Genomic DNA, 230686 nt, shown 5'->3' with positions numbered 1-230686 from the left:
CCCTTCTTGGGTGTTCGGTGTTTAAAGGCATATTGTTGTATATAAGGTCCTATTTATATGAAGACATGTCCCAAAAATGCCTGTATGACCTGCGCAATGCCATGTATACCCATCTTCAGGAGCTATCGTTTTCGTTTTATGATGACAACCGTATAGGTGAGCTCATGTCCAGGATGACAGGTGATATTGAAGGTATAAGGATGTTTTTGGTGGGCGGGTTGCCCATTTTACTGGAGAATGCCATATATTTTATTGGCACCTGCGTTATGTTGTTTTCCTTGAACGTTGAACTGGCACTGGTTACCCTGTTGATTTTGCCGTTTATCGGGTGGACGGCTTTTAGGCTTCACAAGGAGATCGGACCTGCCTACAGCGAGATACGCGAGCAACAGGCCAGCTTAAGTACGGCAGCTCAAGAGAATATCGCAGGGGTACGCGTAGTAAGGGCTTTTGCTCGTGAGAGTTACGAAATAGAGAAGTTTAAAAAGGAAAACCGGCTTAATATGGAAAAGAACATAAAAGCCAGCTTCATATGGTCTAAATATTTCCCCCTTATAGAGTTTTTGAGCGGCTTTTGCCTGGTTGCGTTGGTGGGTTACGGCGGCTGGATGGTAGCGGCTGGGCGTATTTCTCTGGGAACAGTTGTGGCTTTCAACGGTTATCTCTGGATGTTGATTTCACCGGTCAGGATGCTGGGCTGGATCGTCAATGTGATGAGCCAGGCTATAACTGCTGGGAAAAGGGTATTTAACGTGCTGGATACCGGATCATCCATCAAGGAGAAGGAGAATGCTTATTGTCCAAGCGAGTTCCGCGGGGATGTGGTGTTTGAGAATGTCTCGTTTTGCTATAAAGAACAGCCTGTGCTGTTTAACATAAACATAAATGCTCCGGCTGGGAAGACCATAGGCATCATGGGAGCCACTGGCGCAGGCAAGACATCTATTATAAACCTTATAGCCAGGTTTTACGATGTGACGGCAGGCAGGGTACTGGTGGATGGAGTGGATGTGCGCGACTGGAAGCTGAGCGCCTTAAGGAGCCAGATAGGCATAGTGATGCAGGACGTGTTCCTGTTTTCAGATACCGTTGAAGGGAACATACTCTACGGCAACCCCAATGCCACCAGAGAGCAGGTGATTGAAGCTGCCAAGATTGCAGGGGCCCATGACTTCATCATGGAGATGCCACAAGGCTATGATACCATCATAGGCGAGCGCGGTGTTGGATTATCAGGCGGCCAAAAGCAGAGGATTGCCATAGCCAGGGCCATCATCAAGAACCCCAAAATCCTCATTATGGACGACTGTACATCGGCTGTGGATATGGAGACCGAATACCAGATACAGCAGGCTCTGAAGAAAATCATGAAAGGACGTACTACCTTTATCATTGCTCACCGTATATCATCGGTACGCAATGCTGATGAGATAATATTCCTCGAAAATGGCAAGATTGTTGAAAGGGGTACGCATGAAGAGCTGCTAGCCAAAAAAGGTAGGTATTACGAACTGTATAGGCAGCAGTACAAGGACTTCGAGGAATTCCAGCTTAAAAGGCAGGTGATGTGACTATGCTGAGGCAGAGGATAATCGAGGACGAAGCGCTTGAAAAACCTTTTAATATGGAGCAGTTCAAGCGGCTGTTGAGCTATATGAAGCCCTACAAAAAGCAGGTCGGGATTACATTTTTGCTCATGGTCATAGCATCGGTATGCGGCCTTTTGGGACCGCTCATCCTTCAGATAGCCATTGATGATTACATGCTGCAAGGCAACTACCTTGGCCTCGCATTCATTACGCTGGCCTTCCTTGCAGTCAACTTCATAAGCATGGTATGCGTGCGCAAGAGGGTTAGGATTATGGTAGTGGTGGGGCAGGAGGTGCTCTTCAAGCTGCGACAAGACCTATTTAACCACATTCAGAAGCTGTCGTTTACCTTTTACGACAGCAGGCCGGCCGGCAAGATACTGGTGCGCATTATAAACGATGTAAATTCGTTAAGTGACCTTTTAACCAACGGAATTATAAACGTCGTGACAGATGCTTTCACTCTGGTTGTGGCGCTAATTTTTATGTTTTCCATGCATTTTAAATTGGCATTGATATCCATGTTTACCGTACCTCTCATGACTTTGGTAATAGTGCTGCTTAAAAAGGTGATAAGGCTTAGGTGGCAGACGGTCCGCAGGAAGGTATCCAACATGAACGCATATCTTCATGAAAGCCTTGCGGGTATGCGGGTGACCCAGGCTTTTGTACGTGAGCCTGAGACGCGGCAGGTCTATCGTCAGCTGAGCAGGGACATATACTCATCCTGGATGAGCGCCATAAAGGCCAATAACCTGTTTTGGCCTTCTATTGAGTGGATAGCAGCTATAGGCACGTTTTTAATTTACTGGTTTGGCATGAAATTTCTGGATCAGGGCACGGTAACGGTTGGTATCCTGGTGGCCTTCACAGGGTATGTATGGCGCTTCTGGCAGCCCTTAAATAACCTGTGTAATTTCTACAACTCGCTGCTTATGGCCATGGCTTCTACCGAGCGCATATTTGAGCTGTTGGATATTAAGCCAGATATCACCGATAAGAAGGGAGCTATAGAGCTTCCGCCTATTAAGGGTGAGGTGCGCTTTGACCACGTCACCTTCTATTATGAGCCTGAAAAGCCGGTACTTCAAGATGTGAGCTTTACTGTAAAACCGGGTGAGACCATTGCCCTGGTAGGTCCTACGGGTGCAGGCAAGACCACCATTGTAAGCCTCATCAGCCGGTTTTATGACCCCGTGGAAGGCCGCGTGCTTATAGATGGAATAGACATTCGCGATGTGACGCTGTATTCGCTGCGCAGACAGATGGGGATCATGCTGCAGGAGCCCTTCATTTTCTCGGGGACAATTATGGATAATATCAGGTATGGGCGATTGGATGCCACTGATGAAGAGGTCATAGAAGCGGCCAAGATAGTTCATGCCCACGAGTTTATAAAGGACATGGAGGATGGATATTACACGCAGGTGCGGGAGCGGGGTTCACGCCTTTCGCAGGGGCAGAAGCAGCTTATCTCGTTTGCTCGGGCGCTTCTGGCTGACCCCAGGATACTCATCCTTGATGAGGCCACATCAAGCGTAGATACGCGTACCGAGATGCTGATCCAGGAGGGGCTTAAGGAGCTTCTCAAAGGAAGAACTTCGTTTGTAATAGCTCACAGGCTGTCAACCATACGCAATGCCGACCGCATCATGGTGATAGACCACGGCAGGATAATAGAGTGCGGCAATCACGAAGAGCTGCTCAAAAAGCGGGGAGTGTATTACAACCTGTATAAGGCCCAGTATAAGTTTTTGCAGGCTATGTGATGGTGGGTGAACAGCCATTGTTTGTGAGTTCAGACACAAACAATGGCTGTGTCTTTTTTTAAGGAGGGAAGGAAAATGCTGAAAGTTAATGTGTTTGTTTTAGTTGGATTTTTGGTATATTTCTTTTATATGTTTATAAATTTTAAAAAGTTCTCATTAAGTTATCATATGATTTTGTTTACTTTTCTAGTTTACACATTTGTGTTAATTGGAATCACTCTTTTTCCAATACCCATACAACCCCAAGCAATAGAAATGTTAAGAGAAATTCATATTACAAATAATTATATACCCTTTAAATCGATAATTGGTAATATAGTTGAAGCTACTCATTGGATTGTATGGTTTAAAATGATAATTGGAAACGTACTGCTGTTTATGCCTCTAGGCTTTTATCTACCTCTTATAGTAAAAAAACATATGAATGCTCGGAAGGTGATTATTATTGGATTTTGTGTTTCACTTTGTATTGAAGTAATGCAGATGTTTATATCTTTATTAATTAACTGCAGATATAAAGCATTTGATGTTGATGATTTGCTTTTGAACACTGCAGGAACTGTTCTCGGTTTTATAATTTTTAAATTATTATACTATGTATTGCATGACTGTTTGAAATGGGATATAAGCAGGTATATTGAGTTCAAAAAGAGTTAGTGGTATTTGTGATAGTAATAGATTCAGTATATGTAAGTATTATACTGGAACATATCGGGTATCAGAAGAATATATTAATAAGGGAACGTTATTTAAGCCTGTGTGACTTTGCCACGGGCTTTTATTGTCTTTTCTGTATATGGCGATATAGAAAAATGGAAAATGAAAATTGGGTCAGAAGGACAGTGGTAACCTAGATATTTATTGTGGGAAAATGTCAAATTATAGGGCAAAAGCTATATTCGTAATAGATGTGCGGTATTTTTTGGGTAAAGAATTTGTCAACGGTTATTGTGAAATAAGGAGGAGAAGTTATGAGCTATATAGAGGAGTATGGGCTTATAGCCTTAAGCTCAAGGCAGCATGCCATTCACCTGAGCGATATATTAAAAACAGCCGGTTGTCCGGTTCAACTGGTATCAACTCCAAGGGAGATATCGTTAGGTTGTGGTTTATCTATCAAGTTTCCAATAAATTTGACGCCTAAGATTATGCAGGTATATGAGAGATACCAATATCCAGTTACAGGGTTTTATCACATCAAACGCAGGGGAAATAGAATGCAAATAGTGAGGATTGCTCATTGACGGTTTTGTAAACAGCGCGAAGAAATTTTTTCTTGTGTTTTACCCACGATTCTGCTAAAATATTACCCATAAAAAGCCGGTATCTCTCGTAGAGCCGGACTTATATGTTCAACTCTATGAGGCAAGATACCGTCAGGTATCCAAATCTGGAACTTGAACGGAGGTGTTTTTATGAAGTTCACTACCCGCAGGCTAGTTGTTACAGGTATGCTGGCCGCAATATCCATCATTTTGGGACTTACACCTATCGGTTTTATTCCCCTTCCCTTCAGCCCTACCAGGGCCACCATCATGCACATCCCCGTCATTATCGGTTCAATTGTAGAAGGCCCCCTCGTTGGCCTTATAATAGGCCTGATATTTGGCGGATTTAGCATGTACCAGGCCGCTACTATGGCTTCTAGTCCCGTACAGTTTGTGTTTTTGGACCCATTGGTAGCTATCGTGCCGCGCATGCTGATTGCCATCACCGCTTATTATACTTACAAAGGCATTAAGGTGGTGTTAAAGAAAGATTCTAAGGCTGTAGTGGCGGGTATGGTGGCAGCAGCGGTGGGGACGCTTACCAATACGGTGGGGGTGCTGCTCACAATCTATCTAAGGCACGGGGTGGAATTTGCGGAAAAGCTCAATGTGGCGCCCGAGGCAGTTGGCGGGGTATTAATGGGGATTGCGGTGACTCACGGCATTCCGGAAATTATTGTAGCAGTAGTCATTGTGACTGCGGTGCTGCAGGCCTTGCAGCGGATTTACAGGAAAGTGTATTGACTTAATACGGGCGGGGTTTTCCTGCCCGTATTTGTGTTCTAGTGTATCTATTTATTTGGGCTTTTAAAAAACTTTTTTGATTTTTATTGTAGTTGTTTGGTTCTAAGGAACCTCATAGTGAGAAATAAAAAAAGGGCTTGACTGAAGCAGTCGTTGTGGTACCCTTACTTATTGAGTTAGATGATGTTTTGAAAAGGATTTTTCGACACCTCTGTAATGAGTTTTTGAATGTGAAAAAGGAGTGTGGATGATATGCTTTTGGTAATGGACATAGGGAACACTAATATTGTGGTGGGCGTGTACAATGGTAAGAAGTTGCTTGGTCACTGGAGGTTGGCTTCGGATAGGGATAAGTCTGCCGATGAGTTTGGCATGATAATATTAAACTTATTGCAGTACAATGGCCTTTCTTCAAAGGAAATTAATGCCATTGCCATTTCTTCGGTGGTGCCTCCAATGATGTTTGCTATAGAGGAGATGTGCCGTAAGTATTTTAATATAAAACCTTTGGTAGTAGGCCCGGGGATAAAGACGGGAATTAATATCCGCTACGAGAATCCCAAAGAGGTAGGGGCAGACAGGATTGTAAATGCCGTGGCGGCCTACGAGCTATACGGTGGGCCCATTATAGTGGTGGATTTTGGCACGGCCACAACCTTTTGTGCCATTTCTGATAAAGGCGAGTACCTGGGAGGGTGCATCGCACCGGGTATCACCATCTCCACCGAGGCCCTGTACCAAAGGACGGCCAAGCTGCCCAAGGTTGAGCTTGTCAAGCCACCGCAGGTCATATGTAAGAATACCATAAGCAGCATACAGGCCGGTATAATATACGGCTACGTGGGGCAGGTGGACTATATCGTAAGGCGGATGAAGAAGGAGCTGGGGCGTGAGGATGCAAAGGTGATCGCCACCGGAGGTTTGGCTCACATCATAGCCGAGGAATCCGAGACCATAGAGGAAATTGCACCTTTGCTCACTCTTGAAGGATTGAGGATCATATACGAGAGGAACCTGTGATGTCTTTATCACAGATTTAGCATAGGATATGTTGGAAGAGGAAAGGATGTTTTTTGAGACTAAGCCAGCTGTTTTTGATTGTCACAATGTGCGAGGAAAAGGAGAGGACGTTAAATCAATGTTACGTCCTCTCCTTTTAATATCCTGTTCATGTTTCGTACGGCGCACATCTTGCCGCACATGGTACAAGTGTCTTCATACTCAGGTGTTGATTCCAAACGGTATCTTCTAGGTCTTTCGCTGTCTATAGCTAATTCAAACATACCTTTCCAGTCTAGATTTCGACGCGCCTGGCTCATCTTATCGTCCCATTCCTTTGCGCCCTTTATGCCCTTGGCGATGTCGGCAGCATGGGCTGCTATCTTTGCAGCTATGATGCCTTCTTTCATATCCTCAAGTGTTGGCAACCTTAGGTGTTCCGCAGGGGTTACGTAACACAGAAAGTCTGCACCGCTGGCTGCGGCTATGGCTCCACCTATGGCACTGGTGATGTGGTCATATCCCGGCGCTATGTCAGTCACTATGGGACCCAGTACATAGAACGGCGCACCATGACACAGCTTTTTGGCCAGCAGGACATTGGCGGCAATCTCGTTTAAAGGCATGTGACCAGGACCTTCTATCATGACCTGGACGTTCTTTTCCCACGCTCTCTTTGTCAGCTCACCAAGAACTATCAGTTCCTCTATTTGTGATGCGTCGGTGGAATCGTGTATGCTTCCGGGTCTGAAGGCATCTCCCAGGCTTATGGTCACGTCGTATTTTGCAAATATGTCAAGTACATCGTCAAAGTATTCATAAAAAGGGTTTTCGTTGCCGGTAAGCTGCATCCACGAGAATATGATGGCTCCGCCTCGGGAGACGATGTTGGTGAGACGGGGATTGTTTTTAAAGCGGCGCACGGTGTCCCTGTTTACTCCTGCATGTATGGTCATGAAATCCACGCCGTCTTGGGCGTGCATTTCCACTATGTCTATAAATTCCTGCGCCGTTATATCGCCTATGTCCTTGTCATAATATCCTACAGCATCGTATATGGGTACCGTGCCTATCATGACGGGGGAGATCTCTATAAGCTTTTGCCTGAACTGCCGCGTTTTGCCGTAGGAGCTTAAATCCATGATGGATTCGGCTTTAAGCTCTATGGCCTTTTTTGCCTTTTCAATTTCAGCATTAAAATCGAAACAGTCACGGGAAATACCGATGTTGACGTTTATCTTTGTGCGCAGACCTTGGCCTATGCCTTCAGGGTTGAGGCTTTTGTGGTTTTTATTGGCGGGAATTACCACCTTGCCGCAGGCTATTAGTTCCATTATCTCATTGGCAGTTTTTCCTTCCTTTTGTGCTACTATTTCCATCTCTCTTGTGATGATGCCCTTTTTGGCAGCATCCATTTGTGTGGCATATTCCATCATAACCCATCTCCTTTTTTTATTTTTGTGGTTTGGGAAAAACTCATTTTTATTATCTAAACCATGTACGATATACGTAGCGTTTCAGCCCGTTCGACGGCTTTGTGCCGTCTTATAAGCCTTAATGGTTATCGAACAAACGCTTATTGGACGAATCCAGTAAATTGCTATCAAGGTAAAATGTTTATTCATGTTTAACTGTTTTGTATAGCCAACAACAGAGGCTATTTGGAAGCCAAATTTAATGAAAAAGATTAGATTATTTCTTGGCTTGATATCTGCAAGCATGTACAGGTGAAGTGCGCATGGGGTCTTTTAAGCTTATGCACCTTTGATTTTACCAGGTCAGACGCCTTCTAATGGATTCAATCTTGGCTTTTATATCGTCAGCCCCTACGATTTCGGTTACCATGGCTATGCACTTTGCTCCCGCTCTTTTGACTTCGAGAACGTTATGCTCCTTTATGCCGCCAATGGCCACAAAGGGTATGTCGATATTTTGTGCCACATATTCAAGATATTCAAGCCCTACCGGCTGGCATACGTCCTTCTTTGTAAATGTCCTATATATAGGACCGACGCCTATATAATCGGCTCCGCCGGCTACCGCTTTTTGGGCTTGTTCCGGGGAATGGGTGGACACCCCTATGATCATCCTTTCGCCCACTAGCTCTCTCACCTTTTCGACCGGTAGGTCGTCCTGGCCTATGTGTACACCGTCTGCACCTACCATCAAGGCCAGGTCGACGTGGTCGTTGACTATGAAAGTGACGCCGGCTTTTTGGGTCATCTCGCGTATTTGGAGGCATTCCCTGTATTTATCGATGAGCTTTTTGTCCTTTTCGCGGTACTGGATTATCTTTATCCCCGCTTCTATCATCTGAGCAACTACCTCTATGTTGGTCCTGCCACGGGAATATTCCTCGGCTGTGATGCAGTATATGTCGGTATCCAGCTTCTTTCTCTTTTTCAGTGCCCAGTCGGCCTCTATATATTCCTTTTCGAGGGTATAACACTCAAACCTTAACCTTTCGTATAGCTTTGAAAGCTGGTATTTGCCCACTAGTTTCAAGTTTTCCTCGATGACCCTTAGGGCTTCCTGGCACCTCTTAAAATTGGCGGAAATCATATCAAATAGGGTACTTCTGCCATCAACGTTGAGGCTACCGGATACCAGCAGGCCAATGTCGTCCGATGCATCTCGCTCTGAAATGCACTGTGGCAGGTACTCCGCCAAATTCTTTCTTATTTCGTGCCTCAACTTCTTGAGCTTTTCAGTCAAGCTGGCGTTGCTGTAGTAAAACCTGGCTATGTCCTCTAAAACCCTTATTCCCTCAGATGCCCTGTTGATGTTGGCGTCGATGATCCTGAAAAGGTCATTCACAGATTTCTCCCTCCTAGAATAAACTCCAGTACCGTATCTGCCTGTTTAGCTGCTGCTATGTTGACCCTGGGCGACAGTGGAGGAGCGTCTTTATCTACTTCTGAGTGCATATCCCCTACTATATACAGGGTGGAGTGAACCTTTTTTATCTTGATGTCATCGCTGTTGCCCCAGCCGGCCAGCCCTGAGGCTGCCACTACCAGTTTGCCGCTTGAACCGTAATGCTCCACTATCATCTTTTTGCAGTAAGGGTTGTCAAAGGCTTCAATGATGATGTCACAGTCATCAAATATTTCATGGATGTTCTCATGCGTAATCTTTTCCTGCAGCGTTTCTATCTCCACGTCTGGATTAATCCTCTGCAAGTTTAATTTAAGGGCTTCCACTTTGGGCATTCCTACCTGGTCGTAAAAGTAAAACTGCCTGTTCAAGTTAGAGAGCTCCACCTTGTCAAAGTCAACTATTTTGATCTTCTTTACTCCGCTTCTTACCAGGTTTAAGGCGCAGTTGGAGCCTAACCCCCCTGCACCGGCTATCCCTACCTTGATTTTCTGGAGCTTTTGAAGGTTTGCAGGGCCAATATATTTTACCAAGGCTTCTTCAAATTCATTCACGGCTGTACGACCATCCTTTCATGGGTATATTAAAATCAGATTTGCCTTTACAGCGTTGTTGAACTTAAACTCGATATCGGGATGGTACAGAGTTTTAGCAATTATCTTTATTGTCTGTCTTGTTAACACTACGAGTTTTGCTATGCTGAATAGGAACCTTTTTATATCGCCTGCCAGTCTTTGAATACCGGCTGAAATCCTTTGCTGTACAGCATATCCCTTATCTGCACCACACTCCTGGTGTCGGCTATGTCGAACTGACCATCACCTTTGTCCTCTATAGCATGACCGCCTACCTGGGTGGAAGAACCCGCTGAAAGCCTGGTGACTCCCAAGCCTATCAGGTTATCCCTGAGCTGTGGTCTTTCCCTGGTGGAGATGGTGATGCCGGCCCTTGGCAAAAACAGCCTTATGGCCAGCATGATTTGAACCAGGTCCTTGTCGCTAACAGTAAACTTGGGTGCAAAGTTCCCAAAGTGTGGCCTCAGGCGCGGTAGGGATACGCTTATCTCGACGTCAGGGTACTTATCCTGGAGATAGCTGGCATGCAATCCGGTGAAAAATGCATCTTTATGCCAGTCATTCAGGCCCAACAGAGCGCCTATGTTGACGCTGCGCATGGAAGCTATGCATGCTCTTTCGGGTGCATCCAGCCTGTATCTGTAATCCCTCTTGGGGCCTTTGATGTGCACTTCCATATACACTTCTTGGTCGTATGTCTCCTGGTACAGTGTGAGGCCATCAACTCCTGCTTCTATGAGCTCGGCGTACTCGGCGGTATCCAGAGGATACACCTCTATCGAGATGGAACTGAAGTAGTCCCTTAAAACCTTCACGCAATCCTTTATGTATGAGACCGGTGTATGCTTTCGGGACTCGCCAGTTAAAATGAGTATGTGTTTAAGCCCGGTGGAGGCTATGGCTTGGGCCTCCTTTCTCACCTCGTCCAGTGAAAGCTTTTTTCGAGCTATCTTATTTTTGCAGTTAAAGCCGCAGTAGGCACACTGGTTAACGCAATAATTGGAAAGGTAAAGGGGGGTATATAGGAGGATGGCTCTTCCAAAGTTCTTAAGTGTAAGCTGCCTTGCTTTGATAGCCATGGGTTCCAGGTATTCCTTGGCTTTGTCTGATAACAGGGCTAAAAAGTCAAGGGCATTAAGCTTTTCCTTGCTGAGTATTTTCATTATTTGGCTGTCGGTGACGCTGCTTAAAAAGTCGTTAAAATCGAAGCCCTTGTATTTGAGATACACGTCGTAAAAGCTCATATGCCTGCACCTCGGTTTCAACATAGTGGTTGTAAGGATTTTATTTCGGAGAGTTATAAGAGCCCATGTTCTAACATCTCAATCAAATTCTATCGTAGAAATCCAGTCAGAGGCGAAGAAGCTTCAGCAAATTCCTTAACTGCCCCCATCCCCGCCAGATAAGCCATTCTACCGCCTTTGACTGCTAGTGCAAACGCCTCAGCCATGGCGACCGGGTCATCAGCGGTGGCTATGGCGGTGTTGACCAGCACTGCTGCAGCGCCCAGCTCCATTGCTTCAGCGGCATGGGACGGCCGCCCCAAGCCGGCGTCCACTATCACGGGGAGGTCGATCTCGTCGATCATGATCTTTATGAGTTCCCGGGCTTTCAGCCCCTTGTTTGTACCAATTGGAGCGCCAAGGGGCATGACTGCCGCAGCACCCGCGTCCCTCAGCCTTCGTGCGGCTATTAAATCAGGGCTCATGTAGGGAAGGACTATGAAGCCTTCTTTTGCCAGTATTTCGGTGGCCTTTATGGTCTCGTAGTTGTCGGGGAGCAGGTATTTGTTGTCGTTGATCACTTCGATTTTTATCCAGTTGCTGCCGCAGGCTGCTCTTGCTATCCTTGCTATGCGCACCGCTTCTTCGGCATTTCTCGCTCCTGATGTGTTGGGCATTATGATACACCCTTTGGGTATGTAGTTGAGCATGTTTTCCTCAGGATAATCCAGGTTTATCCTCCTCAATGCAACGGTAACCACCTGTGCCCCCGAACGCTCTATCACCTGGGGGATAACCTTATGTGAATGGAACTTTCCTGTGCCTATGAAAAGCCTGCTGGAAAGCTCATGTCCAGCTATGACCAGTTTGTCATCCATGATGTATCAGCCTCCTCCAACGAATCTTAAAATTTCCAGGTTATCGTTTTCTTGCAGCACTATGTTCGGCCATTCTTCTGTTTTGACTATCCTATAGTTGTGCTCAACCACCACTTTTTGAGGGTCAAGGCCTTTGAGTTTTAAAAAGTCATATAGGCTCATCCCTTTGCTTACCGTGGTTTTTTGGCCATTTACTGTTATTATCATTTTATTCCTCCTCTCTCAAAAATTGGGTAAACTGTGCAACAAGAGTAAAATAACCCTGCCTTGTGATTTTAGAACTTTCTTTACGGTAAGTTAATTATATTTGTGTGTATGCCTCCTTTTGTTTGCAGGTTATTATATGTTTGCCTTATCGGCGACTCAAAGGCATTGGTTTGCTATTCTGCAGCCAAAGCCATCCTGTTTATCAAGTGTTTTATAAAATCTCATTTGAAATTTTAAGTTACGCGTGTTAACAGGGGGGAAAGGAGAGAGGGGCATTGAACTGAAAAAGCCTACCCCATAGGGTAGGCTTTTTGTCGAGGTGATTTATCCTCCACAACGCTTCCCTACGGTGGTACTAACCACATCAGGTTCGAAGGGTTAAGAGCAAGCTTTCTAAGCATGCCCTTTCTCAGCCTTTCGGCACCCCTAGCGTTGTTAGTCATCTATTCAGTTTTGAATAATTATACAACAAATGTTAGGGGATGTAAAGGACATTTTTTGGCTTTTTGGCACATATGGTGGTTTTAAGTTTCAGGACAACAAATATTCTACAACTGTTTTTTAAGGTTCAATACACATAACACACACCTAAAGCTTCCGGTCCAAGATGTGAACCGATTACAGGACCTATCTCTTGAATGTTAATTATGGCGTGGGGGTACCTCTCTTTAAGGATGGATTTTAGCTCATGAGCCTCTTTTAGGGCAAAAATCTGGCATATATTAATTATCGATACTTTTTTCGGTATATCCTCTATGATCTTTTCCATCGCTTTTTTCTTTCCACGGACTTTTGCTATAGCTTCTAATTTGCCGTCTATTAAAGCTATGATGGGTTTTACGTTTAAAAAAGAGCCTATTACCGCCTGAGCATTGGTAAGACGCCCGCCTCTTTTTAAATACTCAAGAGTCCCCACCGTTAGGCGGATTCCCATTCTCGTTTTTTGCTCTTCAATTTTTTCAACAATTTGACTTCTTGAAAACCCTTGTTTAACTAAATTTATAGCCATTTCCGTTAAAACCCGCAAATTGGCGACTGTAGTTTGGCTGTCAATGATGGAGATTTTGTCGCTGCCAATGAGATTTGCTGCGGTATTTGCGCTGTTGTATGTGCCGCTCAACTTAGAAGAGATGGTGAGGGCAATGACCTCCTTTCCCTTTTTTAAAGCAGACTCAAAGACCTCCTTAAAATCCCCGACTGATGGTTGAGACGTGGTGGGGAAATCAGAAGACCGGGCTAAACGAGAGAAAAAATCCTGAAACTCGCCTGGGAACCCCTCTTTTTCAGTTTTCCCTTCAAAACTGTAATATAAGGGAACGACGCTCATATCATGCTGCCTGACAAATTCTTTATCTATATAAGCAGTGCTGTCGGTGACAATATGAATTTGGTTCAAAGAGATCAACCCCTTTTCAAAAATAATTGTGTTAAGATTATAATACCAGATAATAATACCAGGTATAAATATATAATTTTTCTAAATACGTTTTTCAAGAACTAAATGGCAGTACTAAGTACAATACTTTTTGTGCAAAAGTAAAGTATGTATGTACCAATTTTTCCTTTTAATATTGTAAAACCTTAGTTCTCAAATCAAGGGTGCAGATTTTCAAGCATAGTTGGAATAATGCTCTTTTAGTGAAACTATTTAAGGATTTTCACAGCAGAAGAAAGAATGATTTTCTACGAATTGCCCCAAAAATGTGATAAAATATTTTCTATAATTGGGACTTACAAAATAGTCTAGAAATACTAAAGAAGTTCTGATATACATTTGGATGGTAATTTGTAAGGACCAACAGCATGATTTGCCTTTAAGGTGACATGTATGGATATAATAGATATAGCTTATCAGTGAAAGGGGTATAGGCATGAAAATAAGGGGCATCAAATTGGTTGTATGCTTGTTGGCATTAACTCTTTTAGCAGTATTTGTATCAGGCTGTTCAGCGCTTGGAGGCCTTAGCAAAGAGCCGCAGGGTGAGCAGCAGACGGCTGAATCGCAAAAAGTGCCGGTTGAAGTGGCAACCGCTGGTGTGGATGCCATTCAAAATGAAAAAGAGTTTTCAGGAATTTTAAAGCCCATAAATGAAGCTATGGTCATCCCCCAGATACCGGCCAAGGTATCCAAGGTACATGTGAAAGTGGGGCAGCAGGTAAAAGAGGGGGATGTGCTTATAGAGCTGGAGGCCGGCGATGTTGAAAGGCAAATTGCTCAGGCACAGGCGGCATATGAGGCCTCAAAAGCTTCGGTGGAACTGTCAAAAAGGAAGCTGCAAGACCTTGAGTCCCAGAAGAACAGGCTTCAAGCTGAAATTGGTAAGTTAGATAAGCAGATTGAGGGGCTTACTAAGTCGCTGAATGAGGCCAGGCAGGCCATTGAACCGGAGATTGCTAAACTTCAAGAGATGCGCCAAAAAGGCGTCATTTCAGATGAGCAGTTTGAGGAACAGAAGGCTAGGCTAGAGGAGCAGCTAAAAACGCTGCAGGATGGATTGGATAAGCTGCTTCAACAAAAAGCGGCGTTGGAGAAGAGCAAATTGGAGCTGGAAAGCGCTATAAAGTCCCTGCCATATGACAGCAACACGCTGGACGCACAGCTCAATCAAGCCAAGGTTGCTCTGGATACTGCCAAAAGCGCGGCCGATAAGCTGAAGCTCTTCTCGCCAATAGATGGTGTGGTAAGCAGCTTAAGCGTACAGCCTGGTCAGATGGCTACACAGACATCACCACCGGTTACTGTTATAGATACGAGTGCTTTGGTACTTGATATACGCTTATCCGAATTTGATGTAGCGAAGGTACAGCCGGGGCAAAGGGTGAAGGTATATGTCGAAGCAATGGGTTCTCAACCGGTAGAAGGCGTGATTGAGTGGGTGAGTCCATCTACCGATCTCAGGAGTCAGGCTTACCCGGCAAGGATAAAGGTTGAAAATGTTTCTGGCAAGTTGCGTCCTGGCATGTTTGCAAGGGTTATCTTGGTGCTAGACAGGAAAGATAACGTGGTGGTGGTGCCAAAGCGGTCAATTATAAGGCAGGGGGATCATGCCTATGTTTTCGTAATTAAAGGTAAGGCAGTGGAGAGAAGAGAGGTAAAGGTTGGCATGGACGATGGTGAGAGGGTAGAGATAATTTCAGGCCTACAAAGTGGTGAGCAGGTGGTTGTGAAGGGGCAGGCCTATCTAAAGGAAGGGCAGGAAGTAAATGTTGTGAGGCAAGAGGGGTGAAAAGATAGGTTAAAGGGTGTTAAAAAAGAATTTTCTAATAAGCAAGATAACAGAAGCGCCGTTATAGCGCAGTCGGTGTAGAACAAGTGTATTGCAGGTTCAAAATGTGACCAATGCAATAGATGCAACTAAATGTACAAAGCACAAAGTCAGGAGGAAAGATTATGAGCATTGCAGGATTGAGCGTTAGAAGGCCTGTGACAACTGTTATGGTTGTGCTGATTGTGCTCATTTTGGGTTTTGTTTCATTGACGCGGCTCAATGTAGACTTACTACCCAGCATTAATCTACCCATAATGGTGGTGTCGGTGCAATACAGTGGCGCAGGTCCTGAAGAGGTGGAGAGCATAGTTACGCGAAACATAGAAAGCGTCTTGGCAACGGTGGGTAACCTTGAGTCCATGAGATCGACTTCATCCGAGGGCAATTCGTTGGTGATCCTGGAATTTACCCAGGGTACCAACATGGACGTGGCGGCGCTGGAAGTGCGCGAAAAGCTTGATATGATAAGGGGCATGCTGCCGGAGGGGGTGTCTGACCCAATAGTGCTCAAGCTGGATCCTAACATGTTGCCCATCATGAGCTTTGCGGTATCGCAAGAGGGCAAAACCGACGAGGAGCTGCAGGAATGGGTGGAGGATGTGCTCAAGCCGCGTATAGAACGGATAGAAGGTGTGGCCTCGGTATCGGTTTTGGGTGCAAAGCAGACAGAGATAAAGGTGATAGTTGATCCGGATAAGCTTATAGCCTATGGCCTGACTATGGACCGAATAGTTAGCGCTTTGAGAGCTGAGAATTTGGCTTTGCCCGGTGGAGTTGTGCAGGATGGGCAGTATGACTTGTTGGTCAGGATTTCGGGACAATTTGAAAGCCTTGATGAACTTTTGAATGTGCCCGTCGTGAGTTCTACCGGTATCACCTATATGCTTAGGGATTTGGCTCGGGTCGAAAGGGGCGTAAAAGATGATAGGCAGTATTCAAGGGTGAATCAATACGATAGCCTTTCCATATCGGTTTATAAAGAAAGTGTGGCAAATACCGTACGTGTGGCCGAAAAGGTAAACCAGGAGATAGAGAATATAAAGAAGGCATATCCTGACATAACTGTTATGAACATAATTGACCAATCAAAATTTATAAACAGATCAATTTCGGCAGTGACAAGCAATGCTTACATAGGAGCCATATTGGCCATTGCCATATTGTTCATATTTCTAAAAGATGTCACGCCTACCCTGGTCATTGCCACCTCGATACCAATTTCGGTGATATCTACTTTTGTATTGCTTTATTTTAGCGGCATTACCCTTAATATAATATCACTGGGTGGTTTAGCTTTAGGCGTAGGCATGATGGTGGATAATTCCATAGTAGCTCTCGAGAACATATATAGAATGAGGGAGAAAGGTTTAAACCCTAGCGAAGCCGCAGAGAAAGGTACCAACGAGATATCTATGGCAATAATGGCTTCCACATTGACGACGGTAAGCGTCTTTTTGCCGATAGTATTTACTCAGGGCATGACGGCAGAGATATTCAGGGAGCTGTCCCTTACCGTTACTTTTTCGCTCATGGCATCGCTGGTGGTGGCGATTACATTGGTACCCATGCTGGCGTCTAAGCTGATAAGAGGTAAGGGCTTTAGCAGGAAAAATAAAGCTGTTGAGCGCTTGACAGAACGGTACAGGCACATGCTCCAATGGGCGCTGGAGCACAGAAAGGCTGTCATGTTTATAACGGCTGTAGTTTTTGGACTAAGCATTGTACTTTTGCCTTTGGTGGGTGTGGAGTACTTTCCAGCAGTGGACCAGGGGCAGATACAGATAGAAATAAGGCTTCCAAAAGGGAGCAGCTTTGATGAGACCTTGGAGGCAGTCCAGAAAGTCGAGAAGATAGTGGACGAGATTCCAGAAGTGGATATGGTGTGGGCTGTCATAGGTGGTCAGCGTATGAGTTTTGGAATGGGGGCCCCTGTCAGAGACCAGGGTAGTATTACGGCTATATTAAAACCCCTCGATCAGAGGAGCAGGACCACTCAGCAGGTGGGTGAAGAGATAAGGGAAAAGGTTAAGGATATAGCAGGGTGCCAGATACAAGTAAACACTGACAGTGGATTGGTCGGATTGGGTTCTGGTATGACGGGTTCACCTATATCCATAAGCATAAAAGGTCAGGATCTGCATGTGCTTCAGGAAATATCGGATGATATTGTGAAAATTGTATCAAGCGTGCCAGGGACGCGTCAGGTGCGTTCAAGCTTTGAGGAAGGCCGCCCAGAGCTGCGTATAATCGTAGACAGGCAGAGGGCTTCTCAGTATGGGGTTAATGCTGCTTTGGTATCAACCGCTGTTCAAAGCCATCTTCAAGGTATGGTTGCTACTCGATACAAGGAACAAGGGACTGAGATCGACGTGAGGGTGCAGTTGCCGGCTGATGGCAACATGAAACTGCAGGACGTGGAAAACGTCATGGTCATGTCGCCGCTTGGTATTGCAGTTCCCTTAAAAAGTGTGGCCAGGTTTGAGTATGCGCAAGGACCTGCCAGAATAGAAAGGCAAGACCAGTCTCGTGTGGTAACTGTAAACGGCAGCTATGAGGGGCGTAGCTTTGGCGAGGTTATGCGCGATATCCAAGAGAAGTTGAAAGATTATCCACTGCCCGAGGGGTATTTCATAGAGTATGGTGGTCAGCAAGAGCAGTTGTCGGAAGCATTTGGGGACCTCAGATTGGTACTTGTATTGGGAGTACTCCTTGTGTACATGATAATGGCTTCGCAGTTTGAATCTTTGGTTCATCCGTTTACCGTTATGTTTACCGTACCGCTGGCTTTTACAGGAGGGCTTATCGGCCTTTTGATAGCCGGGAAACCTTTGAGCGTGCCAGCCTTCCTTGGGTTTATAATGCTGGTAGGCATCGTGGTAAACAACGGCATCGTACTGGTGGACTATATAAACAGGATCCGCAAAGATTATGCAGAACTTAAGCAAGCAATAGTCCAGGCGGGGACTATAAGGTTGAGGCCGGTACTTATGACCAGCTTAACCACCATACTTGGGCTTTTGCCCCTTGCGTTGGGATTAGGAGAAAGTTCAGAGTTACAAGTTCCTCTTGCTGTGACAGTTATGGGTGGTTTAACGCTTTCTACATTTTTGACCCTTGTGATAGTACCTGTCGTATATTCGCTGGTTGATGACTTAGGTAGGTGGATTGGAAAAAGATTGAGGATGGTATGATAGGAGGTTTGATAGAGAAGGGGGTATATGTTTGAAGGCAAGTTTGAAATTTACAAACTCCTCTTTTTTGTGTTATTATTGTGGTAAATTGAAATAATTTTGTGGGTAGGTGTTAGTTTTTGAGTGTGATGCTTAAGTTTATGCGATATATAGTGAAAAAATTTATTATTATAGCGATTTTGATATGGTCGATCGTTTTGGTTTCATTCACGGCATATGATTGTGCCAATATATATATTGTGGTGACAGAGGGAATGACTCAGAGGGCTGCAGCAATATTAGAGGAACAGAAAAATGTTTCTTTAAACAAGTTCTTTACTTCATCTTATTTAAGCTCTGACCCTTTATTGAATAACAATCAGTATGAAAATTTTATTATACAAGACTATAATCTTCGATTGCGTATTAAATGGCTATGGGCTTGGCCCTGGAATGATTCAGCCAGAGTTGTTGTCGAAGAAGAAATTCCCAAAATAGTGGCAAAGCCCAAAAGTGATGACCAAGAAGTTAAAATCCCTCCCCCGTGGCAGAATGGAGAGAAGGTAATATTACTTCAAAAGCGAGCGGGATTGTGGAAGATAGATGGAATAATATTTAAAGCACCTCTTAAAATGAAATAATTTGAAAAGGAGCCTTGCAATTATGGGGGTTTTTGATGCTGTCCAGTGCGTACTCAGTATTTTGATTATGGTTTCAATAGGCTATGTGCTCAGCTATCGTGGTTGGTTTGACGAGCGTACGTCCGAGCTGTTTTCTAAGATAGTAGTAAAGGTGTCTTTACCTGCTCTGATGATTTCGAATTTGTTGTCTACATTTGATAGAAAGAAGTTATTCGAAGCGGGGTTGGGCGTATTTATACCTATATTATGTATGTTGCTGTTGTATGGAATTGGGCTGATGATAGTAAGGTTACTTAATGTACCATCCCATAAACACGGCGTCTTTTTAGCCATGTTTACCTTTTCTAACACGGTATTTATAGGGTTGCCGGTTAATGTTGCGCTTTTTGGAGAGAAAAGCACATCCTTTGTGTTGTTGTACTATGTTGCAAATACAGTGTTGTTTTGGACTATGGGTGTAAGTGGAATTCAGCGCGATGGCTTGAATGGTCAAGTAACCACTCTATCAAGAAGGATTAAAAATTTGCTATCTCCTCCTTTAATAGGCTTTTTATTGGCTATTTTATTGATACTGTTTGATGTTCGTCTTCCCAAGTTTATTATGGATGCCTGTAAATATATGGGCAATTTAACCACTCCTTTATCAATGTTATACATAGGTATTGTTATAAACTCTATAAAAATGCAAGATATAAGGTTTGATAAGGACATGGTAGCTGTATTATTGGGTAGATTTGTGTTGGCTCCGTTGCTAATATTAGCTTTTATGTATTATTTGCCTTTGCCTGTACTGATGAAAAAGGTGTTTGTCATCCAGGCAGCAATGCCTACTATGACTCAGATAGCCATTGTATCTCAAGCTTACAAGGCAGATTACAGGTATGCGGCTGCTATGGTGACGGTTACCACGATGGCCAGCCTTATTTTTATTCCGTTGTACATGTTTGTGCTAACTTACATTTAAATTTTTAATTTAAAGTTTATGCAATCGTTTGCGAGTTTGAATATCTTTTTATGGAGGGATGAATATGTACGACGATAATCGGGTTTCTATTGTATTAGTAGGCATCGGCGGATACGGTAATATATACGTCGATGCGCTGCTCAATAATCTTGAGCGAGGTGACTTTAAAGTTGTAGGGGCAATTGACCCTAGGCCAGAAGGATGTCGTAATCTGCAAAAGATTAAAGATATGGAGATCCCCATTTTCTCCTCAATGGAGGAGTTTTATGCCAGCTTTAAAGCTGAGTTGGCCATCATATCGACCCCTATTCATTTTCATTGCGTTCAAACCTGTTATGCTCTATCCCAAGGGAACAATGTGCTGTGTGAAAAGCCAGTGAGCGCAACCATTCAGGAAGCTCGGCAGATGATGGAGGCCAGGGATCGTGCTGGCAAAATCGTTGCAATCGGCTATCAATGGTCGTACACCGATGCCATACGTACCCTTAAAAAGGACATCCAATCGGGCTTATTTGGCAGGCCCAAGAGGTTTAAGACCATTGTGCTGTGGCCCAGAAATAAAGATTATTACCGGCGGGCATGGGCTGGTAAACTGCGAGATGCAGAAGGCAGGTGGATACTGGACAGCGTTGCCAACAATGCGACAGCCCATCATCTGCACAACATGTTTTACGTCTTAGGCCAGGAGCAGGATAAGAGCGCAAAGCCCGCTCAACTTACAGCGGAGCTTTATCGCGCCAATAACATTGAAAACTTCGATACTGCTGCTGTAAGGATTTTTACTGAAGAAGGTGTGGAATTGCTGTTTTATGTGACCCATGCTGTTACCGAAACTGTTAATCCCACTTTTTGCTTTGAATTTGAAAAGGCAAAGGTTGTATACGGCCCAATGGAGGGTAAAAGTGACAATATAATAGCTGTATTTGATGATGGCACTTACAAGGTGTACGGCAATCCAGAGGAAGAAGGGGTTAAGAAGCTGTGGATGACTATAGATGCGGTTAAGGGTATACAGCCTGTGGTGTGCGGCATCGAAGCTGCTACTTCTCACACGCTGTGTATCAACGGTATGCAGGAGTCAGTACCGCGCATATCGCATTTCCCGGAAAATCTGATCAAGTACAATGAAAACACGAAAATAACTTGGGTGGAAGGGTTAAATGAGGTTTTGAAGAGATGTTACCAGGAATGGAAGCTGCCACATGAAATTGGCGTAGAATGGGCAAAAGCCGGTAAAACGATGGATTTGAGGGGATACCAGTATTTTAAGGGGGAGGATATAGGATGAAAGTCGTTATTATAGGCTCCAGCGGTCATTATAACTACGCAATTGAAGGAATAAAGGAGGACAGAGGTGTTATTATTGTAGGAGTAGCTCCGGGTTCGGAAGGAGAAGATATAAGCCCTGCTTATAGAGCAGCGTGCAAAATAGGGCATGTGCCTAAAATATATGACGATTACAGAACTATGCTTGATGAGGTAAAGCCCGACATAGCAGTGGTCAACTGCTTCTTTGGCCACCACGCCAGAGTTACAATGCAGGTGCTTGAACGGGGGATACACGCCTTTGTGGAAAAGCCGCTTGCCACCACCTTTGAAGACCTGGAGCAGCTTAAGGAGGTTCATTCTCGTTCAGGTGTGCACCTTGCGGCCATGTTTGGAATCAGGTATTCTGCCCATTTCATTACGGCATGGAATCTGGTGAAAGAAGGTGTGGTGGGAGAGATACGGCTGATGAATGCTCAAAAATCGTATAAACTCGGCCAGAGAAGCGAATTTTACAAATCGCGTTCAACTTACGGGGGCACCATTCCATGGGTGGGAAGCCATGCCATTGACTGGCTTTACTGGTTCGGCGGCCAAAAATTTGAATCGGTTTTTGCTTCCCACTCTGCCAGGTATAACCGTGAGCATGGAGAACTTGAGGTGTCGGCCTTATGCCACTTCACCTTTTCAAATGAGGTGTTTGGCTCGGTAAGCATAGATTATTTGCGTCCCAAGCAGGCACCTACCCACGACGATGACCGTTTGCGCGTTGTGGGCACCCGGGGCGTTCTTGAGGTGAGGGATGGCAAGGTGTACTTGATAAACGATGAGATAGATGGCATTAGGGAAGTGCCGCTCATGCCCAAGCAGAACATATTTATAGATTTTTTGAGGCAAATAAAAGGAGAAGGTCAGTGCCTGGTTACAGCTCATGACTCCTTCTATGTGACCGAGGCGTGCTTGAAAGCCAGGCAGTCGGCAGACGAGGGGAAAGTAATACGGTTCTAAATGAGATATTTATATCGTCTATGGACTTATGCGAGTTACCAATTTTAAACTGTGTGTTAAATATGCTTGTACAAGAGATAAAAGGATGTTAAAATAGAGTTGGCGGATAGGGTTATATTGTTGTCGAGCTTACATGGCTTGCCAGCTAATCGGGAGTTACTTGTATCCTATTTTATTTGTTTTAAGCGGAGCCCACCTATCCAGCACTGTAAAAGAGTTTGTACATAAGATCGAAAGGGTGAAGAACGATGTACGATGACAAAGTAGAAACCGTTGTTCAAAAGGGATACAACCCATGGGTGGGGTTCCGCTGGTTTAATAAGTCGAAGATAAGAAAGGCATTGAGGATTATTTGGAGTAATCCAAAGCTCATTTTCAATGCCATTTATAGCTTTTTTGTGGGTCTGAGGTTTTTTGGGATCAAATTCTATAGGTTTCCGGTTATCGTTGATGTGGGAAGCAAAATTAGAAAGTCACGTAAGGCCAGGCTGCAGGTTGATGGGCGGTTGTATCTGGGTGGCAGATACATTGGCGAGCAGAGCGGTGATGGCGCTTATTTGAAGCTAGCCAGAAATTCAACCTGTCACATAGAAGGCAGAGTGAAGTTGGGGCCAGGAGTGCGAGTAATTTTGGAGCCGGGTGCCAGCTTGACTATAGGAGACAACACCTATATAACCGCATCGTCGGTTATACACTGTGCAACCAGCATTAGCATTGGGAGGGACTGCGCCATCGCGTGGGGTACAACCATCCTGGATACCGATTTCCATACCATCATCTATGAAGATGGTAAGCAAAATTCCATAAGTAAACCTGTAAAAATAGGGAATAGGGTCTGGATAGGGTGCAACTGTACTATTTTGAAAGGGGTAACCATAGGCGACAACTGCGTTATTGCCGCGAATTCGCTTGTAAATAGGGATGTCCCACCGAATTCTTTGGTGGCAGGCAATCCTGCAAGGGTAATCAAGAGTGGCATAAGCTGGCGTGCGTAAGGCAGGCATAATATAGTTATTGAGAGGTGATATTTATGAAACCGATGAAGTATCCCCCTATAAACCCAAAGTTTCCGCATTTTCTCCATGGCGGTGACTACAATCCCGATCAATGGAAAGACACGCCCGAGGTATGGGATGAAGACATGCGCCTTATGAAGTTAGCCCATTGTAATGTGATGTCGGTGGGGATATTTTCATGGGCCAGCTTGGAGCCTGAGGAAGGTAAGTTCGAGTTTGGATGGCTAGATACCATTATGGACAAGCTGGCCGAGAACGGCGTGTATGTCATTTTAGCTACTCCCAGCGGGGCAAGACCGGCTTGGTTGGCTCAAAAATATCCAGAAGTGCTCAGGGTTTTGCCCAACCGCCAGAGGATACTGTTTGGAGGGCGACATAATCACTGCTATACCTCGCCTGTGTATCGTGAAAAGACGCGCCTTATAAATCAAAAGCTGGCTGAGCGCTATAAGGACCACCCTGCCCTTCTGGCATGGCATGTATCCAATGAATATGGGGGTGAATGCCACTGTGAGCTGTGCCAGCAGGCTTTCAGGGAATGGCTGAAGAAGAAGTATGACAATGATTTAGATAAGCTCAACCGTGCGTGGTGGACAGGTTTCTGGAGCCATACATACACCGATTGGGACCAAATACAGTCTCCCGCACCTCATGGGGAAGGGTCTATCCATGGACTCAATTTGGACTGGAAGCGGTTTGTAACCCATCAGACCATCGAGTTCATGAAAAACGAGATTGCCCCGTTGCGCGAAATCACGCCAAATGTTCCTGTCACTACCAATTTTATGGGGACATATACTGGGCTGAATTACTGGAAATTTGCTCCTGAGCTCGATGTGATTTCATGGGACAACTATCCGATGTGGCATGGAGAGGAGCCTGACTGGGAACTTGCATACAAAGTGGCTTTTGTGCATGACATAAATCGCTCGCTAAAGGGTGGGAAGCCCTTTATGTTAATGGAAAGCACGCCCAGCATGACCAACTGGCAGCCGGTGGCTAAACTAAAGCGGCCTGGTATGCACCTCCTGTCGTCTATACAGGCGGTGGCTCACGGTTCGGATACGGTGCAATACTTCCAGTGGCGCAAGAGCAGGGGATGTGTGGAGAAATTCCACGGCGCGGTGGTTGATCACTGCGGCCATGAGAATACGCGCGTTTTCAAGGATGTTGCAGAAGTAGGCAAGGTGCTTGAGAAGCTGGATCCTATCGTAGGTACGACGGTAAGGCCGGAGGTTGCGATAATATATGACTGGGAAAACCGGTGGGCAATAGACGATGCGCAGGGACCACGGCGGGAGAAAAAGGACTATCTGTTGACCTGCCAGTCTCATTACAGGACATTCTGGGAAAACGGCGTGCCCGTGGATGTTATAGATATGGACTGCGATTTTTCGGGTTACAAGCTGCTTATCGCTCCTATGCTGTACATGGTACGTCCAGGAGTGGCCGAGAGGATAGAGAAATTTGTGGAAAAGGGAGGCACCTTTGTAACCACATACTGGAGCGGTATTGTAGATGAGAATGACCTATGCTTTCTCGGAGGGTTTCCCGGGCCTTTGAGAAAGGTGACCGGAATATGGTCTGAGGAGATAGATGCGCTGTACGACCACGATGTAAACCACGTGGTGCTGAAGGATGGTAATCCGCTGGGGCTTAAAGGCGAGTATGAGGCCAGAGAGCTGTGTGATTTGATACACGCTGAAACTGCGGAGGTTCTGGCCACTTACAAGAGCGATTTCTATGCCGGCAGACCTGCTCTGACTGTAAATTCCTTTGGTAAGGGCAAGGCGTATTATATTGCATTTAGGAACAACGGGGATTTCCTTACAGATTTTTATGGAGCGCTCATCAGGGAGCTGAATCTAAAGAGAGCGGTTGATACTGAGCTGCCTCAGGGCGTGACGGCACAGATGCGCACAGATGGAGAGAGGGTGTTCGTTTTCATACTCAATTTTGTGCCCGAAGAGAGGCAAGTAGACCTCAAAGATATGCGGTTTAAGGATATGATAACGGGTGAAAACGTTACAGGCCGTGTATCACTTCCGCCGTATGGGGTGAAGATTTTGGAGAGGTTGTAATTGTGATATGAAACAAGGATGGCGTTAGAAAGCCATCCTTGTTTTGTATTACGTGAGGATATTTTGTAGCTATGAGCATTGTTTTTTCAATGAGTGATTAGTAAATCGATGCTTATGCGACAATGATGGAAGATCTCTAATAAGCCGTGTTTAAATATGCTTTTGAGAGCATTGATATTGATTTGATTCCTGGTACTGATGCTGTAGGTGGTATAGGAGGTAGGCTGGTTGTCCCTTAAATGCAATCTTAAAAATTTTTATGTTCGCAGGAATATAGAAATTTTTGTAAAATAACTAAATTATAGCAGGTAATAGATCAAGAATAAAAGTGTGTTTTTGAAACAAAACTGTTTGCCGGTTGCTTATAATCTCTTTTGTTATGTCAAAATAAAGGTGTAATTGTTAGATTTCCCCCAAATTAAATATGGCATAGTCACTAATTTAATATCCTTTATGATTTACTTGCTATTACAACATTTGACAGAGGTTTCGGGGAGGTTAAACGGAGAGTCTTTACAAACCCATCCAAGCGAGCCTGTTCCAAACTTTCTGTATGAATTAGTAACAAAGTTTCTTTTTTGGGGAAATTGATAACACAAACTAGAAATGAGCGTTTTGGTAAATCTTGTCAAAAATTGCAGAATCAAGGGGGAGAAACATGAGAAATATTTGCAAGGTGTTGGTCATTTTGTTGTTACCTTTGTTCATAGGCACATTTTTGTTGTCAGGCTGTTCTATTGAGGGACTATATACGCGCCGTGATTTGAAGGCTGACGAAAATGCCTCCTCCCTGTACAATACAGGGAAAGATGCTCAAACTACCGGCCAAGATGGCGGAACGCTTGATGATGAGGGCAATGGATCGGCGGGACAGTGGGATCAGAGATTTAAGGATACAAAACAAAGCTATTTAGAGCCAGAGCATGAAGGCAAGCAATCTGAGCAAAAGCCGAACACTCAAAGCGCTAATGCTCAAAACCCAAACAATTCTCAAGTGGCATCTTCTTTGGATGCTCAAATCGAAAGCTATATTAGCAAAATGACCCTGAAGGAAAAAGTGGGCCAGATGCTTATTGTAGGCTTTGACGGATTTGAACCCTCCTCCGATATCAAGGATATGATACAAAACTACCACGTAGGAAGCATTATACTCTTTCCCAGAAATGTCAAGAACAGCATGCAGCTGGTTAGTCTCATTAACCAGTTAAAAGTACTTAACAAAGACAATCCTCTTCCGCTCATAATTTCAGCGGATCAGGAGGGTGGGAAGGTCAATCGCCTTCCGGAGGATGCTACCCGTTTCCCGGCAAATTTGGTATTGGGCAGGGAAAACTCGACACAGCTGGCCTATGATGTGGGAAAGGTGATGGCTGCTGAAATGCGAGCTTACGGCTTTAATCTTAATTTTGCGCCAGTTCTAGACATATTGAGCAACCCCAACAACACCGTTATTGGCGACAGGGCATTGGGCACCACTCCTGAGGTTGTTGCGCACCTCGGAGTTGCCCTAATGAAAGGACTTAAAGATGGTGGCGTTATACCTGTAATAAAACATTTTCCGGGACATGGCGATACCGTTGTGGATTCCCATGTGGACCTTCCCAGATTGGAACACGACATGCAGCGTCTCAAAAGCTTTGAGCTCATTCCTTTCAAGCAGGCCATTGAGGAAGGGGCTGATATGGTTATGGTGGCTCACATACTGTTCCCAAATATAACCAAAGAAAAGGTACCTGCCAGCCTGTCGTGGGAGATAATTACGGGAATGCTGCGCCAGGAGTTGGGCTTTGAAGGAGTGGTCATATCGGACGATATGGAGATGGGGGCCATACAAAAGAATTACGGATTAGAGGAAGCGGTTGTACGGGCGGTGCTGGCTGGGACTGATATAGTGTCGATATGCCATACTTATGAAAAGCAGAAACAAGCCTTTGAGGCCATCATCAAAGCTGTTCATGATGGTACAATACCGATGGAGCGCATTAATGAGTCGGTGAGGCGGATTATAGCTTTGAAGCTCAAGTATGATTTAACCGATGAGCCGGTGGATGCCAGCAACATCCCTAAAATAGTAGGAATAAAGGAACATAAGGCTGTTGCTGACAGGGCATGGGGAAGGGAGTGATACAATCCTCCCTTTTATTTTGTAGGGATTTTTGCTATACTGTATTCTGAATCGCAGTAGAGAAGAAAATCCTTACAAAACGGAAGAGGGTTTGGTTGACGCATGATTGATGGCAAGGTGATATACGTAAAGGGTGCAAGAGAGCACAACTTAAAGAACATAGACGTGGTGATTCCCCGGGATAAGCTGGTGGTGGTGACAGGGCTCAGCGGTTCCGGTAAGTCATCGCTGGCTTTTGATACCCTATATGCCGAAGGGCAGAGGCGGTATATAGAATCGCTGTCGGCGTATGCCCGGCAGTTTTTAGGGCAGATGGAGAAGCCAGATGTAGATTACATTGAAGGGCTTTCCCCTGCTATCTCCATTGACCAAAAGACGCCTCGCAGGAATCCCCGTTCCACGGTGGGAACGGTTACCGAGATATATGACTACCTTCGCCTTCTGTTTGCCAGGATAGGCATCCCCCATTGTCCCAACTGTGGCAGGGAGATTAAGCAGCAGACGGTTGAGCAGATGGTTGACTATATCATGGGAATGGAGGAAGGGACCAGGATTCAGCTTCTGGCTCCTCTGGTGCGAGGGCGAAAAGGGGAATATGTACGCCTGCTTGAGGACATAAGGAAGGAAGGCTATGTGAGGGTTCGGATAGATGGGGAGATGCGTGAGCTTTCGGAGGAGATTAAGCTTGATAGGAACAAGAAGCACACCATCGAGGTGGTGGTCGATCGGCTTGTTGTGAGGAAAGGCATCGAGCAGAGGCTCACCGATTCGCTTGAGACGGTGTTAAAATTAAGCGATGGATTGGCGGTTGTGGACGTGATCGGGGGGCAGGGGGTCCTCTTCAGCCAGAAGTATGCCTGCCCTGAGTGCGGTATCAGCATAGAGGAGCTGACGCCTCGGCTGTTTTCGTTCAACAGCCCGTTTGGGGCTTGTCCCAACTGCCATGGGCTGGGCGTTTTAATGGAGATTGACCCCGAACTTGTAATCCCCAATCCTTCTTTGAGTTTAGCTGAAGGAGCAATTGCCGTTCCTGGATGGAACAGCGCCAATGGGGACAGCATAGCCAGGATGTTTTTGGAGGCGCTGGCCGAGCATTACGGTTTTAGCCTGGATACCCCTGTTGAAGACCTGCCAAAGGAAATTGTAGATATCATATTGTATGGTACCAGAGGGGAGAAGATCAGGGTTAAATATGACCGACATGGCTCAGGTTATTTTATGGCTCCCTTTGAGGGTATAATCCCAAATCTGCAGCGGCGTTACCATGAGACTGATTCCGAATCAGCCCGTGAAGAGATTGAAGCATATATGGGCAATACTCCATGCCCTGTTTGCAAAGGCGCCAGGCTGAAGCCCGAAGCTCTGGCCGTCACGGTGGGAGGGCTTAATATATACGAGGTGACCAATCTATCGGTCAAGGAGCTCCTGGATTTCATCGATGGCCTTAAACTTACGCCTACGCAACAGCTAATTGCCCATCAAATACTCAAGGAAATCCGCTCCCGCCTCCAGTTCATGGTGGATGTGGGACTTGACTATTTGACTTTATCGCGCCCTGCGGGAACGTTATCGGGTGGTGAGGCTCAGCGCATCAGGCTGGCTACCCAAATCGGGTCCAGCCTTGTGGGAGTTCTTTATATACTCGACGAGCCCAGCATAGGCCTGCATCAGCGCGATAATGAGAGGCTGATACGCACTTTGAAGCGGCTCAGGGATCTGGGGAATACCGTAATCGTTGTGGAGCACGACGAGGAGACCATACGCTCAGCTGATTACATCATAGACATGGGGCCGGGAGCCGGAGCCCATGGTGGACGGGTGGTTGCTGCCGGTACCGTCGAGGATATTATGAATTGTCCAGAGTCCATTACTGGCCAGTATTTGAGCGGCAAAAAGAAAATAGAGGTTCCTGCTGTGCGGAGGCAGCCCAGCGGCAAATGGCTTGAAATCATCGGGGCCAGCGAACACAATTTAAAAAATATAAACGTCAGAATACCACTGGGGGTAATGACCTGTGTAACCGGCGTTTCTGGCTCGGGCAAGAGCACTCTAGTGAACGAGGTCCTCTATAAGGCGCTGGCCAAGGAGCTTCATCGCGCAAGCGTAAAGCCGGGACGGTATGAAAGGATACTGGGGCTCGAACACCTCGACAAGGTTATAAACATCGACCAGTCTCCAATAGGCAGGACGCCGCGTTCTAACCCTGCTACCTATACCGGTGTGTTTGATTATATACGCGAGGTATTTGCCATGACCAGCGATGCAAAGGTAAGGGGATATAATAAAGGGCGTTTCAGCTTTAACGTCAAAGGGGGTCGCTGCGAAGCCTGCCGTGGCGATGGCATTATAAAGATCGAGATGCAGTTTTTGTCAGATGTATACGTGCCGTGTGAGGTGTGTAAGGGAAAGCGGTATAACCGTGAGACTCTGCAGGTAAAATACAAGGGCAAGAATATAGCCGATGTGCTGGATATGACGGTTGAGGAGGCCATGGAGTTCTTCGAGAACATACCAAGGATTCACAGGAAGCTGCAAACCTTGTATGATGTGGGATTGGGCTACATCAAGCTTGGACAACCATCAACCACTTTATCCGGCGGCGAAGCCCAGAGGGTTAAGCTGGCCACTGAGCTCAGCAGGAAGAGCACCGGCCGTACCATATATATACTGGACGAGCCCACCACGGGGCTGCACATTGCTGACGTTCACAGGTTGATCGACATATTGCACAGGCTGACCGAGGGGGGGAATACCGTGGTGGTCATCGAGCACAATCTGGATGTCATAAAGACGGCTGACTATATCATTGATTTGGGGCCAGAAGGTGGAGAAAGAGGCGGGATGATAGTGGCCCAGGGCACACCCGAAGAGGTGGCAAATGTAGAGGGTAGCTATACAGGTAAATTTTTAAGGCAGGTACTCAATATTTGAAAAAGTAGAAAGGATGTGATGTGTGTGGAAAGAGCTTTTCGCTATCAGACAGGGGAGACCGATGAGATCATCAAGGAGCTGAGGCAAAAAGGAAGCGTTGAGGTGGATGTAGATTCGGAGGATAAGATAAAACCGTTTTTGAAGGATTTGGAACGATATGGTATATATGAACGCACTGATATTCCTTGGGACTACGAAGCCATAAGCTTCTTTGAAAATCAGGACTTTTTGTGCAGGGTTCAGGTGGAGGATCGTGCTTCTCAACCGGCTAAATCTAGATTGTTTATAGATTTCTACAGCGAGTATATTGAAGAGGATTATGCCGATATATTTTGGGGCTAAAGACTGTTGTTTAGCCGGAACAGCCCAAATGAATTGTGTTTGTGAGGAGAGCCTCAAAAAGCTCGTTTTGTATCCACCTCCTATTAACCTAAAGGATGTTTACAAGACACAGGGATTCCTTTTGTGGAATGTGGGCTATATAAAGCCTGAGGGCCGAAATTTCAGACAGTGAGTCGGTTTTTTCCTGCAGTTTTACCAGCTGTTTTACCCTTGCCAGCGTTGCCTCTATATTGTCTATTTCTTCGTGGTTTATAAATATCTGCCATGAATTTTTGGTTTGGCCCCACAGCTTTGTTAAAGACTCCAGTTCACTGTCGGCCATCTCCCAGCTATCGCTTTTTATGGCTGATTCTAAGCTTGTTAATCTATGTTCTAACTTTTTAGCAGAGGCTTCAAGGGAATGCTGGGTCCATACGGCGAAAACAAAAAACGCGATGGTTATCGCTAGCATTATAAAGGGTATCTTCAACGAATTCACCTCCGCTTCTCTTTTTCTTCTATCTGTAAGTTTCTCTGGCTATCAAGGTAGGCGAAAAATACGTCTTCGGGTTTGAGCCGGTGAATTTCAAGCTGTTGCAGTAGCCAGTTGATGTCCAGACCTGCCTTCGTAAGGTTTTTGTGCTGTATGTGGCCGTCCATGATGAGGGTGTATGGTAGGCCCTCATAGCGGGTGGAGAGCTTGAGGTCCTCGGCGGTTACCGGCCTCTTATGAGGTTTGGGTATGACGCTTAGCTGGCCGTTGGTCTCAAGTATTGCGAACTCAACGTCTGATACGTTGACTATGTTCTTCTCCCTCAGCTGCTCCAAAAGGTCATTTATGTTATAGCGTAAGCGGGCTAACTCCCTTTGCACAATCTTGCCGTTTTGTATCACTATGCTGGGCGAACCGCATAGAATGGTTCTGGCCCTCTCGCTTTTTAAAGTGACATAAGAGAAAATTACCTCTGCTAAAAGCAATGCCAGGATGGGTACGATTCCGTTCAAAAGAGGTATACCCGTGTTCTCCATGGGCACCGATGCCAGTTCGGCTATCATTATGGTAACCACCAGCTCAAACGGCTGCAGCTCACCCACCTGCCGTTTTCCCATAATTCTTACTCCTGTTACTACGACGACATAAAGTATTAAAGCTCGAAAAAATGCCACTAGCATATGTACAACTCCTCACCATTGCTTTTTTATATATAGATTGGCTGGGACGTACATGTTTTATTCTTGATTGATGGAGTCACCTTTTATTTTAAAGATACATCTTTTTAGTGAATCACGAGAATTATGCCACGGGCTGTCAATGTAGTAATAATTAAACTTTTTGATAAACCAGTTTAATTCATCATTAAGCCTTTTTAGGTTATTTTCTTGTAGCGCAAAGGTAGATTGGCAAAATTTTTTAAGCTGTGGGCCGCTGAGCAGGCGCTGAGCCTCTTCGATTAAAAGATGAAAATGCCCGATGCAAAAGCCTTTGCAGTTTTCGTACAGCGATTGAAATTTGCTATTGCATGTCCATAGCTGAATTATGGACCCAGCATAACTGTGTGCTGTATCTCTTGAATGACTGCATAAAAAGCAGGCCGATTCCTCTGTATGATGATTTATGTGCCGATTGAATATTTTCTTAATGACGTTCAAAACAGGATATTTTGACGACAAGTAAGGTATTTCCATCATCCTTTTAAACTTCTGCAGCTTTGACATCTCGTGCAATAATATCTTATCCACGATGAGAGCCAATCCAAATTTATCCCTGTAATTTAGAAGCTGCTGGAAATGGATCGAGCAAAAGCTCATATGCTCCAGCGACCTGTGAAAATTTACATCGTTAACCATATCCCTGAACAGCCCTGAAATATAGGATTCTTCAGCTCTCTTCATTACATGGCATAGAGGACACTCGGTATTTTCCTGGAAGGCGTCCCACAACGGGAATGTAAATATCTCCTGTTTCATTTCACACCTCTTTTAGGTTGAAATATTCGACACTACTTATTGTTTTCATATGACAGGAAAGTATTCAACTTTATTGGAATGCAGTTTTTTGATTATTGACAATTCTCCTGGTGGTTTGTATACTTATTACATGTTATGAGTATTACATTTATGAAAGGAGGGGATGATTTGAGCAGTAGAGAATGGTTAATATTGAATTTCACCTTGCCGAAAGAACAGTCCCGAGTTCGAGTAAGTGTATGGCGAAAATTAAAAAAATGCGGGTCTGTAAGCATTGGACAATCAATGTGGGTTCTTCCTGCTTCCGAAGAACATTTAAAACTTTTCAATGAGATGGCAAAAGAAATAATTGAAAACGGCGGTATTGCATACATCGCAAATGCTGATTTTCTTAGCACGGGAAACACAGATGACATAATCAATCTGTTTAATAAAGCCAGAGATGAGGAATACCAAGAGTTTTTAGAAAAATGTGAAGACTTTTTCCTTGAAATTGAAAAGGAAACAAGGAGAGAAAACTTCACATATATTGAACTCGAAGAAAACGAAGCTGAATACAACAAGCTTGTGGAATGGTTAAAAAAGATAAATAGTAGAGATTTTTTTGGTGCCCCACTAAAGAAGCAGGCAGAGGAAATGTTAGAAAAATGTAAACGCCTGTTGGATGATTTTAGCAATAAGGTTTATGCGTTAAATGAAGGAGAATAATTAAAAAGGAGGAAGATTAAGCTTATGAGTCATAATTCAAAAAATCAATTTTCACCGGCGGTAATTGTGATACTCATATTTGGTATCATCAGTATGATGGGCGATATAATTTATGAAAGCGCAAGGAGCGCCAACAGCCAATATTTAAATTTGTTGGGTATAAGTGCTGCTCTTGTTGGTCTGGTCTTTGGCATCGGGGAATTCCTTGGATATTTTCTGAGGCTCATTGCGGGAATCCTATCGGATAAGAGCGGTAAACACTGGATTTTTATGTTCCTAGGCTATGGCATGCTACTGGTTGTACCTTTGATGGGACTTACTAGGAATTGGAATATTCTTGTTGTGCTGATTTTGATGGAGCGCATCGGGAAAGCATTGCGTAGCCCGGCTAAGGATACAATCCTTTCCGGAGTTTCAGAAAACCAAGTCGGAATTGGGTTTGCCTTCGGTATTCAGGAAGCTGTGGATCAAATAGGCGCTTTTGTTGGACCGCTTATTTTCACTATGGTTTTTTATTTTTCGGGAAAGAATGGAATTGCGCAATATCAATTGGGATATAAATTGTTGTTTGTTCCGTTTGTAATTTTGATGCTATTTCTGATATATGCATATAGAATGACCAAAGGGGACAATCTCATCTCTACGGTTATTAAAAAGGATTTACGTACGGAGCACATTAGGCCGATTTTTTGGATCTATACGGCTTTCACCTTTTTTTGTACGTTGGGATTTGTTAACTTCAGTACAATAGGTTACCATTTGAAAGCGAACAACCTGATGTCAGATGGAAATATAACCTTGCTTTATTCAGTAGCCATGGTCGTTGATGCTGCTACAGCGCTACTTATTGGCAAAGTCTATGATCGACTGAAAATTAAAACAGGAATGAGAACTGGTGGCCTTCTGGTTTTGATGGTAATTCCAGCTCTCACATTGCTGTTGCCATTTTTGACATTAAGTAATTCGACAGGGCTTATCGTTATTGGGATGATTATTTTTGGCATAGTAATGGGAACGCATGAAACGGTTATGCGTTCTGCAATTGCAGATATTACACCTTTTGATAAGCGTGGTACCGGTTATGGAGTATTTAATACCAGTTATGGTTTGGCTTTGCTTGGCGGAGCAGCGTTGATGGGTTTGCTTTATGATATGAATATGGTAGGGGTTATAATTGCTTTCACTTGTATAACTGAATTGATTGCTATCATTCTATATTCAAAAATGAATAATATGGTAAAAAACAGCCATCAAGTAGAGCTTTAACTCGGGGGACATAAACAAATGGATCTTAAAGAGAAAGCAAATGCTTTAAAAACATATATTCCGGCTCTCTTCATAGCAATGAAGAAAAAGGATACACCAATTGTTGCAAAGATATTTGCAGGAATAACCGTATGGTATGCATTGTCACCCATTGATGTAGTTCCTGATTTTATACCTGTATTGGGATACTTGGACGACCTAATCATCCTTCCGTTATTGATAACATTGACTATTAAATTTATACCAAATGAGATAATGGAGATATGCAAAGCAGAAGCAGCAGGTATTTGGAAGGACAGAAAACCTAAAAAATGGTACTATGCTGTTCCAATTGTAATTTTATGGATTGTTATAGTTGCAATGATTGTACATAAGTGCGTATCAATTATCACTTTACTTCTTTAATACATTAAATTATAATATTGTTGTTTGAAAATTAAACAAGCTTTGAATGGAGGAATGGAAGTGAAGAAGAGGTCGTTTTTAATTTTAACTTTGATTTTAGTAGCTGGTTTTATGTTGAGTGCTTGTTCTGAAGCCAAGCAGGTTTCAAAGGATGATTCTTTGGAGAAGGTCAAGCAGGCCGGCAAGTTTATAGTAGGGCTTGATGACACGTTTGCTCCCATGGGTTTCAGGGATGAAAGTGGTAACATCGTAGGTTTTGACATCGATTTGGCTAAAGAAGCTGCAAAGAGGTTAGGCGTAGAAGTGGAGTTTAAGCCCATAGACTGGAACAGCAAGGAGCTTGAGCTGAAGAATAGGAAGATTGACATGATATGGAACGGGCTTACAATTACCGAGGACAGAAAGAAAAACATGGCTTTTACAAAGCCCTATCTAGTGAATACCCAGATCATAATTGTGCCCGAGGGATCCAGCATAAAGAGCAAGGCCGACCTGGCAGGCAAAAAAGTAGGGGTACAGATTAGCAGCAGCAGCCTTGAAGCATTGAAAAAAGATAAGGAGGTCTATGAGTCTCTAGCGGAAGTAGTGGAATATCCCGATAACCTTGAAGCGCTCTTGGACCTGAAAGCAGGCAGGATTGACGCCGTGGTGGCAGACGAGATTCTGGGAAGGTATTATATCGAAAAGAGGAAGGAAAATTTTGTGGTCCTAGATGATAACTTTGGTACCGAGGAGTACGGCGTAGGGCTGAGGCTGGAGGACAAAGCGCTGCTTGAGGCGCTAGACAAGGTACTTGACGAGATGAAGCAGGATGGCACCATGTCTGAGATTTCTAAGAAGTGGTTTGGCGAGGATATCATAAAGAAGTGAGTGCTGTATCGCACTGTTAGGGCTGGAGGCTGACGGGTTTTGATTATACCGTCAGTCCTCTTTTGTGTTTTTATAAGTTTTTTAAACCGGGAGAGATGTTATGCAACAGTTATTACTTGAGTTTGCAACGCCTACGCTTGAGGTCATAAAACCCACATTGGAATATGTATCGCGGATTATCGTGCCCATGCTCCAGGGTACTGTGGTCACTCTAGAGCTGTTTTTCATCACCATTGTTTTTTCAATCCCCCTGGGAGTGCTGCTGGCGCTGGCACGCATTTCTAGATACAGGATTTTGAAGGATGTCGTTGGTGGATACATCTGGCTCTTGAGGGGTACACCGTTGCTTTTACAGGTGTTTTTTGTCTATTACGGTTTGCCCAATTTCGGCATTACTCTAGAGAATTTCCCAGCAGCATGTATTGCTTTTGTCCTCAACTATGCCGCCTATTTCGCCGAAATTTTCAGGGCCGGCATACAGTCAATTGATAAAGGGCAGTATGAGGGAGCCAAGGTGCTTGGCTTTACTTACTGGCAGACAATGTGGAGAATTATTCTCCCGCAGACCGTGAGGAGGGTGCTGCCTCCAGTCAGCAATGAGGCAATCACCCTTGTAAAGGACACGGCCCTTGTATATGCTATAGGATTGGGAGAGCTTTTAAGGGCTACCAAGATTGCCGTATCCAGGGATGCGGTGACATCGCCTTTTGTAGTGGCGGCCTTGTTCTACTTGGCCATGACTTATGTGCTGACAAAAGTGTTTGACAAATTAGAACAGCGCTATTCAATATATGAATAGGGGTTAGAGGCTATGTATATGATTGAGGCTAAAAATATTTACAAGTCATTTGGAGCTTTACAGGTTTTAAAAGGGATTTCGCTGAGCGTTAAGAAGGGTGAAGTAATAGCTATTATAGGGCCTTCCGGATCGGGGAAGAGCACCTTGCTGCGGTGTCTCATTCATCTGGAGTTCATTGATAGAGGCTCTATCATAATAGAAGGACAACCTATGGCGTATGAGGATGAAAACGGTAAAACACGATATGTATCTGATAAACAAATACGACAACTTTGTAAGAAGATTGGGATGGTGTTTCAAAACTTCAATCTGTTCCCTCATAAAACGGTGCTGGAGAACATCATTGAGGCACCGATTGTGGTAAACAAGGTGCCCAAGAAAGAAGCGATTGATATGGCCGAGGCGTTGCTTAAGAGGGTAGGACTGATTGACAAAAGGGACAGCTATCCTTCCCAGCTTTCGGGTGGTCAAAAGCAGAGGGTGGCCATTGCGCGGGCTTTGGCCATGAAGCCTGACATAATGCTGTTTGATGAACCCACTTCTGCGCTAGACCCAGAACTTACCGGCGAAGTTTTAAAGGTTATGCGAGACCTGGCTCAAGACAGGATGACCATGCTGGTGGTTACCCACGAGATGGGGTTTGCTCGAGAGGTGGCTGATCGGGTGATATTCATGGATGGTGGAGAGATAATAGAGGAAGGATTGCCCGATGAGATATTCCGTAATCCGCACAGCGAGAGGACGAGGAATTTTCTTAAACAGGTGTTGTGATGGAATTTTGTTGTAATTTTCTATCTTTGTTAAATTAATATCAATCTTGTCGTGGATGTGTAAAATATCGCGGAGTTTAGAATATATAGAAAAAATAATTTTAAGTAAATCGAATCGTATAAAAATAGCTTGACAATTATAAAATGTTTATGTTAAACTTTTAACGTGAACGTTTTGGATAAAAATTTTAATCAAATCATGCCGGTTCAATTAAATGTTGTTACCGGTATTATTTTTATTAGATGCAATACTTTGTACATACTAATTTTAACAGGAGGGCATGTTAATGGCTGTTACGCTAAAGGATATTGCAAAAGTAGCTGGTGTATCGTATGCTACTGTCTCAAGGGCATTGAGCAATCATCCAGATGTCAGCCCTGAGACCAGAGAAAGAATAAAGAAGATCGCAAAAGAGATGAACTACGTCCCAGACCCTTCAGCAAGAGGATTAAAGGGCAAAAACACAAACATGATTGGCCTGGTTGTGCCTGATATATCCAATCCCTTTTTTTCTGAGCTCGCTTTGGGTGTAGAATCTTTTGCTAATGAACATGGTTATTGCGTATTTTTGTGTAATACAAACTGGGATTATGAACGGGAGAAGACCTATGTGGATATCTTGAAAGCTAAGCGAGTCGATGGTGTGATAATTTCTTCGGTTATTGAAAATGCTACACATCATAAAAAGTTGTCGTTGCCTCTCGTGTATATTACCGAAGGACCCAAGTCTGATGATATATATTATGTGGGTATTGACAACAAAACTGGAGCGGTGCTAGGCGTTGAATATCTTATTAAATTGGGGCATAAAGATATTGTGTATATAGGAGGCTCAGAAAAGACGAGTACCAATAGGGAACGCTTTGAAGGTTATAAAGAAACCATGCAAAAACACGGGTATACGGTTAAAGCAAACGTTCGCACCTCAGATAGTTTTAGCCAAGAAAGCGGTTATAAGGCGGCAATGGAAATGCTAATAAAAAGTGAAATCCCTACAGCGGTTTTTGCCGTAAACGATATAGTAGCTTTGGGAGTCATCCAAGCTATAGAGGAGTTTGGGCTTAAAGTCCCGGAAGACATTTCGATAGTCGGATTTGACGATATAGCTTTTTCATCTATGCATCGGATTAAACTTACCACAATTTCCCAGCCGAAATTTGAGATGGGAAGGCTATCCGCCGAGTTGCTTATAAACTTGATAAAACAAGAGAATGTAGGGCAAAAAATTAATATTATTCAACCAAGCCTTATAATAAGGGATACTTGCAGGGCGATTAAGGATTAAATTTTTTATTTCTCTCTGTAAAAACCTGTTGACAAAACCGTAAACGTTTGTTATACTTAAACTAGCTTAAAAATTTGACTAGTTATTCAACAAACTTTTTATTATTTAATTAATTGTAAACGTTTGAAATGGTTAATTGCCACTTTTAGAAGGTGTATTCATCATTTGAATATTGCAGCATAACCGGTAAAGTCAAGAAAGGAGAAGCAGCATTTCTTCTACATTTGTGGGTCTTTTTCGGATAATAATCATATTTGATACAGCAAATTTATATTTCAAGCAAGGAGGAATTATCAAATGTCAAAAACAATGAAAGGCGTCACGCTATTTGCGGATTGGGATCCAAAGCCGGATTTCAAGCTTGGCCCGAAGGATATCGAAGGGAAGCAGACGTATCTCGGAAGTAAAGTGTGGAGAAATCCTCGCATTGAAATTGTAGATCATCCTGTTCCCGAACCAGGGCCTGATGAAGTATTAATCGAAGTAAAGGCATGTGGCATTTGTGGAAGCGATGTTCATATGGCACAGCCTGATGAAGAGGGATACATACTGTATCCTGGCTTGACGGGTTTTCCATGCATCCTTGGTCATGAATTTTCAGGTATTGTAGTGAAGGCAGGAGAACGTGCATTCGATAAAAGGACCAATAAGCCTTTCAAAGGTGGAGAAATCGTCTGTGCAGAAGAAATGATGTGGTGTGGTGAATGTAAGCCGTGCGCTGATGGTTATCCCAATCACTGTGAACGGCTTAATGAGGTAGGGTTTAACATAAACGGTGCATTTGCAAAATATATAGTTATGCCCGCTAAACTCGTATGGAACCTTGAATCACTTAAAAAGAGGTACACCGGCGATGATATATTTCTTGCTGGTAGTTTAGTAGAGCCTACTAGCGTTGCTTATAATGCTGTGATCGAAAGAGGTGGTGGAATAAGGCCGGGGGATAATGTTGTAGTGTGTGGCGGAGGCCCTGTTGGAATTGCGGCTTGCGCCATATTGAAGAGAAGCGGTGCTGCGAGAGTTATACTTTCAGAGCCTCAGCCTGAAAGGGCTGAACTAGGGAAGAAAATGGGGGCAGATTATGTAATCAATCCGTTAAAAGAAGATTTCGTGCAAAGAGTCCTTGAGCTCACAGATGGCATGGGTGCAAATCTATATCTTGAAGCAACTGGACTGCCTACAGTGGTTTATCCTCAAATAGAGCAAGTGATTTGGGAGGGTAGAACCATTAATAGCACAGTGGTGGTGGTTGCTCGTGCCGATGCCAAGATGCCGGTTACTGGTGAGGTATTGCAGGTGCGGAGAGCCAGGATTATCGGAGCCCAAGGCCATTCGGGCCATGGTACTTTCTATAGAGTAATTGAGTGCATGGCAGATGGTATGGATATGACGCCTATGATTACAAAGAAGATAACTTTGGATGAGGTACCAGAAAATATTATCAGCTTGAGAACCGACAGGAAGGAATGCAAGATAACCTGTGTTATGTAGAAATTGATTGTTATCAAAACTTTAACAATAAAGATAGCGTCACTAGAAAATTGAACACAGTTTTTATCATAACATGGAGAGGAGAGTTTATAATGAGTGAAAAGTGGCTCCTTACAGAGCATCCTGCTATAATCTTTGAGGATAACGCCGTAGGACGGCTAAAGAAGCAGATATGGGATGCCAGCGAAGAAGAGATAGACAGAATACTGGCAGAATATGAAATACCCTCTGAATCTGAGCTTGGTAAACCGGGATGCTATATACAGACCACTCCCAGGTATAAAGTAATAGAAAAGAGGAAGAAGAATGATATCGTATTTGTACCAGTAGGCTGCACTGAGAACCATGGACTGCATGCCAACAGTGGTTTGGACACATTCATGGTGACTCAAATACTTGAGGGCGTAAGGAGATATACAGCAAAGCAGGGACGAGAGGTAAGCCTTGCTCTTCCGCCTCTGAATTATGGAGGCCATCCTTATCATCATGTTGGAATGCCAGGGACAATCATAATGCCGGAAGAGGTTGTAAAAGAGACACTGATATACACAATGCTTGGACTATGGAATGACGGTTTTAGAAAAATTATAATAGTTAACAACCATGGCCATTTATGGATGCTTGAATCGGCTGTACAGGAATTTATGAAGAGGTATCATTTGCCAGGAATATTCCAGGTGTTAGACTGGCACAGGGCGGTACGTGAATTCTTCTATCCGGCAGGTAGGCCGGATAGCATGGAAACGCATTTCGTGCATGCCGATGAGGCGGAAACCTCGGTAGCGCTTTTGCTCTTCAAAGATATGATTGATATGAGCGTTGTAGAGGATGCTGAAGGGGAGTCGTTCTTGCCTGATGGGCATTTTGATAAAGCGGTGGATCCTTTCAGGCGGCCTCATAGGTGGTCCGAGGGAGAAGGCCACGCTGCTATAGAACGTGCAGCAACACCTCAAGGGGTTGTGGGTAAGCCTTCTCTTGCCGATCCCAGGAAGGCCAAGAGGCCTATTGCAGCGATACTGAAGTACCTTACTCTTCTACACGATCAGATTTTAGAAGCATTTCCTCCTGGAACTGTGCCGCCTGTAGAAAAGACCACGTTGCGGACTGCGAAGGAGATGGAGCCTTTCTTGAAGGAACCTCTTAGTGAGGGCTGGAAGTCGGTATATGAGTTACCGCCAATAGGGGTATTCACTAAGCTGTAATTAGGCGAAATTATGCCGGGAAATATTGTCGAGCGCTCTTAAGGGGCCGGTAATATTTCCCGGTTAAAATAAAATGTGTTTTGTATAAGTTTTATAGGCTTTCCATGAAAAAGGGGTTGGGCAAATGGAAAATCGTTCGATAAAGTACAGTGCCACGATTGCTATAGATGCGCCTAAGACATCGCCTGTGCTGTTTAGGGGTGACTTGTGCGAAAATATCATTAAGAGCAAAGAATATGGCTTTGATGCGGTGGAACTTCATATAAGAAATCCGAAAGAAATAGATGCAAAAGAAGTTAATGAATGTTGCTTGAAAAATGCCATTGTTGTTTCGACTATAGGGACGGGTATGTCTTATACTGTTGATGGGCTTTCAATTACTGATTTGGATGCCCAAAAAAGAAATATGGCTTTAAAACGATTAAAGGGATATATTGATCTAGCTGAAGAATTAAACTGCGGTATCATAATAGGCTCTATGAGGGGCAAGGTAAATCCTGAGTATTGTGATGAACATATGGCCGTTTATACAGACTGTCTTTTGGAATTGAGCCATTATGCGCAACGTAAAGATGTCCCGGTATATATAGAGGCAATAAACAGGTATGAGGTTAATTTTCATAATACAATAGAGGAAATGGTGAACTATATTGAAAGTTTAGGTGATTTGGGCTTTAAGATTCTTGTTGACACATTTCATATGAACATCGAGGAACCTAATATGGAGAACAGTATAAGGAAATACAGTAGATATATAGGGCATGTTCACTTTGCTGATAGCAATCGTAGATATCCAGGGGCGGGGCATGTTGATTTTGCGGCTGTTATAAATGCATTAAAAGAAGTAGGATATAATGGATATGTTGCCTTTGAATATCTTCCATATCCCGATCCCGATATTGCAGCTAAGAAAGGAATTGAGTACATGTTTGCACTCGAGGAAGATAAAGTATAGCTATTTCTTAACTTTAAAGTGCCAGTTGTGTGGGAAAGCCAAATATACGTATTACAAAATATGCAAAATTGTTAATTTATACATTATTAAATAGGTAGGTGGGGTGACTCATTTGAAACTCAAATTAGGTATCATAGGAGCTGGGCGCATTGGCAGGCTTCATGCTGAAAATATAGCAACCAACATAAGAGGAGCGGAAGTAAAGTCCATTGCTGATGTTTACATGGATGATAGTCTAGAGAAATGGGCTTATAGTATAGGAATAAATCATGTTTACAAAGACCACAGGAAAATCATTGAGGACCCGGATATAGATGCCGTTCTTATTTGTTCGCCTACCGATACCCATTCGAAGTTTATAATAGAAGCGGCACAAGCAGGAAAACACATATTTTGTGAGAAACCTATAGATTTTGATGTCAAAAGAATAGAAGAAGCGCTGAATACTGTGGAGAAGGCTAAGGTAAAGCTACAGATAGGCTTTAATAGGAGGTTTGACCACAATTTTCGGAGGATTAGAGAGCATATTGAAAGTGGGAAAATAGGCGATATTCATATATTGAGGATTACTTCCAGGGATCCTGCTCCCCCACCAATAGAATACGTAAAAGTATCGGGTGGTATATTCCTTGACATGACAATTCACGATTTTGACATGGCGCGCTATTTAACAGGCAGCGAGGTTGTTGAAGTGTATGCGATAGGTGAAGCTCTGATAGATCCTTCAATAAAACAATACGATGATGTTGATACGGCAATTGTTACTTTAAAATTTGAGAATGGTGCTATTGGGACAATTGATAACAGCAGAAAAGCTGTGTATGGATATGATCAAAGGGTTGAGGTTTTTGGTTCTAAAGGATGCTTGATAGCAGGCAATGATAAACCCAATACAGTGGAAATATATAATGAGAATTGGGTATACAGCGAGAAACCAAAATATTTCTTCCTTGAAAGGTATAAGGAGTCTTATATAGATGAGATAAGGTCTTTTATAAGCGTAATACTTGAGGATAGAGAACCAGAAGTAACGGGGCTTGATGGCTTGAAGCCTGTTTTGATAGGCCTTGCGGCAAAGAGGTCACTTGAAACAGGAATGCCGGTGAAGGTGGAGAGGGTGTGAGATTGTTAAGTTTACCGGTTGACGAGTGGATAAAATAATGTTATCATAGTATTGTAAATGTTTACGGAAGTAAAAGTTGGTACAGATGAGGTTATAGCTCAATATGTAAATATTTGTGTTTTGATATATGTTTGGAGATTCACTTTATATACATAAACGTTTACAACAGTGAAAGGTTAATAATTTTTTAAAATTATCGGGATCTCAATAAAAGAAAGTATATTAATTTGGAGTAAGACAAGCTAGTATAGGAAAATTAAAACTGATAATTTTTAGGAAGATGCATTATTATAAAAATTTTAATATAAAAAAGAAAAATAAAAAGGGAGGGGTATAAGTATGTCTATTACAAAAAAGATACTGGTAGGAATTCTTGTTTTAATGCTAATTATCAGTGCTTTTACCGGATGTACAAAGAAAGAAACATCTCAAGAGAGTAGTGCTAATCAAGGAAATGCTAAAGAGACTCCTGCAACAAGTGAGCCTTCCAATTCTGCAGATCAGCAAAAAAAGGATAATAAAACAGGTGGAGTTGTAAAAATATTGACAAGTGTAACTGGCGGTAAAGATGAAGAAGAAATGAAGTTGTTTGCAAAGGAATTGGGAGAAGCTACGGGATTAACTGTAATAATGGAGAGACCACCATCTGATTATAACAATACACTTATGAGAAAGCTTAATAGTGGGGAAAAGTTAGATCTTATCTATTTAAACATGCCTCAATATTTGGAACTTGTCAATCAGGGTGCTTTGTTAGATCTTACAGATTATATAAAATCTTCTAAGATTTATTCTGATCCTTCCAAGATTGATCCACGCGAACTAAAAGACATTGAAGTAAAGGGAAGGATTTATGCAGGGTTTAACAAAAAAGAGGTTCATAGGGTTGTTGCCCTAAACAGGGTACATTTAGAAAAAGCGGGAATAGATTACAAAAGTATTGAGCCTTCGTTGAATGGTTATTATAATGTATTTAAGAAACTAAAAGAGACTATAAAGACAGCTAATTATTATCCATATAATGTGGTTATGAGTCAAGTATTTGATTTACAACCATGGTTTGCTTCAGTTGGACTTAAAACGGGTGTTGTAATTGACGAAAAAGATGGCAAGAAATATGTACCGATTTCTACTGATGATGCTATACCAGTATGGGAATGGATTGCAAAGCTTTATAAGGAAGGGCTTATTGATCCAGCAGCTTCTGTAGATCAAACGAAGGATATGAGAAATAAAATGAGTGCAGCATCTCAACTTACAAGCGTAACAGTTGATTGGGCTGCCTGGGTTGGATTGCATAATGCTAATGCTTTAGCTGCAGGAATAGGAAAAGATCAATATGAGATAGTTTCTTTACCAGGTACAAAGACACCAAATGGTAGTTATATGTTGACGAAAGGAGCAGCTAGTTTGTGGGCTATTCCAAAGAATGCTGAGAATCCTGAAGGTGCATGGAAAATTATAGAGTTCTTTGCAACACAGGAGGGGGGAGTGCTTCTGTCAGTTGGTATTAAGGGACATGACTATACGATTGACGATAAAGGCAATTATGTTTTGACTGACATAGGTAAGCAACATGGATGTGACCATGGTGCACCTGTCCCTATCTTGGAAACTTTTAAACATCCCATCGGCTATAATCCGGGGGTTGAAGAGGCTCTGTCCTATGGTAAATATGCTTCAATTGAGTTACCGATTCCCAATGAGGGAGATTACAAAGAAATAGTGGGCAAATGGGCAGTCCAAATTATGGAAGGAAAAGTTTCTGTAGCAGACGGATTGAAGAATATGAGAAATGAGTTGCTAAGTAGGAAAGTTACTGATAAATAATGAGGTAACCTGTTTGCAAATATAAAATATATAAGGGTTTATAAAAGCTAGGAACTTTTCGTGGCTGAAAAGTTCCTAGCTTTTAAATACCATAAGTCAATTAAATGTGAGGAGCGAGTAGAAAATGCTGATAGATAGGAAAACTTTAATAAAAATAAGGAAATATAAATCTATCTATTTAATGTTTGTCCCTATAGCAATATATTTTATTGTATTTTCCTATTATCCCTTAATTCTTGGAATTATTAGTAGTTTTAGAGAGTCAATACTTATAGGTACTCCCAAATTCGTAGGTGTTGAAAACTACAAGAATGTTCTTTCAAATCCTCTTTATAGTGAAGCTTTTATGAATACTATAATAGTTAATTTTTTTACATTTATAGTACAATTTATTTTCAGCTTATTTATAGCTTTATCGCTTAATGAAGTTAAAAATAAGATGATACGATCTAGTATTCAGACTGTAACATATATACCGAATCTTTTATCTTGGGCGATAGTTGGAGGTATGTGGATTCGTATTTTATCACCTACAGGCATGTTGAATAATATATTAAAACTCATTTACGGGAATGATTTTAATCCTATAGTTTTTATGGCTGAACCTAGATTTGCTAGAACAATAATGGTGCTTACAGGTGCATGGAAAGGAGCAGGATACTTTGCTGTTTTGTTATTGACAGCAATTGTAAGCATTGATCAATCAATTTATGAATCAGCTAGTATAGATGGTGCAAGTAGGTTTAAACAGATTCTATATATAACTGTTCCAAATATTGTGCCTACGATGAAAATAATAACTGTGTTAGGTTCAATGAATTTTTTACGCAACTTTGATCAGATTTTTATTATGGGAAATGCAAATATATTTAGTAAAGTAAGAAATCTCCTATGCTTGATATACACAGATGGTGTCGTTAATTTTAAAATAGGAATTGCTACGGCGGCTGCAACAATGGTACTTATTACAACTTTTATAATATCTACTATTGTGCGTAGATTGACTAAATATGATGAAACGTTTAATTGAAAAAGGTGGTGAGATGAGTTGGTGCTAAGAAGGAAGCGCAATCAGTTAGCAAATGAACTTACTTTTTCGCAAAAGGTTATAAATTCTATATTTTTGGCTCTTGTATTTATTATAATGTTTTTACCTATGTGGAATGTTATCGTTGTATCTACATCTACTGCATTAGGAGCTAGTCGAGCAGGTGTCATATTGTGGTGGAGTAAATTTAGTTTAGAAGGATATGGATACGTATTTAAAATTTTAAAATTAGGGAGAGCTTTTTTCAATTCTATGTATGTCTCTTTATTATCTACAGTGCTACAGGTTATATTATCGGCTTTAGGTGGTTATATACTGGTACAAAAGGAACTCCCGTTTCAAAGAACGATGACATCTTTTATTCTTCTTACTATGATGATACCAGGAGACCTTACTTTGATCTCTATATATCAAGTTAACAAACAATTAGGGTTACTTAATTCATATACAGGTTTAATTGTAAACGGTCTTATTTCTGCTTTTTGTATATTGCTTATGAGAAATTATTTTTTAACAGTTCCTGTATCTTTGGCAGAATCAGCTAGATTAGATGGTGCTAGTGAGTTTAGAATTTATTGGAATATATTTTTGCCTTTATCTATTCCTGGTTTAGCTACTGTTTCTTTTCTAGAGTTTGTTGGAAAGTGGAATTCTATTATGATACCGGCAACTTTAATAACAGAGCAGAGACTTTATACTTTACCGTTAATGCTAAAAAGTATTATTGTTGATTCTTCGTCTATTTCTGGAATGCCCCCTGCGCCAGATAATGCTGTTATGGCTGCTATTGTTATATCTTCTATTCCTCTTATATTTGTTTATATCTTTGCCCAAAGATTTTTACTGGAAGGAATTACACTGGGAGCAACCAAAGAATAATTGTGGGAGGAATTTTAAGGAGGAAAATTATAATGGAGACTACGAAAAAAATTAAAGTGTTCATTAATAAGGAAAAAGAAGGACAGTATTTTGAGGTACCATTTGAAGTTCCAGATAATGTGTCAAGGATAGACATAAAGTATTCCTATCCGAGATACTTGACAGTAAAAAACGGAATATTGGAAGAAATATACGAAAAAAATATAATTGACCTTGGTTTAGTAAATGCTGATGGAGAATTTATCGGTGCTTCCGGTTCAAATAGAAATCATATTTGGATAAGTGAGTATAGTTCTAGTTTAGGATACGCTAAAACCAAAATAAAAAAGGGAAAATGGGCGATTATAGTTGGGGCTTATAAGATTATGGATGGTGGTGTCTCGGTCGAATATGAAATTAATTTTACATATAAAGAGAGAATTTTATTAAAAGGTGATTTACATGTACACACTTTGAGTTCGGATGGGAACTTAAGTGTGGAAGAAGTAATTTTTTTTGCTAAAAAAGCAGGTTTAGATTATATTTTTATTACTGATCATAATAACTATTTTCATAACAACGCTTTAACAAGTGATGAAGATATTACTGTTATGCCTGGTGTAGAATGGACTCATTTTAAAGGACATGTTAATATGTTGGGAATAGAAAAAGCCTTTGATGGTGTTTACTACACCAATACTCTTGAAGAGACTCAAGAAAAGTTGAAGATAGCACGTGAGAAAGGAGCTATTGTTTCAATTAATCATCCTTTTTGCCCTGATTGTGGTTTTAGATGGGGATTAGATAATGTAGAATATGACTGTATTGAAATTTGGAATGGTCCTATGAAATGTTCGGATATGGAATGTATTAGATGGTGGCATGGTGAGTTGTGTAAAGGAAGGAAGATACCGATTGTTGGAGGCAGTGATTTTCACAAGTATGAAATAGGTAGGGGTATAGGTTTACCTACAACGTGTTTGTATTCTATGTCAAGGTCTCCATCTGATATATATAACGCTATTCGTCAAGGGATGGGTTTTGTCACTTATATGCCTAGTGGACCTACCGTTTATATTGAATGTAATGGAAGTATCCTTGGACAAACGGTTAAATATAGGCCGGGCTTAAAAGTAAATTTTGTGTTTTCAAAATTGTATAAAGACGATGTAATAAAGATAATTACAAACAAAAGCAGTGAAGAAATAAGATGTGATACTAATGTTAAGGAAATGGTAATTGAAAAAGAGCTAGAAAATGTTATGTTTTATCGAGTGGAAATACATAGGCGTTATATAAGTGATTTTCCATCATTACCTGTGTTAGTATCGAATCCTTTGTATGTATATGTAGATGATAAGAATTGTAGATGATGAATATTAAGTGTAAAGACTTCTTATGGAGTTGTTATGTTTTGCCGTACCCAGTGGGGGTGAGGGATTTGAATGGGGTCGATACTTTCTTGTTTGACCTTGATGGGACATTACTTCCCATGGAGACAGATGAGTTTACACGGCTTTTCTTTAAGGAAATATCAAAAGTATTCAGTGATTTGATAGAACCCAAACGTCTGATTAAGTATGTGTGGGTAGCTACGAAGGATATGCTCAACAACGATGGGCAACGGACCAATCAAGAGGTGTTTATGGACAGCTTTGCTAAGCTGGTGGGCAAGGACAAGATTCTCATATATAAAGAGCGATTTGATGCTTTTTGTGATGATATATTTTTGAATATCAGACAGTGTGCGAAGAATGTACCTTGCATGAGGGAAAGTGTGTGTATATTGAAAGAAAAAGGGTATGATATAGTCATAGCCACAAATCCACTTTTTCCCCGAAAGGCTATTGTCCATAGAATCCAATGGGCAGGATTTAAGCCGGAGGATTTTATATATATATCGTGTTATGAGAATAACCGATTTTGCAAGCCCAATATAGCCTTTTATCAGGAAATTTTAAAGGATATTGGCAAACGCCCTGAGCAGTGCATCATGGTGGGGAATGATGTGCAGGAAGACCTTGTGGTCGCCTCCCTTGGTATGAAGACCTATTTGATTACCAACTATCTAATACACAGGAGCGATGAGCCCATTGAGTGCACCTATAAAGGGTCGTATGAGGATTTTTATGAATTTGTAAAGCAACTTCCAACTATTTTGTAAAGATTAATATACTTTGCTTAAAAAAGAAGGGGATATTTATCTCTATTTTTTTCTACAACAAGCTCAAACTCAAGATTAAGTTTTATGTTTCATAACCATGGGGGTGGAAGGTAAATTTTCAATTCAGTAGTTTCTCGTCAATACTGGGTTGAAAGGCAAGGTCGAATTCATTCAGAGTCTTTCTATACGGAAGCTGAGCAAGCTTTGTCCTTACCTCCATATTATGCCTTTGTCTTTCAACAACTTCTGTTTCAAGAAGGTCGTTTAAAAAGTCAAACATACATATTGATTTCTCGCTGGGCCTGCTCAAGGAGGGCATTAAGATAAATTGCAGCATTTGAAAGCCTTAACTCTTCAAGATGTGCTCGTGTCTTCTTAAGTTCTATCATATCCTATCTACCTCCAAAAGACTCTGATAAACCCCCAGAGAACGCTTCTCCATTTCTAGAGAAGATACCTTAATCGCTATCGGCTTTGGATATATCATGCCCTTCGCTTTTTTAAGCCCTTTGTATTGATCCTTGAGAAAAACGACACTCTTTGAACGATATCGCTTTTGGTGAGTTGCATTTATTTCCCTCTGATTCTTGACAGAATTAATCAGAAGGATAATTTGCCAGGGGGTGGGTCAATTCTTTTTCGTTGCTCCTGGGTCAATTATACGCTGGCGGTGACATCTAAAGATTCTGGTAGTCTGGTGCTCCGTTTATATGTCTTATCTTGACAAAGTTTTGAATATAGGATAATATAGTTACGTGATTATTGTATTTGTTGTAAAATGTTAAAATCTTGTACGTAACTTCTGATATAAGTTTTTTATATAATTAATGAAGTTAGGCTTTTCCTCTAACATAAAATGAATTTTATACTTTCATTAAGGAATGAGTTGTGAATCTATTATGAGGACTTTTCTCATTGGCTTAAAGATTAACCAAAAGTTGATTATAATGTTCCTTTCTATATCTTTAATTCTTATTATCACAGGTTTTGTGGCACTGCAAGTGTCTTTTAGTATATATGAGGAACAGTTATACCGGCAGGCAGCTGAGTTTTTGATTTTATTGTCAGAAATGGTAGATATTAGACTAAATAAGATAGAACAAATCTCTTTTGATATTTTGTCTAGTAAAGAGGTACAAGAATACTTAGCTATTGTTCGACGCGATGGCAACTCATATAATCAATATGAGGTATTAAATAATTTCGATAAAAAGATGCTTACATGGTTTTTCAATGAAAATTATATTTCTTCTGTTAATGTTGTAGATATTAAGAATAATCAGTATTCATGGGGAAGAAATACCGTTAGAATAGATCCCAAAAGGTTAGAATTTATTTGGAAACAAGCTATCCGAAGAAAAGGTGGAATGGTATGGATAGGGCCTTCTGATTTTGATCATTTTGTTGTTGCTGCACGTATGGTAAGGTCTATTCCCAATCTGGAATTAGAAAATCTTGGATTAATTGTTATTAGAATTGATCCGGAAAAGTTATTTAATAATTTTTCAAATCGAAAATTGACAAGTGAGGATGAGTTGAATTTTGTTATATTATCAACGGATGGAGTAGTTATATATCAAAAAGATAATCATCAATTTTTGTTTAATGAACTAATATACAGAATGAATAAAAAAATGGGATATTTTATCGATAACATCCAAGGAGAAAAGTATTTAATTACATATGTTACTTCTCAGTGGACCAACTGGAAATTTGTTAATCTTTTGCCTTATACAAGCATTTTTAAAAATATTATAGCAGTCCATACAATTTTAGTTTTGGTTTATGTTGGCGTTTTTGTATTGGTTGTGTATTTAAGCTTTTTGTTTTCCAGAGGTATTACTAAGCCTTTTAAAAGGCTTACAAATAAAATGAAAATGGTGGAAAAGGGAGAATTTGAAAAGATTGCTCAAATGGGTGTGAGCATAAAAAAACAAGGGGACGAAATAGCTGAATTGGAATATAATTTCCATTTAATGGTGGATAAAATTAATACTTTGATAAAAGAGAATTATTTAAAGCAGATTGCAATTAAAGAGTCTCAATTCAAAGCTTTACAAGCCCAGATTAATCCCCATTTTTTATACAATACATTGGATTCAATTAATTGGATGGCAAGATTTAATAAACAATATCAGATAGCTTCTATGGTCAAAGCTTTAGGAAGTTTGTTGAGAAATTCCATTAGCAATAAAAGTGAGATAATTTCATTAAAGGAAGAAATGAAAATTTTAGAAGACTATATTATTATCCAAAAATATAGATATGGAGAAAGATTAAAGTTTTCAATGGATATTCCACAGGATTATTGGGAGTGTATGATTCCCAAGCTCTCTCTCCAGCCTATAGTGGAAAACTCTATTCAATATGGTTTGGAAAAGATTGTGGGTGTTTGCGAAATAAAGGTATGGATTGAACCTTTGGAAAAAGAGTTAAAGATTTGGATCGAAGATAATGGTCCAGGAATGGACAAGGATTTTGTTGAAAAGCTAAACAGAGGAGAAATTGAGTCTAGAGGATCTGGGATTGGTATTAAAAACATAAACGAGAGGATTAAGATAATATTTGGATTGGAATACGGCGTAAATGTAAGTAGCGTGTTGGGAGAAGGAACTAAGGTATGTATTTTTATCCCCTGCAGAAGGAGTGATGACTTTGTATAAACTTTTATTGGTAGATGACGAGCAAATAATCAGGGAAGGTATCATACAATTGGTAAACTGGGATTATCTGGGTATTCAAGTGGATGATGCTGAAAATGGCATTGAGGCTTATGAGAAGATAAAAAACACAAATCCAGATATTGTAATTACGGATATTAAAATGCCAGGAATGGACGGATTGGAACTTATAGAAAGAGTTAAAAGGGAATTCCCAGATATCATTTTTATAATTTTATCAGGGTATGGCGAGTTTAACTTCGCAAGCAGAGCTATGCAGTATGGGGTTAAGTATTATCTTTTGAAGCCTTGTGATGAAGATGAAATCACCCAGGTTTTATGTAAGGTATTGGAAGAGTTAAAACAAAATAAGGAACAACAAGAATTTATAAAGAAGATGGAGGAAGATTTGCAAAAGATAATTCCTTACGTAAAAGAACAGTTTTCTCGAGATTGTGTGATGGGACAATTAAAGGATGAAAAAGATGTTGTTTATTTTAGAGAGTTATTAAAATTACCTTCAGAAAAGATACGTTTATTACTTTTTCGTTTGGATGATAATAATGAATTTGAAAAGCGATTTGCTTTAAAGAATTTGTTGGATTACTATGGAAAGGATTATTATTTACTTAGTACGATAATTGGTGAGAATGTGCTATTGTTACAAAAAGCAATTTCGCTGGGAGAGTTATTTTCTTATTTAAAAGAAATAAAGGAAAGTTTTTATAATTATTGTGGAATTAGTGTTACAGTGGCTATAAGTTCAGAGGGTTTTTTCGAGCAATTGCCGGATTTGTACAATGAAGTAATGGGATACCTTGAGCATCGATTTTATTTGGGTGAAGATTGTATTATTACTAGAGATGATGTAGGTAATAAAGGGCAGTCAATACAGCCAATTATAAATTTTGATTACCAATATCTGGGTTTATTGATTAGAAGTGGCAATATAGACGCTGTTTGTAAAGAGCTTAATACCTTTTTTACAAAGTTAAATAATAATAAATTCGAACCTGATATGGTCCGAGCACTATGTATAGAATTTTATATTTCAATTATCCGCCAAGCAAAACCTCAAAACCTTAATGAGTATATGAAACAAATTTCAATGCTTCAAAACATTGCTACTTTGGATAAGATGTTTAACTTTATCATGTCTGTAGCGAATGAAATCACAGAGGAGTATTATAAAGAAAATCAAGCAAAGAATAGTCAGATTATTAAAACAGTTTTAAGGGTTATAGAGGAAAACATAAGTTTTGAAGACCTCTCCCTTTCTTGGATAGCTGAAAAAATCGTTTATATGAATGTAGATTATTTAGGCAAACTATTTAAAAAGGAAGTAGGGAAAAATTTTTCCGCATACCTGATGGAGAAGAGGGTGGAAAAAGCTAAGCAATTATTATTAGAAGAAAGTTGTTGTAAAATTTCTGATATTGCGAAATGTGTTGGATATGGGAATAACCCTCAATACTTTGGACAGGTTTTCAAAAAAATTACAGGCTATACTCCATCAGAGTATAAGAAAATGTTAGGATATCAAAAATGAAATCTAAATCTGTTTTTTAAACAATGATGTCGGATAATTTTATTTAAATTTTTGTACCCATCCGATATAATCAATTGTGTAAAGGCTTCAATTAAAAATAAAAGGGGTGTGTATAATGAAGAAATGGTGGAGTTTATTGGTTGTTGTAATTTTAGTGATATCTATGGTATTGACAGCATGTGGAAGTCAACCGGCTAAAGACAATACTGGAAGTTCAACAACAAATGACCAGCAGAAGCAGGATGAGCAAAAACAGGGCGAATCAAAAGGAAATGCTGGGGGAGAAAAAGCTGAGCTGCGTATTTTTTGGTGGGGTTCGCAAGATAGACACGATAGGACAATAAAAGTTATTGAAATGTTTGAAGAAAAGAACCCCGATGTTACTATTCAATATGAATTTTCCGGATGGGATGGATATTGGGAAAAAGTAGCGGCTTTGGCGGCTGCAAACAACTTACCTGACGTTTTTCAACAGGATTATCAATATCTAGCACAGTATGCCAAAAAGGGACTTTTAGAGGCATTAGACCCCTATGTAGAACGGGGAATTTTAGATTTGTCGGATGTTGATGAGAGTAGTATAGTAGGTGGAAGGGTGAATGGTAAGCTTTACGGAATAAACTTGGGTTCTAATGCTCCTTGTATTGTCTACGATCCTGCTTTGTTCCAACAAGCAGGTGTTCCAGAACCGACACCTGATTGGACATGGGAAGATTATATGGATGCTGCTAAAAAAATACATGAAAAATTAGGTATTTATGCCGATAGGACTTTCCCTGGTGGTTATTTTCACGGGTTAAAACATTATGTTCGTCAACATGGACAGAAATTGTACTCCGATGACGGAACTAAGTTAGATTATAGTGATGATAAGCTTTTTGAGGAATTTTTTACTATGGAATTGGAATTAGTAAAGCAAGGTGCTTTGCCCATGCCGGATGAAAGATTAGAAGTTAAATCGGTAGAGGACGAATTCCTTGTCACCAAAAAAGCAGCCATGGCAGCGGCTCATAGTAACCAGATTGTCGCTATGACAAAGGCTGCTAATCGACCCCTTAAGTTGGCATTACTTCCTAAACATAAAGACCAGGTTAAGGAAGGAATGTATGTGAAACCTAGTCAATTTTTCTCGGTGGCATCTACAAGCAAAAACAAAGATAAAGCTGTACAGTTTGTGAATTATTTTACTAACGATATTGAAGCAAATAAGGTTTTGATGGCAGAACGAGGTGTTCCAATTTCTTCTAAAGTACGAGAAGCCTTAATCCCATTGTTGAGTGATGCACAGAAAGAAATGTTTAATTTCATGGAAGTAGTTATTGCGAACAGCAGTCCAATAGATCCGCCAGATCCTCCAGGGCATCCAGAAGTAGACAAGCTTTTGAAGAATTTAGAAGAACAAATGCTATATGGACAGCTTACTCCAGCAGAGGCAGCTATAAAATTTAGAGAAGAAGCTAATAAGATTTTAGCAAAGAGTGCTCAGTAATAATAAGAGTTAGTTAGATATGGTTTGTACTTTGTGCAAACCATATCTAACTAAACCTTTTAAACCTTAATTTTCTAAGTTATAGAAAGGGGCACTTTTAATGGTATTTGCAAAAGGGTTGAATAAACAAAGAAAAAGAAGAAATGATTATAACAATCTAGCCGGTTATGCTTTTATATCTCCATGGCTTATTGGTTTTATTTTGTTTACTGTTGTTCCAATAGGCGCCTCTTTTGTATTGTCATTTACACAATATGACCTTTTGTCTCCACCTAAATGGGTGGGGCTGGAGAATTACAAAACCATGTTTCTACATGATGAGCGTTATATAAGCGCATTAAAAGCAACTTTTTCTTATGTTTTTGTGGCTGTGCCTTTGCGATTAATTTTTGCGCTTTTTATAGCTGTGCTTCTTGTTAGGGATAGGAAAATGGTAAGCGTATATCGTGCAGCTTTTTATATTCCTTCTCTCATTGGAGGAAGTGTAGCCGTAGCGGTGATGTGGAGGCAGTTATTTGGAGTTAACGGTGCTTTAAATTCTGTTCTTATTGAATTAGGAATTATTGATAAAGGGATTGGTTGGATAGGAAATCCACACACTGCTATGTGGACTCTTATTTTATTAGCTGCATGGCAGTTTGGTTCACCTATGCTCATTTTTATTGCTGGACTGAAGCAGATTCCAACAAGTTATTATGAAGCTGCCTATATTGACGGAGCCAATACTTGGCAGAGGTTTACTAAAATTACTATGCCGTTGTTAACGCCTATTATATTTTTTAATTTTATCATGCAAACCATAAGTGGATTTATGGCATTTACTGAGAGCTATCTTATTACTCAGGGAGGGCCGTTTGACAAAACTTTATTTTACGCGTTATATTTGTTTGAAAAGGCTTTTAAGTTTTATGAAATGGGCTATGGATGTGCAATGGCATGGGTGCTTTTATTAATCATTGGAGTATTTACGGCACTTATCTTTAAATCATCAAACTATTGGGTATATTACGAATCAAAAGGGGAATGGTAATATGAAAAGCAAAAAAAAGAGTTACATTGATACTTTTTTGTATCATGTTTTTATATGGATATTTGGTTTTTTTATGCTATATCCGGTATTGTGGCTTATAAGTAGTTCTTTTAAGGGACACGCTGATATTTTTCAAAGAGCTCATCATTTAATTCCGACACATTGGGAATTTAGTAATTATATAGAAGGGTGGAAAGGATTCGGGGGAATTTCTTTTGCCGTTTTTTTTAAAAATTCCTTTATTGTAGCTACTTTAACGACCATAGGTCAGGTTGTATCATCGGCATTTGTGGCGTATGGGTTCTCGCGTATTCGGTTTAAGGGAAAGAAGATATTGTTTGGATGTATGATTACTACCATGCTGTTGCCTTCGCAAGTGTTGATCATTCCCCAGTATATTATGTTTAGCAAATTAGGATGGATAAATTCCTTTAAACCTCTGATTGTTCCTTCTTTCTTTGGATTACCTTTTTTCATATTTTTAATGATGCAATTTATACAGGGTATTCCTAAGGAATTGGATGAGTCGGCTACTATTGATGGATGTAACCATCTGGGAATTTTCCTAAGAATCATTGTACCATTGTTAGTTCCAGCATTGATGACTTCTGCAATCTTTGCATTTTACTGGAGATGGCAAGATTTCTTTGGACCTTTGTTGTATCTGCAGACCCCCGCAAAGTACACAGTCTCCTTGGCATTAAGGATGTTTTCAGATCCTGCAGCTGTTACTAACTGGGGAGCTATGTTTGCCATGTCAGCTTTATCCCTTGTACCAGTTATTGTATTGTTTATCGCATTTCAGAAGTATATTGTCGAGGGGATTAGTACAAGCGGACTAAAAGGATAGGTGGTTGCAAGAGAATTGTAAAACAATCCCCACTTTTTAAGTGGGGATTGTTTATTTTTTTCTAAAAAGGGATAAACAGTGATAGAATAATCCCCCAAAATGTGATAAAATAATCGAAAGCATATGTGTCTTATATGTAGAAAGGGTTGGATTCTACATGCAACAGGAAAACAGGCGGATTATACTTTTTACTGGTCACTTTGGTAGTGGTAAGACTGAATTGGCGATAAATTATAGTATAAAATTGGTCAGGCAGGGGCAGGCAGTGACCCTAGTGGACCTGGATATCGTGAATCCATTTTTTCGTTCAAGCGAGGTTAGGAATGTTTTAGAAAAAGAGGGGATAAAGCTTTTGTCGCCCAATTTTGTTGGGACTACCGTAGATATCCCGTCGCTACCCCCGGAAATTTATTCGGTGTTTCAAAGTAAAACCGGGATTGTGGTTTTTGATGTAGGTGGAGATGATATAGGGGCCACGGTACTGGGGCGATACTATCCTTATTTCATGCAGGAACCTTATCAAATGTTTTTTGTGATCAATGTGCGAAGGCCGCTGTCCAGCACTCCTGGGCAAATTATAGAGATGCTCAAGGCTATTGAAAGTCGTTCAAGGCTCAAAGTTACTGACCTCATTAACAACACCAATTTGATGTATGAAACAAATTTAAGTCATTTGCTGGAAGGACAGAAGATCGTGGAACAGGTTTCCCAAGAGCTTAACATCCCTATAGCCTATATTTCTGGCGTTGCGGAGGTTATTGAGCAGCTGCCGGAACAGTATAGAAAAAAGAGGTTCCCTATAGATGTCTATCTCCATCCCCCCTGGAGTGGTGAAGATGGAGTTTAATATGTGGATTCAATGGATTTGATGTTGTATGGTATTTATTATTTATAATATTAATTTGCTTGCAAGTTTTTAGTGTAAATCATAGTATCATAATTTTGCAATTGCCTATTTTGTTTAATTATGGTTGGCAAAATAGCGTTTTTTAATTTAAAATAGATTATATGACAGAAACTTGATAAATCAGTGAGGATTTCAATCTAGAAATTTTCTAGAGAAAGGAGTATATTTTATGGCAAGGGTTATTTTTGATGAGGAACGATGCAAAGGATGCGAACTGTGCACCACGGTTTGTCCCAAAGGGATTGTGGTGATGGCCCGTGATCGCATGAATTCAAAAGGATACCATCCAGCTACAGTGATAGAGATGGATAAATGCATAGGGTGTGCTTTTTGTGCGCGTATATGCCCTGATGTGGTTATAGAGGTTGAAAAGTAAGGTGGAATATGCAAGATTTTGGCGATAAAGTCAATACGACACATTAAAGCCAGAAAGTTGGTAAATGTAGCATATTAAGGGAGGACAAATTTTGAATAACAGAATCGTGAGCCTATGAGTATTTGATGCATTAAACTACGTTAAATTGAGACAGTTTTTCAGTTGACTGTCAAGGAGATTTGCAAGGCTAGCTAATGTGTAGCATGTAAGGCAATAAAAGCAAGGAAATGGGGGTTGTATATTTATGTCGAAAGTGTTGATGAAGGGCAATGAGGCCATTGCTGAAGCGGCCATTCAAGCCGGATGTAGATATTTTTTTGGGTATCCTATTACGCCCCAGAATGAAATCCCTGCGTATATGGCAAAGAGGTTGCCAGAGGTAGGCGGATGTTTCATTCAAGCTGAGAGCGAAGTGTCGGCCATAAACATGGTGTACGGTGCTGCGGGAGCGGGTGCTCGGGTAATGACATCTTCTTCTAGTCCTGGAATAAGCCTGAAACAGGAAGGATTATCATACATTGCGGGGGCTGAACTGCCTTGTGTTGTGGTAAACATGGTTCGTGGAGGTCCGGGGTTAGGAGGAATTCAGCCCGCACAGTCGGACTACTTCCAGGCAACAAAGGGGGGTGGCCATGGCGATTATCACCTGGTAGTGTTGGCGCCTTCTACTATACAGGAAGCGGTAGACCTGGTAATGGAGGGCTTTGATATAGCTGACCAGTACCGCAATCCGGTAATGATACTGGGAGACGGCATGCTGGGGCAGATGATGGAGCCGGTTGAATTCAGGCCCCTGAGCACCAAACGGCAGCTGCCACCAAAAACCTGGGCCACTACCGGGTATACGGGAGAGCGTCCAAGAAACATCATAAACTCGCTATTTATTGACCCGCAGGCTCTAGAAGAGCATGTAAGAAGAATCTATCAGAAGTACGAAGAGATCAAGAAAAACGAGGTAAAAGTTGAGTGCTATAACTGTGAGAATGCCGAGATAATCGTGGCAGCATATGGCACCACTGCGCGCATTGTAAAGAGCGTCATTCAAAAGGCAAAACATGAGGGTATAAACGTTGGGCTTATACGTCCCATCACCTTATGGCCTTTCCCTACCAGTACCTTTGAAGAATGGACTCAGCGTGAACACGTCAAGGCCTTTATGGCGGTAGAGATGAGCATGGGCCAGATGGTGGAAGATGTGCGCTTAAGCGTCAACGGCAGAAAACCTGTGTTTTTCTACGGCAGAACAGGCGGAATGGTACCTGAGCCCAATGCGATACTGTCCGAGGTCAAGAAGGTCATAGGGGGTGTTTCGAGATGACCAAGGTTTTTACCAGGCCAAAATCTTTGACCGATAAGCCCTTTCACTACTGTCCTGGCTGTACCCACGGCATAGTCCACAGGTTGGTGGCCGAAGCGATAGATGAACTGGGAATTCGTGAGAAGACGATAGGCGTTGCGCCGGTGGGATGCGCCGTATTTGCTTATGAGTACTTCAATTGCGATATGCAGGAGGCTGCGCACGGTAGGGCACCTGCCGTTGCAACTGGTATAAAGCGCGTATTGCCAGATAGGGTTGTGTTTACCTACCAGGGGGATGGAGACCTAGCGGCTATAGGTACGGCGGAGATAGTGCACGCTGCTATACGGGGTGAAAACATCACCGTTATATTCATAAACAATGCCATATACGGCATGACGGGGGGACAGATGGCCCCCACCACCCTTATTGGGCAAGTGACTGCCACTACCCCTTACGGCCGTGACCCAGGTAAAGCAGGTTATCCCATAAGAATGAGCGAAATGCTGGCAACCCTTGAGGGTTCGGCGTACATCGAAAGGGTTTCGGTACACGATATAAAACATATAAATCAGGCCAAGAGAGCGATTAAAAAAGCGTTTGAAACCCAGCTGGCTGGCAAAGGTTTTTCAATGGTAGAGGTTCTTTCCACCTGCCCGACCAACTGGGGTATGACGCCGGTGGAAGCGCTGAAATGGTTGGAGCAAAATATGATACCTTATTATCCTTTGGGCGTTAAAAAGGAGGGAAAGTGATATGACCCACCAGATTATCATTGCGGGATTTGGCGGGCAGGGGATTATGCTGATGGGACAGCTTTTGGCCTATGCCGGCATGCTGGAAGGCAAGAATGTGTCATGGCTTCCTTCATACGGCCCCGAGATGCGTGGCGGCACGGCAAACTGCAACGTCATCATATCTGATGAGCCGGTGGCATCTCCCATTGTAACCGAGGCAACGGCAGTTATGGTTATGAATAGGCCGTCGCTGGACAGGTTTGAGGGTGCTGTTATGAAAGGAGGACTGCTGCTGGTCAACAGTTCGATTATAGATAAAAAAGCGACCAGGGACGATATTGAGGTTTGCTATATACCCGCAAATGAGATTGCGGACCAGCTGGGCAACAGCCGTGTGGCCAACATGGTGATGCTGGGAGGCTTTTTAGCAAAGACAGGAGCTGTATCGCCCGAGTCTGTGATAGAGTCTTTGAGAAAGGCGCTGGGGCCTTCAAAAGAGCACCTAATTCCATTGAATGAGGAGGCTTTAAAGAGTGGGGCTGAATGCGTTAAGGAATGTGTAAAGGGATAAAATCCTTTTATAAAGGCAATTTGCTTAAGAACAAGCAGTATCACAAAGGCAATAGGCCGCGGTTTTGTATGCCGCGGCTTTTATGTTTAAATGATCTGATGTATGCTGCCTCTAGTTTGCAGTATCCTCTGGAGTATAGTATAATAGAGACAATAATGGCAGACTATGTGTATCGAGTCCTATTTTGAGCTTTGCTTTGCAAAATCAATAATTCAAGGAATTTTAAGGAGCGAATATGAACAGAAAGAGGTATGTGATTCTTCTTTATATCGTAATAAATATTATGGTCATTACGGTTATAGGAATTCTGGATCCCAATCTTAAGGACTTAGGTCGAGCCTTGAGCATGCTTGAGCCACGCTGGATTGCTGGAGCGGCAGCATGCATGCTGATATTCTGGATTATGGATGCGTTGATACTAAAGTATTCATTGGCAGTTATTTTTGAGCCCAAGCGTTTTAAAGACTGTATGGAGGTTGCGTTGATAGGGCAATACTATAACTGCGTTACACCTTTTGCCAGCGGTGGGCAACCGGCGCAGGTATATTACATGTCCCGAGTTGGTATCCCTGCTGGTTATTCTACATCGGCGCTAATAATTAAGTACTTGGTTTACCAGGTGGTTTTGTCGATATTATGTGTTGTAGCCTTTATATTTAAAGCTGCGCTGGTATTTTCATACCCATTTGTAGTAATCGTGATATCCTTGATTGGTTTTGTGATCAATGCTGGTGCGGTGTTTCTGATATATTTTTTGTCACTTAACCGCGGGTTTATAAGAAAAATGGTATTATCTGTATTAAATTTTTTCCATAGCGTGCGTGTGGTAAAAGATCTGGAGAAGTGGGAAGCGCGAATGGAAGCTGCGGTGGAGGATTTTCATAGAAGCCTATGCATGTTCCGTGGGAATTACAAAGGTATGGCTGTGATGGCTGTTATGACGGCGGTACAGCTTATCTTTTATTTCAGCGTTACGTTTTTTATCTATAGAGCGTTTGGTTTGAAGGATAGTGCATGGGTTGCCATGATATCTGTGCAGTCCTTTTTATATCTTGCGGTATCCTATTTCCCTGCTCCGGGTGCCACAGGGGCCTCCGAAGGTGGTTTTTATCTGTTTTTTCAACGTTTTTTCCCTCCACACTTGATATTTGTTGCCATGCTGTTGTGGCGGTTCATGACCTATTATTTAAATATCATAGTGGGCGGACTGGTGATTATGGTTAAGGGTATTAAGGACTTCTCGCGGCTTTAACTGATTGTTGATGAATTTAATTCTTGAGAATTTTTAAAGCGGGTTTTGAAAACAAGAAGGGAATTTTTAACTCAATAAGTGGTTCGTATAGAAAGGAAGTGGAGGCAACAGACATGAAGGTGCTTTTGGTTGCAATCAACTCGAAATTTATTCACAGCAATTTGGCTTTGAGATATATAAAGGCGTACTGTGGGAAAGAGCACTCGATAGATCTTATTGAATTTTCCATAAATGATCATATAGAAAGGATAATTAGAGAGATTTACTTTGCAAGGCCTGATGTGGTGGCCTTTTCGTGTTATATCTGGAATATAAGAGAGGTGTTGATGATAGCTGATACGATAAAGAGGGTGATGGACCGCTGTGTGATTGTTCTTGGCGGTCCAGAAGTGTCCTTTGATGCTGGGGATATCATGAGGGATAACCTTGCCATTGACTACATCGTTGTAGGAGAGGGTGAGGAGACCTTCCATGAGTTGCTACATATTCTTGAAGATAAAGGAAATCCAGCAGTGGTAAAAGGACTGGTTTATCGCAATGGCAGAGAAATCGTAATTAATTCGTCCAGACCTTTGATACGGGATTTGGATGTAATTCCTTTTCCGTACCAGGACGGTTTTGCAGGGCTTGAAAACAAAATCATATATTACGAGACTTCAAGGGGCTGTCCCTTCAATTGTCAGTACTGTCTTTCTTCGACCATTTCAGGTGTGAGGTATTTCTCGCTCGAACGGGTAGAGAGGGAGCTGGCATTGTTTGTAAAAGCAGGTATACCGCAGGTCAAGCTGGTCGACCGGACATTTAACTGTCATCCGGCAAGAGCTAAGCGCATATTCAGGACCCTCATTTCGCTGGGAGGGCAGACCACTTTCCATTTTGAGATGGCGGGGGATTTAATAGACGATGAGATGATGGATATATTGAGACAGGCACCTCCCGGGCTTTTTGAATTTGAAATAGGAGTACAGTCCACAAATCCCAATACAATACATGAAATTCAAAGGAAGATGGATTTTAATGCTTTGGCCAGGAGAGTTGCCCAGCTGCGTGATGGGGAGAACATACATCTCCATTTGGATTTGATAGCCGGCTTGCCCCAGGAGGATTATGCTTCATTTAAACGTTCGTTTAATGACGTGTATTTTTTGCGGCCCAATAGGATTCAGTTGGGTTTTTTGAAGTTACTCAAGGGGTCGGGGCTCAGGTCGAGAGCTAAAGAATACGGCTATGAATATACCCAGTACCCGCCTTATAAAGTGCTTAAGAACAATTATATGACTTATGATGAGATTGCAAAACTTGAAATGATAGAGGACTTGGTGGAGAAATATTACAACTCTGGACGCTTTACTTATACTCTTGAGTACCTGATTAGTTGCCATGGCGACGACCCCTTTGATTTTTTTGAAGGATTTATGGCTTTTTGGAGGGAAAAGGGCTACGAGGGGCTTTCATACAGCCAGGTACGCCTCTATGAGATTTTGCTTGAGTATGGACTTACACTTGATAATGTAGACCACAGGCTTTTGAAAAATATCATGCGGTTTGACTGGGTAAGCCAGGAGAAGCCCAGCAGGTATCCCGAAGGTCTGGAGCCGCCACAAATAGCGGAGCTTGGGAAGGCGATAGATTCATTCTTTAAAGGTGAAGAGAATGTATTTAAGTATATGCCTCACTTTAAAGGATATACGCCCCGCCAGATATCCCGTATGGCTCACATAGAGGTGTTTGAGTATGATGTTGTTGAGGGTATAAAAAACGGCATTTATCCTCCCTCAACCACTTATGTGCTGTTTGATTATAAGGTTGAAAATAGGATATTTAGGCGAAGCTATTTTCATAAGGTTCAGTTATAAAGCATATTCGCAATAGTTTTTTCTGTTTTTAAAATTTTGGGGTTGACAAATACGTGTATAATTGTATACAATTATACACAAATATTTTAGAAGGGTATGAAACATGATATTCCCTACGAGTTCATAGTGTGGTTTTAAAGGGAGAGTTTGTGAGAGTAAAGGTAAAACATGTTAAGTTGAGTTGATGGGTAGAAATTCTATCTGGGAGGAGGAGATGTTGACGTGCTGGAGTTCAGCAGGAGAACCAATACGCTAGAGCAGTCGGCATACAAGTATTCGCTTCAGGATGTGGCGGAGCCAAATCTTTATAGGCACCTGTTCCCTTATGACAGCATACCCAGAATACCGTTTAATCATCGCCTTGTGCCCATGCATGTACCTGACGAAATATGGATCACCGATACCACTTTTAGGGATGGGCAGCAGGCGCGAGCCCCTTTTACGGTGAAGCAGATCGTAGATTTGTTTGATTTGCTTCACAAGCTTTCGGGGCCCAACGGCGTCATTCGCCAGAGCGAGTTTTTCCTGTATACCGATAAGGATAAGGAAGCGGTGCGAAAATGTATGGAACGGGGATACCAGTATCCTGAGGTGACAGGATGGATACGTGCTTCCAAAAAGGACTTTGAGCTGGTAAAGGAAATGGGCATAAAGGAGACGGGCATTTTGGTAAGCTGTTCGGATTACCATATCTTTAAGAAATTAAACATGACGCGCAAGCAGGCCATGGATATGTATCTGTCAGTGGTGAAGATGGCGCTAGAGTATGGTATCAGGCCTCGTTGCCACTTTGAGGATATTACGCGTGCAGATTTTTATGGTTTTGTGGTGCCCTTTGCCATTGAGCTTAAGAAGCTGATGGATGAGTCTGGTATTCCAATAAAGATTCGCGCCTGTGATACTCTGGGGTATGGCGTGTCTTATCCGGGAGTTGCGTTGCCGAGGAGCGTGCCGGGCATAATTTATGGGCTGAGGCATTTTGCAGGCATACCCAGCGAGCTCATTGAGTGGCATGGACACAATGACTTTTATAAGGCAGTTACCAACTCTGCTACTGCATGGCTGTACGGCGCTTCATCGGTCAACTGTACTATGTTGGGTATAGGCGAGCGTACTGGGAACTGTCCTCTTGAGGCCATGGTCATTGAATATGTGGCTTTAAGGGGCGACACCAATGGCATGGACCTGTCGGTTATAACCGAGATTGCTGAGTATTTTGAAAAGGAAATAGGCTATGAGATACCACCTAATACTCCGTTTGTGGGCAGGAATTTCAACGTAACTCAGGCGGGGATTCACGCCGATGGCCTTTTGAAAGATGAAGAAATATACAACATATTTGACACCGGCAAGATACTTAAGAGGCCTCCAAGGGTGGCGGTAAGCCAGCATTCTGGCTTGGCTGGTATTGCTCACTGGATCAATTCTTACTTTGGTTTGGAAGGAGAAAACGCCATAGATAAAAGGGATCCGGTAGTGGTTAAGCTTAAGGAACTTGTGGATCAGGAATATGCGCAGGGGCGTACTACTGTTATGTCTGATGTAGAGCTGGAAAACATGCTAAGGCAGATTGCGCCTGAATTTGTTGAAAAATTCAAGAAGGAATAAATAAATGGCTTTGAAAGGGCCTTACACTAAATTATTTGAGGGGGAGGAGTTATGATAGATTTTCGCCCGGCTAGGCCAGAAGATGTGGAACAAATTCTAGGGCTGGTTAACTATGTTTTTCGTACATCCAGCGGCTTGGAGCCTACGATGGGCAGGCAATTTCCTACTTTTATATGTCCTGAAAATGCTTCAAATCTTTATGTAGCGGTTGATAATGGAAGAATTGTGGCGCACATCGGTATAAAGAAAAATACAGCTATTATATACGGACATAAAGTCTGCATGGCCAATATGGGCGCGGTATGCACTCATCCGGATTACCAAGGTAAGGGGATTGGAACTGCACTTCTTCATGAGGTGTTCAGGAATCTGTGTGAGGAAGGCATAGGGCTAGTCAGTATATCTGGTACCAGGGGTTTATACAAGAGGAATTCGTGTGTAGAGGTGGGTGAAACGTTTACCTATGTATTGGAAAAAGGGAAATTTTCATATTCATACAAAAATTTGGAAGGAATAAGATTCTATGTTTCTGAGGATGTAGATAAAGCAGAAGTTTTGTTTGATATATATCGGGAAGAGCCAATAAGATATCAACGTACCAAACAGGAATTTCCCGTGTTACTTAAGGCAGTCCCCATGGTTCACCCCCCCGTTCCGGCTTTGACTGTGGTAGTGGCTTCTTTTGAGGAAGAAGATACTGATCTTGCTTATATCATAGGGTACGAGAAAAAACCAGGGGCATTTAAAGTTGTAGAGTATGCCGGGGAGAGGATGGCCGTTGTGTGGCTTATTGAGAAGTTGTTACACGACAGGGGGATGCAGGAGGTAACATTGGAGGTACCAGCATATGATAGAGATCTTCTCTCAATCTTGAATTCAGCACGATTAAGTTGTGTTTCATCCTGTTATCCTGGTACGACTGTGAGAATTGTTAATAAGGAGAGCTTATGGAGCGATATATCTCCTATTATTGATGAAGCTTGGAATGAAGGTGTACCTCTTCCTTCTTTAGCTGGATTGCCAGATCAAGTGGTTGATGATGACGCCAAACTGGCGCAATTCCTGTTTACTAGATTTAATAGGCCATATTATGGTCAGCCATGGGACCAGGTTTTCCCTCTGCCTTTACCTTGGCCAAATGGGTTAAATTATATATAGAAAAGACAAAAAGGGCTTAAAGCCCTTTTTTATTTTTCCTTTTGAAGGGCGTATTTAATATTTTTGAAGAAATAATTACCAAACGAGGTTATATCAAGCGTTTTAAAACTACTTGTACTTCTAGGCAAAACATTTTTACTTTTTAGACAACCACAAAGTGCTTAATTTTAGTGTATTGGCAAACGTTACCTCATATATTGAAAATGCGCCCTCTTTTGAATTCGTTATTTACATTTCTTATTATATGTGCTATCATTCTAATAGTAAATAATTTTCATTTTTCCCTAAAACGATTTCCAATGTGGTGTTATTGGCATACAATGTTATACAACACTTCGATGGTTTAATTAGTTTCTCCAGGGAAGTTTGAAAGGTGTAACGACATTTACTTGGGTAGTATTTTTAGTAGGTTAGAAATCTGTAATATATTTGTTAACATTGAGGGGGTTAACCTTTAAATGGAGAGAGATATTAAAAAATTGATTTCACAGATGACTTTGGAGGAAAAGGCTAGCTTGTGCTCAGGACGGGATTTTTGGCACTTAAAGGGAATTGAACGGTTGGGTATTCCATCTATAATGGTCAGTGATGGTCCTCACGGATTACGTAAACAGCAAGATAGCGCAGATCAGGAGAGTTTTTTTAAGAGCGTTCCAGCCACGTGTTTTCCGTCAGCTGTAGGACTGGCAAGCTCATGGAATCGTGAACTGGTCGAAAGAGTAGGCGCAGCAATAGGTGAAGAATGTCAAGCCGAAGGTGTGTCCATTTTGCTTGGACCGGGGGCTAATATCAAGCGTTCTCCACTTTGTGGCAGGAACTTTGAATATTTTTCGGAGGACCCTTACCTTTCTTCAGAAATGGCTGCCAGCCATATAAGAGGGGTACAGAGCCAGGGGGTAGGCACTTCGCTTAAACATTTTGCTGCTAACAACCAGGAACATCGGAGGATGAGCGTTGATGCTATCATAGATGAGAGAACGCTGCGTGAGATCTACCTAGCAAGCTTTGAAGGAGCTGTTAAAAAGGGAAAACCCTGGACAGTTATGTGTTCGTATAATAAAGTAAATGGAGAATATGCCTCGGAGAATAAGTATTTGTTGACGGATATTTTGAGGGATGACTGGGGTTTTGAAGGTTTTGTGGTTTCTGACTGGGGTGCTGTTAATGACCGCGTAAAAGGCTTAGAAGCGGGTTTAGATATCGAGATGCCATCAAGTTTTGGAATTGGAGACCAAAAGATAGTTCAAGCGGTTAAAGAGGGAAGGCTTTCGGAAGAGGTTTTAGACAGGGCAGTTGAGAGGATACTCAAGATAATCTTTAAAGCAGTTGATAACAGGAAAGAGAATGCGACATATGATAGAGAAGCACATCATCAATTGGCCAGAGAAGTGGCAAGGGAATGCATGGTGCTTCTCAAAAATGAAGATAGGATACTGCCCTTAAAGAGGCAGGGGACCATTGCGGTAATTGGTGAATTTGCCAAACGGCCCAGGTATCAGGGAGGGGGAAGTTCCCACGTAAATCCGACAAAGCTGGATGACATATATGAGGAGATTAAGAAATCTGCTGGCGAGAACGTTAATGTAATGTATGCCAAGGGTTACAGCCTAGATAAGGAGGAATTGGATGCTACACTCTTGAACGAAGCCAAGGAAGTGGCAATGAAAGCGGATGTTGCTGTGGTTTTTGCAGGATTACCTGAACACTATGAATCGGAAGGTTATGACCGTCAGCATATGAGGATGCCTGAAAGCCACTGTGCATTGATTGAAGCTGTAGCGGAGGTTCAGCCCAATGTAGTGGTTGTATTGAGCAACGGTTCGCCGATTGAGATGCCATGGCTTGATAAGGTGAAGGGGGTGCTGGAGGCTTACCTGGGAGGTCAAGCGTTGGGAGGAGCCATTGCAGACCTGCTATTTGGGGATGCAAATCCCAGTGGTAAGCTGGCAGAAACATTCCCTAAAGAGTTGAGCCATAATCCTTCTTATTTGAATTTCCCAGGAGAAGGGGACAGGGTGGAATACAGGGAAGGTATATTTGTAGGCTACAGGTATTATGACAAGAAAAACATTGAGCCGCTGTTTCCTTTTGGATATGGACTCAGCTACACCACATTTGAATACAGTGACCTGCGTATCAGCAAAAAGGAGATATTAGACACTGAAACAGTAACAGTTACTGTGAAGGTTAAAAATACCGGTGAAATGGCAGGTAAAGAGGTTGTCCAGCTGTATGTTAGTGATGTTGAAAGTTCGGTTATAAGGCCGGACAAGGAACTTAAAGGTTTTGAAAAGGTAGAGCTTAAGCCTGGTGAAGAGAAGACGGTCACGTTTGAATTAGATAAGAGGGCGTTTGCGTATTACAATGTCGACATAAAGGATTGGCATGTGGAGACCGGTGAGTTTGAGATTTTAATAGGGAAATCATCGAGGGAGATAGTGCTTAAAGACAGGATATTTGTAAAGTCGACTGTTACTATCAAAAAACCGGTACATAGAAACACGCTGATGGGCGACTTGCTTTCGGATCCTGTTCTTGCGCCTGTGGTCAAAGAATTTTTGGCTAAGGCAAACGAGGGAAATCCTCTTTTTAATGCGAGGGAAGACAAAAAAGAAATTTCAGAGATGATGATGGCTTTTATGAAATACACTCCTTTGCGTGCATTGGTCAGTTTTAGCAGGGGTACATTTACCGAGGATATGCTGGAGGATATGATTAAAAAGCTAAACAGTAAAGTGATGGAGAGTTAAAGTAAAAATGTATTGACATCTATATAGAGGTGGTCTAAAATAATTATAGAATAAACTCCATATCGTTACGTAAGGTATAATGGGGAAGGTGCTTTTCTTTTTTATATTTTTGCTGTAAATTCTGTGAAGTGTGATTACTATTTGGAAATAGTACCCTATATACAATGAGTTTATATTTTACATTGCAAAACAGTGCACATTACCTTATGAGACTTTAACACGCAAATTAAAAAGGGAAGGGGTTATATAAAAAATGGTTGGGAACACTGTAATACAGCCTATTGGAATCCGTAAAAGGGGTGGAATTAATGGTTTTGTAAAAGAGTTTTTAAAACAGGTTGATCTACAATTATTGGTAATCCCTGGAATTATACATATTATTATCTTTTCATATATTCCCATGTATGGCGTTATTATGGCTTTTCAAGAGTTTCGATTAGGGGACTTTCCTGGAATGAGTGAATGGGTTGGGTTAAAGCATTTCCGTTATCTATTTACTGATCCTAATTTTGGTTTGGTGTTGCGTAATACAATAGTTATAAGCTTGCTAAAGTTGCTCATTTGCTTTCCGGCTCCTATAATCTTTGCAATACTGATAAATGAGATATTAAATATGCGGTTTAGAAAAACTGTTCAAACTATCAGTTATCTTCCTCACTTTATATCGTGGGTAGTTGCAGGTACATTGATGTTTGATTTTTTCTCGGTGGATAATGGTGCTGTAAACTCTGCTTTGCTTGCTCTTGGCATAATTGATCGTCCAATACATTTCTTTGGTGTAGGTGAATATTTCTGGGGAATGGCTGTTATAACTGACTTATGGAAATCGCTGGGCTGGAATGCAATCATATATATTGCAGCAATTACATCTATAGATCCAGATCTTTATGAAGCCGCTGAGATAGATGGCGCTGGAAGATATGCGAAAATGTGGCATATCACCTTTAAGTCTATTTTACCAACTGTAATTCTACTCTTGATTTTCAGTGTAGGCAATCTGTTGAATGCTAATTTTGACCAGATTATGGTGCTTACCAATCAGATGACCAATCCCAAATTGCGTGCATTTGCCGATGTTATCGATACGTATGTGTACAGAGTAGGTATAAGTGGTAACAGATCTTCCTATGCTGCAGCGGCTGGATTGTTTAAATCGGTGATAAATGTCATGCTTTTGCTTACAGCCAATAAAATTGCCAGCAGAACAGGGCACGAGGTTCTGTAATAAAAGTTTATTTGAGGAGTGATACAAAGATGAAGAGAAAGAAAACGTTTGGGGATTGGATATTTGATACCATTAATGTGATAATAATGCTTATAGTTGTGTTTGTTACGTTATATCCCTTTATCAATTCTCTCGCTATATCCTTGAATGATGCCGATGATACCGTAAGGGGAGGAATAACGTTTTATCCACGCGTGTTTACGTTGCGCAATTATGAACTCATATTTCAAAATAAATTAGTTTACAATGCTTACCTTATTTCAATAGCGAGGACAATAATAGGGATAATAACTGGTTTGTTATTTACAGCAGCCCTTGCCTTTGGTATGGCACATTCAAATCTCAAAGGAAGGAGATTTTATACCATCTTGTGTATTATCCCTATGTACTTTGGGGGAGGTCTTATTCCTTACTATTTTCTTATAAGGTCATTGGGTTTGATGAATAGCTTTTGGGTTTACATAATACCTTCTTTAGTAGGCATTTGGAATATGTTATTGATGAGGACGTATTTTATGGGAATACCGTCTGCGTTAGAGGAATCTGCACGTATTGATGGTGCAAATTATTTTACAGTATTTTTCAGGATAATACTCCCTATATCAACGCCAATTTTGGCAACAATAGCTCTCTTTATTGGAGTAGGACAATGGAACGCGTGGTTTGACGCGTATATATTCATTACAGAACAATCTTTAAAGCCCATACAAAGCGTATTGCTTTCCATCATCTCGGAAGCCCAGTTTGCTCAAAGAATGGCCCAGGCTGCTGCGGCACAAGCGGGTCCAGTAGATGTAGGAAGAGTTGGAAAAGGTGTACATGTAAATGTTCGGTCTCTTACAATGGCTACGATGATGGTAACTGTACTGCCTATAGTGATGGTATATCCGTTCCTGCAGCGCTATTTTATTAAAGGCGTTATGATTGGCTCACTAAAAGGTTAAAAAACAGTATCGCTTAAGATGCTGTTTTTTAAGATAAAAATAAAAATAGTGGAGGTGCGTTCAAATTATGAAGAAATTTAGAATTTTATCGCTGTTTATGGTTGTTTTTATTATTCTTGCTATAGTGGCTTCGGGCTGTGGGAAGAAAGCACCTGATACTTCCAAACCAGCCGAAACATCTGAGACAGCGAAAGAATCAGAACAGGGTACTGAGAGTGAATCTTCAACAGAATCAGGAGAGTCAGGAGAATATTCAGAGCCATACACATTTACCCATTATTTTAACTATGATTGGTGGGGAATAAAGCCGTGGGGAGAAGATGAAGTATCTAAATACTTATCCAAAAAATTTAATGTTCATGTTGAATTCGCTAAGCCGGATTCTGACCCCGCTGCAAAGCTTAACGTTATGATTTCCTCTGGTGATTTGCCAGATTCTATTATGATGGACAGGGGCCCAGACAATATAAGATTGGCTCGATTGGGATTGTTACAACCTCTTGAACCCTTTATGACAAAAAATCCTAACCTCCAAGAAAATCTTTTACCTCAGACGATAGAGTTATTAAAGATCGATGGCAAGCTATACGGGATTCCTAACTGGCCCAGAACAGCACCCACGGGCGGTAATGATGTGTGGATGTATAATCTGCGCATCTGGCAGGATGCAGGGAGTCCCAAGCTTGAGACATTTGAGGATTTATATGCATTTGCTAAAAAGGTAAAGACCGATGTAACCAAGACAAGAGAAGGATTGTCTACCATCCCTTTCATGACGGATGCTACAGGTGATGGATGGAGGCTAGCTAATGCATTTTACCGTTCCTATGGCGGCGTTTTAAACGGGTGGTACACAGTTCTGGATGGTAAGTATAGGCTAGCATTCCGTGATCCGGTATTTAAGGAAGTTTCTTTAGAACTTAATAAGTGGTGGCGTGAAGGACTGATCGCGGAGACTCAGTTTACAGATACAACTGACCAAATACTTGAAAAAGCAACCAATGGGCGCATAGCATTGTTCTACTATGATCATTCACAAGATGATAATAACCACTTCAGAAAAATTCTCAAAAAGAACCACCCGGATGATAGCTATGAGCTAGTACAGCCTAATGTTTTCCCACCTGCTAAAGGATTGTCACCGAACGATATATATGGTGATATTACTTCCACTGTTGGCTGGAATGTAACATGCATTACAACTAAGGCTAAAAATCCCCAAAGAATATTTGACCTTTGGACCTATCTCTTAACTAGAGAAGCTGCTATAATCCAAATGTATGGTCCACCGGGATTTCTGTGGGATACTCTAGACGACCAAGGATTACCTATATTGAAAAAGGCTGAAGGTGAATTGACGGCCGAAGAGCGCGATCGTCTGGGGCTCTGGTTCTGGATGATACCAGGTCACAGCGACCATGTTGATACCATCAAGTTTGCAGTAAACGATAAGCTACCAGAGGAAAAGAGAAACTGGGTAGTTTCAATGCAGGCACATATTGTGACACCAACCAAGCTGTTAAGCGATGAGTTTGTTGGTATTGGCGACGTCATTGATCCACAGAGCGATCTGGGTATCCAGAGGACGTTGTGTGAGGACTATATAAAGGCGAATTATCCGAAAGTGATAATGGCAAAATCTCCAGAAGAAGCAGAAAAGGTATACGAAGACATTATCAAGTTCTGTGATCAAAATGGTATGCCGCAGATAGAGGAAACCTATGACAAGAAGTATCAAGATAACGTCAAGCGCTTTGGCACTGTTTTGAAAAAGGGAAGATATGCAAAATAATGTCAGGCACTTTGGTATTGTCTTAAGGAAGTAATGAATTGGTAAATAAGTGGATGTATATTGAAAATAGCATGTTTTTACCGTGTGGGCAGAATTGTTTGTCTGCTCACACGGTAAAATTTTTAGACCCAGTTAAATTTTTAGGTTACACTTATAACTTCACGATTCAGTTGGAAATTAAATCTGCAAAAAAAGTAGGATGTGGTTATAACTGCAGGAGTAAGTTTTATAAAAATGTGAAGTCAAAGGAAGAGAGGTGGTATTTTTGAAGAAGACGTTAGACTTGAGTAAGTTTACTCCTATCAATTGTAGGGTTGAGAATGGACAGAGCGGAGAAGTCTATCTTATTTGCAATGGCGAAGGAGGAAAACTAAAAATAGAGGGAATACCTGGTAGTTTAGGTGATGTTGACTGGAGGGATGCTAAATATATAATTTTTGATGCTGTCAACCATGAGGATTATGTAATGGGAGTAACCTTGGAATTCTGGGTTAAGGGAAATACTGGCCATCATCCCAATTTGACTGTGATCCTTGGATTGTTTCCGAAACTTAAGACTAGGTTATCGTTTCCATTAGAGGCTTTAAACTCTCAAAAGATGTTTCTGGATAGGACCCCTGGAAAGCTTAAAACCGTAGTGTTTGGTACCAAGGTAGCCATAGAAGAAGTAGACCGATTTGCCATTGGAACTATGAAATATTTCAAAGATCATAAACTGGAAATATCCAACCTTTATATTTCTGATATTGAACCCAATTATCCTCTGCCTGATGTTAAGCTTGTAGATGAGCTGGGACAGCTTAATGATCGTGAGTGGCCTGGTAAAACGAAAAGTATAGATGAGCTTAAAATATGGCTCAAAAAAGAAGCTGCTAAACCTGATAATATGACATTTTTTGGCAATAGAAGCAGATATGGTGGATGGCTAGAAAAACGATTTGACTCCACTGGGTACTTCAGAACTGAGCATGACGGGAAACGGTGGTGGTTGGTTGATCCAGATGGATATGCATTTTTGAGCATAGGCCTTGATTGTGTTAGTCCAGGAGTTCAAGGAAGGGTTGATGGCATCAAAAAGCTATACAAGTGGTTGCCCGATGAAAATGGCATATATAAGGATGCTTGGAGTAAAGGGGATGGGGGTGAATATTTTGATTTTGCTATAGCTAACTTAATTAGGGTGTTTGGTAAAGCATGGTGGAATGAATGGGCCAAAATGACCAGAAGAAGGCTTGTGGAATGGGGATTTAACACCGTTGGCAATTGGTCATCGCTAAAGTTTATACGCTATGCCAAGTTACCATATGTATGGCCTTTAAAGGATTTTCCCGAGACTACCGAAAAGATTTTTAGAGATTTTCCCGATGTATTCAGTCAAGAATACAAGAATAACGCAGAAAGGTTTGCTGAGCAGCTCAAAGAGTTTGAAGGGGACCCTTACATGATCGGATACTTTTTGAGGAATGAACCCCAGTGGGCTTTTATCCATAACCTAAATATTGCTGAAGAGTTGCTTGAGAATGAGGAAGAATTGGCTTCAAAGGAGGTTTTAATAAAATTCTTGTCAACACGGTATGACGGTGACGTTGAAAAGTTTAATGAGGCTTGGAATCTTAATTTACGCAGTTTTGGCGAGCTTAAGAAGGGTATTAAGCGTGCATCAAAGTTATCCCCGAAAGCATCGGAAGATTTAAATGAGTTTTCAAGGATAATGATCAAGACGTATGTGGAGATTCCAAGTGTTGTCTGTAAGAGAGTAGATCCCCATCACATGAATCTCGGTATGCGATATGCTTATATTGCCAATGAAAACTTACTAGCAGGTTACGAAAATTTCGATGTGTTTTCTATAAATTGCTATAAGATCACTCCTTATGAAGACATTGAACAAATAGGTAAAATTACAGAAATGCCGGTTATTATAGGAGAATTTCACCACGGTGCTCTAGATCGAGGATTGCCTGCTACTGGAATACGAGGAGTTGCCACCCAACAAGAACGAGGGAGAGCTTATCGATATTACATGGAAACTGCTGCTACAAGCAGGCATTTTGTGGGGGCACACCATTTTACCTTGAATGATCAAGCAGCTTTGGGACGATTTGATGGGGAAAACTTTCAGATAGGTTGTGTAGATATCTGTCAAAGGCCTTATTACGAATTTATTGAGGGAATTATGCAGACCAATAGAATTCTGTATGAGGTGGCTGATGGTAGGCAAGCGAATTACGACCAGCCCCCAAAAGAAATACCCAGAGTAGGTTTTTGAGCTATAGACGACCTGGACAGCCTCAAACGGTAGAAGGAAGCAATAGTTCAGTATCTTTCATATTCGGTAGATGTAGGTATCTTTTTGAAAGCATACAGAGTGATACTGGAGAAGGCGAAACAGGGGTAGAGGTAAGTAGAGGGAACCTGGTTCAAGTTCTGATCTTTTTAAGGTTAATATGTTAATATTTGCCTATAAAGAGGGATGTACATAAGGCGGCCTTCTTGTCTGGTGCTTTCCATCAGCGATATCTTACGTACTTCGATTACTTGTTGTTGATCCATTGTGACGGCGTTGGCTACTTTTGAGAATGGCTCTGCCAAGCGTACCTCTCTGCCTAGTGTGATATGGGGAGAATATCCTTTTGAATCTTTAGCAATGCCTATGCTATGTAGCGATGTTTCCAGCTGATTGAATAGCCGATTTAGCATGTCCAGCTCTCCCTTTACCCCTACCCAAATAATCATCTTGTTTCCTCTAGGGAAGTTTCCCAGTTGATCAAGCCTGAGCTTGAAAGGTTTTATGCCGTGTACTGATTGGGCCATCGCTGATGCTATGGTGCTCACAAATGATGGCTCTACTTCTCCTATAAACTTTAGCGTAAGGTGAAAATTTTCTGGCCTTGAAAAGTTCCCGTGAGTGCTGTAGCTCATTACCTGTCTTTGAATTTTATTTAAATAATCCTTTATATGCTGTTCAAACTCAATAGCGATAAAAACCCTCATGACGTTCACCATTTATTGTAATGTATTCTTTCAGGGTTGTATCTGTCGGACGGCCCCTTTTCCTCATCTGGTACGCCAATTGCCACGATGGCAAATGGCACAATGTGGTCAGGAATGTTGAATATTCTACGAATGGCTTCCTCTCGTTCCTTTCTGGGGTGTACGCCCAGCCATACGCCACCCAGTCCTAGCTGTGCTATAGCCAGTAGCATGTTCTGCGTAGCAGCCGCACAGTCCTGTACCCAGTAGCCTTCGTATCTTTGTGAAGACACATCACCTGCCACAATGATACACTTAGGTGCTGTGTTGAGCATGGAGGAATAAGGGTGGTATTTGGTGATCTCTTTCATTTTTTCGCGGTCATCTACTACTATGAAATGCCAGGGTTGCTGATTGCCTGCAGAAGGAGCAGACATGGCCGCTTTTAAGATTATGTCTATATCTTCCTGGCTTACGTCCATGTCTTTATACTTTCTGATACTTCTCCTTTTAAAGAAAAAGTTTAGCACTTGTTGTTTGTCCACATTTAACCCCTCCCATCCGCATTAAGTTTACGTGGGATAAGCGCTTCAAAGATTATTATACCAAAATCATCCGCAAACTACCACCCTTCTGTCATATTCGAGCATAAAACTGACTGGAATTTTTGTCGTAGCGAAATTGATAATTAAAATTTTTTTGAACCACTCTTCACATTGTCAAAAGCGGGGAAAATTAGATTTGTGGTTAAAAAATGAGAAAAGTATGCATTTTGACATGAAAGATAAAAATAAAGCGGTACCATTATGATACCGCTTTTATTGTAGTTATCTGCCAACAAACATTTGTACAAACACGTAACCGTATCTTGGGCTCTTTTGAACGCCTATACCTATGTGCGTAAAGCTGGGGTTTAAGATGTTCTTTCTGTGACCTTCTGAATTCATAAGGCCGTTGTGTGCGCCTTCGACAGAAGGATAACCCGCCAGGTTTTCACCGGCAGTCTTGTATTGGATGCCGAAGTTGCGCATCATATCGAATGGGCTGCCGTAAGTTGGGGAGGTATGGCTGAAGTAGTTGTTATCAACCATATCTTTAGCCTTGATGGTGGCCACCCTGGCCAGTTCGGCATCCCATATAAGGGGTTTGAGGCCTACTTTGGTCCTCTCAGCGTTGACCAACTCCAGCATCCTCGCCTGCTCGTAACTTAGCTGATTTGACGGCTGTTGCGGAGTTGGCTGCTGTGGCTGTGGAGCAGGCTGTGGATTGGGTTGCTGCGGTGTTGGCTGGGGTTGGGGTTGCGGAGCGGGTTGCGGTGTTGGCTGTTTAGGTTGCTGCGGTTGTGGTGTTGGCTGCTGCTCTACAGGCTTTGTAAACCATTTTAATATAGAACCTATTTGGCCATTGTCGGTCCGTATTATATACCAGTTACCCCATTGGCCCAATATGTTTACCACTTGGTTACGCTTCAGAACATCTATGATCGACGACTGCGTGTTGCTGGTAGCTCTCACGTTAAGGTTGTTTGCTGTGACTATTACTTTAGATGGGCATGCTGTATCACTTGTTGCTAACACTGCTGTTTGTTGTGGTACCTGTGCTGCTGTAAATAGTAACCCTATTAGAAAGATACTCAAAAAAATTGTAGAAATAAATTTCTTCATATCTATAACCTCCAATTCAAATAAAATTTTTATATATTTGTAATACATTTTAACACAATCGTAATATATTTGTCATTGCATAAATTATGGTAATTTTATCAGCAAAGGCTCGCTTTTTTGAAGTACAAGATTTACTTTAATTTGCTGCATATAATACAAATTAACGGTGTACATGCACTAATGTATATTAAAATTTACTAGATTAAGCTCTTTTAGTGAAATACCTTTTAATAAAGATGCAAAGTTGCTATAAACGATTGAATTTTGATGATGGATGTGATAAAGTCTAGATGATAGATAGTATAATTGGGATAGGTGATTGCCTGTTAGAAAGGCAAACCATTGGCTTTAAGGAGAGATTTCCATGGGAAGACCACGAGTGATGATAATAGATGGGAATAGCTTGATGCACCGTGCGTTTTATGCTCTACCGATGTTGACGAATAAAAAGGGAGTTCCTACCAATGCCGTGTATGGCTTTACTAATATGCTGTTGAGGCTGATAGGGGATTATAAGCCGGGGTATTTAGGAGTAGCATTTGATAAAAAGGGGCCTACTTTTCGGCATGAAATTTATGCCGAGTACAAAGCTACAAGGCAAAAGGCGCCCGAAGAGCTTGCTCCCCAGTTTGAACTTCTCAAAAAGCTGCTGAAGCTTATGGGAATAGCTATACACGAAGTTGAGGGCTATGAGGCTGATGACATCTTGGGTACATTTGCTCGTCTGGGCAAGGAAAGGGGATGGGATGTATATCTGGTCACTGGTGACAGAGATGCCCTTCAGCTGGTTTCCCCTCAGGTGAGGGTTATCATGACTAAAAAGGGCATATCGGATGTGCGGGTTTTTGATGTTGAAGAGATAAAGAAGGAGTATGGTTTGACTCCCGCTCAGATCGTAGATTTAAAGGCCTTGATGGGTGATAGTTCTGACAATATACCAGGCATTCCAGGTATAGGTGAAAAGACAGCTCTTAAATTGCTGCATCAGTATCATACTATTGAAGAGGTTTTGGACAATGCCGAAAATGTAAGCGGCCAAAAGCTTAAGGAGGCGCTGATCAAGTATAAGGAGCAGGCGATGCTGAGCAAAAGGTTGGCCACAATCGTGCAGGATGCTCCTCTGGATATAAAAGTGGAGAATTGCAGTTACGAAATACCGCACTCAAGGGAACTGTTGGAGTTCCTTGAGGAGCTTGAGTTTCAAAGCATAATCGAGAAGCTTGGAATACAATCGAGGGAAAGGATTGCGACTACTACCTCTGCCCGAGAAAAAAACATGATAGAAGTCAATACATTGGAGGAATTACGGTATCATGTGCAAAACCTCATGAATGTCAGTAAGGTGGCCATACTGGTACAGGATGATTGTATAACCATTTCCGATAATCCATCTCAAGTGTATAGGATGAAGTTGAAAGGCGATTTGCTGACTCAAGGGTTAAATCACCAAGATGTATTCATGGGGTTAAAGCCCATTTTGGAGAAACAGGATTTGCGGAAGATCGTATACGACGGGAAGCGTTTAATTTTAGAGGCCCATAGATATGGCATTCATGTTGAAGGATTGGAATTCGATGTATTTATAGCAGCCTATTTGCTGGACCCTGCGAGAAATCGCTACGATGTGGTTCAGCTACTTTATGAGTATGCTGGATTGGATGTCAATGATGCTGATGCATCTGACCTGTATTTGCTGGCAGGATATATGCGTGAGAAGCTCAAAGAGACCGAGATGCTCTATCTTTACGAGGAAATTGAGCATCCGCTTATAAACGTGCTGGCTGATATGGAGATTACAGGATTTAAAGTGGATAAAGATATGTTGAAGCAGCTGGGGGAAGAATTTTCGCTTGAACTATCAAATCTTACAAAGGAAATATATACTCTAGCCGGGGAAGAGTTTAATATAAACTCGCCAAAACAGCTGGGCTATGTGTTGTTTGAAAAGCTGAAACTACCGGTTATAAAAAAGGGAAAGACGGGATACTCCACCGATATAGAGGTGCTTGAGCAACTGCGCCCATATCACGAACTGGTGGAAAAAGTGATTGAGTATCGCCAGGTCATGAAGCTTAAATCCACCTATATAGATGGGCTTTTAAGCGTTATAGACCCTAGGGATGGGAGGGTCCACTCCAGCTTTAATCAGACGGTGACAGCTACCGGCAGGATCAGCAGTGCAGAGCCTAATTTACAGAATATTCCTGTTAAGCTTGAGATGGGTCGGAGAATACGTAAAGTGTTTGTTGCCAGCGGAGAGGATTATGTGCTGGTGGACGCCGATTATTCCCAGATTGAGTTGCGAATACTGGCACATATGTCAGGAGACCCTACTTTTATTGAGGCTTTTAGGAATAATCAAGATATACACCTGCGAACTGCATCTGAGATATTCGGCGTACCGATTGACAAGGTAACGCCTGAACAGCGCAGCAATGCAAAAGCGGTCAATTTTGGCATTGTGTACGGTATAAGCGATTACGGTCTGGCAAAGAGCTTGGGAATAAGCCGTAAGCAAGCCAGAGAGTATATAGACAGCTATTTCGCCCGCTATCCAAAGGTCAAAGAGTACATGGAGAGAATAGTGGAAACCGCCAAAAAGCAGGGCTACGTGACCACGCTGATGAACCGGCGTAGGTATTTACCCGAGCTTAAATCCCGAAACTTCAACATTCGTTCGCAGGGCGAGCGGTTGGCCATGAATACGCCTATACAGGGCAGCGCGGCCGATATAATAAAGAAGGCCATGAATGACGTGTATGCTGAATTGAAGAGGCGAAACTTGAAGTCAAAGCTCATATTGCAGGTGCATGATGAGCTGATCATAGACACCTATAAACCCGAATTGGAAGAGGTCAAAGAGTTGGTGGTGCGGTGTATGGAGAATGCTGTAAAGCTCTCGGTTCCGTTGGTGGTGGATGTAGGAGTGGGCAGGAGCTGGTATGATGCCAAATAGGATACGTGGCAAATTAGCTGTAATCCTGTAACTTTGCTGGTGAGACAGTTTATTTTCTCTGTGGCGGATTTGGCAATTTAAAAGCAAATAAGTTAAATGCTCATCATTACTTATGAGGTTGTGATATAAAACGGGAGGGACTATGAAGATAATAGGGCTGACCGGTGGGATAGCCTGTGGTAAGTCCACGGTATCTAAAATTCTTGCCGAGCTGGGAGCTGCAGTTATTGATGCCGATATGATTGCCAGAGAAGTGATGAGAAAAGGAACGCCTGTGTGGCAAGAGGTAAAGGAAACCTTTGGGGATGAGTATTTGCAGCCCGATGGCGAGATTGACAGAAAAAAGTTAGGAGAGCTGGTGTTTTCTAACCCAGAAGCTTTAAAAAAACTTAATTCCATTACGCATCCGGCCATCCAAAAGAGGGTGCTCTCTGAGATAGAGAGGCTGAAACTCATGAGCTGTTATAAGGCAGTTGTGGTGGATGCAGCTCTATTGATAGAGGCTGGATGGTATGATATGGTGGATGAGGTATGGCTGGTTGTGGCTGATAGGGAGGCTCAAATAGAAAGGCTTATGAAGCGGAGCGGGCTGACACGCCAGCAAGCATTAAATCGTATAAACAGTCAAATGGCACAGGAAATCAAGATGCGGTATGCTGATAAAATAATAGATAATTCGGATGGTTTGGAGTATACCCGGAAGCAGGTGGAGCAGCTATGGGCAGAACTTTGACTTTTAAACTTGTGCTTATCATTCTGTTGGCATTATCTATACTGTGCGTGATATTGGTGTACGGTTGGGTTCAAAGGAGGATGTACCCCTTAAAATACGAGGACTTGATACTTCGGTATGCAAGCGAATACGGGCTGGATCCATATTTGGTGTGCGCAGTGATATGGGTTGAGAGCAAATTTGACGAGGTTGCGACATCGCACAAAGGAGCGAGAGGGCTTATGCAGGTCATCCCTTCTACAGGACGGTGGGCAGCGGAAAAGCTTGGCATTCAAGGATATGATGATGACAGCCTGTATGACCCGGCTGTGAATATACGAATAGGGTGTTGGTATCTTGATAGGCTTCGCAGTCAATTTAAAGGGGACTTGGATTTGGCTCTTGCGGCATATAATGGCGGCAGCAGCAATGTCGAAAAATGGTTAGAAGACCCCAGGTATAGCAAAGACGGGAAAGGATTGTATGATATACCTTTTAAGGAGACACGAGATTTTGTGGCCAGGGTATGGAGCGCCTATGGTAAATACAAACAGCTTTACCGAATACGTGACACCTACTGAGGAGAGGGATTGAGAGGGCATATGAAAAAATGGCTTGCTTTACTGCTTTTGATTATGTATACCTTGTCTTTGACATCATGCCAGCTTGTAGAGGCTCCTAGTATCATAGAACAAGACATCGGAATAGATGAAAGCAAGGGGGAAAAGGTTCAAGTTCCTATGCCCAAAAAGGGCGGTGAGTTGGTAGTGCCCATACCATTGCCTGATACACTTAACCCTTTGCTTACCAAATCCAGGGACATGATCAATTTTTTTGGCCTGATATTTGAGGGACTGTTTGAATATGATGAGAATATGAAACCTCAACCCTGCTTGGCTGAATCGTGGGATGTGGAAGACGGCGGAAAGCTGTGGCGTTTCCATTTACGGAAAAACGTTGTGTTTCATGATGGACGGCCTCTTACCGGGGATGACGTGGTGTTTACCTTTTTGGCATTGCAGGGAGGGCGCCTTGGCTCGTTTTATCAAAAGGGCATTGCTGGTAATGCGAATATACAAAAGGTTGAGACAGACCCATTTGATCCTTATACGGTGAATGTGTATCTATCTCAACCTGTGAACAATATACTGGATATCATGACCTTTCCTGTACTTCCTAAACGGGTGTATCAATCTGATGAGTTTATGTTACAGCACAGACAGGATATGAGTTTGATACCCATAGGAACGGGACCTTATAGGATAGATGATGGAGGAATTCAGCAGGCTGAAGGTGGTAGTGGCCTTAAGCAAATCAGGTTGGTGAGAAACGAAAAATATTGGGGGAAACAGCCTTATATCGATGCCATATTGGCCCGAGTTTATCATGATGAGATGCAGGTAAGGCAGGCGTTCCATGAAGGGCAGATAGATTTGATGAATGTTATGGCTACTGTAATTAATCCCTATCCGAGGGAAGAGGATGCAAAGACCTATCGATATCTCACGCGCAATTACGAATTTTTAGCGTTTAATATGAACCATCCGGTATTAAGCAATGTTAACGTTAGAAAAGCCATTGCCTATGCCCTGGATAGAAAGGATATTATCTTTAAGGTATATTTGAACAATGCAGAGGCTGTAGATGTTCCCATTCCTTCCGATTCATGGCTTTACGATAGCAGTTACAGGATATACGATTATGACCCTAATAGAGCGGTTGAGCTGCTTGAACAGGCGGGCTGGACACTTGATAAAGCAGATCAAACTGCGAATAGTAGGCCAAATGCTCAAAATGCGCAAAAACTGACTGGGGAAGGGGAGGTGTTAGAAGAGGGAATTGACGATGATGGCCATGAACAGGTCGCAGGAGCTCAATTATTACAAAATGAGGCTTCTGAAAATGGTTTGGTGAAAAATTACGAGGAGAATAGTTGGGTCAGGTATAAGATGATAGGGTCCCAAAAAGTAGAGCTTAGATTTTCTATTTTAACAAACTCTGAAAATATCTTGAGGAAGGATGCCTTGGAAATAATTGCTCAGCAGCTAAAGCGAGTAGGTATTGCTGTGGAGGTAGAAGTCCTTCCTTGGGAGGAACTAACTGAAAGGTTGAAAAGCGGCCAGTTTGAAGCGGTATTGACCGGTTACTACCTGGATATATTCCCAGACGTTAGATTCATGTTCCATTCTAGACAGATAGGGAATGGCCTCAATAATTTTATGAGATACCGCAATGAGGAATTGGACAAGTTGCTCGACGAGGCGGCTTTGACTTGTGAAGATGCCAAGCTCATTGAGCTTTACAGCCGCATACAGAAGCACCTGGTCGAGCAGCTGCCTGTGGTTAGCCTGTGTTTTCAGACTGCTTCGCTTGTGACCAGCGAGAAAGTTTATGGAGTTAAAAGTCCTCGGGAGTTCAATATATATAGAAACATCGAGGAGTGGTATTTGAGCGAGTAGGGGTGTGTTGCAATAGCCGGCTTAAAATTGTGTAATGAAGATGAATTATCCGAAAGAATATGATAGAATATTTGTCGGTGATGGTAAAGAAAGAATAAATTTTTATGCTGTCAGGCGGTCGGTAGAGTTTATAATTGTATAAATGAGGGAATTGGGGTGAAAGAAGAGGAGGGATACCATGTCTATACTCGTAACAGGTGGTGCAGGGTATATTGGAAGCCATACCTGCGTGGAGCTGCTAAATGCAGGCTATGACATCGTTGTTGTGGATAACTTCTCCAACAGCAAACCCGAAGCGTTGAGGCGTGTAAAGGAGATAACCGACAAGGATTTCAAGGTATATGCCGTTGACCTTCTGGACAGAGACGGGCTTGACAAGGTGTTTTCGGAGAACGACATTCAAGCTGTCATACACTTTGCAGGGCTTAAGGCCGTTGGTGAGTCGGTGGCCATACCGCTCAAGTACTATTACAACAACATCACGGGTACCATCATACTGTGCGAGGTCATGCAGAAGCATGGCGTCAAAAAAATAGTCTTCAGCTCCTCTGCCACTGTATACGGCAAGCCTAAAAGTGTTCCAATAAAGGAGGATTTCCCGCTTTGCCCCACCAATCCATATGGGCGTACCAAATATATGATAGAGGAGATTTTGAAAGATGTGTATGTTGCGGATAACGAGTGGAGCGTTGTTCTACTGCGTTACTTTAACCCGATAGGTGCCCACGAGAGCGGCAGGATAGGTGAGGACCCCAACGGCATACCCAACAATTTGATGCCCTATATAACCCAGGTGGCTGTAGGAAAACGAGAAAAGCTGTATGTATTTGGTAACGACTATGACACTCATGACGGTACGGGTGTCAGGGACTACATCCATGTGGTTGATTTGGCTAAAGGGCACCTGAAGGCACTGGAGAAGGTGATGAAGGACAAAGGCGTGGAAGTGTACAATCTGGGAACGGGTGTGGGGTATAGCGTGCTTGACGTGGTCAAGACTTTTGAAAGGGTTAACGGTGTAAAGATACCCTACATCATTACCGGGAGAAGGCCGGGGGATGTAGACAAGTGTTATGCTGATCCCACAAAAGCGCACAAAGAACTGGGCTGGAAGGCAGAGAAAAACCTTGAGGACATGTGCAGGGATTCATGGAACTGGCAAAAGAACAATCCTAATGGGTATGAGGAATAATTGGCCGTGCATTCAAGCGGCGCAGGTCCATGACACAGTTGTAAAAAGAGCAATTGCTTTTTCTGTAAAAAGCTGGGCGTGAAAATGTAATGTATTCGATGGGAAAGAAAAGAATATCGACACTGGTGTCATGGACTCTTGTATTTGCGTGGATGGCTGTCATCTTCTTGTTTTCGGCTCAACCTGCACATGAATCCGATGGCTTGAGCAAAAGTGTAACGCTGTTTATCCTTCGGCTTGCAAAAAGGATTGTGCCTTCAATTGAGCTGATTTTCGACGTAGCAATACTCAACTACTTGGTTAGGAAAGTTGCCCATTTTGCAGTCTATTTTGTGCTGGGCGTTTTAACCGCGAATGCATTGGAAATAAGCGGCGTTCCGACATTTAAAGCTTTTGCTCTGGCTTTGGCTATCTGTATTGTATACGCTGCTACCGATGAAATACACCAGCTGTTTGTGCCAGGCAGGGGATCACAGATAAAAGATGTGCTCATAGACTCTGCTGGGGCAGCTGTGGGAATTTGGGGATATTATAGTATCATGAAGGATTAGTAAGTTATTGGAGGCACAAGGAAATTTTACCGGCTGGTGCATAAAAAAATAGTGCACCAGCGTTGAATTTTTTCAAATTTTGTGCTCGGAATAGGCATATTAAAAATGGTTTTTGATTGAATGGTTGAGTGAGGAACGGTGGTAAGCAGAATGATGTTGCTGTTTAATAGCATCTTAAACAGATTGTTAAGATGTGCAAATGTATTGAAATTCAATTCTCTTAAGCAGAGATTAATTTTTTTATTGGGAGTCAGTACTATAATAAGCTTAATCTTTTCTGCAATAGTGTCATATAATTCAATTATTTCCATCCAGCAGAACAAGATAAATACGGCTCTATCATCTACATTGGAGCGTCTTACGGATCAATTGGATAGGGATTATTACAGCATAATGCAGATTACGCAGCAGATGATGCCACAAGGGCATATAGGTAGTGATGTGGACGAGTACTTTTTTACTACTCAGCCTTATAACAAATCGGTATTGACACGCAGAATATCGAAGAATATCGAGCTTGTTACTTATCCATATCCCAATGTAGTTGTTGCTATGTATTATAACCCTCAAGAGGATTCCGTTTTATTTTATAACCTTCCTCCGATTGATGAATTTTCCTTGGAAAATTTACCAAAGTTAAAACAGCATTTGGAAATAACCTATCATACTTTCCATCCTTCTATGTACAGATTCGGAGATCAGCAAGTTATTTCGGTGACGCGCACTGCTTTGTTTTCAAATAGCGTTAAAATGGTAATTTATGTTGAAGCAAGAAGTGAGATTGAAAAAAGTTTAAATGCGCTTTTTAATGCTCAACGTATGAGTTATATATTTTTACAGATAGATGAAAATAAAGAGATAAAGTATAGCAGTTCTCCAGAGATTTTTAGTGTTGGTCATAGATTTGAGTTGGGTTCGCAAGAGCCAACGGGAAGAATTGATGGTTATATATGGAATCAAAGAAAGAGCCAACACGGTTTTACAAATATCATTTTGGTACCAATCAGTAGCTATAATCGTGAACTTTATGCATGGAGCACCACCATGCTGATTATTACCTTTGTTATTCTGCTTATTGTTGCTTTGATAGGTATCATGCTTTATCAATTGATCTATAAGCCCTTACATTTATTCGAGCGCGAGATGGAGGAAGTTGGCAGGGGTAATATGGAAATGATAGACTATCACATCGGTATTGAAGAGTTTGATCGAATGTTTGATAGGTTCAATACCATGAAAATGCAGATTCAAGATCTCATGCGCGATATAGAGAAGAAGGAGAAACAGCGCCATGCTCTGGAAGTGGAAAAATTGTATTATCAAATTAATCCGCATTTTTTGATGAATGCGTTAAATTCTGTTCATTGGATGGCTGTCATAAACAAGCAGCACGATATAAGCAACTATATATCAAAACTCAATTACATTCTAAGCTACAGCCTAGGGAAGACGGATCAGGATACCACTCTTAGGACTGAAATAAAAATGCTTCAGACTTATCTGGACTTGCAAAAAATGCGCTATGACTTTGAAGCCTTTGTGAACGTGGTAGAAGGTGATTATCTTGATATCCATGTACCGCGACTTATATTACAGCCGTTGGCAGAAAACGCTATTTGCCACGGCCTTGATCAAAATGGTATACTAATTGTAGACGTATCGCCGGATTATCAAAACAATATGATCAAAGTGGTTATTCAGGACAACGGGAAGGGGTTGGATCCGCAAATCCTCGAAACTATTCGCTATCCAGGTAGTTTGAATAACGGGGCGTTTGGTCAGGGTATAGGTTTACGATATGTTTATTTCATGCTTGAATCTTTTTATGGGGATCGTGCTTCAATGGTTGTTAATAGTAGACCTCTTCAGGGAACTACAGTTAAGCTCTTTTTACCACTCTGCTGAAGGAGGATGGGCAATGATTCGCGTATTGGTAGTTGAAGACGATAAGCTGGCGCGTAAAGGGCTAATTTCAATGATGCCCTGGAATTCTTATAACATGCAGGTTGTGGGCGACGTACCCAATGGCGCAAAAGCCCTGGAGTTTCTTGAAAATAATCCGGTGGACCTGATGTTTGTTGACCTTGCAATGCCTGTGATGTCGGGGATAGAGTTAATGGAGAGGGTACGGGAGATGTATCCCAACGTTAATTTTGTTGTGCTGACGTTTCACGAGAACTTTGAATACGTTCAAACGGCACTTCGTTTGGGTGCACTGGATTATATTTCTAAAGCAGAGCTTGAGTCTGAAGATTACGATCAGATTTTTCAGCGCATTGTACAGAAGATAGAAGAAAAGAGCAGGACGGGTGGATTGAATGCCGAACGCAGTTTTGAGACGAGTGTAAATGCCGAGGTATGGGAAAAGATAAAACGCCGTTGGTACCAGCTATACTGGCTGTATGATGATGAAGTATTTGAGGAGTTGTGTTCAGAGATAGAAAAAAACAATGTTCCGGTGCGTTATGTAGAGCAGCTGTTTATAAAGCTTTTGGTGATGATTGAATTGGCCACTGGGATCAAGAATGAAACTATGCCGGATATCAAAGATACTGAGAGTGCCCTCGAGTGGATGAGGAATTTCAGAGAGTCTTTGTATCATAAAGCTTTGCAATCTAAAGACCTGAGCAATATACCAGTGTGTATGATGAAAGCAAAAGCTTTTGTGAGGGAAAATATTGGTGAGAAAATTCGTCAGGAGGATGTGGCTTCCCACGTTAATATGAGCAGAAGCTATTTCTCACAGGCATTTAAAAAAGTGGTAGGGATTACGTTTAATGATTATCTGAAGAAGGAGAGAGTTGCTGTAGCCAAAAAACTTTTGCTTGAGTCAAGCCAACCATTGGCTAGCATAGCTCAGGCGGTAGGTTATGAAGATGTCAAATATTTCAACCACGTGTTTTATGAACAGGTTGGTATGTATCCGTCGGAATTTAAGCAAAAATTCTCTTCGTATAGTGATAATTGTTAGATGGATAGACAACAAGAATCCCCTTCCTGTTGCAAATCCGCATAGATGTATTATAAACATAGAACGGTACACCGTTTACTAGTATATTTTTCTTTAATATCATTAAGGTGTAAATATCAAAATGCTCGAAGGCTTGCTGGTTTTCGAGCACAAATGATTGGAAGGGGGAATTAACTTGATTAAAAAATTAATAGCGGTTGTGCTGGTATGTATGCTGGCGTTGGTGAGCGTAGCATGTTCCTCAGGGAGCAAAACTCCCAGTTCTGATGCCAATGAGAATACTTCATCTAATAATGAATCAGAAAGTACGCCATCAGAAAATGGCTCTTCGGAGGGTGAATCAAGTGGTGAGCCGGCATTTATGAAATTTCCTAAACCGGTTGACGTGCATATTGGCATGAGCGTGTCGCCGGTTGATAAGACACTGCCTCCAGGTGACAGTGCACAGGATAATCAGTATACTCGTTATTTACGAGAAAACTTTAATATCAACGTTATTGTGGATTGGACTGCAGCAGAGGGTGAGAACTACAATCAAAAAGTCAGCCTAGCAATTGCTTCCGGCGATCTCCCTGATGGGCTGGTGGTAAATGATCGCACTTATATGGTAAGAGCTGCAAAATCAGGGTTGTTGTATGATATTACGGATTTGTTTGAAAAATATGCTTCTAAGCAGGTAAAGGATATTATGGCCAGTACCCAAGGCCGTGCTATGGAAAATGCCAGCTACAATGGTAGGATGGTTTCACTTCCCAACATTACTGTTGATACCGATGGTATATATGTCATGATGATACGCAAAGATTGGCTGGATAAATTAAACCTTCCCGTTCCGAAAACTTTAAGCGATATTGAGAAAACAGCCAAGGCGTTTATTGAAAATAAGATGGCAGGGGATAATACCATAGGCATAATAGGTCCCGACAAAAATGGTCATCCTTACAGCACATTCTTGTTGTCATCTAACAATAGATTTGGATTTGACCCTGTATTTCAAGCCATGGATGCTTACCCAGGGTATTGGTTGGATGACGGTACAGGAAAAGTGGTATATGGCACTCTAACCGAGAACACAAAGAAAACATTGGAACTTCTTGCTAGATGGTATAAAGAGGGTATTATTGACCCTGAATTAGGTACAAGGGATTCTTCGGCTGAGGTTGTTAACGCTAATCAAGCGGGTATTTTCTTTGGACCATGGTGGAGCATAGGGTACGGAAATGGCGATTCGTTTAAAAATGACCCCAATGCCAACTGGCAGGCTTATCCGGTTTATAGCGATGATGGCAAGTGGAATGTGCGTATGAAAACGGTTGGTACAAGTTATACGTTGATCAGTAAAAAGGCAAGTGAAGATGTTGCTAAAGCAATAATAATTATGAACAACGTGCTTGTACGGGATGAGGGTATTTTTGATACTTCTGTTGCGATTGGCTGGTATCCGTTGCGCAATGTCATGGCACCAGCAGACGAGTGTGAATACGAATATAGAGAGTTGTGGAAGATTTTGAGAGGGCAGGCTGATCCTGAAGATTATAATATACCCGGTAATCCATACAAACTAATTTATGCGGATGCAAAAGCTATTAGAAATGTAGTTAAACCAGCTGATCTCAACAATGAAGTTCTCAATATTCAGGATTTTGATAAGAGTGATTTTGGTAAGTTCCAGCGCTTCTACTCGTTGCTGATAGGCAATCGCCCATATGCGACCATTACTCCTGACAAGAAGGTCTACAGCGTGACATACAACCAGACTGAGACCATGGAGAGAAAATGGGCTAATCTCCAGAAGTTAGAAGATGAGACTATTCTTAAAATTATCCTTGGACAAGAACCTATTAGTAGCTTTGATAAATTTGTAGAGAAGTGGAAGGCACAAGGCGGAGACGAAATAACCGCCGAAGTACAGGCTGAGTACGATAAGAAAAAATAAATGAACGTAATTGAATTAGGCGAGATGCTGGCATTCGGCGTCTCGCCTAATAAAAATTTTTAAGTTTAATTTTGAAATTTAAGGAGAAGTGGATTATGAAAGGCAAGAGGGGAAATGTCGAAAAACATTACTATTTAATGGTTTTACCAGGGTTGGTTTGGTTGTTTTTGTTCAGCATCGTTCCAATGGTGGGCATTGTTATGGCTTTTCAGGACTATAATCCGGGGCTAGGGATTTTTGGTTCTGAATGGATTGGATTGGAAAATTTCAGGTATTTAATGCAATTAGATGATAGTAAGCAGGTAATTATAAATACCCTCATTATTTCAAGCGGTAAAATTGTGCTCAATCTTCTTATTCCACTTATATTCGCCTTATTGTTAAATGAAGTTACGCAATTGCAATATAAGAAACTTGTACAAACTATCGTTTATTTGCCGCATTTTATATCATGGGTTATAATGGCCAGTATAGTTATAAATATATTTGGTTACAGGGGAGCCATAAACACCATTAGGGGTTGGTTTGGTTTAGAGCCTCGCTTATTTATGGCTGACCCGTCTATTTTTCGTCAGCTGGTCATAGGGACTGATGTTTGGAAGAGTTTTGGTTTTAATGCTGTGATTTTTTTGGCTGCATTGACGTCTATTAATCCTAATTTATATGAAGCAGCAACCATTGACGGTACTAATCGCTGGCAAAGAACATGGTATGTCACGTTGCCAGAGTTAAAATCCACCATTGTACTATTAGGGGTCCTGGGACTTGGTAACATTCTGAATGCGGGATTTGACCAGGTGTACAACTTATACAATCCTCTGGTGTACTCTACAGGGGATATTTTGGATACCTGGATCTATAGATTAGGGCTCACTAATTTGCAGTTTTCTCTTGCAACTGCGGCGGGGCTATTCAAATCGGTGGTAAGTTTTGTTTTGATTACTATCTCTTATGTGCTTGCCTATAAATTTGCCGATTACAAGATATTTTAGAGGGGGAATAGCTGTTGGTCAGGGATAGGACGTTTTGGTCTCGAGCTTTCGATGTCGCTAATATAGTAATACTTGGTTTGATAACTTTAAGCTGTTTGTATCCGCTGTGGTATACGTTTTGTTTGTCTATTTCCAATAAGTCAGCGGCTAATGCAGGGTTGGTTACGTTTTATCCCATTGGTTTTTCGCTTGTTTCTTATAAGGAGATCATAAGTGATATTAAATTTTTTAACTCTTTTTGGATATCCATACAACGCACTATTTTAGGAACCGGTATTTCGCTTTTAGTGGGAATAATGATGGCTTATCCGCTTTCAAAATCAAAGGACGAGTTTAGAGCCAGGGATATAATCATGTGGCTTCTCATCTTTTGTATGCTTTTTAATGGTGGATTGATCCCATGGTATATTACTGTTCGAAATTATGGTTTGCTGGATACTATATGGGCACTTGTATTGGCAGGAGGTCTGCCGATATTCAATACCATTCTCATCATGAATTTTTTTAGGAGTTTACCTAAGGATATTGAAGAAGCAGCGGTAATTGACGGTGCAGGGCCATGGCGTATATTATTTGGAATTGTTGTTCCCTGCTCTATACCGGTTATTGCGACTATTACTTTGTTCGTGGGTGTTTATCACTGGAATGAATTCTTTCATGGGCTGGTATTGATGAGCGATGCCACCAAATATCCGTTGCAGACATATATCCAGCAGCTGGTGGTGAGCATTCCCACGAATACAAGCTTGACTCCGGATCAATATAAAAGGTTGTCAGAGCTCTCAAATCAATCTTTAAACGCTGCAAAGGTGTTTATAGCAATGATACCCATGCTTATTGTTTACCCATTCCTGCAAAGGTATTTTGTTGCTGGAATTATGCTGGGAGCGATAAAGGAGTAAGAGGTATTTTTTAGGTATGTTTCATAACTGCTGGATCATGTTGGCAGGAGTAGAGTGGTACGGGAATGCAGCAACGAGTTTTCCATTTGATTTAATCGTCTAATGGTTTATGTGTTGCCTAGATATTCCATCAATGTATGCTAGATGTCAACTATTCTATCATAATTTCACGGTTATCTACCTATACCCATTATTTTGTAATCCATTTTGTAACTATGGAAAATATAAGTTAAGCCAACTTCCATTAACGATATATCGTTAATTTTATTTTACTATAGACTTTTTCGTTTGTCAACGATATATCGTTAATATTTTTGATAAAAATTTGGTATACTTCTCTCCAAAATAGAGAGGTAGTATACCATGACTATTAACGAAGCGATTTCCTTGAGGATCTTACAATTATGTAAAGAAAACAACATAACTATAAATAAACTTGCAAACTTGGCAGGTATACCTCAGTCAACGCTTAATGATATCGTACATGGGAAGAGCAAGAATCCGACTGTAAAGACTATATACTATGTTTGTTTTGGGTTAGGGATTAGCATGAAAGATTTTTTTGATTCAGAATTATTTTCTGATGTGACCGATGAAGACTAACCAGAACAAATAAGCTGCTCTTGAACTGGCTTAAATACCAGTTTATTGAGCGGCTTTTTTAATTTCGTAATAGTGCACTCTATACCACTAAAAATATTGCTTTTATTTTTTGAGGTAATTGTATACTCGACACAATAGCAAGGTTTACATTGGTGCAAATTCCACCTAATAGTGTTATAATATAAAAGAGCATGGTTTACTGGTTATAAGGTTTTAAAAAGGGACTTGGCTTAGTCACGGAGGAGTGAAAAAGGTGAAAAGGCTATTGAAATACTCGGTATATTATTTGGCAGTTTTGATTTTCATTGTATTCAATGTTGTGTTGCTCGACAGCTTGAAGTATGAAAAACCGGTTGAGGAGGAAATAAAGCCCAAAATAGTGCTCATAAGCCACGTTTATGCCAATCCTTACTGGAAACAGGTGAGGTTAGGAGCAGAAAAGGCTGCCAAGGAAAGAGGTGTCATAATAGATTTTCAGGGCCCAGAGAGTGCAAGCGTTGAGGAGGGCATACGGTTGATCAAGATGGCGTATGCTGCAAAGGTGAGTGGGATAATAGCCTATGTGCAGGATGAAACGCGATATAACGATGTCATAAATAAGGTCATAGAAGGTGGTATGCCATTAGTCACTGTGGATTCGGATGCCGAGAACAGCAAGCGCCTTGCATATGTGGGTACCGATAATGTAGAAGCGGGAAGAGTGGGGGGTAGAGAAGTAATTCGTCAGATAGGTACCGAAGGCAAGGTTGCTATAATTATGGGCGGCAAAAGTGTAAAGAATCAGATAGAGAGGGTGGAAGGATTTAAAAGCTATATAAGTAGCAACTCAAATATAGTTATAGCCGCCATTGAGTCATCAGACTCGTATCTGTTGGAAGCCGAGCTGGCAGCCAGAAAGATTTTAAATCGGCATCCCGATGTAAAAGCGTTGTTTTGTACTTCGGCTTTGGATGGGTTAGGTGCAGCCAAGGCGGTTAAGAGTTTGGGGCTTGTTGGGAAAGTAAAAATTATCTGTTTTGATGATTTGCCAGAGACCCTTGACAACATCGAGAAGGGAATAATTACTTCTACCGTGGTGCAACAGCCTTATGTTATGGGATATAAAGCCGTGAATATTATTATGGATAACATTGAAGGAAAAACTACGAAGGGGTTGTTTATTACAGATGTGTTGGTGGTTGATAAGGAAAACCTTGATGAGTTCAGAAAACAGCAACAGGAGTACTATAACGAAAGCCAGTAGCTTAAGGAACAAATTTCTTATATTTGCTGTGATTATTATATTGCCTATTGCTACTAGCAATGTCGTGTCTTTAATAATGAGCAACAGAATAAGCAGTATTTATAATATTATGATGAACAAAATGAGCATTACCAATGAAATTAAAAACAACTTAAACCAATCGTTTTCCCACTTTAATCAATATATATTGACCAACGCCGAAGAATCCAAGCGTCTTTATGAGTTTCATTATGATAAAGCTGTTGAAGATGTAGCGGCACTCCAGCAGGATTCGGACCTTAGAAGTAGATACATTTTAAGGGACCTTTTAAATTCCCTTGAAAGCTTTAAACAAGCAGCAGACCGTACTATTAAAGTTTATGACGATCGTTCTGGGGTTGATGTGTATTATGATGAATATGTTTGGACGAAAGAGATTGTATCCTATTGCAATACTTTTATATCAATGCTGAGTGACAGTTATTTCGACTATAATGTAACTATATATAGGGGGTTAAAGCAAAAGCAGGAGTATATCAATAAAATATTGATGGCTTATATAATGGTAGCATTGATGTTAAGCGCTATTTATACGCTGTTGTTCATAGGCGATATCACTAGAAAGCTGAAAGAGTTGGTAAGTGCCTCGGAAAAGGTGGTTAAAGGGGATTTTACCTATAACGAGGGCGAGAGGACGTATATTTATGAATTGGACATTCTCTCGGAGGCTTTCCGCAAGATGATTACCCACATAAGCAAATACATTGAATCTTTGCAGGAAAAAGCCGAGCTGGAAAGGAAACTTCAGGATGAGAAGATGAAGCTTTTGAGTTACGAAAACGCCCTGAAAGTGTCACAGCTAAAAGTGCTACAGGCGCAGATAAATCCCCATTTTTTGTTCAATACTTTAAACTGCATAAGCCAGACGGCGGTCAAGGAAAATGCCCATAAAACCGAAAGCCTTATAAGAGCGGTTGCCGGTATCCTAAGGTACAGCTTGAGCATGATGGATCGAAATGCCACTTTAGAGGAGGAAGTAAATGTTGTAAAGCAATACATGTATATTCAAAAAATAAGGTATGAGGATAGGTTTGAGTTTAATTTAAAGATCAATGTTGATTTGAAGAAAATAGTGGTTCCTGCGATGACTCTACAGCCTTTTGTAGAAAACGCCTTTATACACGGTATAGAGCCCAAGGAAGAAGGTGGGGTTATAAATATTGAGATAACCGAACAAGGAGGGTTCTGTACAATACTTATAGAGGACACGGGCTGTGGTATGGACGAGGATATGTTGAAAGAGATTATGTCAGATAGCCCGGAGCAGCGGCCTGTGGGACATACTACGGGGCTGGGCATAAGGAGCGTCGTCCAGAGGCTTAAGCTGATGTATAACCGTGATGATATCTTCTCAATTGAGAGTAAAAAAGGTTGTGGCACCAGGGTATACCTCAAAATTCCTATAAAGGAGTAGAGCAAGCCATGATAAGATTTTTAATTGCCGATGATGAAAAGTATGTTCGTGACTCCATAAGAGAAGTGATAGAAACTACATTTAAGGAGAAAGAAGAACAGATTGAAATTGGAGAGGCACGGAATGGAAGGGAGGCCATAGAGGTTTCCGAACGTCTAAGGCCAGATATTGTGATTATCGATATAAAAATGCCGGGGATTGATGGATTAAAAGCCATACAGGAAATTAGGAATTTTTTACCTTATGCTTATTTTATGATTCTTACAGCGTACGACTATTTTGACTATGCCGTGGAAGCAGTAAGGAATAACGTCAAGGAATATATTTTAAAGCCGTTTGATCGTACTGAATTGCGGAATAAAATCATGGATGCTGTTGAACACGTACAATCAGAGAAAGAAAAGCGCAAGAGAGAGATTGAATACCAGGAGAAGATATACAATTTGATTCCTGTAATGGAGAATGAGCTGAGCTATTCCATTGTCAATGATATGCTGGAAGTTATCGACGTTGAAATGTACATGGACTATTTGAACATATATTTTAAAAATTCGTTTTGTATGGTGGTAAAGCTAAAAGAAAAAGATAGCAACGGAACGATTTACGTTACAGAAGGATTAAAGGCGCAGATTGGCGAACATATAAAGCTTTTTTTGAACCAGCGTTATAAGGCTATAGGAAGCTATCGCTTTACCAAGGATTTGATTTATTTTATTGAGAGGCCACTTTCTAATGATACTGAGGAGACCAAATTAAATGTCATCAATCTGGCTTTAGATGTTAAAAGCGAGGTAAAGAGATTTTTTGGCATATCGGTTAAAATTGGATTAGGGAGATGTTATGATGGTATACATCTAATGCATGAGTCGTATCAGGAAGCCCGTGAAGCCTTGGAATATTCATCTGAAAATGTCAGTGTAGTTCATTATGAAGATGTAGAGCACCTGATAGAACAAGATCAATTTCTAGATGACAGGTTTAAAAATGGTTCAGGGGAAAAATTTGCTCTTTTTAAAGCGGTAGAGCAATATATTACCGATAACTTGAGAGAAGATATTAACCTTAAGGATACTGCTGCAAAATTTAATTTTAGCCCCTATTATTTCAGCCGTACCTTTAAAAAGGTGTTTGGGTATAATTTCTCTGATTATTTAAATTTGATTAGGATAAACAAAGCCAAGGAACTGCTTAAGGACGATTCCCTCAGCGTCAAGGAGATATGCTATTTGGTGGGGTACAATGATCCTAATTATTTTAGCAAGGTATTTAAAAAATATGAAGGGGTGACCCCCACCGAGTATAGGGAGAAATTGCGCTAAAGCTTGTACCGCAATAGAGTGCAGATGGGTAAAATATTGCTTTTTAAGGGGGCATGTTTTTAAAGCAACTGGGCATCTCATTACGTTGAGCATCGATTGCAAGAACTGTATAATGGGCATGGCTAATAAATCCTTATATTAAATGAAGGGGGAGCTCTAAATGAAGAAACTTATTATTCTTGTTTTGGCAGCGGCTATTATGTTGAGCATTGCCGCATGTGGTTCACCAACTTCATCCAATCCTTCATCTGGTTCTTCGGAGAAGAAGGACATTCTGATTGGTATTGCCATGCCCACCCAGTCTTTGCAGAGGTGGAATCAGGACGGGGCTAACTTGAAAGCACAACTTGAGGCTAAAGGATACAAGGTTGACCTTCAGTATGCAAACAACGATGTAAATACGCAGATACAGCAAATCGAGAATATGATCCTTAAAGGGAGCAAGGTTCTGGTAATTGCGTCTATCGATGGTTCAGCTCTTACTGATGTGCTTAAAAAAGCGGCTGAAAATGGCATAAAGGTCATTGCGTATGACCGCCTTATCATGCAGTCGGAACACGTTGATTACTATGCCACATTTGACAATTTCAAGGTTGGCGTTATTCAGGGACAGTATATCGAAGAAAAGCTTGGATTAAAGGAAGGGAAGGGACCGTACAATATAGAGATATTTGCCGGTTCACCCGATGACAATAATGCCACATTCTTCTACAACGGCGCTATGAGTGTACTACAGCCCTATATTGACAACGGTCAGCTGGTTGTGGTAAGTGGCCAAAAGGATTTTGTAACGGTGGCCATTCCAGGTTGGGATTCTGCTAAAGCTCAGGCAAGGATGGACAATTTGATCACGGCCTATTATGCGGGTGGGACCAAGCTGGATGCTATATTATCGCCCAATGATAGTTTAGCAATAGGTATTGTCGCTTCCCTTAAAAACAACGGGTATGGTACACCTGATAAACCCTATCCAATCTTAACAGGGCAGGACTGTGATAAACCTAATGTAATTGCCATGATCAACGGACAGCAGTCGATGTCTGTATTTAAGGATACACGGGTACTTGCCGCCAAGGTTGTTGAGATGATTGATGCTATGATGCAGGGCAAAGAGGTACCTGTCAACGACACTAAGACTTATCATAATGGGGTGAAGGTGGTTCCTTCATATCTTTGCGAGCCCATATATGTGGATGTCAACAACTATAAGGAGATATTACTGGATAGCGGTTACTATACTGAAGCCGATCTAAAACAATAAACAGCAATTTGGAATGTAAATTAGAAGATATCCAAACAAAAGAAGTATTTACAAGCCGAACAGAAGTTAGCTGTTCGGCTTGTAAATATGATGTCGAATTAATACAATGGCGTTTAGGGGTTGATAGAGCGGTGGAATACATTCTTGAGATGAGGAATATCACAAAAGTTTTTCCTGGGGTAAAAGCGTTGGATAATGTTAACCTCAAAGTCCGAAAAGGTGAGATCCATGCCCTTGTAGGTGAAAACGGGGCAGGAAAGTCCACCCTTATGAATGTATTGAGCGGCGTTTACCCTTATGGGACTTACAGTGGTAGCATTTTGTTTGAAGGCAAGGAATGCGCATTTAAAGGCATTAAGGACAGCGAAAAGACAGGTATAGTCATTATTCATCAAGAGTTGGCTTTAGTGCCCTCTCTTTCTATAGGGGAAAATATATTTTTAGGTAACGAGCGAGCGAAAAAGTGGCTCATAAATTGGAACCAGACTTATGTGCAAGCTGTAAAGCTTATGAAAAAAGTGGGGCTCAGGGAAAATCCTGCTACCCTTATAAAAGATATAGGGGTGGGCAAACAACAGCTTGTGGAAATTGCAAAGGCACTGGCCAAGAATGTAAAGCTGCTTATTTTGGATGAACCAACGGCTGCTTTAAATGAAGAGGATTCAGAGAATCTTTTAAATCTCCTGCTGGAACTTAAAAAAGAAGGCATTACTTGTATATTGATTTCACACAAGTTAAATGAAGTGCTAAAAGTTGCTGATTCCATCACAATTCTCAGGGACGGCCGTGTGGTTGAAACCCTTGACAAACAAAAAGATGATGTAAGCGAAGATAGAATTATCAAAGGGATGGTAGGGCGTGAGCTTACAAACCGTTTCCCCGAGAGGACGCCTAAGATTGGCGAAGTCATTTTTGAAGTAAAAAACTGGACTGTATATCATCCTTTAATTGAAGGACGAAAAGTGATTAAGAATGTAAACATCAAGGTGAGGAAAGGTGAAATTGTAGGGATATACGGCCTTATGGGCTCAGGCAGGACCGAGTTTGCCATGAGCGTGTTCGGGAAATCTTATGGGAAGAATATAAGCGGTAAAATAATAAAGAACGGCAGGGAATTGGTTATAAACAGCGTACGCCAGGCAATAGAAAACGGGTTGGCTTATGTTACTGAAGATCGAAAATCAGCCGGACTTATTTTGATCGATGATATTAAAAGAAACATCTCTCTTGCAAGCCTTGATAACATAAGCAAAAACCTGGTGGTTGATGAAAACAGGGAAATATACGTTGCTGAGGAGTATCGCAGAAAGCTCAATATTAAGTGCAGCAGCATATTGCAAAAAACAGGCAATTTATCAGGGGGAAATCAGCAAAAGGTTCTACTCAGCAAGTGGATTTTTGCTAAGCCTGATATACTGATACTGGACGAACCTACCAGGGGTATAGATGTAGGCGCTAAATATGAGATTTATAAAATCATAAACAGCCTTGCCGATGAAGGAAAAGCTATTATCCTTATTTCGTCTGAGCTCCCCGAGATTTTAGGGATGTGCGATCGAGTATATGTTATGAATGAGGGAAGGATTGTAGGGGAACTTTACCGCAATGAAGCATCTCAAGAGAGTATAATGAAATGCATTATGCAGAGCATTAAGGAGGTCGTGTAATGCAGCACATCAAAGACGTCTTTAAAAACAATATAAGACAATATGCGATGTTCATCGCTCTCATCGTTATAACTGTATTTTTTCAGATTCTTACCAATGGTACTTTGCTTTTACCCATGAATGTTACAAACCTGGTTTTGCAGAACAGTTACGTGTTAATTCTGGCTATAGGAATGACGCTTTGTATATTGTCGGGTGGCAACATTGACCTTTCGGTAGGGTCTGTAAGTGCCTTTATCGGCGCTGTTGCAGGAACCCTTATAATAAACATGAAAATGGATGTGGGTTTAGCCATATTTATCTGCCTCTTAATAGGGATAGCGATAGGGGTATGGCAGGGGTTTTGGATTGCTTATTTAAGAATACCCGCTTTTATTGTAACCCTTGCCGGGATGCTTATGTTCAGGGGGCTCACCATTGCAATGTTAAAAGGGCTTACATTATCGCCCTTCCCCGAGAAGTTTCAGCAAATAAGTGCGGGCTTTATTCCGGATATGTTTAAAGGCCTTGGTATCAGCTTAAATATTACGGCGCTTATGGTTGGAGCCATTATTTCCGTAATTTATGTGATCTTCCAGTTTAAGAAAAGAGCAGAACAGAAAAGATACGGCTTTGAAGTAATCACAATGCCGCTGTTTATTATGAAGATTATACTGGTTCTCATTGGTATAAACTTGTTTGCTTATTGGTTGGCGGCCTACAAGGGATTACCCATTATACTTGTTTTGATAGGGATTTTGGTCTTTGTATATTCGTTTTTTACCACCAAAACCGTCCCAGGACGTTATATTTATGCTATGGGCGGTAACGAGAAGGCTGCAAAGCTTTCTGGTATTAATACCAATAAAGTCTTGTTTTTCACCTACGTAAACATGGCTTTTCTTGCAGCAGTAGCCGGTATCGTATTTGCAGCACGTCTGAATGCCGCTTCGCCCCAAGCCGGTATAAACTTTGAGCTGGATGCCATTGCGGCCTGCTTCATTGGGGGTGCATCGGCTTACGGCGGTATAGGTACAGTTACCGGTTCCATTATCGGCGCGCTGGTTATGGGTGTGCTCAACAATGGTATGTCCATAATGGGTGTAGGCAGTGATATGCAAATGATTATTAAAGGCTTTGTTCTGCTGGTGGCCGTGGCATTTGACGTGCTGTCAAAGAACAGGGCAAGGGCGTAAAATTAATTCTTTAGTTAGGAAAAATAATCCCTGCCTTGAAAAAAGGCAGGGATTATTTTGTTTTTTGTAAAGAGGGCTCTGTGATTTGTGTGGGTATTATTATGCCGAGACGACGGGTAAGGGATGGAGGCTGGGCCAACATCCGTAAGGTTTGATGTTGATTAAACAACAGTTTTACTTAACCTCTATAATTATTTGGGTAGCAGGAATGCCTTCTGCTGAAGCGGTCAAAACGATATTGCCAGGCTCCCCGTCGGCACGCACAACTACCATGGCACGGCCGTAGTACACCCTGCGCTGGTTTCCCACGTACATCTCTTCGCTTACAGGGTTTCCACTGCCCACAGCCAGCACCGACCCCACACCGCTGGCGGTGAAATAGATGTTGGTATCTGCACTGTGTACGACATTTCCTTCATTGTCTACTACTTCAACGGTAACATAAGACAGGTCTCCAAATTTTGCGTTTAGCTTGCTGCGGTCGGGTGTTAAGCGAATAGCTGCCGGTTTACCTGCGGTCTTAAGGACGGTACGGGAAGTTTCAACGCCTTTTTCATTATAGCCCACTGCTTCAAGTGTCCCAGGTTCATAAACCACTTCAAACGAGGCTATATACCTGTTGGGCTTTCCAGCGGGTTTGCGGCCAAGCGACTTTCCATTGAGGATGAGTTCTACCTCGCTGTCCATGCTGTAAACGTCCACTCTGGTGGGCTTGCCCTCAAAACCCGGCCAGGTCCATGACGAAACCACGTCAGGCCATCCCCAGCGTGAGATTTCGGCTTCTTTACCGTAATATTCCGGCTTGTAAACCGCAATATACGGTGCTTTGGCGATGCCCCATACGCAATCGCGGTAATAGGACTGGGGCCTCTTAAATCCGCATATGTCGATATCTCCACAAAAGGCCTGATGCCACGGGTATTTACCCAGGAAGCTCTTTTCTCCGTTGTACCATACGTGTCCGATGCCGGCTTCGCCAAGGTAATCTATGGCGGTCCATACGAAATCCCCTATTACGTAAGGCAGATGTTCAATGGTGGTCCATATATCGAAGGCTTCCATCGGGAAAGACTCGGTGCCACAGATTATACGGCCAGGGAATTTCTTGCCATCGCTTTCATAACGCTTTAAAAGATAATTGTATCCTACCACATCCAATGGCTGTGCAAATTCTTTTGTGACTTCACTCCAGACATCGTAGTCTTCAGGCAGGTCTCCCAGCTTTACCTTAAGCGCTTTGACCGCTGTATCGTCCCACAGGTCGCACAGCGCATTGGTGATGGCCCTTGTGTTGTCCAGGCTGCGGATGAAATCAGCCAGCTTCCGAGCATAAATGTAACCTTCCGAACGCCCATCCCTCTCTATAATTTCGTTGCCCGTTGACCACATTATGATGCAGGGATGATTTCTGTCGCGAAGTACCATGGACTCTATATCCTTTTGCCACCAGTTTTCGAAAAACAAGCTGTAGTCGTTGGGGTTTTTACCCTCACGCCAGCAGTCAAATGCCTCGTCGATTACCAGCATTCCCAGCCGATCGCATGCATCAAGAAAAGCGGGCGAGGGAGGATTGTGTGCGCAGCGCACGGCATTGAAACCGTTGGCCTTTAAAAGTTCCACTTTGCGTTCTTCTGCCCTGTCATAGGCTGCCGCTCCAAGCAGCCCGCAATCGTGGTGTACACAGCCACCCCTGAGCTTGATGGAGACGCCGTTTAGCCGAAAACCGTTTTGAGGATCGAAGGAAATGGACCTTATTCCTATTCGGGTTTCAGTGGTGTCAATTACTATGCCGTCTTTTATAACCTCGCTTTTCAAGGTATAGAGATAGGGATTTTCTATTGACCACAGGTTTGCGGGCGATACAGTAAGTTCCTGCTGGGCTTCTGTCTTACTTTCACCGGGAACGTTGAGTTGTATCTCGTCCATTGCTGCTATACTGCCGTTATCTGTTAGTAGTGTGGAGCGAATAGTGACATTTTGGGGTTTGTCAGTAATATTTTCCACTGTAGTTTTTACACAGACGGTTGAGCAGTCGGGGGAGACTTTAGGGGTTGTCGCATATACACCCCAGGGCGTTATATGTACGCTTTCGCCTATCAGCAGCCACACGTGGCGGTAAATTCCTGAGCCGCTGTACCACCGGGTATTGGGCAGTGCACTGTTGTTTACGGTGACGCAGATGGTGTTGTCCTGACCGTACAGCAGATACGGGGTTAAATCGCAATGAAAACTGGTGTAGCCATACGGATGACGGGCTATCAGCTGGTTGTTTAGGTGTACTGATGCGTTCATATAGACTCCTTCAAACTCCAGAATAACCTTTTTGCCCTTCCACTCAATTGGCGCGTATATGGTTTTTTCGTAGATTCCTATGCCACCGGGGAAAAATCCGTTACTGGCCCCCGCCAGCGTGTTCGGGTCTCTCTTTTGAATTATGCTGAAGTCATGAGGTAGGTCCACTACAGTATACTCGGATGGGATTTCCTGATTGAGCGACGTGCTTATGAGCTTGAACTTCCATTTCCTGTCCAGGTTTTGTCTTTTCATAATTTACAAGACCTCCCCTTTAATCTCGTTTATAAAATTATTTCTACTCGAGTTTTAAATATTCCTGCTTGTCTTGTTTGCTAATTTTTCTCTTTTTAAATAATGTTTAAACTCTGGCTAGATTTTCTTTAAAACCCGATTCATACTGATTTGCTGATTAGCTGTGGGGGACAGGAAAAATCACCCTTATTGTTGTGCCCTGTCCTGGCTGGCTTTCCAGCTCTATTTTGGCGTTGTGGTGCATTGCACCGTGTTTCACTATTGAAAGCCCCAGGCCGGTGCCGCCCGTTCGGCTGGACCTGCTTTTGTCTACCCTGTAAAAGCGTTCAAATACCCTGCTTTGATGTTCTTTTGGTATGCCTATTCCGGTATCCGAAACTGTCAAAATAACCTTATTATCTTGCTGTAAGATCGTTACATCCACTCTGCCGTTCTTTTTGTTGTATTTTATGGCGTTATCGCATAGGTTGTATATCATCTGTTCCAGTATTTCCTCTATTCCAAGGACAACGCCTTTGTCTCCTGATACAGTGACGGTGACGCCTTTTTCTTTTGCCAGCGGTTCTAAACGGGCGCATACTTTTTTGGCCAGTTCCAGCAGACTCACTTTTTTTCGGGGGATGTCGATGTGCTCCTCGTCAAGGCGAGAAAGTTTTATGATGTCGTCAATGAGGGAGATCAGATGGCGAGCTTCATTGTATATGCGCTCGGCAAAGCGAGGGATGTCTTCTTCCTTTACCATTCTGTTTTTAATGATTTCGGCATAGCCCAGTATGGAAGTGAGTGGCGTTTTAAGCTCGTGGGATACGTTGGCAGAAAATTCGCGGCGCATTTGCTCGGCAGCATACCTTTCGGTTATATCCAGAATTAGGACTACTGCCCCTTTTACCTGTCCGTTGGCCCAGACGGGGTTGGCTGTAATACGGTAATGACAGCTGCTCATTTCCAATATTTCTTCGCAGTGGTCACCCTCAAGGGCTTTTTTTACCGCCGCTCGTAAAGTTAAATCACGGCTCAAGGTGATGATGTTTTTATTGAGGTAGCTGTTTCTATCGTGGCCGCCGAAAATGCGTATGGCGCTTTTGTTGATTGAAAGGATATCGGCTTTTTCATTGAGAAGTATCAAGCCTTCATTCATATTTTCGGTTATGGCATTAAACTCCTCGTGCTTTTCCCTTAAGGCGCGCATCTGATCCTCTATCTGCTTGTTCTGCTGGGCTATGCGCATGAGCAGGGGTGACAGTTCATCGTAGACCTCATTGGATAATGGATTTTGGAGGTTTAGCGCATTAATTGGCTCAACTATTTTTTTGGTCTCGCGGCTGGCAATAAGCAAGGCGAAAGCAATGGTGACGGCAGTGATGAGCAGTGTATAGGGCACCAAATTAAGCATGGCGCTGTAGACGCTGTCAACCACATTTGCTACTCTCAGCACCATGCCATTTCTGAGAAGCACGGCGCAGTAGAACGTCTGCTTGCCCAGCGTTCTTGAGAGGCGTACCGACTTTCCTATGCCATTTTTTAAGGCAGCTAATACTTCTGGCCTGTTTCTGTGGTTTTCCATGTTTTCTGGCTTTTCAGCGTTGTCAAACAATACAGTGCCATCGCTTGCTATCAGGGTGATGCGATGCGCCTTTGCTGAGACGTTCTGCAATACTGGAACCGGGTCCTCTACGTTTTCAAGGCTTGCCGAGATATAGAAGGCCTCTTTTTCTATTTCTCTCTGCATGATGTGGAATATTTGCCTGTATACCACTGCAAAGGTCATGGCGCCGGACAACAATATAGTCAACACAGCTAGAAAGCACATGCTCAGAAATATTCTGCGCTTCATCTTTGTCCTCCAATTCGGTAACCCACTCCCCGTATTGTCTCTATCAGTTCAGCCCATTTGCCCAACTTTTGCCTAAGCAAGCGTATGTGGACGTCAACGGTACGGGTTTCGCCGTCAAAATCATAGCCCCAAACCGCCTCAAGGATTTTGTCTCGGCTGAGAACAATGCCCTGATTTTCCATGAGGTAGCGCAGCAGCTCGAATTCTTTGTGTGTGAGTTCAAGTTTCTTTCCCTCTATGGTAACCTCGTATTTTTCGGTGTCCAAAGTTATGGGGCCTACTGTCAATATCTGTGTTGGTTGATTTCCCCTGGCCGATGTGCGGCGCAGTACCGCCTTGATGCGCGAAATAAGCTCCATCATGCCAAAGGGCTTGGTGATATAGTCATCAGCACCGCTGTCAAGGCCTATTACTTTGTCGTACTCGGTTCCTTTTGCAGTGACCATTATAATGGGTATATCTTTGGTGGTGGGGTGAGACCTCAATTTCTTGAGGACCTTAAGCCCGTCCTGATCTGGGAGCATTATGTCAAGGAGTATGAGCTGTGGTCTTTGATTTGACAGCGCCTCAAAGAAGGCTTTGCCGTTTTCAAAGCCACGGGCTTCAAACCCCACCGTTTGTAGCGTGTACACCACCAATTCCCTTATGTTATCGTCGTCCTCGACGAAGAATATCATATCCTCTCTCCACCTTTATGGACCCCTGTTATGGAGTATTCCACCCATTCGGCAATGTTGGTGGCGTGGTCGCCTATCCTCTCGAAGTACTTGGCGATCATGAGCAAATCAACCGCGTACTCGCCGTTTTTCTTGTCATTTCCTATCATATCTATGATTTCCTTTTTTACCTGATTAAATAGGTCATCCACCACATCATCGTAATCGATTACCGACCTGGCAAGTTCCAAGTCTCTCCTAACGTAAGCGTCTATGCTGTCGGTTACCATTTTGATGGTAGCCTTAGCCATCTCTCCTATGTGCACTGCATTGTCCAGGGTGTGCACATTGCCCAGCAGGATTATCTCGGAGATATCGGCTGCCTGGTCCCCTATGCGCTCCATGTCGGTGATCATCTTAAGGGCTGCCGAGATCTGCCTCAAATCCCTGGCTACGGGGTGCTGATGGAGCAGGAGCTTGAAGCACATGCTTTCTATGTCCTTCTCTTTTTGATCGATCTCAGTATCTATGCGTAGGACTTCACGGGCCAAAGAATCGTCATGGTCTATCAAGGCTTTAGCGGCCTTTGATATTGCCGCTTCGCATAAAGCCCCCATCTCTATCAGTTGCTGGTTGAGCAGCTCAAGCTGCTCATCAAAGTTTCTCCTCATTATCCAAACCTCCCAGTTATATAGTCTTCGGTGCGCTTATCCTGTGGCATGAAGAACAGCTTTTCAGTATCGTCGTACTCTATTACTTCGCCGTTTAGCATGAATATGGTTTTGTCTGAGATGCGGGCAGCTTGCTGCATATTGTGGGTGACTATGATTATAGTATAATTCTTCTTAAGCTCAATCACAAGGTCTTCTATCTTTGATGTCGATATGGGGTCAAGGGCCGATGTGGGCTCATCCATGAGCAGGACCTCGGGCTCTACTGCTAAGGCCCTTGCGATGCACAGCCGCTGCTGTTGCCCTCCCGACAGCTCCAGAGCGCTTTTTTTGAGCCTGTCCTTTAGTTCGTCCCATATGGCGGCTGCCCTCAAAGATTTTTCAACGATTTCATCCAGCTTTACCTTAGAGCGTATTCCATGGGTGCGCGGTCCAAATGCGACATTGTCATAAACGCTCATGGGGAAGGGGTTGGGCTTTTGAAATACCATGCCCACCCTTTTGCGCAGCAGGCTTACGTCGATATCGTATATATCCTGCCCGTCAAGCAGTATTTTACCCGTTATTTTGCAGTTTTCTATTAGGTCGTTCATGCGATTGAGACATCTGAGTAAGGTTGATTTACCGCAACCCGATGGCCCAATGAGGGCAGTAATCTTATTGGCTTCTATATCCAAATTGATGTTCTTTAAAGTGTGAAGTTCTCCATAATAAAGGTTTAGATCCTTGATTGTCACTTTTACCATATCCCATTACCCTTTCGTGATTTTTTTTGCCATCATATTTGAAATCCAGTTTATTATCATTACAACGACCAGCAGTACAACTGCTGTGGCGTATGCCTGATTTATATACAGCCCTTCGCTTGCAAGGACATACATATGCACCGATAAGGTGCGGCCGGATGACAGTAGATTTTTGGGAATTTCAGCTACTGTTCCGGCGGTGTAAAGAAGTGCTGCTGTTTCTCCGACTATCCTTCCTACGCCCAGAATGATACCTGATAATATGCCAGGCATAGCGCTGGGCAGCACAATTCTAAATACCGTGCGCAGCTTGCCTGCACCCAGGGCAAAGCTTCCTTCGCGGTAGGAATTGGGCACGGCCTTTAACGCTTCTTCTGTGGTGCGCATGATGACAGGCAGTATCATTATGGTAAGGGTGAAGGCCCCGGCCAAAAGGGAAAATCCCCAGCCAAGGGCTGTAACAAAGAACAGCAGCCCGAATAACCCGTAGATAATGGAGGGGATGCCGGCCAGCGTTTCGGTGGTCAGCCTTATTATCTCGATCAGCTTGTTCCCGTGCCTTGCGTATTCCACCAGATAAACGGCTGAAAATATGCCCAGGGGTACAGCCGTGAGGAGGGCCACTATCACGATAATAAGGGTGTTTATGACGGCGGGGGTAAGAGACACATTCTGGGAGGTATATTCCCATGCAAACAGGTCAGCCGTTATATTTGGAATCCCTTTAACGAGGATGTATCCGATGATAAACAGCAGAATAGTTACGGTAATGGTAGTGGATAATACCACCAGTAACAAAAGCACAAGGGAAATAGGAGACCTTCTGTACATCTTTAGCCTGTGATGTATACTCTGCACCTTTGTTTTAATCATCTGTTTGCCCTCCTTATAAGCAAGGAGAATGAGAGATTGATGATGAGTATGAATACGAACAGTACCACTCCGGTGGCGATAAGCGCGCCTCTGTGCAGTTCAGCTGCGTAGCCCATCTCAATGACGATGTTGGCGGTTAATGTCCTGATGCCCTTAAGCAGACCGGCTGGCATCCTGGCCTGATTGCCGGCCACCATTATGACCGCCATGGTTTCGCCGATTGCTCGACCAATGGCCAGTACCACCCCTGCCATGATACCCGAGGAAGCGGCAGGCAGGGTGATGAAGAACACGCTTTGCTCATGAGTTGCACCAAGAGCAAGGCCGCCCTGATAGTAACTCTCGGGGACGGCGCGTATGGCCGACTCGCTTACGCTTATAACAGTGGGTAGTATCATGATGCCCAGCAAGATGGAAGCTGTCAGTATGCTGCTGCCGTTGCCACCAAAGGTATCCCGCACCAGTGGTACCAGCACCACAAGCCCGAAAAAGCCGTACACCACTGATGGTATACCGGCTAATAGGTCGACTGCGGGCTTTAAGAAACGGTATATATACTTAGGGCAGAATTTGGCCATATATACAGCTGTTAGTATGCCGATGGGAACGCCTGTTGCTATGGCGCCTGCTGTTACATAGATGCTCCCCAGTATCATTGGAAAGATGCCGTAAATGCCGCTGGATGGCTTCCATTTTTTTCCTAGGAGAAAATGCAGTACTCCGATTTCAGCCATAGCCGGTATCCCGTTAACAAACAAAAATAAACAGATCAAGGCCACCGCAAAGATAGAAGTGCAGGCGGCCAGCAAAAACACCGTTTGCATTATTTTTTCTCTGAAATGTTTCATCGTTGTATCACCATCTTCTTTAAATTAAAATGACTGGATGGATTTTGTCGAAAAAATTTTTTGTTGGAAGGGTTTATCTGTAGGGATTTATTCCATAACCTCGGACCATTGCGTTATTTCGCCCGTGAAAATAGCCCTGACCTGCTTACTCGTTAGGTTTTCCACCGGATTTTCTTTGTTGACGATTACCACAAGGCCGTCCATGGCAATGGTAATGGGGGTCAAACCGGCATTGAGTTCGCTCTCTTTCAATTCTCTGGAAGACATGCCTATGTCGCATATGCCCTCTATGGCGGCGTTGATGCCGGCGGTCGAATCGTTGGTCTGAATCTCGATTTGTGCGTTGGGGTTGACTGCAAGGTAGGCCTCTTTAAGCTTTTCCATAAGAGGGGATACCGATGAAGACCCCGCCACTACTACTTTTCCTGTGGGTTTGTTTCCGCTGTAAGAAGGTTTGTTAGATACCGGTATATACCCATTTTCTTCAACCACTTTTTGACCGTCGCTGCTCAAGATAAAATCGATGAAGTCTTTTGTGATGTCGCTTATATCGCCTTTTGTGACAATGATAAACGGACGGGCAACCTTATATTGGCCGCTCTTTACATTTTCTACCGTGGGCTCAACACCGTCAATTTTAAGAGCCTTTACGGTATCGTTTAAAGAGCCCAAGGATATATATCCTATGGAGTATTTGTCTCCTGCGACAGACGTCATCATTACCGATGTATTGTTCGCTATACGTGCTTCTTCGGTGGTGTAATCAATCTTATTTCCGCTGCTGTCTTTCTGCAGAATGCCAAACAGCTCTACGAAAGCGCCTCTTGTGCCCGATCCCTCTTCGCGAGAAATTACGTTAATTTCTCGTGAGGTGTCAAATTGGCTACCATCTTTGCTGCTTCCGGAGTTGTTATCCTTAGATCCACACCCTGCAAAAAGGGTCAACATGAATATTGCGCATATGAATAGTGTTATTGTTTTTTTCATAACGTATTCTCCTTTCTAACATGAATTTATTTGATTTCATTAAACAGTATAAAATGGCAATGTAAAGTTGGAGACAAGCCTGTGTTAAATCTATGTAAAATATTTTTGTGTTTTAAATGTCTTCTAAAGGGGTAAACATAATAAATAAGAATTTTTGCTTTGATGATGGTAAATGGGTTTCTTGTAACCATTGCTTCCTTTGGTGGGTTAGTCAACCACAAGGGAGTAGAAAATACTTTGTTAGGAGATGATGATATGCCGGATTTGAAATTTAAAGCAAAAGCCTACAGTGAAAACCCCACCAAGACGGTGGTGGAGACAAGGGGATTTAAGATTGTCATCGATGAGCCTGAGAGCTTGGGCGGGACCAATGCAGGGGCCAACCCGGTGGAGTATCTGCTGGCCGCTCTGGCTGGGTGCATCAATGTGGTAGCCCATGTGGTGGCAAAAGAGATGGGCTTCGAAATAAGGGGCTTGGAGATCGACCTTGAGGGAGATTTGAATCCCGCAAGGTTTATGGGCAAGTCTACCGCTGACAGGGCGGGGTACAAGGAGATCAGGGTGAATTTAAAGGTGGATACCGACGCCGATGCCGAAACGCTGTCTAAATGGCTTGACGCCGTAGAAGATAGATGCCCGGTGAGCGACACCCTGTCCAACGGTACACCGGTAAAGATAAGCCTGGCATGAAAATGGTGCACAGGCTGGTTGTATTAGGAATATGGAGGGAGTACGAGGGAAAGTAATCTCATTCAATTTTTTGCGAGGAAGACGGTATAGAAATGTTGATGTGGAAGCGTCCGCACACTCGTGACTTCAGTCGAGAGTAAGGACGCAGTAGGGTAGGAACTACCCGAAGTTACGCCTGTGGAGATAGTAGGTTGCGAGGTCAATAGAGCAGGAGTCTCGCGGATTTGGTCGTGAGAGGTTCAAAACAGGATTAAGAAGGTTGTGCTCAGGAAAGCTATATTTAGTAAATGCCAAGCATTTAAAAAGAGGGGTAGCCCGAGGAGCCTATAAGGCTTTGATAGGGGGCTGTCCTCTTTTTGTGTTTTTACATATGAAAAGTCTAGCCACGTCATTGTTGTATGTTTTAAGGTACATCTTTTCTGTATCGCTCCTAGATGTCTATATCGTTTTCTATGTAAATTTTCAGCTGCTATTTGTTTGACATTTACCAATACACAACTTAAAAAGGGCGTATTGGAGCTGTGCATCCTTTATCAGTTGAAGGATAAGGAACTGTACGGTTATCAAATAATGAAGGCTGTTAAGGACCAGTTCAGCGATGTATACGATGGATCAATATATGCCATACTCCGGCGACTTAACGCTGAAGGATACACGCAGACGTATATAAAAGACTCTCCTAGTGGACCTGCCAGGAAGTATTACCGCATCACTCCGGCAGGTGTTGATTATCTTAACAGGACGATAGCGGAATGGCAGATGTTGGTTGAGGGAGTTAGGAGGCTGGGAATACCTTTTTAGGGCCTTGTCTAGAAAAAACTGTATTTTCCGCATTTGAAGAAATCGATGAATAGGTGTAGAATGGTTTATAAGGGAGGGGGATGTGTGGAGGTGTACAGCCTGGAAAATGCCGAAAGGTTTTTGAATGCCTTCAACAGGATCGAGAACTTTTTGAGGAAGGAGACAAACAGCAAACCAGGGGTTTCATTTGTGGAACTTGTAAGTAGAGCATCCAAATTCAACAATGTGGTGGATAAGTACAAAGACGATTTGAGGGAGTTTGCCCAGCTTAGAAATGCCATAGTGCATCAGACCACAGAACAGCCCATAGCCGTTCCTATAGATGAGGTGGTGCAAAGCATTGAATTTATAGCCCAGTACCTATTATCGCCTCCCAAAGTGATACCCACTTTCCAAAGAAAAGTGTTTACGATGTATGATGATGATAGCGTTAGAAACGCGATGATAAACATGTACAGGAAAAAGTACTCTCAGATACCTATATATACGAGGGACGGCGAGTTTGTCTTTCTCTTGACCACATATACCATAACAATGTGGATGGGCGAATGCATGGATAAAAATATATTGAATCCGGGAGATTACCTCATAAGGGATGTGGCTTGCTATGAGGCCAACTGTGATAACTATCGTTTTGTAAGTTCGCAGGCCACATTATTCGATGTCCTCGAGATTTTTCACCATGCTCAGCGTAAAGGCACCAAGCTGGAAGCCGTGCTCATTACCGACAGCGGTAATATTCAGGACAAGCTTATGGGCATAATTACTGTGTGGGATTTGCCTCAAATAAATGAGATACTTAATTTGTAGAGGGATGCTCTATAGGTTTATCAACTAAATTATTTATGAAGAGAACTTATATTATAAGATAAACACCAAGGTTGTGGTATAATTTTCATATAGAAAAAGTGCAATTTTAAATGGAGATCTAAGAGGTCTAAAAACCGAATCTGCAAACAAGCCAAAACAAAGCTTTGAGACTTTTCGAGAGCATACACAATACATCATAAGGAGATAATCTTTATGGATAAAAAGACAGTGGCGGATATATTGAATGAGATTGGGTTACTACTTGAGCTTAAAGGAGAAAACCCCTTTAAATCGAGGGCCTACTACAATGCGGCGCGTATTATTGAGGTCCTTGACGAAGATTTGGAGGCGATGGTAAAAGAAGGGCGTCTTAAGGATGTAAAAGGCATTGGGGAGGCCCTTGAAAAAAAGATTACCGAGCTTGTAACCACGGGAAAGCTCAAGTACTATGAGGAATTGAAGCAGTCTGTGCCTCTCGGCCTTGTGGAGATGCTCAAAATTCCCGGGCTGGGGCCTAAGAAGATAAAGACATTGTACGACAAGCTGGGCATTACTACTATAGGGGAACTTGAGTATGCCTGTATCGAAAACAGGCTATTGAGCCTCCCAGGCTTTGGCGAAAAGACGCAAAAGAAAGTCCTTGAAGGCATCCAGTTCATAAAGCAGTTCAGCGGCCATCATCTATATTTTGAGGCTTACGAGGAAGCGGTAAGGCTTAAAGAATATTTGGAGAGTACAGGCCTAGTTATAAGGTGTGAGATTGCAGGCAGCATACGGCGCAAGAAGGAAATCGTAAAGGACATAGACATACTGGCCACCTCCGCTCAGCCGGAAAAGCTTATGGAGTGCTTTGTGAATTACCAGGGCGTCAAAGACGTGGTGGCCAAAGGCGATACCAAAACCAGTGTCGTTTTGAATTCGGGTATCAATGCCGACCTGAGGGTAGTGAAAGATGAGGAATTTCCTTATGCTCTGCATCATTTTACCGGAAGCAAAGAACACAACACTGCCATGAGGCACAGGGCAAAGGCCATGGGCATAAAGATGAACGAGTACGGGCTTTTCAAGGGCGATGTTTTAATAAGGTGCGCTTCCGAAGAGGAAATCTTTGAAAAGCTCAATCTGTGTTATATCCCGCCTGAGCTCAGAGAAAATGCCGGCGAGATTGAAGCGGCCGAAAGAGGAGAGATCCCAGTACTGGTGGAAGAGAAGGATTTAAAGGGCGTATTCCATGTGCACACGACGTACAGCGATGGGCGAAACTCCTTATCTGATATCGTACAAAGAGCTCGGGAGCTGGGGTACAGTTACATAGCCATTACCGACCACAGCAAGTCGGCCTTTTATGCCGCCGGGCTCAGCGAGGAAAGGCTTTTGGAGCAATGGGAAGAGATAGAGGCTTTAAACAGAGAATACGATGATATAGTTATACTAAAAGGCATAGAGGTGGATATACTGCCTGACGGTTCCCTTGATTACGGCGATGACGTCTTGGAGAAGTTTGATTTGGTGATAGCGTCCATCCATTCACATTTCAAGATGGGCAGGGAAGAGATGACGAGGAGGGTAGTAAAAGCCATTGAAAACGACCATGTACACATTGTAGGGCACTTAACCGGCAGGCTTCTGCTTTCAAGGGATGGCTATGAAATAGATGTGTATGAGGTCATTGAAGCTGCCAGGGAACATGGCAAGGTTATTGAGATAAATTCCAGTCCCTACAGGCTAGACCTTGATTGGCGGTACATAAAACATGCAAAAGAAAGAGGGGTAAAGTTTGCCATATGCCCCGATGCCCATAGCATAGAAGGGCTTGAAGACGTGAAGTACGGTATTGGGATTGCCAGAAAGGGCTGGCTTGAGGCCAAGGATGTCATAAACACATATGAGATACAACAGGTTTTAGATTTTTTGAGAAATACGTAATATGGGGAAAACCAGGGATGTGCTCCCTGGTTTTTTTGTGATTATTTTTCTCTTCCATGCATATTGATAATATTGATAGATTTGATTAAGGTATTAACTTCAGCAAAAGATAATGGTGGATTTTGAGTATGGCTCGTATTTTTTGAAGTCTGTTAAAAAATTAATGATGTTTTAGGAGGGGGTTTAATGACGATATATGATATTGCGATTATTCCGCTTATCGTGGGCATAGTGGAGCTTTTAAAGCAAATCGGGCTTCCATCCAAGTTTGCTGCCCTTGTGTCGGTATTGCTCGGGATAGCCATTGGAGTGGTATACCTCTCGCCCGATGATATCAAAAAGGGAATACTTGTAGGACTTGCTCTTGGCCTGGCGGCATCTGGATTGTATTCAGGGACAAAGAGCACTGTTGAAGGGGTTAAAAACTTGTTTATTGCAAAAGATAGAAAGTGATTGTGTTTTATTTTTCTTGTTTGCGTTAGTAATTGGACAGAAAATTATGAATTGACATAGGATAAAATGTGTATTAAAATACACATGAGGAGGTGTATAATGTGAGGACCAACATTTATATAGATGAAAAATTGATAGAAGAAGCTAAAAAGCTTACAGGGTTAAAGACAAAAAAGGATGTAGTAAACCTGGCTTTGGAAGAGCTGATAAAAAATCGGAGGCGTAAAAATCTTTTGGATATTCAGGGTAAGATAAGCTTTGTTGAAGATTATGATTATAAACAAATGAGGGGAAATCATGATTTTAGTTGATACATCGGTGATGATAGCCTTTTTAAAAGGGATAAAAAACAAGCAGACTGAGAAACTGGTTATGATAATAAAAAATGATTTGCCTTTTGGTATAAATGATTTCATATATCAGGAAGTGCTTCAAGGAGCAAGGACTAAAAGAGAATTTAATTTATTGAAGGAATATCTTGGAAGCCAGAGGTTCTTTAATTTGAAATATGGGAGAAAATCTTACGAGATGGCGGCAGAGCTGTATTTTAGATGCAGAAAACATGGAATTACTATACGCAGCACCATTGATCTATTAATAGCTCAGACTGCTATAGAAAATGACCTGTATCTTTTGCATGATGATAGGGATTTTTCGTTGATGGCCAGTATAGAGCCGAAACTCAAGGAATATTGAGGTATATTTTGATAAATGGTAGTTGAATATGATATGGTAAAAGAGTATAATGGAGTAGTAGTTGTATTGTCATTTTGGTAGGGCGTATACAGGATTCAAAAATATTAGGAGGAAGTTATTATGGAGTATCCACAAATACCCGACTACCATCTTCTCATTGACCACCTGGTTGAATATGCAAAATTACGATATGAATACGGTGCGCAGGGCGTTGAAAGCATTCTTCAAGAAGTCAAGAAAAGTTTAGAAGATGCTATTTCTCGTATAAATCAACTGCCAATTGATGAACAGATGGCTCGACAAGAGCCAAATTCTTTAAATGAAATTCGTAGTTTAAGGCTGGATGGGCCTAGAAGGTTATGGAAAAAATTTCAAAAAGATAAGTATGTGGAGAAATTGGAAGGAGCCCTTCTTGCGCGTATGGCAGGTTGTACCCTCGGGGCTATTGTGGAGGGTTGGTCAATAGAGAGTATGCAAGAATGGGCTAATTTTATTGGCGATCCTTTTCCGCCTGTTGATTACTGGTCCCAGGCTAAGAATCCTTCAGATATTTTACTCGCTTCTTTGATTTGTTGTTAGGAGCTAATTGCGAGGTAAATATAGCTTGCAGGAATTCTATCCATAAGTTTATATACGCTGCCCAGCGTAGCGTTTTATTTATTGTATGATATTTTAGATGTGTAATTTTATGTTTTAAAGGAAGTGTGGGTTAAATGAATGTTAGGCTGGAAAATTTGATGCTCAAACATCGTAGCCATGAACCTGGCCAGCCGGTACGTTTGGCTCTTGAATTGGTGGAACCGGGGGACCTGGAAAGCTGCCAACAACCCGAACGCGTTACAAAACAGCTCCCACCTGGTATAACTTCAAGGATGTTATATAGGGACATTATAAGGATAGCGTGGCCGGCCTTTTTGGAGTTTATTCTTACGCAGCTTGTATCCATGGTAGACATGATGATGGTGGGCCAGTTGGGACCGTGGGCTATTGCGGCTGTGGGGCTTACAAATCAACCCAAGTTTTTGCTTATGACCATGTTCATGGCCATGAATGTGGGGGCTACTGCTTTGGTGGCGCGGTATAAAGGCGAGGGGGATCAGCTTAAAGCAAATATGGTTTTACGTCAGGCATTGCTGCTCACGTTTGTGTTATCTGCGGTTTCTTCGATTATAGGATTTGTATTTGCTGAGCCTATGGTGCGATTTATGGGAGCAGCCGATGAGCAGACTTTGGCCGGTGGTACTATTTATTTGAAGATTCAGATGGTGGGGTTTGTGGTTTTGGCTCTAACCAGTACTATCACGGCGGCTCTCAGGGGTATAGGTGATTCAAGGACAGCTATGATTTATAATTTAACGGCCAATGTAGTCAACGTGATATTTAACTATATGCTGATATACGGGCATTTTGGTTTTCCCAGGCTGGAAGTAGCGGGTGCGTCTATCGCCACCGTCATTGGGCAGTGTGTGGCCTTTGTGCTGGCCGCACTTTCTATCCTTGGAGCTAACCGGTATCTCAGTATTAGCTTAAAGGATGATTTCCGGCCCAAATGGGATATAATAAAAAGCATATTCAACATTGGTATGCCTGCGGTGGTTGAGCAGCTGGTTATGAGAGTGGGGATGATAGCCTATTCGATAACGGTTGCGTCTTTGGGGACGGTGGCTTTTGCTACCCACAACGTGTGTATGAATATTCAATCCATGTCGTTTATGAATGGTCAAGCCTTCGGCGTATCTGCCACTTCGCTGATGGGGCAAAGCCTAGGGAGAAGGCGGCCTGACATGGCCCAGGCCTACAGCAGATATACAAGGCGTATGGGGATGATTGTTTCCCTGGTACTTGCAGCGATATTTATCCTGTTTGGCGAAGAGATAGTGAAATTGTACACTGACGATGAAACTGTTATAGAAGATGGGGCTAACATACTTAAATTTGTGGCTATCATGCAACCTTTCCAATCTTCCCAACTTATTCTGTCAGGTGCACTTCGAGGTGCGGGAGATACCCGGGCTATAGCCTGGATTATATTCATAACCGTATTGTTGGTGCGGCCAGGGTTGGCCATGTTTACCATCCATGTGCTGGGATGGGGCCTTGTAGGTGCCTGGATTGCATTGATGGCAGACCAGTTTCTAAGGTCGTTTCTAGTGGTTTTGAGGTTTAATTCAGGCAAGTGGAAAACTATAAAAGTGTAGCGAAGAAGGAGATTGGTGTATGCAACTACCATTTGAGCTGGCTACTGCAATAGAGGAGCAGCTTGCCTTTATATCCGCCAAAAAGCTTTCGGCTGTTGTGACTAGCCTTTCTGAAGATTATCGCAGCCGTAGGATATTGAATGGAGGGACTAATGCTTATATTGGTACTTACGAAGAAGCGCTTGCTTATGTGGCCTTCAGGATGCCTGCTACATTTGCTGCTGCATATTTTGCCCTGTCACAGGCAAGGGAACGGCTACCTGACTTAAAGCCCAAGACGCTTTTGGATGTAGGGGCCGGGCCGGGGACTACCATGTGGGCTGCCACTATGGTATGGCCAGAGCTTAATCACATAACCCTCATTGAGCGAGATCAAAAGATGATGGATATCGGCAAAGAATTGGTTAAATATGCTAAATTGCCCTCTATAAGGCAGGCAGAATGGATAAAGGCTGATGTGATGGGCGAGTGGGACGTTCCTCAGCATGATGTGGTTATAGCCTCATATGTACTCAACGAGTTGCCTCAGCAGAGCATAGGATCGTTTGCGTTAAGGCTGTGGGAGAAAACAGGCTCTCTTTTGGTTTTCATTGAGCCGGGAACTCCGGCTGGATTTTCATTGATAAAACAAGTGCGACAGCGACTCCTGGTAGAGGGAGCTAGCATTGCAGCTCCCTGTCCCCACGGCAAATCCTGCCCTGTTGCTGAGGACGACTGGTGCCATTTTTCACAGAGGCTTAATCGTAGCCGGTTGCACAGGCAGGTTAAAGGGGGCATTCTCTCATATGAAGATGAAAAGTTTTCCTTTGTGTGTTTGTCACGCGTCCCTGGATCAGATATAAAAGGTATAGTAGTAAGACACCCGCAAATAAAAAAGGGGCACATCTCTTTAAGAATGTGTACCCCTGAAGGGATTGTAAATATAGCTGTTAGCCGCAAGGAGAAGGAAAGGTTTAAACAAGCCCGCAAGCTGGATTGGGGTTCGATTGTACATTGGTAATATATGTTACCTTGCTGCCTACGAGGCATTATTATTTTTCATGGTAAAATTTATTCAGCGCTTTAGACCTCATTCTCATTTGGCATAGGCTGCATTTAAATCCGCTTCTAAATTCGCACTGTCGCACTGCTCCAGCTCTTTGCACAAAAGCGCACGGATATAGCCGCGATCGGTGGACGTGGAATGGATATAGAACCCCATTCCGTAATAGAAGCGTATGAGTGATGTCATTTTTGAAGCGGTGTGAAGTGTAAGCACGCGCAATCCTAACTTCCTGGCTTCTTCTTCTACTGCTTTGATGAGGGCTTTTCCTACACCGCAATTTTGTACCTGCGGACGTACGCCAAAACGGCTGATATAACCCACTCTGCCTGGAGGCAGAACCTCTAGGCGGATAGTGCCCACAGGTTGACCGTCAAGGAAAGCTATCAATATGGTCTTTTTCCGCATTTCTTCCAATATGGTGTGAGGGGTTTCCTTAAGTGCTGCTACTTTATCGGGAAGGCCTAGTTCCCTCGCGTATTCTTTGAATGCTTCTTGTACGATCTCGTGTATTGCAAAGACGTCCTGTTCACATGCTTTCTTTATCACCAGATCCATCTTCACTCGTCTCCTTTTCACATGGAAAATCGAAGTCTTTGTTAATATTGCCTATCTCCCATCAGGAGCAGCATAATTGCTTTGTGAACATGCAATCGGTTTTCAGCTTCGTCAAATACTGCCGATTGTGGACCGTCTATGATATCATCGGTTACTTCTTGACCGCGATGGGCTGGCAAGCAGTGCAGGAAGATTGCATCGCTTTTAGCGTGGGAAAACAGCTCCCTGTTTACCTGGTATGGGCCAAATACTCTTACACGAGTTTCAGACTCGTGTTCCTGCCCCATGCTGGCCCATACATCGGTATATACCACATCTGCATCCTTTATGGCTTCCACCGGGTCATTGGTTATCAATACTTTGGCTCCTGTGGCCTTTGCATTTTCCTTTGCCATTTTGACGATTTTCTCTTTTGGTTCATAACCCTGGGGAGAAGCTATTGATATGTGCATCCCGACTTTGGTGCAACCGATAAGCAGGGAATGAGCTACGTTATTCCCGTCTCCTATAAAGGCCAGCTTGAGGCCGCTTAAAGTGCCTTTTTTCTCGTATATGGTCATAAGGTCGGCCAGTATTTGACAAGGATGCAAAAGGTCTGTAAGTCCGTTTATGACAGGTATAGAGCTATATTTGGCAAGTTCCTCTACGTCTTCCTGTTTGAAGGTTCTTATCATTATACCATCAAGGTAACGGGACAGTACCCTGGCGGTGTCGCTTATGGTTTCGCCTCGGCCAAGCTGAATGTCGTTAGCGTTTAAAAAAAGGCCATATCCCCCAAGTTGGTAAATGCCTACCTCGAACGAAACCCTGGTTCGGGTGGAGGACTTGGTGAATATCATGCCCAAAGTTTTACCTTTAAGATAAGGATGAGGGATATTTGCCTTCAGCTTTTTCTTAAGGTCAAAAGCGGTACTCAATACCTGGTATATTTCATCCTGGCTGTAATCCTGCAGGGTTATAAGGTGCTTTTGCGAAAAAGGTTTTTGCGGTTTGTAGTTATACAGGTCTATCACGTCATTTCACTCCTTTTGCAGTTTTTCTGTTAACCGGTATTGTTGTTTTATTGCGGAATTACTTTTTGTCTTTTACAAAGGCAACCATTTTTAGCTTGATTTGTCATCTTGTTTAGACTGTTTTATCTATAAGTATTTGTGAATATTTGCTCTAGGGCATCTATCAGGCCGTCAATCTCTTGCTGGGTGATCACCAAGGGAGGTACAAACCTCAAGGTGTTGTGCCCGGCGCAGTTTATTATGTATCCATGGTTTAGCGCTTCTTTTACTATCTCTTTGCCGGGGATAGACGGGTCAAGCTCCATGCCCAGCATAAGTCCTTTTCCTCTCACGTCTTTTATAAAGGGGTATTTATCTTTTAGGTATAGAAGCCTTTGTTTAAAGTACTCTCCCAGCTGGGCACATCTATCAATTAATCCTTCGTTTAGGAGGGTGGTAATCACGGCTGTGGCTGCTGCGCAAGCAAGAGGATTGCCGCCAAAGGTTGAGCCGTGGCTCCCCGGCTCAAAGGCCGATGCCGCGCTTTCTTTGGCTATTATGGCTCCTATCGGCACGCCGCCCCCCAGCCCCTTTGCAAGCGTGATGATGTCGGGTTGTATGCCAAAGTGCTGATATGCAAACAGCTTACCGGTTCTTCCCATTCCAGTTTGAACCTCGTCGAGTATGAGTAAAATGCCCTTTTCCTTGCACAGCTGTTCTACGCCCTTTACATATTCATAAGTGGCCTCTATGACTCCACCTTCACCCTGTATCAGCTCTAGCATGATGGCGCACGTGGTATCGGTAATGGCACTTTTTAGTGCTTCCAGATCGTTGTAGGGTATGCTTTTAAAGCCCGGTGGCATGGGCACAAAGGGCCTCTGATATTTTTCCTGACCTGTAGCAGCAAGGGTAGCCAGAGTTCGTCCGTGAAAAGAATTTATGGCCGTTATTATTTCATATTTATTCACGCCCTTGTCCCAAAAGTATTTTCTGGCTAGTTTGATTGCTCCTTCATTGGCTTCGGCTCCGCTGTTTGCAAAAAACACTCTGTCACCGCAGCTGTTTTCTACCAATAACTTTGCCAGCTGGGCCTGGGCTTCGATGTAAAACAGGTTTGAACAGTGGATCAATTTCTTTGCCTGGGAAATAATTGCCTCTACAAGAGCAGGATGTCCATAGCCTAGCACGTTTACAGCTATCCCAGCAACAAAGTCGATATATGCTTTTCCTTCTTTATCGTACAAAGTAGATTGCTGTCCGTATTCAAATGCTACCGGTAATCGGTCCCCAAAAGTATTCATGTAATACTTTTTATCAAGGGCTATTATTTCCTGTATATCCATCTTTTGACCTCCTTCTGGATTTATGTTTATAATTATACACTAAAATGAATAAAAATGCAAAGGGTTTTAACAAAAAAGCCGAGCTATTGCTCGGCTTTTGAAGTGGCCTTTTAAAATTGTGTCTTCTCCTCTAAATAATCTTCTACCTCATCCACCTTGATTCTTATTTGCTCCATGGAATCCCTGTCTCGGATTGTAACGGTGTTATCTTCCAGCGTATCGAAATCCACGGTGATGCAGAATGGGGTTCCGATCTCATCCTGACGCCTGTAACGCCTGCCGATGCTACCGGTCTCATCGTAATCTACCATGAACTTCTTGAGTAGTTCATGATACAGCTGTTGTGCCGGGTCACGTAGTTTCTTTACCAGGGGCAGCACCGCTGCTTTGAAGGGAGCCAGGGCGGGATGTAGCCTTAGTACCGTCCTCAAATCTCCGTCTTCTAATTGTTCCTCATCGTAGGCGTTACACAGGAAGGCCAGCATTATGCGGTCAACGCCTACCGAAGGCTCTATACAGTAGGGAATATACTGTTCATTTGTTATGGGATCTAAGTAATTGAAATTTTCGCCCGAATATTTTGCATGCTGTTTTAGGTCAAAATCGGTTCTGTTGGCTATTCCCCATACTTCCCCCCAACCGAAGGGGAACTTGTATTCTATATCGGTGGTGGCTGTACTGTAATGGGACAGCTCCTCCGGTGTATGATCCCTGAAGCGGATGTCTTCTTCTTTCATCCCTAGGTCTATGAGCCATTTTCTACAAAAATCCTTCCAGTACTGAAACCATTGCATGTCTTCACCGGGTTTACAGAAAAATTCTAGCTCCATCTGTTCAAATTCCCTGGTTCGGAATATAAAGTTGCCGGGGGTAATTTCGTTGCGAAAGGCCTTGCCTATTTGACCGATGCCGAATGGAATCTTTTTGCGAGATGTCCTAAGGACGTTCTTAAAGTTGACGAATATGCCCTGTGCCGTTTCAGGCCTTAAATACAGTTCTGATTTTGAATCTTCAGTGACGCCCTGAAAGGTCTTGAACATCAGGTTAAAGTACCGTATTGAAGTGAAATTGTGTTTACCGCATTCAGGGCAGGGAATTTGATGTTCGCGTATGTAGCTCTCCATCTGCTGGTCGCCCCATCCGGCCACCGAGGGATTGGGTATACCTTGGGCTGCCATGTAATCTTCAATCAATTTGTCGGCACGAAAACGGGCTTTACATTCCTTACAGTCCATCAATGGATCGTTAAACCTCTCTAAATGGCCAGAAGCCAGCCAGGTACGGGGGTTCATGATGATGGCTGTATCCACGCCAACGTTGTAAGGACTTTCCTGAATGAATTTTTTCCACCAGGCTCTTTTGATGTTGTTTTTAAGCTCCACTCCCAGAGGGCCGTAATCCCAGGTGTTGGCCAGTCCGCCGTATATCTCTGAACCGGGGTAGATAAAGCCTCTGTTTTTACATAGAGCTACTATCTTGTCCATCTTATCCTGTATATCCACGCTATGTATACCTCCTCATCATCGATTTGACTTAAGGTTGCTTTTGCTTCAAAACTGTGAATGTTCACGGTTATCAAAATAATATCATACTATGGGTACGGTTTCAACCGCTGTGTGTTTACTAAAATATTGCAGATTTAGAAAAAGTGAGTCGTTAAAATACAAGTTTTAAATTTTCTGTGAACATCAGCATTGTATTTTATGTCAAATTGCAGTACAATATAGAACAAGTGAATATTTTTTTATTTTTTCGTGATAACGTTAGAGGGGAATGGGGAAGAGAGAGCAAAATGTTGGAGAGGGATTTTGTCGTTGAAAACGAAATAGGCCTTCATGCCCGGCCTGCTGCTAAGTTTACAAAGGTTGCGAATAGCTATAAATCAGATGTTTTTGTCATAAAAGATGGGAAAATAGGCAATGGGAAAAGCCTGCTGTCCATACTCGCGCTGGGGATCAATAAGGGATGTAAGTTCAAGGTCCAGGTGGTGGGGCCTGACGAAGCAGAAGCTTTGTGTGGTATTACCAAACTTATAACCAGCAATTTCGAAGACTGAACCGCCAGTTAACCTGGCATTTTTTAATTTAAGCAGAGACATTTTCGATGTGAATGTACTCATTCGGTTACGCCGACCTCAAATCTACTTCATAAAAAATTACAGAAGAAAAAATATCCAGATATATTTTTTAAAATTTGCAGCACACTATAACCGATGGTTTTAAAGGAGGTAGGTGAACCGATGAACGGTGGAAAGTATGCACAGTATGGGGTTTATTGCAATCCTGAGGTTGTTGAAAAAGGTAAAGTGGTTAATTTGACATACGAAGGAATACTAGCTCAGCATGGCGCTGACAGAGTTTTTGCTTGCATAGGTTACGGGCCCAATAACAAGTGGTCAGATGTCTCGCTTATTGAGATGAGAAAAGTGGGCCCTCACAAGTTTGAGAGCCAATTTGCCATAACCAGCAAGGGTAACCTGAATGTGGCTTTTAAGGACTCGGCTGACCATTGGGATAACAACAATGGCCAAAATTATGTGTTTGCTTCCAAGTGAGCTTGCTAATTTAAAGCCCTATCCTCAAGGTGCATCGGAGCCTGCAGAATGCTGCTTTTCCGCAGGCTTTCTTTATTGTATCGCCTTGTAAAGAAGGACGTGTTTTGTGGTATAAAACCGGAAAATTGGGGAAATATTGAGAAGAGGAAAATACTACGATAAAAGTAAGAGGGGTTTTGTGTGGTATGAAAGTTGACGAGATGTTGAGGGAGTACACCAAAGAAGGAAACAAGAAATTGGATAAGCAGTATAGCGGTACGCGTCAGGCTATACTGGACCTAGCCAAGGATAAGGTGCGCGAGTTCATAAAGACTGCCGATGTGGGTCTGGATAAGGATAGCAGAGAAGTGCTGGTTCTCATCATTGCAGGAAGCATGATGCAGAGCTTTTCCTTGGGATATGGTATAGGCAAGCTAGAGGGTAAGACCGATAAGCAAATATACTTGTAGTACATATAAAATGTAATAAAGCAATATGGACTTTGTGTTAAATGACGAGTATAATAAAAATATAATTTTTAAAATGGCAATATTTGCAGGATGTGGACGGTGCAGAGCACAAGGCGTCGAAATTTTGAATTGACCGATTGAATGGCACTTTAAGCATGGTTTGGGGGAATTTATAAATATTATGGATAGGTTGGCTTTGAAGTTAAAAAAAGATCTCCGCGGTATAGTTTACATAATTGCAGTTTCGGTGCTGTTGTTTATATTGCTTGCTCGCTGTGACCACCTTTTATACCATATTTTTTCGTCGGATTTTTTTTTAACGTGGCATATTTTTTTGGAGCTTTCCAGCATTGTGATGGCGTTTGCCGTGTTTGCGGTTACCTTTTACACGTTTGAGGAATCAAACCGTTTAAGGTCGATGGTTATTGCCTGTACTTTTCTGGCAGTGTCCCTGCTTGACCTGTTCCATACCCTTTCCTATAAAGGAATGCCGACATTTTTGACCAAGTCTTCGGCTGAAAAGGCTACGACATTTTGGATACTGGCACGCCTTACCATGGCATGCGGGATGCTGATGTCCAATTTGGTACCCTGTGATAGAAAGGTGAGAAGCTTCGAGGGATTATGGGTTTTTCCAACTATAGCTTATTCGATTTTTTGGCTTATCATTGTAAATTATTACCTTGACTATCTGCCGACTTTGTTCATAGAAGGGAAGGGTTTGACGCCCCTTAAGATATACCTTGAGTATTTGATAATACTCATTCAACTGGTGACAGCTATTTTATTTTTGAGGGCATATTTGAAAAGAGATTGTGAGGATAAAGGGTATATACTCATCGTAAAAGGGTTGATTTTTAGCATCTTTAGTGAGTTAGCATTCACGCGATACACCAATGTGTATGACACCTACAATTTTCTAGGACACATGTATAAAATCGTAGCTTATTATCTCCTGTTCAGGGCTTTATTTGTGCAAAACGTGCAGAAGCCTTACCAGGAATTGAGGGCAGCTGAAAGCCAGTTGAGCGTTTATGTAAACAATCTGGAACAGCTGGTAACGCAAAGGACTGCCGAAATCACAGCAGCCAACCAGAGCTTGATGAAAAATTTGGAGTATGCCCGAAACATCCTTTTAGCGCTTTTACCTACCACCTTTCCTAACGTAAAGGGAGTGGAATTTGCGGCCAGGTATATGCCGTGTGAGAAGGTGGGTGGCGATTTTTACAACATTTTCAAATTGGATGATGAGAGGATAGGCATTCTTATAGGGGATGTGGCGGGACACGGAGTGTCTGCGGCCATGATCAACGTGTTTATAAATCAAAACATAAATTTTAAAAAGGAGTATGATGATGGACGCCAGAAGGTGTTTACCCCCAGGGGTGTGTTGATGAACTGTTACCATACCTATAACGAGATGCCGTTTCCCGACGAGGTGTATGTGGTGATGCTTTACGGCATATACAATGTCATCAACCGAAAGTTTACCTATGCTTCGGCTGGCATGAACACCAATCCGCTTATTATCAGATCTGATGGGCAGGTTGAGGTTTTGCAGGCCGAGGGGTTTCCTATATGTAAGTTTGCCCCCTATTTTAAACCATCTTACAAGAGCAGAACGGTATATTTGGAACCGGGGGACAGCCTTGTATTCTATACCGATGGCCTGATAGAGATTGACCCTGCTGAGCCCGAATTGTTCTCTCAGGATAAATTAGTAGAGTTTGTAAAAGGGCTGAAGAATGCCTCGGCCCAGGAGATATGCGATGAAATCATCGATGCATACCATGCGCTTCTGGGGGACAGGCAGATGCTGGATGACGTGACGGTTCTTGTTGTAAAGGCTTGTAAGGATGATGTATAATTTTTATGAAGAGGGTTGCCCGTGAACTTTGTGAGCAAAAGGCAAACGTTGAGCAAACGCAAGGGTGATATATGTTAAGGAAGTCAACCTTGGAGGTAGATGTTATGGAGAAAAGGATTGGCGTAATCGGAATAGTGGTGGATGATTACAGGGAATCTGGCGAGCAGGTTAATGACTACATAAGGGAATATTCGCATATCATAGTGGGGAGGATGGGTATTCCTTACAGGGAAAGGGGAATATCTGTAATCGCCCTTATAGTGGAAGGGACGACGGATGATATAGGCGCATTTACTGGAAAGCTTGGCAATTTAAAAGGGGTTATGGTTAAAACCGCTTTGACTTCAAAAAAATTTTACGATTGATGGGGAGGGATTGTTATAAAAAAAACCACCCATTTCATCAGCAGGACAGCCATCCTATTGGCTTTAGCGGTGCTTTTCCAGTCCTTGAGGCTGGTTATGCCTATGCCTGCTCTGGTGGACCAATATGTGGTTGGATCGCTGGTGAACCTTTGCTTGATTGTCGCAGCGGTGATTGTGGGAATTGAGGGGGGATTCATAGTTGCAGTTTTGACGCCGGTTATAGCTTTTTTGCAAGGTGTTCTCCCAAACCCGGTATTGGTCCCATTTGTAGCTCTGGGCAATGCTGTCATTGTCAGTTTGGTAGCGCTCCTTTATGGGAAGAACAGGTATGTAGCCATGGCGGCAGGGGCTTTGAGCAAATTCCTGGTTTTATACATAACGGTGGTACATGTGGCAATACCGCTGTTTATGCCCAATACTCCGCCGCAGGCCAAAGAACTGCTATCTTTGAAGTTTAGCTGGCCGCAGCTGGTCACCGCCTCGATAGGCGGCATCCTGGCATTGATAATATTGCCTATACTAGAAGGGGCTTTGAAGCGTACTTAAAGATAAACAAGAGTAAGGGCCTTAAAAGAAAGGCCCTTTTTCATTGTTCATTTTCAGTAGAGGAAGTCTGCTTGAAAAGCTGCATCAGCCTGAGCAACATTTCGAGTAATTGGGTTTGCTCATCGGTGGATGCGGTTTGGTAGGCATCATTGCTGCCTGCCTTTTCATGTTCATGGTATTTGCTCTTATCCTTGAGTTGATCGGTGGTACTGGGTGTAATGCTGTTTTTTTCTATTTCACGGTGTTTTTTTGGTAGGTTTTTGTCGACCTCTTTTTCGCTGATATTTACTTCCCTGTTTTTCAGCATTTCGTCCAGGTCCATTATTTGGGCAACCTGGATGAGTTTTTGGAATTTTTCAAGTCTCCTTTGCTGTTCTTCAGGAATGATGGGTTTTATTACCTTTATGATTTCGCCCAGGTCCTCTATGGGGTTGGGGTTACGTTTTCCCGCTATTTTCAGGTTGTTTCTATATATTTTTAGATTATTTGAAAGCTTTTCAATGGACTCGTGAAGCTGTATAGCTCTGTCGATGGTAGGACGGGTGGTTTCGGGCAAGTAATCCTTCAGCGTTTTAATGATTCCCAAGGTCTTGTTTTCGTTTTCCAACCTCAGGACGGGTATCTGCTGCATGCGCTGAGCCTGGTAGCTTCCCTCTCGGAGCCCTTTAAGTATTTGGAGGGCTTCAAGTACGCCTACAATGGTATATATCCCCTCTTGCTCGGGCACATCCAGATAAGGGCTTACCGCCATAAGCATGTTTATGGTTTCCGGATTATACACTGCCTGGCTAATGAATTTTCGTAAATTGTTGATGGAGACCGTGCTTTTAGTGCTGTTATGTAGTTCTAAAGCCAGTATTTTGATGAGGATAAACAGAAAAAACAGCGGCAGCGGATTTATGGGACGCGTCAGGAAACCGTGAATTTTTGTGGAGGTAGTAGGCACATTGACGATGGCTGAATTTATCGCTGCAGGCGGTGATGGCTTGACTTGGGTGGATGGGTTACCCTGGGCAGATGGTTGCTCGTGGGAGGGTTTAACGTGTTGGTACTCCATCTTGCGGTTTGTTTGCCCTGGGTATGATGGTGTTAAAGGGTATTTTTTATCCATAGAATTCCTCCTTGCTCTCTAGCGATATTATGTCACGGATGTTAATACCAGAAATATAAAGAAGAAAAACAGGTGGTTTATTTCAAAACGTACGTCCCATAGTAGCGTCAATATCATAAAGAAAAACAACACGTTGGCACCTTTGAAGCTGCCTTTCAGTTCACCCTGTATCATGAATTGCTCACCATCCCTAATACTTTCTCTACTTATAATATGCTGATTGATGTAAAGTGTGCATTGGCTTTAGTAGCAAAACAAGTGGTTTTGAATAATTATGTATTAGAACAATATCAAATTTAGAGGTGGTGTTATTGATGAGCACAGGAAACCAGGATATGAGAAAATTGCTGCAGGTGGTTCAAAGCATGCAGGGGAAATCGGAGGATGAGTTGATACGGGAGATGGTTACCATGATCAAATCGGGTAAAGGAGGTATTACCCAGGAAAAAGCCGTGGGTATGATAAAAGCCATTATGCCGGTGCTGGAGCCGCAGCAGCGAAAAAAGCTGGAAAGGTTGCTTAAGGAACTACAAAGCCGCTAGGCTGGAGATTTTCACTGGACCCCTTTAACAACTTGCATAAGGTATACATAAGATATACCAGATGCAAGTGAAGGGGGGCAAAGGCTTTGAATGTATTGTTTGGAATATTATTGGTTCCTTTTTTGGAAAAGATAAACAAAATTGAAGGGAAGATTGACCGGAGGCTTATAAAAAAGGTTCAGGCCTTGAGTGCAGATGGCATGTTGTCAGCCATCGTGTTTTTCAAAGAGGAACAGGAGGTTATTTGCAAGGAATGCCTGCAAAGGATGGGAGTAAACATAGTGTACGAGTTTCCTCTCATCAATGCTTATGCTGTGGAGATTCCGCGGTCCATGCTGGAGAGAATTGCAGAGGTAGAAGCCATAAGATATGTTTCTGATGATATTGATATAACCTCTCTTTTAAATATAGCCACACAAGAAGTGGGGGCTAGGGATGTAAATTTAAAGGGATATACCGGGAAAGGCATTGGAATTGCTGTGCTTGATACAGGCGTTTATCCCCACCCTGACCTTATAAGGCCTAGAAACAGGATCATAGCCTTTAAGGACTTTGTAAATGACCGTAAGGACCCTTATGATGATAACGGACATGGGACTTTTGTAGCAGGGGTGGCGGCTGGAAATGGCTATTCATCGGGAGGAAAATATGCAGGAGTAGCTCCCGAGGCTAACATAGTTGCCGTTAAAGTAATGAACAGGGAGGGGGAAGGCAACGCATCCAGAATAGTGGCTGGCATGCAATGGGTGGCTGACCACCATAAGGAATATAATATAAGGGTGGTGTGCCTGTCCCTCGGTTCAAAGCCGTCTGGGGCTATCAAAAATGACCCGCTTGTAGCGGCAGTCAACCAGCTCTGGAAGCAGGGCATCTTTGTGACAGCTGCTGCAGGCAATTCTGGCCCTAAGAGGGGGACCATCACCACTCCCGGTATAAGCCCCAGCATTGTGACGGTAGGGGCTGTTGACGATAAGCGAACCGTTGATATAAGCGATGATGTGGTAGCAGAGTTTTCGAGCCGGGGACCGGCTTATGGCAATATACCCAAACCTGATGTGGTGGCGCCGGGTGTAAATGTGGTATCTTTAAACACCGACCGCGACTATACCGGTGGTGGTAAGCTCTATTCATTGGAGAAGGCGTATACCACTATGTCAGGGACTTCGGTGGCAGCACCTATAGTGGCCGGCATTGCTGCTCTTATATTTGAGGCATACCCTGACTACACGCCGGATGATGTAAAGAATTTGATTATGAGGTATGCGAGGAGCATAGATAGGAATATATACGCACAGGGGAAAGGGCTGGTGGATGTCAAAAGCATACTTGGCCAATAAACAAAAAACCTTACAGGTATTGACCTGTAAGGGTTTTCTTTTGTATTGACAATAAATTACATGGCAGGTTCGCATCACTTAAGGCGGCTGAGCTGTTCTAAGGCTTTGATGCATTCTTTAACCTCATCCAGGGTATTGAATATGCCAGGGCTGAAGCGTACAGTTCCCTGCTTTAATGTGCCTATGGTCTGATGGGCAAGGGGAGCGCAATGAATGGCGCCTCGGGTTGCAATGTCATATTTTTTGTCTAACAGGTTAGCTATATATGTCGAGTCAAAGTCCTTTATATTGATTGAAATAGCTCCGATTCGTTCATCCATGTTTATGGGACCGTATATCTTTATGCCGGAAATATTGGAGGCAGCCTCTAAAAAGAACTTTTCAAGCTTGATGATATGGGCAAGTAGCTTATTTTGGCCTTGTTGCAATATGTAGTTCACCCCTGCTCCCAGGCCGGCAATTCCGGGGGTGTTTTGCGTACCCGATTCATACCGGTCTGGGAGAAATTCGGGCTGATAAAGGTTTTCGGATTGGCTTCCAGTGCCTCCTTCCTTTAGGGGTTTTAATTTGACATGGGGGGCTATATACAGCACTCCAGTTCCTTGAGGACCAAGTAACCCTTTGTGTCCGGGCATGGCCATCATGTCCACCGGCAGTTTCGAAAGGTCGATGGGTATAATACCGGCGGTCTGCGCTGCATCCACCAGGTAAAGTATGCCGTGTTCCTTTGCTATTTTCCCTATTTCATCTATGGGCATGAGGGTTCCCGTTACATTTGATGCGTGGGTGGTGACGATGAGCCTCGTATTGGGGCGAATAGCCTTTTTTATGTCGTCGGGGTCGATGCGACCCCGGCTATCGGCTTTCACGTATGTTGTTTTTATATTGTATTTTTCAAGCTCTTTGAGGGGGCGGACCACAGAATTGTGCTCCATGCAGGTGGTAATGACGTGATCACCAGGACTGGTGCACCCTTTTATGGCTAAATTTATGCTTTCGGTGGCGTTCAGGGTAAATATCATCTGAAAGGGGTTATCTACATTGAAGATCCGGCACAGCGCCTCGCGGGTATGCAGCAGTATTTTCCCTGCTTCTATCGCCATTTTGTGTCCAGAACGGCCGGGGTTGGCGCCAAACTCTTTCATGCAATTTAGAACCGCAGTATAGACTGTTTCGGGTTTTGGCCACGAAGTGGCTGCATTGTCCATGTATATCACTGTTAGCTCCCCCTTTTTAAAGCTACATTGTCTGTACAGTCAAAAACGGTATAGTGGCTGTTTTCAGATTTTATGTAGCAAACTTTAGCGAATTTTACAGAATATATTGACCTATGATTTTTCTTAAAAACCCTTTTCTCAAATTTTTTTCTAACAGTTCTTTGACCTCTTCAAATTCTTCCAGCAGTACTTCCCACTGCCGGCAATTTTCTATGGAACGCCTGCGCAGAGACTCTATTTCCCTCATGATGTTTTGGTTTTCAGCCTGAATCTCTTCGGCTTTTTTGATCCAGGAGTTTAGCAGGGTGTCAAGCTGTAATAGGTAGTGCATGCTACCCTGGTTTAATTGGTTTTTGTCAAGTAAAGCCTGGAATCTTGCTTTCAGTCCACCTGCTTTGTTTATTTCCTGGATTAAAGCCAATATGTCATCTACTATGTTGTCGGGCATTGTATTACCCGCAAATAATTGTTCTTCCAAATGTTGTGTGTTTGAGGGAGGTAAATTTTGCTTTTGGCTTTCAATATTGTTTATATCCTGAGAGTCTATGTCATGAATTGTGGCATTTGGACCAGAAACAGTGTGTAGTCTTACGGCATGTTCAATATGCTGTTGATCCATGATTTGTTTGGGAGTTAAATCTTCTATCTTTACAGTACATGTAGGCTTGGGGAAGTCCAGGTATTCCCCCAGTATAGGGATTTCCAGACCGTTATCCAGATTTGCAAATATTCGATTGACTTTAAAATGAGATTTGTCATTGGGGTAATTGGTAAGATATTTTATAAAGGAACAACTGCCTTTATGCGGCCATTCAAGGGGTTTTGCCTGGCTCCAGGTCATGCCCTCATCGGGGGATGAGCAGCAGTATATGTCGTCATTTTGATACCATATGCACCACAAGTGATCAGCAAGCCAGAAAAGCTGTGGGGCTGAACAGTTGGATTCTCGGTTGGACAAAAACGCTTCCTTTTTCAAGTCGGTTTTAAAGTATGAGTTTAAGCTCCAGTTTCTATACATAATCTGCAGGTTGGAATCTTTTATTGATGTCCATGCCAGGTGGAGTTTATTACCTTTAACGAGGATGCTGGGCATGTTGCAATCCAGCATGTTCCGACTTAAACTCTCGGGTCTGCTCCAACGGTTGCGTGCGCTATCAAAACAGCAGTAAAATAGTCTGTGATAGTTCTGGTACAAGCCGCGATAAACCAGATGAAGCTTTCCTTGTTCGCCGTCAATATAGAAGGGGCTGGTTTGTTTGCCATCTGCGTATCTTATTATCTCTTCTTTGACCCATCCAGTCCCGTTATGATAGCAGTGATAGAGGCTCCATATGCCGGTAAATGGGGTTGTGCCCACGGTAAAAATCACATGAACCTGCTCGTTAAGGACGATGACTGTGGGAAATTGAACTGGGTATGAGGAAGCATCATACTGGTAAAGCACTTCTTTATTCCATTTTTTACCATTATATTCCATATAGAGGATTTCTTTGCCGTAGTCCTGACATACGAAATGCACGTGGTCATGGTTGTCAATAAAAGCTGAAAAATGCTCACCAGCGTTTGCTACAAGTTCTATTTCATCTCCCCATTGCCCGTTTTTCTTTAAAATTCGGAAGTATATACCTTTTCCTTTTTGGTAGAAAAAGTGCCATACGTCGCCGTTTTTAAAACGTACTATGTGGTCATTATTATAGCTAAGCTTCACAGTTACACCTCCCAGATGAATGGACAGGTAAATTCAGTAGATTTATATGCTAATGAGTAATCTTTGTTGCTAAAATTTTATTTTGTTTTTGTCAATGTGATTTTTTGGAATAAAAAAGATGAATTGCTATAAAAAATGTGCTAAAATGATTGTGAAAAAATAGTTCTGGATCAATCAGCAATTAAGAGGTGATCTGTATGAGAAAACCAAACTTTTCAAATTTATCGAAAGTTCTACGACGCCAAGTTCCAGATAGACCTACGCTCTTTGAATTTTTTCTCAATCAGCCTCTTTATGAAAAGCTTGCAGGCCGATCTATGACATCTACGCAAGATTCATTGGAACATATAAAAATTGTGATTGAGGCTTTTAAAAACGCGGGGTACGATTATGTTACCATTCAGGGTTCTGACTTTCATTTTCCACATGGAGAAGTCAGAACGCTTAAGACCCGTTCTTTAAATGAAGGTGGAGTGATTAAAAACCATAAGGATTTTGAAAACTACAAATGGCCTGATCCTGATTTATTTGACTATTCTAGGTTGGAAAAATTGAAGTCTTATTTGCCTGATGGGATGAAATTCATCGTTTATGGGCCATGTGGGGTACTTGAAAATGTGATTCAGCTGGTAGGGTATGATTCGCTTTGCTATATGATATATGAGGACCCAGATTTAGTACAGGATATCTTTGATGCTGTAGGGTCAAGGCTGGTCCGCTATTATGAAATCTGTGCAGCGTATGACACTGTAGGAGCTTTGATCTCCAACGATGATTGGGGGTTTAAAACTCAGACAATGCTTTCTCCTGAGCATATGCGGAAGTATGTATTTCCATGGCATAAAAAGATTGTGGAGACCATTCATAAGTTCGGAAAACCAGCTATTCTTCATTCTTGCGGCAATCTTGAAGAGGTTATGGAGGATGTCATTGTGGACATGGGATATGATGCAAAGCATTCGTTTGAGGATGCCATAATGCCGGTGGAGGAAGCATACGATCGATGGGGTGGGAGAATTGCTATTTTAGGTGGTATTGACGTGGATTTTGTATGTAGGGCTTCAATCGATGAAATCAAGCAGCGCTGTAGGGCGATGTTAGAAAAGACAAAAGATAGAGGCGGTTACGCACTGGGCACAGGTAATAGCGTCCCTGAGTATGTCCCACAAGAAAAATACTTTGCTATGATATCGGTGGCACTGGAAGGATAAAAACGGATGCTGTTGGTTATAAGGTTGTCGTTTTTGTATTTTGACATATTAGTTTTTTTATTGAAAAGCTTTAAAAGTATAGGCGTAGAGGGTGATTATTATGAATACTTTAGAATTGTTTAAGGCGACAGTTAATCACATTCCACATGAAGAGTTTCTTTTTTTCTTCCATTGTACACCGGACTTGGATAAGCGGCTTCGCCAATATTTAAATTTAAAGCCGCAGGACAGCTTTGAAGAATATTTTGATATGCCTCGTGTTGTACATGTATCGTTAAAACCTCCAGCAGGTTTTAGAAAACCTGATTTTTCCAAATACTACGAGGATATGGATATTCCACATAATGCGTTTATTAACGATATTGGTGTATTGGAGATACCGGGAAGCATGTATCACTTTACCAGATATGTTAGCCCTTTAAGAAATGCTAAGACACTTAAGGAGATAGAAGATTTTCCTTATCCAAATGTAGATGGTTGGATTGATAGTCATATGGCAGAAGAGGTTAGGAAAGCCCATGAAAACAACAAGCCTGTCATCTGTTGGGTGGGACATATATATGAGACTGCGTGGCAGATCCGGGGATATGAACAGTTTCTTATGGATATGATTTTGAATCCAGAAATATGCGAATTTATATTGGATAAGATTTGTGAACGAAATATGAAGGTCGCTCAGGCTGCGGCGAGGGCTGGGGTAGATTGGCTTACCATAGGCGATGATGTGGCTAATGAAAGGACGCTCATGTTTTCCATAGAACACTGGAGGAGGTTTATGAAACCCCGCTGGGCCAAGGTGATCAAAGCCGCAAAGGATATAAAGCCTGATATACAAGTGGACTATCACAGCGATGGGAATATCATGGATATTATCCCTGAGCTTATCGAAATCGGGGTTACAATTCTAAACCCTATTCAACCTGAATGCATGGATCCGATTGAGGTGAAAAGAAAATACGGGAAGCACTTGGTTCTCAAAGGCACGGTTGGTACCCAGAGCACCATGCCCTTTGGAACTCCAGATGAAGTAAAAAGGGTGGTGAGAGAACGAAAAAGGACATTGGGATACGACGGGGCATTAATCCTTGAGCCAACACACGTGCTGGAACCAGATGTTCCTATAGAAAATGTCATCGCTTTTGTAGAAGCATGCAAAGAAAAGATTTAACCTTTGAGGGAAAAACGTTATTCCCTTGTGTTGTTCCACCAAGTGCATTTAAACGAACTTGAGTTTGCTGCAAGATATAACCAGGCATAGAAAAGCTGTTTTCTATGCCTTTTTTGTTTTTGGAGCAGCTGCTAATCGCCCTTTTAATTTTGCATTTCATCTATGAAATAGTGCATCATGCATTAGCATTGTTTGATATTTAACAAACAATCTGTATAATTGTCATCGAAATACAAAACAAAGTCATCATGAGGAGGGAATCATGCCTTATGAAGGGTTTTGCCATGTTAAGAATAGGTGAGGTTGGCTGGATAGAAAAAGAAAAGCCGGTGGCTGGGCCATATGACGCTATAGTGAGGCCTATCGCATTGGCTCCTTGCACATCCGATATACACACCGTTTTTGAGGGAGCAATAGGTGAGAGGCACAACATGATACTCGGCCACGAAGCGGTGGGTGAAGTAGTGGAGGTGGGCAGCGAGGTAAAGGACTTTAAACCAGGTGACAGGGTAGTGGTGCCAGCTATAACGCCTGATTGGCGTACCCTTGAAGTCCAGATGGGATATCATCAGCATTCGGGCGGTATGCTTTCGGGATGGAAGTTTTCTAACTTCAAAGATGGAGTGTTCGCCGAGTATTTCCATGTAAACGATGCTGACATGAACCTTGCCAAATTGCCCGATGAGATACCCCCAGAAAAGGCGGTAATGCTGTGTGACATGATGACCACCGGTTTTCACGGCGCTGAGCTTGCCAATGTACAACTTGGTTCTTCGGTAGCGGTTATTGGTATTGGCCCTGTTGGCTTAATGGCTGTGGCAGGTGCGAGGTTAAGGGGAGCTGGCCGAATAATTGCTGTAGGAAGCCGACCTGTATGCGTAGAGGTGGCTAAACAGTATGGAGCAACGGATATAGTCAACTACAGAAACGGCGATATAGTAGAGCAGGTAATGCACTTGACAGGTAATAGGGGTGTGGATTGCGTCATAGTGGCCGGCGGTGGCGTAGAGACTATGGATCAAGCCGTAAGGATGGTCAGGCCGGGAGGCACTGTTGCCAATATAAATTATTTCGGGGATAATGACCTGTTGCCCATACCCAGAGCTGAATGGGGGTGTGGAATGGCCCATAAGGATATACGTGGAGGGCTGTGCCCGGGTGGACGGCTGAGAATGGAAATGCTTATTGAACTGGTAAAGTATAACAGGGTTGACCCAGGAAAGCTTGTGACTCACGTGATGTATGGCCTGGACAAGGTAGAGAAGGCGCTGATGCTTATGAAGGATAAACCAAAAGACCTTATAAAACCGGTGGTTATAGTGAATTAACTTTATGATATGCCGCCCATATGGCCTGAAAAGGTTTGATATGGGCGGCACTGGTATTTGCAAGATTTTTATCTACATCCTGCTTGAGTTAATTAAAATGTTTATTGTATAATAGACAAAGATAATTTTTTTGAAAGGGGAAAGAATGTCGGTTGACCGAAAGTGAAAGGCGTAAAAAAATTCTTGAGGAGCTGGAAAAGCGCTATAAAGGAGCGACTACTGCGCTTAAGTATAAAACGCCGTTTCAACTGCTGGTAGCCACCATGCTTTCGGCTCAGAGTACCGACAAACAGGTAAATAAAGTTACGGCGATATTGTTTGAAAAATATCCGGGGCCCGAGGATTTTGCACGCCTGTCGCCTGAAGAGCTGGAAAAGGAGATTTACAGTTGTGGTTTTTACAAAACCAAGAGCAGAAATATAATAAAAGCCAGCCAAATTATCATCGATAAATACGGGGGACAGGTTCCACAGGACCTTGAGGAGCTTCAAACCCTTCCGGGGGTGGGCCGAAAGACGGCCAATGTGGTGGTCAGCAATGCCTTTGGGGTTGATGCCATTGCAGTTGACACCCATGTGTTTAGGGTATCCAACAGGTTGGGGTTGGCTCATGCTTCAAACGTCAAGGATACCGAAAGGCAGCTTATGGAGAACATACCCAGGGATAAATGGTCAAAGGCTCATCATTGGCTCATATGGCACGGGAGGAAAGTGTGTACCGCACGGAATCCCAAATGCCACGAGTGTTTCCTGACCGACTACTGTGAGTATTATAATGCCAGACGTAATTGTTTTTGAGAAATTTAATTTGGCTTCTGGATATTGACGAATGCTCAGATGGCATGGATTTTCAGGTTAGATGGATGTGCAGGTGACGTGAGCTTAGAATGCAGGCAGCAGGGGTTGTGACAAGCAAACTGTCATGTATAAAGATGTTATGTTCAAGATATGAAAGGGGAACAAGCGTATGTCAATTCAGCAAGAGGCCCTTGAGCTCCACAGGCAATGGAGGGGCAAAATTGAGGTTGTAAGCAGGGTATCCATCAAAGACAAAAAGGACCTGTCGCTGGCCTATACGCCGGGGGTTGCACAGCCCTGCCTGGAGATACAAAAGGACGTCAACCTGTCGTATGAGTATACCCGACGGTGGAACCTGGTGGCTGTGGTGACCGACGGCTCGGCTGTGCTGGGGTTGGGGGATATAGGACCTGAAGCCGGCATGCCGGTGATGGAAGGGAAGTGCGTGCTGTTTAAGCTGTTTGCCGATGTAGATGCCTTCCCCATATGCATAAAGTCAAAAGACGTGGATGAGATCGTTAATACCATAAAACTCATATCGGGAAGTTTTGGGGGTATAAACCTAGAAGACATATCGGCGCCCAGGTGTTTCGAGATAGAGAGGAGGCTCAAAGCTGAGTGCGATATCCCAGTATTTCACGATGACCAGCACGGTACCGCTGTGGTGACCTTAGCCGCTCTCATCAATGCGCTGAAAATTGTGGGCAAGGACATTAAGGAGATATCGGTGGTGGTAAACGGCGCCGGTGCGGCGGGGATCGCTGTTACCAGGCTTTTGATGGCTGTAGGCCTTAAGAACGTCATATTGTGTGACAGGATGGGAGCTATTTACGAGGGCCGGGATGGTTTAAACGATGAAAAGGCCGAGATGGCAAAGCTTACAAACCCTGAGCGAAGGAAGGGGAGTCTGAAGGATGTGATCGCCGGGGCTGATGTCTTTATCGGCTTGTCGGCTGCCGGCATGCTTACAAAGGAAATGGTCAAGTCCATGGCTAGGGACCCTATAGTATTTGCCATGGCCAATCCGGTGCCCGAGATAATGCCGGATGAAGCCAAAGAGGCGGGAGCCAGAGTGGTGGGGACAGGCCGCTCGGATTTCGCAAACCAGATCAACAACGTATTGGCTTTCCCTGGCATTTTTAGAGGAGCCCTTGACGTCCGAGCAAGGGATATAAATGATGAGATGAAGATAGCGGCGGCATATGCCATAGCGTCGCTGGTGAGCGATGAAGAGCTCAATGAGGATTATATAATACCCGCTCCTTTTGACAACCGGGTGGGACGGGCTGTAGCCCAAGCTGTGGCCCAGGCTGCAAGGCAATCAGGCGTGGCACGAATATAAATGCTAAGGGGAGTCAAAGTTGTGAAGGTTTATGCCTTGATAGGCCCCAGCGGCACGGGAAAGAGCTATAAAGCTCTTACCGTGGCCAGTGAGAAAGGAATAGAGTATATAATCGATGATGGTCTGTTTATAAAGCGCAATAAGATAGTTGCCGGCGTTTCAGCAAAGAAGGAGTCCACCAGGATAGCGGCGGTTAGAAGAGCGCTTTTTATGGATGAGGAGCACGCAAGGCAGGTAAAAGAGGCTATTAGAGCAGTGGCGCCTGAGTCCATTTTGATCCTGGGGACCTCACTACGGATGATAGACAAGATCACTGAACGGCTTGAGTTGCCTCCCGTTCAAGAGGTTATAAAAATCGAAGATATATCAACCAGCCAGGAGATCAGGCTGGCACAAAAATATCGATATGAACAGGGCAAGCACGTCATCCCGGTGCCCACCTTTGAGATACGTAAGGACTTCTCGGGGTATTTTATTGACCCATTGAAGATATTCAGGATTGCCGGCAAGGGCAAGAGATTGGAAGCTGTGGAAAAGACGGTGGTACGTCCCACCTACAGCTATATGGGAAGGTTTTATATCGCTGATACGGCAATAGAATCCATAGTAGTGTATAACGCCCAAAAGGTGGAAGGTGTAGTAAAGGTTTTAAGCACCAGCCTTACAAGCAGGGATGACGGGCTGATCATATATATCGATGTGGCTGTTAAGTATGGGTATAAAATACACGAGGTGTTGGAAGAAGTGCAGTCAGTGGTAGCCAAGGACGTGGACAGATTGACGGGCATAAACGTGATTGCCGTAAACGTCACGGCACGGAATCTGGTGGTTTAAAGTGGCATCAAACAAATAAAAGGGGGAAGGATGGATGTACAGGATTCTACGAAAGGAAAGGCTGGCACCGGGGATATGGCTCATGAAGGTGGAGGCGCCGTTTGTAGCCCGAAGGGCCATGCCCGGCCAGTTCATAATTTTGAGGGTTAAAGAAGAAGGGGAGAGGATTCCCTTGACCATAGCCGATTACGATAGGCAGCAAGGATGGGTCACCATAATATTTCAAGAAGTGGGTTTGACCACTCGACTTCTTGCCAAGCTCAATGAGGGCGATAACATCCTCGACTTTGTGGGGCCGCTAGGCAGGCCATCTGAACTGGACGGTTTAAAGCGTGTGCTGTGCATCGGCGGCGGCGTGGGTGTAGCGCCTTTATACCCTCAGATAAAGTATCTGTGGGAAAAGGGCACTTCGGTCGATGTGATTGTGGGCGCCAGGAGCAAAGAATACCTTATACTGGAAAATGAGATAAGGGGTATATGCGATAATTTGTATATAACCACCGATGATGGCTCGTACGGGCGCAAGGGGTTTGTGTCGGATGTCCTGAAAGAACTCTTAGAGCAAGGGAACAAGTATGACACGGTGATCGCCATAGGTCCTCTCATCATGATGAAAGTGGTGTCGGGTATAACTAAACAGCATGATGTGCCCACTATTGTTAGCATGAATCCCATAATGGTGGATGGTACCGGCATGTGTGGAGGGTGCCGCGTCACAGTGGGCGGTGAGGTGCGCTATGCCTGTGTGGATGGCCCGGATTTTGATGGGCACCTGGTGGACTTTGATGAGGCCATGAGGCGTCAGAGGATGTACCGGGAAGAGGAGGAGCACATCTGCAAGCTGATGGAGAAATTGATGGAGAAGGAGGGGCTGTAAGTCATGGCAGTGAGAACAAACAGGGTACCAATGCGGGAACAGGACCCAGAGGTGAGGCGCAGGAATTTCAACGAAGTAGCCCTAGGATATAGCTTGGAAGAAGCAATAGAGGAGGCAAAGAGGTGCCTGCAATGTAAAAAACCCATGTGCGTCGAGGGCTGCCCTGTAAATGTCAGGATTCCCCAGTTTATTGCGGCTGTAGTGGAGGGCAATATTGAGGAAGCATTTAGGATTATACGCCAGACCAATAACCTCCCTGCCATATGCGGGAGGGTTTGTCCGCAGGAGACCCAGTGCGAACAGAAATGCGTGCTGGGCAAGCGAGGTGAGCCTGTGGCCATAGGCAGGCTTGAGAGGTTTGTAGCCGATTACTGCATGGAAAAGGGCATAGAGGATGAGGTGGAGATAAAGCCCAACGGGAAAAAGGTGGCCATAGTGGGTGCGGGGCCTGCTGGTTTGACTGCTGCGGCTGACCTGGCCAAGCTGGGATATGACGTCACCATATTTGAGGCCTTCCATGAGCCGGGTGGCGTTTTGATATACGGTATACCTGAGTTCAGGCTTCCCAAAGCTCTTGTCAAGAAGGAGATAGAAGGGCTTAAAAAGCTGGGTGTAAAGATTCTGACCAATGTCATAGTAGGCAAGTCCATCACGATAGATGAGCTGCTGGAAGAAGGTTATAAGGCGGTGTTTATCGGAAGCGGTGCCGGCTTGCCTAAGTTCATGGGTATCCCGGGTGAAAACTTAAACGGCGTGTACTCGGCCAACGAATTCTTGACTCGCATAAACCTGATGAAGGCATATGACTTCCCCAACAGCCATACTCCTATAAAACGGGGCAAAAAAGTGGCAGTGGTGGGCGGAGGAAACGTGGCCATGGACGCCGCTAGAAGCGCTTTGAGGCTGGGTGCCGATGAGGTCCACATAGTGTACAGGCGTTCTGAGGCCGAGATGCCTGCCAGATTGGAAGAGATACACCACGCCAAGGAAGAGGGAATCATATTCGACGTGCTCACCAACCCCGTGGAGATACTCGGTCAGGATGGATGGGTAAAGGGATTGAAGTGCATAAGGATGGAGCTGGGTGAGCCCGATGAGTCGGGCCGGAGAAGGCCGGTACCTGTTAAGGGTTCGGAGTTTGTGATGGATGTAGATACCGTTATAATGGCAATAGGGACCAGCCCCAATCCGCTTATAGCTTCCACCACTCCAGGGTTGGAGGTGCAAAAGTGGGGCGGCATCATAGTAGACGAGGTGACGTGTGCCACCAGCAAGGATAGGGTGTATGCCGGTGGAGATGCTGTGACGGGTGCTGCGACTGTTATACTGGCCATGGGAGCAGGCAAAAAAGCTGCCAAGGCAATACATGAGAGGTTATCCAAAGAAGAATAAGGGTTTGCACTTTATCGCCGTCTTGAAAAAAGCGGCGGTAAAGTGTAAATTGTTTTTTGGTGGATTTTTGTAGCAAAAAGTATTTGCGATCATCAAAAAGGTGGTAGTGCTTTGGAGATTGTACAAACCAGCCGAGGGATAATTTTAAAAGGTGTAGACGACTTTTTCCCACAGCACATATTTGAATGTGGACAGGCTTTCAGGTGGAATTGGGATGGTATCGGCTACGTGGGGATTGCAGGCGGCAGGGTAATAAGAGTGTCGTACGACAGAGGGAATGTATCGCTGGAAAATGTCTCTGTCAGGGATTATCATTCGTTTTGGAAACGCTATTTTGACATGGATAGGGATTACGGTCAGGTGAAAGCTGCTTTATCCCGTGACCCCTTGCTTGAGAAGGCAATGGAGTACGGTTGGGGAATACGCATTTTAAATCAGGACCCCTGGGAGACATTGATTTCCTTCATAATATCGGCCAATAACAACATACCCAGGATTAAGCGGACCATCGAAAACCTGGCGGTCAGGTTTGGGAAAAGGATAGAGTGGAAGGGCAGAGATTTTTATACATTTCCTATGCCGGCTGACCTTGCTGGAGCGTCTGTTGAAGAGCTCGTGGCTTGTGGATGTGGCTATAGGGCGCAATATATAAAGAGGACGGCCGAGATGGTATGTGGCGGCGAGATACGGTTGGACAAAATTGCTGGTTTACCTTATAAAGAAGCGCATAAGGCCCTTATGGCCTGTCCGGGGGTTGGGCCTAAAGTGGCTGACTGTGTACTATTATTTTCTATGGGTAAGACAGAGGCTTTTCCGGTTGATGTGTGGATTAAAAAGGTGATGCAGCGGTTTTATCCTGACAGTACGGGCAACAACAGGGGGGTGAAGGAGCTTGCCTGGCAGAAGTTTGGTCAGCTGGCGGGCTTTGCGCAGCAGTATCTGTTCTATTATGCCCGGGAATGTATGATGTGATCCGGGTTTTACCTATGGCGTGGCGAGATAATTTGCCGTTTGCTGGAGAATGCATGAGATGGTCTGGATTTTGCTTTCAGCTGTGTGGCTGAAGGCCAAAATGGTTTGCTGGCTTACCTGCATAGAAAGCTTTGGAATGATTTTAGAGTATAAAAGCGGGAGAGGTTGTATGAGGGTTGCTGTTGTGGATGGACAGGGTGGAGGAATGGGAAAGTATATAACTGAAAGGCTGAGGAAGGAGTTTGGGGAAAACATAGAGATACTGGCGCTGGGTACCAATGCTATGGCCACCGTCCAGATGCTCAAAGCGGGAGCCAATGAAGGGGCCACCGGTGAAAATGCTATTATATATAACGCGGATAAGGTGGATTTGATAATCGGTTCGTTGGCCATTGTGTTGGCCAATTCGATGTTGGGGGAACTTACTCCGGCCATGGCAGCAGCCATAGCGTCAAGCCCCGCCCCAAAGTTGCTTTTACCCATACATAAGAGCAACGTTACCATCGTGGGGGCGGTAAGCGAGCCTATCCCTCACGCCATGGAAAAGGTGATTGAGTGGATAAAAAAGCGAATGGAGAGTGAGGAAAATGTGTGAAGCAATGGTTTATTTGAAAGATGGTGACAAGATAGAGCCTTATTTTGAAAACGTGGACAAAATCTTTGCGCAGGAGGAGGGCCTTATTTTGGAAGACATATTTGGGGAAAAGAAAATCATAAAAGCCAGGCTAAAAGAACTACATCTGGTAGATCACAAGGTCATCATTGAAAGGATAAAGTAAGGCTTTAGACGTGCTAAACCAGCCATGACTATTTAAAAAATGCGGGTTGACAGAGGAACGACAATTTTGATAGACTATCTTTTAACTACATGAGGGGCTATCATTTGATTGCAAAGTTTTAGGGAAGGGAGTGTTAGCCATTAGCAGTAAAATTATTGGTGAGGGTTTGACGTTTGATGACGTACTGCTGGTTCCTCAAAGGTCGGAAGTTCTCCCAAAGGATGTGGACTTACGGACCAGGCTTACCAAAACCATCACCCTTAATATACCCCTTGCCAGTGCGGCTATGGACACCGTTACCGAGGCCAGGATGGCCATCGCCATAGCCAGAGAGGGTGGCATAGGAATCATTCATAAGAACATGTCCATAGAGGAACAGGCCGAGCAAGTGGACAAGGTGAAGCGTTCTGAGCACGGCGTTATAGTAGATCCTTTCTATCTCTCGCCAGATCATTTGGTTTCGGACGCTGTGGCTCTCATGGAGAAATACCACATTTCAGGCGTTCCCATCACTGAAAACGGCAAACTTGTAGGGATAATAACCAACAGGGATATACGCTTTGAGACAGATTTTTCGAAGAAAATACGCGAAGTGATGACATCTGAAAACCTTATTACAGCTCCTGAAGGGACAACCCTTGAACAGGCCAAGGAGATACTGAGGAAATACAAGATTGAGAAGCTCCCAATAGTGGATGAAAAGGGGATGCTCAAGGGCTTAATTACTATTAAAGACATAGAAAAGGCCATCAAGTATCCCAATTCTGCTAAAGATAAGAATGGCCGCCTTTTGGTGGGGGCTGCTGTTGGTATCGCTCGCGATACCTTAGAACGCGTGGAAGCGCTGGTAGCGGCCAAAGTAGATGTCATAGTGGTGGATACTGCCCATGGCCATTCTGTTGGAGTTATCAACATGGTGAAGCAGATCAAGAAGAAGTTCCCCGACCTGCCAGTCATTGCCGGCAATGTGGCAACGGCTGAGGCAACCCGTGAACTGATAGAAGCAGGTGCGGATTGCGTCAAAGTGGGCATAGGGCCTGGCTCGATATGTACCACACGCGTTATCGCAGGTGTAGGGGTTCCTCAGATTACTGCCATAATGGAATGCGCTGAGGAAGCTGATAAATACGATATTCCCATCATAGCCGATGGAGGAATTAAATATTCGGGCGACATCGTTAAGGCCATAGCCGCGGGAGCCAGTGTGGTAATGGTGGGTAACCTTTTGGCTGGTACCGAAGAAAGCCCAGGCGAGACTGAGCTCTATCAGGGTAGGCGCTTTAAAGTGTACCGCGGTATGGGTTCGCTTGGCGCTATGGCTGCAGGCAGCAAGGACCGCTATTTCCAGGAAGATGCTAAAAAGTTTGTGCCCGAGGGCGTTGAGGGGCGTGTACCCTTCAAAGGGCCGCTGGCTGATACGGTGTATCAGCTCATGGGCGGTTTAAGGGCGGGGATGGGATACTGTGGGGCCCGTACCATTGAAGAGCTGAGGAAAAATGCCAAGTTTATCAAAATTACCAGTGCTGGACTTAAGGAGAGCCATCCCCATGACATCTATATCACCAAGGAAGCGCCCAACTACAGCACTGGCGTGTGATGATTGCGTTATGCTGTGCCGGTTGTTGAGCGTTTATCTATGATGTTTTGGTCTGAAAGGGGAAAAAGTTATGGATGTTGAGCGCCTTAAGGCCGTGCTTGAGGACGTTAAAGAAGGACGGTGTACGGTTGAGCAGGCTATTGATGCTTTAAAGTATCTGCCGTTTGAAGACCTTGGCTTTGCCAAGGTAGACCACCACCGCCAGCTCCGAAACGGCTATCCCGAAGTGATATACTGCCAAGGTAAAAGGCCCGAACACGTGAAGGCCATTGTAGAAAGAATGATGGCCAGGGGCAACAGAAACATCCTTGCCACCCGTGCAAATCATGAGGTATATCAGACAGTTAAAGAGGTGGCACCTGATGCCGAGTATCACGAGATAGCCCGAATTGTTGTGGTGAAAAGAAGCGAGGTGCCTGTAACAAAGGGTAAGATAGCCGTTGTGAGTGCAGGTACTTCTGATTTGCCGGTTGCCGAAGAGGCGGCTATCACCGCAGAGGTTTTGGGCAATAAAGTGGAAAGGGTGTACGACGTTGGTGTGGCAGGGCTGCATAGGCTGCTGGCTCACCTTAAAACCCTCAACGAGGCCAACGTGATAATAGCGGTGGCCGGCATGGAAGGGGCATTAGCCAGCGTAGTAGGAGGTCTGGTGGATAAACCCGTCATTGCTGTTCCCACCAGCGTAGGATATGGCGCCAACTTTGGCGGGCTTTCGGCGTTGCTTACAATGCTCAATAGCTGTGCCAGTGGGGTGGCGGTGGTAAATATAGATAATGGCTTTGGTGCGGGATACATGGCAAGTTTAATAAATCGCTTGGCACAGCAATCATAGCAAATTTTGTTATACCGAGGGGTTCCTCGGTGTTTTTGTATGCAGAGTTGATTATAGGAGCTTTAAAGTAAAGTGGTAAAACAGATTTCATAGATGGAAAAGGGGGAATTCCAATGAAGATACTGTATTTTGATTGTTTTTCTGGTATAAGCGGCGATATGACATTGGGGGCGCTGCTGGATTTGGGATTGGATCAGCAGGCATTTTTGAACGAACTTGATAAATTGGGACTTAATAAAGAATATGATATTCAAATAAAAAAAGGCATCAAAAGAGGAATTACGGGGCTGGATGTGACGGTTAGAGTTCTTCATTCTAACAGTGAAGGTCATGATGTGGATCATCACCATAGTGAAGTTGATGGTATGCATCACGGCGAAGGAGCTGAAGTTTTACAGCCTGAAAGCGAAAGGACAGAGCTTGAAAGAGAGCATCAACGCTCGGGCCATCATTCTTACCACCATCTTTCTGACCATACTCACCGACATTCCCATGTACACAGTGACACCCATGTTCATTCTCATTCTCACAGCGTAGGTGGCGTTCAGAGAAGCTTCTGCGAGATAAAAGACCTCATCGAAAACAGCGCTTTATCACGAAATGTAAAGGACATTGCTTTGAAGATATTCGAGAAGCTAGCCACGGCCGAAGGTAAGATTCACGGCATTCCCTATGACCAGGTTCACTTTCACGAAGTGGGAGCGGTGGACTCCATTGTCGACATCGTAGGGACTGCCATCTGCATAGACATGCTGAAGCCAGATGTCATTATGGCATCCCCTGTAAATGTAGGCGGAGGGTTTGTAAAGTGCCAGCACGGGATATTCCCTGTACCTGCCCCTGCCACTCTGGAACTGCTGAAAGGGGTACCCGTTTATTCCAAAAATGCTCAGGGCGAACTGGTTACTCCCACCGGTGCTGCAATACTTTCAGCTTTATGCCGTGAGTTTGTGGAGTTTCCATCCATGGTTATAGAGAAAATTGGATACGGCTTGGGGAAGAGGGATTATAGGGTGCCCAACTGCCTTAGGGTGTGTTGGGGTGAGGCCTTAAAAAAATAGAGTCTCCTGGGGAGGAGGTGAAGATTATCGAGGCCAACATAGACGATATGAGTGGCGAGTTTTTGGGGTTTTTAATGGAAGAGCTGTTTAAGCATAATGCCCTTGATGTGTGGTATACTCCCGTTTACATGAAGAAGAATCGGCCCGGGGTTACGGTGAGCGTGCTGTGCTATCCGCAAGAACAGGAGAAGCTGGAAGAAATACTGCTTAAGGAGACCACCACCCTGGGGGTGCGGAGCTACAGTGCATATAGAAAGAAGCTAGAAAGGCAATTGGTGAAGGTGAATACCCCTTACGGCGATATCCGGGTTAAGATGGCCTACGGAGAGGGAATATTCAAGGCATCTCCCGAATACGAGGACTGCAGGCTTGCAGCTACAATTCATGGTGTTCCCTTGAGAGAGGTATACGATGTGACCATGAGGGAGTTTTCTAAAATGAATATACGGCCAAAAGTTACAAAAACGAACGTTTGATATTTAATTTTGCCAAACGTTCGTTTTTTTGTTGACATTAGATTTGGATTCTGTTAATATAATATTAAAAAGAGCGAATGATATTTTTGAGTAGCATTGTATTGCACTTTTCTTTGTTTTAATAGGTATATAGATTATAAAGGTTGATCCTGTCTATACATCCGTGATAGGGATGCTGAAGTGCACGTCGCAGTATATGATAAGCAAGGCTGAAGCGGCGGCATATGTGATAGCGAGGAGGAGGATGCAGATGCCTAAAGTCGGAATTATAATGGGAAGCATATCGGATTTGGAAGTGGTAAACGGCGCTAAAAAGGTTTTAGAAGGTTTTGGGATAGAAGTGGAGATGCGTGTGCTTTCGGCTCACCGTACGCCCGTTGAAGCTGCCCGGTATGCTCAGGATGCAGAGAAAAACGGCATAGAGGTATTGATAGCCGCTGCCGGTAAGGCAGCTCATCTGCCGGGGGTCTTAGCGGCTTATACCACTCTGCCGGTCATCGGTTTGCCTGTTAAATCTTCTACCCTGGATGGATTGGATTCGCTATTGTCTATCGTCCAGATGCCGTCTGGTGTGCCGGTTGCGACGGTGGCCATTAACGGGAGTGAGAATGCCGCACTGCTGGCCGTACAGATGCTGGCTTTGCGTTACAGCTACCTGGCCGATAAGCTGAAAGAATACAAACAACACATGGCCCAGCAGGTACTTGAACAGGACCAAAAGCTTCAAAAGGAGGTTATGTGCCGTGAAAAAGCTTGAGCAGCTTTATGAAGGTAAGGCCAAAAAGGTGTATGCCACAGATGACCCAAACTATGTCATTGTAGAGTACAAGGATGATGCTACGGCTTTCAATGGATTGAAGAGGGGTACTATTGTCGGAAAAGGCGTAGTCAACAACAAGGTTTCCAACCACCTGTTTCAGCTTCTTGAAAAGCGTGGCATTCCCACCCATTACGTACAAGAACTGAACGATAGGGAGACCCTTGTGAAGAAAGTTCAGATAATACCTGTAGAAGTCATCGTGCGCAACAGGGCTGCTGGCAGCCTTTCCAAGCGTTTGGGGCTTCCCGAGGGTACAAAGCTTAAGACTACTGTCCTCGAATACTGTTACAAAAACGATGAGCTGGGCGACCCAATGGTTAATGAGTATCACATATATGCCATGGAGCTGGCTACCAAAGAAGAGATGGACAAGATCGCCAATATGTCGCTTAAGGTGAACCAAATCTTATCGGATTATCTCAAAGATGTCAATGTGGAGCTTATCGATTTCAAGCTGGAATTCGGCCGTTTCAACGGTGAAGTCATACTGGCCGATGAGATATCGCCCGATACTTGCCGTTTCTGGGATACCCGTACAGGCGAGAAGCTCGATAAAGACAGATTTAGAAGGGATCTGGGCAATGTTGAGGAGGCATATCAGGAGATACTCAATCGGCTGATGGGCAAATCTGTTGAATGACGCAAAATTGGCATAGACTGTGTGCGTAATTTTTTAGGTATCTCCCGTGAAGGGGAGTAGTGGCCGTGTGGCGCGGCCCGCGGTCGTGTCATACCGATTGGGATGGCACGGCGTCGCCGAACTCAAGTACGAGGGTAACCTTATGTGTACATCCGCTTGAGGATGCCCCTCAATTCATTGAGGGGAGGACGTCACTAGTGATACTCAGATAGAAGGATGATGAGAAATGCATCCCAGGGATATATTATTAGCGGACAAATTGAACGAGGAATGTGGAGTTTTTGGCATATTTGATCAAGAGGGATTAGCTGTCCAGGAGATAACCTATTACGGGCTTTATGCCCTGCAGCACAGAGGCCAGGAAAGCGCTGGCATTGCGGTAGCTGACGGCCATACCATACGCTATCATAAAGCCAGGGGGCTTGTGCCCGAGGTGTTTAATGAGGAGACACTGGGTGCACTGCAAGGCGGTAAGATTGCCATAGGACATGTGCGTTATCCTACTTATGGGGATACCAGTTTGTATAATGCTCAGCCGTTGGTCATCAAATACAAAAAGGGATTTCTGGCTTTAGCGCATAATGGGAATCTGGTGAACGCAGAGATGCTTCGTAATGAGCTAGAAGAGGCGGGCGCGGTTTTTCAAACCTCGGTGGACAGTGAGGTCATAGCAAACCTCATTGCTAGGCATATCGATGAAGAGCTGGAGACTGCCATACAGAATACCATGTCAAAACTAAAAGGGGCGTATGCCCTGCTTTTGATGACGGAGGATAAGCTTATTGCCGTCAGGGATCCTTACGGGATGAGGCCTTTGGCCCTGGGCAGGATCGGTCATTCATATGTGTTGGCATCTGAATCGTGTGCCTTTGATGCGGTGGATGCTGAGTTTATACGGGATGTCAAGCCGGGTGAGATAATAATCATTTCGCAGGATGGGCTGAGAAGCATACAGACACCTGTGCCGCTTAAATCCGGGCTGTGCGTTTTTGAATTCATCTATTTTGCGAGGACTGACAGCACTATAGATGGTGTTAGCGTGTATACAGCAAGGAAAGAGGCGGGCAAGATACTGGCAGCCGAACATCCAGCCGACGCTGATCTGGTGATAGGTGTGCCCGATTCGGGAACCACTGCTGCCCTTGGGTATGCCGAAGCCTCGGGTATTCCATTTGGCGAAGGGCTTATCAAAAACAGGTACGTCGGCAGAACTTTTATAAAGCCCAGCCAGGCTGTACGCGAACAAGGAGTAAGGATCAAGCTCAATGCCTTGAGAAAAATCGTTAAAGGCAAGCGTATAGTCATGATAGACGATTCCATAGTGAGGGGTACCACCAGCAAGAAGATAGTGGAGATGCTCAGGCTTGCCGGTGCCAAAGAGGTCCACATGCGCATAAGCTCACCACCTGTCCGCTTTCCCTGCTATTTCGGCATCGATACCCCTACCAAGGAACACCTCATTGGCGCTAAATACAGCGTTGAAGAGATATGCCGTATAATAGGCGCCGATTCGCTGGGGTATCTGAGCATTGAGGGATTGCTCAAGACGGTGGAGGGTAGCGGTTGTGACTTCTGCTTGGGATGCTTTACGGGTGAATACCCCATGGCAATAGAATTAAAGGACGAATAACGGCTATGGATGAATGATAGGACAAAGGCTTGTTTTGTGCATAGATTAAAATGTTGCCTTGTGTGTAATGTGTGCTAGAATGTAACGCTGTCATGGAATAGTTAAGTGAAGTTGGGACGGCTTGGATAAACGTTGCTTGGTCATGAAACAGAAACTTGAGACTTCAGTTATTGGGTGTTTCACTGGATATGTGCTATTATAGTGAACGAAAATAAATAATGAACAGCTGGCGGTGGCGAAAGGGGTAAAAGCATATGGGCTATACTTACAAGGATGCCGGCGTTGATGTTGAAGCCGGATATAAAGCTGTCAGGCTGATGAAGGAGTTTGTGAGAAAAACTTATGACAAAAACGTAATAGGTGATATAGGTAGTTTTGGAGGACTTTATTCTTTGGATTTAGGAGATATAACACAGCCTGTACTGGTGGCCGGGACTGACGGTGTAGGCACCAAGTTGCAGCTAGCCTTTATAATGGATAAGCACGATACCATCGGTCAGGACTGCGTGGCCATGTGCGTTAACGATGTGGTGTGTCACGGAGCCAGGCCTTTATTCTTTCTTGACTACATAGCGACGGGCAGGCTGAGGGCCGAAAAAGTGGCGCAGATAGTAAAGGGTGTTGCGGATGGGTGCATAGAGGCAGGCTGTGCCCTCATAGGCGGTGAGACTGCCGAGATGCCCGGGTTTTACAAGGAGGAAGAATACGATATTGCAGGTTTTGCGGTTGGAATAGTGGATCGACCGAAAATAATAGACGGGTCCGCTGTCCAGGAAGGCGATGTGCTTATCGGTTTGGCTTCCTCAGGCGTACACAGCAACGGCTATTCCCTGGTTAGAAGGTTAGTGCTTTATGACAAATACCGCCTTGATGAGAAGTATGATGTGCTGGGGTGTACAGTGGGAGAGGAGCTTTTAAAGCCCACTCGCATATACGTAAAGGGCGTTCTCAACGTGCTGAAGCGATATCGAGTGAAGGGAATTGCCCATATAACCGGTGGAGGGTTTATTGAAAATATACCCCGGGTTTTGCCTGAAGGCCTTGTAGCCGAAGTCCAACTGGGGAGCTGGCCTGTTCTGCCCATATTTGAGCTCATCAAACGTTGGGGCGATATAGAAGACAGAGAGATGTTCAATACTTTTAATATGGGGATAGGCATGGTGCTGATATGTAGTCCCGAAGATGTGGATGGCGTTGTTAACCAGCTGAAAATTGATGGTTATCCTTCTTATGTGATCGGCAGGGTTGTAAAGGGAAGCGGCGGGGTGGTGTTTATCCAGTGACGCGTATAGGTGTCTTGATTTCGGGAAGCGGTACAAACCTTCAGGCGCTGATCGATGCCATTGAGGCCGGCCGCATACCCGATGCGAAAATCGTAGTGGTCATATCCAATCGCAGCTCGGCTTACGGCCTTGAAAGGGCCAAAGCCCATGGCATCCCTGCCGAATGCATATTGAAAAAGGATTTTGAAGATGAGGCGGCTTTCAATAGAGCGATACTGGAGCGGCTTAAATTTTATAGCGTGGATTTGGTGGTGCTGGCGGGGTATTTGAGCATTCTATCTCCTGAGGTTGTACGGGCTTACCCAAATCGGATCATCAACATACATCCATCTCTTATCCCTGCTTTTTGTGGGAAAGGATTTTATGGAGAGAGGGTGCACCGCGCGGTCTTGGATTATGGGGTAAAGGTGACGGGTGCAACGGTACATTTTGTAGATGAGGGCACCGATACCGGGCCGATAATACTCCAGCGTCCCGTTGAAGTAAAGGATGACGATGATGTGCACTCGCTGGCCGCAAGGGTACTGGAAGTGGAACACCAGCTTCTGCCTGAGGCAGTCAGGCTGTTTGTGGAAGGGAAGCTTGTGGTTGAGGGACGCAAGGTAAGGATTTTGGAATGATATTTGGATTGAATGAAAGCGGAGTTGAAGGGACCAAGGTTTGTTAAATGGGGCAACATAAGAAAGTGCGTATTTAGAAGCATTATGTGGTAATGGTTACAAAAGGTAAGCAAGGAGTGGATAGGCGTATGAAAAGGCGTGCCATAATAAGCGTGTCGGATAAAACCGGCATTGTAGAGTTTGCCAGGGTGCTGAACGGTATGGGGGTGGAGATAGTATCCACCGGCGGAACTGCCAAGACATTGGCTAAAGCTGGAATTCCCGTAATAAACGTGAGTGATGTCACGGGTTTTCCTGAGTGCCTGGATGGCAGAGTAAAAACGCTGCACCCTGCCATTCACGCCGGAGTGCTTGCTATAAGAAGCAACGAGCAGCACATGAAACAGCTTGAGTCTCTGAGCATCCAGCCCATCGATTTCGTGGTCATCAACCTGTATCCTTTCAAACAGACTATACTCAAGGGCGATGTGAAGCTTGAAGAAGCCATAGAGAACATAGATATTGGCGGGCCGACCTTGCTCAGGGCGGCTGCTAAGAATTATCAGGATGTGACGGTGGTTGTGGACCCTGCCGATTATGCCGTAGTGCTTGATGAACTACAAAGATATGGCGAAGTGTCACAGGAAACCAAATTTAAGCTGGCAGTCAAGGTGTTTGAACATACAGCACATTATGATGCGCTCATTGCCGATTATCTGAGAAAGCAGGTTAAGGATGCAGGTTTTCCTGAGCTTCTCACTCTTACTTACGAGAAGGTGCAGGACCTGCGTTATGGGGAAAATCCGCATCAAAGAGCGGTGTTTTACAGAGAAGTGCTGCCGGTGCCGGGTAGCCTAACAGGGGCCAGGCAGCTCCATGGCAAGGAGCTTTCCTTCAATAACATCAACGATACCAACGGGGCTTTGGACCTCTTGAGGGAGTTCGATGAACCTACCGTGGTGGCTGTAAAACACGCCAATCCCTGCGGTGTGGCCAGCGCTCCGACCATATATGAGGCTTACATGAAGGCGTATGAGGCTGACCCAGTGTCCATATTCGGCGGAATAGTGGTGGCGAATCGCCAAATAGACGCACAGACCGCAGCAGAGATAAACAAGATATTCATAGAGATCGTGGTAGCGCCTTCATATACCGACGAGGCTCTGGAAATATTGAAGAGGAAGAAAAACATTCGCATACTGCAGCTTGAGAATATCTCGGCAAGACCCCCAAGAGGAATTTGGGATACGCGCAAGGTGCTGGGTGGTTTGTTGGTACAGGACCTGGATACAGAGCTTTTGCCCGATATGTCTCAGCTTAAAGTGGTAACAGAGAAAAAGCCCACAGATGCCGAGATGGAAGACCTGATATTTGCATGGAAGGTGGTAAAGCATACTAAGTCCAATGGCATCGCCATAGCCAAGAACAAGCAGTCATTAGGGATAGGTCCGGGTCAGGTTAACCGCATCTGGGCAGTGGAGCAGGCGATACAGAGAAGTGGGGATAAGGTGAAAGGTGCAGTGCTGGCATCTGACGCGTTTTTCCCGTTCCCTGACTGCGTGGAGGCCGCTGTAAAGGCCGGCATTTCGGCCATAATTCAGCCAGGTGGGTCAATAAGGGACCAGGAGTCCATTGACGCCTGCAACAAGTATGGGATTGCTATGGTATTTACTGGAATGAGGCATTTCAAACACTAAATTAGATGCTTAACGGGGATTGGAATGTTGTATAGTATATGATGTCACTTGGCTTGGTTGAATTAGTGCTGTTATGTGCCTATATTGACTCGATGTGCAGCATAAAACTGTAATCCGGTGTCATAACTAAGCATAATATTAAGTTGCATCATCTATAGTGAGACTTAAGTATCAGGTAGTTGCTATACAGTGCAGAAATTGCATTTGGGATATAAGTAGGCAAACATGATTTTGACGGTAAAAGTTGACGGTAAATGGGGTGAAATTGATGAAGATATTGGTTGTAGGTGGCGGGGGACGTGAGCACGCCCTGGTGTGGAAAATAAGTCAGAGCCCAAGGGTTTCAAAGATTTACTGCGCACCGGGTAATGGCGGTATATCGGAGCTCGCCGAGTGCGTCAATATACCTGCCACCGATGTGGAGGGAATAGTCCGCTTTGCAAAGCAAAACGATATAGATTTAACCGTTGTGGCGCCCGATGACCCTCTGGCCATGGGAATGGTGGATGCTCTTCAGACCGAAGGCCTCCGGGCTTTTGGTCCTACTCGGAATGCTGCCATGATAGAGAGCAGCAAGGTGTTTGCCAAAAACCTTATGCAGAAGTATGGAATTCCTACAGCAAAGTACAGAGTTTTCGATAATTACGACCAAGCGGTCAAATACGTGGAGCAAATAGAATATCCTGTCGTCATAAAAGCCGAGGGGCTGGCACTTGGCAAAGGTGTTGTAATTGCCAGTGATGTTTGTGAGGCAAAAGAAGCGCTAAAAGCTATGATGGTGGATAAGGTATTTGGTCAGGCTGGTCTGCGTGTGGTCATTGAAGAGCACCTGACCGGTCCTGAAGTTTCAGTATTGGCTTTTACAGATGGCAGAACCGTCATACCCATGGTCAGCGCCCAGGACCACAAAAGGGCATACGATGGAGACCAGGGTCCCAATACGGGAGGGATGGGGGCTTTCTCGCCAAGCCGCGTATATACACCCGACATAGCAAGGGAAGTGGAGGACTGCATAATCAGGCCCACCATAAAGGCCATGGTTGAGGAGGGAAGGCCCTTTAAAGGGGTGTTGTATTTTGGTTTGATGCTTACCGAGCAGGGACCTCGAGTGCTGGAATATAACGCCAGATTTGGTGATCCAGAGACACAGGTGGTTTTGCCCCGCCTTAAGACCGATATAGTGGATATTTTTGAAGCGGTGATCGATGAACGGCTTGATGAGATAAACATCGAATGGGAGGACAATGCAGCCGTCTGTGTAGTTCTAGCATCAGGAGGTTATCCCAAATCCTACAAGACGGGATATGAGATTTCAGGTATTGAGGAGGTATTAAAAGACCCCGATATAATAGTGTTTCATGCAGGCACCAAGAAGATTGATGGAAAATACTATACAAATGGGGGCAGGGTGCTGGGCGTAACGGCCATTGCAAAGGACCTGGATACTGCTATACAGAAGGCTTATCAAAATGTGGAGAAGATACATTTTGAGAATATGCATTACCGTAAGGATATAGGTAGGAAATGAGGCGGTAGTTAATATTGTGTAGTCTTGCTAATGCAGAAATAAATAGGGAAAAGAAATGAGGCGGTGTTGAAGTGGCTTTAGACGTTTATGGTATTTTTATTCCCCCATTCCGCCTCTCGACATAATTCCTACTTCATTTTTGTCCTACTATCCTACAGTCTAACAGTCTGACCGCTTTTGATCTCAATGGGCTGATCGTCTACTCTTAACCAAACAGATACAGCTGTGGGGTTGTATACTATATCCCCCTTTGCCGAAAATTCAAGAGCTCTCAACGCTTTTATGTATCTCATTATCTCAACGTTAGTTGCATACCAGATATTTTCCCTGTTCGACATAAGCTTGCAAAAATCTTCTATAAGCTGCCAGTTGTTCTCCCTTTCAAATTCAAAGCTGTGTCCCCATACATACATGAGTTTTAACTTCCCTTTATATTTATAGTCCAAAAACCTCCGTCCCATTTCCATTAAATTATCATTATGGTGGCAGGTTGGCGACCAGGTTAAAAAGTTATCTGGGATACGAAAATCATGATGTGATGTAACAGTCCTTGCGTATTCAATACCAAGCCCAGGCAGCATATCTACAATCTTCTGATTGTATACTCCAAAAGGATAGGACATCCCTTTTACCGGATACCCAACCAGGGACTCCAGAGCTTTTCTGTCTTCGATTATTTCTTCTACTACAGCTTCAATAGGTATACAATTTAAGAACGGATGGGTTCTTGTATGAACTGATACCTCATGCCCATTATACAGCCGTGCGACTTCATCTGGCGAAACAAAAAGCTCTTTCCCGAGATTCCCCGAGTTTAAATGAAAAGTCCCTTTTATTCCGTACGCGTTAAAAATTTCAACAAGCCTCCTGTCAAATATTTGTCCATCGTCGTAGCTCATGGTCAAAGCTTTTGTTTTTCCGTGAGGGAACAAATCAAATTTGATATTCATCTTTATCACCTCGATATTAAACTGTATTTTATTCTTCAGTGGTAAAGGGTGACGCCGGCAAACCTTCTTTATTGTATAAATTGGCTCCCTCTGGATTATCCGCCCATGCGTACCGTACTGCAACAGGATTTAGGACATTATCGTGCCAGACCACAACCCTGTCATTTTCTATGACCGCCTTTGCCCATACAAACTTTTTATCTCTACTGGCTATTGCAAAGTGCTTTAGCTCGCCGCCACCTTTTGCAATCAATCCGTTGCCTGTATTTGAAAACTCAATTATCACCCTGTTTCCTTCCACCTTCATTGATTTGTAAAGTGGGCCTGAAGCCACCAGGTCTTTTTCGCCATACGCAAGCTTTCGAGCAAGCAGCGCAAGCTTCTCTCCCACATCTTTTTTATTTAACGGGTGCAGGTCATTCCACTCGCCCAAATCAATGGCAACGGCCATGCCTGTATTGGGAACGTCCAGCGCCTTTCGCTGTTCTTCCCTGAGCTCGGCCCACTTGCTTTCGGAAGGCTGCTCTTTTGCCTCCATAAAGTTTGCCAGCTGCACATAAAGAAACGGAAAATCGTCCTGCCCCCATTTCTTCCTCCAGTCCGCTATCATGGCAGAAAACTTCTTGCTGTATCTTTTTGGATTATCGGTGTTGGATTCGCCCTGGTACCATATAACGCCTTTGATGCCGTAGTTTAAAAGCGGCGCGATCATGCCGTTAAACAAACCTGTCGGCTTATACTGAAAGAAGGTTACAGGCGGCAACGGTTCATTCACTGCCGTTCCCACCCTGCGCTGCCATTCTCCTTCCAGGTTAATTTCCTGACCATCGCCGAAAAGCCTGTATATTTTGCCCTTTATGAATTCGCCGTTACCGTCGTTGCTTATAACCCTTAAGACAATTAATTTTTACCTGCTTTGAGAAGACCTGCGGAAACCCCGTATTTTCTCGGAGGATAACGATATGAAGTGGAACCTACTAAAACGCCGTTAATGTACGTCCAATCGCTGTCCACTATCGTACCCATATAAAGCTTTGCAGGTTTGCCAGCCATAAAAGCAGGCACGTCGATTTATCAGTCGAGGCAATCTGAGTGCCATAGTCAATCCCTTCTTTGGAATTTGTTTATATAGCAGGCTAATGCATTTACATACTTTACCCGGTGGATTCCAACAAATACGTCAGCCTTTACTTCATGTAAATTTTATTTAATAAAATAATTACTGCCTGCGTTTAATACTCTTTACGATTTGCTTAAATTTTAACATGCCCGTATAAAAATAACAAGAGTTTACAATTTAACTTTGACAAAAACCATCATTACTTTTCCTTAAAAAAGTGTTGCATTTAATATTGCAATTTTTCAAAAAATCCAATTTCTGCAAGTTTCTTTAAAAATTTGATTATTTTATTGGTTCCTGTTATAATTAAGTTATCAAACATTGATGTTACCCTTTTTGTTTTTTGTGATAATTTAATTATAACAAAGGATGACATAAATGTTTTAATTTTTATATACCTTATACTTTTTTATGTGGTGATTTATTTCTGTGATTTTACTCCTTTATAGATGGAAAGACGCAGTTAAGAGAGTAATTTTTACAAAAACAAGATTGGAGGAGTGATGTATATAATGTCTAAATTTATTTATCCTAAAACAGTTGAGAAGTGGTGTGTCTTTGAAGTAACTGTAAAGGGGCCTTCTGATGGAAATCCTTTTATAGATTATAAGATGAGAGGAACATTTCATAGTAAAAATGAAACAAAAACTGTGGAGGGTTTTTATGACGGTGATGGTATATATAAAGTTCGATTTATGCCTTCTTTTGAAGGGAAATATAGATTTGCCGTTGAAGTAAATTTTTCTGATAAAGTATATGAAGGCGAGTTTACGGTTACTCCAGCATCAAAAAATAATCATGGTCCTGTAAGAGTAGCAAATACTTATCATTTTGCTTATGAAGATGGTACACCGTATTATCCAATTGGTACCACATGTTATGCTTGGGTACACCAAAAAATGGAATTACAAGAAAAGACTTTAGAAACGCTTAAAGACAGCGTATTTAATAAAGTTCGTTTTTGTATATTTCCAAAACATTATCTCTATAACTTAAATGAGCCGTTAACATATCCCTATGAAGGAACTCCATGTGATAGTTCTTTTTTAAATGAAGAAAATTTTAGCTTTTCACAGGAATTTAAAGGTAATAGTTGGGATTTTAAGCGTTTTAATCCCAAACATTTCCAATTGATAGAAAAGCGTATTCAAGATTTAATGGATTTGGGAATCGAAGCAGATTTAATACTTTGGCATCCATACGATCGATGGGGTTTCAGTAAGATGAGTAAGGAAGAAGATGATTTATATTTAAATTATGTTATTGCTCGTTTTGCTGCTTATAGAAATGTATGGTGGTCACTTGCAAATGAATATGATTTACTTAAAACTAAAACTTTACAAGATTGGGAACGATTTGCTTCTATAATTTGCGAAAAAGATCCGTATAATCATTTGAGATCTATACATAATTGTATGGCACTTTATGATTTTTCAAGGCCTTGGGTCACACATTGTAGTATTCAAAGAATTGATGTATATAAAACTACTGAGTATGTTGATGAATGGAGAACACGATTTAAAAAACCAGTTATATTTGATGAACTAGGTTATGAAGGAGATATTGATCAAGGATGGGGTAACCTTACAGGACAGGAGGTAGTGAGGCGTTTTTGGGAGGCTGTATGTCGTGGCGGTTATGCTACCCATGGAGAAACTTTTGTTAATCCAGAAAATATTTTATGGTGGAGTCATGGCGGCAAACTTCGTGGAGAAAGTGCTGAGCGTTTAAAGTTTCTATATAAAATCCTATGTGAGACACCTGGACATGGTCTAAGGCCACATAGATTATCATGGGATGAAGTCGTTGCCGTACCTGATACGCCGTTGAACATGGGTGAATACTATTTAATATATTACGGTTTTAATCGTCCTAGTTTTAGAAGATTTTATTTTGATGACAATACAAAATATAAAGTGGAAATTATTGACACATGGAATATGACTATCACGGATGCAGGAATTTATAAAGTAATTCGGTAATATGTCAAGGGGGGATTCAAAAAAAGTTGAAAATTTTTTAGCGATTTAAACCTAAAAAAGGGCATAGCAAAGCTAACCATCATCCAAAGGAGATGGTAATAATTAACATAAATGTAAATTAGGAAGTCGGTTTTAGTTTAAACTAACATCTCCTTTCCTGGCGGATGGATTGTAAAGTTTTTCATCGCGCAGCAGAGCGAAGACTAACCTTACCGCCTTACGGGCTGTAAGCACCAAAGCCCTCTTATGATGATGGGTCTTGCTTTCGTTGTACTTGCGAGAGTAATAGTCAGCAAATTCGGGTAAATACTTCCTGAGCTGTTCTGCGGCCTGTATGAAGTAGTATCTGAGGTAGTGGTTCCCAGTCTTTCTGATAAAAGTATCATCAGCAGTAAAGTCTCCAGACTGGTATTCAGACCAATACAGACCTGCAAATTTGGCCAAAGCGTTATCGTTCTCGAAGCGAGAAATGCCCCCTATTTCAGATATAAGGCCAGCAGCCAGGACGGGACCAATACCTTTGACTGAAGTTAAGCACAGGAACTCGTTTTTAAAAAGGGGCAGCTCCTTTTCAATGGCTTTATCCACAGCTTTGATTTGCTTTTCCAGAGCCTTTACGTTTTCAAGGCAGGATTTAAGCACAAAGCTTAGTGAGTTATCCACAGAAGCGTTAAGCCTGTAAGATTTTGCAGCTGCCTCTTTTAAGGCTTTAGCGGTGGCCAGTGGACATTCAAAATGCTTTTTGCCATGTTCCATAATAAAATCAATGAGTTCATCAAGCGATCGAGTCGCAATATCCTCTACGGTAAGAAACTCATGGAACAGTTCTGTAGCGGAGGCCCCGAAGTTGTTAGAGAAAACCTTGTCCTGGCATATAGCACTGAATTTAAGAAACAGATTGCTCAGGTAGTAGGATTTTTCCCGAGCCAGGTTTTCCACAAGGTGATACCTGTAGCGAGTAAGCCTTTGGAGAGCAAGGTATCTAAAATCCACAGGGCACGACTTGGGTAGCCTACCGAAACGAAGTCTTTCTGCGATGGTGTTGGCATCCACCCAATCATTTTTAGGGAGATTGCCCAGGGACTTTTTGAAGTTTTCAATGAGTTTGGGGTTAAAGCAAATAATGTGAGGGTGATAAGGCTTAAGCTGTGGGGAATCAGCCAATAGATGCTGTATATGCCAGCCATACACTGAAGTAGATTCAAGGCCGATGAACAGGGTATCAACAGCTAAAGCCTTACAGCACCTGAGTATAGTATCTATAAGGATATCAGCCCCAACTTGGTCATTGGTGACTGAGAAAGGTTTGACGACTTCAACCCCATTCTGGTCGATGATAGATACCTTGTAATCCTTAAGGCTGAGGTCAAGGCCTACAAAGAGCTTATTCACATTTAACACCTCCTTTCTGGGGGGAGTGACAAGGTAAAGGATATTTGGGATAACCCTAGCAACCAGGTTATATAACAGCCTCGCGGTATTAGCTCTTAGCAATACAGGCTTTAGTCTCCTGCTGCCGAGAACCTGTACTACGACAAAGCAGAATTCGAGTTAGAAACGGCAAACCTGGTGTAGGGACCATACTTTCTTGAGCAGTCGAGCTGCAAGGGAGGCAAAGCCTGTCCCAGATATCTTTACCAGATAATCATGCTACAGGTTATCCCAAAAGTAAAGAGTTTTTTTGCCGTCTATGGGAGACGGCGCCATATACCACCGTTTGTGATTGGTGAGTATATGGATTAGGGTTGAGGTGCCATTCAAAAGCTTGCAGCGAGCTTTGAATGGGGAATAAGATATGGTGGGTTAATTACCAGTTAATAACTGGTAAAATAAATGGCCTAAAAGCTAATTGATTTGTTGTTTACAAACACTATTATACGAGGAGAGCAGTACAGTCAAGGACGAGGTAACAGAAAAGCCGGCAGAAGAAAAGCCAACTGAAGAAAAGCCGGCGGAAGAAAAACCAACCGAAGAAAAGCCGGTTGAAGAATCAAAAGCAACACCTGAAATGGATTTTGACCTAGGTGGGCGGACCATTAAAGTTGTAGCATGGTGGGATATGTCAATTACAGGCGAAGACCCTGCTAGTGTAAAAAGGAGAGAAAATTTAGAGGCTTTAATGAAAAAGCACAACTTTAAAATTGAATATCAGGCAATTGATTACGGTGAATATCATGACAAATTGATTGCTTCTTTAATGGCAGGTCAGCCAATTGGCGATATTGTCCGAATAGGAAAGTCTTTCATGATTCCAACGCTGGTAAAACAGGATTTCTTCTGGCCAATAGAGGAAGAATGGATTAAAAATGATAGGGTGTTTAATCAAAAATACACCAAAGAATTTTTCCAATACAAGGGCAAAGGTTATGCTTTTTCGAATGCTGCAGACATGGCGACAGGTATTATCTATAATAAGACTTTAATGAAGAAATTGGGATTAAAGCCACTTCAGCAATATGTAGATGAAGATAAATGGACATGGGATACGTTTATCGAGGTAGCAAAATCAGCCAATCGAGATACAGACAATGATGGTAAGATAGACACCTGGGGACTTGCATCAGGTGGATTCCTTGAACAAGCTCTGGCTGCCAATGAAACGGACTTAGTAGCTGGAGACAAACAAAATCTTGATGACCCAAGGGTAATTGAAGCTCTGAACTTCATTTCGCGGCTTCATACAGAAGGCGTTCCCAGGCCTTCGGAAGGTGGAGATTGGAGAGAACCACGGAATTTCTTTGTGCAAGGTAATACTCTGATGTACGCTGGGGCTGACTGGGAGATAGGTGGGCTTAAGAATGATATGCCAGATTATGAGCTTGGTTTTCTGCCGTTCCCTAAAGGGCCAAGTGCAAGTGGTTACCATGCTTGTGAACCACTCGTTCAAGCCATAGCAATCCCTAAGGCAGTATCCAATGCTCGGGAATTGGTGTATATTTGGGAGAAGATTTATGACATTCCTGACGAACTCCGTGAAGAGTATCCCAATCAAAATTGGTATGAGAGCCTTTTTGAAGATGAAGCAGATATAAACAATCTCAGGATGGCTGCGGCGGGTATGAGAATTACTGACCGCGCTTCATATCCATCTCTACCTTACTGGGACTTCCTTGGAGAACTGACCAGCGGAGTCTCGGTATCTACGTTAATTGAGAAATACAAGGCACCATTCCAGGCTGCAATTGATGAAGTGTGGAAGAAGTAAAAATTGAAAGTGTTATTATTAGAAGTCATAATTGAAAAGTCGGTCCCCGTTGGAATATTTCCAGGGGGCCGACTATTTACTCAATTTTAATAATTATATTTGAAAATGTGAAAGGAAGCACTGTTGACTGTAGGCGAGGTGATGAGATGAACATTGCAAAGAAAAAAACCACAATAATATTGGTTGTGCTCGCGATAATGGTTTTAACGTTGTGTTTACCTAATTTAACGTTAGCCAAGAAGGTTAATATGCTGTCAGTAGTAAAAGCAGACGACTCTGAGAGGGTACGGTTGTCTGATTTGTTGCAGGCAATTTCCGAATACTCTGATGAAAATGACTACGATCAATATTTGAAAACATATTCTAATTCTAATAGACCGAATCGCACTATAAGAATTGAAGGAGAGGAATATATAGAAACAAAGGGTGGCAATTTTGAAATTGTAGATAATTATATGGGGCTTAATGAAGAAGCTGTTTTGACTCCCGAGAGTGGTACTATTAGTTGGAAGATAAGAATTGAAGAAGCAGGGCTGTATAATATACGCATTCATTATTTCCCGGTTGAGGGGAAGAGTGCGGCTATAGAGAGGGCAATATTAATTAATGGTAAGACACCATTCAAAGAGGCAGAGTTAGTATTGTTTGATCGAGTATGGGGCAATCGTGATGCGGAAATCAAGAGAGATGACAGAGGAAACGACTTACGCCCACTTCAAGTTGAAAAGCCGACATGGATATTAGCGCCAATAGTGGACAAAACGAGTTACTATGAGGAGCCATATTTGTTCTATTTTGATAAAGGAGATCAAATTATTTCCTTAGTCTCTCTAAGGGAGCCTATGGCTATAGACTATATTGAGTTGTATAGAGAAGAACAAATAAAAACTTATGAGCAAGTTAAAAAGACTTATGAAGAGGAAGGATTAAAGCCTACGCAGAATCATTTAATAATGGTTCAAGCAGAGTCAGCAATCGCTAAATCTTCACCAACGCTTTATCCTATATCAGATAGGTCTAGTCCTTCAGTCATCCCTTATCATGTGTCTAAGATCAGAATGAATGCAATTGGAGGTTATAACTGGAGGTTACCTGGACAGTGGATAGAGTGGAAAGTTGAGGTTCCGGAGGATGGCTTGTATTGTATTGCATTAAAGCGCAAACAGGATCAGCTTCGTGGAATATATGCCACCCGTAGCCTCATGATAGATGGTAAATATCCATTTGAGGAAATGAAACGGATTCGATTCAATTTTAATCGCCAATGGCAAATGGATGTGCTGGGTGATGAGGAGCCTTATTTGTTTTACCTTACAAAAGGAACTCATCGAATACGTTTAATCGTTACATTGGGGGATATAGCGCCGCTTATCAAAATAATAGAAAACAGCGTGTTAAAGTTAAATGAAGTGTATAGAAAGGTTGTCATGATTACATCAACCAATCCTGACCCATACCGTGATTATCAGTTAGAAAAGCGGATACCTAATTTGTTAGAAACATTAAGTGAACAAGCTGAAATAATTCAAAAAGTAGCAGACTATTTGTTGCAATTGACCGGTGAAAAAAGTGATAAAGTTGTGCCTCTTTATAACCTTGTAACTCAATTACAGGACATAGTCAAGCGACCTGAGACTTTGCCGCGGAGGTTGGATACTTTTAAAGTAAATGTAGGTGCGTTGGGGACATGGCTTCTTACTGTCAAAGAGCAACCGTTGACTCTTGATTACTTGATTGTGTTCTCACCAGGTCAAAAACTTCCAAATGCAGAAGCAAGTTTCTGGCAGAGGCTAAAACATGAAATAGGTTCGTATTTTGCATCATATGTTGAGGATTATTCTATTGTTGGCAACGTTGGAGAAACTGATAGATCCATTACAGTATGGATCACAACCGGTCGTGATCAGGCTCAGACGATAAAAGCGATGATTGACGATACATTTACACCAGAAAAAAATATCTCGGTAAAATTGAGGTTAGTGCCTAGTAACATCTTGTTGCCAGCCACATTAGCAGGCCAAGGGCCGGATGTGGCAATGCAGGTTGGTGAGGACATACCGGTTAATTATGGTATGAGAAATGCGGTAGTAGATTTAACACAATTTGAGGATTTTGAAGAAGTGGCAAGTCGATTTCATGAAAGTGCACTACTGCCCTATAGATATGAAGGAGGAGTGTATGGCTTACCTGAGCAACAGGTATTTCCGGTGTTATTCTACAGAAAAGATATTCTTGAAGAGTTAGACTTGGAACCTCCTAAAACATGGGATGAGGTTTATTACATGATTGCTGTACTGAAAAAGCATAATCTGGATTTTTATCTGCCAGTTGATATGTCGGCTTATGCAATATTGTTGTATCAAAATGGGGGCGAGTTTTACGCTGATGGTGGAAAGAGAAGTGCCCTGGATTCTGAAATCGCAATTGACGTATTTAGAAGATGGACGCAGTTTTACACAAACTATAAATTGCCATTACAAGCCGATTTTGTTAACCGATTTAGGACTGGTGAAATTCCTATTGGGATAGCACCTTACAATACTTACAATACATTAGTAGTGTTTGCTCCAGAAATTAAAGGTTTATGGGATTTTACAGTTGTACCTGGTACAGTGCAATCAGATGGAACCGTAAGACATGATGTAGCAAGTTCAACGTCTGCTATAGTAATGATAAAAAATACAAAGGATAAAGAAGCAGCATGGGAATTCATGAAGTGGTGGACTGATAAAGAAACGCAGGTTCGTTTTGGTAGAGAGATGGAAGCGCTGATGGGAGAAGCTGCGCGTTATCCCACAGCAAACGTTGAAGCATTGGAGGAACTGCCATGGCCTGTTAAGGATTATCAAAATCTAAAAGAACAATGGAAATGGGTCAGGGGGATTCCGCAGGTGCCGGGTGGTTATTTCACAGGAAGGCATCTTGATAATGCTTTCAGAAAAGTAGTGAATAGTGGCGAGAATTACAGAGAAGCGCTATTGGACCATGTGATTTATATCAATGACGAAATTAAGATTAAACGGCAGGAGTTTAATCTACCGTATTAAAGGAAGGGAGTGGCGATTTTTGCGTGCAGAAAGCGTTGGAACCAGGCTTTTTTCTCCTATAAAATTAGAGAAACATTTTCAGTGGGTTGCTTTAAGGAGAGAGATATACAGAAATAGACATTATTATATATTAATGGCCCCATATATGATCATTTTCTTTATATTTACTGTGTTGCCTGTATTAGCTTCGTTGGGAATAAGTTTTACTTATTTTAATATGTTAGAACCGCCTCGTTTTATTGGATGGCAGAATTACTCCCGTTTATTTTTAAACGATGATGTTTTTCTGATAGCACTAAGAAATACTTTTTATTTCGCAATTATTACAGGGCCTGTAAGCTACATTGCGTGTTTCTTATTTGCGTGGATCATCAATGAACTACCGCCCAAGATTCGTGCATTTATGACGTTGGTATTTTATGCTCCATCAATATCAGGTAATGTATACTATATATGGCAAATTATATTTTCGGGTGATAAGTACGGCTATATAAATGGCTTTCTGATGAGGTTAGGGCTTACTCTTGAACCTATACAATGGCTTAAAGATGAGAGATATATTTTAAGCGTGCTAATCATTGTGCAGCTGTGGATGAGTCTTGGAACGAGTTTTCTTGCTTTTATAGCGGGTTTACAGACACTTGATAGGAGCTTGATTGAAGCTGGTGCAGTGGATGGTATAAAAAATAGATGGCAAGAGTTATGGTATATTGTATTGCCTTCAATGAGGCCGCAGCTGTTGTTTGGAGCCGTAATGCAAATCACCAGTTCTTTGGCCGTTGCAGATATTTCAGTGGCATTAGCGGGATTTCCAAGCGTCAATTATGCTGGGCATACGATTGTAACGCACCTTATGGATTACGGCTCAATCAGGTTTGAGATGGGATATGCATCTGCAATAGCAACCGTTCTTTTTATTATCATGCTGGGTACAAATCTTTTAACGCAAAAACTACTAAGAAAGATAGGTGGGTGAAAATGGCAATTAAGAGGATGTCAGCTTTTCGTCATCAGAAGCAACTAAATCGTTCATTTGCTGTTACGTTTATGTTATTTGTACTCCTTGCATTGTTTGGTGCATTTATGGCTTTACCATTGATATATACAATTAACAATGCTTTTAAGCCTTTAGACGAATTGTTTTTGTTTCCTCCCAGATTTTTTGTACGAAACCCTACTTTTGATAATTTTTACGATCTAGTGTATTTGATTGGAAATTCGTGGGTACCATTCTCTAGATATTTGTCAAACACAATCTTTATTACCTTATTAGGCACTGCTGGGCACGTGATATTCGCTTCTGCAGCAGCCTATCCGTTGGCAAAGTATAAATTCCCAGGCTCAAAGACTTTATCTACTATAGTAGTGTTGTCTTTGATGTTTTCGGGACACGTTACGGCTATTCCCAACTATATGATTATGTCCCGCTTAGGTTGGATAGATACACATGCATCTATAATAATCCCGGCGTGGGCTTTCCCACTCGGACTTTTTTTGATGAGGCAATTCATGGAACAGCTTCCGTCCTCTTTGTTAGAAGCAGCCAAAATGGATGGAGCAAGTGAGTATAGGATTTTCTGGCAAATTGTGATGCCCAACGTTAAGCCTGCTTGGTTGACCCTTATAATTCTGCGCCTTCCCTCACTCTGGGGGTCGGACGGTGGGAGTTTTATATACAGCGAAAATCTAAAAACCTTGAATTATGCATTGGGTCAGATTACGCAGGGAGGTATTGCAAGAGCGGGGGTAGGAGCTGCTATTGGTTTAGTACTTATGATAGTGCCCATTACCATGTTCATAATTTCACAGAGCAATGTCATACAAACGATGGCTACTTCTGGAATAAAAGACTAGAAGGGAGCATTGTGAGATGATTAGAAGCAAAAAGTTATTTTTCATTATTTCGCTAGTTTTGTTTATTAATCTTTTAATTGGATATAGCAATGCATATGCTGATTATGCTCCTCCTTCCTATAATTATTCTTACTGGAGAGACAGTGCAGCAGCGCCTGCTGCATATGAGGCAACACGAATTATAAATGGTGAACTGCTGGGTGTTGGTTCTTTAAAAGAGCCAACTGATATTTATGTCTTAAATAATGAAAGGATATATATCTTGGATTCGGGGAACAACCGCATTATCGTTACCGATGCAAATTTCAAATTAATAAAAGTAATTGATTCCTTCGATAATAACGGGCAAATTGATCGTTTCTCAAACCCGCAAGGTATTTTCGTTACAGACGACTATCATCTGTATGTTGCGGATACGGGTAACAAGAGAGTTGTTCATTTAGATGAGAACCTTAGACCGGTGGCTATTATTGATTCACCGGAATCAGAGTTATTAGCAGAAAATTTTGAATTTAAACCTGCTAAAATTGTTGTGGACAAAGCGGGCAGAATTTATGTCATGGCTATTGGAGTATTTGATGGTTTTATGGAATTCAGTCCAGATGGGGTTTTTACCACTTTTATTGGTGCTAATAGAGTAAAAGTAGATCCAATTGAATATTTATGGAAGCTTTTGTCGACAAGGGAACAACGCAGTAGAATGGTACAGTTTGTGCCGACCGAATTTACAAATTTGGACATTGATGAGGATGGATTTATATATGCAGTTAGCGCTGATAATACTGATGAAGATGTGAAGAGATTAAATGCTCAAGGGATAGACATTTTACGTAGGGATGGATATGTACCTCCACGGGGGGATATTCGTTATACTCGGGAAGAAGGGCCATCAAGGTTAATCGATATTGATGTTACTGATAGCGAAATTTATTCTATTCTTGATGCGAAAAGAGGGCGTATATTTACCTACAATGGTGATGGTTACTTGCTTTACATCTTTGGTGGACTAGGGAATAGCTTAGGGGAATTTGATACTCCTGTAGCAATAGAGCGTGTGGGAGATAACTTCTTAGTGCTTGACAAAGCATTGGGAGAGATAACGATATTTGAGCCTACAGAATATGGTAGGGTCGTGAATGAAGCTATTAGGAGTTACTATCAAGGAGATGAGGAAAGAGCTGCCGAAATGTTTACCAGAGCGGTTAATCTGAACGCTAATTTTGAGTATGCTTATGGGGGAATAGGTAAGGCTTTTTTGAGGAAAGGCGATTATGAAAAAGCCGTAGAGTATTTTAAGGAAAGTATGGATCGGAAGAATTATTCAAAAGCCTACATTCTCTATCGTCGAGAGACATTAAGAGGATATTTCCCTTTATTGATGACGGTATTATGTATTCTGATATTGTGTACTCCTTTAATAAAAAAGTATATATGGCGCAACATCAGGGGAATTCCATTGTTTGAAAAAGAAGAGTTAAGATATCCTTTGCGGTTAATAGTTCACCCATATGACGAGTATTGGGAATTGAAATACAGAAGGGATAAGAGGGTCAATCTCATTATATCGTTCGTGATTTTGGCGCTGCTATCTCTTACCAGAATTTTGCAGGCGCAGTATAATGGGTTTTTGGTAAATTACAATAATCCCAGGGAGTTTAACAGCATTTTAGAGGTTGTATATGTAGTAGTACCGGTGTTGTTCTGGTGTATAGCCAATTGGTCCTTGACAACATTGATGGATGGCGAAGGAAAGTTTTCAGAAATATTCATATCAACTTGTTTTGCATTGATTCCGCTAATTTTGATAGGTATTCCCTGGGTCTTGTTAAGTAACTATATATCGGCAGATGAAGTTACTTTTTATAACTTTTCGCAAAGTGTTGCGGCGCTGTGGTGTTTGTATTTGTTGTTTGTTGGCAATATGACAGTGCACCAGTTTACGCCATCTAAGACAGTGGGGACTATGATTTTGACTGTTGGGACGATAGGTTTTTTGGCTTTCCTGTGCCTGTTGTTCTTTAATCTGATACAGCAACTTTTATCATTTGCAGTTACCGTATTTAGAGAGATTCTGCTACGTTTCTGAAGGAGGACGATAAGATGAAGTTATTAAAACGCTTATTTCTTTGTATGCTATGTTTATCGATGTTTGTTGCAGGTTGTTCGACTAGTACAACGAAAATTGACGATTTACAGGGTATACAATTGGAAGGGGAACAAACTTTAACGGCCGCTTTTACCAATCCTCTCCTTCAAGATATGAAGGGAATAGCAGAAAATAGTTATTTACAGTTGTATATAAATGACCAAACCGCGGAGATTGCGGTACTTGATAAAAGGAGTGGACAGATTTGGCGCAGTAACCCGACAGATAGAGATGGGGATCCTATTGCTAGTGGGGAGAAAAAGGATTTATTGTCTGCTCAGGTAACTCTGGAGTTTTGTAATGAGTTTGGACAATATAACTATGCTAATTCTTATACCGATAGCATAGCCTATAAGCAGGTAGCTTATAAGTTGATACCTGACGGAGTAAGGGTAACTTATAAGTTTGGTAAGATAGAAAAGACTATAGAAGATTTGCCCAAAATGATAAGCAAGCAAAGGTTTGAAGAGAAGATATTAAGTAAAATTGAGGATAATACTTTGCTGCGTACATTGAAGATTGCGTATAGAGAAGATAAAGAAAAAGGGGTGTATGTGAGAAACGATGGCCTATCTGGTATACAACTTAAGCGTACGCTTCAAGCTTTTGAAATTGCAGGTTATACCGAAGAAGATCTGGCCTATGACCTTGCAGAGCATAATTTGACTCAGACAAAACCAGTTCCTCGATTGTTTTATGTTATACTGGAATACAAGTTGGAAGGAGACAGCCTCGTTGTCAGAGTCCCAGTAGATGGAATACGATACCTGAAAGAATATCCCGTTCATGAAATAAGCATTCTGAATTTCTTTGGAGCTGGCGGGCCAAGTGAGGAAGGTGCGCTTTTTGTGCCGGATGGGTCAGGGGCATTGATATATTTTAATAACGGTAAATCAAAATATACTCCCTACAGGCAGGAAATCTACGGAACAGATTTGACGGTAGATAATACGGAATTTTTAATTAGAGCTGAAAAAGCGAGGATGCCAGTTTTTGGAGTAATTAAGAAAAACAGTGCATTATTGGGGATTATTGAAGAAGGGGCTGCTGTTGCTATAGTCAATGCCGATGTGAGTGGAAGGGAGAATAGTTATAACTATGTTTATCCAAGTTTTTATGTAATAAATAAAGATGATGTTACTTTGCAGGGGGAGGGACAAAAGCGCTCATTTCCTCGTTACCAGGAAGAACCAATGAAAACAGATTTTGTTGTACGTTATGTTTTCTTGAACGGGAAAGAGGCTTGTTATGAGGGTATGGCTAAATACTATCAGCAATACTTAATAAAGAATAACATGCTTAGGGAAAATAAGGATAGGGAAACTTCAAATAGTGATATTCCTTTTTACCTGCAGTTAATTGGAAGTATACCTACCCGGAAACATTTTGTAGGGGTACCTTATAGGGCGTTGGAACCTTTAACGACGTTTGAACAGGCAAAGATAATTCTATCTGAATTGGAACAATTGGGTGTGAGCAATATTAAGCTAAAATACAGTGGTTGGTTTAACGAAGGCGAGTATCATAAAGTTCCAAAATCTATATCGGTTGATGGAGTTATAGGGGGTCGAAAGGGATTAAACGATTTTTTAGAGTATATTAAAGAAAAAAATGTCTCTTTTTATCCTGATGTTGCTCTATTGAGAGTTTATAATACTTCAGGTTTTAATGAAACTAGGGAAGCAGCCAGAAGGTTGACAGCGTTACCTGCAGCTGTATATCCAATTGATTTGGCATCAAATCGTCGTGACAGGGACCGTTATCCTTCATATGTATTATCTCCACGATATGTAAAAGAGTACGTTGAAAAGATGTTATCTGGTATAGTAAGACTAAACTTTAATGCGATATCTTTAAGAGACCTTGCTGATGAGTTAAACAGCGATTATCGCAAAAATAATCAAATTGACAGGACGGAATCTGAGAAGATTTCTATTCAAGCTTTGGATAAAATTTATCAAAGTGGATTGAATATTATGGTTAAAGGTGGCAACGCATATGCCTGGCCATATGTGACGGATATCACAGATGTATCTCTGGGGAATAGCAAGTATAAAATAGAAGACGAGGCGATTCCTTTTTACCAGATGGTCATCCGTGGGTTCATTGAATACACAGGAACACCATATAATTTATCTACTTATACCAATCATCGTCAGTATGTATTGAAATGCCTGGAGTATGGTTCTAATGTATATTTTGTGTGGAGTTATGAACCCAGCCATAAGGTAAAAGATACAGACTTTGACTATTTATATTCTATTTATTATAGAGAATGGATCGGCTTAGCAACTCAGGTTTATCGACAGGTAAATGAAGTATTGAAACGAGTAAATAATCAGGAAATAATTTCTCACCAAAAAATAAAAGATGGGGTTTTTAAAACGGTATATGAAAATGGTGTATATGTAATTGTAAATTACAATCGTGCGCCTGTATTTGTTGAAGGTGTACGAATTGAAGCAGAAGACTTTTATGTGGGTGGTGATAGTAAATGAAGACTAATTTAAATGTAAGAGGCAATGTAACTCCTGTGAATATAAAGAGGAAATATAGGCCATATGAGCGACAAAAAGCGTTGTGGGGATTTATTTACATTTTGCCGTGGCTCATAGGTTTTATCTCGTTTTTTGTGATACCATTGGTTAATTCTTTCCGTTACAGTTTAAGTAAAGTAGAGGTGAAAGAGGGAGGAGGGTTAAGCATTATATTTGTAGGGCTTAATAATTATATTGAAGCTTTTACAGTGCATACGAGTTTTAACCGCACGTTGGTAGAGTCAATTACTAATATGGCGGTGAACGTACCCTTGATTGTAGTATTCAGCTTATTTGTTGCTGTAATTCTTAACCAGAAATTTAAGGGTAGGACATTTGCAAGAGCTGTATTTTTCCTCCCTGTCATTTTAGCTTCGGGGATTATTGCCAATCTTGAGAGTTCGAGTTTGATTGAAGCAATACAAGCCGAAAGAGCCGGATCCAGGTTTCTTAATATATTGACCAGTTTTGAATTGGAGCGGATGATGCTGGGAATGGGGGTTGATGAGACAATTGTTGGGTATTTAACAGGTGCAGTGGATCGAATATATGAAATAATCAGTCAATCGGGTGTGCAGATTTTAATTTTTCTAGCTGGGATTCAGTCGATACCACCGCAAATGTATGAGGTAGCAATAATAGAAGGGTCTACTGGGTATGAGGCGTTTTGGAAGATTACTTTCCCTATGGTTAGTCCGCTTATCCTCGTCAATGTGATTTATACAATTATTGATCATTTTTCAAGTAATGCGATGACGGATTTAATTCGTGAGACCGCTTTGAAATCTTTCAATTTTGGATTGGGGTCAGCGATGGCTTGGGTCTATTTTGTAGCTATAAGTATTATTTTGATTGTTTGTTCTTATCTAATTTCTAAGAGAGTCTTTTATCAAGAATAAAGAAAAAAGATTTGTTTCAAGGGGAGGTAAATACATTGATAAGGGAAAGAATATTATTTTTGTTAAAATACGGGAGAAAATGGTTATGGCCTTTTGCGCGTTTAGTGTTATTAATAGGATTGTCGTTTGTCATTTTGTATCCAATCTTTAAAAAAATATCCTTTGCAATAAGGGCTAAATCGGACCTATATTCACCAATTGTCGTTTGGATTCCGCAGAATTTTAGCCTAGAAAATTTTAGATACGCAATTGAAATGATGGACTACTGGAAGACTTTATTAAATACTACTACACTTTGTTTGTTGACAACAATTTTAACCCTTATTTCTTGTGGATTGGCTGGGTACGGGTTTGCTAGGTTGAGATTTAAAGGAAGCAACTTGCTTTTTGCTGGTGTAATATTTACTATTCTTGTTCCACCTACAACTATTTTTATTCCTGTTTATTTAAACTTAAAGGATTTTACATTAATGGGATTAATTCCATTAATTACGGGGAAACCAGTAAACTTGATGGATAGCTATTGGCCATTTGTTCTTACTTCCATGACTGCTAATTCTTTTAAAGGAGGGCTGTTTATTTTCATATTCCGACAGTTTTTTAGAGGGATTCCACGGGAATTGGAAGAAGCTGCTTATGTAGATGGGGCTAGTGTGACAAAAACATTCACCAGCATTATGCTGCCAAATGCAATCCCTGCCATTATAACAGTTGGCCTTTTCTCATTTGTGTGGCAGTGGAATGATAGTTTTTATACTACAATGTATTTACCGTCAGCTAAAGTTATAGCTACCCAGTTGGCATCGTTGCCTTATAATTTATCTATCAAATTAACCTCGATGTTAGGTGGAAGCGCCAAGGCAGATCCATTCTATTTAAGCATGGTGCAGGATACGGGCATTTTGCTTGCAATGCTGCCCTTGATTATACTGTATATATTTACTCAGCGTTACTTTGTAGAAAGCATTGAAAGGACAGGTATTGTTGGTTAATAATCGAGCATATAGGAGGGGGAATAAATATATGCCTGCAATTTTGAGAGTAGAAGGAAATAGACTTATCAGGAGATATGATAGCGAAATACTATGGATAGAGCCATGGGGAGAGAACAGTCTGCGTGTCCGTGCAACCCATGAGGGTAAAATGCCTGAGCGTGATTGGGCACTATTACCTGTTGAGAATGCAAAGGCGGAAATTAATATTTCCAATCATTCTGCCACAATTAGAAATGGCAAAATAAAGGCAGAAATTACAGCGAGCGGAGATATTACTTTTTATAACCAAAAAAACGAAGTTATATTGAGAGAATATACTTCAAGATGTTCGTGGGGACTTAGAAAAAAAGGAAGAGAGTTTCAACCTATACTAGGGGGGGATTATAAACTATACGTACGTTTTGAAGCGGTAGATAATGAAAAAATATATGGAATGGGACAATACCAGCACCCATATTTAAATTTAAAAGGCTGTACCCTAGAGTTAGCACACAGAAATTCCCAGTCAAGTGTACCATTTGCTGTTTCTAGTCTTGGCTATGGTTTTTTGTGGCATAATCCTGCTATTGGTAATGTTGTGTTTGGGAAAAACATGACAGAATGGTATGCACAGTCTACGAAAATTATGGATTATTGGATTACTGCAGGGGACGAACCGGCTGAAATTGTTGAGCAATACGCAAAAGTTACAGGGACGGTGCCAATGATGCCTGATTATGCTATGGGTTTTTGGCAGAGCAAGCTACGTTACCGTACTCAAGAAGAATTGTTGAATGTAGCAAGGGAATATAAACGCCGCGGTTTACCTATTGATGTTATAGTGGTGGATTTTTTCCACTGGCCTCATCAGGGCGATTGGAAATTTGATGAGGAATACTGGCCTGATGTAGAGGCAATGGTTGCAGAACTTAAAGAAATGGGTATAGAGTTAATGGTTTCAATTTGGCCGACAGTTGAGAGAGAAAGTGAGAATTACGAGGAAATGTTTTCAAAAGGAATGTTGATAAGGACAAACCGCGGTATTAGGACAACTATGCGGTTTGTCAATGATACACTTTTTTATGATGCTACCAATCCTGAAGCACGGAGCTTCGTATGGAATAAAGTGAAAAGGAACTATTTTGACAAGGGAATAAAGATGTTCTGGTTGGATGAAGCGGAACCGGAATTTCATGCCTATGAATTTGATAACTACCGTTATCAATTGGGAAGCTGTCTTGAAATAGGAAACATCTATCCTGTTTTATATGCGAAAACATTTTTTGACGGATTAAAAAGTGAGGGTATAGATAATGTAATCAACCTCATTCGCTGTGCGTGGGCAGGTTCTCAGCGATATGGTGCACTGGTGTGGTCAGGTGATGTAGCTTCTTCATTTGAATCTTTTAGAAATCAGATAGCATGTGGGTTGAATATGGGATTGGCAGGGATTCCGTGGTGGACAAGTGATATCGGTGGGTTTGGAGGTGGTAATCCAAATGACCCTAGGTTTAGGGAATTGATAATCAGATGGTTTCAGTTTGGCGCATTTTGTCCTGTGTTTCGTCTGCATGGAGATAGACAGCCTTCTCTTCCTCCAACTGGTACAAAAGGCGGGGGAAAAGTAGGTTCAGGTTCTGATAATGAAGTGTGGAGTTATGGCGAGGAAGCATATGAGATATTTAAAAAGTATATGATGCTGCGTGAAAAGCTAAAGCCTTATATTAAAAAACAGATGCTATTGGCCCATGAAAAAGGTACACCAGTAATGCGACCTCTTTTTTATGATTTTCCTAGGGATAGCAAATCGTGGGAAATTGAAGATCAATTTATGTTTGGGCCTGATATCCTGGTCGCACCTGTGCTTTATGAAGGCATGAGACAAAGAGAAGTGTACCTACCAGAAGGTGTAGAATGGAAGGAATGGGAAACCGGGAGGGTATTTGAGGGGGGGTAAAACTGTAGTGTGTGATGCACCTCTTTCGGTTATTCCAATCTTTGTTAGGAAAGGAGTGGAAATATATTAGTAGACAGAAGGATGTAACGGAGTTTATTAATAAAAGGAGTGAGATAAAAATGAATAGGACGTTAAAGAAAAAATGGATTTTAACTGTGATCATAGGAGGTGTTTTTCTAATGGTGGCTTTGTTATTAACATTTGTAAACGAATATGGAATTTTTAACAGTGATGAAAATGTAATGATTGACAATGCACATGAAGAAAATGGTAAAGAAGAGCAGGAGCCTCAAGAATCTAATGAACTGGGAGGGGAGGTTAATACTCCTGCAAACAATTTGACTGATAATGCTAATGCGACTGATTTATCGCAAAATAAAGAGGAACCATCTATTGAAGAAGATATTCCCTCTCTAGCAGAAACTTTTAAAGATTATTTCCCAATTGGGGCAGCCATTGAACCGAGTTATACTACTGGATTAATTGCTGAGCTGTATAAAAAACATGTGAATATGTTGGTGGCAGAAAATGCAATGAAGCCGGCTTCAATTCAACCAACAGAAGGTAATTTCCGGTGGGGACCTGCTGATAGAATCGTGCAATTTGCAAAGGAGAACGGTATGGAACTTCGCTTCCATACTCTCGTTTGGCATAATCAGACACCGGATTGGTTTTTTAAAGATAAGGAAAGGAAACCAATGGTTGAGGAGACAGACCCAAAAAAGCGTGAGGAAAATAAGAAGCTCCTCTTAAAACGACTTGAAGACCATATTCGTGCTGTTGTCTCACGTTACAAAGATGATATTAAGTCATGGGATGTAGTAAATGAAGTAATCGATCCAAGTGGTCCCAACGGGATGAGAAACAGTCCTTGGTATCAGATTACAGGAACTGAGTATATTGAGACAGCGTTTCGTGTAGCGCGTGAGGTGGGAGGGCCTGATATTAAGCTCTATATCAATGATTATAGTACTGATGACCCCGTAAAGCGCGATATCCTGTATAAATTAGTGAAGGATCTACTTGCAAAAGGTGTTCCAATAGATGGGGTAGGGCATCAGACACATATTGATATTTACGGGCCGCCTATTGAACGAATTATTGAGTCCATGAAAAAATTTGCTGAGTTGGGATTGGATAATATTATTACCGAATTAGACATGAGCATTTATTCATGGAACAACCGGAGTGACTACGGTGAAAATATACCGGATTATATACTGGATTTGCAGGCCAAACGATATCAAGAATTGTTTGAGGCATTAAAGGAAAATAAAGATATTGTAAGTGCAGTGGTATTCTGGGGTATTTCGGATAAATACTCTTGGTTAAATGGCTTCCCTGTAAAACGAACCAATGCTCCTTTACTGTTTGATAGAAATTTCCGCGCAAAACCGGCATTTTGGGCAATTGTTGATCCTTCGAAATTGGCACAGTAATCAATTGATTGGTGGGGGTGTAAAACCATAAAACTGAGGGGAGAGAAACAATGAATATATTTTCTTGGAGGCACTTCTTAATTGTAATAGGTGTGGTTGTTATTGTGAGCGTTGCTGTATTGACCGGTGTTTTGGTAAATAAATTACAGTCTGGAGCAACTGTGGGAAATGTTGAGGAGGAAGGGACTATGGTAGGAGAAAAAGATTATGGGACGGCAACCAATCCTGTAATTTGGGCAGATTTCCCTGATCCCGATGTGATTCGTGTCGGTAACCAATATTATATGGTAAGCACAACAATGCATATGATGCCAGGAACACCTATTATGAGGTCTACTGATCTGGTCAACTGGGAAATCATTGGGTACACCTATGACCGTTTAGAAGAAAATGATGCTCATAATATGCGAAACGGCATGAATATATATGGGAAAGGTGCATGGGCACCGTGTATAAGATACCATAAGGGGATGTTTTATGTTTTATTTGCAGCGCTGGATACAGGGAAAACTTATCTTTTCAGAGCAAAGGACCCGACTGGCCCCTGGGAGAGGACAGAATTTCACGAATATTTACATGACCCTTCATTGTTGTTTGATGATGATGGAAAGGCATATATAATATATGGACGAACTAACATTATGATCAAAGAACTTACTCCTGATTACAAGGCAATCAATCCATCAGGATTGAATAAGGTTATTATCGCTTCAAATAAAGAAGGAATGGAAGGGTCACATGCTTATAAAATCAATGGAAAATATTACATTACTACCATATGGTGGGAAAGTGGAAATATAAGGAGACAATATGTTTATCGTGCCGACCGAATTGACGGGCCATATGAAGGACGGCTTGTATTGAGCGATACCATGGGATATAAGAGAAATGGTGTTGCACAGGGTGGATTGGTGGATACTCCAGATGGCAAGTGGTATGCTATGCTCTTCCAGGATCACGATGCGGTGGGACGCGTTCCGGTGCTTGTACCAGTTCGGTGGGAAGATGATTGGCCAGTTTACGGTGATGAAGAAGGGAAAGTACCGCTTAAATTTAAAAAACCGGGTGATAGTTCCTTCGTTTCACGCTTGATTGTAAGCGATGAGTTCTATCAAGAAGATATTGTTGAAGTGAAGACCGCATCTTCGAATGTAAATGAATCTTCCGAGGCAATAGGCGTAGAACTCGTGGTGAATGGTAGTTTTGATGAAGGAACTTCCGGTTGGGCAGGTAAAGATGGCGCAAAGTTGGAAGTCATAGCGGAAGAGGGTAATCGTGTTGCCCATATTTCTAATCGACGGATGACAGGTGCCGGGATTGAGCAAAATTTTGGGTGGCGAATTGTTCCAGGTAAAAGGTATAAAGCTTCTTTCCGCATTAAATATACTGAGGGGCCAGAATCAAAAGAATTCATTCTTACTGCACGTAAAGTAAAGGACGGGCGGACAACATATCAAAATTTAGTGAGGGGGATGGTGAAGAAAAATCAGTGGACGGAAATAACTGGTTCTTTCATTATTGAGGATACCCCAGACAAGTTATATTTATTTATTGAAACTCCGTGGCTGGAAAAACCAGACCCCTTAAATGACCTTATGGATTTTTATGTCGATGATGTATCCATTAAGGAAAATCCGGTAACACAAGCTGAACTAAACGAGGCATTGCCAAACGGCTCTGTGCTTGGTCTGACCTGGCAATGGAATCATAATCCGGACAATACCAAGTGGTCTCTTACAGAGAGAAAAGGTTATTTGCGCTTAAGGACTTGCAATGTTGTTGAGAATATTTTACAGGCTAGAAATACTTTGACCCAACGGACGCAGGGGCCCTACTGTTCGGGTTGGATTCTAATGGATACAAGTTATATGCTTGACGGCGATTATGCAGGATTGGCTGCTTTTCAACAGGAATATGGCTTTATTGGAGTGACTAAACAGGGCGATGCCTCTTATATAGTAATGGTGGATAAAGGCGTTGAGAAGGCAAGGACTAAACTCATTCAGCCTCAAGTGTATTTGAAAATAGACTTTGATTTCACAGTTGACAAAGCAACATTCTTTTACAGCTATAACGGTACCAACTGGACTGAGTTTGGTACTAAATTGACAATGCGCTATACAATTCCGCACTTTATGGGATATCGCTTTGCAATATTTAACTATGCTACCAAGCAGACAGGCGGTTATGTTGATGTGGACTTCTTTAGGTTTGCTGACAAATTGACAGGGAATACTACTTCTTCAGTTTTGAAGGCTTATTTGAAAGAAGACGCGATAGAACTGAGCAATGACCTGGAAAAAATATATGATTTTCGCATTCTTGTCAATGAGGTCCCAGGCAATGGAAGTATATATGGCATTCGCGCATCTTTGAGCATCCCAAGCGAATTGGAAGTAGTAGGCATTGATGTCAATCAAAACAATTTGAAGGCATCAAAAGTGGAGATTGACGAAAAAGATGGGAAATATGAATTAAAGATATATAACTCCGATGGATCGCCCATAACTTTTCTTAATTACGGTTTAAATAAAGAACTGATAGTGGTAAAATTGAGACCAAGACAAAAAATGGCAAAATCATTTAGCAAGGAGGTTTTGATTGAAGCTATGGAATTTCAAGGTTCAGATGGTCAAACCGTTAATTACGATGTCAGCAGTGCGGTATTGAGGGTGAACTTCTCCGCACCAACAAGTGCTGTTGGCAAGCTTCCGCTGAATGGGAATCCCTTGATCTCACATAAGTTTGGGGCAGACCCGTGGGCATTGGTGTATGGAGATCGTGTTTATGTATATATGACGAATGATATACTGGAATACGATGAAAAAGGGAATGTAAAAGATAACACATATGGAAAGATTAATAAGATATCTGTGATTTCTTCCGATGACCTGATGAACTGGACGGACCATGGAGAAATTCATGTGGCGGGCCCTCAAGGGGCGGCGAAATGGGCTAGCCAATCGTGGGCACCTGCAGTTGCCCATAAAGTAATTGATGGCAAAGACAAATTTTTCTTGTATTTTTCCAACAATGCGAGCGGTATAGGTGTTCTTACGAGCGATAGTCCTATCGGTCCGTGGGAGGATCCGCTTGGCAAGCCGTTGATATCACGCTCAACGCCTGGTGTTCAAGGTGTTGTATGGCTGTTTGACCCTGCTGTATTGATAGACGATGACGGTAAGGCTTACATCTATTTTGGAGGTGGAGTTCCTAAGGGACAAGAGGATATGCCCAACACTGCTCGCGTAATGCAGTTGGGTGATGATATGATCAGCGTTGTAGGTGAAGCGATTACAATCCCTGCCCCGTTTATGTTTGAAGCCTCCGGTATTAACAAATATAACGGTGTTTATTATTATACCTATTGTACCAATTTCTACAGCGGACCTCGTCCACAAGAAAGTCCGCCGGCTGGTGTAATTGCCTATATGACGAGTAATAGCCCAATGGGGCCATGGGAGTATAAAGGAGTAGTACTCAAGAATCCAGGGCACTTTTTTGGAGTAGGGGGTAATAACCATCACTCGCTTTTTGAGTTCAAAGGTAATTGGTACATTGTTTACCATGCACAGACCTTAGCTAAAGCAATGGGGATTCCAAAAGGTTACCGTTCTCCTCATTTAAATCAAGTTTTCTTTAACGATGACGGTACTATTCAGGAAGTTATTGCTGATTACAAAGGAGTACCGCAGCTTAACCCCCTTAATCCATATGCTCGGGTGGAAGCAGAGACATTTGCATGGAGCGCAGGGATTTTGACAAAACCAATTGCAGATGGTGACCCTTGGCAAAGAGCTTTAACCGATATTGATAACGGCGATTGGATCGCACTGTCCAAGGTTGATTTCGGTAAAAAAGGTGCTTCCGAATTCACTGCAGTGGTTTCGAAGGTGAGTGCAGACAGTATTATTGAACTTCGCTTGGATAGTGTAGACGGTAAATTGATTGGAACGCTTACTATTCCTTCAAATGGTGGGCAAGCAGAATGGAAGAAATTGACGACTAAAGTTTCAGGTGCTCAAGGAGTACACGATTTATATTTGGTATTTAAAGGGAAACCAGAGGTAAAATTATTTGATTTTGATTACTGGTACTTCAGCGAATAATAAGCTTTCAAATTGTTTGTTTAAAGAAATTTCATCTTTTTATAAAAGAAGGAGGTTGTTTGAAATGAACGAGTATATGAAAGAACATCCGGGAAAGGATAATCTTCCTATTTACTTAGATCCAGACCAGCCTTTGGAGAAAAGGGTAGATGACCTGGTTTCGCGCCTCACGCTTGAGGAGAAGGTTTCGCAGATGATATATGCGTCATCTGCTATACCGCGTTTGGGTATCCCGGAATACAACTGGTGGAATGAATGCCTTCACGGTGTCGCGGCGGCAGGTATTGCTACTGTATTTCCACAGGCCATAGGAATGGCAGCCTCGTTTAACGACAAGCTTTTATATAGGGTAGCATGTGCCATATCGGATGAGGCCAGGGCAAAACATCATGAGTTTGTACGCCAAGGTGATAGAGGTATTTTTAAAGGTTTAACGTTTTGGTCCCCTAACATAAATATATTCCGTGATCCCAGATGGGGACGGGGTCAGGAAACCTATGGTGAGGATCCTTACTTGACCGGGCGCATGGGAGTGGCATTTGTAAAGGGATTGCAGGGAGACCACCCCAAGTATTTGAAGGTGGTAGCCACGCCCAAACATTATGCGGTACATAGCGGACCTGAACCGCTGCGCCATTCTTTTGATGCTAGGGTTAGTCAAAAGGACCTTCGTGAGACATATTTACCGGCTTTTAAAGAATGTGTAAAAGAGGGTAAAGCGGAGTCGATAATGGGTGCCTATAATCGCACCAATGGAGAGCCGTGTTGTGCTAGTCCTACGTTGCTTCAAAAGATTTTAAGGGAAGAATGGGGTTTTGAGGGTTATGTAGTATCCGACTGTGGAGCGATTGATGACATCCACATGCATCATAAGGTAACCAGTACACCTGAAGAATCTGCAGCACTGGCTGTCAATAATGGTTGTGACCTCAATTGTGGCAGAACATTTGAGAGCCTGGTTAATGCGGTGAAGCAGGGGCTTGTATCTGAAGAGACAATAGATAGGGCTGTTAAACGTCTCTTTAGAGCCAGGTTTAAGCTGGGGATGTTTGATCCGCTTGAGAGAGTGCCATATGCTCAGATACCCTATGAAGTAAATGATTGTGAAGAACATCGTAAATTAGCCCTTGAAATGGCGAGGGAATCGATGGTATTGCTTAAAAATGAGGGTGGGTTGCTGCCGCTTAGGAAGGATTTAAAGGCGATTGCTGTAATTGGCCCCAATGCTGACAATAAAAAAGTGTTGCTGGGCAACTATAACGGTATGCCTTCTAAATATGTGACCGCCCTAGAGGGTATACGTGCTAAGGTTTCGCCTCATACCAGGGTGTATTATGCTCAAGGGTGTGACCTTACAAATACGGAGGACACTCACTGGGGGCCGAGAGCTACTGCAGGTTTTGCGGAAGCGCTAGCTGCCGCTCAGAGGGCAGATGTAGTTATCATGTGTTTGGGATTATCGCCCGATTTGGAAGGCGAGGAAGGTAATGCACCTAAATCCGCAGCAGGCGGTGATAGAGTCAGCCTGGACTTACCGGGTATGCAGGAGGAGTTGCTAAAGGCTGTATGTGCTACTGGAAAGCCAGTTGTGTTGGTACTTTTCAGTGGTAGTCCGGTGTCTATCAACTGGGCGCACGAGAATGTGCCGGCCATATTGCAGGCATGGTATCCGGGAGAAGAGGGTGGTACGGCGATTGCGGATGTGCTTTTTGGTGATTACAACCCTGGTGGGAGGTTGCCCGTTACCTTTGTCAAATCTGTGGAACAATTACCGCCATTTACCGATTACAGCATGAAGGGCAGAACCTATAGATATATGGAAGATGAGCCACTATATCCCTTTGGATATGGGTTGAGCTATACGACTTTTGAATACAGTAACCTAAGGCTTAGTGCAGAAGTGATAGAAGCTGGGCAATCTCTTACGGTTTCTGTGGATGTAAAGAATACCGGAAAAATGGCCGGAGATGAGGTAGTGCAGTTGTATTTAAAAGATTTAGAGGCATCAGTGGATGTACCTATTCATGAACTTAAAGGATTTACTAGAGTTAAGCTTCAGCCGGGCGAAAGCACGACAGTTACATTTACGTTGACCCCCAGGCAAATGGCTCTTATAGATAATGACGGCAGATGCATTTTAGAGCCAGGTAAGTTTAGAGTGATGGTGGGAGGTAGGCAACCAGATAAAAGGAGTGAAGTTCTTGCTGGTAGTACGATTCTGATAGGGGAATTTGAAGTGGTAGGAGAAATGATGGAACTGGAATATTAATAAGGGAAGGATAAGGTAATGGCGAAGTTTGATGATCTATCTAAAATTTTGTTAGGAGTGAGATGCTATTGATAAGATTATGGTACAGGAATGCGGCAAGGGATTGGAATGAGGCAATTCCTATAGGAAATGGGCAGTTGGGTGCCATGGTTTTCGGGACGGTTGAAAGGGAACACCTTCAATTGAATGAGGATAGCATTTGGTACGGGGAACCTATGGACAGAAATAACCCTGATGCCATCAAGTATTTGCCTAAGATAAGAGAATTGATTTTTAGTGGCAAAATTTCTGAGGCAGAAAAGTTGGCAAAGCTTGCGCTTTCTGGTACGCCTGAAAGTCAGCGCCCATATCAGACTATGGGGGACCTTTATCTTTACTTTATCCATCCGGCCGAAGAAGTAAAAGAATATGTGCGGGAACTTGATTTGCAAACTGCTGTTGCAAAAGTAAGATATACTTTAGGTTCTGTAAATTATACTCGCGAATACTTTGCCAGCGCAGTTGATCAAGTTATAGTTGTGAGATTGACATCAGATACGTCAGGCAGTATCTCATTTACTGCATGTTTGCGCAGAGGTAGGTATCTCGATGCAGCTGGACGACTGTCTTCAGATACTATTTTTATGGATGTAAGTTGTGGTGGGGGTAAAGCTGTTCGGTTTCGTACCTTGGTCCGTGCAGTGGCTGAAGGAGGTACCACTTATACAATAGGCGAGAATCTCATTGTCGAAAAAGCAGATGCTGTCACGATATTTATTGTTTGTGCAACATCATTCAGGTATGTGGATTATCAAGCGACGTGTTTACAGCAATTGACGGCTGCGTCCCAGAAACCATATGCTGAGTTGCTGGAAAATCATATAAAGGATTACTTGTCATTTTTTAACAGGGTAGAGTTAAAACTTGGCAGTCCGGAACAGGAATGTGAATTTGATGAGCTTCCTACCGATGAGCGTTTGGAACGGTTAAGAGCTGGGTCAAAAGATGTGGGATTGCTCAGCGTTTACTTTCAATTTGGACGTTATCTGCTTCTCTCTTGTAGCAGGCCGGGGACACTCCCTGCGAATTTGCAGGGCATTTGGTGCAAGGACATGACACCGCCATGGGATAGCAAGTATACGATTAATATTAACACACAGATGAATTATTGGCCTGCCGAGGTATGTAACCTGGCAGAATGCCATCTGCCGTTATTTGACCATATTGAGCGTATGCGAGTATCAGGACGAAAGACCGCCAGAGAGATGTATGGTTGTCGAGGGTTTACTGCTCACCATAATACCGATATCTGGGCCGACACTGCACCGCAAGATATCTTTGTCCCTGCTACATATTGGCCGATGGGAGCAGCCTGGCTCTGTTTGCACCTGTGGGATCACTATGAGTTTAGTCGGGATGTTGAATTCCTGCGAAAAGTTTATCCCACAATGAAAGAAGCTGCAGAGTTTTTTATTGATTTTCTGGTCGAGGATTCAAAAGGTAGGCTTGTCACATGCCCTTCCGTGTCACCTGAAAACACTTATATTCTGCCAAGCGGCGAAAAGGGCTCTCTTTGTGCTGCCCCTTCGATGGACAGCCAAATTTTGCGGCTTCTTTTTGCTCGATGTATTGAAGCAGCTAATATTCTGGGTATTTCAGATGAATTTACCGATACCATAAAAACAATGCTGGAGAAACTTCCAACACTACATATCGGAAAGTTTGGCCAGATTATGGAATGGTTAGAGGATTACGAGGAGGCTGAGCCAGGGCATCGGCATATTTCGCATTTGTTTGCATTATATCCAGGTAATCTTATTACAAATACGACTACGCCTGAACTTGCCCAAGCGGCAAGAGTTACATTAGAGAGGAGGCTTGCTTACGGCAGCGGGCATACCGGCTGGAGTAGGGCGTGGATTATTAATCTGTGGGCGAGGCTGGGTGATGGTCAAAAAGCGTATGAAAATCTACTTGAACTACTGAAAAGCTCTACATTGCCTAACCTTTTCTGCAATCATCCTCCCTTCCAAATCGATGGGAATTTCGGAGGTACGGCTGGAATTGCTGAAATGCTGTTGCAAAGTCATGCGGGAGAGATAAGCCTTCTTCCTGCGTTACCATTGGAGTGGTCGGATGGGCACGTAAAAGGCTTACGTGCACGAGGAGGGCTGGAGGTGGATGTCGAATGGAGAAAAGGGAAACTAACTATGGTGAGACTAAAAGCATCCTGTTCGGGGGAGTATGTCATCCGATATAAGAATTTAACGACATCAGTTAATATTAAGGCTAATAGTTACGTTGTTCTTGATAGTCAGCTTCTTCAAATTTGCTGATGCATAATTTCGGTTTGTAATTGAAGTATTCTTACAAATTTGGTAAAGAAATTATGCCATTAGTGCATAGATGGAAGATAAATTATTATGGATATATTTTTTTACCAGACTTTTCGAAAACGCACTAAAAGTAAAGGAGAAAAGCATTCATGCCATTACTAAAGAGAGTGTACTTTAAGTAATACTATAAAAAATACCAGACTAGACGGTATTCCCAAAAGTAATTTTACCCCCAAAATAGGATTAAAGGTTGAGCGGTACAAGGATACTATTCAACAGCTGGTAAATTAAGTATATTAAGTATATTCTATTGCGAGGTCATTTATGAAAGGATTATGGAGGTTAGTATATGGAAGTCGGCTATGTTCAAGTTTACACCGGTGATGGGAAAGGCAAGACCACTGCCGCACTAGGGCAGGGGCTGAGGGCTGTAGGCAGGGGTCTTAAAGTAGTGATGGTGCAGTTTCTAAAAGGTATTGAGTCGGGAGAACTGGAAGCCATAAAGAGGCTTGGACCTCAATTTACAATTATGCGGTTTGCCGAGACCAAAAAGTTTTTCTGGCAGCTTACCGATGAGGAAAAGGAGCAGCTTAAGGAGAAGACTCAGCAGGAGATGCAAAAACTTGAGCAATTGATGGAAGAGGGCTCATGCGATGTGCTGATACTCGATGAGATTATGGCGGCCATACACAGCGGGCTGGTGAGCGTTGACGAGGTATGCCGGATTATAGACAATAAACCCAAAGGGATGGAGCTTATTTTGACCGGCCGCAATGTGCCCCGTGAGATTGCCGAGAGGGCAGACCTTATAACCGAGATGCGCAATGTCAAGCATTACATGGATAAAGGCGTCCAGGCAAGAAAGGGGATAGAGTATTAATGTTTCGTTAGACCTGATGTTATGCTTGTTTTAAGAAGAACGCATAAAGTATTAAGAAAATGTAAATAGTAAACACAAACAAAAGCGCTCCTTCAATTCAAAATGTCTGTTGGAGCGCTTTCGATTTTTTAACTTATATTTTACAGAATATAAGCTTTAAAGCGAATGTTAAGAAACTTGAATCAGTCCATAACGCTGCTTGGCTTACTACTAAAGCTCAAACGCCTCCATAAGCGCTTCAAGAGCCTTCTTTTCATCTAATGTATGGATGACATAAGAAATCTTGGTTTCAGAAGTAGTTATGGCCATGATCCTGATGTTTTGCTGGGCCATGATGCTGAACACCTTGGCGGCTATACCTGGTTGTTGTGCCATACCTGGTCCTTCAACCGACAGCTTCACTATGTCTTCATACGTGTTAAGGCTTATGGTGGGAAGTAAGGCTTGTAGGTCGTTGACCACATCTATTGCCTTTTCTAAGTCCTTGCGCGGAAGCGTAAAGGATATGCTGAGCCGGCCATTGAGCGGCGTTGTCTGACTGATTAAATCTATATTTATGTTTTGTTGGGCGATATTCTCAAATATTTGAGCAATGGCTGACGTATTATCGGGTATGTTATTTATCGTTATTAGAGCCTGTTGATTATCAGAATAGATGTTTGTGACGACAGCCTGTTCATTTAGCATATCCTTCATGCCATACAGGCCAGGGGCTTTCTTCACTATGTATTTGCAGGCACGCAGTGCACCCAATGCAAATATTTGCCTGGAATAGGCGGTATGGGTAATCTCCAGGACTTCGTCGTTGCCGGCAAACATCACCGTGTGCTGGCCGGGAATGGTGCCACCCCTGACGGCGTGTATTCCTATTTCTGACTTTGAACGCCTTTGATTTTTAGAGTGCCTTCCATAGATGTAATCCTTTGAATTAAGCAGTACCTCGTTTATGGCATCGGCCAGAGCATATGCTGTGCCGCTGGGTGCATCGACTTTTTGGTTGTGGTGCTTTTCGATGACCTCTATGTCGAATTCATCGCCCAGGGTGGCTGCGGCTTTTTGTACCAGCTCCAACATGACGTTTACTCCCAGCGACATATTGGCTGACCTAAAAATCGGGATGCTACGAGAAGTTTGCTCAATAAGTTTTATATCATCCTGGGAAAAGCCGGTGGTTGCAATCACCAGTGCTATTTTGTGCTCTTTTGCAAAGGTCAGCAGGTCAGGCAGAGCGGCTGGATTGGAAAAATCCACAATTACGTCAGCCGCTTCTTTGCATTGGCTCAAAGAACCATAGGTAGGGAATGGATTTTGTTTGCTTTCAGGGAATTTGTCTACACCGGCTACAACCTGTATATCAGGGGCGGCGGCCGCAGCCGAGGCAACCGCCTGACCCATTTTCCCATTACAACCGTGGATTACAATTCTTATCATTGGTGTGTTTTCACTCCATTTCTTTTATAGATATAGATTTGATTATAGTGGAGGAAGCCTATTTTGTTGCTCAAAACAAACTCAGCAGTTTTAAATCAAAAAATAGTAAGCGGATAAGCGTTACTGATCTCAGAGAATATTTCACGAACTAAGTTTGCACCAAGCAAATTTTAATACCTGATTACCCAGCAATATATCAATGCATTTTATCTTTCTATGGTAAATAATTGACTCTTTATGGGCAAGATTACTGCCGTATTTTAAGGCCGTACTCCAGCATCCTCTTTTTGAGGATTTCCAGGTTTTGTTCTGACATATCGGTTAAAGGCATTCTGAGCTTACCGGCATTCATTCCCATGAGGTTCAAGGCAGTCTTTACGGGTATGGGATTGACCTCCAAGAACAAGGCTTCGATTAAGGGATTTAATTTAAATTGAAGCTTTCGGCTTCCTTCAATGTCTCCGTTTAGGAATTTTGCTACCATCTCATGGGTATCTCGGGGAGCTATGTTTGCCACCACCGATATGACCCCTTTTCCTCCCAGCGCCAGTATAGGCACCACTATGTTGTCATCTCCCGAGTATATATCTATCTTATCACCGCATAGCCTGGCCATTTCGGTTACCTGGGCTATGTTGCCGCTGGCTTCCTTTATGCCGACTATGTTGTCTATCTTTGAAAGCTCCTTTAAGGTAGAAGGAGCTACGTTGAGGCCAGTTCTGCTCGGTACGTTATATATTATGATGGGAATGTGGACGGCATCGGCTATAGCCGCATAATGCTGTATGAGGCCTTTCTGCGTGGTCTTGTTGTAATAGGGTGTAACGATAAGCAGTGCATCGGCACCCAATCTCTCTGCTTCTTTGGAGTCCTCGATTACGGTGGCGGTGTTATAGCCGCCTGTCCCTGCAATGACCGGTACTCTTTTTGCTACCTTCTCCACTGTGAAACCTATGACGGAATACTTTTCCTCCCTGGTCATGGTAGGAGGTTCTCCAGTGGTGCCGCACACCAGTATGGCATCGGTACCTTCACGGATCTGGAACTCAATGAGGTTGGCTAAGGATTCAAAGTTGACACCGTCATCGGTGAAAGGGGTAACCAAGGCTACGCACGACCCGGTAAATACGCTCACTATTAATCACTCCCTGATATTTTTTAATTTTATTTGGCAGGCTGGTTTATCTGGCAAGCTGACCGCTTTCCCAGTATTCGACGACCTTTTGTGCTATTTGTACGGCGTTGGTAGCCGCTCCCTTTCGTATATTATCTGCCACTACCCACAAGTTTACACCGCTTTTTACGCTTTCGTCCCTTCTTATGCGCCCTACAAACACTTCATCCTTGTTTTCTGCGTAAATGGGCATGGGGTAAACGTTGTTCTTGGGGTCATCAAGGACGACAACGCCGGGTGCTTTTGTAAGGATTTCCTTAAGTTCAGCTAAATCAAAATCCCTTTCAAACTCGACGTTTATGGATTCGCTGTGGCCGTAAAACACCGGCACGCGTACAGTTGTTGCAGTGATCCTTAGGCTGTAATCTCCCATGATCTTTTTGGTCTCATTGATCATCTTCATCTCTTCCTTGGTGTAGCCGTTATCCAGGAATACGTCTATATGGGGGATGCAGTTGGCGAATATGGGGTGAGGGAATTTCTGCAACGTCTTTTCTCCGCGTATTCCGTTTTGCAGGTCCAGATAGCCTCCCATGCCGGCACCCGATACCGCCTGGTAGGTGGAATATACGATTCTTTTGATCTTGTAGTGGTCGTGCAGTGGCTTGAGCACCACAACGGCCTGAATGGTAGAACAGTTGGGGTTGGCGATTATCCCTTTATGCTTGAGTATTTCCTGTGGGTTGACTTCGGGGACCACCAGCGGTACGTCTTCTTCCATCCTCCAGGCGCTGCTGTTGTCGATGACTACGGCACCCCTGGATGCGGCTATTGGCGCAAACTTTTTGCTGACGGTTGCACCGGCCGAAAAGAGCGCTATATCTATGTCTTTACCATCAAAGCTGGTCTCGGTCAGCTCTTCCACAACGTGGTCTTCTCCCATGAATTTTATTTTTGTCCCTGCCGAACGTGCCGATGCGAACAGATAGCAATTGGCTATCGGGAACTGCTTTTCCTCTAAGACTTCTAAAAACTTGCGCCCTACCATCCCCGTTGCTCCGACAATGGCTATGTTGTATTTTTTCATGGCTTTCTCCTCCTCACGTTTTATGATATGCATGATTTTGTGCTTTTATCTTGCAGCATGATTTTGTGCTTTTATCTTGCAGAGTTTACCTCACTATCCATCATATGTCGTCGCAGGTTATGGTGTCTCATTAAATTCTATAGATAATCACGAATAAAGCGGCTGATGGATGACCAGCCGCTTTCGTATCACAATTACAGCCTTTTTGCAGATGAGTTAAACCCTGCAAAACGCTTGCGATTCGAAAGCAGTTAGCGCTCCATCATTGGTCCCCAATGATGACAGTCCCAGGGCTCTTAACCCAGGGCCCAGGAGGTGGATGACGGGAACATACCACATCCTTCGGCACCTTCCCCTTTCGCCAGCTTTCATCGAACCCCGCATTCTCCAGCTGCTTACTCTTGAAAGGTGCGCCTCTAAACTGCTTCGCATATATTCGTTTTTTTAAATCATATCATTTAAATCCATAAATGTCAAACGTTTTTTGGTATTTTCGGCCCTGATGAGTTGTGATAAGGTTCATTGTTAAATTGAGGTAACACTCCAAACAGAAATCTCGGCAAGACTCCACTATGGCTCAGTACGATTATACCACGAAAATATGCCCTTTTAAATCTTTTTGTATATATATGTAAAAAAAGGGTATAATTAACATAATAGGGATTGACAAGAAAATTAAGTATAAATATAATGTTAAATAGATAAAACTACCAAAGGAAAAATGGGAGTGGATCTAAAAATGAGGGTTGCTAAAGTAGTAGGCATGTTAATGTGCGTCATATTGCTCACAGCATTGCTGCCAGAAGAAGTGTTTGCTGCACCAAATACAAGCAGTCCGTATTATCTAGGATGGGATTTGGTAGATAGTGGGTTACATTGTGATTGGGGGGAAGCACAAAATATTCTGCACAGTGGAACAATGCTGTTAGTATATGGAATAGTATGGGTGTTGTGAGCATTCGTAAAGATACAATATTTACTGTTCAAGATGTCGAACTTTATGATTACTATGAAGTATCATCTGTAACTGCTGTAACATATTCGTCTGGAAAAATTGGATTTAATACATACAATTTAGCAGATGATATAATTGTTAAAAAGGCTGGAGGGTATGTGGATAACAAGTTAGTTTTTTATGAGACGCTAGACAAGAAAGGTGCATTTTTATCTGTTGGTGATGTTTATATATTTTGTATGCTCACACAAGAAAACGGTGATTTGTTTATAGATAATCCATATGCGTATGAAAAATTGGATGCTGGAGATATTAAAGCGTTGAATGAAAGTAAAAAAGTAAAGAAATATGAAGAAGCGTACAAAAATGAAAAAATATATGAGCGTGAAAGGTTTAAATCAAAATATGAAAAAGAATGATAGCAGTAGCAAAGCTACTGCTATTTTGTTGTGGTTTAAGTTTTTGCAATTTTGGTTGTCATAATTCATTGCTTCTTGATTTTTCCATAGATGTATGCTAGGATAAACTTAACTTAAAATTTAAACTTTTATGTGTGTCTTTTTCATAACCCGGCAAGAGATATAATCTCTTTTTTTGAGGGGGAGAGGAATCTAATTATTGGTGAGTGGATAGTCAACTGTATGAGGATGTGTGAGCCGCCTCGCCTGAAAATGGTGGTAGTTTGACTGAGATTTTTGTCAAATCTTCACATTTACTAAGATATGGGTTACATGTTTAATAATTTAATCTAGGGATAAAATTAGGAATAGATGGAGGGGTTATATAATGGAAAATTTTACATTCTTAAGCCCTACTAAGGTCATATTTGGTAGGGATGTAGAAAATCAGGTAGGAGAAGAGACTAAGGTTTATAGTAAGAAAGTTCTTTTGCACTATGGCGGGGGAACTATCAAACGCATAGGGCTCTATGACAAGGTGGTAGAGTCACTCAAGAATGCAGGTGTGGAATTCATTGAGCTGGGTGGAGTACAGCCCAATCCTCGCCTTAGCCTGGTGAAGCAGGGCATCGAGCTTTGCAGAAAGCATAACATTGACTTTATCTTGGCTGTGGGAGGCGGCAGCGTCATCGATTCAGCCAAGGCCATCGCCGTTGGAGTGCCCTATGAAGGCGACGTGTGGGATTTTTACAGCGGGAAGGCAGTGCCACAAAAGGCCCTTCCGGTTGGCGTGGTACTTACCATTCCGGCGGCAGGCAGCGAGGCCAGCAAGAGCTCGGTAATTACCAATGAGGATGGGTGGTACAAGCGGGGATTAAATGTTGAGATAATACGTCCCAAGTTTGCCATAATGAATCCCGAGATTACCTTTACGCTTCCGCCCTATCAAACGGCCTGCGGCGCTGCCGACATCATGGCCCATGTGATGGAGCGGTATTTTACCCATCAAAGAGATGTTGATTTCACCGATAGGCTGTGCGAGGCTACTCTCAAGACCATCATTAAGAACGTGCCTATCGTTCTCGAGGAACCGGAGAATTACCAGGCCAGGGCAGAGATAATGTGGGCAAGCACCATCGCACACAACGACCTCTTGAGCACAGGCAGGATTGGCGATTGGGCGTCCCATGCAATAGAGCATGAGCTGAGCGGGATATACGATGTGCCCCATGGAGCCGGGCTGGCGGTGGTATTTCCTGCTTGGATGAAGTACGTGTATAAAGAGAACGTGGACAGGTTTGTGCAGTTTGCCACCAGGGTGTGGGATGTAGAGATGGATTTTGCCAATCCCGAGAGGACGGCTCTGGAAGGGATATACCGACTTACCCAGTTTTTCAAGAGGATTGGCCTGCCTGTGACGCTGGAGGAGCTGGGTATACCCGATGACAGGCTGGAGGAAATGGCCGATAAGTGCACCAACAAGGGCACAAAGCAGATAGGCAACTTCAAGAAACTGGGCAGGGAAGACGTGCTCAACATACTCAAAATGGCCCGTAAATAGGGATAAAAGGCTGCATTAGGACAATTTTCATGAATAAATCAGCGAAACCCCAGACAATTTGCAATCCCTCTTCATCATAAAGATGGAGAGGGATTGTCTTAAATTAAAAGCTTTTTGTGGAGGAATGCTGAAAATGCATGTAGATGCAGAAGTTTACCAGCTTAAAGACAGGTTGACTCAGCACCGGAGGCATTTGCATAAGTATCCTGAGACCGGGTTTGATGTATCATCCACCCGGGATTATATTTTATCCTGCCTTAAAAATTGTGACTTTGACGAGATAAGGATAGTAGCCGGCAGCGGCATAAAAGCCGTCATGAAGGGCAATGATGGAGGCATGACCCTGGCTTTTAGGGCAGATATGGATGCCCTGCCGCTTCATGAGGAGACGGGTGTCGAGTTCGCTTCAGTTAACTGCGGGAGAATGCATGCCTGTGGCCATGATGGACATATGGCCATTTTACTCGGGCTTGCGGAATGGCTGAGTTTGCACAAAGAGGAGTTGAAAGGCAATGTGGTTCTCATCTTTCAGCCAGCTGAGGAAACCGTGGGAGGGGCATTGCCCATGATCAAGGAAGGGGTGCTGGAAAGCCCAAAGGTGGATGCTATTTTCGGTTTTCACCTGTTGCCTGATATTCCTCAGGGCAAGATAGGGCTTAAGGCTGGACCGGTGATGGCTCAGACATGTGAGTTTACGGTAGAAATTGTCGGCAAAAGCGTCCATGGAGCCATGCCACACCTCGGGGTTGACGCACTTTTGGCGGCCTGTTATTTTGTAAACGCTGTGCATGGACTTTTGAGCAGGTGGGTTGCTTCAGATGAAAAAGTCCTCTTGACCATAGGAAAGCTTAAGGCAGGAGAGGAGAGGAATATTGTTGCGGGTTTGGCGAACATAGAAGGTATAATACGTACATTTGATGATAAAGTTTATGAGCGTATAAAGCAAAACATACAGGGTTTGTTAAATGGCCTTGAGCTCTCTCACCGGGTAAAGGCACAGTACCGTGAAGATGTGTACTACCCTGTGGTAAATAACGATGCTAACCTAGTAAGCCAGGTGAAAAAATGCTTGCCCCCCGATGTGCTCCAGGATGTACAGCCTTTGATGATAGCCGAAGATTTTTCATATTACCAGCAAAAAGTGCCGGGGGTATACTTGTTCCTTGGTTGCAGGAATGAAAGTAAGGGCTTTACCTTTCCTCTGCATAGCAGCAGGTTTAACTTTGATGAAGAAGTGCTGTTGTACGGATTGCAGGCCTACTGCGATATAATAAAGGGATTTGGAGTTGTGTGTTAAATTGAAGTACAGGAATTCTGGTGAAGAATTCAATAGTAATGTATTAGCCTCAGTAGTAAAATTATTATGTTGAAGAAGAAAACATTTATTGTTAGAATTAAATAGAGGAGAGTTTAAATTAAGTAAGACTAAAATAGAAGGGATTGTTGATATGTTTGGTGGCTTTTTTGAAAGGATGTATTACGGTAATCCCAATAAACCGGATTTGAAATATGAAAACCTAAGGGAAAAGCCAATAAAGCTGTTTTTTACCGTGTTGCAGGTGCGGTTCTGGAATCTCATAAAGCTGAATTTGCTTTACTCGATTTTCTGGCTTCCGACGTTTATATGGACGTATATTCAGCTGCAGGTTACTGCACAGACGGGAGAGCCTATAAATATTTTTTATTTCCTGGTACTCATTCCTTGTCTGCTTTTTGTAGGGCCGGCTACAGCAGGCGCTACCTATGTGCTCAGGAACTGGGCGAGGGATGACCACGCGTGGGTTTTCAGCGATTTTAAAGATGCGTGGAAGATGAACTGGAAGGAAAGCTTAATTGTCATGTTCATCAATGGCCTTGCGCTTATGATATTCTATATTAATCTGACATTTTACCACGCAATGGCCTCACAGAATATCTTGTTCCTCATGTTGTATTACTTTATGTTGATGATTGGGCTTATTTACGCCATGATGAATATATATATTTTCCCAATGTTGGTCACTTATAAATTGAAAATAAGGCAGATATTCAAAAATGCACTGCTTTTTACCTTGGCAAAGCTTCCCCATACTTTTATGGTCTTTGTGCTGATGGTAGCTTTGTTTATAGCCAGTGTTTGGTATATTTTTCCCGTATTTTTTGTAGGATTAACTTTCCCCATGCTTATAGGCGTTTCATTGGCCAACTGGGTATTTTACAAGTATATGGACAGGCCGGTAAATGCTGAAATAACGGATAATGGCAGTCAGAATGGCGGCCAAGAGTAACAAGATCATCCAGTAATTGTTGTGTGAAAGAACTGTAGCAAGTAATCCAAATTTTTGTTTGTTATGATAAAAGTATAAATAGCATGAATATTATCGAAAAGTAGCCAGGTCACGTAAGCACAAAGATTGATTTGGAGGACAGCTTTCCAGAAGAATTTGGGTGTAAAGTCCCTAGACTGAATCTGTAAACAAGCAAAAATGAAGTTCTCAGACTTTTTGAGAGCGTACGCTACTTTAAAAGGGGTAGATGGGTATTTACAATAATTTTGCTTATATTTACGATGCGTTGATGCAGGATGTGAATTATCATAAGTGGGTGGATTATATTGAGCTGTTATTTAGGCATTACAGGGTAAGACCACGGCAAATAGTGGATTTGGCGTGTGGCACAGGTAATATTACAATTATTTTGAAGGAAAGGGGTTATGATGTCATAGGTATTGATCGGTCGGAAGATATGCTGTTTGTTGCGCGGGAGAAGGCACGCAGTAGGGGAATGGATATTCCTTTTATATTTCAAGATATGCGTTATATCAGTCTTCACCGCCCTGTGGATGCCATGACCTGTATCTGTGACGGCATCAATTATATTCCCTCCGAGGAAGAACTGGACCTGGTGTTTAAGGGAGTATACAGGTACTTAAAGGCAGGAGGAATTTTTGTATTTGACATCAGCTCCTATTACAAACTCTCTTCAATACTGGGGAATAATACCTTTGTAAGGACTGATGAAGATATAAGCTATATATGGCAGAACTATTTCGATAAGCGCTCACAGCTTTGTGAGATGGAGCTGTCTTTTTTTGTCAAGGAAGGGGAATATTACAGGAGATTTGACGAAATCCACTGGCAACGTGCTTATCGTACAGAAGAGATTGTGGAGCACCTTGAGAAAAATGGTTTTGAAGATGTAGGGGTGTATCAGCCTTTTACACTAAAGCCTCCCAAAAAGAAGGCAGAGCGAATCTTTTTTGCGGCTAAAAAGGGGAAAATTGTCTCATAAGCTGAGGGTGTTTTGAAAAGTGAATACATAGGAGGAAGTAGGATTATATGAAGGATTATGTAATAAGAGTTACAGCTGCTGACGGATTTATTCGTGGTTTTGCTGCCAGGACTACCGATTTGGTACAGGAGGCACAAAGGCTTCACGGCCTGTCTCCTGTGGCCAGCGCTGCGTTGGGGCGTGCTATGACGGCCGCTGTCATGTTGGGGATTGACATGAAAGGCAAAAAGGACACCCTTTCGCTCATCATAAAGGGTGATGGCCCTCTGGGCAGCGTTGTGGTGGTGGCAACTTCGAACGGTTACGTAAAGGGCTATGTCGCAAATCCCAAGCTTGAACTGCCGCTTAATGTTCACAATAAGCTGGATGTGGCAACTGCTGTAGGCAGGAACGGCAGAATAACGGTGATAAAAGATCTGGGATTAAAAGAGCCATATATAGGGCAGGCCAACCTGATGTCGGGCGAGATAGCAGAAGACGTGGCTTACTATTTGACGGTTTCTGAACAGCAGCCTTCAGCTGTAGCGTTGGGAGTGCTTGTAAACCCTGATTGTACTGTAAAAGCTGCAGGAGGGTTTATAATACAGGCATTGCCTGGGGCGCCAGAGGATATTATCTCTGCAATTGAACAGAAAATTAGCAGCAGTCCTTCTATTTCCCGCCAGTTTGATGAGGGCAAAACCCCTGAGGAAGTCTTAGGAAATATCATAGGGCAGTATGGTATGAGAGTAAATGCGGTGCATGACGTGCAATTTAAATGTGACTGCAGTAGAGAGCGCCTCAAAGGTGTCTTGATGGGCATGGAAGAAAAAGAGCTAATGGATATTATTGAGAAAGATAGGCGGGCTGAGGTGGTATGTCACTATTGCAATAAAAAATACATATTTGAAGAGGAGGAACTTAAAGAGCTTTTAGAGCAGAAGAGAAAAAGCCAAGAAAACCTTGATTGACAAAGCGTTAATCGCCAATATCGCTATAAATGGTTAGTTGACTTTATAGAGCTTTTGGGTATTATATGCTATAATATTCTCATAGATCAATGTTAAGTTAGGGAGTGGAATATGGCGGGAGGATTGTCTGCAAAAACTCAAAGGAAGGTTATTCCCTTTGAACAAAATGGGCAGTTTTATTATAAGAAAGCCAAAAAATACGTTGAAAACAATAATTATATAGATGCTCTAAGCTTTTACCGCAAAGCTGTGGAAAAGGACCCTGAAAATTTGGAGTACAGGCTGGACTTGGCCCAAGTGTTTACCGAGATGGGTTACTACGAGGAATCCAATCAAATATTGCTGTATATACTTCAAAAGGACGATGGTAAGGCAGATTGCTATTTTTGCCTGGGTTGCAATTTTTTGGGCTTGCAAGAATATGAAAGGGCAAAGGAGTGCTTCGAGAAATACCTGCAACTGGATCCGGATGGCATATATTCAGAGGATGCCCAGGATTTGTTGGATATACTTCAGAGCCACGAAATATACTTCGATAATGACGTGGAGGTCATACTGAACCCTGGAAGAGAGAAACTGTATAAGCTGGCTAATAAAGGCAAGGATTTTTTGGATATGGGTGATTATAATAGGGCTATTCGCTGTTTGGAAAGCGTGGTAAAAAAAGATCCTTCTTTGATATTTGCCAGGAACAACCTTGCTCTAGCTTATTTTTGTGTCGGTCGGCTGGATGATGCTATCCATGTGTGCCAGGAAGTGTTAAAGGACCAACCCCAAAACGTTCATGCCAACTGCAATATAGCTATTTTTTATCGAGAAAAGGGATTGGAGGAGGAAAGCGAAAAACACCTACAGGCCGTGTTGAGCATGGAGACCAATGACCCAGAGGAAATTCATAAGATTGCTGTGACGCTGTGTGAGCTCAAAAGGCACAAAGAAGCCAATAAATTGCTCAAACGGCTACTCCAATATAAGCCGTACGACATAAAGGTGTTGCATTATATTGCGGTATCCTATTTTAATACACAAAGGTACAAGGAAGCTCTTAAGTATTGGAGTAAGATTGATAAGATAGCACCTAACAATACCATAAGCAGTTTTTATAAGAGGCTGGCGCGAGCCGTAATGGCAAATGAACGTGAGTTCGGCGAAATATCCTACCATTTTCAGGTTCCTTATGAGGAAATTATATACCGTATAAAGAAGATCAATGATCTGCTCAAACTTCCACATAAAGACCTGAAAAAGAGATGGAATAGCAGTGATGAATTGTTGGCTTTATTGCAGTGGGGATTGGAGCTCAATGACCCTTCAATAAAAAGGGCCATTTTGAACGTTATTGCCTCGTTTAAAGATGGAAAGGCTGAAAGCTTCCTGAGAGAATTTATACTGCGCAAAAGTGTAAGCGATGACCTCAAAAGGGAAGCGGTGATGTTGCTCAAGCAAATGGGAGCTTCTGAACCTTATATAGCTTATTTGGATGACAACATAGTACAGATCAAGATAGACGTAGGGGCTAAGAACCTGCCTGATGACCTGCCTGAGGTTTTTTATAATGTGGTGAATAGAGCAGTTGAAATGATGAAGAATCGTTATGAAGAGGGTTTCGAGGCTCAAATTCGGGAGATATGGAGCGGCTTTGTAGCGGCCATGTCGCCTTACGGTTTGCCCAGGATAAGAAAGCCTGAGGTATGGGCTGCGGCGCTTGAGCTGTATTACTGTTTGACCTCTGGTTTGGCTGTGGATAAGGTGGAGCTGGCATATCGTTATGGTGTTTCATATTCGAGCGTGTCGAATGCCTTAAGGCGTATCAGCTTTGCGCTGCTGGAAAACGAGTACAATAAAGTAAAGCCTTACTTGCAATGAAAAAGGCTGCTGAAGTAACCTTCAGCAGCCTTCCTTTGTATTTATATTGACCACTATGAAGGGGTACGTTGGTTGCTTTGGTTCTAGGCTGTTAATTGTTTGTGGCTTTATTAGTGGTGTTGGTCGTGTTACTGCTACTAGAGGATTTCTGGTTAGTATCTTGTGTTCCTCCACTTTTTTCAGTTGGGGTTTCTTTAGACTCTTTGTCAGAGCTTTCTTCAGTTGTAGTAGTTTGCTGGCTTGTACCTTCTTGCGTATTTGTGGATTTGCTCTGGCAGCCTGTGAATACCACTGCTGTGATTAAAAACAAGGCCGTTAGTAAAATTGCTGCCCACTTCTTCAACATGTTTCCCTCCCTTCGAGATATTTATGTAACATTGGCCAATGCATGGCATATTATAGTAAGAAAGTATGAACAAAGTGTGAACAAATTGTAAATGCGTTATGAATTTTTTGGATAAGGCTCTCTTTTAAAACGGGACATAGATATGGTATTATAAATGTTGGTGAGGGAGAGGAGGATTTCAGTGCAGTGGGATGTGGTGGTAAAACGCCTTGAAGGTCATCAAGCGGTGGTGGCGTTTGAGAGTGGGGATGAAATTGTTATACCGGTTAAATTTCTGCCGCCTGGGTGTCGTGTTGGCGATGTTCTTAAAATCGAAATATATTTTAGCCCGTTCGGCACTTTGGCACATCTATTAAATAATGGAACTGAGAATGCATGAAACCAAACTGAAGCATAGTGGCTCTGCCTTCCGAATATTTATACTTACTAGAAAACTTAGTTGAGTAAATCTTTGGAAGGTGGAGTTGAGCGATTGAAAAGGAATATCGTCTTAAGCATAAAAATTGCTTTTGCATACGTGGGTACCGTTATAGGGGCAGGATTTGCATCAGGCCAAGAAATATTGCGGTTTTTTACGGTGTACGGTAAGTATTCAGTTTTTTCTATCATGCTGGTAGCTTTTTTATTTGTATGTGTGGGGATAAGGGTTTTAAGGGTGGGTTTTGAGCTGAGTGCCGGGTCATTTCGGGATGCTATTAGGTTGGTTTTTGGGAGCTTGTCACCTCTTGTTAATGCCTATTTGTTATTGGCGATTGTCATGGTGGCTGCTGCCATGCTGGCTGGGGCGGGCGCCTTGCTTGCGGAGTATATCCGCCTGCCTGTTTATATGGGAATGTCCGTAACGGCTGTCATAGTGGGAGTGTTTGCGGCATTTGGTTTAAAGGGTATTTTTGCGATAAATGCATGGATTGTTCCGGGTATACTGACTTTTAATGTCCTTGTGTTTATATACAGCCTAATGGCAGGCGATAGTACCTTTGAGGTTATGCCGGTATTTGATGTAACGCTTTTTGATATAATTAAAACGGGAGTGTCTTATGCCTCATTCAATATTGTGTTGGCAATGGGGGTTCTAACCTCTGTTGGTTGTAAGGTGAAGGATTTGCGGGTTTTGAAGGTAGGGGGCGTTTTGGGAGGCATTATATTAGGGACGATGCTTCTTATGGGCAACTATTCTTTGATGAGATGTATCCCTGAAGTTTATGAATTTGAAATTCCCATGCTTTACATAGTACGGCGGATGGGCTATTTCTTTGGCGCAGCCTTTGCGATTGTGATGTGGGGAGCTATAATTACTACACTTGTGTCCAACGTGTTTTCGGTGGCATGTGCAGCAAGCGATATTTTTAAATTGCCTATGCGCATGGCTTTGTTTGTTACTATTATAGTCTGTGCTGTGCTGTCTTTGATAGGCTTTTCACGCATGGTGACTTTTGTCTATCCATTGTTGGGGATGATAGGATTTATTGTAATCTTGGTGATGTTTTTTCTGGTCAAAAAATAAGGAACAGATTTATTTCTCCTTATCCTGTTTATACAATGCTTTGAGCTTAGACAGTAGAAGTTCTTTATCATTCCACTCGGGATGCATTAACACCCATTCGTGGGCTTGTCTTAGGGCTTTGCCGATGTCTTGTGGGTTATTGATGCCTATTCCTGATGCCATTACGTCATGGCCGTTGATGGCAAGTTGCGAAAGTTTTAAAGCATCTCCCCTTGCTAAAATCTCATGGGCCATTGATGTAAGAGCCGCCATCTTTTCTGACTCTCCTTTTTGTCCTGCAGTCAAAAGGTATGCGCGCTTAAGCTCCAAAAGGTGGAAGGTGTCTTCTATACCAAGGTTGCCCATTAGCTTCCTTATCTGATAGGCCGCTTCGGCCTTGTCGCTACTGAACTCCACAGGAAAGCTGGATGTAAGCTGCATCACTCTGTGTACAGTTTTGTTGTCGTAGCGCAGTCGCTTCAGCGAACGTTCTACCAGTTCGGCTTTATCGGCCAGCCGGTGCGCGGATTGCTCAAAATCGCTACCATTTGCCGTTTGATGCAGTGGACTGACCGGTTGGACCATAATGCAGCAGTACAGCGCTGCAAGACGTAAGACGGTATCAGGCCTGCACAGTTTTATGGCTTTGAATGCCAGCTGTCCTGTATTTGACAAGTGCTGATAAAGTTCCGGAAGTATTACCTCAAAGATACCGGTTTCATAAAGCAGCATGAGAGACTCAAACGGGTTAGAAGCAGCCATTATTTTGTTGAGCTCGTCCCGGATTCTCTCGGGGGAGATCTTGGAGAGCAGGCGATGATGGGTACAGGCTGCCTTAAAGGTGTTCTCCTCCAGCCTAAAGCCCAGTTCGGCGCAAAACCTTATTCCTCGCATTATGCGCAGCGGGTCTTCCTCAAAGCGATGCTCTGGCTTGCCTACCGTTCTTATTAGTTTTCGCGATAGGTCGCTGTACCCATCGAAGGGGTCTATCAAGGGCTCATTAAGATATGGATTGTAGGCCATGGCGTTTATGGTGAAATCCCGCCGTGACAGGTCTTCTATGATATCCGACAGAAACGTTATCTTAGAAGGGTGGCGAAAATCGCTGTATCGCCCCTCCCCCCTGAAGGTGGTGACCTCAACGGGCATATCGTTTATCACGACTGTTACTGTGCCGTATTTTTTGCCGGTGGGAATGGTGCGAGCAAACGAGAATATCCTCTCGATATCATCGGGGTGAAAGGACGTGGCGATGTCCCAGTCTTTTACGGGCCTGCCCAGGAGGACATCGCGGACGGCACCGCCTACAACGTACGCCTGCCCACCCTCTTCCATAATTCGGTTTAGTATTATTTCCACTTCTTTGGGAAGGGATATATTTATATTGCCTTTCATGGAGGTCATCTCCCTGCTTGCATTTTTAATGAGATGCATTTTGGCAAGTTTTCTATTGGTTAAATGAAGGGTTGTTTTCGTATATGTTCCTAATCTGGCAGCCGGGGTAAAAGTGCTGGAAGATCTGCTCATATGAATAACCCAGCAGTGATAGACCGTAGGCGCCGTACTGACTCATGCCAACGCCGTGACCGTAACCGCCTCCCGAGATGGTTACCTCTTCGATTGCCCCTTCAGAATTTCTCAGTATGTTGATATAGGCGAAAGCGCTGGGCAGTATAGGGAAGTTATCCCTTACCGACCCATCTTGGCAGTATAGCTTTATGGGGTGCTTGATGTCAAGATAGTTAACTGGCTGGAGCACCTTTCGTATATTGTATTCTTTTATGACTTTAAATACTCCATGGGTGGTGGTTATTTCGAGTTCCATCATGTTTCCGCCCTGGCCGCGCCGTGTCACAACCAGGTTCTGCAGCTCTCCGATATCCTGCGGTATCTCCTGCTGTATAAATTCGTTCTCACCCTTTCTTGTGAGGACGAATGCGGGCTGCGAGCGCTGTATGAGCGGTAGATTGTGCTGAATGCTGGCTTCAAGCTGCTGGCGGGTCATGGTGACGCTCCAGCGGAAAAACGGCGAAAAGCGGTCGTAACCGTCTAAATCCTTTTGGTCTATGAATGCTCTGAAGTTCTCTTCGTTGTGGAGGTCAGGGACGTTGCTGGGGAACTGGGGCTTAGCTATCAAATAGGGGACCTCATGCGAGGGAAATTTGTTGTTCTTATCGCTCCACACCTCGTGAAAGTTGGCGGTGTATCCGCAGGAGGTCGAGAAGAAGCGTGCGTCTATCACCTGGTCACCAAAGAAGCCTACCAGCCCCCGTGTTTCATTCACCGCTTGAACGGCAATAGGTTGTTCGGCTATGGAGTTGTACACCTGGCTGGCGGTGCTGTCATCCACATGGGCTCCAAAAGCTGCGTAGCCCTCGGATTTGAAGCATCGTATGGCATATGACCTGGCGGCTATGGCCTGTACTTTTAAAGCCTCAAGCCCAAATTTTACGGGCATTTCGCTGGGCACCACGGTGTACAGGTACTCCTCCAGGTCAAGCTCGTTTACCACTATAAGACCATGGTCATCATCACCGTTTAAGGCTATCTCTATAGTTCCTCTATAGGGCATGCTGCCTGATGTTTTACTTGAACTCCCATTGCGATCCAGTATGCTGAGCCTTCCGCCTTCCACAGGGCGTATGTACCACCTGTGGGGTGAGGAAGCCACCTTTTGCCCATTTACATACAGGGCTATGCCGTTGGCATCGGGTTTAAGAGTTATTACTTCGTTTGCCATAAATGTACGGGAGATGGGCTGTATCAACGTCTGAGCAGTAAAGTCTGTATCGCATGTGATGCTGACCTGGCTGTGAAGTATGTCGTTGTCCTTTTTGTTTTTTATGAGTACCCGCACCCCGTCCCTTGGCAAAAGCTGGTCCTGTATGATGATGGTACGGCCTTTACCATCGTTATCGCAAAACAGCGTTGAATCAGTACACCCCACCAGGCCTGACATCATACCCTGATAGATGACCGAGCTTTCTTTGATGGAGTACACAAAAAGGTTGTCGGTTATTGGGAGCCTGCCAAGGAGCGAATCTTCAATATACCGGCCTGAGCGAGATGCTGCTAAGACTTTTGAAAGTTTCACGGACTTAAGCGGATTTATATATACAATCTGGTTTTCCACCAGTGTTATCTCGGAGGGGGTAAAGTCTTTAATCTTTTCGGATGGCAATGGATTGGTGCAAAGAAGTTGATCCTGAGCTATGTATAGTGCAACTTCCGACGGATGTCGGGTTGAACCGTTTACTTTAACAGGTATTGCAGCTGAGAAATGGCTCACGCTGGGCAGGTATTGTATGTACCATTTATTGTAAGTTTTCGCCACCATGAATGGAACGCTTATATAGCCCTCTTTCATATACAGCAATGCCCTTACTCTGTAAGCATTGTTTTCTATAGGTTTGCATTCTGCTATTTTGTACTGTTTAAAGGGAATTAGCTCCAATGCCAAGTTTATAAAAGGATGGCTTTTGTCTACGTGCCTGTCCAGCAAGCCATAAAGCCTTTCATCGCGAGCCAATAGGTAGTCCAGAAACTGTTTAACGGCATTTGCAGGAGGTGGTGTATACGAAATATGTACAATCAATAGTATGAGGGCAATAAAAAAGATCAGCATTAAAATGTGTGGAAATCGGATTACTTTCATAAGGCGTAACCTCCTGTTATCTGGAAGCTCTAACATTATTTTATCATATGCTATGCAGCATTAGGGACTTTTTTGCTTTTTTTGTGTAGAAATATTAAAGGCTTTCGTGTTACAATAGATACAGACGGGGGGTTGTTGTTGTGAGAAAATGGGGATTTGCACTGTTGCTTTTAATAATTGGTGTTTTTGTAGCATTTACAGTATATGCTGATTCATCGCCCAAGTATTCTGTGCAGGAGTGGAACATCTCGGCTGTGATTAATCCGGATGGCTCTATGGATGTGGAGGAATACATAACTTATGATGTAAAGCACGGCCACCAGGGTCCTGTGGTGAGGCATATCGATATTTCCAATTCCTCCAGCATGGAAAACTTAGAAGTCTTATCAGTGAAATCTGCCGATACAGAAGATAGTACCCAATCCAAGCTTGAGCCATATAAGTTTGTGGATAAACCCGATGGAGGCATCACCAGGGCTTTTGCAACCCGGCCAGGCGATATACCGGACGAAATAGAGGATGTTTTAATATTTCCCCCTGACGGTGGTGAACACACCTTTGTTTTGAAGTACAGGCTCAATGACCTGGTGTCGCTTTATAAAGATACAGCTGTGCTTTACTGGAATCCAGTTATAAAGGGATACGGCCTAGAAGTGCATAAATTTAATATGAATATAACCTTGCCCGAAGGGACAAAGCCCGATGGCTTGAAACCATTTGTATACGGAGCTTTAGAAGGAGGCTGTGAGGTATTAGAGGATGGTACAGCTAGTATAACAGTGACGAGATTAAGCGCGGGTGAATTCGTAGAGGTTACTCTGGTATTTCCAAAGGATGGAGTGACTCAAGGTAGAAAGGTCATCGATAATGATGGTTTGAATAGTATTTTGCAAGAACAAAGCATGAAGGCAGAGGAGATGGAGCTTTTAAGGCGTAAGGAGGAGAAGGAACGGAAGCTGCGTTTTGTTGCTGTAGGAGGTGCCATAGCAGGGATTATAATCATAATGATTTGCGCATGGGCATGGGTAGGAAAACGTTGCTCAAAGTCATCTGCTTTTTTATCCTTTCTCAAGGGACAGGCCTATGCTGGAACAAGCGCTTCAGGATTGGATGGAGCTGTGACAAGACAACTGGTGAATGTGTATGGGAAATCAGGAGATGCCAAGCAAGAAGTGATAAGCCCTGTACGTTTGCCGGCTGACTATTATACCCCCGCTGAGCTTGGAGCACTGCTGCGCGGAAGGAAAATTGTCCCTGCAGATATGGTGGCAACGCTTATAGATCTGGCGGTGAGGAATTATCTTGACATTGAGGTATCAGGCGAGGGATGTTATGTTCTTACTTTAAGGGACTTTAAACGTGACAGTTTAAAGTCTCATGAGGAGTATCTGATAAATTGGTTTTTTAAGGATATAGGTGACGGGAAAAAGGTCTCAACTGGGGCCATACTGCAGGCTGCCTATGGCGGAGGATTTGGCAAAGAGTTCCATAACCGTTTTTTAATATGGAAGAAACTTGTATTAAGGCAGGCTATGCGGTGGGGGTTTAATAAGAGGGTGCCCTTTTTTAAGGCCTATAAAAGGACACCCTTTGGTAAGCAGCATTATAAGAACTGGATCAGGTTTAAGAAGGAGTTGAAGAGGCTTAGCCGTGAGGCCTATAAATTACCCCTTAAGGATTGGGAAAGCTTCCTTGCTTACGCATTTACCTTAGGAATAGCTAGATATGTTGTTGAGGGGCTGCACAAAGCATATCCATATTCCGTCAGGGCACTTTTAAATAGCGACCTAGCTGTTTTGCGTCCAGAAAACTTCGTTGCTATAGACCATTGGCTTGACCTTGCAAAAAGGCTTAACCTTATGCGATTTAAGCGAGCTAGAATATTGAGTTGGCTGTATGTTATTAAACCTCTCAGCACCGGACGAAGTTACAGAAAGAGTGACACCTATACATAATACTGCGCCTGGGCTTTCCACATTGTAGAGTATATACCTCCTGCTTTTTCTAGCTCAGCGTGGGTCCCATATTCCACTAATCTGCCGTTATCGAAAACCGCAATTTTATCGCAAAACTTACAGCTGGATAAACGGTGGGAGATATAAATTGCGGTTTTATTTTTTACCAGCTCGTTAAATTTTGAGTAGATTTCAAACTCGGCATAAGGGTCTAGAGCTGCTGTGGGCTCATCAAGTATCACTATTGGAGAATTTTTATAAAGAGCCCGAGCAATAGCCAGCTTTTGCATCTCTCCGCCTGATAGCTCTACGCCTTTTTTATCAAAATTCTTGTATAGAGAGGTGTCAACGCCGTATTCCAAGCTCTGAATTTTATCATAAATGCCCACCTTTTTAAGTGCTGCAATGAGCGCCTCCTCATCACAAGGCTGATTGAAAACCAGATTTTCTTTTATGGTAAAAGAGAATAACTTGTAGTCCTGAAAAACCACAGAGAGCAGCTTCATGTACTCGTTAAAATCAAACTCCTGAATATTAATGCCGTTTAGCAGAATCTCTCCTCTTTCGGGTTCATACAGCCTGCACAGCAGCTTGATAAAAGTCGTTTTGCCTGCTCCGTTCTGCCCTACAATGGCCAATTTTTGGCCATTTTCTATCTTGATTGAGACATCTTTTAAGGCATAATCGTTGCTACGGGGATATTTAAACCATACATTTTTGAATTCAACGGTAATATTATCCATGTTTTGTATCTTTCTGGTTCCGGTTTTGACTCTTGACGGTATACCTTCAAACTGTAAATACAAGTCCAAATACCTGCACATCTGCCTGAACTCGATAAACTGTGCTAAAAAGGCGGATACATTGGTAGAAAAACTGCTTGCCGCTGAAACATACATGGTAAAGTCACCTATGGTTATGGCATTTTTAAACACCTGCCATACCATATATGAATATACAACTATCATCTGTATTTGCAGGTTTATATTTGATAACCCCTCGTATTTTCCGTTTATTCCAAACAGCTTGCCAAAGCCATTAAAGATTTTTTCGATGTAATCGTCTTGTTTTCTGAGAATGTAGGGTGACATGCTGTAAATCCTGACATCCTTGGCTATAGAAAAGTCGCTGGTTAAACTTATATAATATCCAATTCTGCGGTTTATGGGTATCAATTCCTGATAAAATTTGAATTGAACTGCTTGAGATTTTTTGAATATGAAAGAATTAATGAGGACAATGGATAGGATGATAACAAGTAAAAATGCATTTAAGGTTGAAACGATGGCGATAAGCCCTACAATTGACATTGAGGTCTGAACCAGATTTATTATGCTGCCTATCATTCGCCATATTGCCCCCTGATTGTTTATGGTAAACAGTGCTTTTTCCTTCTGGTCCAGCACCTCAGGGTCTTCTATTTTTTCAAAGTCCAGGTTCATTATGTGTTTTCCCAAGTGCAGTTCAAAGCCGTTTACTAGGGCCACGTTGGCGATATCAATTTTGGTATCGAAAAAACGGTTTATCAAATTAAATACGCCATTGCCAAATACTACAATGCCCACCAGCAGAATAAACACTTCTATCCTTTGGCTGCCCATGAGCTCGTTCAGTATGAATCTTGGCATAATAATGTTTATAAAAGGCGCAGCTGCTTTAAAGGCGGAAGAGAATATAACGAGAGGAATGTAATTTCTGGATATGGAGTGGGTGAGACTTAAAAAGCGCCATGCAACCCATAGGTCTTTTTTTAGAAGCCCGGTGTTTGGAGCTTTCATACTGCCACTTCCTCTCTGTAATACTTGGCCTGTACAGTGAACATATCAGCATATTTGCCGTTAAGCGCTATCAATTCATCATGGGTACCGTATTCAACCAACTTACCATTTTCAAACATAGCGATCGCGTCGCAAAAACGCGTTGATGCCAAACGATGGGAAATATAAATTGCAGTCTTGTTTTTAACCATTCTATTGAAGCTCATATATATGCTGTATTCTGCCAACGCGTCCAATGCGGCTGTGGGTTCATCCAGGACCACAATGGGAGCGTCCTTATACAGCGCTCGGGCTATTGCGATCTTCTGGTTTTCTCCTCCGGAAAATTCTACACCGTCATCGTCCAGTATTTTCAGCATGCTTGTGTCAACCCCGTTTTTAAGGCTGCATATTTTATTCCAAATTCCCGCCTGTTCAAGAGCGCTTTTCAGCTTTTCATGATCAATGTTCTTCTTTTCACATACTGCCACATTTTCGGCAACCGAAAAGGCAAGCGGCTTTATATCCTGAAAAACCACCGAGAACAATTTGTAATACTCTTCTCTGTTAAATCGTTTAATATTTATGCCATTCAATAATATTTCACCCTCAGTGACATCATATAGCCGGCATAACAGTTTGACAAAGGTGGTTTTACCTGCTCCGTTATGCCCAACAATGGCCAGCTTTTGCCCCGCCGGTATTCTTATACTTAAATCTTTAAAGATGTAGGTATTACTATTGGGGTATTTAAACGAAACATTGCGAAACTCAAACTCGTATGGTCCCTCGGGTAAAGGAACAGTATCATCACTGGCCATAATATCTTGTTTTTCTATGAAACTTCTGAAGTCACATATATATAAATTCTGGGCTCTAATATGAGCTATGTCATTGATGACGTTTGTAAACCAGCTGGCAAACTGGGCTATAGTAGTAAAGTACATGGTAAAATCGGGGATTGACAGCTTTCCGGCTATTACCAAGGAGATTAAATATGCATAAATAATGCCTTCCCGGATTAGTAGCAGCAGCGTATCTGCTATACCCGCCTTGAAATACTTTAATCTAATCTCTCTGTGAATTTTGAGGCGTCTTTCCTTGTATAGTTTGAATAGTTCGGCAATCCAGTCGCGGATCCCTAAAATCCGTAGCTCTTTTCCATAAGCGAAGTCGTACATAATATTATACAAATATTGTGAACGCCTGTCGTTTTCGGATATCTCGTCCTTTTTGCTGTGCTCGAATTTTCTGGCCAAAAAAGTCAGGTAATAAGATATGATGACATTTGCAATGAGATACATAAGCACAAAAATATTCAAGGTCGCTACAATAGTTATATAACCCAGAAGTGCCAATATATTTCCTGCAAACCCGAATAACTTGTGCAGTACCCCTTCTATACCGATATTGTTGTTATCCAGACAGCGAAAAGCAGTTTGCATATCGTTTAGAAACTGCGGGTCCTCGGTATTCTGAAAATCGGTGGTCATACATTTCTGCTGGTGCATGCGTATGTATTCAAACCTTACCTTCACCATATGTGGATAATATGCATTCCTTAGGTAGGCTGTCAAGAAACCGGTAATTGAAGCGCATGAGAAAAAACCTGCAAGCAAAATTATCAACATCTCAGGACGTTTTGCATTTAATAGTTCCTGCAGTATAAACCGGGGGAAAAATATTGAAATAAAAGGAGCAATGGCAGACAGTACAGTGTATAGCCCAAAATATATAAATACAAATTTATCATATTTCCATGCCCCTTTTACTACAAAGGCCACATTTTGCATAGTAGTATACTTGGGTTTTGTCTTATTATCTGCTCTTGGTTTTAACTTTAACACCTTATTCTCATTCCCCTCTTCATGAAAATGGCTTTATTGGAAATGCCACGTCTCTTTAAAGTTATTTTTCTATATGTATGCCTCCACCTGCTGCTACACTTCCGTTAATATTTTTACAATGTATGTTACCTCCTGCAGATACATTGCCTTCTATATTTTCACAGGTAGCGTTTCCTCCTGCGTTGACATTGCCTCCTACATTTCGGCAGGTGACATTTCCTTTAGCGCTGACGTTCCCCTTTACATCGCTGCAAGATAGGTTGCCGTGGCATTCTATATCTAAAGCCTCACCGTCGTATTTTACTTCGATGCTGGTTGAGTCGGGGTCGCCCTTTTTCAACAGTTTTCTGCCGATAAACGCTACTATGCGCAGTTTCCCGTCATCTTCCCAGGGTAGGTCAGTAAAATCGCCCTTACGAGAACCATCTTCTATTCTCAAATTATCCCTTATTGAATTTATCATCTTCTCTGCTTCATCGGCATCTATCTTTCCATGCTTATACAAATCCAAAATTTTTACAAGAGTTGCATTTGCCATATCGGTCATCTCCTTTTTCAATGTTATTTTCTGGTTATTAGAAAAGATATTGTTCACCTTGCAGGTATCATCAATGATGATTTGACCATCGCAATACAGCCTATCAACAATACAGTTGCCTTTGAGCTTTACATTATTTGCTCGAACGACCTTGGCTTTGAGCCCTTCTGCTTCTAAATTGGTACATTCCAACACATCCACAAATGAATGTTCCACGCTTATATCGCGGCCGAAATATAACTTGAGAAATGGTCTTAATCTTATGGGTATTGGGTTTCTCATACTTTTGATCTTATCATAATTATTTTTCAAAACTATACTGTCGCCATACATCTTTGAAACCGAACAAATGCCATCCACATAGATCTCATCAGCGCAAACTTCACGGTTTGAGGTCATAATACCATCACACACAATCTTATCCGCATTTAAAGAAGCCCTACGCATCTTTAGTATACCGTCTATTTTTACACTTTTTACCTTGATGTCTCGGAATATCCTTGCAATGCCATCTATTCGCATTTCATCAGCGGTAATCTTACCTTTGCTTTTAAACATTCCGTTTACAGTTATTTGTCTGGCGGTAACTGGTCCCTTTAGTTTGCCAATGCCATCAATTGAAATTGTTTGGTATTCACCGCCCTGTATAGAACCTATACCCTCTACTTTTTCGCTTTTCATAATCTCACCACCTGCTCTATCACTGCTTTTTCTGAAATTTCAACGCTGTTCTTGTATTCCACCCTGTCAATTACGCATAAATCACCTATCTCCACATCTATACCTGACACCAGTTGAGCCCTTGTATATTCAATGTTGATCCTGTCACCTTCGATGCTTTCAATGCTAACGATTCCTGCATTTGAAGTAAAATTCTTATAACCAGCTGACTTGGGTATGGATTTAAACAGTTTGTCTTGTTGAAAACTTTTGAGAATGCGAATGTTGCTTCCCATAATGCTTTTAACAGATATTGCATCATTCAGGACTAGTGTAATATTTTCAGCGTTGATGCTTTGGCAGCGCAGTCCTCCAAAGCTGTAAAAGTTTTCGCAAACAATTTCATTATCATAAGCCAATAAAGCTGAAGAAATGATATTTTTGAACTCATAGTCGCATGATGAAAGGTCCATTGCAAAAAAATTTTCAAACGTTTCAGCTTTTAATATTCCCCTCCATTGAAGTCCTTTATTTGAGTAATCATAGTGTGCTGCTGCATTTACAGCATCAGCTTTTTGATTGGCTGTTTGAACCGGAATCCCACCCCTTGCCTTTTTTTTATTGGCAGGGCCGTTCCTGAGTATCCTGCATTCTAAAAATTCGGCTGATAGGTCGCCTATTACTACTATAACATCCCCTTTACAAATACCATGCAGGGATATATTTCCTGCAACTTTTACATTGCCCCAGCTGACATGATTGGCTTTAACTTCTCCTGCACCGCGCAATTTGTGGACTGCAGAGTTGTGTACATCGATTTCCCCTGCAAGATATATGGCATTGATATCGCTATCAGTGACATAAAGCTCTCCTGCCGCCATAATGAAATTATAACACCCTTCAATATATCTTTTCCCTATAGCAATGGCGTTTTTCCTCATGTCAGCACCGCCTTTTCCGAAGCAAGCTCAAAAGGGACATCTTTTTCCTCGTCGTCAAACCTGAAATTAAAGCTCTTGTGGTATTTAACCTTCATGAGAGAAGAGATATCATTCAGGCGAATCTGGCATAGCACTTTCCATCTGCTGTCAAAGAATACTTTGGCTTGTTCAGCATGAATGGTAACAAAGTAATCCCCGTTTTTGTCAAGCAGCACAAACATAAAATCGGTCTGTTTGATATCCTTTAAATGGTCCTTTATACCCTCACACAGAGATTCCACATCCTTAAGCTGCAAACCAAAATTTCTCTTACATTGAGAAATGGCAATTAGTGCCAATACTTCCACATACGAAAAGCTATTTTTCCTAAAGGTTTGGCAAAAACAGGGTATAAGTCCTTTTTCAATTTCATCGATGATTTGCAGGTCATCTGCTGTAAATATTCTTTCAGATACTTCAGGAGACAGGATCTTTGCCAGCTCTTCCAAAGAGTATTTGTCCTTGAGCTCTTGAATAGCTTTAATCCTGTTGAGTATTTTATTTCTAGGAAAGAAGGTTTCCTGACCGGTAAATGTAGGTTGCTTTATGAACCACTCTTCAGGTATCAATCCTTCCCGCTTCCAACGGTATAACTGTCCGTAAGATATTCCCGTAATCTTGAGCAGCTCCTTTTTGGAGATAAGCACTCACCCCATCTCCTTTCGTAACATTGTTATGTTATGCTAAATCTAATGTAACATAACATTGTTACAAAGTCAAGGAAATTTGTAGAAAAATATTTAAACGGCATTGAATAAATGTAACACTAATGAAAGAAATACTTGGAAGGAGCGGTTATAATTTTGTGGAAAACAAAGATAGTTTTATGGTAAAATAGCAAATAGGTATTGATACATAGACTGAGTTGAAATGGGGGGATTGCATATGGGTAAGATGACATTTCCTAAGGATTTTATATGGGGTTCAGCTACCGCATCATATCAAGTGGAAGGTGCGGTAGACCAGGACGGGCGTGGCGAGTCCATATGGGACAGGTTCAGCCATACTCCGGGGAATGTGCTGAACGGAGATACAGGCGATGTGGCTTGTGATCACTACAATCGGTACAAAGAGGATATACGACTGATGAAGGAGCTTGGACTCAAGGGATATAGGTTTTCCATCGCCTGGCCCAGGATATATCCCCAAGGAAAAGGGCCGGTCAACCAAAAAGGCGTGGACTTTTACAATTCCCTTGTGGATGAGCTTTTAAAGGCTGGTATAGAGCCCATTGTTACACTTTATCACTGGGACTTGCCACAGGCGCTTCAGGATATAGGCGGATGGGACAATAGGGACGTAACGGATTATTTTGCCGAGTATGCCTTTAAGATGTACGATGTCCTGGGTGACCGCGTCAAGAAATGGATTACCCACAATGAGCCGTGGGTGGTGGCATTTGTGGGCAATGCATTTGGCCATCATGCACCTGGATATAAGGATTTTGCGCTTGCGGTAAGGATTACCCATCATCTGCTGCTATCGCATGCCAAGGCGGTACAGGCTTATCGTCAATCGGGGAATGATGATGGTGGGCAGATAGGGATTACCTTGAACTTGACGCCTGTTTATCCTGCTTCTGATAGCCCCGGGGACAGCGAAGCGGCTAAGTTTCAGGATGGTTTCCAGAACCGGTGGTTTTTGGACCCGGTATTCAAAGGCACTTATCCCGAGGATATGATGGCATATTATCAGGAGAAATACAATGCACCAGCGATATGTCCAGGTGATATGGAGCTCATTGCAAACAACCCCATCGATTTTCTTGGAATAAACTACTATACCAGAGCTGTAGTCAAAAAAGGTAAAGAGGATAGTTTTGATTCGGTGGAGCATGTGCGTCCTGAAGGAAAGTATACCGAGATGGGATGGGAGGTATATCCTCAAGGGTTATACGACCTCCTCATGAGGGTGCATAGGGACTACAACGCTCCAGTTATCTACATAACTGAAAACGGAGCTGCTTTTAAGGATGACAAAGTGATAGACGGTGTGGTGGACGATCAGGACAGGTTGGATTACTTAAAGGCCCATTTTGAGGCAGCATACAAGGCAATACAGGATGGGGTAAATCTCAAAGGCTACTATGTATGGTCGTTTATGGATAACTTTGAATGGGCCTTCGGATACAGCAAGCGGTTTGGCATAGTGTATGTAGATTATGTGACATTGAAGAGGACCCCAAAGAAAAGTGCACTGTGGTATCGAGATGTGATTTCCGAAAACGGGCTTTAATAAAGCCCGTTTTCTTTTTGTTCACAAATATTTCAGAATTTATTCATGATTTTGCCAAAAACTATTGTTATACTGAGAACATGATATGTATAAAACGATCCGTATCAAGTCAACAACAATTGTATAATCATCTCTGCTAAACATTGCAAAACCGGGTTGAAGTTGGCGTAATCTTTGTACCTGCCTTAAAGTTATATCAATTAGTGGAGGGATGCAAGATGAACAAAAAATGGTTAAAGGGAAGCATAGCTGGACTTTTGGCGGTGGCGTTACTTGTAGGTGGTTATTTCGTTTATCGAAGGTTTCAGACACCTAGAACTAATGCAAATGCGAATTATAGGGTGGCAAGAGCTCAGATTGGCGACATAGAACTCAATGTTTCTGCAAGTGGGACTGTAGTTGCAGCGGTGACTCAAGAAGTGGCTCCGCTTATTAGTGGAACGGTGGAAAAGCTTGAAGTTAAAGAGGGTGATAAGGTTAAGGAAGGAGATGTGATAGCCGTTATTGATGATGAGAACCTGCAGCAGGAGATAGATAAGATTGAAAACAACCTTAAGCAGCAGAACCTCTCGTTGTCAAAATTAAAGGATAGCTTAAGTGATTTTTACATAAAAGCACCTGTTGATGGCCGGGTGAAATTCCTTAAGGCAAAGGTTGGCGAGGATGTAGGGCTTACCACCAGGACATACGGCGCTTTGGCCATTATTTCCACCGATGGAAGGATGAAGGTTACGTTTAAACCAAGGGGAGGTGTTTCTTTAACTGAGGGTGAAAAGGTTTTGGTCAGGCTGGAAGATGGTACTGAAGTAGAAGGGACTGTTGTAGAAACACCTTTAGGCCAAATGATAGCTCAACAGTACAATCAGCCTGAGACTAGTGCGGGAAGCGTCCAAGTTCAGATTGACAGGGATGACCTGCCAATTGGAGCCAAGGTCACCGTTTTAAAGCGCGATGAAAATTCCGACGAGTACGTGGCTGTTGGTGAGGGGACGCTGGATGTCAATCAGGGAGTTAACGTTACCGGAAATAACGGAAAAATAAGCATTATTTACGTGAAGGAAAACAGCATGGTAAAGCGAGGCGATAATCTATTTAAGCTGGATGATTCAGATGTCAAGGCCAATATAGAATCGCAGAATCTGACCATTCAGCAGACTCAAAAAGAGCTGGAGAGCAAGAAAAGTCTGCTTGGCAACACCAAGGTAAAAAGCCCTATAAATGGCATAATTACCTCTTTGAATGTTAAGGTTGGGGATCAAGTGCAGCAAGGCAAGCCAATTGCCACTGTTATAGATCCTACGCAGCTAAATGTAGTGGTTGCGGTGGATGAACTTGATATACCCAAAGTGAAAATAGGGCAAAAGGCCAAGGTTAAAATAGATGCTTTCCCCGATACCGTTTTTGAAGGAGAGGTTATAAAAATAGCTGATATAGGAAAATCCTCCGGCGGAGGAGTAACAACATTCGATGTGACTATTTCTATAAAAAATCCAGGTGATATTAAGATTGGTATGAATGCAACTGCCGAAATCCAGGTAGAAAGCAAAAAAGGAGAGGTGCTTGTTCCAGTAGAAGCCATTCAAGAAAGAAACGGGGAAAAGTATGTACTGGTAGCGTCCAATTCTTCGCAAGGCAATAAAGGAGATGAGCAGGGATCTTTTAGGGGGTCTGCTTCTATATCTGATATGGCAGGTAGTGGGAATGCACAAGGGCAAAGGTTTGTGACGAGAAATAGAAGCATGAATATACCATCAGGAAACTTGTTTGGAGAGGTGAGTTTACGTAAAGTAGAGATTGGCATTACAAATGAGACTTACGCCGAAGTCATAAGCGGAATTGAAGAAGGTGAAGTAGTGCTTATTCCAGTGTCTGGCTCGAACAACAATCAGAATAATTGGCAGGGGATGTTTCCAGGCTTTGGTGGCATGAGAGGGGCTTTCCCACAGGGAGGATTTGACAGGGCTAGAGTTCCCGCCAATAATCGCTGATAAAGAGGGATGAGATATATAAAGAAAGAAGGTGCTTTGGGGGCATGATACGGCTTGAAAACCTTAGCAAGGTTTACAAAATGGGAGAAAATGAAGTGGTAGCTCTAAACAACATCTCCTTATCCATCAACAAGGGTGAATTTGTTGCCATTATGGGCCCTTCGGGTTCGGGCAAATCCACCCTTATGAACATAATCGGATGTTTGGATGTACCCACTCAAGGTAGATATTACCTGGATGGCCGCGATATATCCTCTTATAACCACAATCAGCTGGCAGAGGTACGCAACAAAAAGTTCGGTTTTGTCTTTCAAGGGTTTAATCTGCTGCCCAAGCTGACAGCTCTGGAAAATGTGGAGCTTCCGCTTATTTATGCAGGTGTTGGTGCCAGGAAACGAAGGGAAGAGGCTATGCGCGTTCTGGAAATGATGGGGCTTAAGGAGCGGATGCACCACCGACCTTCAGAGCTGTCGGGTGGGCAGCAGCAGAGGGTTGCCATTGCAAGAGCCTTAGTTAACCGCCCATCGGTGATACTGGCCGATGAGCCCACAGGCAATTTGGACAGCAAATCGGGCAAGGAAATCATGCAGATATTTAAAGAGCTCCATTCTCAGGGAAATACCATTATACTTATAACTCACGATATTAACATAGCAAGGTATGCAAGGCGTATGATCAGCATACGCGACGGGCAAATCGTATCGGACGAAGAGGTGGGAATTCAATGAAATTTACTCAGGCCATTAAAATGGCTTTAAATTCTATTTTGTCAAACAAGATGCGTTCATTTTTAACCATGCTTGGGGTCATCATTGGGGTCATGGCTGTCATCACCCTGGTTGCTTTAGGGCAGGGTTCTACCCGGCAGGTATCCCAACAAATCGAGAGCTTGGGTACCAATTTGATCACCGTCAATATCACGGGTAGAAGAAGCCGCAGCGTTAATGAAGAGGACTTGCAGCGGATAAAGAGTATACCCGGTGTCAGCGAGATAGCACCTGTATTGAGCGGTGGGGTAACGGTAAAAGCGGGTAACAAGAATACCAACACTTCTCTTGAAGCCACTACGCCCGGATATCAGCATGTAAGAAACACAAAAGTCCAGCGTGGCAGATTCTTGCTTCAAAACGATTTGGATATGCGGTTTAGGGTGGCGGTGGTAGGAGTGGATGTTGCCGATGAGCTGTTTGGGAGAAGGGATGTAGTGGGAGAGAAGATTTCGATAAACGGAGTGGAATTTTCAATTGTGGGTATACTGGAGGAGAAGGGAAGCTCTATGGCTGGTTCGGACGATAATAGGGTTATAATACCATTGACCACTGGTCAGAGGTTTCTTGGAAATACAGAAATTCGAACTTTTTATGTTTCCACGCAGTCACCTGATGTTGTAAATCAAGTAGTCGCGGAGATACAGCGGTTTCTGACCAGGAAGTTTAACGACGAAAACAGCTTCAGGGTATTTAACCAGACGCAGCTCTTATCAACTATTAATCAGGCGACTGCTACTTTGACCATGATGCTGGGCGGTATTGCAGGTATATCGTTGCTGGTAGGCGGTATTGGGATCATGAACATAATGCTGGTATCTGTCACTGAGCGGACGCGCGAGATAGGAATAAGAAAGGCCATAGGAGCCAAGAAGAGAGATATACTGGTGCAGTTTCTCATAGAGTCATCTGTGCTCAGCGGATTGGGCGGTGTACTGGGGATCATAGTGGGCTTTGTGGGGGTAAGTGTTTTGGGCAAGATATTGAACATCCCTGCAGCAATTTCTGCCGATGTGGTATTGCTGGCAACCGGGTTTTCAGTGGCGGTTGGGATTATATTCGGCTTATATCCGGCCGGTAAGGCGGCCAGCTTGAATCCTATTGATGCACTGCGTTATGAGTGATAACAACCACCCTATATAGCCTTTCTTGTTCATTCTTTTATAGATGGCCTCGTACTTGAATTATAGTATCTGGGCAAGTGCATAAATGCTCTTGCTCTTTGTTTTTAATTAGTGTAACATGATAGTAGTAGAACCACTTCCTAGCATTTATCTCCCTTCAGAGTGAATGGTGTGATTTCCTGAAGGGATTAATTCCTTTTTGTTGCTTATGGGCTGATTATACCTCGATAGTAATATGATTTATGAAAAAATGTATTTATTTTGAAAGGATGCTGCTTAATAATGCGTATGCTGGATATCATTACAAAAAAGCGAGATGGCAAAGAGCTTACCAGAGAGGAAATAGGTTTTTTCATCAAGGAGTATGTGGCAGGGCACATTCCGGATTACCAGGCGGCTGCCTTGTTGATGGCCATATATTTTCAGGGTATGACCAGCCGTGAAACCGCTGACCTCACCCTGGCCATGGCCTATTCAGGGGAGACGGTGGACCTGTCACCCATACCGGGGATAAAGGTTGATAAGCACAGCACAGGCGGGGTGGGGGACACCACCACCCTGGTAGTTGCACCACTGGTGGCGGGCTGTGGAGTGCCGGTGGCCAAGATGTCGGGCAGAGGCCTGGGCCATACCGGCGGCACGATCGACAAGCTTGAGTCCATTCCGGGATTTAACCCCTTTCAGCCAATTGATGATTTTATTCGCATAGTGAAAGAAGTCGGCGTGGCTGTAGTGGGGCAGACAGAGAATTTGGTGCCTGCCGATAAGAAGCTGTATGCGCTGCGGGATGTGACGGGGACTGTTGAACATAAATCCCTCATTGCCAGCAGCGTTATGAGCAAGAAGATTGCTGCCGGGGCCGATGCCATAGTTCTTGATGTAAAAGTGGGCAGCGGGGCTTTTATGAAATCGGTGGAGGACGCCTTTGAACTTGCGCAGGAGATGGTTAGTGTAGGTGTCCTCGTGGGGCGCAACACAATTGCCATAGTTACGGATATGAACCAGCCTCTGGGGATGGCCGTCGGCAATGCGCTTGAGGTGAAAGAAGCGATAGAGGTATTAAAAGGAGAAAGGGAGGGGGCACTTAAAGAGGTTTCCCTGTTGCTGGGAGCGTACATGCTGTATACAGCCGGGCACTGCCGAACTGTTGAGCAGGGCTGTGAGATGATAGAGGAGGCACTTCATAGCGGGAGAGGTCTACAAAAGCTTAAGGATATGATTCGTGCTGAGGGAGGGGATGAGAGAGTGGTGGACGATACCTCCCTTTTACCGCTAGCTGACGAGGTCATTGCTATAAAAGCGCAGCAGAGCGGATATATAAGCTCTATGGATGCGTACAGCATAGGGCAGGCTGCCCGGTTGCTGGGAGCCGGGAGAAGCACCAAAGAGGATGCAATAGACCACAGGGTGGGCGTAGTTTTGCATAAGCGTTTGGGTCAAAGGGTGGAGAAGGGCGAGACGCTGGCCGAGTTTTATGTGACCAGGGAGGATAATTTGCAGGAAGCTATTAATGTATTTAATGAGGGGATAATTATCGGTGATCAGCCTCCTCAACCCAGGCCATTAGTGTACGGTGTGGTAACACGCGATGGCGTTGAAAGGTGGTGATTCTGTATCTTCTGTACATATCGACATGTTCTTTTTTAAGGCAATATTACCTTGCCGAACGACAACAGTACCAATGCGTTGGGTGCAAAAACTGTACAAAGAAATGTAAAAAAGAGGGGCTGCTATGAGTAAAGAGGGTTTAATTCTGGTATTTGATATAGGCACCACGGGAGTAAAGTGTGCTGCCTTTAAGCCGGATGGGGAGAAGGCCTGTGCACATACTGTCAATTACGATACAGTTTATCCCAAGCCGGGATGGGCCGAGCAGAAACCAGAGGACTACTGGAGAGGCATAATCGATGGGACTAAGGTTTTGCTGGAGAAAGGTAATATTAGCCCACAACGGATTTCGGTCATTGGCCTTAGCGGGCACATGAACGGATGCATTCCTGTGGATGCAAACGGAAATGTCTTACATCCAAATATAATCCATTCGGATTGTAGGAGCCAGGCAGAGGCTTCTTATCTTAAGCGAGTATTTGATGAATGGCACTTTTACAGCATTACCGGCAATAGGATCGATCCACACTATACCTTTACAAAGATACTGTGGTTAAAGAAGAATTATCCGGAAATATATGATAAAACGGCGTATTTCTTAAATTCCAAGGATTACATTGGATTTAAGCTGACAGGTAAGTTGGGGTTTACTGACCTTTCTGATGCCTCGTTGACCTGTATGCTGAACATCAACCAAGGAAAGTGGGCACAGGATGTTTTGAGTGAAGCAGGCGTAGATGTACATAAGCTTCCAGAACTGTTGCCTTCTTTTTACATCTTAGGTAGTCTGTCGGAGCAGGCAGCCGACCTTTTGGGCTTGAAGGCTGGAACGCCGGTGGTAGTGGGCGGAGGAGACGGGGCATGCGCCACAAAAGGGGCCGGTGTGGTCAAAAAGGGGCAGGCATATAACTATATTGGGAGCAGCGCCTGGATATCGACTATAAATGACCGACCTGTGTTGGACAAAGGTGCCAGGATATTTCATTTTTATGACCTGGATGGGAGAAATTATAATGTTACCGGGACGGTGCAGTGCGCCACCATTGCTTACGATTGGGCCATCGAAAACATAGGCGGTTTTAAGCTACAAAAAGCCGAGGCGAGGGATGAGGTATTTGAGGCTGTTGAAGATTTGGCGCGGCAGGCGCCCATTGGTTCAAACGGTGTGTTTTTCGTACCCTACATGATGGGCGAGAGAACGCCCCACTGGGATGAAAACACCAGGGGCGGCTTTGTAGGCCTTACGCTGTATCATGGGAAGAGCCATCTCTTTCGAGCAGTTTATGAAGGTGTAGCTTTTGCTCTAAAGAACGTTTTGGATGTATTTGAGGAAAACGGTTTAAGAGTTGAGGAGCTGACGCTGCTTGGAGGGGGGGCCAAGAGCAGACTGTGGAACGAGATTATGTGCAATGTATACGGTAGGCCTGTAAAGGTGCATTGCTTCCCCGGAGAAGCCACTTCGCTGGGTGCCGCAATTGCCGCAGGGGTGGGAGTAGGCATTTTTGAAAGCTTCGAGGATTCTGCCCAAATTATCAGGTATCAGTGTTCTTGGCAGCCGGTTTCAAGCGAGGTGGAGTCCTATCAAAGCTACTACCGGATATATAACATGATGTACAGGCAGCTAAAGCCCATATATGATGAGATAGCAAAGTTGATTGGTAAGTGAGCAGTGGAGGCGTTTTATTGAGTTGAGAGGGAGGGGGCTTTTTTATGCGACTTAATAAGCTTACCAACGTCAAAATGGAAAACGTAAAACTCAATGGAGGGTTGTTGGGGTGTATTCAAGATTTAATCGTGAATGAGACCATCCCCTACCAGTATAACGTACTCAATGATGATGTGGAGGAAGCACCAAAAAGCCACGCTATAGCCAATTTTCGCATTGCAGCAGGGGAGCAAAAGGGCGAGTTTTACGGCATGTTCTTTCAGGACAGCGATGTGGCTAAATGGTTGGAAGCTGCCAGCTACAGCTTAATATTGAAGCCCAACCCTGAGCTGGAGAAAATTTTGGATGAACTGGTCGACCTCATTGGTAGGGCGCAACAGCCGGATGGGTATTTGAACACCTATTTTACTGTGGCTCATCCTGATAAAAGGTGGACGAATTTGAGGGACATGCATGAGCTGTACTGTGCTGGGCATATGATGGAGGCTGCTGTTGCCTATTACAGAGCTACCGGTAAGACCAAGCTCATCGACATCATGAGCAAATTTACTGACCATATGTTAACAGTGCTAGGCCCTGAGCCGGGGAAAAAGAGAGGGTATGATGGTCATCCAGAGATAGAGCTTGCACTGGTTAAGATGTATAAGGTCACAGGGGACGAAAAGTATTTAAGGCTTGCCAAGTACTTCATTGATGAAAGGGGTAAGGAGCCGCATTATTTCACAATAGAAGCTGAGCTTAGAGGAGAAAAGAAAAAGAGCACTGGTCAAGATGATATGTGGTCTACATACCAGTATTATCAGGCCCATCTGCCGGTGAGAGAACAGACAACTGCTGAAGGGCATGCGGTGAGGGCCATGTACCTGTATGCCGGTGCGGCTGATATAGCCAGGGAAACCGGCGATGAGGAATTGTTTGCGGTGCTGAAAAGGCTATGGGATAACGTGACCAAGAAGAGGATGTACATAACGGCAGCTATAGGTTCGCAGAGTTATGGGGAAGCCTTCTCATTTGATTATGATTTGCCCAATGATACCATCTACGGTGAGACCTGTGCCTCTATAGGCCTTGCGTTATTTGCTTACAGGATGCTTCAAATGGACCCTGATAGCAGGTACGCAGATGTTTTGGAAAAAGCAATATATAACGGAATTTTAAGCGGTATATCGCTTGATGGCAAAAGGTTTTTCTATGTAAATCCTCTTGAGGTGAATCCAGAGGCATGTGAGAAGAGGTATGACCACTCACATGTCAAAGTGGAGCGCCAGGCGTGGTTTGCATGTGCCTGCTGTCCCACCAATGTCAGCCGGCTTTATGCCTCGATAGGCGATTACATGTATTCTACCTCCACCGACGGCGAGATATATATCCACATTTTCGCAAACAGCAGCGCAAATATAGCTTTAAATGGCAAAAATGTTGCTCTCAATGTCAAGACCCGCTATCCTTGGGATGGAAATATAAGCGTCAAGGTCAATCCTGATTCAAAAGGGGAATTCACTGTAGCAATACGCGTTCCTTCATGGTGTGGGGAGCCTTCCATTCGTGTAAACGGACAGCCTGTGAACATAGGGGAGCATATTGAGAAGGGATATGTTAAGATAAGAAGAGTATGGGAGCCAGGTGATGAAATCGATGTAGTTTATCCCATGAAGGCTGTGCTGGTACGGGCTAATCCCAAAGTGCGGGAGAATGTAGGAAAAGTAGCTATACAGCGCGGACCAATGGTTTATTGCATAGAAGAAGTGGATAACGGGAAAGGGCTGCATAAAATCATAGTACCCAAGAATGTGGAGTTTAAGGAAGTTTTTGAGGAGGGGCTTTTAAACGGGGTAGTAACCATAACATTTAAGGCATACAGGTTGAAGGATTGGCTTAGTGATGAATGCTATAGCTTTGCCCCAAATGACTATGAAGAAATAGAGGTTAAAGCTGTTCCCTATTATGCATGGGGCAACAGAGGAGCTGGCGAGATGATGGTTTGGCTGATGAGCAACATAGACACAACCGGTTGATTTTCGTAGGGTAGCTTTGCAGAATAGTTAGGGGGAAGTTCCAAGACCGAACCTGCGAACAGGCTAAAATAAAGCCTTCAGACTTTTCAAGAGCATATGGCACAATGAAAAAGGGGAGATGAGTAGCTTGGATATAAAAAGCAGAATAAACAAACTGCGCGAGAAAATGCTGGAGAAGGGTATGGAGGCCTACATCGTTCCCAGTTCCGACCCTCACATGAGCGAGTATGTGGCTCCACGCTGGGAGAGCAGGAAATGGCTGTCCGGCTTTACGGGTTCAGCCGGCACCTTGGTTGTAACCCGTCAAAAAAGCGGCCTGTGGACTGATGGGAGATACTACATACAGGCTGAAAAACAGCTCAAAGGCACGGGAATTGAGCTTTACAAAACTGGAATGCCAGGGGTACCTGATTACATAGAATGGCTTAAGGAGGAACTGCCTGAAAATAGCTGTGTGGGGATATGCGGCGAGGTGTTCTCGGTTTCCAAAGTCAGGGAGATGGAGAAGGAGCTCTCAAAAAAAGGCATATCCCTCAACAAAGAATTTGATCTAGTCGACGAGATATGGGAGGGGCGACCGCCGGTACCACAGCAACCGGTATTCATTCACGATGTGGCCTTTGCAGGAAGGACTGCGGCTCAAAAATTGTACACCGTGCGGCAGGAAATGGCAAAAAAGGGCGTTAATTATTATTTGGTATGCAGCCTGGATGATGTGGCATGGCTATATAACATTCGCGGCAGCGATATAGCCTACAATCCAGTGGCCATAGCATATGCCCTGGTTTCTTCCCATCAGGCCTGGCTGTTTATAGACAAAAGTAAGGTTCCTGGTGATGTGGTGCGCATGCTCGATGAGAACGGCGTAATCGTTGACGACTACGAAAAGATATATGAGTATCTCGCCCAGTTAAAAGAAGGAGATGCTATACTCTTTGACCCGGCTGTTACCAATAGCAGGCTATACCATGCCATAGCAAATGGATGCAAGAAGGTAGAGGACGTGAGCATCGTTGCCAGGTTGAAGGCTATTAAGAATGAGGTTGAGATAGAGAACCTGAAAAAGGCACATGTGCGCGATGGCGTGGCCATGGTAAAATTCCTCTACTGGCTTGAGCAGAATTTGGGCAAGGAGGAAATAACCGAGATCACCGTGGCCGAAAGGCTGGAAGAGTTCAGGCGCCAGCAGGAGGGATTTGTGGGCCCAAGCTTTGCCACCATTGCAGCCTACAAGGACCACGCTGCCATGATGCATTATCAGGCCACTCCTGAAACCTGCTATACCCTTGAGCGGGAAGGATTTTTGCTCATCGACTCGGGAGGTCAGTACCTGGGAGGGACCACCGATATAACGCGCACAATAGTTTTGGGTCCTATCACTGAAAGACAAAAAAGGGATTTTACGCTGGTGCTCAAAGGGCACATAAACCTGGCGAGAGCAAGGTTTCTATACGGGACTACCGGCTCCAACATAGATATATTGGCAAGGCTGCCCCTGTGGGAGCAGGGAATTGATTACAAATGCGGTACCGGGCACGGGGTAGGGTATTTCCTCAATGTCCATGAGGGGCCGCAGCGTTTAAGCCAGGTTCCCAACAACGTCAAGCTGGAAAGGGGAATGATCTTGACCAACGAGCCGGGGGTGTATATCGAGGGACAGTACGGCATACGCACCGAAAACGAAATGCTGGTGGTAGAGGACGGAGAGACAGAATTTGGGAAGTTTTTAAGGTTTGAGCCCATAACGTACTGCCCCATTGACCTCGATGGAGTTGATCCCGGGCTCTTGAACGAAGAGGAGAAAAGATGGCTCAATGAATACCACGCTATGGTTTATGAGCTGCTATCGCCGCTACTGGATGAAAATGAAAAGGAATGGCTCAAGGTTAAAACCAACCCGATAAATTGATACATCAAGAACAATTAACGGCAGAGTTTACCAAAAACTCCTATTGTTAGATGAACTGGACATATATTGGCGTATGAAATTTGTTTTCTGGGATAAAACCGACAACAAGGACGATGAAGTGAAAAGGAGCCATGGGATTTTATATTTCCCTGGCTCCCTTTGTTTTTTATATAAGCTCTATGTAATTATAAATTGTATTAATCTATTTCATGCCAAACAGCTCCTCCTTCAAGTCGAGATAATACAAATAATCCTCCGGTTTTACGTTGGGAGGGCAGCGATGGTCACAGAAGGGGATGTATCCTCCCCTTTCCACCAGCGGCACAAGGCTTTCAAGATACTCCTTTATGGCTTCTTTGCCTTGAGCCAGTACCATTTTGTCTACCCCACCCATGATTCTCAAGTCCTTTCCGTATTTATCCAGGAGCTCTTTTGGATGGCAGCAGCTGTTGACTTCAAAGGGGAACAGGCAATTGATGCCACTTTCTAAAAAGTAAGGCAATAGAGGTCGAACATCGCCGTCACAGTCAACATACCATATGTCTATGCCGGCTTCTTTGAGCTTCTTATGTATGCGCTTGTATCGCGGTACCACCACGTTTTTAAAGAAATCGATGGATACTATGGGGCCGTTTTTGAAGCATATATCCTCCCAACCCGCTGCAAAGTCGAAATCGAAATGCGGCAGCACCTGATCCAGAAAATCCTCAACAAGAACGCAGCAGGTTTCCACCATATCCTCCACCATATCGGGATAGTCATAGCAGGCATACGCCAAGCCTTCGAATGTGAGCATGTCGCGAATCTTGCCAATCATCGAGCCGGTATTTACGCCCAAAGGATAATCCCTGTCCGGTGGGTGTGCTTTTTTGAGGGCTTCAATATCCACTTTTCTAGAAGGGTCATCCCTACGGAAGCGTTCTTCCTTGCACCTTTTCCAGTCTTCAGGGGTTACGATGGAGGATTTTATGAAGTGCGGGATGGTGTCGTGCCCGTCTTTTGGAACTTCAGCAAGGAGGCCATCGCTGTTGATGAGGATTTTGGTGGTCTCAGTCTCTTCAACGACCCTCGATTCAAAAGGAGGGGACATCCATACGTTGCCGCTTATTACCTCTATCCTGTCGAAGTTGAAGAAGATGTCAGCCTCCCTGTTGTTGGTGATGCCGTTTTCTACAAATATGGACCATTCTTTGAAATTTTCATCCCAGTATCCAAACTCCATATTGAAGCACCGGTCGAAGGGCTTGTAATGCATCTGGTTGTTGAATCGTTCGCGGTCGGTCATGGTACCCTTCCATTTGGGCCGGCAAGGCGTTATTGTTTTCATCATAACCGAGCGCAGCAGTTTCCCTCCTCTTCAAGATGAAGAGGCATGCGCTCTTCCCCCCTTTCTTGTATTGTACGCTCTCGAAAAGTCCAAGAGCTTTATTTTAGCTTGCTTGCAGGTTCGGTCTAGGGCACTTCATCCCTAGATTATTGTATAAGGTTGCACTACAAAACCAATCGTTGTGCCTATATAGTTTAGTCACTTTTCGAGAATGTTCATATTAATGCTTCTGCCTTCTTTATTAAGTTGTACCCTGCTATACTTTGCATTGTCATGCATTTTCTTGCCCGAAAGGCTTTTTGTAATGATTTTTTAAACTTCTGTTTTTTATAAGTGGTGGGTAGTGGACTAAAAGCAGTTGCTTGTACGCTGAAACAAACTAGGTAGACGTCATAGTATGGTTTAACCAAAAAAACAGTTTATACAGCAATAAAAAATTTATAAAGACAACTATAAAAGATGCTCAACCTTTCCAACAATTGAAATCGCTTTTTACACCCTATATAGGTGTGAGTCTTTGGTGTATCGGTTTGCATAGCAACTGGCCGCGTAGCTTTCAGGTTTGATCTTTGGCTCAAAGGCGGTACCTTTGGCCATGGCCACCATTTCGTTTATTAAATCCTTGGTGGCACCATTGATGCCTACATCAAGGTGAAACTCAAAGTGTATATCGCCAGAACGGCCCGAAGGCCTGATTAAGCACTGTATAATTTTCTCAATCTTATCGGGAGTGAAAAGGGCAGCCACTTCTAAGGTTCTAGCGGTTTCGTAATATATCTTTTCGCGTAGGCTTTTCATGGGTCTAGGGACTACGTGCTTGGTGATAAAGCCAATAGCCCCCCTTCCAATACGGTGTAGGTGTATGGCAGTCACAAACACCGTATTCCTGCCCACTTGAGAATCTGAGCCTACCGACAAGCGATATTCGCAGTAAGGGGCCTGTCTTATAAAGTTAAGTATTTGCTCGTACACCTGGTCAAAGGTCAAGTTGTGGTATATGGAGTTAGAAAACAATAACGGTTGTTGTGCCGCCCTAGTTGCCGTGGCTTTTATACTGATCCCTCCCGCAATTTGGCTTTATCTACTATTATACATCAATTAATACTATTTTTACAGGGTTTTTAAAAATTTTTCAGAAATTTCGCATCTAATTTCCAGTGTAAATTTTTTTGAATATGGAATTAATGTTTTTCCATTTTATTGTAATTCTGGAATTTGAAAAGACCATAAACTCTGTCTTATAGGTACACTTCCCCCCTCCCCCATTCTAATCAAACCTGTATTTCCAGTTTTTTTGCTAACTATGTAGTGTCAAAAATTGGATTAACCCAGCCCTCTATTAACAGCACCTCATCTCTTATGTCTTCTATTATGTCTATCTGCAGCATCCTTTTCTCCCTAAATCCCCTAATGTTCCTGAAAAAGTATAACTGGCTTAGGTTAAAAGCTATTATCATAAACCCAACTACAGCCTCTGTACCCACTTCACTATGCACATAGCAATGGTCAAAATTATACTGTGTCTTTATTTGAC

General features: G+C 42.8%; 187 protein-coding genes, 5 pseudogenes and 2 riboswitches (1 of these 194 cut by a window edge). Of the genes and pseudogenes, 144 read left to right on the top strand and 48 right to left on the bottom strand.

The annotated features are described in order from the left end of the window. The 6 genes from JOD02_RS05490 to JOD02_RS05465 form a co-directional block, all read left to right on the top strand. On the top strand, positions 1 to 1571 hold the 3' portion of the coding sequence (locus tag JOD02_RS05490) for an ABC transporter ATP-binding protein (protein WP_204487680.1). Its footprint begins 181 nt before the window's first position; 1571 of the gene's 1752 nt are visible here — the last part of the coding sequence; its start codon lies beyond the left edge, outside the window; the stop codon is at positions 1569 to 1571. Between the two features lie 2 nt (positions 1572 to 1573). After that, a complete protein-coding gene (locus JOD02_RS05485; RefSeq protein ID WP_204487678.1) occupies positions 1574 to 3358 on the top strand; it encodes an ABC transporter ATP-binding protein in 1785 nt (594 codons plus the stop codon). A 75-nt stretch (positions 3359 to 3433) separates the two neighbouring features. Then, positions 3434 to 4015, top strand: a complete 582-nt coding sequence (locus tag JOD02_RS05480) for a VanZ family protein (RefSeq protein WP_204487676.1) — start codon at positions 3434 to 3436, stop codon at positions 4013 to 4015. 314 nt (positions 4016 to 4329) lie between these two features. After that, positions 4330 to 4602: a DUF3343 domain-containing protein gene (locus JOD02_RS05475; protein WP_204487674.1), complete on the top strand. Its 273-nt coding sequence runs from the start codon at positions 4330 to 4332 to the stop codon at positions 4600 to 4602. A 171-nt stretch (positions 4603 to 4773) separates the two neighbouring features. Beyond that, on the top strand, positions 4774 to 5370 hold the full coding sequence (locus tag JOD02_RS05470) for an ECF transporter S component (protein ID WP_204487672.1): 597 nt from the start codon (positions 4774 to 4776) through the stop codon (positions 5368 to 5370). Between the two features lie 252 nt (positions 5371 to 5622). Further along, entirely contained in the window at positions 5623 to 6390 is a 768-nt protein-coding gene (locus tag JOD02_RS05465; protein ID WP_204487670.1) for a type III pantothenate kinase, read from the top strand. A gap of 110 nt (positions 6391 to 6500) precedes the next feature. On the opposite strand, the gene thiC is transcribed toward JOD02_RS05465, so the two are convergent. The 7 genes from thiC to JOD02_RS05430 form a co-directional block, all read right to left on the bottom strand. Then, on the bottom strand, positions 6501 to 7802 hold the full coding sequence (gene thiC / locus JOD02_RS05460) for a phosphomethylpyrimidine synthase ThiC (RefSeq protein WP_204487948.1): 1302 nt from the start codon (positions 7800 to 7802) through the stop codon (positions 6501 to 6503). A 337-nt stretch (positions 7803 to 8139) separates the two neighbouring features. Beyond that, positions 8140 to 9186, bottom strand: a complete 1047-nt coding sequence (locus JOD02_RS05455; protein ID WP_204487669.1) for a thiamine phosphate synthase — start codon at positions 9184 to 9186, stop codon at positions 8140 to 8142. Beyond that, entirely contained in the window at positions 9183 to 9800 is a 618-nt protein-coding gene (gene thiF, locus JOD02_RS05450; protein ID WP_204487668.1) for a sulfur carrier protein ThiS adenylyltransferase ThiF, read from the bottom strand. The genes JOD02_RS05455 and thiF overlap by 4 nt, the downstream gene beginning before the upstream one ends. Before the next feature lie 161 nt (positions 9801 to 9961). Next, positions 9962 to 11065 (bottom strand): 2-iminoacetate synthase ThiH, encoded by a 1104-nt coding sequence (thiH, locus tag JOD02_RS05445; protein WP_204487667.1) that lies wholly within the window; start codon positions 11063 to 11065, stop codon positions 9962 to 9964. 89 nt (positions 11066 to 11154) lie between these two features. Continuing rightward, positions 11155 to 11922, bottom strand: a complete 768-nt coding sequence (locus tag JOD02_RS05440; protein ID WP_204487666.1) for a thiazole synthase — start codon at positions 11920 to 11922, stop codon at positions 11155 to 11157. 6 nt (positions 11923 to 11928) lie between these two features. Further along, entirely contained in the window at positions 11929 to 12129 is a 201-nt protein-coding gene (gene thiS, locus JOD02_RS05435; protein ID WP_204487665.1) for a sulfur carrier protein ThiS, read from the bottom strand. A 324-nt stretch (positions 12130 to 12453) separates the two neighbouring features. Continuing rightward, positions 12454 to 12567, bottom strand: a riboswitch (TPP riboswitch). 130 nt (positions 12568 to 12697) lie between these two features. Continuing rightward, positions 12698 to 13525, bottom strand: a complete 828-nt coding sequence (locus tag JOD02_RS05430; RefSeq protein WP_204487663.1) for a DegV family protein — start codon at positions 13523 to 13525, stop codon at positions 12698 to 12700. A 475-nt stretch (positions 13526 to 14000) separates the two neighbouring features. Between JOD02_RS05430 and JOD02_RS05425 the strand changes: the two genes are divergently transcribed. From JOD02_RS05425 to JOD02_RS05375, 11 genes are all read left to right on the top strand, one after another. Beyond that, on the top strand, positions 14001 to 15356 hold the full coding sequence (locus JOD02_RS05425) for an efflux RND transporter periplasmic adaptor subunit (protein ID WP_204487662.1): 1356 nt from the start codon (positions 14001 to 14003) through the stop codon (positions 15354 to 15356). 164 nt (positions 15357 to 15520) lie between these two features. Further along, positions 15521 to 18589 carry an efflux RND transporter permease subunit gene (locus JOD02_RS05420; protein ID WP_204487660.1) on the top strand — a complete coding sequence of 1023 codons (3069 nt, stop codon included), beginning with the start codon at positions 15521 to 15523 and terminating at the stop codon, positions 18587 to 18589. Between the two features lie 254 nt (positions 18590 to 18843). Beyond that, positions 18844 to 19209: a hypothetical protein gene (locus JOD02_RS05415; protein WP_204487658.1), complete on the top strand. Its 366-nt coding sequence runs from the start codon at positions 18844 to 18846 to the stop codon at positions 19207 to 19209. A 22-nt stretch (positions 19210 to 19231) separates the two neighbouring features. Further along, positions 19232 to 20173: an AEC family transporter gene (locus tag JOD02_RS05410; RefSeq protein WP_204487656.1), complete on the top strand. Its 942-nt coding sequence runs from the start codon at positions 19232 to 19234 to the stop codon at positions 20171 to 20173. A gap of 64 nt (positions 20174 to 20237) precedes the next feature. After that, on the top strand, positions 20238 to 21461 hold the full coding sequence (locus JOD02_RS05405) for a Gfo/Idh/MocA family protein (RefSeq protein ID WP_204487654.1): 1224 nt from the start codon (positions 20238 to 20240) through the stop codon (positions 21459 to 21461). Next, complete coding sequence (locus JOD02_RS05400) at positions 21458 to 22447, top strand: Gfo/Idh/MocA family protein (RefSeq protein WP_204487652.1); 990 nt, start codon at positions 21458 to 21460, stop codon at positions 22445 to 22447. Before JOD02_RS05405 ends, JOD02_RS05400 begins: the two co-directional genes overlap by 4 nt. A gap of 248 nt (positions 22448 to 22695) precedes the next feature. Next, the gene (locus JOD02_RS11615; RefSeq protein ID WP_279380656.1) at positions 22696 to 23442 is read left to right on the top strand and encodes an acyltransferase; all 747 of its coding nucleotides are present in this window, start codon (positions 22696 to 22698) and stop codon (positions 23440 to 23442) included. A gap of 35 nt (positions 23443 to 23477) precedes the next feature. Beyond that, a complete protein-coding gene (locus JOD02_RS05390; protein WP_394355743.1) occupies positions 23478 to 25544 on the top strand; it encodes a beta-galactosidase in 2067 nt (688 codons plus the stop codon). A gap of 658 nt (positions 25545 to 26202) precedes the next feature. Further along, positions 26203 to 27669, top strand: a complete 1467-nt coding sequence (gene nagZ / locus JOD02_RS05385; RefSeq protein WP_204487651.1) for a beta-N-acetylhexosaminidase — start codon at positions 26203 to 26205, stop codon at positions 27667 to 27669. A gap of 102 nt (positions 27670 to 27771) precedes the next feature. After that, entirely contained in the window at positions 27772 to 30600 is a 2829-nt protein-coding gene (gene uvrA / locus JOD02_RS05380; RefSeq protein ID WP_204487649.1) for an excinuclease ABC subunit UvrA, read from the top strand. A gap of 24 nt (positions 30601 to 30624) precedes the next feature. Then, a complete protein-coding gene (locus JOD02_RS05375) occupies positions 30625 to 30942 on the top strand; it encodes a hypothetical protein (protein WP_204487647.1) in 318 nt (105 codons plus the stop codon). Positions 30943 to 31030: 88 nt separating this feature from the next. On the opposite strand, the gene JOD02_RS05370 is transcribed toward JOD02_RS05375, so the two are convergent. The 3 genes from JOD02_RS05370 to JOD02_RS05360 are packed head-to-tail and all read right to left on the bottom strand — an operon-like array spanning position 31031 to position 32889. Continuing rightward, entirely contained in the window at positions 31031 to 31411 is a 381-nt protein-coding gene (locus JOD02_RS05370) for a DUF4363 family protein (protein ID WP_204487646.1), read from the bottom strand. Positions 31412 to 31416: 5 nt separating this feature from the next. Beyond that, entirely contained in the window at positions 31417 to 32094 is a 678-nt protein-coding gene (locus tag JOD02_RS05365) for a DUF421 domain-containing protein (protein ID WP_204487644.1), read from the bottom strand. Between the two features lie 57 nt (positions 32095 to 32151). Next, positions 32152 to 32889, bottom strand: a complete 738-nt coding sequence (locus JOD02_RS05360; RefSeq protein ID WP_204487642.1) for a DUF6062 family protein — start codon at positions 32887 to 32889, stop codon at positions 32152 to 32154. 168 nt (positions 32890 to 33057) lie between these two features. On the opposite strand from JOD02_RS05360, the gene JOD02_RS05355 reads away from it, so the two are divergent. The 16 genes from JOD02_RS05355 (at position 33058) to JOD02_RS05280 (ending at position 49664) form a co-directional block, all read left to right on the top strand. Beyond that, positions 33058 to 33597, top strand: coding sequence for a Chromate resistance protein ChrB (locus JOD02_RS05355; RefSeq protein WP_204487640.1), 540 nt, complete (start codon positions 33058 to 33060; stop codon positions 33595 to 33597). A gap of 24 nt (positions 33598 to 33621) precedes the next feature. Then, on the top strand, positions 33622 to 34863 hold the full coding sequence (locus JOD02_RS05350; RefSeq protein WP_204487638.1) for an MFS transporter: 1242 nt from the start codon (positions 33622 to 33624) through the stop codon (positions 34861 to 34863). A gap of 18 nt (positions 34864 to 34881) precedes the next feature. Further along, positions 34882 to 35268 (top strand): YkvA family protein, encoded by a 387-nt coding sequence (locus JOD02_RS05345; protein ID WP_204487636.1) that lies wholly within the window; start codon positions 34882 to 34884, stop codon positions 35266 to 35268. 54 nt (positions 35269 to 35322) lie between these two features. After that, positions 35323 to 36138, top strand: a complete 816-nt coding sequence (locus JOD02_RS05340; protein WP_207754227.1) for an amino acid ABC transporter substrate-binding protein — start codon at positions 35323 to 35325, stop codon at positions 36136 to 36138. A gap of 157 nt (positions 36139 to 36295) precedes the next feature. Beyond that, positions 36296 to 36937, top strand: coding sequence for an amino acid ABC transporter permease (locus JOD02_RS05335; protein ID WP_204487942.1), 642 nt, complete (start codon positions 36296 to 36298; stop codon positions 36935 to 36937). A gap of 12 nt (positions 36938 to 36949) precedes the next feature. Continuing rightward, complete coding sequence (gene ehuA / locus JOD02_RS05330; RefSeq protein WP_279380655.1) at positions 36950 to 37708, top strand: ectoine/hydroxyectoine ABC transporter ATP-binding protein EhuA; 759 nt, start codon at positions 36950 to 36952, stop codon at positions 37706 to 37708. Positions 37709 to 37994: 286 nt separating this feature from the next. Further along, a complete protein-coding gene (locus JOD02_RS05325; protein ID WP_204487633.1) occupies positions 37995 to 38993 on the top strand; it encodes a LacI family DNA-binding transcriptional regulator in 999 nt (332 codons plus the stop codon). A 297-nt stretch (positions 38994 to 39290) separates the two neighbouring features. Continuing rightward, positions 39291 to 40484 carry a scyllo-inosose 3-dehydrogenase gene (gene iolM, locus JOD02_RS05320; RefSeq protein ID WP_204487632.1) on the top strand — a complete coding sequence of 398 codons (1194 nt, stop codon included), beginning with the start codon at positions 39291 to 39293 and terminating at the stop codon, positions 40482 to 40484. Positions 40485 to 40576: 92 nt separating this feature from the next. Then, complete coding sequence (gene iolN / locus JOD02_RS05315; protein ID WP_204487631.1) at positions 40577 to 41686, top strand: 3-dehydro-scyllo-inosose hydrolase; 1110 nt, start codon at positions 40577 to 40579, stop codon at positions 41684 to 41686. 124 nt (positions 41687 to 41810) lie between these two features. Then, positions 41811 to 42641: a sugar phosphate isomerase/epimerase family protein gene (locus tag JOD02_RS05310; protein ID WP_204487630.1), complete on the top strand. Its 831-nt coding sequence runs from the start codon at positions 41811 to 41813 to the stop codon at positions 42639 to 42641. A 112-nt stretch (positions 42642 to 42753) separates the two neighbouring features. Continuing rightward, a complete protein-coding gene (gene iolG / locus JOD02_RS05305) occupies positions 42754 to 43764 on the top strand; it encodes an inositol 2-dehydrogenase (RefSeq protein ID WP_207754226.1) in 1011 nt (336 codons plus the stop codon). A gap of 339 nt (positions 43765 to 44103) precedes the next feature. After that, positions 44104 to 45594 (top strand): ABC transporter substrate-binding protein, encoded by a 1491-nt coding sequence (locus JOD02_RS05300; RefSeq protein ID WP_204487627.1) that lies wholly within the window; start codon positions 44104 to 44106, stop codon positions 45592 to 45594. A gap of 124 nt (positions 45595 to 45718) precedes the next feature. Then, positions 45719 to 46624 carry an ABC transporter permease subunit gene (locus JOD02_RS05295; RefSeq protein WP_204487625.1) on the top strand — a complete coding sequence of 302 codons (906 nt, stop codon included), beginning with the start codon at positions 45719 to 45721 and terminating at the stop codon, positions 46622 to 46624. A 21-nt stretch (positions 46625 to 46645) separates the two neighbouring features. After that, complete coding sequence (locus tag JOD02_RS11470) at positions 46646 to 47521, top strand: carbohydrate ABC transporter permease (protein WP_341534537.1); 876 nt, start codon at positions 46646 to 46648, stop codon at positions 47519 to 47521. Positions 47522 to 47553: 32 nt separating this feature from the next. Then, positions 47554 to 48873 (top strand): CehA/McbA family metallohydrolase, encoded by a 1320-nt coding sequence (locus JOD02_RS05285; protein ID WP_204487623.1) that lies wholly within the window; start codon positions 47554 to 47556, stop codon positions 48871 to 48873. Between the two features lie 41 nt (positions 48874 to 48914). Next, entirely contained in the window at positions 48915 to 49664 is a 750-nt protein-coding gene (locus JOD02_RS05280; protein ID WP_204487621.1) for an HAD family hydrolase, read from the top strand. A gap of 118 nt (positions 49665 to 49782) precedes the next feature. On the opposite strand, the gene JOD02_RS11610 is transcribed toward JOD02_RS05280, so the two are convergent. Both JOD02_RS11610 and JOD02_RS05270 read right to left on the bottom strand, forming a co-directional pair. Next, positions 49783 to 49944: an ATP-binding protein gene (locus JOD02_RS11610; RefSeq protein ID WP_279380654.1), complete on the bottom strand. Its 162-nt coding sequence runs from the start codon at positions 49942 to 49944 to the stop codon at positions 49783 to 49785. Between the two features lie 105 nt (positions 49945 to 50049). Continuing rightward, positions 50050 to 50232: pseudogene (locus JOD02_RS05270) on the bottom strand (IS21 family transposase); the annotation flags it as partial. A 331-nt stretch (positions 50233 to 50563) separates the two neighbouring features. Between JOD02_RS05270 and JOD02_RS05265 the strand changes: the two are divergent. The 19 genes from JOD02_RS05265 (at position 50564) to JOD02_RS05175 (ending at position 75984) form a co-directional block, all read left to right on the top strand. Continuing rightward, positions 50564 to 52327, top strand: a complete 1764-nt coding sequence (locus JOD02_RS05265) for a cache domain-containing sensor histidine kinase (RefSeq protein WP_204487620.1) — start codon at positions 50564 to 50566, stop codon at positions 52325 to 52327. After that, entirely contained in the window at positions 52320 to 53873 is a 1554-nt protein-coding gene (locus tag JOD02_RS05260) for a response regulator transcription factor (protein ID WP_204487618.1), read from the top strand. Before JOD02_RS05265 ends, JOD02_RS05260 begins: the two co-directional genes overlap by 8 nt. 115 nt (positions 53874 to 53988) lie before the next feature. Then, positions 53989 to 55362, top strand: coding sequence for an ABC transporter substrate-binding protein (locus tag JOD02_RS05255; RefSeq protein ID WP_204487616.1), 1374 nt, complete (start codon positions 53989 to 53991; stop codon positions 55360 to 55362). Positions 55363 to 55462: 100 nt separating this feature from the next. Continuing rightward, the gene (locus JOD02_RS05250; protein WP_204487614.1) at positions 55463 to 56392 is read left to right on the top strand and encodes a carbohydrate ABC transporter permease; all 930 of its coding nucleotides are present in this window, start codon (positions 55463 to 55465) and stop codon (positions 56390 to 56392) included. Between the two features lies 1 nt (position 56393). Beyond that, positions 56394 to 57242 carry a carbohydrate ABC transporter permease gene (locus tag JOD02_RS05245; RefSeq protein ID WP_204487613.1) on the top strand — a complete coding sequence of 283 codons (849 nt, stop codon included), beginning with the start codon at positions 56394 to 56396 and terminating at the stop codon, positions 57240 to 57242. A gap of 157 nt (positions 57243 to 57399) precedes the next feature. Continuing rightward, positions 57400 to 58089, top strand: a complete 690-nt coding sequence (locus tag JOD02_RS05240; RefSeq protein ID WP_204487611.1) for a hypothetical protein — start codon at positions 57400 to 57402, stop codon at positions 58087 to 58089. Between the two features lie 229 nt (positions 58090 to 58318). Beyond that, on the top strand, positions 58319 to 58525 hold the full coding sequence (locus JOD02_RS05235) for a 4Fe-4S dicluster domain-containing protein (RefSeq protein ID WP_204487609.1): 207 nt from the start codon (positions 58319 to 58321) through the stop codon (positions 58523 to 58525). A 244-nt stretch (positions 58526 to 58769) separates the two neighbouring features. Further along, positions 58770 to 59843 carry a 3-methyl-2-oxobutanoate dehydrogenase subunit VorB gene (locus tag JOD02_RS05230; RefSeq protein ID WP_204487607.1) on the top strand — a complete coding sequence of 358 codons (1074 nt, stop codon included), beginning with the start codon at positions 58770 to 58772 and terminating at the stop codon, positions 59841 to 59843. Further along, complete coding sequence (locus JOD02_RS05225; protein ID WP_204487605.1) at positions 59840 to 60577, top strand: thiamine pyrophosphate-dependent enzyme; 738 nt, start codon at positions 59840 to 59842, stop codon at positions 60575 to 60577. Before JOD02_RS05230 ends, JOD02_RS05225 begins: the two co-directional genes overlap by 4 nt. Before the next feature lies 1 nt (position 60578). After that, positions 60579 to 61130 (top strand): 2-oxoacid:acceptor oxidoreductase family protein, encoded by a 552-nt coding sequence (locus JOD02_RS05220; RefSeq protein ID WP_204487603.1) that lies wholly within the window; start codon positions 60579 to 60581, stop codon positions 61128 to 61130. A 235-nt stretch (positions 61131 to 61365) separates the two neighbouring features. Beyond that, complete coding sequence (locus JOD02_RS05215; RefSeq protein ID WP_204487601.1) at positions 61366 to 62382, top strand: lysylphosphatidylglycerol synthase transmembrane domain-containing protein; 1017 nt, start codon at positions 61366 to 61368, stop codon at positions 62380 to 62382. Positions 62383 to 62495: 113 nt separating this feature from the next. Further along, entirely contained in the window at positions 62496 to 64238 is a 1743-nt protein-coding gene (locus JOD02_RS05210) for a B12-binding domain-containing radical SAM protein (protein ID WP_204487599.1), read from the top strand. Between the two features lie 222 nt (positions 64239 to 64460). Beyond that, entirely contained in the window at positions 64461 to 65846 is a 1386-nt protein-coding gene (locus JOD02_RS05205; protein ID WP_204487597.1) for a 2-isopropylmalate synthase, read from the top strand. A gap of 51 nt (positions 65847 to 65897) precedes the next feature. Beyond that, positions 65898 to 67004, top strand: a complete 1107-nt coding sequence (locus JOD02_RS05200; RefSeq protein WP_204487596.1) for a GNAT family N-acetyltransferase — start codon at positions 65898 to 65900, stop codon at positions 67002 to 67004. Positions 67005 to 67462: 458 nt separating this feature from the next. Next, positions 67463 to 69754 carry a glycoside hydrolase family 3 C-terminal domain-containing protein gene (locus JOD02_RS05195; protein ID WP_204487595.1) on the top strand — a complete coding sequence of 764 codons (2292 nt, stop codon included), beginning with the start codon at positions 67463 to 67465 and terminating at the stop codon, positions 69752 to 69754. 253 nt (positions 69755 to 70007) lie between these two features. Then, positions 70008 to 70979, top strand: coding sequence for an ABC transporter permease (locus tag JOD02_RS05190; protein ID WP_204487594.1), 972 nt, complete (start codon positions 70008 to 70010; stop codon positions 70977 to 70979). A gap of 29 nt (positions 70980 to 71008) precedes the next feature. Beyond that, complete coding sequence (locus tag JOD02_RS05185; RefSeq protein WP_204487593.1) at positions 71009 to 71923, top strand: carbohydrate ABC transporter permease; 915 nt, start codon at positions 71009 to 71011, stop codon at positions 71921 to 71923. A 67-nt stretch (positions 71924 to 71990) separates the two neighbouring features. Further along, a complete protein-coding gene (locus JOD02_RS05180; RefSeq protein ID WP_204487592.1) occupies positions 71991 to 73715 on the top strand; it encodes an extracellular solute-binding protein in 1725 nt (574 codons plus the stop codon). A gap of 265 nt (positions 73716 to 73980) precedes the next feature. Beyond that, complete coding sequence (locus tag JOD02_RS05175; RefSeq protein ID WP_204487591.1) at positions 73981 to 75984, top strand: hypothetical protein; 2004 nt, start codon at positions 73981 to 73983, stop codon at positions 75982 to 75984. A 173-nt stretch (positions 75985 to 76157) separates the two neighbouring features. On the opposite strand, the gene thpR is transcribed toward JOD02_RS05175, so the two are convergent. From thpR to JOD02_RS05160, 3 genes are all read right to left on the bottom strand, one after another. Continuing rightward, the gene (gene thpR, locus JOD02_RS05170; RefSeq protein ID WP_204487589.1) at positions 76158 to 76709 is read right to left on the bottom strand and encodes an RNA 2',3'-cyclic phosphodiesterase; all 552 of its coding nucleotides are present in this window, start codon (positions 76707 to 76709) and stop codon (positions 76158 to 76160) included. A 5-nt stretch (positions 76710 to 76714) separates the two neighbouring features. Continuing rightward, entirely contained in the window at positions 76715 to 77233 is a 519-nt protein-coding gene (locus tag JOD02_RS05165; protein WP_341534536.1) for a nitroreductase family protein, read from the bottom strand. A gap of 282 nt (positions 77234 to 77515) precedes the next feature. Then, positions 77516 to 78352, bottom strand: coding sequence for a CAP domain-containing protein (locus tag JOD02_RS05160; protein ID WP_243426360.1), 837 nt, complete (start codon positions 78350 to 78352; stop codon positions 77516 to 77518). A 364-nt stretch (positions 78353 to 78716) separates the two neighbouring features. On the opposite strand from JOD02_RS05160, the gene polA reads away from it, so the two are divergent. From polA to mmsB, 18 genes are all read left to right on the top strand, one after another. Next, positions 78717 to 81308 carry a DNA polymerase I gene (gene polA / locus JOD02_RS05155; RefSeq protein WP_204487587.1) on the top strand — a complete coding sequence of 864 codons (2592 nt, stop codon included), beginning with the start codon at positions 78717 to 78719 and terminating at the stop codon, positions 81306 to 81308. Between the two features lie 142 nt (positions 81309 to 81450). Then, positions 81451 to 82041 (top strand): dephospho-CoA kinase, encoded by a 591-nt coding sequence (gene coaE / locus JOD02_RS05150; RefSeq protein ID WP_204487586.1) that lies wholly within the window; start codon positions 81451 to 81453, stop codon positions 82039 to 82041. Next, complete coding sequence (locus JOD02_RS05145; protein WP_204487584.1) at positions 82026 to 82601, top strand: lytic transglycosylase domain-containing protein; 576 nt, start codon at positions 82026 to 82028, stop codon at positions 82599 to 82601. The genes coaE and JOD02_RS05145 overlap by 16 nt, the downstream gene beginning before the upstream one ends. 21 nt (positions 82602 to 82622) lie before the next feature. Further along, the gene (locus JOD02_RS05140) at positions 82623 to 84479 is read left to right on the top strand and encodes an ABC transporter substrate-binding protein (protein WP_204487582.1); all 1857 of its coding nucleotides are present in this window, start codon (positions 82623 to 82625) and stop codon (positions 84477 to 84479) included. A 178-nt stretch (positions 84480 to 84657) separates the two neighbouring features. After that, positions 84658 to 85671, top strand: a complete 1014-nt coding sequence (gene galE / locus JOD02_RS05135; RefSeq protein WP_204487580.1) for a UDP-glucose 4-epimerase GalE — start codon at positions 84658 to 84660, stop codon at positions 85669 to 85671. An 89-nt stretch (positions 85672 to 85760) separates the two neighbouring features. Continuing rightward, positions 85761 to 86222, top strand: coding sequence for a VanZ family protein (locus tag JOD02_RS05130; RefSeq protein ID WP_204487579.1), 462 nt, complete (start codon positions 85761 to 85763; stop codon positions 86220 to 86222). A 393-nt stretch (positions 86223 to 86615) separates the two neighbouring features. Continuing rightward, positions 86616 to 88127 (top strand): sensor histidine kinase, encoded by a 1512-nt coding sequence (locus JOD02_RS05125; RefSeq protein WP_204487577.1) that lies wholly within the window; start codon positions 86616 to 86618, stop codon positions 88125 to 88127. A 13-nt stretch (positions 88128 to 88140) separates the two neighbouring features. Further along, positions 88141 to 89193, top strand: coding sequence for a response regulator transcription factor (locus JOD02_RS05120; protein WP_204487575.1), 1053 nt, complete (start codon positions 88141 to 88143; stop codon positions 89191 to 89193). Between the two features lie 175 nt (positions 89194 to 89368). Continuing rightward, positions 89369 to 91129, top strand: a complete 1761-nt coding sequence (locus JOD02_RS05115; protein WP_204487574.1) for an extracellular solute-binding protein — start codon at positions 89369 to 89371, stop codon at positions 91127 to 91129. Positions 91130 to 91224: 95 nt separating this feature from the next. Next, a complete protein-coding gene (locus JOD02_RS05110) occupies positions 91225 to 92121 on the top strand; it encodes an ABC transporter permease (protein WP_204487572.1) in 897 nt (298 codons plus the stop codon). A gap of 14 nt (positions 92122 to 92135) precedes the next feature. Next, the gene (locus tag JOD02_RS05105; RefSeq protein WP_204487571.1) at positions 92136 to 93023 is read left to right on the top strand and encodes a carbohydrate ABC transporter permease; all 888 of its coding nucleotides are present in this window, start codon (positions 92136 to 92138) and stop codon (positions 93021 to 93023) included. Positions 93024 to 93386: 363 nt separating this feature from the next. After that, positions 93387 to 93626, top strand: coding sequence for a helix-turn-helix domain-containing protein (locus JOD02_RS05100; protein ID WP_204487569.1), 240 nt, complete (start codon positions 93387 to 93389; stop codon positions 93624 to 93626). Between the two features lie 253 nt (positions 93627 to 93879). Further along, entirely contained in the window at positions 93880 to 94869 is a 990-nt protein-coding gene (locus JOD02_RS05095) for a sugar-binding protein (RefSeq protein ID WP_341534535.1), read from the top strand. Positions 94870 to 94978: 109 nt separating this feature from the next. Then, the gene (locus JOD02_RS05090; protein WP_243426359.1) at positions 94979 to 96322 is read left to right on the top strand and encodes a sensor histidine kinase; all 1344 of its coding nucleotides are present in this window, start codon (positions 94979 to 94981) and stop codon (positions 96320 to 96322) included. 8 nt (positions 96323 to 96330) lie between these two features. Then, a complete protein-coding gene (locus JOD02_RS05085; RefSeq protein ID WP_204487565.1) occupies positions 96331 to 97641 on the top strand; it encodes a helix-turn-helix domain-containing protein in 1311 nt (436 codons plus the stop codon). A 160-nt stretch (positions 97642 to 97801) separates the two neighbouring features. Further along, a complete protein-coding gene (chvE, locus tag JOD02_RS05080; RefSeq protein WP_204487564.1) occupies positions 97802 to 98902 on the top strand; it encodes a multiple monosaccharide ABC transporter substrate-binding protein in 1101 nt (366 codons plus the stop codon). 149 nt (positions 98903 to 99051) lie between these two features. Beyond that, positions 99052 to 100569, top strand: a complete 1518-nt coding sequence (mmsA, locus tag JOD02_RS05075) for a multiple monosaccharide ABC transporter ATP-binding protein (protein WP_204487932.1) — start codon at positions 99052 to 99054, stop codon at positions 100567 to 100569. Beyond that, positions 100569 to 101744, top strand: a complete 1176-nt coding sequence (gene mmsB, locus JOD02_RS05070; RefSeq protein ID WP_204487563.1) for a multiple monosaccharide ABC transporter permease — start codon at positions 100569 to 100571, stop codon at positions 101742 to 101744. The genes mmsA and mmsB overlap by 1 nt, the downstream gene beginning before the upstream one ends. A gap of 174 nt (positions 101745 to 101918) precedes the next feature. Here mmsB and JOD02_RS05065 read toward each other — a convergent pair whose 3' ends face one another. The 8 genes from JOD02_RS05065 to JOD02_RS05030 all read right to left on the bottom strand — a co-directional run bounded on the left by JOD02_RS05065 (position 101919) and on the right by JOD02_RS05030 (position 110906). Continuing rightward, the gene (locus tag JOD02_RS05065; protein WP_204487562.1) at positions 101919 to 104291 is read right to left on the bottom strand and encodes a glycoside hydrolase family 2 TIM barrel-domain containing protein; all 2373 of its coding nucleotides are present in this window, start codon (positions 104289 to 104291) and stop codon (positions 101919 to 101921) included. Between the two features lie 157 nt (positions 104292 to 104448). After that, positions 104449 to 106125, bottom strand: a complete 1677-nt coding sequence (locus JOD02_RS05060) for a sensor histidine kinase (protein WP_204487561.1) — start codon at positions 106123 to 106125, stop codon at positions 104449 to 104451. Further along, positions 106122 to 106802 carry a response regulator transcription factor gene (locus JOD02_RS05055; RefSeq protein WP_204487560.1) on the bottom strand — a complete coding sequence of 227 codons (681 nt, stop codon included), beginning with the start codon at positions 106800 to 106802 and terminating at the stop codon, positions 106122 to 106124. Before JOD02_RS05055 ends, JOD02_RS05060 begins: the two co-directional genes overlap by 4 nt. Then, positions 106799 to 107452, bottom strand: a complete 654-nt coding sequence (gene phoU / locus JOD02_RS05050) for a phosphate signaling complex protein PhoU (protein WP_204487558.1) — start codon at positions 107450 to 107452, stop codon at positions 106799 to 106801. Before phoU ends, JOD02_RS05055 begins: the two co-directional genes overlap by 4 nt. Next, positions 107452 to 108198: a phosphate ABC transporter ATP-binding protein PstB gene (gene pstB, locus JOD02_RS05045; RefSeq protein ID WP_204487557.1), complete on the bottom strand. Its 747-nt coding sequence runs from the start codon at positions 108196 to 108198 to the stop codon at positions 107452 to 107454. The genes phoU and pstB overlap by 1 nt, the downstream gene beginning before the upstream one ends. A gap of 6 nt (positions 108199 to 108204) precedes the next feature. Continuing rightward, positions 108205 to 109071 (bottom strand): phosphate ABC transporter permease PstA, encoded by an 867-nt coding sequence (gene pstA, locus JOD02_RS05040; protein ID WP_204487555.1) that lies wholly within the window; start codon positions 109069 to 109071, stop codon positions 108205 to 108207. Continuing rightward, positions 109068 to 109919, bottom strand: a complete 852-nt coding sequence (pstC, locus tag JOD02_RS05035) for a phosphate ABC transporter permease subunit PstC (RefSeq protein WP_204487553.1) — start codon at positions 109917 to 109919, stop codon at positions 109068 to 109070. The genes pstA and pstC overlap by 4 nt, the downstream gene beginning before the upstream one ends. A gap of 87 nt (positions 109920 to 110006) precedes the next feature. Then, on the bottom strand, positions 110007 to 110906 hold the full coding sequence (locus JOD02_RS05030; RefSeq protein WP_204487551.1) for a substrate-binding domain-containing protein: 900 nt from the start codon (positions 110904 to 110906) through the stop codon (positions 110007 to 110009). Positions 110907 to 111161: 255 nt separating this feature from the next. Between JOD02_RS05030 and JOD02_RS05025 the strand changes: the two genes are divergently transcribed. The 10 genes from JOD02_RS05025 (at position 111162) to JOD02_RS04980 (ending at position 119480) form a co-directional block, all read left to right on the top strand. Further along, the gene (locus JOD02_RS05025; RefSeq protein WP_204487549.1) at positions 111162 to 111596 is read left to right on the top strand and encodes an OsmC family protein; all 435 of its coding nucleotides are present in this window, start codon (positions 111162 to 111164) and stop codon (positions 111594 to 111596) included. 477 nt (positions 111597 to 112073) lie between these two features. Beyond that, positions 112074 to 112397, top strand: a complete 324-nt coding sequence (locus JOD02_RS05020) for a PadR family transcriptional regulator (RefSeq protein ID WP_204487547.1) — start codon at positions 112074 to 112076, stop codon at positions 112395 to 112397. Between the two features lie 84 nt (positions 112398 to 112481). Beyond that, positions 112482 to 113207: a CBS domain-containing protein gene (locus JOD02_RS11785; protein ID WP_204487546.1), complete on the top strand. Its 726-nt coding sequence runs from the start codon at positions 112482 to 112484 to the stop codon at positions 113205 to 113207. A 213-nt stretch (positions 113208 to 113420) separates the two neighbouring features. After that, on the top strand, positions 113421 to 115133 hold the full coding sequence (gene polX / locus JOD02_RS05010) for a DNA polymerase/3'-5' exonuclease PolX (RefSeq protein ID WP_204487544.1): 1713 nt from the start codon (positions 113421 to 113423) through the stop codon (positions 115131 to 115133). A gap of 186 nt (positions 115134 to 115319) precedes the next feature. Continuing rightward, positions 115320 to 115586 carry a hypothetical protein gene (locus JOD02_RS05005; protein ID WP_204487542.1) on the top strand — a complete coding sequence of 89 codons (267 nt, stop codon included), beginning with the start codon at positions 115320 to 115322 and terminating at the stop codon, positions 115584 to 115586. 101 nt (positions 115587 to 115687) lie between these two features. Continuing rightward, on the top strand, positions 115688 to 115897 hold the full coding sequence (locus tag JOD02_RS05000) for a type II toxin-antitoxin system VapB family antitoxin (RefSeq protein ID WP_204487540.1): 210 nt from the start codon (positions 115688 to 115690) through the stop codon (positions 115895 to 115897). Next, positions 115884 to 116282 carry a type II toxin-antitoxin system VapC family toxin gene (gene vapC / locus JOD02_RS04995; RefSeq protein WP_204487538.1) on the top strand — a complete coding sequence of 133 codons (399 nt, stop codon included), beginning with the start codon at positions 115884 to 115886 and terminating at the stop codon, positions 116280 to 116282. The genes JOD02_RS05000 and vapC overlap by 14 nt, the downstream gene beginning before the upstream one ends. Before the next feature lie 120 nt (positions 116283 to 116402). Next, positions 116403 to 116861, top strand: a complete 459-nt coding sequence (locus JOD02_RS04990; RefSeq protein ID WP_204487536.1) for an ADP-ribosylglycohydrolase family protein — start codon at positions 116403 to 116405, stop codon at positions 116859 to 116861. Positions 116862 to 116995: 134 nt separating this feature from the next. Next, the gene (locus tag JOD02_RS04985; protein ID WP_243426358.1) at positions 116996 to 118480 is read left to right on the top strand and encodes an MATE family efflux transporter; all 1485 of its coding nucleotides are present in this window, start codon (positions 116996 to 116998) and stop codon (positions 118478 to 118480) included. Positions 118481 to 118499: 19 nt separating this feature from the next. After that, the gene (locus JOD02_RS04980) at positions 118500 to 119480 is read left to right on the top strand and encodes a small ribosomal subunit Rsm22 family protein (protein WP_204487534.1); all 981 of its coding nucleotides are present in this window, start codon (positions 118500 to 118502) and stop codon (positions 119478 to 119480) included. A gap of 75 nt (positions 119481 to 119555) precedes the next feature. On the opposite strand, the gene JOD02_RS04975 is transcribed toward JOD02_RS04980, so the two are convergent. The 4 genes from JOD02_RS04975 to JOD02_RS04960 all read right to left on the bottom strand — a co-directional run bounded on the left by JOD02_RS04975 (position 119556) and on the right by JOD02_RS04960 (position 123902). Then, positions 119556 to 120080, bottom strand: a complete 525-nt coding sequence (locus JOD02_RS04975) for a GNAT family N-acetyltransferase (RefSeq protein WP_204487533.1) — start codon at positions 120078 to 120080, stop codon at positions 119556 to 119558. Positions 120081 to 120121: 41 nt separating this feature from the next. Then, a complete protein-coding gene (argF, locus tag JOD02_RS04970) occupies positions 120122 to 121093 on the bottom strand; it encodes an ornithine carbamoyltransferase (protein WP_341534534.1) in 972 nt (323 codons plus the stop codon). A 122-nt stretch (positions 121094 to 121215) separates the two neighbouring features. Further along, positions 121216 to 122418 (bottom strand): acetylornithine transaminase, encoded by a 1203-nt coding sequence (locus JOD02_RS04965; protein WP_204487531.1) that lies wholly within the window; start codon positions 122416 to 122418, stop codon positions 121216 to 121218. Positions 122419 to 122528: 110 nt separating this feature from the next. Beyond that, positions 122529 to 123902: a glycine--tRNA ligase gene (locus tag JOD02_RS04960; protein ID WP_204487923.1), complete on the bottom strand. Its 1374-nt coding sequence runs from the start codon at positions 123900 to 123902 to the stop codon at positions 122529 to 122531. A 308-nt stretch (positions 123903 to 124210) separates the two neighbouring features. Between JOD02_RS04960 and JOD02_RS04955 the strand changes: the two genes are divergently transcribed. The 6 genes from JOD02_RS04955 to JOD02_RS04930 all read left to right on the top strand — a co-directional run bounded on the left by JOD02_RS04955 (position 124211) and on the right by JOD02_RS04930 (position 128199). Further along, on the top strand, positions 124211 to 124474 hold the full coding sequence (locus JOD02_RS04955; protein ID WP_204487529.1) for an HPr family phosphocarrier protein: 264 nt from the start codon (positions 124211 to 124213) through the stop codon (positions 124472 to 124474). Between the two features lie 183 nt (positions 124475 to 124657). After that, the gene (locus JOD02_RS04950) at positions 124658 to 124972 is read left to right on the top strand and encodes a carbohydrate-binding protein (RefSeq protein WP_204487527.1); all 315 of its coding nucleotides are present in this window, start codon (positions 124658 to 124660) and stop codon (positions 124970 to 124972) included. 185 nt (positions 124973 to 125157) lie between these two features. After that, positions 125158 to 125421, top strand: a complete 264-nt coding sequence (locus JOD02_RS04945) for a hypothetical protein (protein ID WP_204487525.1) — start codon at positions 125158 to 125160, stop codon at positions 125419 to 125421. A gap of 181 nt (positions 125422 to 125602) precedes the next feature. After that, on the top strand, positions 125603 to 127288 hold the full coding sequence (locus tag JOD02_RS04940; protein WP_204487524.1) for an MASE3 domain-containing protein: 1686 nt from the start codon (positions 125603 to 125605) through the stop codon (positions 127286 to 127288). Positions 127289 to 127392: 104 nt separating this feature from the next. Further along, on the top strand, positions 127393 to 127653 hold the full coding sequence (locus tag JOD02_RS04935) for a TM1266 family iron-only hydrogenase system putative regulator (RefSeq protein ID WP_204487522.1): 261 nt from the start codon (positions 127393 to 127395) through the stop codon (positions 127651 to 127653). A 9-nt stretch (positions 127654 to 127662) separates the two neighbouring features. After that, on the top strand, positions 127663 to 128199 hold the full coding sequence (locus tag JOD02_RS04930; protein WP_341534545.1) for an ECF transporter S component: 537 nt from the start codon (positions 127663 to 127665) through the stop codon (positions 128197 to 128199). A gap of 40 nt (positions 128200 to 128239) precedes the next feature. On the opposite strand, the gene JOD02_RS04925 is transcribed toward JOD02_RS04930, so the two are convergent. After that, positions 128240 to 129310 (bottom strand): hypothetical protein, encoded by a 1071-nt coding sequence (locus JOD02_RS04925; protein ID WP_204487518.1) that lies wholly within the window; start codon positions 129308 to 129310, stop codon positions 128240 to 128242. 314 nt (positions 129311 to 129624) lie between these two features. On the opposite strand from JOD02_RS04925, the gene JOD02_RS04920 reads away from it, so the two are divergent. Continuing rightward, entirely contained in the window at positions 129625 to 129852 is a 228-nt protein-coding gene (locus tag JOD02_RS04920; protein WP_204487516.1) for a hypothetical protein, read from the top strand. A gap of 86 nt (positions 129853 to 129938) precedes the next feature. After that, positions 129939 to 131189 carry a S8 family peptidase gene (locus JOD02_RS04915; protein WP_204487514.1) on the top strand — a complete coding sequence of 417 codons (1251 nt, stop codon included), beginning with the start codon at positions 129939 to 129941 and terminating at the stop codon, positions 131187 to 131189. A gap of 74 nt (positions 131190 to 131263) precedes the next feature. Here the strand turns inward: JOD02_RS04915 and JOD02_RS04910 are convergent, their stop codons facing one another. Beyond that, positions 131264 to 132406, bottom strand: a complete 1143-nt coding sequence (locus tag JOD02_RS04910; RefSeq protein WP_204487512.1) for an aminotransferase class V-fold PLP-dependent enzyme — start codon at positions 132404 to 132406, stop codon at positions 131264 to 131266. Positions 132407 to 132500: 94 nt separating this feature from the next. Beyond that, entirely contained in the window at positions 132501 to 134114 is a 1614-nt protein-coding gene (locus JOD02_RS04905) for a hypothetical protein (RefSeq protein ID WP_204487510.1), read from the bottom strand. 317 nt (positions 134115 to 134431) lie between these two features. Here JOD02_RS04905 and JOD02_RS04900 point away from each other — a divergent pair, with 317 nt between their 5' ends. The 22 genes from JOD02_RS04900 to purD all read left to right on the top strand — a co-directional run bounded on the left by JOD02_RS04900 (position 134432) and on the right by purD (position 156977). Then, positions 134432 to 135325 carry a uroporphyrinogen decarboxylase family protein gene (locus JOD02_RS04900; protein WP_204487509.1) on the top strand — a complete coding sequence of 298 codons (894 nt, stop codon included), beginning with the start codon at positions 134432 to 134434 and terminating at the stop codon, positions 135323 to 135325. 100 nt (positions 135326 to 135425) lie between these two features. Further along, on the top strand, positions 135426 to 136493 hold the full coding sequence (locus JOD02_RS04895; protein ID WP_204487507.1) for a uroporphyrinogen decarboxylase family protein: 1068 nt from the start codon (positions 135426 to 135428) through the stop codon (positions 136491 to 136493). A gap of 269 nt (positions 136494 to 136762) precedes the next feature. Then, positions 136763 to 137821, top strand: a complete 1059-nt coding sequence (locus JOD02_RS04890) for an NAD(P)-dependent alcohol dehydrogenase (protein WP_204487505.1) — start codon at positions 136763 to 136765, stop codon at positions 137819 to 137821. Positions 137822 to 137973: 152 nt separating this feature from the next. Next, positions 137974 to 138618 (top strand): endonuclease III, encoded by a 645-nt coding sequence (gene nth, locus JOD02_RS04885; RefSeq protein WP_204487503.1) that lies wholly within the window; start codon positions 137974 to 137976, stop codon positions 138616 to 138618. A gap of 169 nt (positions 138619 to 138787) precedes the next feature. Further along, entirely contained in the window at positions 138788 to 139960 is a 1173-nt protein-coding gene (locus JOD02_RS04880) for an NAD(P)-dependent malic enzyme (RefSeq protein ID WP_204487501.1), read from the top strand. A gap of 21 nt (positions 139961 to 139981) precedes the next feature. Beyond that, positions 139982 to 140794 carry an Asp23/Gls24 family envelope stress response protein gene (locus JOD02_RS04875; protein WP_204487499.1) on the top strand — a complete coding sequence of 271 codons (813 nt, stop codon included), beginning with the start codon at positions 139982 to 139984 and terminating at the stop codon, positions 140792 to 140794. A gap of 34 nt (positions 140795 to 140828) precedes the next feature. Then, entirely contained in the window at positions 140829 to 141671 is an 843-nt protein-coding gene (locus JOD02_RS04870; protein ID WP_204487497.1) for a sulfide/dihydroorotate dehydrogenase-like FAD/NAD-binding protein, read from the top strand. 3 nt (positions 141672 to 141674) lie between these two features. Then, positions 141675 to 143063, top strand: a complete 1389-nt coding sequence (gene gltA, locus JOD02_RS04865; protein WP_204487496.1) for an NADPH-dependent glutamate synthase — start codon at positions 141675 to 141677, stop codon at positions 143061 to 143063. 111 nt (positions 143064 to 143174) lie between these two features. Further along, entirely contained in the window at positions 143175 to 144035 is an 861-nt protein-coding gene (locus JOD02_RS04860; RefSeq protein WP_204487495.1) for a DNA-3-methyladenine glycosylase family protein, read from the top strand. Between the two features lie 169 nt (positions 144036 to 144204). After that, on the top strand, positions 144205 to 144630 hold the full coding sequence (locus JOD02_RS04855) for a DUF3842 family protein (RefSeq protein WP_204487921.1): 426 nt from the start codon (positions 144205 to 144207) through the stop codon (positions 144628 to 144630). Next, positions 144623 to 144814 (top strand): CooT family nickel-binding protein, encoded by a 192-nt coding sequence (locus JOD02_RS04850; RefSeq protein WP_204487494.1) that lies wholly within the window; start codon positions 144623 to 144625, stop codon positions 144812 to 144814. Before JOD02_RS04855 ends, JOD02_RS04850 begins: the two co-directional genes overlap by 8 nt. 130 nt (positions 144815 to 144944) lie before the next feature. After that, positions 144945 to 146411 (top strand): IMP dehydrogenase, encoded by a 1467-nt coding sequence (gene guaB, locus JOD02_RS04845; protein ID WP_394355742.1) that lies wholly within the window; start codon positions 144945 to 144947, stop codon positions 146409 to 146411. A 70-nt stretch (positions 146412 to 146481) separates the two neighbouring features. After that, complete coding sequence (gene larB / locus JOD02_RS04840; protein ID WP_204487493.1) at positions 146482 to 147243, top strand: nickel pincer cofactor biosynthesis protein LarB; 762 nt, start codon at positions 146482 to 146484, stop codon at positions 147241 to 147243. Positions 147244 to 147356: 113 nt separating this feature from the next. Then, entirely contained in the window at positions 147357 to 148304 is a 948-nt protein-coding gene (locus JOD02_RS11605) for a LarC family nickel insertion protein (RefSeq protein ID WP_204487489.1), read from the top strand. 17 nt (positions 148305 to 148321) lie between these two features. Beyond that, positions 148322 to 148780 carry a nickel insertion protein gene (gene larC / locus JOD02_RS11600; protein ID WP_204487487.1) on the top strand — a complete coding sequence of 153 codons (459 nt, stop codon included), beginning with the start codon at positions 148322 to 148324 and terminating at the stop codon, positions 148778 to 148780. A 250-nt stretch (positions 148781 to 149030) separates the two neighbouring features. Next, positions 149031 to 149537 carry a 5-(carboxyamino)imidazole ribonucleotide mutase gene (gene purE, locus JOD02_RS04825; RefSeq protein ID WP_204487485.1) on the top strand — a complete coding sequence of 169 codons (507 nt, stop codon included), beginning with the start codon at positions 149031 to 149033 and terminating at the stop codon, positions 149535 to 149537. Further along, positions 149524 to 150240: a phosphoribosylaminoimidazolesuccinocarboxamide synthase gene (gene purC / locus JOD02_RS04820; RefSeq protein WP_204487484.1), complete on the top strand. Its 717-nt coding sequence runs from the start codon at positions 149524 to 149526 to the stop codon at positions 150238 to 150240. The genes purE and purC overlap by 14 nt, the downstream gene beginning before the upstream one ends. 226 nt (positions 150241 to 150466) lie before the next feature. Next, entirely contained in the window at positions 150467 to 151870 is a 1404-nt protein-coding gene (purF, locus tag JOD02_RS04815; protein ID WP_204487483.1) for an amidophosphoribosyltransferase, read from the top strand. 254 nt (positions 151871 to 152124) lie between these two features. Continuing rightward, on the top strand, positions 152125 to 153153 hold the full coding sequence (purM, locus tag JOD02_RS04810; protein ID WP_204487482.1) for a phosphoribosylformylglycinamidine cyclo-ligase: 1029 nt from the start codon (positions 152125 to 152127) through the stop codon (positions 153151 to 153153). After that, on the top strand, positions 153150 to 153773 hold the full coding sequence (gene purN, locus JOD02_RS04805) for a phosphoribosylglycinamide formyltransferase (protein WP_204487479.1): 624 nt from the start codon (positions 153150 to 153152) through the stop codon (positions 153771 to 153773). The genes purM and purN overlap by 4 nt, the downstream gene beginning before the upstream one ends. A gap of 128 nt (positions 153774 to 153901) precedes the next feature. Next, positions 153902 to 155449: a bifunctional phosphoribosylaminoimidazolecarboxamide formyltransferase/IMP cyclohydrolase gene (gene purH / locus JOD02_RS04800; protein ID WP_204487476.1), complete on the top strand. Its 1548-nt coding sequence runs from the start codon at positions 153902 to 153904 to the stop codon at positions 155447 to 155449. A 268-nt stretch (positions 155450 to 155717) separates the two neighbouring features. Continuing rightward, positions 155718 to 156977 (top strand): phosphoribosylamine--glycine ligase, encoded by a 1260-nt coding sequence (purD, locus tag JOD02_RS04795; RefSeq protein ID WP_204487472.1) that lies wholly within the window; start codon positions 155718 to 155720, stop codon positions 156975 to 156977. Positions 156978 to 157129: 152 nt separating this feature from the next. Here the strand turns inward: purD and JOD02_RS04790 are convergent, their stop codons facing one another. Together JOD02_RS04790 and JOD02_RS04785 are read right to left on the bottom strand one after the other, a co-directional pair. Further along, positions 157130 to 157927: a polysaccharide deacetylase family protein gene (locus JOD02_RS04790; protein ID WP_204487469.1), complete on the bottom strand. Its 798-nt coding sequence runs from the start codon at positions 157925 to 157927 to the stop codon at positions 157130 to 157132. 28 nt (positions 157928 to 157955) lie between these two features. Then, positions 157956 to 158998: pseudogene (locus JOD02_RS04785) on the bottom strand (sialate O-acetylesterase); the annotation flags it as partial. A gap of 561 nt (positions 158999 to 159559) precedes the next feature. On the opposite strand from JOD02_RS04785, the gene JOD02_RS04775 reads away from it, so the two are divergent. Beyond that, on the top strand, positions 159560 to 161029 hold the full coding sequence (locus JOD02_RS04775; protein ID WP_204487460.1) for a DUF5060 domain-containing protein: 1470 nt from the start codon (positions 159560 to 159562) through the stop codon (positions 161027 to 161029). 132 nt (positions 161030 to 161161) lie between these two features. Here the strand turns inward: JOD02_RS04775 and JOD02_RS04770 are convergent, their stop codons facing one another. Continuing rightward, positions 161162 to 162421 (bottom strand): IS110 family transposase, encoded by a 1260-nt coding sequence (locus JOD02_RS04770; RefSeq protein ID WP_204487459.1) that lies wholly within the window; start codon positions 162419 to 162421, stop codon positions 161162 to 161164. Between the two features lie 457 nt (positions 162422 to 162878). On the opposite strand from JOD02_RS04770, the gene JOD02_RS04765 reads away from it, so the two are divergent. The 14 genes and pseudogenes from JOD02_RS04765 to JOD02_RS04695 all read left to right on the top strand — a co-directional run bounded on the left by JOD02_RS04765 (position 162879) and on the right by JOD02_RS04695 (position 188660). After that, positions 162879 to 164234, top strand: a complete 1356-nt coding sequence (locus JOD02_RS04765; protein WP_204487451.1) for an ABC transporter substrate-binding protein — start codon at positions 162879 to 162881, stop codon at positions 164232 to 164234. Positions 164235 to 164380: 146 nt separating this feature from the next. Next, on the top strand, positions 164381 to 167281 hold the full coding sequence (locus JOD02_RS04760) for an extracellular solute-binding protein (protein ID WP_204487448.1): 2901 nt from the start codon (positions 164381 to 164383) through the stop codon (positions 167279 to 167281). 58 nt (positions 167282 to 167339) lie between these two features. Then, a complete protein-coding gene (locus JOD02_RS11895) occupies positions 167340 to 168257 on the top strand; it encodes a carbohydrate ABC transporter permease (RefSeq protein WP_394355748.1) in 918 nt (305 codons plus the stop codon). 2 nt (positions 168258 to 168259) lie between these two features. Next, a complete protein-coding gene (locus JOD02_RS04750; protein ID WP_243426356.1) occupies positions 168260 to 169135 on the top strand; it encodes a carbohydrate ABC transporter permease in 876 nt (291 codons plus the stop codon). A 16-nt stretch (positions 169136 to 169151) separates the two neighbouring features. Next, a complete protein-coding gene (locus JOD02_RS04745; protein WP_243426355.1) occupies positions 169152 to 171221 on the top strand; it encodes a YIP1 family protein in 2070 nt (689 codons plus the stop codon). A gap of 14 nt (positions 171222 to 171235) precedes the next feature. Beyond that, positions 171236 to 173779: a DUF5696 domain-containing protein gene (locus tag JOD02_RS04740; RefSeq protein ID WP_204487444.1), complete on the top strand. Its 2544-nt coding sequence runs from the start codon at positions 171236 to 171238 to the stop codon at positions 173777 to 173779. Then, complete coding sequence (locus JOD02_RS04735) at positions 173776 to 174717, top strand: carbohydrate ABC transporter permease (protein WP_204487442.1); 942 nt, start codon at positions 173776 to 173778, stop codon at positions 174715 to 174717. Before JOD02_RS04740 ends, JOD02_RS04735 begins: the two co-directional genes overlap by 4 nt. Before the next feature lie 35 nt (positions 174718 to 174752). Next, positions 174753 to 175709, top strand: coding sequence for a carbohydrate ABC transporter permease (locus JOD02_RS04730; protein WP_204487440.1), 957 nt, complete (start codon positions 174753 to 174755; stop codon positions 175707 to 175709). A 31-nt stretch (positions 175710 to 175740) separates the two neighbouring features. Then, a pseudogene (locus tag JOD02_RS04725) lies at positions 175741 to 177718 on the top strand (glycoside hydrolase family 31 protein). A 49-nt stretch (positions 177719 to 177767) separates the two neighbouring features. Next, on the top strand, positions 177768 to 179087 hold the full coding sequence (locus JOD02_RS04720) for an endo-1,4-beta-xylanase (RefSeq protein WP_243426354.1): 1320 nt from the start codon (positions 177768 to 177770) through the stop codon (positions 179085 to 179087). A gap of 50 nt (positions 179088 to 179137) precedes the next feature. Then, positions 179138 to 183196: a family 43 glycosylhydrolase gene (locus JOD02_RS11460; RefSeq protein WP_243426353.1), complete on the top strand. Its 4059-nt coding sequence runs from the start codon at positions 179138 to 179140 to the stop codon at positions 183194 to 183196. Positions 183197 to 183260: 64 nt separating this feature from the next. After that, positions 183261 to 185465 carry a glycoside hydrolase family 3 C-terminal domain-containing protein gene (locus tag JOD02_RS04705; protein ID WP_243426352.1) on the top strand — a complete coding sequence of 735 codons (2205 nt, stop codon included), beginning with the start codon at positions 183261 to 183263 and terminating at the stop codon, positions 185463 to 185465. Positions 185466 to 185533: 68 nt separating this feature from the next. Further along, positions 185534 to 187780, top strand: a complete 2247-nt coding sequence (locus JOD02_RS04700) for a glycoside hydrolase family 95 protein (protein WP_394355741.1) — start codon at positions 185534 to 185536, stop codon at positions 187778 to 187780. Between the two features lie 349 nt (positions 187781 to 188129). Beyond that, positions 188130 to 188660: a cob(I)yrinic acid a,c-diamide adenosyltransferase gene (locus JOD02_RS04695; RefSeq protein WP_204487436.1), complete on the top strand. Its 531-nt coding sequence runs from the start codon at positions 188130 to 188132 to the stop codon at positions 188658 to 188660. A gap of 210 nt (positions 188661 to 188870) precedes the next feature. On the opposite strand, the gene JOD02_RS11890 is transcribed toward JOD02_RS04695, so the two are convergent. The 4 genes and pseudogenes from JOD02_RS11890 to JOD02_RS04680 all read right to left on the bottom strand — a co-directional run bounded on the left by JOD02_RS11890 (position 188871) and on the right by JOD02_RS04680 (position 192292). After that, on the bottom strand, positions 188871 to 189347 hold the full coding sequence (locus JOD02_RS11890) for an ACT domain-containing protein (protein WP_279380661.1): 477 nt from the start codon (positions 189345 to 189347) through the stop codon (positions 188871 to 188873). Further along, a pseudogene (gene dapB / locus JOD02_RS11885) lies at positions 189336 to 190091 on the bottom strand (4-hydroxy-tetrahydrodipicolinate reductase); the annotation flags it as partial. The gene JOD02_RS11890 and the pseudogene dapB, both read right to left, overlap by 12 nt. Before the next feature lie 247 nt (positions 190092 to 190338). Beyond that, positions 190339 to 191226: a 4-hydroxy-tetrahydrodipicolinate synthase gene (dapA, locus tag JOD02_RS04685; protein ID WP_204487432.1), complete on the bottom strand. Its 888-nt coding sequence runs from the start codon at positions 191224 to 191226 to the stop codon at positions 190339 to 190341. A 46-nt stretch (positions 191227 to 191272) separates the two neighbouring features. Next, positions 191273 to 192292 (bottom strand): aspartate-semialdehyde dehydrogenase, encoded by a 1020-nt coding sequence (locus JOD02_RS04680; RefSeq protein ID WP_204487430.1) that lies wholly within the window; start codon positions 192290 to 192292, stop codon positions 191273 to 191275. A gap of 244 nt (positions 192293 to 192536) precedes the next feature. After that, a riboswitch (Lysine riboswitch) is annotated at positions 192537 to 192719 on the bottom strand. Between the two features lie 312 nt (positions 192720 to 193031). Between JOD02_RS04680 and JOD02_RS04675 the strand changes: the two genes are divergently transcribed. The 8 genes from JOD02_RS04675 to JOD02_RS04640 all read left to right on the top strand — a co-directional run bounded on the left by JOD02_RS04675 (position 193032) and on the right by JOD02_RS04640 (position 201292). Next, a complete protein-coding gene (locus JOD02_RS04675) occupies positions 193032 to 193247 on the top strand; it encodes a hypothetical protein (RefSeq protein ID WP_204487427.1) in 216 nt (71 codons plus the stop codon). Continuing rightward, on the top strand, positions 193244 to 193666 hold the full coding sequence (locus JOD02_RS04670; RefSeq protein WP_204487426.1) for a hypothetical protein: 423 nt from the start codon (positions 193244 to 193246) through the stop codon (positions 193664 to 193666). Before JOD02_RS04675 ends, JOD02_RS04670 begins: the two co-directional genes overlap by 4 nt. Before the next feature lie 367 nt (positions 193667 to 194033). Next, positions 194034 to 195206: an iron-containing alcohol dehydrogenase gene (locus JOD02_RS04665; protein ID WP_204487424.1), complete on the top strand. Its 1173-nt coding sequence runs from the start codon at positions 194034 to 194036 to the stop codon at positions 195204 to 195206. Between the two features lie 133 nt (positions 195207 to 195339). Further along, the gene (locus tag JOD02_RS04660; RefSeq protein WP_204487422.1) at positions 195340 to 196503 is read left to right on the top strand and encodes a M20 metallopeptidase family protein; all 1164 of its coding nucleotides are present in this window, start codon (positions 195340 to 195342) and stop codon (positions 196501 to 196503) included. Positions 196504 to 196654: 151 nt separating this feature from the next. Further along, positions 196655 to 197473 carry a YesL family protein gene (locus tag JOD02_RS04655; RefSeq protein ID WP_204487421.1) on the top strand — a complete coding sequence of 273 codons (819 nt, stop codon included), beginning with the start codon at positions 196655 to 196657 and terminating at the stop codon, positions 197471 to 197473. A gap of 247 nt (positions 197474 to 197720) precedes the next feature. Next, entirely contained in the window at positions 197721 to 198476 is a 756-nt protein-coding gene (locus JOD02_RS04650) for a class I SAM-dependent DNA methyltransferase (protein ID WP_204487419.1), read from the top strand. Between the two features lie 47 nt (positions 198477 to 198523). Then, positions 198524 to 199426 (top strand): Hsp33 family molecular chaperone HslO, encoded by a 903-nt coding sequence (hslO, locus tag JOD02_RS04645; protein ID WP_204487417.1) that lies wholly within the window; start codon positions 198524 to 198526, stop codon positions 199424 to 199426. Between the two features lie 111 nt (positions 199427 to 199537). Then, positions 199538 to 201292 (top strand): tetratricopeptide repeat protein, encoded by a 1755-nt coding sequence (locus tag JOD02_RS04640; RefSeq protein WP_204487415.1) that lies wholly within the window; start codon positions 199538 to 199540, stop codon positions 201290 to 201292. A 91-nt stretch (positions 201293 to 201383) separates the two neighbouring features. Here the strand turns inward: JOD02_RS04640 and JOD02_RS04635 are convergent, their stop codons facing one another. Beyond that, on the bottom strand, positions 201384 to 201638 hold the full coding sequence (locus JOD02_RS04635; protein ID WP_204487413.1) for a hypothetical protein: 255 nt from the start codon (positions 201636 to 201638) through the stop codon (positions 201384 to 201386). 181 nt (positions 201639 to 201819) lie between these two features. On the opposite strand from JOD02_RS04635, the gene JOD02_RS04630 reads away from it, so the two are divergent. Next, positions 201820 to 202017 carry a DUF3006 family protein gene (locus JOD02_RS04630; RefSeq protein ID WP_204487411.1) on the top strand — a complete coding sequence of 66 codons (198 nt, stop codon included), beginning with the start codon at positions 201820 to 201822 and terminating at the stop codon, positions 202015 to 202017. A gap of 93 nt (positions 202018 to 202110) precedes the next feature. Next, positions 202111 to 203142, top strand: coding sequence for a YkvI family membrane protein (locus JOD02_RS04625; RefSeq protein ID WP_204487409.1), 1032 nt, complete (start codon positions 202111 to 202113; stop codon positions 203140 to 203142). Positions 203143 to 203151: 9 nt separating this feature from the next. Here JOD02_RS04625 and JOD02_RS04620 read toward each other — a convergent pair whose 3' ends face one another. Both JOD02_RS04620 and JOD02_RS04615 read right to left on the bottom strand, forming a co-directional pair. After that, a complete protein-coding gene (locus JOD02_RS04620) occupies positions 203152 to 204516 on the bottom strand; it encodes a CCA tRNA nucleotidyltransferase (protein WP_204487407.1) in 1365 nt (454 codons plus the stop codon). Positions 204517 to 204568: 52 nt separating this feature from the next. Beyond that, positions 204569 to 206776, bottom strand: coding sequence for a SpoIID/LytB domain-containing protein (locus tag JOD02_RS04615; RefSeq protein WP_204487406.1), 2208 nt, complete (start codon positions 206774 to 206776; stop codon positions 204569 to 204571). Between the two features lie 140 nt (positions 206777 to 206916). Between JOD02_RS04615 and JOD02_RS04610 the strand changes: the two genes are divergently transcribed. After that, positions 206917 to 208731: a DUF2207 domain-containing protein gene (locus JOD02_RS04610; RefSeq protein ID WP_204487404.1), complete on the top strand. Its 1815-nt coding sequence runs from the start codon at positions 206917 to 206919 to the stop codon at positions 208729 to 208731. Here JOD02_RS04610 and JOD02_RS04605 read toward each other — a convergent pair. From JOD02_RS04605 to JOD02_RS04585, 5 genes are all read right to left on the bottom strand, one after another. Then, positions 208722 to 210509 (bottom strand): ABC transporter ATP-binding protein, encoded by a 1788-nt coding sequence (locus tag JOD02_RS04605; RefSeq protein WP_204487403.1) that lies wholly within the window; start codon positions 210507 to 210509, stop codon positions 208722 to 208724. The two genes, JOD02_RS04610 and JOD02_RS04605, sit on opposite strands and share 10 nt — an antisense overlap. Beyond that, positions 210506 to 212335, bottom strand: coding sequence for an ABC transporter ATP-binding protein (locus JOD02_RS04600; protein WP_341534530.1), 1830 nt, complete (start codon positions 212333 to 212335; stop codon positions 210506 to 210508). Before JOD02_RS04600 ends, JOD02_RS04605 begins: the two co-directional genes overlap by 4 nt. 61 nt (positions 212336 to 212396) lie before the next feature. Beyond that, positions 212397 to 213554 carry a hypothetical protein gene (locus JOD02_RS04595; RefSeq protein ID WP_204487401.1) on the bottom strand — a complete coding sequence of 386 codons (1158 nt, stop codon included), beginning with the start codon at positions 213552 to 213554 and terminating at the stop codon, positions 212397 to 212399. Beyond that, on the bottom strand, positions 213551 to 214474 hold the full coding sequence (locus tag JOD02_RS04590; RefSeq protein ID WP_204487399.1) for a hypothetical protein: 924 nt from the start codon (positions 214472 to 214474) through the stop codon (positions 213551 to 213553). Before JOD02_RS04590 ends, JOD02_RS04595 begins: the two co-directional genes overlap by 4 nt. Continuing rightward, on the bottom strand, positions 214471 to 215160 hold the full coding sequence (locus JOD02_RS04585; RefSeq protein WP_204487398.1) for a DUF4004 family protein: 690 nt from the start codon (positions 215158 to 215160) through the stop codon (positions 214471 to 214473). Before JOD02_RS04585 ends, JOD02_RS04590 begins: the two co-directional genes overlap by 4 nt. 238 nt (positions 215161 to 215398) lie before the next feature. On the opposite strand from JOD02_RS04585, the gene JOD02_RS04580 reads away from it, so the two are divergent. The 8 genes from JOD02_RS04580 to JOD02_RS04545 all read left to right on the top strand — a co-directional run bounded on the left by JOD02_RS04580 (position 215399) and on the right by JOD02_RS04545 (position 227825). Continuing rightward, positions 215399 to 216748, top strand: a complete 1350-nt coding sequence (locus JOD02_RS04580; RefSeq protein WP_204487396.1) for a GH1 family beta-glucosidase — start codon at positions 215399 to 215401, stop codon at positions 216746 to 216748. Positions 216749 to 216966: 218 nt separating this feature from the next. Then, positions 216967 to 218736 carry an HlyD family efflux transporter periplasmic adaptor subunit gene (locus tag JOD02_RS04575; RefSeq protein ID WP_204487395.1) on the top strand — a complete coding sequence of 590 codons (1770 nt, stop codon included), beginning with the start codon at positions 216967 to 216969 and terminating at the stop codon, positions 218734 to 218736. Between the two features lie 44 nt (positions 218737 to 218780). Beyond that, complete coding sequence (locus JOD02_RS04570) at positions 218781 to 219464, top strand: ABC transporter ATP-binding protein (RefSeq protein ID WP_204487394.1); 684 nt, start codon at positions 218781 to 218783, stop codon at positions 219462 to 219464. Continuing rightward, the gene (locus JOD02_RS04565; RefSeq protein ID WP_204487393.1) at positions 219461 to 220627 is read left to right on the top strand and encodes an ABC transporter permease; all 1167 of its coding nucleotides are present in this window, start codon (positions 219461 to 219463) and stop codon (positions 220625 to 220627) included. Before JOD02_RS04570 ends, JOD02_RS04565 begins: the two co-directional genes overlap by 4 nt. 282 nt (positions 220628 to 220909) lie before the next feature. Then, on the top strand, positions 220910 to 222235 hold the full coding sequence (locus tag JOD02_RS04560) for a pyrimidine-nucleoside phosphorylase (RefSeq protein ID WP_204487392.1): 1326 nt from the start codon (positions 220910 to 220912) through the stop codon (positions 222233 to 222235). Positions 222236 to 222359: 124 nt separating this feature from the next. Further along, positions 222360 to 223901 carry a xylulokinase gene (locus JOD02_RS04555; protein WP_204487391.1) on the top strand — a complete coding sequence of 514 codons (1542 nt, stop codon included), beginning with the start codon at positions 222360 to 222362 and terminating at the stop codon, positions 223899 to 223901. Between the two features lie 44 nt (positions 223902 to 223945). Beyond that, positions 223946 to 225916, top strand: a complete 1971-nt coding sequence (locus JOD02_RS04550; protein WP_204487390.1) for a glycoside hydrolase family 127 protein — start codon at positions 223946 to 223948, stop codon at positions 225914 to 225916. Between the two features lie 127 nt (positions 225917 to 226043). After that, a complete protein-coding gene (locus JOD02_RS04545; RefSeq protein ID WP_204487388.1) occupies positions 226044 to 227825 on the top strand; it encodes an aminopeptidase P family protein in 1782 nt (593 codons plus the stop codon). Between the two features lie 202 nt (positions 227826 to 228027). Here JOD02_RS04545 and JOD02_RS04540 read toward each other — a convergent pair whose 3' ends face one another. The 3 genes and pseudogenes from JOD02_RS04540 to JOD02_RS04530 form a co-directional block, all read right to left on the bottom strand. After that, the gene (locus JOD02_RS04540; protein ID WP_204487386.1) at positions 228028 to 229155 is read right to left on the bottom strand and encodes a uroporphyrinogen decarboxylase family protein; all 1128 of its coding nucleotides are present in this window, start codon (positions 229153 to 229155) and stop codon (positions 228028 to 228030) included. 489 nt (positions 229156 to 229644) lie between these two features. Further along, on the bottom strand, positions 229645 to 230124 hold the full coding sequence (locus JOD02_RS04535) for a ribonuclease H-like YkuK family protein (protein ID WP_341534544.1): 480 nt from the start codon (positions 230122 to 230124) through the stop codon (positions 229645 to 229647). A 329-nt stretch (positions 230125 to 230453) separates the two neighbouring features. Next, positions 230454 to 230686 (bottom strand): annotated as a pseudogene (locus JOD02_RS04530) (transposase); the annotation flags it as partial.

The sequence above is a fragment of the Caldicoprobacter guelmensis genome (assembly GCF_016908415.1).
GTDB lineage: Bacteria > Bacillota > Clostridia > Caldicoprobacterales > Caldicoprobacteraceae > Caldicoprobacter > Caldicoprobacter guelmensis.
This window is presented reverse-complemented; position numbering and strand designations above follow the sequence as displayed.

Coding starts and splice junctions, on each gene's coding strand:
- JOD02_RS04890 (WP_204487505.1), top strand. CDS start 136,763: ATGAAGGGTTTTGCCATGTTAAGAATAGGTGAGGTTGGCTGGATAGAA.
- JOD02_RS05295 (WP_204487625.1), top strand. CDS start 45,719: ATGCTGATAGATAGGAAAACTTTAATAAAAATAAGGAAATATAAATCT.
- JOD02_RS05240 (WP_204487611.1), top strand. CDS start 57,400: ATGCAACAGGAAAACAGGCGGATTATACTTTTTACTGGTCACTTTGGT.
- JOD02_RS05405 (WP_204487654.1), top strand. CDS start 20,238: ATGTACGACGATAATCGGGTTTCTATTGTATTAGTAGGCATCGGCGGA.
- vapC (WP_204487538.1), top strand. CDS start 115,884: ATGATTTTAGTTGATACATCGGTGATGATAGCCTTTTTAAAAGGGATA.
- JOD02_RS04590 (WP_204487399.1), bottom strand. CDS start 214,474: ATGAGGAAAAACGCCATTGCTATAGGGAAAAGATATATTGAAGGGTGT.
- JOD02_RS04975 (WP_204487533.1), bottom strand. CDS start 120,080: ATGGATCTGGTGATAAAGAAAGCATGTGAACAGGACGTCTTTGCAATA.
- JOD02_RS05085 (WP_204487565.1), top strand. CDS start 96,331: ATGATAAGATTTTTAATTGCCGATGATGAAAAGTATGTTCGTGACTCC.
- purH (WP_204487476.1), top strand. CDS start 153,902: ATGAAAAGGCGTGCCATAATAAGCGTGTCGGATAAAACCGGCATTGTA.
- thpR (WP_204487589.1), bottom strand. CDS start 76,709: ATGAGGGTTTTTATCGCTATTGAGTTTGAACAGCATATAAAGGATTAT.
- JOD02_RS05245 (WP_204487613.1), top strand. CDS start 56,394: ATGAAAAGCAAAAAAAAGAGTTACATTGATACTTTTTTGTATCATGTT.
- JOD02_RS11615 (WP_279380656.1), top strand. CDS start 22,696: ATGTACGATGACAAAGTAGAAACCGTTGTTCAAAAGGGATACAACCCA.
- phoU (WP_204487558.1), bottom strand. CDS start 107,452: ATGAGGAGAAACTTTGATGAGCAGCTTGAGCTGCTCAACCAGCAACTG.
- JOD02_RS04985 (WP_243426358.1), top strand. CDS start 116,996: ATGAATGTTAGGCTGGAAAATTTGATGCTCAAACATCGTAGCCATGAA.
- JOD02_RS04740 (WP_204487444.1), top strand. CDS start 171,236: ATGAAGTTATTAAAACGCTTATTTCTTTGTATGCTATGTTTATCGATG.
- JOD02_RS05250 (WP_204487614.1), top strand. CDS start 55,463: ATGGTATTTGCAAAAGGGTTGAATAAACAAAGAAAAAGAAGAAATGAT.
- JOD02_RS05325 (WP_204487633.1), top strand. CDS start 37,995: ATGGCTGTTACGCTAAAGGATATTGCAAAAGTAGCTGGTGTATCGTAT.
- JOD02_RS04870 (WP_204487497.1), top strand. CDS start 140,829: ATGTACAGGATTCTACGAAAGGAAAGGCTGGCACCGGGGATATGGCTC.
- JOD02_RS05065 (WP_204487562.1), bottom strand. CDS start 104,291: ATGAAAAGACAAAACCTGGACAGGAAATGGAAGTTCAAGCTCATAAGC.
- JOD02_RS04940 (WP_204487524.1), top strand. CDS start 125,603: ATGGATAGGTTGGCTTTGAAGTTAAAAAAAGATCTCCGCGGTATAGTT.
- JOD02_RS05160 (WP_243426360.1), bottom strand. CDS start 78,352: ATGAAGAAATTTATTTCTACAATTTTTTTGAGTATCTTTCTAATAGGG.
- JOD02_RS04745 (WP_243426355.1), top strand. CDS start 169,152: ATGATTAGAAGCAAAAAGTTATTTTTCATTATTTCGCTAGTTTTGTTT.
- JOD02_RS05025 (WP_204487549.1), top strand. CDS start 111,162: ATGCCGGATTTGAAATTTAAAGCAAAAGCCTACAGTGAAAACCCCACC.
- thiH (WP_204487667.1), bottom strand. CDS start 11,065: ATGAGCTTTTACGACGTGTATCTCAAATACAAGGGCTTCGATTTTAAC.
- JOD02_RS05210 (WP_204487599.1), top strand. CDS start 62,496: ATGAAGGTGCTTTTGGTTGCAATCAACTCGAAATTTATTCACAGCAAT.
- JOD02_RS05230 (WP_204487607.1), top strand. CDS start 58,770: ATGTCGAAAGTGTTGATGAAGGGCAATGAGGCCATTGCTGAAGCGGCC.
- galE (WP_204487580.1), top strand. CDS start 84,658: ATGTCTATACTCGTAACAGGTGGTGCAGGGTATATTGGAAGCCATACC.
- chvE (WP_204487564.1), top strand. CDS start 97,802: ATGAAGAAACTTATTATTCTTGTTTTGGCAGCGGCTATTATGTTGAGC.
- JOD02_RS04720 (WP_243426354.1), top strand. CDS start 177,768: ATGAATAGGACGTTAAAGAAAAAATGGATTTTAACTGTGATCATAGGA.
- JOD02_RS11610 (WP_279380654.1), bottom strand. CDS start 49,944: ATGTTTGACTTTTTAAACGACCTTCTTGAAACAGAAGTTGTTGAAAGA.
- JOD02_RS04635 (WP_204487413.1), bottom strand. CDS start 201,638: ATGTTGAAGAAGTGGGCAGCAATTTTACTAACGGCCTTGTTTTTAATC.
- JOD02_RS04555 (WP_204487391.1), top strand. CDS start 222,360: ATGAGTAAAGAGGGTTTAATTCTGGTATTTGATATAGGCACCACGGGA.
- JOD02_RS05140 (WP_204487582.1), top strand. CDS start 82,623: ATGAAAAAATGGCTTGCTTTACTGCTTTTGATTATGTATACCTTGTCT.
- JOD02_RS04550 (WP_204487390.1), top strand. CDS start 223,946: ATGCGACTTAATAAGCTTACCAACGTCAAAATGGAAAACGTAAAACTC.
- mmsB (WP_204487563.1), top strand. CDS start 100,569: ATGCAGCACATCAAAGACGTCTTTAAAAACAATATAAGACAATATGCG.
- JOD02_RS04790 (WP_204487469.1), bottom strand. CDS start 157,927: ATGAATATCAAATTTGATTTGTTCCCTCACGGAAAAACAAAAGCTTTG.
- JOD02_RS11460 (WP_243426353.1), top strand. CDS start 179,138: ATGAATATATTTTCTTGGAGGCACTTCTTAATTGTAATAGGTGTGGTT.
- JOD02_RS05465 (WP_204487670.1), top strand. CDS start 5,623: ATGCTTTTGGTAATGGACATAGGGAACACTAATATTGTGGTGGGCGTG.
- JOD02_RS04675 (WP_204487427.1), top strand. CDS start 193,032: ATGAGGGTTGCTAAAGTAGTAGGCATGTTAATGTGCGTCATATTGCTC.
- JOD02_RS05390 (WP_394355743.1), top strand. CDS start 23,478: ATGAAACCGATGAAGTATCCCCCTATAAACCCAAAGTTTCCGCATTTT.
- JOD02_RS04735 (WP_204487442.1), top strand. CDS start 173,776: ATGAAGACTAATTTAAATGTAAGAGGCAATGTAACTCCTGTGAATATA.
- JOD02_RS04945 (WP_204487525.1), top strand. CDS start 125,158: ATGAAAGTTGACGAGATGTTGAGGGAGTACACCAAAGAAGGAAACAAG.
- pstC (WP_204487553.1), bottom strand. CDS start 109,919: ATGAAACATTTCAGAGAAAAAATAATGCAAACGGTGTTTTTGCTGGCC.
- JOD02_RS04620 (WP_204487407.1), bottom strand. CDS start 204,516: ATGAAAGGCAATATAAATATATCCCTTCCCAAAGAAGTGGAAATAATA.
- JOD02_RS04665 (WP_204487424.1), top strand. CDS start 194,034: ATGGAAAATTTTACATTCTTAAGCCCTACTAAGGTCATATTTGGTAGG.
- JOD02_RS05365 (WP_204487644.1), bottom strand. CDS start 32,094: ATGCTAGTGGCATTTTTTCGAGCTTTAATACTTTATGTCGTCGTAGTA.
- JOD02_RS11605 (WP_204487489.1), top strand. CDS start 147,357: ATGAAGATACTGTATTTTGATTGTTTTTCTGGTATAAGCGGCGATATG.
- JOD02_RS05340 (WP_207754227.1), top strand. CDS start 35,323: ATGGAAGTGAAGAAGAGGTCGTTTTTAATTTTAACTTTGATTTTAGTA.
- larB (WP_204487493.1), top strand. CDS start 146,482: ATGGATGTTGAGCGCCTTAAGGCCGTGCTTGAGGACGTTAAAGAAGGA.
- JOD02_RS05255 (WP_204487616.1), top strand. CDS start 53,989: ATGAAGAAATGGTGGAGTTTATTGGTTGTTGTAATTTTAGTGATATCT.
- JOD02_RS04705 (WP_243426352.1), top strand. CDS start 183,261: ATGAACGAGTATATGAAAGAACATCCGGGAAAGGATAATCTTCCTATT.
- JOD02_RS04750 (WP_243426356.1), top strand. CDS start 168,260: ATGGCAATTAAGAGGATGTCAGCTTTTCGTCATCAGAAGCAACTAAAT.
- JOD02_RS04925 (WP_204487518.1), bottom strand. CDS start 129,310: ATGGATAAAAAATACCCTTTAACACCATCATACCCAGGGCAAACAAAC.
- JOD02_RS05265 (WP_204487620.1), top strand. CDS start 50,564: ATGAGGACTTTTCTCATTGGCTTAAAGATTAACCAAAAGTTGATTATA.
- purD (WP_204487472.1), top strand. CDS start 155,718: ATGAAGATATTGGTTGTAGGTGGCGGGGGACGTGAGCACGCCCTGGTG.
- JOD02_RS04935 (WP_204487522.1), top strand. CDS start 127,393: ATGGAGAAAAGGATTGGCGTAATCGGAATAGTGGTGGATGATTACAGG.
- JOD02_RS04950 (WP_204487527.1), top strand. CDS start 124,658: ATGAACGGTGGAAAGTATGCACAGTATGGGGTTTATTGCAATCCTGAG.
- JOD02_RS04955 (WP_204487529.1), top strand. CDS start 124,211: ATGTTGGAGAGGGATTTTGTCGTTGAAAACGAAATAGGCCTTCATGCC.
- JOD02_RS05030 (WP_204487551.1), bottom strand. CDS start 110,906: ATGAAAAAAACAATAACACTATTCATATGCGCAATATTCATGTTGACC.
- JOD02_RS05100 (WP_204487569.1), top strand. CDS start 93,387: ATGACTATTAACGAAGCGATTTCCTTGAGGATCTTACAATTATGTAAA.
- JOD02_RS04570 (WP_204487394.1), top strand. CDS start 218,781: ATGATACGGCTTGAAAACCTTAGCAAGGTTTACAAAATGGGAGAAAAT.
- JOD02_RS05005 (WP_204487542.1), top strand. CDS start 115,320: ATGACGATATATGATATTGCGATTATTCCGCTTATCGTGGGCATAGTG.
- JOD02_RS05235 (WP_204487609.1), top strand. CDS start 58,319: ATGGCAAGGGTTATTTTTGATGAGGAACGATGCAAAGGATGCGAACTG.
- JOD02_RS04855 (WP_204487921.1), top strand. CDS start 144,205: ATGAGGGTTGCTGTTGTGGATGGACAGGGTGGAGGAATGGGAAAGTAT.
- JOD02_RS05180 (WP_204487592.1), top strand. CDS start 71,991: ATGAAGAAATTTAGAATTTTATCGCTGTTTATGGTTGTTTTTATTATT.
- JOD02_RS05470 (WP_204487672.1), top strand. CDS start 4,774: ATGAAGTTCACTACCCGCAGGCTAGTTGTTACAGGTATGCTGGCCGCA.
- JOD02_RS05125 (WP_204487577.1), top strand. CDS start 86,616: ATGCAGATTACGCAGCAGATGATGCCACAAGGGCATATAGGTAGTGAT.
- JOD02_RS04965 (WP_204487531.1), bottom strand. CDS start 122,418: ATGGATATACAGGAAATAATAGCCCTTGATAAAAAGTATTACATGAAT.
- nagZ (WP_204487651.1), top strand. CDS start 26,203: ATGAGAAATATTTGCAAGGTGTTGGTCATTTTGTTGTTACCTTTGTTC.
- thiS (WP_204487665.1), bottom strand. CDS start 12,129: ATGATAATAACAGTAAATGGCCAAAAAACCACGGTAAGCAAAGGGATG.
- JOD02_RS05485 (WP_204487678.1), top strand. CDS start 1,574: ATGCTGAGGCAGAGGATAATCGAGGACGAAGCGCTTGAAAAACCTTTT.
- ehuA (WP_279380655.1), top strand. CDS start 36,950: ATGTATATGATTGAGGCTAAAAATATTTACAAGTCATTTGGAGCTTTA.
- JOD02_RS05475 (WP_204487674.1), top strand. CDS start 4,330: ATGAGCTATATAGAGGAGTATGGGCTTATAGCCTTAAGCTCAAGGCAG.
- JOD02_RS05060 (WP_204487561.1), bottom strand. CDS start 106,125: ATGAAGCGCAGAATATTTCTGAGCATGTGCTTTCTAGCTGTGTTGACT.
- JOD02_RS04960 (WP_204487923.1), bottom strand. CDS start 123,902: ATGGACAAGATAGTAGCTCTATGTAAAAACAGAGGCTTTATCTACCCC.
- JOD02_RS05350 (WP_204487638.1), top strand. CDS start 33,622: ATGAGTCATAATTCAAAAAATCAATTTTCACCGGCGGTAATTGTGATA.
- JOD02_RS04990 (WP_204487536.1), top strand. CDS start 116,403: ATGGAGTATCCACAAATACCCGACTACCATCTTCTCATTGACCACCTG.
- mmsA (WP_204487932.1), top strand. CDS start 99,052: ATGAGGAATATCACAAAAGTTTTTCCTGGGGTAAAAGCGTTGGATAAT.
- JOD02_RS04580 (WP_204487396.1), top strand. CDS start 215,399: ATGGGTAAGATGACATTTCCTAAGGATTTTATATGGGGTTCAGCTACC.
- JOD02_RS05215 (WP_204487601.1), top strand. CDS start 61,366: ATGAACAGAAAGAGGTATGTGATTCTTCTTTATATCGTAATAAATATT.
- JOD02_RS04680 (WP_204487430.1), bottom strand. CDS start 192,292: ATGAAAAAATACAACATAGCCATTGTCGGAGCAACGGGGATGGTAGGG.
- JOD02_RS05410 (WP_204487656.1), top strand. CDS start 19,232: ATGGGGGTTTTTGATGCTGTCCAGTGCGTACTCAGTATTTTGATTATG.
- JOD02_RS04540 (WP_204487386.1), bottom strand. CDS start 229,155: ATGATGAAAACAATAACGCCTTGCCGGCCCAAATGGAAGGGTACCATG.
- JOD02_RS04575 (WP_204487395.1), top strand. CDS start 216,967: ATGAACAAAAAATGGTTAAAGGGAAGCATAGCTGGACTTTTGGCGGTG.
- JOD02_RS04595 (WP_204487401.1), bottom strand. CDS start 213,554: ATGAAAAGCGAAAAAGTAGAGGGTATAGGTTCTATACAGGGCGGTGAA.
- JOD02_RS05420 (WP_204487660.1), top strand. CDS start 15,521: ATGAGCATTGCAGGATTGAGCGTTAGAAGGCCTGTGACAACTGTTATG.
- JOD02_RS04895 (WP_204487507.1), top strand. CDS start 135,426: ATGAATACTTTAGAATTGTTTAAGGCGACAGTTAATCACATTCCACAT.
- JOD02_RS05190 (WP_204487594.1), top strand. CDS start 70,008: ATGGTTGGGAACACTGTAATACAGCCTATTGGAATCCGTAAAAGGGGT.
- JOD02_RS04980 (WP_204487534.1), top strand. CDS start 118,500: ATGCAACTACCATTTGAGCTGGCTACTGCAATAGAGGAGCAGCTTGCC.
- JOD02_RS05110 (WP_204487572.1), top strand. CDS start 91,225: ATGAAAGGCAAGAGGGGAAATGTCGAAAAACATTACTATTTAATGGTT.
- JOD02_RS05130 (WP_204487579.1), top strand. CDS start 85,761: ATGTATTCGATGGGAAAGAAAAGAATATCGACACTGGTGTCATGGACT.
- purM (WP_204487482.1), top strand. CDS start 152,125: ATGGGCTATACTTACAAGGATGCCGGCGTTGATGTTGAAGCCGGATAT.
- JOD02_RS05225 (WP_204487605.1), top strand. CDS start 59,840: ATGACCAAGGTTTTTACCAGGCCAAAATCTTTGACCGATAAGCCCTTT.
- JOD02_RS05415 (WP_204487658.1), top strand. CDS start 18,844: ATGACTCAGAGGGCTGCAGCAATATTAGAGGAACAGAAAAATGTTTCT.
- JOD02_RS04605 (WP_204487403.1), bottom strand. CDS start 210,509: ATGAAAGCTCCAAACACCGGGCTTCTAAAAAAAGACCTATGGGTTGCA.
- thiC (WP_204487948.1), bottom strand. CDS start 7,802: ATGGAATATGCCACACAAATGGATGCTGCCAAAAAGGGCATCATCACA.
- JOD02_RS05440 (WP_204487666.1), bottom strand. CDS start 11,922: ATGGATGACAAACTGGTCATAGCTGGACATGAGCTTTCCAGCAGGCTT.
- purF (WP_204487483.1), top strand. CDS start 150,467: ATGCATCCCAGGGATATATTATTAGCGGACAAATTGAACGAGGAATGT.
- JOD02_RS05400 (WP_204487652.1), top strand. CDS start 21,458: ATGAAAGTCGTTATTATAGGCTCCAGCGGTCATTATAACTACGCAATT.
- iolM (WP_204487632.1), top strand. CDS start 39,291: ATGTCAAAAACAATGAAAGGCGTCACGCTATTTGCGGATTGGGATCCA.
- JOD02_RS04760 (WP_204487448.1), top strand. CDS start 164,381: ATGAACATTGCAAAGAAAAAAACCACAATAATATTGGTTGTGCTCGCG.
- purE (WP_204487485.1), top strand. CDS start 149,031: ATGCCTAAAGTCGGAATTATAATGGGAAGCATATCGGATTTGGAAGTG.
- JOD02_RS05200 (WP_204487596.1), top strand. CDS start 65,898: ATGATAGATTTTCGCCCGGCTAGGCCAGAAGATGTGGAACAAATTCTA.
- JOD02_RS04920 (WP_204487516.1), top strand. CDS start 129,625: ATGAGCACAGGAAACCAGGATATGAGAAAATTGCTGCAGGTGGTTCAA.
- JOD02_RS04640 (WP_204487415.1), top strand. CDS start 199,538: ATGGCGGGAGGATTGTCTGCAAAAACTCAAAGGAAGGTTATTCCCTTT.
- iolN (WP_204487631.1), top strand. CDS start 40,577: ATGAGTGAAAAGTGGCTCCTTACAGAGCATCCTGCTATAATCTTTGAG.
- uvrA (WP_204487649.1), top strand. CDS start 27,772: ATGATTGATGGCAAGGTGATATACGTAAAGGGTGCAAGAGAGCACAAC.
- JOD02_RS05310 (WP_204487630.1), top strand. CDS start 41,811: ATGGAAAATCGTTCGATAAAGTACAGTGCCACGATTGCTATAGATGCG.
- pstB (WP_204487557.1), bottom strand. CDS start 108,198: ATGGTAAAAGTGACAATCAAGGATCTAAACCTTTATTATGGAGAACTT.
- JOD02_RS05425 (WP_204487662.1), top strand. CDS start 14,001: ATGAAAATAAGGGGCATCAAATTGGTTGTATGCTTGTTGGCATTAACT.
- JOD02_RS04655 (WP_204487421.1), top strand. CDS start 196,655: ATGTTTGGTGGCTTTTTTGAAAGGATGTATTACGGTAATCCCAATAAA.
- JOD02_RS04565 (WP_204487393.1), top strand. CDS start 219,461: ATGAAATTTACTCAGGCCATTAAAATGGCTTTAAATTCTATTTTGTCA.
- JOD02_RS05195 (WP_204487595.1), top strand. CDS start 67,463: ATGGAGAGAGATATTAAAAAATTGATTTCACAGATGACTTTGGAGGAA.
- JOD02_RS05145 (WP_204487584.1), top strand. CDS start 82,026: ATGGGCAGAACTTTGACTTTTAAACTTGTGCTTATCATTCTGTTGGCA.
- JOD02_RS04615 (WP_204487406.1), bottom strand. CDS start 206,776: ATGAAAGTAATCCGATTTCCACACATTTTAATGCTGATCTTTTTTATT.
- pstA (WP_204487555.1), bottom strand. CDS start 109,071: ATGATTAAAACAAAGGTGCAGAGTATACATCACAGGCTAAAGATGTAC.
- JOD02_RS04650 (WP_204487419.1), top strand. CDS start 197,721: ATGGGTATTTACAATAATTTTGCTTATATTTACGATGCGTTGATGCAG.
- gltA (WP_204487496.1), top strand. CDS start 141,675: ATGGCAGTGAGAACAAACAGGGTACCAATGCGGGAACAGGACCCAGAG.
- JOD02_RS05090 (WP_243426359.1), top strand. CDS start 94,979: ATGATGAACAAAATGAGCATTACCAATGAAATTAAAAACAACTTAAAC.
- JOD02_RS05120 (WP_204487575.1), top strand. CDS start 88,141: ATGATTCGCGTATTGGTAGTTGAAGACGATAAGCTGGCGCGTAAAGGG.
- JOD02_RS05300 (WP_204487627.1), top strand. CDS start 44,104: ATGTCTATTACAAAAAAGATACTGGTAGGAATTCTTGTTTTAATGCTA.
- JOD02_RS04695 (WP_204487436.1), top strand. CDS start 188,130: ATGGAAGTCGGCTATGTTCAAGTTTACACCGGTGATGGGAAAGGCAAG.
- JOD02_RS05220 (WP_204487603.1), top strand. CDS start 60,579: ATGACCCACCAGATTATCATTGCGGGATTTGGCGGGCAGGGGATTATG.
- JOD02_RS11890 (WP_279380661.1), bottom strand. CDS start 189,347: ATGCTAAATGAACAGGCTGTCGTCACAAACATCTATTCTGATAATCAA.
- JOD02_RS04900 (WP_204487509.1), top strand. CDS start 134,432: ATGACATCTACGCAAGATTCATTGGAACATATAAAAATTGTGATTGAG.
- JOD02_RS04880 (WP_204487501.1), top strand. CDS start 138,788: ATGTCAATTCAGCAAGAGGCCCTTGAGCTCCACAGGCAATGGAGGGGC.
- polA (WP_204487587.1), top strand. CDS start 78,717: ATGGGAAGACCACGAGTGATGATAATAGATGGGAATAGCTTGATGCAC.
- JOD02_RS04775 (WP_204487460.1), top strand. CDS start 159,560: ATGTCTAAATTTATTTATCCTAAAACAGTTGAGAAGTGGTGTGTCTTT.
- JOD02_RS05055 (WP_204487560.1), bottom strand. CDS start 106,802: ATGATATTCTTCGTCGAGGACGACGATAACATAAGGGAATTGGTGGTG.
- JOD02_RS05285 (WP_204487623.1), top strand. CDS start 47,554: ATGGAGACTACGAAAAAAATTAAAGTGTTCATTAATAAGGAAAAAGAA.
- JOD02_RS04660 (WP_204487422.1), top strand. CDS start 195,340: ATGCATGTAGATGCAGAAGTTTACCAGCTTAAAGACAGGTTGACTCAG.
- JOD02_RS05345 (WP_204487636.1), top strand. CDS start 34,882: ATGGATCTTAAAGAGAAAGCAAATGCTTTAAAAACATATATTCCGGCT.
- hslO (WP_204487417.1), top strand. CDS start 198,524: ATGAAGGATTATGTAATAAGAGTTACAGCTGCTGACGGATTTATTCGT.
- JOD02_RS04850 (WP_204487494.1), top strand. CDS start 144,623: ATGTGTGAAGCAATGGTTTATTTGAAAGATGGTGACAAGATAGAGCCT.
- JOD02_RS04560 (WP_204487392.1), top strand. CDS start 220,910: ATGCGTATGCTGGATATCATTACAAAAAAGCGAGATGGCAAAGAGCTT.
- JOD02_RS05360 (WP_204487642.1), bottom strand. CDS start 32,889: ATGAAACAGGAGATATTTACATTCCCGTTGTGGGACGCCTTCCAGGAA.
- coaE (WP_204487586.1), top strand. CDS start 81,451: ATGAAGATAATAGGGCTGACCGGTGGGATAGCCTGTGGTAAGTCCACG.
- JOD02_RS05480 (WP_204487676.1), top strand. CDS start 3,434: ATGCTGAAAGTTAATGTGTTTGTTTTAGTTGGATTTTTGGTATATTTC.
- polX (WP_204487544.1), top strand. CDS start 113,421: ATGGATAAAAAGACAGTGGCGGATATATTGAATGAGATTGGGTTACTA.
- JOD02_RS05185 (WP_204487593.1), top strand. CDS start 71,009: ATGAAGAGAAAGAAAACGTTTGGGGATTGGATATTTGATACCATTAAT.